This is a genomic window from Haladaptatus paucihalophilus DX253 (assembly GCF_000376445.1).
Taxonomy (GTDB): Archaea; Halobacteriota; Halobacteria; order Halobacteriales; family Haladaptataceae; genus Haladaptatus; species Haladaptatus paucihalophilus.
On the sequence record NZ_AQXI01000004.1, the window covers coordinates 57,672 to 288,357 of the forward strand.

General features: G+C 54.5%; 201 protein-coding genes, 1 tRNA gene, 8 pseudogenes and 2 CRISPR repeat arrays (2 of these 212 only partly in view). Of the genes and pseudogenes, 82 read left to right on the forward strand and 128 right to left on the reverse strand.

What is annotated here, in order from left to right; all coding sequences use genetic code 11:
• Both B208_RS24575 and B208_RS0120665 read right to left on the reverse strand, forming a co-directional pair.
• Positions 1-414 carry the 5' portion of a hypothetical protein gene (locus B208_RS24575; protein ID WP_171970539.1) on the reverse strand. The gene continues 291 nt to the left of window position 1, outside the view, so the window shows 414 of its 705 coding nt (coding positions 1-414); it begins with the start codon at positions 412-414; its stop codon lies off the left edge, out of view.
• A 472-nt stretch (positions 415-886) separates the two neighbouring features.
• Positions 887-1,138, reverse strand: coding sequence for a hypothetical protein (locus B208_RS0120665; RefSeq protein ID WP_007980747.1), 252 nt, complete (start codon positions 1,136-1,138; stop codon positions 887-889).
• A 1,129-nt stretch (positions 1,139-2,267) separates the two neighbouring features.
• On the opposite strand from B208_RS0120665, the gene B208_RS23110 reads away from it, so the two are divergent.
• The gene (locus B208_RS23110; RefSeq protein ID WP_198292386.1) at positions 2,268-3,878 is read left to right on the forward strand and encodes a hypothetical protein; all 1,611 of its coding nucleotides are present in this window, start codon (positions 2,268-2,270) and stop codon (positions 3,876-3,878) included.
• 219 nt (positions 3,879-4,097) lie between these two features.
• On the opposite strand, the gene B208_RS23415 is transcribed toward B208_RS23110, so the two are convergent.
• Positions 4,098-4,535: a TRAM domain-containing protein gene (locus B208_RS23415; RefSeq protein WP_007975798.1), complete on the reverse strand. Its 438-nt coding sequence runs from the start codon at positions 4,533-4,535 to the stop codon at positions 4,098-4,100.
• A 314-nt stretch (positions 4,536-4,849) separates the two neighbouring features.
• Between B208_RS23415 and B208_RS0120685 the strand changes: the two genes are divergently transcribed.
• The 6 genes from B208_RS0120685 to B208_RS0120715 all read left to right on the forward strand — a co-directional run bounded on the left by B208_RS0120685 (position 4,850) and on the right by B208_RS0120715 (position 9,934).
• Complete coding sequence (locus B208_RS0120685) at positions 4,850-5,317, forward strand: hypothetical protein (protein ID WP_007975801.1); 468 nt, start codon at positions 4,850-4,852, stop codon at positions 5,315-5,317.
• Positions 5,290-6,063 (forward strand): MFS transporter, encoded by a 774-nt coding sequence (locus B208_RS0120690; protein ID WP_232423897.1) that lies wholly within the window; start codon positions 5,290-5,292, stop codon positions 6,061-6,063. Before B208_RS0120685 ends, B208_RS0120690 begins: the two co-directional genes overlap by 28 nt.
• Positions 6,064-6,075: 12 nt before the next feature.
• Positions 6,076-6,366: a hypothetical protein gene (locus B208_RS0120695; protein ID WP_007975806.1), complete on the forward strand. Its 291-nt coding sequence runs from the start codon at positions 6,076-6,078 to the stop codon at positions 6,364-6,366.
• 1,212 nt (positions 6,367-7,578) lie between these two features.
• Positions 7,579-8,313, forward strand: a complete 735-nt coding sequence (locus B208_RS0120705) for a type I 3-dehydroquinate dehydratase (RefSeq protein ID WP_007975810.1) — start codon at positions 7,579-7,581, stop codon at positions 8,311-8,313.
• Between the two features lie 146 nt (positions 8,314-8,459).
• The gene (locus tag B208_RS0120710) at positions 8,460-8,990 is read left to right on the forward strand and encodes a hypothetical protein (protein ID WP_007975812.1); all 531 of its coding nucleotides are present in this window, start codon (positions 8,460-8,462) and stop codon (positions 8,988-8,990) included.
• Positions 8,987-9,934 carry a 3-hydroxyacyl-CoA dehydrogenase NAD-binding domain-containing protein gene (locus B208_RS0120715; RefSeq protein WP_007975814.1) on the forward strand — a complete coding sequence of 316 codons (948 nt, stop codon included), beginning with the start codon at positions 8,987-8,989 and terminating at the stop codon, positions 9,932-9,934. Before B208_RS0120710 ends, B208_RS0120715 begins: the two co-directional genes overlap by 4 nt.
• A 310-nt stretch (positions 9,935-10,244) precedes the next feature.
• On the opposite strand, the gene B208_RS0120720 is transcribed toward B208_RS0120715, so the two are convergent.
• Positions 10,245-10,679, reverse strand: coding sequence for a universal stress protein (locus B208_RS0120720; RefSeq protein ID WP_007975816.1), 435 nt, complete (start codon positions 10,677-10,679; stop codon positions 10,245-10,247).
• A gap of 161 nt (positions 10,680-10,840) precedes the next feature.
• Here B208_RS0120720 and B208_RS24010 point away from each other — a divergent pair, with 161 nt between their 5' ends.
• Positions 10,841-10,999, forward strand: a complete 159-nt coding sequence (locus B208_RS24010; RefSeq protein ID WP_154652458.1) for a hypothetical protein — start codon at positions 10,841-10,843, stop codon at positions 10,997-10,999.
• A gap of 74 nt (positions 11,000-11,073) precedes the next feature.
• On the opposite strand, the gene B208_RS0120730 is transcribed toward B208_RS24010, so the two are convergent.
• The 4 genes from B208_RS0120730 to B208_RS0120745 form a co-directional block, all read right to left on the reverse strand.
• A complete protein-coding gene (locus B208_RS0120730; RefSeq protein WP_007975818.1) occupies positions 11,074-12,375 on the reverse strand; it encodes a TRAP transporter large permease in 1,302 nt (433 codons plus the stop codon).
• The gene (locus B208_RS0120735; protein WP_007975820.1) at positions 12,368-12,847 is read right to left on the reverse strand and encodes a TRAP transporter small permease subunit; all 480 of its coding nucleotides are present in this window, start codon (positions 12,845-12,847) and stop codon (positions 12,368-12,370) included. The genes B208_RS0120730 and B208_RS0120735 overlap by 8 nt, the downstream gene beginning before the upstream one ends.
• 139 nt (positions 12,848-12,986) lie before the next feature.
• The gene (locus B208_RS0120740) at positions 12,987-14,057 is read right to left on the reverse strand and encodes a TRAP transporter substrate-binding protein (protein WP_007975822.1); all 1,071 of its coding nucleotides are present in this window, start codon (positions 14,055-14,057) and stop codon (positions 12,987-12,989) included.
• A 68-nt stretch (positions 14,058-14,125) separates the two neighbouring features.
• The gene (locus tag B208_RS0120745; protein ID WP_007975824.1) at positions 14,126-14,776 is read right to left on the reverse strand and encodes an MBL fold metallo-hydrolase; all 651 of its coding nucleotides are present in this window, start codon (positions 14,774-14,776) and stop codon (positions 14,126-14,128) included.
• Positions 14,777-14,950: 174 nt separating this feature from the next.
• Here B208_RS0120745 and B208_RS0120750 point away from each other — a divergent pair, with 174 nt between their 5' ends.
• The 5 genes from B208_RS0120750 (at position 14,951) to B208_RS23420 (ending at position 20,849) form a co-directional block, all read left to right on the forward strand.
• Positions 14,951-15,724 carry an IclR family transcriptional regulator gene (locus tag B208_RS0120750; protein WP_007975826.1) on the forward strand — a complete coding sequence of 258 codons (774 nt, stop codon included), beginning with the start codon at positions 14,951-14,953 and terminating at the stop codon, positions 15,722-15,724.
• Between the two features lie 259 nt (positions 15,725-15,983).
• Positions 15,984-16,898, forward strand: coding sequence for an NAD-dependent epimerase/dehydratase family protein (locus tag B208_RS0120755; protein ID WP_007975828.1), 915 nt, complete (start codon positions 15,984-15,986; stop codon positions 16,896-16,898).
• Positions 16,899-16,934: 36 nt separating this feature from the next.
• Positions 16,935-17,963: a zinc-dependent alcohol dehydrogenase gene (locus B208_RS0120760; RefSeq protein WP_026177988.1), complete on the forward strand. Its 1,029-nt coding sequence runs from the start codon at positions 16,935-16,937 to the stop codon at positions 17,961-17,963.
• A gap of 222 nt (positions 17,964-18,185) precedes the next feature.
• Complete coding sequence (locus tag B208_RS0120765) at positions 18,186-18,875, forward strand: 4-carboxy-4-hydroxy-2-oxoadipate aldolase/oxaloacetate decarboxylase (RefSeq protein ID WP_007975831.1); 690 nt, start codon at positions 18,186-18,188, stop codon at positions 18,873-18,875.
• A gap of 1,218 nt (positions 18,876-20,093) precedes the next feature.
• Entirely contained in the window at positions 20,094-20,849 is a 756-nt protein-coding gene (locus B208_RS23420) for an IS6 family transposase (RefSeq protein ID WP_394294985.1), read from the forward strand.
• A 717-nt stretch (positions 20,850-21,566) separates the two neighbouring features.
• On the opposite strand, the gene B208_RS0120780 is transcribed toward B208_RS23420, so the two are convergent.
• On the reverse strand, positions 21,567-23,369 hold the full coding sequence (locus B208_RS0120780; RefSeq protein WP_018129115.1) for an SLC13 family permease: 1,803 nt from the start codon (positions 23,367-23,369) through the stop codon (positions 21,567-21,569).
• Between the two features lie 638 nt (positions 23,370-24,007).
• Between B208_RS0120780 and B208_RS0120785 the strand changes: the two genes are divergently transcribed.
• Complete coding sequence (locus B208_RS0120785; protein WP_007975836.1) at positions 24,008-24,523, forward strand: hypothetical protein; 516 nt, start codon at positions 24,008-24,010, stop codon at positions 24,521-24,523.
• 92 nt (positions 24,524-24,615) lie between these two features.
• On the opposite strand, the gene B208_RS0120790 is transcribed toward B208_RS0120785, so the two are convergent.
• Together B208_RS0120790 and B208_RS0120795 are read right to left on the reverse strand one after the other, a co-directional pair.
• The gene (locus tag B208_RS0120790) at positions 24,616-25,956 is read right to left on the reverse strand and encodes a hemolysin family protein (protein ID WP_007975838.1); all 1,341 of its coding nucleotides are present in this window, start codon (positions 25,954-25,956) and stop codon (positions 24,616-24,618) included.
• Positions 25,957-26,113: 157 nt separating this feature from the next.
• Complete coding sequence (locus B208_RS0120795) at positions 26,114-26,356, reverse strand: hypothetical protein (protein ID WP_026177989.1); 243 nt, start codon at positions 26,354-26,356, stop codon at positions 26,114-26,116.
• Between the two features lie 488 nt (positions 26,357-26,844).
• Between B208_RS0120795 and B208_RS0120800 the strand changes: the two genes are divergently transcribed.
• Entirely contained in the window at positions 26,845-27,153 is a 309-nt protein-coding gene (locus B208_RS0120800) for a HalOD1 output domain-containing protein (RefSeq protein ID WP_007975842.1), read from the forward strand.
• 226 nt (positions 27,154-27,379) lie between these two features.
• Here B208_RS0120800 and B208_RS0120805 read toward each other — a convergent pair whose 3' ends face one another.
• Entirely contained in the window at positions 27,380-27,766 is a 387-nt protein-coding gene (locus B208_RS0120805; RefSeq protein ID WP_073096707.1) for a hypothetical protein, read from the reverse strand.
• A 729-nt stretch (positions 27,767-28,495) separates the two neighbouring features.
• Here B208_RS0120805 and B208_RS0120810 point away from each other — a divergent pair.
• Positions 28,496-28,897: a CBS domain-containing protein gene (locus B208_RS0120810; RefSeq protein ID WP_007975844.1), complete on the forward strand. Its 402-nt coding sequence runs from the start codon at positions 28,496-28,498 to the stop codon at positions 28,895-28,897.
• Between the two features lie 67 nt (positions 28,898-28,964).
• On the opposite strand, the gene B208_RS0120815 is transcribed toward B208_RS0120810, so the two are convergent.
• Positions 28,965-30,152 (reverse strand): CBS domain-containing protein, encoded by a 1,188-nt coding sequence (locus B208_RS0120815; protein ID WP_007975845.1) that lies wholly within the window; start codon positions 30,150-30,152, stop codon positions 28,965-28,967.
• A 220-nt stretch (positions 30,153-30,372) separates the two neighbouring features.
• On the opposite strand from B208_RS0120815, the gene B208_RS0120820 reads away from it, so the two are divergent.
• Positions 30,373-31,656 (forward strand): TIGR00341 family protein, encoded by a 1,284-nt coding sequence (locus B208_RS0120820; RefSeq protein WP_018129117.1) that lies wholly within the window; start codon positions 30,373-30,375, stop codon positions 31,654-31,656.
• 136 nt (positions 31,657-31,792) lie between these two features.
• Here the strand turns inward: B208_RS0120820 and B208_RS25090 are convergent, their stop codons facing one another.
• Positions 31,793-31,990 (reverse strand): metal-dependent hydrolase, encoded by a 198-nt coding sequence (locus tag B208_RS25090; protein WP_139025475.1) that lies wholly within the window; start codon positions 31,988-31,990, stop codon positions 31,793-31,795.
• Positions 31,991-32,082: 92 nt separating this feature from the next.
• On the opposite strand from B208_RS25090, the gene B208_RS0120825 reads away from it, so the two are divergent.
• A complete protein-coding gene (locus B208_RS0120825; RefSeq protein ID WP_394294986.1) occupies positions 32,083-32,295 on the forward strand; it encodes a sodium-dependent transporter in 213 nt (70 codons plus the stop codon).
• 31 nt (positions 32,296-32,326) lie between these two features.
• Here the strand turns inward: B208_RS0120825 and B208_RS0120830 are convergent, their stop codons facing one another.
• Together B208_RS0120830 and B208_RS25095 are read right to left on the reverse strand one after the other, a co-directional pair.
• The gene (locus tag B208_RS0120830) at positions 32,327-33,226 is read right to left on the reverse strand and encodes a lamin tail domain-containing protein (RefSeq protein WP_232423898.1); all 900 of its coding nucleotides are present in this window, start codon (positions 33,224-33,226) and stop codon (positions 32,327-32,329) included.
• Positions 33,227-34,047: 821 nt separating this feature from the next.
• Entirely contained in the window at positions 34,048-34,356 is a 309-nt protein-coding gene (locus tag B208_RS25095) for an ATPase P (RefSeq protein WP_368085852.1), read from the reverse strand.
• Positions 34,357-34,512: 156 nt separating this feature from the next.
• Here B208_RS25095 and B208_RS0120845 point away from each other — a divergent pair, with 156 nt between their 5' ends.
• Complete coding sequence (locus B208_RS0120845) at positions 34,513-35,373, forward strand: peptidoglycan recognition protein family protein (protein ID WP_007975859.1); 861 nt, start codon at positions 34,513-34,515, stop codon at positions 35,371-35,373.
• Positions 35,374-35,475: 102 nt separating this feature from the next.
• Here the strand turns inward: B208_RS0120845 and B208_RS24580 are convergent, their stop codons facing one another.
• From B208_RS24580 to B208_RS0120870, 5 genes are all read right to left on the reverse strand, one after another.
• The gene (locus tag B208_RS24580) at positions 35,476-36,222 is read right to left on the reverse strand and encodes a peptidoglycan DD-metalloendopeptidase family protein (protein WP_198292387.1); all 747 of its coding nucleotides are present in this window, start codon (positions 36,220-36,222) and stop codon (positions 35,476-35,478) included.
• 185 nt (positions 36,223-36,407) lie between these two features.
• Positions 36,408-36,950: a putative phosphothreonine lyase domain-containing protein gene (locus B208_RS0120855; RefSeq protein ID WP_026177990.1), complete on the reverse strand. Its 543-nt coding sequence runs from the start codon at positions 36,948-36,950 to the stop codon at positions 36,408-36,410.
• A gap of 120 nt (positions 36,951-37,070) precedes the next feature.
• Positions 37,071-37,496 carry a nucleotidyltransferase domain-containing protein gene (locus B208_RS0120860; protein ID WP_368085853.1) on the reverse strand — a complete coding sequence of 142 codons (426 nt, stop codon included), beginning with the start codon at positions 37,494-37,496 and terminating at the stop codon, positions 37,071-37,073.
• A 264-nt stretch (positions 37,497-37,760) separates the two neighbouring features.
• Positions 37,761-39,242, reverse strand: coding sequence for an MATE family efflux transporter (locus B208_RS0120865; RefSeq protein ID WP_007975868.1), 1,482 nt, complete (start codon positions 39,240-39,242; stop codon positions 37,761-37,763).
• A 46-nt stretch (positions 39,243-39,288) separates the two neighbouring features.
• Positions 39,289-39,879, reverse strand: coding sequence for a TetR/AcrR family transcriptional regulator (locus B208_RS0120870; RefSeq protein WP_026177991.1), 591 nt, complete (start codon positions 39,877-39,879; stop codon positions 39,289-39,291).
• Between the two features lie 251 nt (positions 39,880-40,130).
• Here B208_RS0120870 and B208_RS0120875 point away from each other — a divergent pair, with 251 nt between their 5' ends.
• Both B208_RS0120875 and B208_RS24825 read left to right on the forward strand, forming a co-directional pair.
• Positions 40,131-41,426, forward strand: a complete 1,296-nt coding sequence (locus B208_RS0120875; protein WP_007975873.1) for an O-acetylhomoserine aminocarboxypropyltransferase/cysteine synthase family protein — start codon at positions 40,131-40,133, stop codon at positions 41,424-41,426.
• 502 nt (positions 41,427-41,928) lie between these two features.
• On the forward strand, positions 41,929-42,129 hold the full coding sequence (locus B208_RS24825) for a DUF7835 family putative zinc beta-ribbon protein (RefSeq protein ID WP_073096718.1): 201 nt from the start codon (positions 41,929-41,931) through the stop codon (positions 42,127-42,129).
• A 32-nt stretch (positions 42,130-42,161) separates the two neighbouring features.
• Here the strand turns inward: B208_RS24825 and B208_RS0120880 are convergent, their stop codons facing one another.
• The 6 genes from B208_RS0120880 to B208_RS23455 form a co-directional block, all read right to left on the reverse strand.
• Positions 42,162-42,407 (reverse strand): hypothetical protein, encoded by a 246-nt coding sequence (locus tag B208_RS0120880; RefSeq protein ID WP_007975875.1) that lies wholly within the window; start codon positions 42,405-42,407, stop codon positions 42,162-42,164.
• A 78-nt stretch (positions 42,408-42,485) separates the two neighbouring features.
• Positions 42,486-43,298 (reverse strand): nucleoside phosphorylase, encoded by an 813-nt coding sequence (locus tag B208_RS0120885; RefSeq protein WP_232423900.1) that lies wholly within the window; start codon positions 43,296-43,298, stop codon positions 42,486-42,488.
• A gap of 147 nt (positions 43,299-43,445) precedes the next feature.
• On the reverse strand, positions 43,446-44,321 hold the full coding sequence (locus B208_RS0120890; RefSeq protein WP_007975878.1) for a DUF502 domain-containing protein: 876 nt from the start codon (positions 44,319-44,321) through the stop codon (positions 43,446-43,448).
• A 308-nt stretch (positions 44,322-44,629) separates the two neighbouring features.
• Positions 44,630-45,496, reverse strand: coding sequence for a hypothetical protein (locus B208_RS0120895; RefSeq protein WP_007975881.1), 867 nt, complete (start codon positions 45,494-45,496; stop codon positions 44,630-44,632).
• Complete coding sequence (locus B208_RS0120900; protein ID WP_007975883.1) at positions 45,493-46,770, reverse strand: hypothetical protein; 1,278 nt, start codon at positions 46,768-46,770, stop codon at positions 45,493-45,495. Before B208_RS0120900 ends, B208_RS0120895 begins: the two co-directional genes overlap by 4 nt.
• 126 nt (positions 46,771-46,896) lie before the next feature.
• Positions 46,897-47,136: a DUF2061 domain-containing protein gene (locus tag B208_RS23455; protein ID WP_026177992.1), complete on the reverse strand. Its 240-nt coding sequence runs from the start codon at positions 47,134-47,136 to the stop codon at positions 46,897-46,899.
• A 164-nt stretch (positions 47,137-47,300) separates the two neighbouring features.
• Between B208_RS23455 and B208_RS24585 the strand changes: the two genes are divergently transcribed.
• The 4 genes from B208_RS24585 (at position 47,301) to B208_RS0120930 (ending at position 54,497) form a co-directional block, all read left to right on the forward strand.
• Positions 47,301-47,660: a PIN domain nuclease gene (locus B208_RS24585; RefSeq protein WP_171970542.1), complete on the forward strand. Its 360-nt coding sequence runs from the start codon at positions 47,301-47,303 to the stop codon at positions 47,658-47,660.
• Between the two features lie 575 nt (positions 47,661-48,235).
• Entirely contained in the window at positions 48,236-51,997 is a 3,762-nt protein-coding gene (locus tag B208_RS0120920) for an MMPL family transporter (protein WP_018129123.1), read from the forward strand.
• The gene (locus B208_RS0120925) at positions 51,990-52,763 is read left to right on the forward strand and encodes a TrmB family transcriptional regulator (protein ID WP_232423901.1); all 774 of its coding nucleotides are present in this window, start codon (positions 51,990-51,992) and stop codon (positions 52,761-52,763) included. The genes B208_RS0120920 and B208_RS0120925 overlap by 8 nt, the downstream gene beginning before the upstream one ends.
• Before the next feature lie 393 nt (positions 52,764-53,156).
• On the forward strand, positions 53,157-54,497 hold the full coding sequence (locus B208_RS0120930; RefSeq protein WP_007975893.1) for a hemolysin family protein: 1,341 nt from the start codon (positions 53,157-53,159) through the stop codon (positions 54,495-54,497).
• A 170-nt stretch (positions 54,498-54,667) separates the two neighbouring features.
• Here B208_RS0120930 and B208_RS25100 read toward each other — a convergent pair.
• A pseudogene (locus B208_RS25100) lies at positions 54,668-55,538 on the reverse strand (universal stress protein).
• A gap of 628 nt (positions 55,539-56,166) precedes the next feature.
• Positions 56,167-56,595, reverse strand: a complete 429-nt coding sequence (locus tag B208_RS0120945) for a YhjD/YihY/BrkB family envelope integrity protein (protein WP_007975897.1) — start codon at positions 56,593-56,595, stop codon at positions 56,167-56,169.
• 416 nt (positions 56,596-57,011) lie between these two features.
• On the opposite strand from B208_RS0120945, the gene B208_RS0120950 reads away from it, so the two are divergent.
• Both B208_RS0120950 and B208_RS23465 read left to right on the forward strand, forming a co-directional pair.
• Positions 57,012-58,256, forward strand: a complete 1,245-nt coding sequence (locus tag B208_RS0120950) for an inorganic phosphate transporter (protein WP_007975899.1) — start codon at positions 57,012-57,014, stop codon at positions 58,254-58,256.
• 768 nt (positions 58,257-59,024) lie between these two features.
• Positions 59,025-59,399 (forward strand): annotated as a pseudogene (locus tag B208_RS23465) (transposase); the annotation flags it as partial.
• Between the two features lie 128 nt (positions 59,400-59,527).
• On the opposite strand, the gene B208_RS0120955 reads toward B208_RS23465, so the two are convergent.
• The gene (locus B208_RS0120955; protein ID WP_007975901.1) at positions 59,528-61,075 is read right to left on the reverse strand and encodes a fluoroquinolone export ABC transporter permease subunit; all 1,548 of its coding nucleotides are present in this window, start codon (positions 61,073-61,075) and stop codon (positions 59,528-59,530) included.
• On the reverse strand, positions 61,072-61,932 hold the full coding sequence (locus tag B208_RS0120960; protein ID WP_007975903.1) for an ABC transporter ATP-binding protein: 861 nt from the start codon (positions 61,930-61,932) through the stop codon (positions 61,072-61,074). Before B208_RS0120960 ends, B208_RS0120955 begins: the two co-directional genes overlap by 4 nt.
• Before the next feature lie 174 nt (positions 61,933-62,106).
• Between B208_RS0120960 and B208_RS0120965 the strand changes: the two genes are divergently transcribed.
• Positions 62,107-62,712, forward strand: a complete 606-nt coding sequence (locus tag B208_RS0120965; RefSeq protein WP_018129128.1) for a TetR/AcrR family transcriptional regulator — start codon at positions 62,107-62,109, stop codon at positions 62,710-62,712.
• Between the two features lie 219 nt (positions 62,713-62,931).
• Here the strand turns inward: B208_RS0120965 and B208_RS0120970 are convergent, their stop codons facing one another.
• From B208_RS0120970 to B208_RS0120980, 3 genes and pseudogenes are all read right to left on the reverse strand, one after another.
• The gene (locus B208_RS0120970; protein WP_007975909.1) at positions 62,932-63,378 is read right to left on the reverse strand and encodes a hypothetical protein; all 447 of its coding nucleotides are present in this window, start codon (positions 63,376-63,378) and stop codon (positions 62,932-62,934) included.
• Positions 63,379-63,460: 82 nt separating this feature from the next.
• A pseudogene (locus tag B208_RS0120975) lies at positions 63,461-64,282 on the reverse strand (IS5 family transposase).
• A 194-nt stretch (positions 64,283-64,476) separates the two neighbouring features.
• A complete protein-coding gene (locus tag B208_RS0120980) occupies positions 64,477-65,007 on the reverse strand; it encodes a GNAT family N-acetyltransferase (RefSeq protein WP_449404118.1) in 531 nt (176 codons plus the stop codon).
• 254 nt (positions 65,008-65,261) lie between these two features.
• Here B208_RS0120980 and B208_RS0120985 point away from each other — a divergent pair, with 254 nt between their 5' ends.
• On the forward strand, positions 65,262-65,498 hold the full coding sequence (locus B208_RS0120985) for a hypothetical protein (protein ID WP_007975914.1): 237 nt from the start codon (positions 65,262-65,264) through the stop codon (positions 65,496-65,498).
• Between the two features lie 63 nt (positions 65,499-65,561).
• Here the strand turns inward: B208_RS0120985 and B208_RS0120990 are convergent, their stop codons facing one another.
• Entirely contained in the window at positions 65,562-65,942 is a 381-nt protein-coding gene (locus B208_RS0120990; RefSeq protein WP_007975915.1) for a HalOD1 output domain-containing protein, read from the reverse strand.
• A gap of 866 nt (positions 65,943-66,808) precedes the next feature.
• On the opposite strand from B208_RS0120990, the gene B208_RS24020 reads away from it, so the two are divergent.
• The 4 genes from B208_RS24020 (at position 66,809) to B208_RS0121010 (ending at position 72,297) form a co-directional block, all read left to right on the forward strand.
• Entirely contained in the window at positions 66,809-67,057 is a 249-nt protein-coding gene (locus B208_RS24020; RefSeq protein WP_232423903.1) for a hypothetical protein, read from the forward strand.
• 4 nt (positions 67,058-67,061) lie between these two features.
• Positions 67,062-69,161, forward strand: a complete 2,100-nt coding sequence (locus B208_RS0121000; RefSeq protein ID WP_007975917.1) for a type B DNA-directed DNA polymerase — start codon at positions 67,062-67,064, stop codon at positions 69,159-69,161.
• Positions 69,162-69,499: 338 nt separating this feature from the next.
• Positions 69,500-71,779, forward strand: coding sequence for a bacterio-opsin activator domain-containing protein (locus B208_RS0121005; protein WP_232423904.1), 2,280 nt, complete (start codon positions 69,500-69,502; stop codon positions 71,777-71,779).
• 182 nt (positions 71,780-71,961) lie between these two features.
• Complete coding sequence (locus B208_RS0121010; RefSeq protein WP_026177994.1) at positions 71,962-72,297, forward strand: hypothetical protein; 336 nt, start codon at positions 71,962-71,964, stop codon at positions 72,295-72,297.
• A 449-nt stretch (positions 72,298-72,746) separates the two neighbouring features.
• Here the strand turns inward: B208_RS0121010 and B208_RS0121015 are convergent, their stop codons facing one another.
• From B208_RS0121015 to B208_RS0121025, 3 genes are all read right to left on the reverse strand, one after another.
• A complete protein-coding gene (locus B208_RS0121015) occupies positions 72,747-73,127 on the reverse strand; it encodes a hypothetical protein (RefSeq protein WP_232423905.1) in 381 nt (126 codons plus the stop codon).
• A 278-nt stretch (positions 73,128-73,405) separates the two neighbouring features.
• Complete coding sequence (locus tag B208_RS0121020; protein ID WP_232423906.1) at positions 73,406-73,945, reverse strand: COG1361 family protein; 540 nt, start codon at positions 73,943-73,945, stop codon at positions 73,406-73,408.
• Positions 73,891-76,164: a glycoside hydrolase family 97 protein gene (locus tag B208_RS0121025; protein WP_232423907.1), complete on the reverse strand. Its 2,274-nt coding sequence runs from the start codon at positions 76,162-76,164 to the stop codon at positions 73,891-73,893. Before B208_RS0121025 ends, B208_RS0121020 begins: the two co-directional genes overlap by 55 nt.
• A gap of 199 nt (positions 76,165-76,363) precedes the next feature.
• On the opposite strand from B208_RS0121025, the gene B208_RS0121030 reads away from it, so the two are divergent.
• The gene (locus B208_RS0121030) at positions 76,364-77,413 is read left to right on the forward strand and encodes a TrmB family transcriptional regulator (RefSeq protein ID WP_007975923.1); all 1,050 of its coding nucleotides are present in this window, start codon (positions 76,364-76,366) and stop codon (positions 77,411-77,413) included.
• Between the two features lie 218 nt (positions 77,414-77,631).
• On the opposite strand, the gene B208_RS0121035 is transcribed toward B208_RS0121030, so the two are convergent.
• From B208_RS0121035 to B208_RS0121070, 6 genes are all read right to left on the reverse strand, one after another.
• A complete protein-coding gene (locus tag B208_RS0121035) occupies positions 77,632-78,921 on the reverse strand; it encodes a glycoside hydrolase family 68 protein (protein WP_018129132.1) in 1,290 nt (429 codons plus the stop codon).
• A 304-nt stretch (positions 78,922-79,225) separates the two neighbouring features.
• Positions 79,226-80,305: a TrmB family transcriptional regulator gene (locus B208_RS0121045; RefSeq protein ID WP_026177996.1), complete on the reverse strand. Its 1,080-nt coding sequence runs from the start codon at positions 80,303-80,305 to the stop codon at positions 79,226-79,228.
• Between the two features lie 457 nt (positions 80,306-80,762).
• The gene (locus tag B208_RS0121055; RefSeq protein WP_007975928.1) at positions 80,763-81,662 is read right to left on the reverse strand and encodes a hypothetical protein; all 900 of its coding nucleotides are present in this window, start codon (positions 81,660-81,662) and stop codon (positions 80,763-80,765) included.
• A gap of 381 nt (positions 81,663-82,043) precedes the next feature.
• Positions 82,044-82,376: a hypothetical protein gene (locus B208_RS0121060; protein WP_007975929.1), complete on the reverse strand. Its 333-nt coding sequence runs from the start codon at positions 82,374-82,376 to the stop codon at positions 82,044-82,046.
• Entirely contained in the window at positions 82,373-82,753 is a 381-nt protein-coding gene (locus tag B208_RS0121065; RefSeq protein WP_007975931.1) for a hypothetical protein, read from the reverse strand. The genes B208_RS0121060 and B208_RS0121065 overlap by 4 nt, the downstream gene beginning before the upstream one ends.
• 56 nt (positions 82,754-82,809) lie before the next feature.
• Positions 82,810-83,301 (reverse strand): hypothetical protein, encoded by a 492-nt coding sequence (locus tag B208_RS0121070; protein ID WP_007975933.1) that lies wholly within the window; start codon positions 83,299-83,301, stop codon positions 82,810-82,812.
• Positions 83,302-83,552: 251 nt separating this feature from the next.
• Between B208_RS0121070 and B208_RS23470 the strand changes: the two genes are divergently transcribed.
• Positions 83,553-83,783 (forward strand): MarR family transcriptional regulator, encoded by a 231-nt coding sequence (locus tag B208_RS23470; RefSeq protein WP_198292389.1) that lies wholly within the window; start codon positions 83,553-83,555, stop codon positions 83,781-83,783.
• Positions 83,784-83,897: 114 nt separating this feature from the next.
• Positions 83,898-85,366: direct repeats of the CRISPR family, unit length 30 nt; unit sequence GCTTCAACCCTACTACGGTTCGTCTGTAAC.
• Positions 85,367-85,469: 103 nt separating this feature from the next.
• Here B208_RS23470 and cas2 read toward each other — a convergent pair.
• From cas2 to B208_RS23485, 10 genes and pseudogenes are all read right to left on the reverse strand, one after another.
• A complete protein-coding gene (cas2, locus tag B208_RS0121075; protein WP_026177997.1) occupies positions 85,470-85,733 on the reverse strand; it encodes a CRISPR-associated endonuclease Cas2 in 264 nt (87 codons plus the stop codon).
• 1 nt (position 85,734) lies between these two features.
• The gene (cas1b, locus tag B208_RS0121080) at positions 85,735-86,727 is read right to left on the reverse strand and encodes a type I-B CRISPR-associated endonuclease Cas1b (RefSeq protein ID WP_026177998.1); all 993 of its coding nucleotides are present in this window, start codon (positions 86,725-86,727) and stop codon (positions 85,735-85,737) included.
• Between the two features lies 1 nt (position 86,728).
• Positions 86,729-87,283, reverse strand: coding sequence for a CRISPR-associated protein Cas4 (gene cas4 / locus B208_RS0121085; protein ID WP_026177999.1), 555 nt, complete (start codon positions 87,281-87,283; stop codon positions 86,729-86,731).
• Positions 87,280-89,910, reverse strand: coding sequence for a CRISPR-associated endonuclease Cas3'' (locus B208_RS0121090; RefSeq protein ID WP_007982332.1), 2,631 nt, complete (start codon positions 89,908-89,910; stop codon positions 87,280-87,282). The genes cas4 and B208_RS0121090 overlap by 4 nt, the downstream gene beginning before the upstream one ends.
• Before the next feature lies 1 nt (position 89,911).
• A complete protein-coding gene (gene cas5b, locus B208_RS0121095; protein WP_026178000.1) occupies positions 89,912-90,721 on the reverse strand; it encodes a type I-B CRISPR-associated protein Cas5b in 810 nt (269 codons plus the stop codon).
• A 2-nt stretch (positions 90,722-90,723) separates the two neighbouring features.
• On the reverse strand, positions 90,724-91,770 hold the full coding sequence (gene cas7b, locus B208_RS0121100; protein ID WP_007982329.1) for a type I-B CRISPR-associated protein Cas7/Csh2: 1,047 nt from the start codon (positions 91,768-91,770) through the stop codon (positions 90,724-90,726).
• A complete protein-coding gene (gene cas8b, locus B208_RS0121105; protein ID WP_026178001.1) occupies positions 91,767-93,923 on the reverse strand; it encodes a type I-B CRISPR-associated protein Cas8b/Csh1 in 2,157 nt (718 codons plus the stop codon). The genes cas7b and cas8b overlap by 4 nt, the downstream gene beginning before the upstream one ends.
• Entirely contained in the window at positions 93,910-94,728 is an 819-nt protein-coding gene (gene cas6, locus B208_RS23475; RefSeq protein ID WP_073096721.1) for a CRISPR-associated endoribonuclease Cas6, read from the reverse strand. The genes cas8b and cas6 overlap by 14 nt, the downstream gene beginning before the upstream one ends.
• A 362-nt stretch (positions 94,729-95,090) precedes the next feature.
• Positions 95,091-95,713: a CRISPR direct-repeat array (repeat unit 30 nt; unit sequence GTTACAGACGAACCGTCCTAGGGTTGAAGC).
• Positions 95,714-95,999: 286 nt separating this feature from the next.
• Positions 96,000-96,260, reverse strand: a pseudogene (locus tag B208_RS25105) (hypothetical protein); the annotation flags it as partial.
• Positions 96,205-97,185 (reverse strand): restriction endonuclease, encoded by a 981-nt coding sequence (locus B208_RS23485; protein WP_007981562.1) that lies wholly within the window; start codon positions 97,183-97,185, stop codon positions 96,205-96,207. The pseudogene B208_RS25105 and the gene B208_RS23485, both read right to left, overlap by 56 nt.
• A 405-nt stretch (positions 97,186-97,590) precedes the next feature.
• Between B208_RS23485 and B208_RS24025 the strand changes: the two genes are divergently transcribed.
• Positions 97,591-98,235, forward strand: coding sequence for a lamin tail domain-containing protein (locus B208_RS24025; RefSeq protein WP_139025530.1), 645 nt, complete (start codon positions 97,591-97,593; stop codon positions 98,233-98,235).
• Positions 98,236-99,743: 1,508 nt separating this feature from the next.
• The gene (locus tag B208_RS23490; RefSeq protein ID WP_026178002.1) at positions 99,744-99,911 is read left to right on the forward strand and encodes a DNA-binding protein; all 168 of its coding nucleotides are present in this window, start codon (positions 99,744-99,746) and stop codon (positions 99,909-99,911) included.
• A gap of 527 nt (positions 99,912-100,438) precedes the next feature.
• Here B208_RS23490 and B208_RS23495 read toward each other — a convergent pair.
• From B208_RS23495 to B208_RS0121150, 4 genes are all read right to left on the reverse strand, one after another.
• Complete coding sequence (locus B208_RS23495) at positions 100,439-101,596, reverse strand: NAD(P)/FAD-dependent oxidoreductase (RefSeq protein WP_007981555.1); 1,158 nt, start codon at positions 101,594-101,596, stop codon at positions 100,439-100,441.
• 190 nt (positions 101,597-101,786) lie between these two features.
• Positions 101,787-103,310, reverse strand: a complete 1,524-nt coding sequence (locus B208_RS0121140; RefSeq protein WP_026178003.1) for an aldehyde dehydrogenase family protein — start codon at positions 103,308-103,310, stop codon at positions 101,787-101,789.
• 192 nt (positions 103,311-103,502) lie between these two features.
• Complete coding sequence (locus B208_RS0121145; protein ID WP_007981548.1) at positions 103,503-104,132, reverse strand: helix-turn-helix domain-containing protein; 630 nt, start codon at positions 104,130-104,132, stop codon at positions 103,503-103,505.
• Between the two features lie 195 nt (positions 104,133-104,327).
• Positions 104,328-105,851, reverse strand: coding sequence for an aldehyde dehydrogenase family protein (locus B208_RS0121150; RefSeq protein WP_026178004.1), 1,524 nt, complete (start codon positions 105,849-105,851; stop codon positions 104,328-104,330).
• Between the two features lie 150 nt (positions 105,852-106,001).
• Here B208_RS0121150 and B208_RS0121155 point away from each other — a divergent pair, with 150 nt between their 5' ends.
• The 5 genes from B208_RS0121155 to B208_RS0121175 all read left to right on the forward strand — a co-directional run bounded on the left by B208_RS0121155 (position 106,002) and on the right by B208_RS0121175 (position 110,009).
• Positions 106,002-107,066, forward strand: a complete 1,065-nt coding sequence (locus B208_RS0121155) for a zinc-dependent alcohol dehydrogenase family protein (RefSeq protein WP_026178005.1) — start codon at positions 106,002-106,004, stop codon at positions 107,064-107,066.
• Positions 107,067-107,503: 437 nt separating this feature from the next.
• Entirely contained in the window at positions 107,504-107,743 is a 240-nt protein-coding gene (locus B208_RS0121160) for a hypothetical protein (protein ID WP_007981538.1), read from the forward strand.
• 786 nt (positions 107,744-108,529) lie between these two features.
• Positions 108,530-109,000, forward strand: coding sequence for a hypothetical protein (locus B208_RS0121165; RefSeq protein WP_007981534.1), 471 nt, complete (start codon positions 108,530-108,532; stop codon positions 108,998-109,000).
• 81 nt (positions 109,001-109,081) lie between these two features.
• Positions 109,082-109,504, forward strand: a complete 423-nt coding sequence (locus B208_RS0121170; protein WP_232423908.1) for an FxLYD domain-containing protein — start codon at positions 109,082-109,084, stop codon at positions 109,502-109,504.
• 226 nt (positions 109,505-109,730) lie between these two features.
• Positions 109,731-110,009, forward strand: coding sequence for an SWIM zinc finger family protein (locus B208_RS0121175; RefSeq protein WP_007981530.1), 279 nt, complete (start codon positions 109,731-109,733; stop codon positions 110,007-110,009).
• Between the two features lie 796 nt (positions 110,010-110,805).
• Here the strand turns inward: B208_RS0121175 and B208_RS0121180 are convergent.
• Positions 110,806-110,879 (reverse strand) — tRNA-Thr (locus B208_RS0121180).
• A gap of 147 nt (positions 110,880-111,026) precedes the next feature.
• Here B208_RS0121180 and B208_RS24030 point away from each other — a divergent pair.
• Positions 111,027-111,842: a hypothetical protein gene (locus B208_RS24030; RefSeq protein ID WP_007981529.1), complete on the forward strand. Its 816-nt coding sequence runs from the start codon at positions 111,027-111,029 to the stop codon at positions 111,840-111,842.
• An 11-nt stretch (positions 111,843-111,853) separates the two neighbouring features.
• Here the strand turns inward: B208_RS24030 and B208_RS24035 are convergent, their stop codons facing one another.
• The 4 genes from B208_RS24035 to B208_RS0121205 form a co-directional block, all read right to left on the reverse strand.
• Positions 111,854-112,072 (reverse strand): hypothetical protein, encoded by a 219-nt coding sequence (locus tag B208_RS24035; RefSeq protein WP_143154363.1) that lies wholly within the window; start codon positions 112,070-112,072, stop codon positions 111,854-111,856.
• Between the two features lie 1,208 nt (positions 112,073-113,280).
• Positions 113,281-114,357: a peptide chain release factor aRF-1 gene (prf1, locus tag B208_RS0121195; RefSeq protein ID WP_007981526.1), complete on the reverse strand. Its 1,077-nt coding sequence runs from the start codon at positions 114,355-114,357 to the stop codon at positions 113,281-113,283.
• A gap of 181 nt (positions 114,358-114,538) precedes the next feature.
• Positions 114,539-114,973 (reverse strand): type II toxin-antitoxin system VapC family toxin, encoded by a 435-nt coding sequence (locus tag B208_RS0121200; protein ID WP_007981524.1) that lies wholly within the window; start codon positions 114,971-114,973, stop codon positions 114,539-114,541.
• The gene (locus B208_RS0121205; protein ID WP_007981521.1) at positions 114,970-115,323 is read right to left on the reverse strand and encodes an HTH domain-containing protein; all 354 of its coding nucleotides are present in this window, start codon (positions 115,321-115,323) and stop codon (positions 114,970-114,972) included. Before B208_RS0121205 ends, B208_RS0121200 begins: the two co-directional genes overlap by 4 nt.
• Positions 115,324-115,476: 153 nt before the next feature.
• On the opposite strand from B208_RS0121205, the gene B208_RS24590 reads away from it, so the two are divergent.
• Positions 115,477-115,866 carry an SWIM zinc finger family protein gene (locus tag B208_RS24590; RefSeq protein WP_007981519.1) on the forward strand — a complete coding sequence of 130 codons (390 nt, stop codon included), beginning with the start codon at positions 115,477-115,479 and terminating at the stop codon, positions 115,864-115,866.
• A 422-nt stretch (positions 115,867-116,288) separates the two neighbouring features.
• On the opposite strand, the gene B208_RS24040 is transcribed toward B208_RS24590, so the two are convergent.
• The 8 genes from B208_RS24040 to B208_RS0121250 form a co-directional block, all read right to left on the reverse strand.
• On the reverse strand, positions 116,289-116,504 hold the full coding sequence (locus B208_RS24040) for a hypothetical protein (RefSeq protein WP_026178006.1): 216 nt from the start codon (positions 116,502-116,504) through the stop codon (positions 116,289-116,291).
• A 1-nt stretch (position 116,505) separates the two neighbouring features.
• Positions 116,506-116,967: a universal stress protein gene (locus B208_RS0121220; RefSeq protein WP_007981514.1), complete on the reverse strand. Its 462-nt coding sequence runs from the start codon at positions 116,965-116,967 to the stop codon at positions 116,506-116,508.
• A complete protein-coding gene (locus B208_RS0121225; protein WP_018129139.1) occupies positions 116,968-118,611 on the reverse strand; it encodes a VC_2705 family sodium/solute symporter in 1,644 nt (547 codons plus the stop codon). It lies immediately after the preceding gene.
• Complete coding sequence (locus B208_RS0121230) at positions 118,608-119,036, reverse strand: DUF4212 domain-containing protein (protein WP_007981510.1); 429 nt, start codon at positions 119,034-119,036, stop codon at positions 118,608-118,610. Before B208_RS0121230 ends, B208_RS0121225 begins: the two co-directional genes overlap by 4 nt.
• Positions 119,037-119,091: 55 nt before the next feature.
• Positions 119,092-121,089, reverse strand: a complete 1,998-nt coding sequence (acs, locus tag B208_RS0121235) for an acetate--CoA ligase (protein ID WP_007981508.1) — start codon at positions 121,087-121,089, stop codon at positions 119,092-119,094.
• 167 nt (positions 121,090-121,256) lie between these two features.
• The gene (locus tag B208_RS0121240) at positions 121,257-123,089 is read right to left on the reverse strand and encodes a bacterio-opsin activator domain-containing protein (RefSeq protein ID WP_007981506.1); all 1,833 of its coding nucleotides are present in this window, start codon (positions 123,087-123,089) and stop codon (positions 121,257-121,259) included.
• A gap of 144 nt (positions 123,090-123,233) precedes the next feature.
• Entirely contained in the window at positions 123,234-125,153 is a 1,920-nt protein-coding gene (acs, locus tag B208_RS0121245) for an acetate--CoA ligase (RefSeq protein WP_007981504.1), read from the reverse strand.
• Between the two features lie 38 nt (positions 125,154-125,191).
• Complete coding sequence (locus B208_RS0121250) at positions 125,192-125,845, reverse strand: ribonuclease HI family protein (RefSeq protein WP_007981503.1); 654 nt, start codon at positions 125,843-125,845, stop codon at positions 125,192-125,194.
• Positions 125,846-126,120: 275 nt separating this feature from the next.
• Between B208_RS0121250 and B208_RS24840 the strand changes: the two genes are divergently transcribed.
• From B208_RS24840 to B208_RS0121270, 3 genes are all read left to right on the forward strand, one after another.
• Complete coding sequence (locus tag B208_RS24840) at positions 126,121-126,363, forward strand: SWIM zinc finger family protein (RefSeq protein ID WP_081460925.1); 243 nt, start codon at positions 126,121-126,123, stop codon at positions 126,361-126,363.
• Between the two features lie 90 nt (positions 126,364-126,453).
• Positions 126,454-126,957: a SprT-like domain-containing protein gene (locus tag B208_RS0121265; RefSeq protein ID WP_232423909.1), complete on the forward strand. Its 504-nt coding sequence runs from the start codon at positions 126,454-126,456 to the stop codon at positions 126,955-126,957.
• 211 nt (positions 126,958-127,168) lie between these two features.
• Positions 127,169-127,702, forward strand: a complete 534-nt coding sequence (locus tag B208_RS0121270) for a DUF7437 domain-containing protein (RefSeq protein ID WP_007981499.1) — start codon at positions 127,169-127,171, stop codon at positions 127,700-127,702.
• A gap of 23 nt (positions 127,703-127,725) precedes the next feature.
• On the opposite strand, the gene B208_RS0121275 is transcribed toward B208_RS0121270, so the two are convergent.
• A complete protein-coding gene (locus B208_RS0121275; RefSeq protein ID WP_007981498.1) occupies positions 127,726-128,046 on the reverse strand; it encodes a hypothetical protein in 321 nt (106 codons plus the stop codon).
• Positions 128,046-128,426, reverse strand: coding sequence for a MarR family transcriptional regulator (locus tag B208_RS0121280; protein WP_007981497.1), 381 nt, complete (start codon positions 128,424-128,426; stop codon positions 128,046-128,048). Before B208_RS0121280 ends, B208_RS0121275 begins: the two co-directional genes overlap by 1 nt.
• 1,926 nt (positions 128,427-130,352) lie before the next feature.
• Between B208_RS0121280 and B208_RS0121285 the strand changes: the two genes are divergently transcribed.
• Positions 130,353-130,898 (forward strand): HD domain-containing protein, encoded by a 546-nt coding sequence (locus tag B208_RS0121285; protein WP_018129140.1) that lies wholly within the window; start codon positions 130,353-130,355, stop codon positions 130,896-130,898.
• A 74-nt stretch (positions 130,899-130,972) separates the two neighbouring features.
• Here the strand turns inward: B208_RS0121285 and B208_RS0121290 are convergent, their stop codons facing one another.
• The 10 genes from B208_RS0121290 to B208_RS23135 all read right to left on the reverse strand — a co-directional run bounded on the left by B208_RS0121290 (position 130,973) and on the right by B208_RS23135 (position 141,980).
• Positions 130,973-131,794: an IS5 family transposase gene (locus B208_RS0121290; RefSeq protein ID WP_007981494.1), complete on the reverse strand. Its 822-nt coding sequence runs from the start codon at positions 131,792-131,794 to the stop codon at positions 130,973-130,975.
• Between the two features lie 693 nt (positions 131,795-132,487).
• A complete protein-coding gene (locus B208_RS0121295; protein ID WP_026178007.1) occupies positions 132,488-133,693 on the reverse strand; it encodes an inorganic phosphate transporter in 1,206 nt (401 codons plus the stop codon).
• A gap of 315 nt (positions 133,694-134,008) precedes the next feature.
• Entirely contained in the window at positions 134,009-134,407 is a 399-nt protein-coding gene (locus tag B208_RS0121300) for a PIN domain-containing protein (protein ID WP_007981489.1), read from the reverse strand.
• Positions 134,404-134,649 carry an antitoxin VapB family protein gene (locus tag B208_RS0121305; RefSeq protein WP_007981487.1) on the reverse strand — a complete coding sequence of 82 codons (246 nt, stop codon included), beginning with the start codon at positions 134,647-134,649 and terminating at the stop codon, positions 134,404-134,406. Before B208_RS0121305 ends, B208_RS0121300 begins: the two co-directional genes overlap by 4 nt.
• Before the next feature lie 130 nt (positions 134,650-134,779).
• Positions 134,780-135,232, reverse strand: coding sequence for a universal stress protein (locus B208_RS0121310; protein WP_007981484.1), 453 nt, complete (start codon positions 135,230-135,232; stop codon positions 134,780-134,782).
• A 126-nt stretch (positions 135,233-135,358) separates the two neighbouring features.
• Complete coding sequence (locus tag B208_RS0121315) at positions 135,359-137,452, reverse strand: dipeptide ABC transporter ATP-binding protein (protein WP_007981482.1); 2,094 nt, start codon at positions 137,450-137,452, stop codon at positions 135,359-135,361.
• Positions 137,449-138,369 carry an ABC transporter permease gene (locus B208_RS0121320; RefSeq protein ID WP_007981480.1) on the reverse strand — a complete coding sequence of 307 codons (921 nt, stop codon included), beginning with the start codon at positions 138,367-138,369 and terminating at the stop codon, positions 137,449-137,451. Before B208_RS0121320 ends, B208_RS0121315 begins: the two co-directional genes overlap by 4 nt.
• On the reverse strand, positions 138,369-139,352 hold the full coding sequence (locus tag B208_RS0121325; RefSeq protein WP_018129141.1) for an ABC transporter permease: 984 nt from the start codon (positions 139,350-139,352) through the stop codon (positions 138,369-138,371). Before B208_RS0121325 ends, B208_RS0121320 begins: the two co-directional genes overlap by 1 nt.
• A gap of 6 nt (positions 139,353-139,358) precedes the next feature.
• Positions 139,359-141,269: an ABC transporter substrate-binding protein gene (locus tag B208_RS0121330; protein WP_232423910.1), complete on the reverse strand. Its 1,911-nt coding sequence runs from the start codon at positions 141,267-141,269 to the stop codon at positions 139,359-139,361.
• A 204-nt stretch (positions 141,270-141,473) separates the two neighbouring features.
• Positions 141,474-141,980 (reverse strand): helix-turn-helix domain-containing protein, encoded by a 507-nt coding sequence (locus B208_RS23135; protein WP_007981474.1) that lies wholly within the window; start codon positions 141,978-141,980, stop codon positions 141,474-141,476.
• Between the two features lie 6 nt (positions 141,981-141,986).
• On the opposite strand from B208_RS23135, the gene B208_RS0121345 reads away from it, so the two are divergent.
• Positions 141,987-142,190: a hypothetical protein gene (locus tag B208_RS0121345; protein ID WP_232423911.1), complete on the forward strand. Its 204-nt coding sequence runs from the start codon at positions 141,987-141,989 to the stop codon at positions 142,188-142,190.
• 95 nt (positions 142,191-142,285) lie between these two features.
• Here the strand turns inward: B208_RS0121345 and B208_RS0121350 are convergent, their stop codons facing one another.
• The 3 genes and pseudogenes from B208_RS0121350 to B208_RS0121360 all read right to left on the reverse strand — a co-directional run bounded on the left by B208_RS0121350 (position 142,286) and on the right by B208_RS0121360 (position 146,995).
• Positions 142,286-144,460 (reverse strand): acetate--CoA ligase family protein, encoded by a 2,175-nt coding sequence (locus tag B208_RS0121350; protein WP_007981469.1) that lies wholly within the window; start codon positions 144,458-144,460, stop codon positions 142,286-142,288.
• Between the two features lie 140 nt (positions 144,461-144,600).
• Positions 144,601-144,705 (reverse strand): annotated as a pseudogene (locus tag B208_RS25165) (citrate lyase subunit beta); the annotation flags it as partial.
• A 133-nt stretch (positions 144,706-144,838) separates the two neighbouring features.
• Complete coding sequence (locus tag B208_RS0121360; protein WP_018129142.1) at positions 144,839-146,995, reverse strand: dipeptide ABC transporter ATP-binding protein; 2,157 nt, start codon at positions 146,993-146,995, stop codon at positions 144,839-144,841.
• A 1,199-nt stretch (positions 146,996-148,194) separates the two neighbouring features.
• Between B208_RS0121360 and B208_RS0121365 the strand changes: the two genes are divergently transcribed.
• The 8 genes from B208_RS0121365 to B208_RS0121400 all read left to right on the forward strand — a co-directional run bounded on the left by B208_RS0121365 (position 148,195) and on the right by B208_RS0121400 (position 158,012).
• Positions 148,195-148,809: a lamin tail domain-containing protein gene (locus tag B208_RS0121365; RefSeq protein WP_232423925.1), complete on the forward strand. Its 615-nt coding sequence runs from the start codon at positions 148,195-148,197 to the stop codon at positions 148,807-148,809.
• On the forward strand, positions 148,810-149,895 hold the full coding sequence (locus B208_RS0121370) for a CNNM domain-containing protein (protein WP_007981460.1): 1,086 nt from the start codon (positions 148,810-148,812) through the stop codon (positions 149,893-149,895).
• A gap of 792 nt (positions 149,896-150,687) precedes the next feature.
• Positions 150,688-152,454 (forward strand): nitrite/sulfite reductase, encoded by a 1,767-nt coding sequence (locus B208_RS0121375; RefSeq protein WP_007981457.1) that lies wholly within the window; start codon positions 150,688-150,690, stop codon positions 152,452-152,454.
• A gap of 48 nt (positions 152,455-152,502) precedes the next feature.
• Entirely contained in the window at positions 152,503-154,482 is a 1,980-nt protein-coding gene (locus tag B208_RS0121380) for a molybdopterin-dependent oxidoreductase (protein WP_007981455.1), read from the forward strand.
• A complete protein-coding gene (locus B208_RS0121385; protein ID WP_007981453.1) occupies positions 154,475-155,806 on the forward strand; it encodes an MFS transporter in 1,332 nt (443 codons plus the stop codon). Before B208_RS0121380 ends, B208_RS0121385 begins: the two co-directional genes overlap by 8 nt.
• Complete coding sequence (locus B208_RS25005; protein WP_007981450.1) at positions 155,803-155,931, forward strand: hypothetical protein; 129 nt, start codon at positions 155,803-155,805, stop codon at positions 155,929-155,931. The genes B208_RS0121385 and B208_RS25005 overlap by 4 nt, the downstream gene beginning before the upstream one ends.
• Positions 155,932-155,970: 39 nt before the next feature.
• The gene (gene cobA / locus B208_RS0121395) at positions 155,971-156,813 is read left to right on the forward strand and encodes a uroporphyrinogen-III C-methyltransferase (RefSeq protein ID WP_007981448.1); all 843 of its coding nucleotides are present in this window, start codon (positions 155,971-155,973) and stop codon (positions 156,811-156,813) included.
• A gap of 278 nt (positions 156,814-157,091) precedes the next feature.
• Positions 157,092-158,012, forward strand: coding sequence for a hypothetical protein (locus tag B208_RS0121400; RefSeq protein ID WP_026178009.1), 921 nt, complete (start codon positions 157,092-157,094; stop codon positions 158,010-158,012).
• Positions 158,013-158,248: 236 nt separating this feature from the next.
• On the opposite strand, the gene B208_RS0121405 is transcribed toward B208_RS0121400, so the two are convergent.
• On the reverse strand, positions 158,249-159,148 hold the full coding sequence (locus B208_RS0121405) for an alpha/beta hydrolase family protein (protein ID WP_368085980.1): 900 nt from the start codon (positions 159,146-159,148) through the stop codon (positions 158,249-158,251).
• 647 nt (positions 159,149-159,795) lie between these two features.
• On the opposite strand from B208_RS0121405, the pseudogene B208_RS24845 reads away from it, so the two are divergent.
• Positions 159,796-160,049: pseudogene (locus tag B208_RS24845) on the forward strand (SOS response-associated peptidase family protein); the annotation flags it as partial.
• Positions 160,050-161,146: 1,097 nt separating this feature from the next.
• Here the strand turns inward: B208_RS24845 and B208_RS0121415 are convergent.
• The 6 genes from B208_RS0121415 to B208_RS24850 form a co-directional block, all read right to left on the reverse strand.
• Complete coding sequence (locus tag B208_RS0121415) at positions 161,147-163,564, reverse strand: DUF2309 domain-containing protein (protein ID WP_007981440.1); 2,418 nt, start codon at positions 163,562-163,564, stop codon at positions 161,147-161,149.
• Positions 163,554-165,050 (reverse strand): proton-conducting transporter transmembrane domain-containing protein, encoded by a 1,497-nt coding sequence (locus B208_RS0121420; protein WP_026178010.1) that lies wholly within the window; start codon positions 165,048-165,050, stop codon positions 163,554-163,556. Before B208_RS0121420 ends, B208_RS0121415 begins: the two co-directional genes overlap by 11 nt.
• Positions 165,051-165,238: 188 nt before the next feature.
• Positions 165,239-165,916 carry a carbonic anhydrase gene (locus tag B208_RS0121425; protein ID WP_232423912.1) on the reverse strand — a complete coding sequence of 226 codons (678 nt, stop codon included), beginning with the start codon at positions 165,914-165,916 and terminating at the stop codon, positions 165,239-165,241.
• 527 nt (positions 165,917-166,443) lie between these two features.
• Positions 166,444-166,929 (reverse strand): Lrp/AsnC family transcriptional regulator, encoded by a 486-nt coding sequence (locus B208_RS0121430; RefSeq protein WP_007981435.1) that lies wholly within the window; start codon positions 166,927-166,929, stop codon positions 166,444-166,446.
• A 369-nt stretch (positions 166,930-167,298) separates the two neighbouring features.
• On the reverse strand, positions 167,299-167,445 hold the full coding sequence (locus B208_RS0121440; RefSeq protein ID WP_154652466.1) for a hypothetical protein: 147 nt from the start codon (positions 167,443-167,445) through the stop codon (positions 167,299-167,301).
• 111 nt (positions 167,446-167,556) lie between these two features.
• Entirely contained in the window at positions 167,557-167,739 is a 183-nt protein-coding gene (locus tag B208_RS24850) for a helix-turn-helix domain-containing protein (protein ID WP_306421029.1), read from the reverse strand.
• A gap of 434 nt (positions 167,740-168,173) precedes the next feature.
• On the opposite strand from B208_RS24850, the gene B208_RS0121445 reads away from it, so the two are divergent.
• Positions 168,174-168,668 (forward strand): Lrp/AsnC family transcriptional regulator, encoded by a 495-nt coding sequence (locus tag B208_RS0121445; RefSeq protein WP_007981432.1) that lies wholly within the window; start codon positions 168,174-168,176, stop codon positions 168,666-168,668.
• Between the two features lie 49 nt (positions 168,669-168,717).
• Here B208_RS0121445 and B208_RS0121450 read toward each other — a convergent pair whose 3' ends face one another.
• On the reverse strand, positions 168,718-170,130 hold the full coding sequence (locus tag B208_RS0121450) for an APC family permease (protein WP_026178011.1): 1,413 nt from the start codon (positions 170,128-170,130) through the stop codon (positions 168,718-168,720).
• Positions 170,131-170,312: 182 nt separating this feature from the next.
• The gene (locus B208_RS0121455; RefSeq protein WP_007981430.1) at positions 170,313-171,692 is read right to left on the reverse strand and encodes an NAD-dependent succinate-semialdehyde dehydrogenase; all 1,380 of its coding nucleotides are present in this window, start codon (positions 171,690-171,692) and stop codon (positions 170,313-170,315) included.
• Positions 171,693-172,002: 310 nt separating this feature from the next.
• Here B208_RS0121455 and B208_RS0121460 point away from each other — a divergent pair, with 310 nt between their 5' ends.
• The 3 genes from B208_RS0121460 to B208_RS0121465 all read left to right on the forward strand — a co-directional run bounded on the left by B208_RS0121460 (position 172,003) and on the right by B208_RS0121465 (position 175,101).
• Positions 172,003-173,313: an aspartate aminotransferase family protein gene (locus B208_RS0121460; protein ID WP_007981429.1), complete on the forward strand. Its 1,311-nt coding sequence runs from the start codon at positions 172,003-172,005 to the stop codon at positions 173,311-173,313.
• A 246-nt stretch (positions 173,314-173,559) separates the two neighbouring features.
• A complete protein-coding gene (locus B208_RS23145) occupies positions 173,560-173,967 on the forward strand; it encodes a SprT-like domain-containing protein (RefSeq protein WP_007981428.1) in 408 nt (135 codons plus the stop codon).
• 576 nt (positions 173,968-174,543) lie between these two features.
• Complete coding sequence (locus B208_RS0121465) at positions 174,544-175,101, forward strand: NAD(P)/FAD-dependent oxidoreductase (protein ID WP_007981427.1); 558 nt, start codon at positions 174,544-174,546, stop codon at positions 175,099-175,101.
• Between the two features lie 38 nt (positions 175,102-175,139).
• Here the strand turns inward: B208_RS0121465 and B208_RS25215 are convergent, their stop codons facing one another.
• Positions 175,140-175,301 (reverse strand): DUF7563 family protein, encoded by a 162-nt coding sequence (locus B208_RS25215; RefSeq protein WP_007981425.1) that lies wholly within the window; start codon positions 175,299-175,301, stop codon positions 175,140-175,142.
• Positions 175,302-175,887: 586 nt separating this feature from the next.
• Between B208_RS25215 and B208_RS0121470 the strand changes: the two genes are divergently transcribed.
• The gene (locus tag B208_RS0121470) at positions 175,888-176,139 is read left to right on the forward strand and encodes a SprT family zinc-dependent metalloprotease (RefSeq protein WP_007981423.1); all 252 of its coding nucleotides are present in this window, start codon (positions 175,888-175,890) and stop codon (positions 176,137-176,139) included.
• Between the two features lie 1,097 nt (positions 176,140-177,236).
• Here the strand turns inward: B208_RS0121470 and B208_RS0121480 are convergent.
• Entirely contained in the window at positions 177,237-177,479 is a 243-nt protein-coding gene (locus B208_RS0121480; RefSeq protein WP_007981420.1) for a hypothetical protein, read from the reverse strand.
• A gap of 78 nt (positions 177,480-177,557) precedes the next feature.
• Positions 177,558-178,028, reverse strand: a complete 471-nt coding sequence (locus B208_RS0121485) for a DUF5518 domain-containing protein (RefSeq protein ID WP_368085979.1) — start codon at positions 178,026-178,028, stop codon at positions 177,558-177,560.
• Positions 178,029-178,309: 281 nt separating this feature from the next.
• On the opposite strand from B208_RS0121485, the gene B208_RS0121490 reads away from it, so the two are divergent.
• Together B208_RS0121490 and B208_RS0121495 are read left to right on the forward strand one after the other, a co-directional pair.
• The gene (locus B208_RS0121490; RefSeq protein ID WP_007981414.1) at positions 178,310-179,707 is read left to right on the forward strand and encodes a M14 family zinc carboxypeptidase; all 1,398 of its coding nucleotides are present in this window, start codon (positions 178,310-178,312) and stop codon (positions 179,705-179,707) included.
• A 164-nt stretch (positions 179,708-179,871) separates the two neighbouring features.
• The gene (locus B208_RS0121495) at positions 179,872-180,615 is read left to right on the forward strand and encodes a hypothetical protein (RefSeq protein ID WP_232423914.1); all 744 of its coding nucleotides are present in this window, start codon (positions 179,872-179,874) and stop codon (positions 180,613-180,615) included.
• A 177-nt stretch (positions 180,616-180,792) separates the two neighbouring features.
• Here the strand turns inward: B208_RS0121495 and B208_RS23150 are convergent, their stop codons facing one another.
• Positions 180,793-181,251 carry an NUDIX hydrolase gene (locus tag B208_RS23150; RefSeq protein WP_232423915.1) on the reverse strand — a complete coding sequence of 153 codons (459 nt, stop codon included), beginning with the start codon at positions 181,249-181,251 and terminating at the stop codon, positions 180,793-180,795.
• A 234-nt stretch (positions 181,252-181,485) separates the two neighbouring features.
• Here B208_RS23150 and B208_RS0121510 point away from each other — a divergent pair, with 234 nt between their 5' ends.
• Positions 181,486-181,830 (forward strand): DUF6176 family protein, encoded by a 345-nt coding sequence (locus B208_RS0121510; protein ID WP_018129147.1) that lies wholly within the window; start codon positions 181,486-181,488, stop codon positions 181,828-181,830.
• A 539-nt stretch (positions 181,831-182,369) separates the two neighbouring features.
• Positions 182,370-183,776, forward strand: coding sequence for an FAD-binding oxidoreductase (locus tag B208_RS0121520; protein ID WP_007981407.1), 1,407 nt, complete (start codon positions 182,370-182,372; stop codon positions 183,774-183,776).
• A gap of 220 nt (positions 183,777-183,996) precedes the next feature.
• Here the strand turns inward: B208_RS0121520 and B208_RS0121525 are convergent, their stop codons facing one another.
• Complete coding sequence (locus B208_RS0121525) at positions 183,997-184,338, reverse strand: SRPBCC domain-containing protein (protein ID WP_368085981.1); 342 nt, start codon at positions 184,336-184,338, stop codon at positions 183,997-183,999.
• A gap of 1,360 nt (positions 184,339-185,698) precedes the next feature.
• Between B208_RS0121525 and B208_RS0121535 the strand changes: the two genes are divergently transcribed.
• Entirely contained in the window at positions 185,699-185,932 is a 234-nt protein-coding gene (locus tag B208_RS0121535; protein ID WP_007981401.1) for a hypothetical protein, read from the forward strand.
• Between the two features lie 137 nt (positions 185,933-186,069).
• On the opposite strand, the gene B208_RS0121540 is transcribed toward B208_RS0121535, so the two are convergent.
• The 3 genes from B208_RS0121540 to B208_RS0121550 form a co-directional block, all read right to left on the reverse strand.
• Positions 186,070-187,653: an alkaline phosphatase D family protein gene (locus B208_RS0121540; protein ID WP_232423916.1), complete on the reverse strand. Its 1,584-nt coding sequence runs from the start codon at positions 187,651-187,653 to the stop codon at positions 186,070-186,072.
• Positions 187,654-187,938: 285 nt separating this feature from the next.
• Positions 187,939-188,214 (reverse strand): Gfo/Idh/MocA family oxidoreductase, encoded by a 276-nt coding sequence (locus tag B208_RS24050; protein WP_073096741.1) that lies wholly within the window; start codon positions 188,212-188,214, stop codon positions 187,939-187,941.
• Positions 188,215-188,217: 3 nt separating this feature from the next.
• A complete protein-coding gene (locus B208_RS0121550) occupies positions 188,218-189,177 on the reverse strand; it encodes a mannonate dehydratase (RefSeq protein WP_007981395.1) in 960 nt (319 codons plus the stop codon).
• Between the two features lie 323 nt (positions 189,178-189,500).
• On the opposite strand from B208_RS0121550, the gene B208_RS0121555 reads away from it, so the two are divergent.
• From B208_RS0121555 to B208_RS0121565, 3 genes and pseudogenes are all read left to right on the forward strand, one after another.
• Complete coding sequence (locus tag B208_RS0121555; protein ID WP_007981393.1) at positions 189,501-189,647, forward strand: hypothetical protein; 147 nt, start codon at positions 189,501-189,503, stop codon at positions 189,645-189,647.
• A 144-nt stretch (positions 189,648-189,791) separates the two neighbouring features.
• Positions 189,792-190,427 carry a helix-turn-helix domain-containing protein gene (locus tag B208_RS0121560; protein ID WP_007981392.1) on the forward strand — a complete coding sequence of 212 codons (636 nt, stop codon included), beginning with the start codon at positions 189,792-189,794 and terminating at the stop codon, positions 190,425-190,427.
• A gap of 180 nt (positions 190,428-190,607) precedes the next feature.
• Positions 190,608-191,503 (forward strand): annotated as a pseudogene (locus tag B208_RS0121565) (RNA-guided endonuclease InsQ/TnpB family protein); the annotation flags it as partial.
• Here the strand turns inward: B208_RS0121565 and B208_RS0121570 are convergent.
• The 11 genes from B208_RS0121570 to B208_RS0121630 all read right to left on the reverse strand — a co-directional run bounded on the left by B208_RS0121570 (position 191,462) and on the right by B208_RS0121630 (position 203,059).
• Positions 191,462-192,256 (reverse strand): alpha/beta fold hydrolase, encoded by a 795-nt coding sequence (locus tag B208_RS0121570; RefSeq protein WP_007981389.1) that lies wholly within the window; start codon positions 192,254-192,256, stop codon positions 191,462-191,464. The pseudogene B208_RS0121565 and the gene B208_RS0121570 overlap by 42 nt on opposite strands.
• A 249-nt stretch (positions 192,257-192,505) precedes the next feature.
• Positions 192,506-193,009: a DoxX family protein gene (locus tag B208_RS0121575; RefSeq protein ID WP_007981386.1), complete on the reverse strand. Its 504-nt coding sequence runs from the start codon at positions 193,007-193,009 to the stop codon at positions 192,506-192,508.
• 129 nt (positions 193,010-193,138) lie between these two features.
• Complete coding sequence (locus B208_RS0121580; protein WP_232423918.1) at positions 193,139-193,774, reverse strand: helix-turn-helix domain-containing protein; 636 nt, start codon at positions 193,772-193,774, stop codon at positions 193,139-193,141.
• A 334-nt stretch (positions 193,775-194,108) separates the two neighbouring features.
• A complete protein-coding gene (locus B208_RS0121585) occupies positions 194,109-194,675 on the reverse strand; it encodes a dihydrofolate reductase family protein (protein WP_007981382.1) in 567 nt (188 codons plus the stop codon).
• Positions 194,676-194,693: 18 nt separating this feature from the next.
• The gene (locus B208_RS0121590) at positions 194,694-195,317 is read right to left on the reverse strand and encodes a dihydrofolate reductase family protein (protein ID WP_007981380.1); all 624 of its coding nucleotides are present in this window, start codon (positions 195,315-195,317) and stop codon (positions 194,694-194,696) included.
• Between the two features lie 1,228 nt (positions 195,318-196,545).
• Positions 196,546-197,520 (reverse strand): aldo/keto reductase, encoded by a 975-nt coding sequence (locus B208_RS0121600; protein ID WP_232423919.1) that lies wholly within the window; start codon positions 197,518-197,520, stop codon positions 196,546-196,548.
• A 139-nt stretch (positions 197,521-197,659) separates the two neighbouring features.
• The gene (locus tag B208_RS0121605; RefSeq protein WP_007981377.1) at positions 197,660-198,304 is read right to left on the reverse strand and encodes a helix-turn-helix domain-containing protein; all 645 of its coding nucleotides are present in this window, start codon (positions 198,302-198,304) and stop codon (positions 197,660-197,662) included.
• A 1,024-nt stretch (positions 198,305-199,328) separates the two neighbouring features.
• Entirely contained in the window at positions 199,329-199,733 is a 405-nt protein-coding gene (locus B208_RS0121615) for a DUF1801 domain-containing protein (protein WP_007981373.1), read from the reverse strand.
• A 592-nt stretch (positions 199,734-200,325) separates the two neighbouring features.
• Entirely contained in the window at positions 200,326-200,940 is a 615-nt protein-coding gene (locus B208_RS0121620; RefSeq protein ID WP_026178015.1) for a class I SAM-dependent methyltransferase, read from the reverse strand.
• A gap of 267 nt (positions 200,941-201,207) precedes the next feature.
• Positions 201,208-202,179 (reverse strand): NAD-dependent epimerase/dehydratase family protein, encoded by a 972-nt coding sequence (locus B208_RS0121625; RefSeq protein ID WP_007981370.1) that lies wholly within the window; start codon positions 202,177-202,179, stop codon positions 201,208-201,210.
• Between the two features lie 271 nt (positions 202,180-202,450).
• On the reverse strand, positions 202,451-203,059 hold the full coding sequence (locus tag B208_RS0121630) for a class I SAM-dependent methyltransferase (RefSeq protein ID WP_007981368.1): 609 nt from the start codon (positions 203,057-203,059) through the stop codon (positions 202,451-202,453).
• A 1,441-nt stretch (positions 203,060-204,500) separates the two neighbouring features.
• Between B208_RS0121630 and B208_RS0121640 the strand changes: the two genes are divergently transcribed.
• Together B208_RS0121640 and B208_RS0121645 are read left to right on the forward strand one after the other, a co-directional pair.
• Positions 204,501-205,382, forward strand: a complete 882-nt coding sequence (locus tag B208_RS0121640) for a ParA family protein (RefSeq protein WP_007981367.1) — start codon at positions 204,501-204,503, stop codon at positions 205,380-205,382.
• On the forward strand, positions 205,379-205,783 hold the full coding sequence (locus B208_RS0121645) for a hypothetical protein (protein WP_007981365.1): 405 nt from the start codon (positions 205,379-205,381) through the stop codon (positions 205,781-205,783). The genes B208_RS0121640 and B208_RS0121645 overlap by 4 nt, the downstream gene beginning before the upstream one ends.
• A 488-nt stretch (positions 205,784-206,271) precedes the next feature.
• Here B208_RS0121645 and B208_RS25170 read toward each other — a convergent pair whose 3' ends face one another.
• Positions 206,272-206,871, reverse strand: a complete 600-nt coding sequence (locus B208_RS25170) for a Cdc6/Cdc18 family protein (RefSeq protein WP_081460923.1) — start codon at positions 206,869-206,871, stop codon at positions 206,272-206,274.
• Between the two features lie 345 nt (positions 206,872-207,216).
• Positions 207,217-207,636, reverse strand: a complete 420-nt coding sequence (locus B208_RS0121660; RefSeq protein WP_007981361.1) for a hypothetical protein — start codon at positions 207,634-207,636, stop codon at positions 207,217-207,219.
• Positions 207,637-208,416: 780 nt separating this feature from the next.
• Between B208_RS0121660 and B208_RS0121670 the strand changes: the two genes are divergently transcribed.
• The 4 genes from B208_RS0121670 (at position 208,417) to B208_RS0121685 (ending at position 212,534) form a co-directional block, all read left to right on the forward strand.
• The gene (locus B208_RS0121670; RefSeq protein ID WP_007981359.1) at positions 208,417-209,418 is read left to right on the forward strand and encodes a Cdc6/Cdc18 family protein; all 1,002 of its coding nucleotides are present in this window, start codon (positions 208,417-208,419) and stop codon (positions 209,416-209,418) included.
• A gap of 75 nt (positions 209,419-209,493) precedes the next feature.
• Positions 209,494-210,171: a hypothetical protein gene (locus tag B208_RS0121675; RefSeq protein WP_232423920.1), complete on the forward strand. Its 678-nt coding sequence runs from the start codon at positions 209,494-209,496 to the stop codon at positions 210,169-210,171.
• Positions 210,158-210,430 carry a hypothetical protein gene (locus B208_RS0121680; protein WP_026178017.1) on the forward strand — a complete coding sequence of 91 codons (273 nt, stop codon included), beginning with the start codon at positions 210,158-210,160 and terminating at the stop codon, positions 210,428-210,430. Before B208_RS0121675 ends, B208_RS0121680 begins: the two co-directional genes overlap by 14 nt.
• Before the next feature lie 4 nt (positions 210,431-210,434).
• Complete coding sequence (locus tag B208_RS0121685) at positions 210,435-212,534, forward strand: type B DNA-directed DNA polymerase (RefSeq protein ID WP_007981356.1); 2,100 nt, start codon at positions 210,435-210,437, stop codon at positions 212,532-212,534.
• 590 nt (positions 212,535-213,124) lie between these two features.
• Here B208_RS0121685 and B208_RS0121695 read toward each other — a convergent pair.
• Positions 213,125-213,670 carry a ferritin gene (locus tag B208_RS0121695; protein WP_139025525.1) on the reverse strand — a complete coding sequence of 182 codons (546 nt, stop codon included), beginning with the start codon at positions 213,668-213,670 and terminating at the stop codon, positions 213,125-213,127.
• A gap of 577 nt (positions 213,671-214,247) precedes the next feature.
• Between B208_RS0121695 and B208_RS0121700 the strand changes: the two genes are divergently transcribed.
• Positions 214,248-214,481 (forward strand): DUF7385 family protein, encoded by a 234-nt coding sequence (locus tag B208_RS0121700; protein WP_026178018.1) that lies wholly within the window; start codon positions 214,248-214,250, stop codon positions 214,479-214,481.
• Positions 214,482-214,733: 252 nt separating this feature from the next.
• On the opposite strand, the pseudogene B208_RS25110 reads toward B208_RS0121700, so the two are convergent.
• The 4 genes and pseudogenes from B208_RS25110 to B208_RS0121715 form a co-directional block, all read right to left on the reverse strand.
• A pseudogene (locus B208_RS25110) lies at positions 214,734-214,871 on the reverse strand (HalOD1 output domain-containing protein); the annotation flags it as partial.
• A 334-nt stretch (positions 214,872-215,205) separates the two neighbouring features.
• The gene (locus tag B208_RS0121705; protein ID WP_007981349.1) at positions 215,206-215,517 is read right to left on the reverse strand and encodes a DUF7521 family protein; all 312 of its coding nucleotides are present in this window, start codon (positions 215,515-215,517) and stop codon (positions 215,206-215,208) included.
• Between the two features lies 1 nt (position 215,518).
• Positions 215,519-215,887, reverse strand: coding sequence for an ArsR/SmtB family transcription factor (locus B208_RS0121710; RefSeq protein WP_007981347.1), 369 nt, complete (start codon positions 215,885-215,887; stop codon positions 215,519-215,521).
• Between the two features lie 298 nt (positions 215,888-216,185).
• Positions 216,186-217,370 carry a LolA family protein gene (locus B208_RS0121715; protein WP_007981345.1) on the reverse strand — a complete coding sequence of 395 codons (1,185 nt, stop codon included), beginning with the start codon at positions 217,368-217,370 and terminating at the stop codon, positions 216,186-216,188.
• A gap of 282 nt (positions 217,371-217,652) precedes the next feature.
• Between B208_RS0121715 and B208_RS0121720 the strand changes: the two genes are divergently transcribed.
• Positions 217,653-218,021, forward strand: coding sequence for a DUF7344 domain-containing protein (locus B208_RS0121720; RefSeq protein ID WP_007981343.1), 369 nt, complete (start codon positions 217,653-217,655; stop codon positions 218,019-218,021).
• A 15-nt stretch (positions 218,022-218,036) separates the two neighbouring features.
• On the opposite strand, the gene B208_RS0121725 is transcribed toward B208_RS0121720, so the two are convergent.
• From B208_RS0121725 to epsC, 4 genes are all read right to left on the reverse strand, one after another.
• The gene (locus tag B208_RS0121725; protein WP_007981341.1) at positions 218,037-218,948 is read right to left on the reverse strand and encodes a M48 family metallopeptidase; all 912 of its coding nucleotides are present in this window, start codon (positions 218,946-218,948) and stop codon (positions 218,037-218,039) included.
• 321 nt (positions 218,949-219,269) lie between these two features.
• Positions 219,270-220,340 (reverse strand): 2,3-butanediol dehydrogenase, encoded by a 1,071-nt coding sequence (locus tag B208_RS0121735; RefSeq protein WP_026178019.1) that lies wholly within the window; start codon positions 220,338-220,340, stop codon positions 219,270-219,272.
• 325 nt (positions 220,341-220,665) lie between these two features.
• Positions 220,666-222,264 carry an MFS transporter gene (locus B208_RS0121740; protein ID WP_007981335.1) on the reverse strand — a complete coding sequence of 533 codons (1,599 nt, stop codon included), beginning with the start codon at positions 222,262-222,264 and terminating at the stop codon, positions 220,666-220,668.
• Positions 222,265-222,889: 625 nt separating this feature from the next.
• The gene (gene epsC / locus B208_RS0121750) at positions 222,890-223,771 is read right to left on the reverse strand and encodes a serine O-acetyltransferase EpsC (protein ID WP_007981332.1); all 882 of its coding nucleotides are present in this window, start codon (positions 223,769-223,771) and stop codon (positions 222,890-222,892) included.
• 518 nt (positions 223,772-224,289) lie between these two features.
• On the opposite strand from epsC, the gene B208_RS0121755 reads away from it, so the two are divergent.
• The 3 genes from B208_RS0121755 (at position 224,290) to B208_RS0121760 (ending at position 227,877) form a co-directional block, all read left to right on the forward strand.
• Positions 224,290-225,474: an aryl-sulfate sulfotransferase gene (locus B208_RS0121755; RefSeq protein ID WP_007981327.1), complete on the forward strand. Its 1,185-nt coding sequence runs from the start codon at positions 224,290-224,292 to the stop codon at positions 225,472-225,474.
• 192 nt (positions 225,475-225,666) lie between these two features.
• Positions 225,667-225,831: a hypothetical protein gene (locus B208_RS24605; protein ID WP_007981325.1), complete on the forward strand. Its 165-nt coding sequence runs from the start codon at positions 225,667-225,669 to the stop codon at positions 225,829-225,831.
• A 450-nt stretch (positions 225,832-226,281) separates the two neighbouring features.
• Positions 226,282-227,877, forward strand: a complete 1,596-nt coding sequence (locus B208_RS0121760) for a hypothetical protein (RefSeq protein ID WP_007981323.1) — start codon at positions 226,282-226,284, stop codon at positions 227,875-227,877.
• An 828-nt stretch (positions 227,878-228,705) separates the two neighbouring features.
• Here B208_RS0121760 and B208_RS0121765 read toward each other — a convergent pair.
• From B208_RS0121765 to B208_RS0121780, 3 genes are all read right to left on the reverse strand, one after another.
• Positions 228,706-228,936, reverse strand: coding sequence for a hypothetical protein (locus tag B208_RS0121765; RefSeq protein ID WP_007981321.1), 231 nt, complete (start codon positions 228,934-228,936; stop codon positions 228,706-228,708).
• 263 nt (positions 228,937-229,199) lie between these two features.
• Positions 229,200-230,333: an acyltransferase gene (locus tag B208_RS0121770; RefSeq protein WP_007981319.1), complete on the reverse strand. Its 1,134-nt coding sequence runs from the start codon at positions 230,331-230,333 to the stop codon at positions 229,200-229,202.
• Positions 230,334-230,561: 228 nt separating this feature from the next.
• Positions 230,562-230,686 carry the 3' portion of a S1 family peptidase gene (locus B208_RS0121780; RefSeq protein WP_007981318.1) on the reverse strand. The gene runs 658 nt beyond the window's last position, so the window shows 125 of its 783 coding nt (coding positions 659-783); the start codon falls outside the window, past its right edge; the stop codon is at positions 230,562-230,564.

Below are 230,686 nucleotides of genomic sequence, written 5' to 3' on the forward strand. Positions count from 1 at the left end.
TACAAGTAGCGCGACGCCAAAGTGAATTGGAGAGGCTGTGAAGTTCTGCCGGCGTGTACTGGTGTACCGATACACTGGTGCCGTTGCAACGGTTCCTAACAGGAACAGTCCACCGACGATCATCAGCCAGCCATTCACGAATCCTTCTTCATCACCGCTGTGTCCCTCCCCTTCGTGGCTGTGGCCTGATTCGGACTGACTTTCCCCCGCGTCTGTCTTCCCACCATGTCCTGATTCGGTTGCCGTCTCTGTGCCATGTTGTCCCCCATCGTTATGGCCATCGGCCTGACCCGATGTCGTCGACGTTGTTGTATGATCTTCACTACTTGCCATCGAAAAACCTGGTGAAACAACCAGAAAGACGATGCTCAGTATGAGGAGTACGCGTCCAATTCGTTGCCAGTTGGGTTTCATCAGTGGCGTTTGATCGCGATGGGATATAGTTCGTCACGAGCGTCTTCATCCAGTGAAAACGCTCCCTAATATTGCACAACAATAATGTGGATTATGCCCAGGAGAATTAGAATTCACAACGACGATTCCACAGGTGGAGATGGATATTCTCAGGGCATGATGTTGCTCATCCCGAAGAACCGCCATTCCAACGTCATACTCATGGAGAACTCAACGATGTAGCCGACCGTGGACTTCTTGGAATTGCGTGCTTCGCGTTTGTTCTTGGATTCGCCCACGAAGAAGAGTTCCAAATCATTTGGCTCTGTTCGGGATCACGGTACCGACATGAGGGGGTGCTTTTCTAGCGGGGGGGATACAACTTCGACCGCAACCAAGACAGAGGAATCGACCACGAGCGTAAGAAAGTGCCGAGCATTCGTTCACGTCATTGATGAAGGCAATTCCCCGAACTCGTCATCGACCGTCCCACTCACTCGACCATCTTTTCTCTATAGTCGGAATCGTCATCCATACTGTCGGGAGCGGAAAGGCTCCTGAACGTCCCAACGAGCATCAACAAGAACCCAAGCACTATCGCGGCAAAACTGACGGTGGTGGTGCCAGCGGTGAGCCCAGCATAGACGAGGATTCCTAGGCAAATTAGCAGCACTGGAAGAATAGCTCTTTTCTGGTAGTAGATTGGCGCTTCGTTCGTTGTATCGTCGTCCGGTTGTTCAGTCACTGTTAATCAACCTATATCGCCGCTGCCTCCCCAATCGTGTTAAGTATTACCATGCATCCGTATAAATATCAGAGTTTAATTTAGAAATAATAGAACAGAATAAGTTTAATATTGGGGATTTGTCTGCTATATTTGGATGGTTAACGACATCTTCGGGCAGGGAGAAACATTCTCATATCATATTCTAATAGAACGAAAGAAAATAGCACTGGAAACTGAGTTCGATGAACGTTGTTCGGCTCCTTGGCTAGATTATATAATAAAATCAAGCTATGTCTGACGAACTTATTTCCTCCATCGACTCATCGGTGGGGATACGCTCTCACAGAGGCCAGCACGACGCCATCGTCTGGCGCCATCACCCGACAATGTCGTCGTGCCTGGTTGTGAGAGTTCTCTCTTTCCTCTGCATTCTTTACGACGGGGTGAATACGGTTCGTTGGTCGGTATTTTCTCTCCCGAGGGGTAGTGTTTCGGAAATCCGAATCGGAAATGGATGGAATCTATCAAGTCCTTCTGGCGCTGCCAGACATATTTAGCGACGATCGACTGGTCGTTGATTCGTGTATAACCGCGTCAATTCGGGACTCCACATTCGGGTTTGTTTGGCCGTTCGTGTTAGATTCCCTGTCGCTCAGCCCCATCGACCCACTACGGTCGGGGGATAGACTCGTTGCACATCAATGCTACGTGCTCTCACGAATTACCTTTCTCAGAGATACTATTTAAATGACACTGGGAATTTTTTACCCTTAGAAAAAATGATGACGAAAATACCGTTTATACCGTTCATAACGTTCTAAACGAACGAAAATCGAGAAAAACGGAAATAAGCACCAGATAATTAATATAGGGTAGTGTGACTGCACTTTTGATGGTGTCAGACAGGCAAAATCGAAGTATCGCAAGTCGTAGAACCTATCTTAAACTAACCGGATCAATCATAGCATCGTCTGCAATCATGGGGACTGCTTCTTCATCCCTGTCAGATTACAATGACCAGTACGATAACGTAATTGATGTGACGGAGGCCGGAGCGGACAACGGTGGGAACGAATCTATCACACCAGTACTCGAAGACAATGCGGACGACAATACGCTCCTTTACTTCCCTGAAGGGGAGTATTATATGGATTCGCAGTTCCGCTTTACTGGCTTTACAAACTTCGGGATGGTCGGCAACGACGCGACACTCGTCCCGGCGAACTACCACGACTTCGACGACGACGGCGACGGAAACTACCGACTCTTCCGAATGGGCGTCGACTACGATCCCGGAACAGACCTGCGAATCGAGGGGTTCACCGTCGACCAAACGGCGGACGACACCGGTATCCGTGTCATCGAGGCCGAGGTAACCGACGGGTTGACCATCCGCGATATCGAGATCGAGGGCAAACACGACAGTGGAACGTGGGGCCCGCTCCGAGCCGTCGTGCACAACTCGGACGGTAGCGGTCTCGTCGAACGGTTCGAGGCACCTGACGGCGGCGCGTGGGAAGGGAACACACCGAGCGATTCCCTGTGGCGTGGACCGACCGGTATCCTCTGCAACGAAGCGAACAAGGGAAAGATGACGTTTCGCGACTGTGTACTCGGAAGCTTCCCGGACAACGGGTTGTACGCCGCCAACGGGTCCGGTGCTATCCAGGTCGAAGGTGGTCACTTCCAGAACAGTCTGAGTTCGAACGTCCGTATCGGTGGCAAGGACAGTTACATCGAGAACGCCACTATCATCATTGACAAAGAGAGCGACAGCGGTATCGCCCAGCGTGGTCTCCGCGTGGAGGGAGGCGCCAACATCGTCGCACGGAATGTCGACATACGGACGAACATCGATAATAGTCCCGCAATTTGGGTCACGAGCGATGCGGACGACGTAACGGTTGTCGACTCCACTATCACGGCTCGAACCGATGGCACAACGAATGCAATTTTCATTCAGGAATCTTCGGGTCGAACGAGTATCAAGCGAACGACCGTCGATCACGAGGCGGGGGGTTCGGAGGCTATCAAAATCAAGGAGGGTGACCAGCCGGTTTCCCTCGAAAACGTCACCGTCACCGGGAACGCAGCGACCAAGGGTACCCGGAGTGCCATCCAGAACAACCGTGACGATAGCGAGTTCCGCAATCTGAAAGTCCACCACGGCGGTGAAGCGGGCCGACGGGCGCTGACGAACACAGGGAACAACGTCGTGATCTACGAAGGCGATTACGTCTCCGAAGAAAACGCGCTTGTGGAGGCCGGTAGCGGAACGATGATAGAAAGCGTCTCCGCACTCGCACGCAGCGGGAACGAGGCACTTCGCATCACGAGTGACGCCGAAGGAGTCACCGTCACGGACTCCCACATAGAGAACGGCATCGACGACAGCAGTCCGGACGGGTACGAAGGCAGCAACAACAGCTGGGAGTACGACGGCGGCGACGAGGACGACGGCAACTCCGGCGGAGATTCCAGTGGTGACTCCGGTGGAGATTCCAGTGGTGATTCCGGTGGTGACTCTGGTGGAGATTCCAGTGGTGACTCCGGTGGAGATTCCAGTGGTGATTCCGGTGGTGACTCTGGTGGAGATTCCAGTGGTGATTCCGGTGGTGACTCTGGAGGCGACTCCGGCGGAGATTCCGGTGGTGACTCTAGCGGTGATTCCGGCGGAGATTCCAGTGGCGATTCCGGCGGTGATTCGGGTGGCGATTCCGGTGGTGACACTGGGGACGACCAGGACGACCGCTGTTGATCCCTGTAATCCTGGTCTGACGCTTCAAACTCTCTGTCCTTCTCTGCTGTTTCAGCCGTTCACTTCGTGAGCGGAAACCACGGATATATTACTCGTTCGAACGTTCGCTTAACCGTTCGATGTCGAACCCATGGTCGCAGAGGAACGCCTCCATCCCTCCGTTGAATTCCATCTCTCACGTTCGATTCCGTACGGATTTGAAGAACGAATTCGGGTGAATTACTCGTAGTAGGCTTTATGCTCGACGACCTCGGCGAAGGCGACGTTAGGAGTGACGTTGGTGATTTCGACGGTGACTCGGTCGCGTTTCTCTGTGTCGGGTACGATGATCACGTAGCCATTATCGATGCGGGCGATGCCATCGCCTTTCTCGCCGACGCCATCGATATCGACTGTTCGGTGGTCGCCCTCTTCGACTGGGGCCGCCGAATGGCTCGACTGTCGATCGTGATTCTGTTCTTGGTGTGTCGAGGGTGCTGTCTCTGGTTCTGTACTATCCGCTGATGACGGATGTTTCAGAATACCCACGCGGTATGCGGCGTCTGGTTGGATGTCTCCATCCACAACTTCACGGGTCGGCACAGTAAGCGTGTATGACCCATCCTCTGCTTCAATTTTGCCGCTGAAAACACAGCGTAGTTCGTCGGGTATTTCCATCTGTCCGTCTCATTATCCCGAGAATATAAGAATCTGTGTTTGTGTCTACCGCTAGAGACGACAATACGGGTCGATAAGCCACCTCGGTTTTGACTACATTCGGTATCGTCCAATTAGCTCTTCTTTATCCTCTCTCAAATCTCGGGACCGGGATATCCAGTTTGATCGGTGTTCTGCAAATCGATTATGATTGGTTACTGATCACGGTGTCGTTCACCACTACCGTTCTCGACTTCGCTCACCACTATTATTTAGCAGATATATTATAATAGATTTAATTTCTAAAGGAAGTAATCATCGGATTAGTATTCCACATGGATGAAGACCAACTGCTAGAAACGACTGATGAAGATCGCCTCCGTGAACTCATCCGAGATGAGCTCACCTCGATCGAAGATGAACGAGAAGAATCTGGGCCTTCTCTTTCACGGCGAGGTACACTCGCGACACTCGGTGTCGCGGGGGCCAGTGCGATGGGGCTGCTTGGCTCTGCCGGTACCGCAACAGCGGCCACAAGCGAAGACGTCGGGACGGCGAACAATCCGGTATCCAACGTCTACACACAGAATCTGTTCACGCCACAACTCAATGATGGGGTGTTCGTTGTCGGTGAAGGGGGCTACGACACGATTCAAGAAGCCCACGACGCCCTCCCGGCGAAGGGTGGCGGTGTCGTTCTCGTGACTGAAACCTACGACCGGACGAACTCGTTACTGCCGAAAAAGGAGCCACGCTTGACTGGATCGGGACGCTGTTGTCGATTCTCAGCCTCGGTACGATAGTAACTGGCTTCCTGTTGGCTGGCCAGTACGGATGGTGGACCGCCCGGCGGCCGTTCAGCATTGCCGACGTCCAGTTCAACCCGGCCGGACTGTCGCCGACGCCGCTGCTGGTCGCGCTCGGCGTTACTCTTGTTGTCGTGTTCATCCACTGGCAGTATCGCCGAGAACGCCGCGGTGAGATGCCACTGCTTCGTCCCCGAATCTTCAGTAACGGCAAATTCCTCTCCGGTATTTCGACGTACACCGTTCGATCGGTGTTCCTCGCCGGTTTTCTGTTCGTCGTCCCGATTTTCCTGCAATCCGCGTTGAAGTTCAGCGCCTTCGAGAGTGGACTCGCTATCCTTCCATTTTCACTGGCGACATTCGTTGTCTCACTGGGTTCCTCGGGACTAAGCGACCGATTCGCCCCGAAACACCTCATTCAACTCGGGTTGGTGATAATCGGACTCGGCTTCCTCATGCTGTATTCGGTAACGAGTTTGACGATGACCATCACGACAATGATCGTGCCGATGGGCGTCATCGGAATCGGCATGGGGCTGATGATTGCGCAACTCGTGAATCTTACCCTCTCGACAGTTGAGTCAGACGACATCCCGGAAGCGTCGGGCGTGACGAACGCCTTCGACTCGCTCGGAAACGCGCTGGGTACGGCCGTCATCGGCTCTGCGCTCTTCTCGTTCTACTACGGCGGTGTTGTCGATGGCGTGCTTCGTGCCGGACAAGTCCCGGTGACACCATCCTAACGCGAATCGCTGGTGGTCCTTCTCGAAGACGCGAGTAAGGTCGTTACACCACAGGAACAAGCAGCGTTCGTCGCAAGTCTGCCACCGGATGTACAGGCTGGACTGGCCAGACTCCTTGATACGACGATGATCAGCGCACAACAGGAGACGCTCCTGCTCATCATGTTATTCTTGCTCGCCACGTTGCTGCTCTCGTCATTTCTTCCAAAACATCAACTTCGAGAGACGAGCCCTGATGAACAGGTCGAATTGGAAGAAGAGCCGGCACGTGACCGAGATGTCAGAACTGCCGGCGACGACTAATTCGTTGCCAAATATCTCTCTGGTGATCCGATAGCGTGACGGAAAACCCCTCACGGGCCCATTCGAGAGTAGAACATCGGTAACAAATCGGTCGGTGGGACTATTGGAGATACAAACGATACCGAGTCATCTGTCACACTATCATCGTACGGGATTCAATGAGAGCAGCGGTTGTGTTGCGTGCCGTTGCGTTCCGTCTTCCAGATATCTCTCCAGTTGGGCTTCAAACTCGTGTTCGGTGATTTCTCCCCTCACGTAGCGAGAATGCACCTCGTTACGAGCGCCGAAAAACTCGCTGCAGCTCTCGTTCGGATCCTCATTAGGATATTAATGAGGAGCACGGACTGTAATGTCTGAAACGGCACTGTCTAGTTTAGCTCCTCTTCGACAGGCGTTCGGTTGTTGAGCGATTGATGCGGTCTCTGATGGTCATTGTAATGCACAAACTGTTCAATACAACTCCGAACGATCGGCCGACCGACCATCCACAACGTATGGAAGCGGTTGATGAGATATTTGAGCGTATGAAATTACGTTTCGATCATATTCTGATCTGTGTATTTAAGCCAACCGTGAAACGAAATTCGAAAGAGAGCGATTTGATAGCTGTAGTTCTCGGAGAGAAACACAGCCCTCGAAAAGTCGTATATCTCGGCTAATTCATCCAGAAACGAAGCGCCGGGTCAGTGCCATTCCGATCAAACACTGTGACATCGAACAACAGTTTTGTTTCGGCGACTATTGTATTATATACACAAGACTATCTGCCGTTGATTTTGACAGCGGTTTCGTCCACCGCGACCCACGTCGGCGTCGCGATAGAACCCTACTATCGCACTATATCATCAATTTAGAATCATATCTGTTCCATGTTGCTATACTGAATTCGCTGGTTGTGAAGATGAGGCTTTGGATCGCGTGAACCACCGGTATGAGACTTTTTCCGGTCAGAATCGAGGTCCATGGCTCAAAGAAAAGAGAAAGGAGACATGACCAACCGACGAGAACAACGAAAGCACGAGGGCAGAACAGTACGGTGGCTATCGAAGTCACTCGGTCGGAACCGAGAACCGGACTATCCGACGCCAGTCGATCGTTGCACCGACGCGAGAACCTGCGCGGCAGAGAGAGCGGGACTCCCTCTAGTATGTATAAGGAGTATTGATTCTGTCCGGCGAAGATTTTATACCGTGGATTGAGAGACACTACCACATGAAACTGGATGGCTTCGCACTGGCTGCAACAACAAACGACCTCACACGAGAACCGGAGGCTCGTGAAGCAGCGGATGTCCTCGAATTCCGGATGGACAGCGCACAAGACCCAATTGGGCAACTTCGTGAGTACGACGGGGCGCTCCCGATAATCGCCACGAACCGCACGAAATGGTTCGGCGGTGAGGCGAACGACACTGGCCGACTAGACCGCCTTGCCGCGGCGTCCCGCTTCGACGCGGTCGAACTCGTAGATATCGAGTTGGAGACTGCCCGTGCGATGGGGTGGATTCTCAATGAATTCCGACAGAACAATGTGAAGCTCATCATCTCGCATCACGATTTCAAAGAGACACCGGATCAAGATGTGCTCGACGCTATATTTGAGCAGTGTGCCCAATACGGGGACGTCGCGAAAGTCGCGACGTATCCGCAGAACAACGATGACGTACTCCGTCTTCTGAAGGCCATCGGTACAGCAACGAACGACGGGATGAACGTAGCAGGGATCTCGATGGGCGGTATCGGGAGTCACAGCCGCGCCGTCGCACCGCTCTATGGCTCGAAACTTGGATATGCACCCCTCGCTTCGGACACCAACGAGTACGCTCCGGGACAGATCCCACTGAAGAAACTGTCCGTGCTCGTTGAAATCCTCCAGACGGCGAGTGAGGATGTCGACGAACTCGAGTCGTTGACCGAGAAACTCGTTGATCGGGAGACGTTCGCGTAGGTCCATTCTGGATTCGCTTCTTTGACAAATTCCCGCAACACTGGCCCGAACAGTTACACGCAAACCGCCGGGATTCATATAACTGCATCTGGTGAATGATTCACAATGACAGAGAGTACCAATCTCTATCGGAGGATGAATTACACATGAACGAACCACAAAGCGAGGCGAACGCCTACACGATTCGCCTCGAACTGGTCGACGAACCCGGAGAGTTGCTTCGAGCACTCCACCCAATCGGTGCGAACGGTGGGAACCTATTGTCGATATACCACGAGCGTGGGCATATCACACCTCGGGGCCATATTCCCGTCGAAATCGACCTCGAAGCGACGCCGAAACAGTACGAGACGATCGTTGACACGCTCCGTGAAGAGGGGATCAACGTCATTCAAGCGGGAACGGAGCGATACAGTGAGTCCCTAACCGTACTACTCTCAGGTGACCTCGTCGACACCGGACTCTCAGATACATTGACACGGATTCGCGAGACCACGAACGTAACGATTGCCGATTTCGAGTTGTCCGCACCGCAAGGGTCCGAGGATATCTCGAGTGGGCGACTCCGTCTCGGTATTGAAGAGGGCAAGACGGAGCACACCCTCTCAAAGGTTCGGGAGATTGCCTCGGAGAAGGACATCCGCGTTATCGAACCGCTTTCGGGTGGATTTGCATGAAACTCGCGATCATCGGAGCAGGCACCGTGGGTACATCGGTCGCGGAAATGGCCGTTACCTACGGTCACACCGTGACCGCGTTGACTGACTCGACGAGCGCGTCGATCGACTCGGACGGGCTCGACGTCGAAGCTACCCTTTCACAAAAGCGAGACACAAACGAGATCGGAACAGATTCCGTCGAAGACGCGCTGGCGAGCGAGTACGATGTCCTCGTTGAAGCGACTCCCACGACGCTCGATACCGCACAACCGGCCTACGACCACATTCGGGCGGCATTTGAACGAGACCGAGACGTCGTGCTTGCGAACAAAGGACCCGTCGCACAACGATACGCAGATGTTCGGGCGCTTGAACGGGAGAGCGAGGGAGAACTCCGTTTCGAGGCGACAGTCGGAGGGGCGATGCCAGTTCTTTCCACAATCGAGGACTACGGACCCGAACACGTGACTGCCCTTCGCGGAGTCCTGAACGGGACCGCAAATTTCATCCTCTCAAGAATGGCGGCCGAAGGACTCGATTACGAGCACGTGCTTGTAGAAGCACAAGACCTCGGTGTTGCGGAGGCCGACCCGTCTTTCGATGTCGAAGGGACGGATACCGCACTCAAGTGCGTGATCGCCGCGAACGTACTCGCGCAAGGGGAGCGTGAATACACGCTCGATGACGCGTCTGTTGACGGAATCGTCGGAACGTCCGGCAGTGCACTGTCGCTCGCGAACGCCGACGGGCGGACGGTCCGTCTCGTTGGCGAAATCGTGGACGACGAAATTCGCGTCGGACCGCGGATCATTCCACAACAATCCCCACTCGTCGTTTCTGGTACCGAGAACATCGTCCAACTCGCAACCGAGAACGCCGGCCTGCTGAGTGTCTCGGGTCACGGTGCCGGCGGATCGGCAACGGCAATCTCCATCATGGCCGACATCCGTCGTTTGGAGTGATAGCATGATCTGACTCTGCTGCCTCCCTTCTCCCCTGTCAATAGCAAAGCTATTATACTGGATTAGGAAAAATATTCTGTAGATACTTCTGTAGGTAGATACTATTGCAGCGGGACTATTAACCAGTTTCAAAAATGCGAGACGCCGGTCTTCACATCAATAACCATGCCAGCCAAACACTGCGCTAGCGCTAGCTACACTTTCGACCATCTACTCGTGTCCCGACTCGCGCTGACAACCGGGAGTCGTGGCTAATCATCCCATTTCAGGTTCGATCTCTCCCGACATCCATTACGCTGTAATGCCGTCGTTAGGACTGGTCAGCGAACGAGACGACCGGGCAGGAGGCATTTAGCAGAACTGTTTGTGCGACACTTCCGAAAAGTAACTTTCCCGTCTGTGAGCGACGTCGCGGACTGATCACTACGTAACGAGCCTGGTGATCGTCCGCGTACTCAACGATTTCGCTCGCCGGATCACCGATGCGGCCAACGGTCGTCGTCCCGACCCCCGTTGGGTTCGTATCCACAAGTGACTTCGCCGGCTGGGCGGCTTGCTCTCGCAACTCGGCGGTACTGACTGCCTCGTCCTTATTTGTACTGTCCTCTTCGATTTGGATGGCCTCCGAGCGTTTCATCACGTGCAGGACGTGAACCTCTTCTTCGAACTTCTCTGCCAGGATAGTGGCTTCCGCGAGTACATCTGTCGCTCGTTCCGTACGGTCGATGGCTGCAACGATGACCATAGGTCCCATATGGAGCCACCACTATTAGTTGTTGGTGACTACGGGTGAATTCATGCGGTCCCGTCGACTTCCCTATCGGTCTCGCCGTCGCGCTTGCGCTCGGGTTGGGGAACGTACCTGTCGCTCGGGTATTTATTTTGCTCACGGCAAAGCCAGTTGCTGTGGCACCAGTTATCTTCGCCGTGGAGTTCGCGAGTGATACCACTGTTCGTGGTGTGGCACTCCCTGAATACGTTTCAGTAAACGTGCTCACAACGACGCTCGTATCCGTCCCCGTCCTCTCGATTGTTGTCTTGATTCTTAAGATAGGAGTCGTCTGACCCGCCATTACGACAGTGGCGACGAGATAGCAGCTACAAATAGTGGATGGAAAAAACCGGTGAATCCAGGTCTCTTAGAAGAGCCCGAATGCACGGGGAACCGCCAGCGTTAACGGCGGAACGAGGATGATCAAGAGGAGGACAAACGCCAGTGGCAGATAGTAGGGGATCATCGACCGCATGACATCATCAAGAGACTCGTCAGTAACGCGCTCCAGCACAAAGAGAATCAGGCCAAAGGGTGGTGTGATAAGTCCGTACATTAGGGCGACGACCATGACGATTCCGAACTGAACTGGGTTGATGCCCAGCGTCGGATAGAGAGGCACCAGCATTGGGACCATGATCAGAAGAACTGCCGTACCTTCCATGAACGTCCCTAGGACCAGTAGAATGGCAGTGAGGATTAACATCGTCACGGGGGGACTCGCGGAGATTCCAACGAGAATCTGCCCGATCAAGTCGGGAATACCGGCGAGCGTTAACCAGTACGCGTAGAGATTCGCGAAGCCGAAGATGACTACAATGCTCGCGGTGTCCTCGAACGTGTCCTTGCTGACCTCTATCAGGTCGGTCAGCCCGATCGAGCGATAGTAAAACACGCCGAGAAGTATTGCATACACGACGGCGATCAGAGCAGCTTCCGTTGCGGTGAACACGCCACCGAGGATCCCGCCGACGATTATGAGCGGCGTGATAAGCCCGGGCAAGGCCCGAAGAAAGGACTCGAATAGGTTCGAGAGATCGTGGCTGTCTTCTCTCGGCCATCCGTCGCGCTTTGCGAGGTAGAAGGCCGTAGTTGCCATCGCGAGGGCCATGAGAAGGCCCGGGACGATACCGGCGACGAATAGCGTCCCAATCGATCGTTGCGCGAGCACGGCGTAGACGACGACGGGGATGCTTGGTGGAATGATCGGCCCGATGATTGCGGAGGCACCGGTGATGCCGACGGCGTCATCCCCTTCGTAACCATTCGACGTCATCGCCTCATATTCCACACTCCCGATGCCTGCAGCGTCTGCGACGGCAGATCCGCTCATCCCAGAAAAGACCAGGCTAACGAAGACGTTAACCTGCGCGAGACCACCGGGAAGGGGACCGACTAGCTCGGTGGCGAAATTAAACATGTCGTCGGTGATTCCAGTGATATTCATGATTCGTCCGGCCATGAGGAAGAACGGAACGGCAAGGAGGACCCATGAGGTCATCCCAGCCCAGAACCGTTGCGTAATCACGACGAGATTCAGAGGCGGACCGATTGGCAACAGCATGATGAGGAGGACAGTTAGACCTAGCGAGTAGGCTGCTGGCACGCCAACGGCGTACAGTGCCATGAGGATGGCGATGAATGCGACGAGTAGGAGAATCTCAGGCATTGGTCCTCCCCAAGAATTCGGTAACGCGTTTATGCGTGTCGAGTACAACTACGATGAAGAGGCAGGCGGCACTCAGCGCGATTAGGTTGTACGCCCAGCCAACTTTGAACCACTCAATCATCGGAAGCGCGGTATCCCCGGAAACGCTGGTCGCTCGATACGCAGACAACACGAGCGTGGCTGAGAAGAACGCCATCAGGATGTTCCGGACGAGCAACACCTGGTCGGTCCGGGTGATGATACGTTTTAGAACTGGGAGGAACGAGATGTCCGCCTCGTTCTGGAATAGATATGGGAGTGCGATAATCGTCATTAGTGCAAGGGCAGTTCGCGCGACTACGTAGGTCCAGTTGAGGTCGATGGGGAAAGTAATGTAACGACTGACCACCTGAAGGAGTCCTACTACTAGCATTACATTTAGTAAGACCACCCCTACAGCAGTGGTGATCCGGTCTAACCAGTTCTGCGCCATAGTAGGAAAGCCCACTCGTTCACTAAAAACATTTTGGTTCCCCGTGGAATGATCAGGATAGATGCCTTGGTCGATGTGGTGAGACACAGGGTCGACCGTGGAGTGTCCTACCTCTGACCATCCATGGGAACTGGGAACTCTATGCGAGGTTGAGGACGTCGTTGATGTTGACTGCCCACTTGTTCTTCGAGAGCTGCTTGAGCGCCGGCATTCCAGCGTTTACGAAAGCCTCACGGTCCACCTTATCCGCTGGAACGACGGTGGTGCCTTTCTGCTTGGCTTCCTCGTAGAGACTCGACTCATTGCTCTTGATCTGGTCGGTCATCTTTTCCACGGCGTCACTTGCGGTCGATGTAACGAGGTCGCGGTTGTCGTCACTGAGCCCTTTCATGAACTCCTGATTATAGAGGAAGTGCTTCGTACCGAGTAAATGATTTGTAACGCTGAAGTGGGACTGAACCTCGTAGAGGCTGACCGAAAGGAACTGCGAGATGGGGCCTTCGGAGGCATCGACGACACCCGTTTGGAGTGCCGAATAGAGTTCGTCGTACGCAACCGGAGTGACATCCGCTCCGATTTCGCCCCAGACTTTGGTCCACGTGTCGTACTGTGGAAGACGAAGCTTCATGCCCTGTACGTCTTTCGGGGTCTTCACCGTGGAATTACTAGTGAAGCCACGATTGCCAACATAGAACGCATCACCCAGTTGGACGCCGTTCTTTTTGAGAATCCCGTTCAGACCGTCGTCCGGCTTCAGGTACTTGTCCGTGACCGCCCGGTAGTGGTCCATATCTTTGATAACGAATGGGTCACCAGCAAAGGAATACTTGGACGCCCACCGCTGTGCGAGGGCAGTCGGACTCTCGTGGAGGATATCGACAGTCCCACTCTCGAGAGCGTCGAGGTTGTCCTCTGTCCCGCCGAGTGAGCCAGCCTTCAGGTCGACCGAAATTCTTCCGTCTGATTTCTTCTCGAGGGGCTTGATGAAGTGTTTCTTGGCGGCCTTCACCGAGACATTCTCCGGTGGCTGAGTCGTAGCGAACGTAATCGTTAGCTTCTCACCGTCCGATTTCGAGTTCGACTTCCCGTTGTTATTATTCGAATCATTATTACCAGTACAGCCTGCGAGACCTGCTATCCCGATACTGAGGGCTGCACCGCTCTTTTTTAATAGGCTCCGCCGAGATTGCGCCGTCTGGTCGCGAACCATACTACTCCGACCTTACCAATCAATAATAAAAGTTGTGGTGCCCAAGTAAGAACGACACGTCAAATGGGTCAGTTATCCGGCCGCGGATCCCACTCTCGCTCGACGAGAAAGTCGTCGAGTTTCTGCTTCGGGTTTTCGAAGACGTTCGACCCATGGAAGACGAGGACGGTATCGAAGTCGTACTGTAGCAGGTCGTAGAGATTGATCTCCGCGGCCTTGTGATCATCGTTGAACAAGGCGGGCGGCGGGAGGAGATAGCCCGCAGGCAATCCGGCGCGGTCGGCACCGTCGAGCGCATCACCCGAGATGAGGATGTTGCGGTCGCGGAGGAGCAATGCAGACGTCGCCTTCGTGTGGCCGGGTATTTGAATGACCTCGATATTTCCGTCGAGGACGTCGCCATCATTGAAACGATGGTCCGGTTCGTAGTCGATTGCTTCGTAGAGTTTGGTTTCGTCATCGGCCGCGAGGAACTCCGGTTCGAACGCCTCCATGACAGACGGGAGGCCGCCGTGGTGCCCGTGGTCACCGTGGGTAAGGATCACACGATCTATCGTTCCAAATTCTTCACGAATCGTCTCGACGAGTTCCTCACCGTTCTCGTCGAACCCGGTGTCGATGAGAGTCGTCTTACCCTCGGGGACGTCCTCGAGGATGTACACTCGGACATGTTCGAACTGTACCTTGTAGATGCCGTCAGTTACCTCTTCAGCAGTCATTCCGGTGGAATAGTCGAGCAGCGTATTGGATAAATCTACCGAAAAACAGGGTACAACGCCTATCCTTAGGCGATCTGCTGCGCACACGAAACTATCTAACCGATGCCGAGGCTGGATTTCAACATAGTCGAAGTTTTCGGAGGCCTTATCACGACGCTCTTCCTTTGAGAAAGTATGACACGGGAGAACGACGACGGGCCTCGGAGGCTGAAAAGCGTCAAGCAGGCCTTCGATATGATCGAATATCTGCGGACAGATGGGCCAGCGACGCTCTCGGACGTCGCGCAGGCGCTGGATATGCCGATGAGCACGGCGCACATTCACCTAGCAACACTCGTGGATAGCGGCTACGTGGTGAAGTCGGATGGCAAGTATCAGTGTAGTCTTCTCTTTCTCAGGACCGGCGGGGAACTCCGTGATGAGATGCCACTCTTCCAGGCGGCAAAGAACGAAGTCGACGATCTCCAAGAGAAACTCGGCGAAATAGCCAACCTCGCGACTATCGAGAATGGATATATGGTGCAACTGTACAAGTCCGAGAACGCTGAGTCGATCGACGACAACGCTCCGCTCGGTGATCATTTCTATATGCACACGACGGCGACGGGGAAGTCGATGCTTGCTCATCTTCCTCAAGAGGAACGTGAAGATATTCTCGAACGTCGTGGACTCCCGCGGTCGACGGAGGGAACCATCGATGACCACGAGGAGTTGATGGCCGATCTTGAGACGATCCGTGAACGGGGATACTCCATCAATCGCGGCGAGCACTTCGGCGGTGTCTGTGCGGCAGCCGTTCCAATAATGTCGAAGAATCACTCGGTACTTGGTGCTATCAGCCTCAGTGGGCCGATTAGCCGAATGAGCGACGAGCGAATTGAAGACGAGATTGCGCCCGAACTGTTCGATAAGAAGAACATCATCGAGCTAAAACTCAAGCAGTATTAGCTCACCACCGTCTAGGATTACAAACATAGTTGTGTAATGGATATCCGGGCTTGTCTTTACACTGATACCACTGTCACGGTAAGGATCTCTCGGTAGCGTAGTTCAATAATATTGAAGATCTGAATCGACCTATCAATGGAGTAGGGTCTTTCGAATAGACACAGAAAGACTGTTAGAGAGGAATATGCCCGTGTTGTGAAACGCAGCTCTAGAAGGGCGACAAAAAGATATTTAACGCTACTTGTACATCTCCCTATCGATGAGTACGCAACGAGTTCTAGTCACCGGACCGTACGGTGAGGCCGGGGAGGCGATTATGAGCTACCTCCTCGAAAAGGAGGACTATGAGTTCACCTTCCTCGACCAGAACGACCACCCAGAGTACGACACGCACGTCGCTGACATCTCTGACTACGAGGCGATCCGACCCGCGTTCGATGATCAAGATGCCGTAATCCATCTTGCTGCCCAATCAGACGCAGGCGCCGACTTTGAAGGAATCATCGAGCCAAATATCGTCGGCACCTACAACGTCTTGCAAGCGATGAAAGAAGCTGATGTTCCAAAGCTCGTCTTCGCCTCTTCACAGCGCGCGATGGGGCTCTACGAGGAGGAACACGAACCCGCACTCTACGAAGAGGACTACCCGAGCGAGTACGATCCGCTCCGACTCACCCACGAAACCCTCCCGAAGCCGGATGGTTACTACGGTGCATCGAAGGTGTTCGGCGAACACATCTGTCAGATTCACGCCCGTCGGGGTGGTTCACCCGAACAGGTTTACGCACTTCGAATCTCCAGCGTACGTACGGAGGCTTACGACCATCCGTACGGGGATGCCGAACGTGGCGTCGAACGGGGAGATGAGGATACGGTAGAGGAAGGGGAGGTCTGGGACCAGTCTCAGACCGGCTCTTGGGAGCGTGGGAGCAAGGAGTACGAGCAAATGGTGAAGCGACTGAAAGCGACTTGGACCTCCCAGCGTGATTTCGCACATCTCCTTGAATGCTGCCTACAGGACGACACAGTGACGTATGACACGTTCTACGCAGTCAGTGACAACGCCGCCCGCTGGTTCGGCACCGAACACGCGAAGGCAGTCCTCGGCTACGAACCTCAGGACGATGCGTCCGAATGGGACAGCCCACCGAACACAATCCAGACCCCAAACTAAATGGAACCCCAATCCAGCAAACCGGTAGGTGAGACGATGAAAGCCATCGTTCAGACTGGTCGTGAAGAGGTGGAAGTCCAAGAAGTAAAACGGCAGAGTCCAAGCGCCGACGAGGTTTTAGTTCGCGTCAAGTACGCTGGCGTCTGTGGCAGCGACGTCCACGCATATCTACAAATGGATGGCTTCGAGTGGGTGAAGATGCCGCGCGTGATGGGACACGAGTACGCGGGTACGGTCGTCGAAACCGGCGAGAATGTCACCCGTTTTTCGGTCGGTGAGACGGTGGTCGAAATCCCGATCCATCCCTGTGGAGAGTGTCACCAGTGCGAGATTGGTGAGGAGAACGTCTGTCAGAATACGACGCTCGTCGGGATGGAGACCGACGGTGCTTACTCGGAGTACACGACTGTCGACGCGAACCAGCTCATCGCGATTCCCGATGCGATTGAAACACGCCACGCAGCAGTTACAGAGCCCCTCGCGATTGCAGCGCGAGCAGCCTATGAGCGGGCGGACGTTACTCCTGGAGATTCCATCCTCGTCCAAGGACCAGGGCCGATCGGTATGCTGATCGCCGCTCTGCTCGACTCACTTGGAGCACATGTTATCGTCTCCGGACTCGGAAAAGATACGAAATACCGTCTACCGCTCGCCAAAGAACTCGGGATAGAGACCGTCGATATCAGCGAGACGGACCTTGGTGAGTACATTGAGAGGGAGACCGATAGTATTGGCGTCGACACCGTGTTCGACACGACCGGCCACAAAAGTGGGGTTGAGACAGCTGTCGACTACGCGCGAAAAGGCGGTGAGGTAATTGTCGTCGGCCTCCCCGGGGAGTCGAGTGAATTGTTTTTCTCACCGATCGTCCGCGGTGAACTTGATATCAAGACCTCCTACGGAGCGACTCGGGAGAATTACAAGCAGGCGGTGAACGTGCTTGAGGTCGGTGCTATCGACGTGGAAACTATCATCGACACCAGTTACGAAAGCGACGGGCCTGCGTCAGCGTTCGAGGACTTCCTTGCTGGACAAACCTGCAAGCCGATGTTCTCGTTCCAATAGTCAGATGGATCACCGACCGCTTTGGAATGCTCATTCGTGTTCTGCCACATCGAAGACGACCTTTGCCGATCCACATACAACCACTTCTGTAAGGCCAATAGACAGAATTCTAGGATAGTGTATTGGCTCATTCTCGGCTGTAAATAGCAATATAGGGTCAGTTACGGATGATGGGTCACAAAGACCGATAGTTTAAGGTACGGCAATTACATTGTGAGAAGTGTGCATACCGTAGAGCCAGAGATCGAACGACCTGATAGTGAAGTCGTTGAAGGTTTCGAGGGAATTCCCAGCTCTGTTGCGTCGGACGTGACGGGGAACGTGCGCTTCGCGATGGACTCCGGCATCAAGCCAGTATACGACGGAGCAACACTCGTGGGGACTGCAGTGACAGTAAAGGCAGAGCCAGGTGACAACCTCATCATCCACAAAGCGATCACGATGGCGGAACCAGGCGACGTACTCGTCATCGATGCAAATGGCTACGTCGAAACTGCCCACCTCGGCGAACTCATGTGCGCCTCTTGTAAGGCGAACGACCTCGCCGGCATCATCATCGACGGTGCGATCCGCGATAGCGCAGACATCAAGGAGATGGAGTTTCCCGTGTACGCTCGGGGGATCCACCCACAGGGTCCGCTGAAGCAGAGCCCTGGGTCGATTAATGTTACCATAACATGTGGTAAAGTGTCAGTCGATCCTGGAGATATCATCGTCGGTGACGATGACGGTATTACGGTTGTTCCCGGTGAAAATGCAGAGAAAGTACTCAAAGACGCTCGTGAGAAATTTGCCGCCGAAGGTGACACACGTGAACTCGTCGAGGATGGTGCGTACCTCTACGAAGCTAAAGGATACAACAAGCTATACGAGGATATGGACGTCGTCGGCCCCGAAGATTCCGTCCAATAACACTTCAAACCGGTGTACAGGGTTGGTTGAGGAAACCAGTACCACGACCGATCTGGAGATTGAGCCGGACACTCGCTTGAGTTGGGTGACTCATCGAATATGTGGGCGGCGATAGTCTCATCTTAGGCGTCGATATACGTGCTGCTCACGTACTCGATTAACTCTCCTTCTGTCGAAACATATGTGCCGAAACGACCGAGTCCTTTTCCATTCTGTGTCAACGATCCTCTGATATGGATGGGACTCTTTTAGAGCCCTCGAAAAGCAGCTCAAGGATACAAACGCACGACGAAGACAACGAATTGCAGATCAACGTTGAACCCATCCACCGAGAAAAACGCTAGTCGGAAAAATTAACAGCAGTCCTCAAGGAACGCGCTTTCCCTTCTCTAGATTCTGCAGGGGTCACAGCGCAAGTAGACGTAGTGGTGATCGCCGGGTCGGCCAGTTGGAGCGCGTGATGTGGACCGAAGATTCGGTTGGAGCGTTGTCATTATGCTCCCACCGTCCAAGTTATTCGCCGCGAGGTGGATGCAACCGGTATCAGCGTGACAGAGTCAGCGTGTTTCGAGACTTCGTGGTTGCCGTATTCGTAGTTCTCATCATAGTCGCTCCCCCGAAAACGCTTCCGACAAGTCTCGCACATAGATTTAGTTGGTATCCCCGTACCCGTCCACTTCCGCTTAGTATAATATGCGGCAGTGTCCGAGTTGCCACCGATTTCAGTGTAATCCAGAGCTTGAGGCCCCATACCTGTCGAAATTGATTATTTTGAACTTCATAAATCGTATAACGATTTATTAAATCTGGGGACTGGAAGATGAGATTACATAGGCGATAAGCACCCCGGAATGCACGAATTCAACAGGGTCAAAACCGCGTTCGCCGTCATAATCGGCGCATGCTCGTCTCGCTAGTCAACTCAACCCGGACGAGTAAGTCGACCGTGCGCCAGATCGAGAACGTCAAACAGGAAAGGCGAAGTAGAAGGATTGCAAGACCGAGTTCTCGTGTGTCAGTCACGCGTTCGAGCAGACCCACGTCGGTGAGTCGGTTCGAGGACGGAACGTAAGGAGAGACCGTTTCGAATCCAACATGGGTCGTACACTACCACATGTACGCTTACAAGCGATCTAGAAGAAAAATATTTAAAATTTACATATTGTCGTAGTCGGCACTGTCTAGATAAGGACGAGCTGGTTGAAGAGTTAGTGACACATGCTACTCTCAAACCTGCTCAAAAAGAGTTTAGAGACGGCTACACTTGAATGCTGGGAGCGTAAGCGGACGAGACGCGGAGCGTCTCGTTCGCATACCAGAGATCTCCGATTTTTGGGGGCATTGACGAATCGCAAAGCGATTCGTTCGCCAACCAGAAGTCAAAGGCTTCTGGTGACGCCCGTCAGAGCGTTCGCCGTCCGGCTCCATACGACCGGTTGTTCACTCAGAGAAACAAAAGCTATTCTTGCACTTATCGACGTAAATCGATCGCATCAAGCGATTTTTCAATGTATTTATCGGATATATTATATAGTTTCCGACCCGCCGTCGGCATCGCCGACGCGGGTCGCGGTCGACGAAACCGCTGTCAAATTCAACGGCAGCCAGTCTTGGGCATACGCTGCAATAGATACCGAAACAAAACTGTTGCTCGATGTCAAAGTGTTTGATCGGCATGGGACTGATCAAGCGGCTGCGTTTCTGTCTGGAATGGCCGAGAAACACAATCTCTCTAACTCTGTGTTTCTCGTTGATGGCTACGGTTATCGGACTGCCCTCTTTCGAATTGGGTTGAGCGGTCACCTTGACTATACCGAGCGAAATCTCATCGAAAAATGGTTTCACACGCTCAAACAGCGCAATGACCGATTTCATACGTCGTGGACGGGCAGTCGGCTGAGCGTCCAGCAGTGTCTTGAACAGCTTGTACATTACTATGGCTGTCAGAGATTACACCAATCGCTCGACAATTGAACACCTGTGGAGGAGGAGCTAAACTAGACAGTACCCCAGCAAACCATGTTTCAACAGACAGTCAGCAACGGTGTAGAGAGCGTTCTCAACAAGCCAATGTACCAGAATCTCGGAATTGTTTCGGTGCGAACCCAGTACGGTGGCACCGCTCCCATTTCGAACCCCGAAGCAGTCATCATCACTGTCAGTGCACCGAATTCATCGTATCGCGCACTCTCACGACAACTTGAGCGCCGAATCGAAGTGTCAACCGGTGATGACGTTCGCGTGGACGTTCAGTTCTCAGCATGACAGCGTTCAAACACCACTATGAGAGGAAGCTGATAACGATATACGCGGTATCCATAGTCCTCGATATCGTGATCCGTCCAGATGGAGGGGGATCAAGAATCGGTATAGCTGTTTGAACCTCTCGGTCTGTAATGGTATGAAAGAATACAATACTGCTCAAAACTCACCGTGATGGTGTCCATGAGCGTTCGCTGGTCGGTGAGATTCGAAATCAGAAGTTGCTGTGATAGAGAAAAAGACTGAAACAGTGGTTAGTTCGTCAGTTCTGTTCGTCCTGTTCGCACGTACGGCCAGCACGGGTATCCGTTGAGGCCGTCACAGTCACTGCCTTCGGTCTTGACATTCGCTTCGCGTTTTATCGACGACTTCCGGAACACGAGAAAGATACACGGGAAGAGAACGCTCTCGAATCAGAATCTGTGCATTTCACACCCCCCAGAAGAACGCGATGCCGAGGACAGTGACGACCGACAGGAGCAACTGTAACGGCGCACCGACGCGGATGAAGTCCGAGAATGTGTAGCCGCCGGGCCCGTAGACGAAGAGGTTCGTCTGATAGCCGACCGGCGTCATGAACGCCGTTGAGGCGGCGAAGGTCACGGCGAGGACGAACGCGAACGCGTTCGCACCGATCGACTGGGCTGCGCCGACCGCGACAGGAATCATCAACACGACGCTCGCGTTGTTACTGATGACGCTCGTCAACAGGCCAGTGGCGACGTAGAACACCCAGAGGACACCGATTACTGGCAAGAACGATGCGGTCGAAGCCACAGCATTTCCCAGCAGCGCTGCCGCCCCCGTCTGCTGGAGCGCGATACCGAGGGGAATGACGCCAGCGAGGAGGAAGATCACGTTCCACTCGACTGATGAGTAGAGTTCGGTGGGCTTGAGGACACCGGTGAAGATCATCGCCACGACCCCTGCTAACGCAGAGACGACAATCGGCAGGATGTTCAGTGCCGGGAGGGCGACGACGCCGGCGATGATTCCGACCGCGAACGGAATCTTCTCGCTCCGGTAGGTCACCTCGTCGAACTCGTGGGCGACGATGAAGTCCTGATTCTCAACGAGGCGGGTGAGGCTATCGGGCGGTGCCTGTACGAGGAGCGTGTCACCGACTCGGATACGAATGTCCTCGAATCGGTCCCGGACGACGTCGCCACGGGTTCGGAAGGCAAGGACGTTCGCGTCGTAGCGTTGCCGGAAGGTCGAACTCGCGAGGGTCTCGCCGACTAGGAACGACCCCGACGGGATGACGACTTCGACGAGGACCGGTTCTTCCTCATCGGGATGCAGATCGTCTTCGGTGCGGGGACCACCCGATAAGATTAGGCCTTCCGCGTCCCTGATGTATTCGAGTGTCTCCCGGTTCGTCCTGAGCCGGAGCGTGTCGCTCTCGCGGATCTCCTTGCGAGCGAGCGGTTCTGAAAAGTGCTCGCCGTCTCGGAGCAGTTGTAACACGTCGATGTCGAGTTCGTCGTCTCCCAGTGCCTCCTCGACCGTCTTTCCGATCAATGACGAGTTCGCCGGAACGACGACGTCTGCGAGGTACTCCTGGAGGGCGTACTCCTCGACAAAGTCCTCGTCAGCGGGAATCCGTTTGGGGAGCAGTCGAACGCCGACCGTCATCAGATAGAGGGACCCGACCGCGAACACGATGATACCGAGTTTGGTGAATTCGAACATCCCGAACGCGTGGAGACCGAGCTCGGGAGAATCCGCCCCGAGTTGGGCTGTGATATCGCTTGCGAGGATGTTCGTCGACGTTCCGATGAGCGTCAACGTGCCGCCGAGCATCGAGGCGAACGACAGCGGCATGAGCAGCTTCGATGGCGAAGTCTTCCCGTTGTGTGCGAGGTCGTTAATCACCGGGACCAGAATCGCGACGACCGGCGTGTTGTTGATCAGTCCCGAGATGGGTCCGGTGATGCCAATCGTCGCCGTGAGTTGCTTGCGTCGGTTGGTCCCCGCGAACGCGGCCATCTTCCGACCGAGCAACTGGACGAGGCCGGTTCGGTTGATCCCGGTACTCAGGATGAGCATCGCCAGGACGGTGATAGTGGCCGGATTTGCAAATCCCGAGATTCCCTCCCGAGGCGAGATCTGCGTCCACGGTTCGAGTACGATCAACAGCACCATCACCAAAATCGCGGTGACATCGATAGGGTACCACTCTGTGGCGAACAACACGAGTGCGAGCAGAATAATTGTAAAAACGACGAGCATCCCGGCCGTTACGGACGGGGAGCCAAGGCCCTGGACTGCCAACGAAACGTTAGAGAAGACCACACTAAATAGAGACGCTGACGCGGGATAAGAACTGGTATGTACACCAGCGAATTGATCAGGGTGCCACTCCATGAATTGCCCAGGGGTGAAGTCCCGAGGCACCCGCCTCGGTCCTCTGTAGAAACGGGCAGTTCGCTCAGAGACCAACCATCCTACGAACGGTTATCTGCTTGTCGGTCACATTCTAAACTAAAGGGTAGGATTTTTCAAACGCGTCGGAAGGTAGGTTGAGCAGTTTAAGCAGACGGCCACTGAGACCGCTACGCAACATTCAAACTACCAAAGTGAAGCGTGTGAAGCACGCTATTATTCCCAGCACGAACAGTGCCCGGAGTGCGGGGCAGAGTCTTTCGTTTCGATAAATCCTGAGGAGTGAAACCCTGGGTCCCCAGTCGGTCCGAATAGCGAAAGTGTCGTAAGATTGCCTTCTTGTTCGAACACTCCAACTCGTTACGAGTACTAAGTATAGATACTGTATCCGCAGTTCACGTCCGTAGCGGACCGACGGAACCAGGATCGTTCTGATAGAACAGTGATGGAATCCTTCTTTACCTCGCTCTTCTATCTACCTTGTAGTGGTTGATGCTCTTAGAACGTTCGCCGACTATGACTCCTTCGCTCGTGAGTGGCACTCAGAGACGCTCAAAGACCGCGATGTGACCCTAGAGGTGGCCCGAAAGCGAGGTCTCCTCAACGAACAAGACACACGCCGGCTGTGGCAATTGCTGGGGCTCCTGGACGAGGATGACGTGTTCATCCAGCTTCCGGAGTGGATCGCCGAAGAGAAGACGAACGACGTGCAGGGAAGTCTAGCCACAACATTTGTCGGATATCTCTCCCGGGAAACTGAAGACGCAGTTCTCTTCAAAGAATCGTCACCGGCTCATCGTCTCATGCAGATCGCACACAAGATACAGTCACTCGAAAACAGGGTCCAGAATACTGCAGTCGATAGCGACCGCCGAAAGCGGTTGACTGACAAGCTAGAGGAAGAGCATCGGAGATTCGAGACACGGGACGATATCCCGTATCTCTCTGACGAGTGGCTTCCGAAGTCCCAACTCATCACGGTCATTCGTCGGAGCGAGTAGTCATTCGAGGCCAATGACGTCCTCCCCGGCGTGAACGCCGAGGTTCCTCGCGCTGGGGGCGTTTCATTTCTGTTCCGAACTGGACTCAGACGCTACTCGTCGTCCGTCCCCTGTCCAGCCTGTGTCTCTTGAATCACGAGTCGTTCGATTCGAGTATCATCGACAGCCTCGACCTGAAGGAGGTACCCGGTCTCTTCGATCTGATCGCCCACTTCAGGAACTCGGCCGAGGCGACTGAAGACCAACCCACCGATCGTCTCGACATCGTCGCTCTCGAATCGAGAATCGAGCCGGTCGTTCACGTCCTGAATGGGGACCCCTCCGTCGACAACGTACGCTCCGTCGTTTCTCTTCTCGATCGACGGCTCCTGAGCACCCGTATCGAATTCGTCCTGGATATCGCCCACGATCTCTTCGAGGATATCCTCGATGGTCACGATACCCTCGAAGACGCCCCACTCGTCGACGACGACAGCCATCTGGCCTTCCCCACGCGTCTGAAAGTCTGCGAGGATCGCGTCGATCCGACGCGTTTCCGGGACCGTGAGGACTGCTCGTGCGAGCTCACGCGCTGTGACCGTGCTGTCCTGCTCCGTCTCGGCTTCGTTCGCTCGCAGGATGTCCTTGGCGTGGACGAATCCAAGCGGTTGATTCCCGTCCTCGTCGAGCACGAGGTAGCGCGTGTAGGTCCCCGTCGCGGCGACAGACCGGAGGTCCGGGAGCGACATCGAAGCGGGCACGGTTTCTACGTCTGGACGCGGAACCATGACCTCGCGGGCGACCGTATCCCCGAGTTCGAAGACGCTCTCGATCATCTCGACTTCGTCGAGGTCGATATGTCCCGTCTCCTCCGAGCGGGTGAGGATCATCCGAATCTCAGATTCGGTGTGGGTTTCCTCGCTCTCGGACGCGGGGGAGACACCAGCGAGGCGGGTGAAGTAGTTGGCCGTCCCGTTGAAGACGATGATGCCGGGCACGAACACGTAGTAAAAGAACTTCATGAGTGGGGCGACGAGGAGGGAGATACGTGTAGCTTCCTGGATGGCGAACGTCTTCGGCGCGAGTTCGCCGAACACCACGTGGAGAAACGTGATGAATCCGAATCCGAGGACGAACGCGACGAGGTGAACCGTTCCCGTAGGAAGCAACTGGCCGAGGACCGGTTCGATGAGCGTTGCCACAGCCGGTTCACCGATCCAACCGAGGCCGAGTGAGGAGAGCGTGATGCCGAGTTGACTGACCGCCAGATAGTCATCCAAGTTCTGAACGACATCCTGCACGAGCGCTGCCCCCGGTTTGCCGCGTTCGACGAGTGCAGTCACCTGGGTTGGCCGAACTTTGACGAATGCGAACTCCGCAGCTACGAAGACCCCGTTCATGATGACGAGGAAGAAGGCGAGAAGCACCCCGCCCAGGGAGAGGAAGTCTACCATGCGGAACTGTAGTTGTATCGACACGTGTCAACGATGGACGTCCGGCGAGACCGGCGGCCACGCAGCAACCGTGTTCGTCTCCGCTGCACGACACACTCATGTGGAGTCGCCTTAGGGCAGTCAGGCGGAGCCGATTCCGGTCGAGTCGGTCGCGACATCAGTCCTCGAACCCAGCGTCGTCGTCTCGTTCGAGGGTGATGGTCAATTCCCCCGACGTCGGCTGTTTCGCTGCGTCTCGGAGCGTCTGAAACTCATCCAGGAGCTCGTGGGCATCGTCTGTACCTTCACGGACGCTCCGTGATTCTTCCCGGATCGTATCGTAGATTCGTTCCAGAATGCGGTGAGCGGCGTACGAATCCGTCTTCGAGTCTATCTTGAACGAGGCCTCATAGCGAGACATACGCGCCATTGGGGCTCCAGTCGGATAAGGTGGTTCCCGACTTCGAGAAATCGAACTCACTGCCGTTGCACGTTCTACTTCAGTTATCAAACCAATTACGCACCTTGAAACGCGTCAAAATCCCAAAATAGAGACTACTTTTCCCAATCGTTCGGAGCAGTCGAATTCGACCACCGAAATCACCGCCAGTTGGCACGCTGAATATGTGGCACGAATGTACAATGACTGACTTAAGAGTGCCGGGGGAGTCTATTATGTTCTAAGAGGCAGTGAGTAACTGCTTCGCTGGATAATCGATATCTAGAATCAGAAAGTGACGCTGTCGCTTTCTATCGAAACCAAATACTTCACTACCAGACCGATAAGGGAAAATGAGTGGAGACGTATAATGGAACATGATGCGCCACTCGCTCAGTGTAATCCGGAAGTAACTCTTGTCTCGAAGTAACTCGCCATAGTTGAGAACCCGATCAAGGAACCAAAGGGAGATGACCGACCACGATGATGATTCACTGCCGGACGGGTTCAGCGATGTGCTTCACACACGTTTTTCGAGCGACAACCCGCCAAGTGAGGCAATTGGCCGAGCACTCGCAGTAGTCGAGGGGGTTGTACCAACGGAGCTTTCGTTACTGTCAGAGTCGGTTGATCCGGAAGCACTCGATGCACTGTTCGGGACGCCGATCATTGGTCAAGAAGATAGAGGTGTGACAGTCGAGTTTTCTGTCTCTGATAATCACGTGATCATCAGGAGTGACGGGAGTATTACTATCCTCGTTGGAACGGACGAAGAATGAGTAGAGACGAGACGAACGTTCCGCTTCAAATCGATTTTCACCGTTGTACTCACAAAGTGGAGATATCCGGCTAGAAGCGGTTAGTCACACGAACGGACGAAATATGCTTCCCCGAGGGCGGCGACCCGGGCGATTTCTTTTCCGCTTAGTTGAATCCATTGATGAGTGAGTTCAAACATACCCACCACTTAACCGTCCGGTGATGAATAGTATGTACAGAACGAAATCACGCTCTGTCTGTATCAATTGTCTCTGGTAACGGATCAACACGAAACACATAGTCTGCATAGACGCCGTCAAGATTCGTGGGACTTTCTTCAGTAGTGTGCCTTCGGCAAAGATTAGCCTCTGCCTCAACACTTCCGTGACCCGTTTCTTCTTGGTAGCGCTCAAGAACGACGAATTTCGCGGGGTCGTCGCACCCACGACGGTGACACTTACGGAATGAGTCCGAATTTTCTTCTCTCTCGTCTCGAGCTTCATCTGCTTCGTTCTGTTCGTCACGTGGTTCAGTTTCGTCCATACGTTCACGCGCCTGCTCAACTTCCCACGCTCGCTGGCGGTTCTCTTCGTCACGGGCTTGCTTGTCTCGGCTCTTTTTGTTGTCCGCCATACCATATCTAGGTGGACGAGAGGGATAACGCTGTGGCCGCCACTTGGAACACCTTCTGCTAGTAATTATCGCGTCCTCGTGCCGAAATAGTGGGAAGGAATTTGCCTACCGAGAGTAGAGCATCGGACGTTTCGCTCTGATCTCTCGCTGTCGCTGTTTCTCTGCGTAGTGTCTCCAGAGACGAAGGTACGTAACAGACTCTCGGAGTTCGATGTTAATTAGCCCAGGTATTTCGTGCTGGGGCTCACCATAGAACTGTTGTTCGTTTGGTGGAGTCGATCGAACCTCATGCTGTGGTTTCCCATACCGGAGAGAATCGATTGTGTCAGTCATTTTGTGTTCCTCGCTGTTGGGGACAACCACTGTTGGTTCCAGTTTTAAGCAGCAGTACTCATCCTTATAGCTTAGTACGTGCTTCGGCACGATGAATTATGTTACCTCTATCTCAGCAGGATTTACTAAAACCACAAGTTAACAATCCACTCGCTTACTGGGACGTTCAGCTCACTTTGGAACCCTGCACGTCCGATTTCGAATAGAAGTACAGTGAGCAACTCCATCCTGTAATCCAGGTATCACCAACTTCGATTGTCGAAAGATCCTGGCGAGCAGCTTTTGGTCATCACTTGGTATTTCAACGAAGACACGATACTCTCGTTTCCATGTGAGATATTCCATCTCCGTGAAAAGAAGCAAACTCTTATCCCCGCAGGAATACTGTTTACTTGAATGGACGATGTCTTCGTCGGGAGTCTCATGTCTTCGCCGGTGTACACTGTAAGTAACGACACGTCACTCCAGAACGCTGGCGAGACGATGCGCGAACACGAGATTGGATCGATAATCGTCGTTGGTGATGACGACCATCTCGAAGGGATCATCACTGCAACTGATTTCATTCATGTCGTCGCAGAAGGCGATCCTGATCCGAATGCAACTGTTGCTTCTGTTATGAGTACAGACGTCATTACAACGACCGCAAGTGAATCGGTTCAAACCGCGGCGGACATAATGATTGAACACGGCTTTGACCATCTCCCGGTCCTCGACGGAGAAGTGGTCATCGGTGTTATCACGACGACTGACCTCACGGCATATCTTTCAACGACAGAGGATCCGAGCCCATCATAGGGGGCATCTAGCAAGCGAATCGTATCACTCGGAACAGTTGGCCTCCGTGTACTGGAAGTAAAGACCGTTACCCGCCGAGCCACCAACCGTACAGTTGCGCGTGTTCCTCTGTGTCCGGATGCTTCTTCGATTGGCCGTAGGTTTTGCCTTTGAGAAGTTGGCGTTCGACCGCGTTCGCGGCGAGGCGAAGTGCATGCGTAGCGCCGTAACCCTCCCCTTTAGCGGTGAAGTAACCACGGTCAGTGACCAGTCGAATCCGTGCCAGCACCAGTGGCACCCCTCGACTCTTTTCTTTGTGCTCGTGCAGTTCGATACTGGCCTTTATCACACTCATCTCGCCATACTTCGAGGTCACGCTGTCGATCAACGCAGAAACGTCATCGTAATCCATCCCATCGAGTAACTCGAGACCGAACACCTGCACGGGACGTCGTTCTTCCTGTTCCCAGGTGAGTGCCTCAACGACGTCCGTCTTTGTGATGATTCCGATCGGTTCGTCCGTCTCGTTAGCCGTGACGACAAGTGAGGAAATCTCCTGATCGAACATCGTTTCGACTACCACATCGAGCGGTGTGTCTCGTTGAACCGTCACAGCTGCATCGGACATCAGGTTCCGCACTGGCAGATCGAGCATCCGGTCGGAAGTACCGTCACGCTCACCAAACCCGCCGCGACCACTAAACTCGTCCGACGAACCACCTTGGCTCTTGTTCCCGCCGCGTGTCGTGAATTCGATGACATCGTACAGACTCAGTATGCCTTCGAGTTCGTCATTGTCGATGACTGGGAGGTGTGCAATACGTCCTTCCCGAAGCGTGTTGAGGGCTTTCCCCATCGTGGTCGTCGGGGTCGCACTGATCAGCGTTGTCGTGTATGCATCGTCAACGGTCACCGCGTCGAGAAACGGGGTCACGGCCTCCAGAACGGCATCTGCGGTCACCACACCATAGACGCGGTCTTCGTCCAGCACTGGGAGCGTCTTGGCGTTACTCCCGATCATGAGTCGTGCGACTTCACGGACATCCTCGGTCCGGTCGACGGTCGGGACGTGTTGCACCCGTGAGCCAACCTTCGCCGAGGGTTGATTGGACGACGAGGCCAGTTGTCGGCGGCTGACGACGCCACGATACTCCTCGCCGTCCGTAACGACGACGGCCTCGAGTTCTTGATTCTCGAACGCACCGGCGACCTTCGAAAGGGGTGCCCCGATATCGAACTCGGTGAACTTTGTTGAAACTATCTCAGAAATGTCCATTGTGTACTCACTACTAGGAGGGTCCGCGGACGCTTATGCTTGCCTCATTTTTTGGTGACACGATGCCGCTCATTTGTAGCGGTACTCATTCGGATGTGAGGAGACATATCGTTACACGGCCCCGAATTCGTTCCACTTCTTTGAAAGAAATCCAACCTGGGAAGTGGCACTGAATATAAGTCTAGATACTGATAAATATCTAATAGCACGTATTATCTGTATGCGTCTCGTTCAGGTGCTTATTCCGAAAGGTGATCGAGCAGACATTCTTGAGGCACTCGATGAGGAAGGGATCGATTATGCCGTCTGGGAGGAGACAGGTCGCGGTAAATTTGAAGCACTGGTTTCCTTTCCAGTCCCCGACTCTGGTGTCGAACCGGTGCTCGATAGCCTCTATGCGGCAGGTGTAAAGGAGAGTTCCTATACAATCGTTGTCCCGACGGAGACGGTGGTCTCCGAACGTATCAAATCACTCAAAAACCGTTATCAGGGGCACCGTATCTCGCGCGATGAACTTATCGCACGTGCCGAGGATCTCGCTCCTGCGTCTTCGACGTTTTTCATCTTCCTCGTAGTGAGCACATTGATTGCGACGACCGGCTTGCTTCTCAATTCAGCGGCAACCATTATCGGTGCGATGGTCATCGCACCGCTCATGGGACCGGCTATTTCGGCCAGTGTCGGGGCCGTTCTCGCGGACTCCGATATGACATCGCGAGGTGTGCGACTTCAGGTAACCGGTCTGCTCGCTGCGGTCGCGACTGCTGCAATCCTCGGTTTACTGTTGAAAGAGACGGTTTTCCTCCCACCGGTCGATATTCGAACGATTCCACAAGTTCTCGAACGAACCTCGCCGAATTTTCTCTCGCTCTTTCTGGCGCTTGGATCGGGCGTCGCCGGCGCCGTGAGCGTTATCCGGGGTGCTGGGTCGTCACTCGTCGGGGTGGCCATCGCAGTAGCACTTATCCCTCCTGCCGCCACTGCGGGCCTCGGTCTCGCGTGGGGACATCCTGGTGTCATCCTCACTGCTGGCGTTCTCGTGCTGGTGAATCTACTCGCTATCAACCTCTCGGCACTCATTCTGTTGTGGCTCGCAGGGGATCGTCCCGAGAAGGGGAAGCATGCAATACGAGCTCAACGGGCAGTTCGCATCCGAATTGCGACCGTCCTTTCTGGCCTCGTCCTGCTGTCGATCGTCCTCAGTGTTGTCACTTGGGCGTCATTCGGAGTTGGAACTGTAGAGACCGAGGCAAACGCAGAAACTAAGGCGATGTTCGACAGTGGCCAATTCGGTGACTTGGAGTTTGAGCATGCCACCGTCGACTATGACATCGATGAGGTTCTCCTCGATCATCCCGCTGAAGTGACTGTTGTCGTGTCGCACGGGCCGAACGCACAAATTCCGTCTAATATCGCAACTCAGATCGATGAACGTCTGACAAAAACGACCGGAGAAGAGATTATCGTACACATTGAGTTCGTGCGTGGACAACATTCGACCTGATATGGGATACACCGATACCTCCCGATGTGGTTCAACAAGACCTCCTATCGATTCTCAGACGAGGCGACGGCAACTGGACGTTCACATCCCGCTGTGCGAACCAATAATGAGAGACCGCTCACAAACTCGCTCTTGTCTATTCAGCGCGAGACAGTGGACGCGCTGAGCGTTCCGTTCCATCGGATGCGGCCGAGCGATACGCCCAAATAACGACATCTCCGGTCCAGCTGTGGATGGAGATCTCGTATGAAAAGTAGCGAATACTCAATGGATAGAGCCACATAATCCCCGCGTTGGTGAACGTATCGACGACCAAGTGCGAAAGAAAAGTGATCCGACTGCAAGCGACACTTGCCTAGACGACGTGACGAGGATCACTCCTCCGAAGAGAAAGCCGAGAAAGAACGGTGAATATATGAGTGCCGAATGAGCGACGAACGGGTTCGTACCTGCATGTTCGATGTCGGATTACAAAACAGCGATCTCGCCGTGGCGCGCTTCCCGGCATTGTTCAGCATCTGGCACGACGTCAACGCCCCGGCGTTGGCCTCCTACTTTTCGCAGGAAGATAAAGCCACGACGGGTGTTTCCAAACCTGCCGATCGAATCGATCAGGGTACTGTGAAATATCGTGAATGAAGTGGGTCTTGAATGGAAAGAAGATAGTACGTCAGTACGCTTTTGTGGCTACTGATGACCCACTGCTATCGGAGATCGAAACGGTGTCACCGCCGTTGTTCCATACGGCAGTCGAGCGGCCCCAGAAGACATCGCTACTCGTGTCTGACCCGCTCCCCGAATGAAGCGTTACCGTCTGGCCTGGACTGAGCGTCAGACTGGAGAACGTGTACGTTTTCCCCGATTCGTCCGTAACGGTCCACCCAGAGAGATCGATTGATGTGGAACCAGTATTTTCGAAAACGACGTATTCGTCGTTCAGGTTGTCGTTGTCGTTCCCCGCTGCATCCTCGTGAATCTGGGAAATACTCACAGACGCATCACCGCTACCAACATTTCGACAGGTCCACGCATTCTGTTCGGTGTTCTGGGCTGACGATTCGGCACTGTAGTAGGAACTACTCTTGGAGAATGTCGAGTCGTATACCCGGGCTTGGCCACTCTCGATGAGTTTGTAGTTGTAATCCTCACCACCGTAGTACACGTAGGCGAGAAGACGACCATAGTAGCCTCGGTGGTCCGATTCAGAATCGAATTTGAGCGTTATCTGTTTGCCTTCGAGGTTGTTTTTCATGAACGACTTCGCGTCCTCGCCCTCCGAGTGGAGACAATCCTTCCCAGCCTGTGTATTTGGAACGCCTTCCCACTCATCGGGCGTATTTTCACCGTACGTTTCTGGGGTATCGACGCCCAACAATCGAACGGTATCGGTGGTTCCGTTTTCATATTGGACGTCGAGGGTATCGCCATCAACGACGTTCGTTACCGTCACTTGTTGGCTACCGCTTATCTCAGCGGTGGCTGGTGTGACGATGATTGCGGCTGTTACGCCACAGATGAGCAATGACGATAGCACTACTACAGCGAACGTATATTTATTATCTTCTACCACGTGTAGAAATCAACATCCTATTTTAAATAAATTTGTATTGGTGTAATGATGAAATAAATAGGCGAATATATCCGCATTGAATTCGGTAGGGATGGGCGAACGTGATTTCGATGTGGTGACCACCGACGCCCATCGCGTCGTCTACACACAACGTCCGTGATGTCTTGTAGCTCACACCGGGAACACGTTCGGCGATTGCTTCCATGACGCGGTAGCCATCGTTTGTGTACGCACAGCTATAGTGCGTCGCGACCTCTCGATGGCCCGCCCGTGCAACCATTGCATCATTCGTCTTGGCGACGTTCTTCGCGTGTTCGAGGACGTCGAGATATTTGTCCTCGACCTGCTGACTCTCAGCGCGTTTCTCGCGGACGTTCACGACTTCGGTGTTCTGTTCCGAGCGCTGGACCGTCTCGAAGACTAGCGACCTGTATTCCCGGTTTAGTCGGAATTCGACTGTAGCAATTTGACCCCACGTTCGACGATCGCGTCGGTGATTTCACGGACACGATCGGAGATTTCAGCTGCCATAGTAGAGCATACGGGTCCCGTCACTTAGGCGTCATCGTCATTCCCAATTCGATGGGGACGATTTCGGTTGACTCGATCATGTATTACCGACCACAGACGCGGTGGCCAGTACCTGTTCTCTCCCCCCTGCTGGTTCATAGCCGATAGACGCCGATACGACTGCCGTACTCACAAGTAACCGTACCGCGTCAGTCCCGAACTGTGTCGATTTGGGACGTCCACGTCCACGGTTGTGTGGGGTTTTGTGTTAGATTCGTGTCCCTCTCGGGTGTTATTTCGTCCCGGCCACGCTACTCTCCGACAACCCCGTCTGTGGTCGGACCATCGTCCGTAGTTTTGCTGTTTACTTCACCGGGCAGCTCGACATCCAACTCGTGGACGAGACGTGTCTCTTGGTAGCTCAGTCCGTCTTTGGACCGTTGGCGTTTGATTCTCCCGAGCCGTCCATTCGAGAGTCGCATCGCATTTGCCCCCACACTAATGCTCATCACCATGTCGCCGACAACGACTGCCACGATGACGTTCACGAGGCCAAACGGCATCCCAATGGCCAGCAGCGTTTTGATACCGAGACTTGTCCCGATGTTCTGGCGAATCACTGATGTCGCCGTTTGGGACACCCCGGCGACATACGGAAGTCTGGTGAGATCGCCACTCAATAAGGCAATGTCTACCGTCTCAAGAGCGGACAATTCAACATATTATCATCTATATCGTAGAAACTTTTATAATATTTTATTCGTAATATTATCGTGATGCCCACAAATAGGCGCGACGTACTGAAGCAACTCGGAACGATCGGCGCAGCCGGACTTGGGAGTGTCGGGCTGACTGGAACGGCGAGCGCACATGTACAAGATCCCTACGCCGACAGATGGATTGCAGCGGACTCTAGCAACTACACCAACGACAACAAGAGCGCGAGCGAAATCAACTGGATAATTATCCATGTCACGGAGGGGAGCTACGAAGGGACCGTCAGTTGGTTTCAAAATCCCGACTCCGACGTGAGTACTCAGTATGTGATTCGCAACTCCGATGGCCATGCTACCCAGATGGTCCACAACGAAGACAGTGCATGGCATGGTGGTGGCCAGAACTACAGCTTCCACTCGATTGGTATCGAACATGAGGGTTTCGTCGGCGAGACGAACTTCACCGACGCACTGTACCAGAAATCCGCCAACATTGTGAGCTGGGCTTGCGACACCTACGGCATTCCCAAACAGCGCCCCACCGGCGTTGCTCCGTGTGACGCCCGCAACGGTGGCGGTATCATCGGGCACCACCAGGTGCCTGAATCTGACTGCAACTACAATGACCACACTGACCCTGGTTCGACGTGGGATTGGGATTACTTCATGGACCTCGTCGGCGGCAGCAATGGCGGCGGTAACAAGTTCGCTGACGGTGACCGCGTTACGCCGACCACCAATCTGAATACACGGGAACAGCCTGGAACTGATCAGCCCATTGTGGCTACGATTTCACCGGGCGAAGTCGGCGAAATCATGAACGGCCCAATCGACAAGGGTGGCTATCGATGGTGGGGCGTTCACTGGCTCGACCGAAACGTCTGGGGCTGGTCGGTTGAACGCTATCTTAGCTACGCATAGGCACTTCGGTCGATCACTTTTAAGAATTCATTGTTCACGGAATTTGATGTCGGATGACAATAAAGACGGGTGGGAAATTTGACTACTGCGACGGACGTGGGTTCAGATGCCGGAGTAGTCTTTCGGAATCTTGGTTCCTGCTGTGACAGTCTCACCGTCGCCACCAGGAATCGAGAGGTGATTCCCGTTTCGCTCGACGGTAAAGTGGAGGTGTGGACCAGTCGAATTTCCGGTGGTACCCATTCCGCCGATCAATTGACCGCGCGAGACGCTCTCACCTTCGACCACGTCGAAGCTATTCAGGTGGCAGTACATCGTCTGGTAGCCGTTTCCATGGCCTATTTTGAGGTAGTTACCACAGCCCCCCGCCTCGTAGGCTCGAACATCAACGGTGCCGCTGTGGGCTGCATAAATTGGTTCACCAATATTGCCGTTGGCGCCAATATCCACGGCATAATGACCGGGACGTGCACCGTATGGCGATGTGATGTAGCCTGAAATCGGCCAATCGAAATCCGACCCACCACTGCCGCCAGATGTGGATTGGAGGTACCGCTCGACGGACCAGCCCCAGACGTTTCGGTCGAGCCAGTGGACGCCCCACCACGTATACCCGCCTTTGTTCGTCGGACCGTTCATGATTTCGCCGACTTCACCAGGATTCACGGTAGCGACGATGGGTTGGTCAGTTCCAGGTTGTTCGCGCGTATTCAGATTAGTCGTTGCTGCGATGCGCTCTCCATCGGAGAACGCACTCGCTGATCCGCTCAGTGCTGCCATTCCGGTGAGTCCTGTAGCTGTAACTCCGAGCGATTTGACGATTGATCGTCGGCTGAACTTTCGTGACATATGCAAATCCACAATCCGAATCAATATATTTAATACTTACTATTATTAAAATATAGTTGAAAATATTTGCATTGATGGTTTTTGATTGTTCTTTGCTCTTCTCTTCTGCACCGCTGCAAGAGACAGAGTGTAAGTCGATCAGACGGGTCGCAAAAGGATTGGTGAGACGGTTCCTCGACGGGATTCTATTCGACGTATCTAGCAGGGGCTGAGAGGCCAAATTCGTCGGCTGTTCCCGCATCGATTCTCTTTGCGGTGTAGATATCTGGTTTGTAGTATAGTTCGTGCGTAACGTCGTGTTCGTCTCGGAGGTGTTCCCGGACTCGGGTGACATCGTGACGCTCGAAATAGTTGGGTGTGTAGACTGTGAGAATGTACTCATCGTACATCGGCAGTTCCTCGTATCCGAATGCAGTCATAGCCTTTACTGCCCAAATGATGCCCTCTTCTGCGTCAGCGAGGAGTTCAGGCCATAGCTGTTCGATACGATCCCCTGACCCTGTGACTTGCCACTTGCCGATTGTTTTCTTCCGCTCGAGTGCTTCGCGATCAATCTTGCGAACAGCCTCGCTGTCTGCTGGTGGCAGATCATCAGATTCAACGTCTTCAGGGCGTGTAACATCGTGTTCGGAAAAATAGTCATCACCTCCAATTTTCGGTGAGTCACTCACATTACGACTACGGAGCCAATACGGTTCTGTCTCGGTGATTTCAAGCGGAGACTGCATGGTCAACTTCATCTCAATGTCGATCGGGTGTAAACAACAATGCTTGCCAGACAGAGTGAAAGTGAAACTCATGGTGATTGCATCGTTGCTCCCGGTCGGATTTGCTCAACTCCGGGCGGTCTATACGTGGAGTCCGTCCTCGGCTATGCGGTCGATCACGTCTCGCTGATGGCGACGAATATCTTCGTGTTGCTCCTCGAATAGGGCTTCTGTGTCCGCCTTGAAGTGACGGAATGCGTCCTCGTCACCACAGAGAAACTCGCCATTGATGGCGTCGTGTGCTACTTCGAGTGGTAGTGTTTCAATGTCAGATAGATCGATGAATGGGGTACCTTCTCGTTGGAGGTCGCCCGAGAGGAAACAGAGCTTTTGGAATCGCTCGTGAGAGGAAAGACTCTCTGCGAATTTGACGGCGAGGAGGAGGTCGGACGACGGACACGAGTTGCTCGTGAGCTGCGAACCGAACACTACTGCGAAGTCGATATCTACAAACCACTTTCTGACCTGATACGGATATTTAAGTAGAATCGGTTCATCGCATGACAGACAGCAAGGCGGTTACACCGCTCACTCAAATGCACAATATCGGGACTCCGAGACCCAGAACGTTCGAGATACCCTCCTCGAACCGCTGTGATGTCTCGACCAAGATAACTCCGAGTCCCATGCCGGGATAGGAGTAACGGCGGTGTGGCCCCGCCATCGGCCTGTCATGCCGACAAGTCATAAACCAGCAAATATCTCAAACCAGCGGTGCGATGCCGTGGGAAGCCTCACCGTTTACGGCGAGGAGGAGGTCACCTCTGACGTCTAATCATCATCTGTCGCTGCATCCGTCGCTGGGTCGACATCGTCTTCGAATCCATCCTGATTCGTCTCGGGCGTACCGCGAACGTCCCCTTCACGCCACGTGCCTCTGCGGAACCAGAGCCACGCGATGAGTGCGCCCGCAACGTTCGAGACACAGAACGCCAGCCAGATACCTCGGACATCAGGCTGCCCGAAGAACCACAGATTCGTGGGGAGAATGCCCTGTGAAGCGATGTACGCGATGGGAAGGCGAATTCCAGCCAGCGTGAGGATGGAAATAGCAGCCGCGACCAGCGTTTTGCCGGCGCCACGGAAGCCTCCTGTGAACGCCCGCATGATCCCGATGAACCCGAACGATAGCGCGACGTAGCGGAGGAATTCCGCGCCCACGTCCAGCACGGCTGCGTCGTCGGTGAACACGCTGACGATGGGCGTCGGCACGAGGAAGATAAGAACTCCAACCACCCCGAGGACGAGGAACAACCCCTTGGCCGCGACGTAGTTCGCCTGCTCTGCGCGGTCGTACTTCCCGGCGCCGATGTTTTGGCCCGACATCGTCTCGACACCACGGGCAACCGCAATCGCAGGCAGGAAGATGACCGAAAAGACGCGCGTACCGATACCGAAGGCCGCAACGACAGACGTCGAGAACAGACCGACGATGAGTAACAGCGCATTGATCGACAGGGCACGACCAGTTCCCTCGATGCTCGCGGGCACACCGATTTGGAGGATTTTGCGTAGGTACTGGAGATCCGGTTTCATGTCCGTGAGGTGAATCTGGATGCCTCTCGTTCCGGACTCCATGATGACGAGTCCAACGAACATCGCCACTCCACGGGAGAAGACCGTCGCGATGGCGGCGCCCTGGATGCCGAGCTCGGGAAATGCGACCGGGCCGATAGCCCAGCCGTTGATGAGGAACGGATCGAGAATCACGTTGAGCACGACCGTCCCGAACATGACGATCATCGGTGTGATGGTGTCGCCCGCGCCGCGCATCAGCGAGATGAAGACGAAGAACCCGAACATGAACGGCAGACCCAGAGCGACCACCTGCATATACGCGGTCGCGCCGGGGAGGACCTCCGGCGACGCTCCCAAGAACGCGAGGAACGGTCGCACGACTGGATAGCCGATTGCGCCGAGGAGAGCCGACGCGATCAACGCGAACGTCACGGTCTGTGAGGCCGCGTATTCGGCCTGTTCCGTTTCTTTGGCTCCGGTATGTTGGGCGACGAGAACACTTCCCGCGACTGAGAGGCCCATCCCGAGCGAGATGAGCAGGAACACCATCGGGAAGCCAAACGAGATTGCCGCCAGAGCCTCCGTCGAGTACTGACCCAGCCAAAACGTGTCCGCCAGATTGTAGGCGGTCTGCATCAGGTTCGTGATGACGATTGGGAGCGAGAGGAACAAGAGCGGCTTAACGATGCCGCCGTTAGTGAGGTCTAGTTCCTCCTGTCCCTTGAAGAAGCTCACGCGATTACCTCCGTAGCACGATTTATCGTCTCCGCATTCACTTTGCTCATGCGTCCACTTCCGAGTTCGGAGTCCATCCGAGTCGCAATTCGAGAACCCGTTCGACGAGTTGGCGAGTTCTAGCAGGGTTCTCACCGAGCGCGACCGTCCGTGTGTGACCACCGTTGGAGAGCGTGGTGACGAGTCGTGCGACCTCCCCTGGATTAGCCTCCTCGAAGTGCTCGGCATCGACTCCATCTCGAACTATCGACGCGACGACAGACTGCATCATATCGTCGAGTTCGAGGAATCGCTCCCGGACGCGATTGTGGTACGGAGCCTGTGCTTTTAGTTCCATGAGGCCGACGGGGAAGTCATCGTCACCCGTTTCCGACGGTGTGTACACGGCATCGAGAAACGAAGCGAGGCGCTCGCGCGGATCGCGAGCCTCACACGCCAACTGCGCCTCGAATCGTTTGATTAGATCGTCGAGGAACGCGTTCAAGAGGTCTTCTTTGGTATCAAAGTGATAGTGGATAGCAGCGGTCGTTATCGATGACTCTTCGGCGATTCGTTGCATCGTGAGGTTTGCATAGCCGTACTTCTGGAGTGCACGGCCTGTCGCCGTTATAATCTCGTCAGTAGTCTCTGTATCCATTCGATACTAGTGCTTACTAACCAATCAGTCAAAAGCCTTGTGACTAACTATTCATTGACCTCAACCACGCGGACAGTCTGGCCGCAGTCGTCGACCGTACAGACGCGGGCGTGGGTTGATCGGCTTGAGCGGGAAGCGGTCGATCCGTATGAGTTGGTGATGGCGATCGGCAGCAGAAAATGCTGTCAAAGCTCTCGGCAAGCTTTCCCTTAATAAGTTCATGTAATATCCCGGATTCCATTTAGGAATGCATGAGCGACGATCCTACTGATAGTTCATTCGCTACTGACTCACTACACGCCGGTCAAGATCCCGATCCTGTGACTGGGGCACGAGCGCCACCGCTCTATCAAACCACTTCATACGTCTTTGAAGATGCCGACGATGCAGCAACCCAGTTTGCGCTCGAGAAGCCCGGCTATATCTATTCTCGGTTGATGAACCCGACTCTTGAAACACTCCAAGACCGGCTTGCTGCTCTTGAAGGCGGTGTCGGGGGCGTTGTTACTGCGTCTGGGATGGCTGCGCTGAATCTCGCAACGTTCCTCTTGGCAGAAGCTGGCGACAATATCGTCACAGCCTCTTCATTATACGGAGGCACCTACACGTACTTCACCCATTCAATCGAACGCCGAGGTGTCACAGCCAAATTCGTTGACACACTCGACTATCAGGCATACGACGAAGCCATCGACGACAATACTGCCTACGTTCATCTTGAGACGATCGGGAATCCAGCCCTCGATACACCCGATATCCAGCAGATTGCCGACATCGCCCACGACCACGGCGTTCCCTTACTCGTCGATAATACCTTTGCGACACCCTACCTCTGTCGTCCACTCGAACATGGCGCGGATCTTGTCTGGAACTCGACCACAAAATGGCTTCACGGCTCCGGAACTACCATCGGTGGCGTGATTGTTGATGGTGGCTCGTTCCCTTGGAGCGATTACCCGGAGAAATATAGCGAGATTGCTCAAGATAATCCCGCCTATCACGGTGTCAACTTCGCGGAAACATTCGGCGACGAGGCGTTCACATACGCTGCGATTGCCCGCGGACTCCGCGATCTTGGAAACCAGCAAGCGCCCTTCGACGCTTGGCAAACCCTCCAGGGTCTCGAAACGCTTTCCCTTCGGATGGACCGTCACTGCGAGAACGCAATGGCAGTCGCCGAGTATCTCCAGGACCATGAGGATGTTGCGTGGGTGAACTACCCGGGTCTCTCTTCCCACGAAACCCACGATACGGCTACCGAATACCTCGAAGGTGGCTATGGCGGCATGATCACTTTCGGTCTTGCAGATGGATACGACGCTGCGCGAAAAACTGTTGAATCGACAGAGTTGGCGAGCTTGCTCGCTAATGTTGGTGATGCAAAGACACTCATCATTCACCCAGCTAGTACAACCCATCAACAGCTTACAGACGCTGAAAAAGCTGCTTCCGGCGTCACTGATGATCTTGTTCGCCTTTCTGTGGGTATCGAAGATCCAGGACAGATCATTGCTGATCTTGAGAACGCTATCGACGCCGCCACATAGACGGCTCTTATCGTTCCGATACCGAGTCGGTATCGACCTCCTCCCGCGCCTACAGTCGCGGGAATCCCACCATGGGATTTCTGGCCGTTCGAGACGAGTCTAAGGTTTCAAGACGCTCCGTTACCAAAGAGGCTTTCCCGATATCTACCCCAATCGGCGTTTCTGCCGAACTGGATTCTGATTGTTCTTCGATTTCTCGCGTGAGGACGAAAACGATGCCGAACCCGACAACTGTGACTGCGATGGCCTCAACGGGTTCCCGTGTTGGCCATGCGTGCAAACGGGACGGACAGCACTGCCGAACGAACCACTGCTTCAGTCTTTTCTATCCATGTTTCGCCAAGTAACGTTCTCGGCGATTCCCGACTAGCATATACTCATAGAGTTTTGGATCAGAGGATGACACTTCTACTGCTCATATTGAAAAACTGTCTCAAAATGCCATATAGAAAGTAAATTTTATGCCTTTGTTCGTATATTTATACTCTGACCCCGGGGCTTCATGACGAGTGAACGTCACACATCACAGACGCAGATTGAACGATGCGAGAACTGCAAGTGTGAGACCACACATACGGTCTCGGTCGAGATTCGGACGGAAAGTATGAAACAAGAGAATACTGAATTCTCGCGTGAACCATATCGGATTACCACGTGCCAGAAGTGCGGTGAGACAACAAGCCAACGGATGAATAACGCGTAGCGCTCACAGATCTTTCAATCTTTCACGACACTTCATCCACTCTCACTTCTGTGATCGGTTTGGGTGCCCTTCGCTGCTGTCGCACTTGCTACTCTGTCGTGTTCACCAGCGTCGATGAAGAACAACTCGAATCGTAGTGGCGTGAAACAGGCGACCTTGGAGATGCTGCTGAACATGCCCTCGAAACCCGTCCCTAGACCATGCTCGTTTCGACGACGCTCGAGACCTGCCACGTCTATGAATGATAGCAGCGCGTCCTTTTCGTTGTCATCAATCATACGGACCTTGCGTCGGTAGTGTTCGTAGGTGGATTTCCGCCCATTTGCAGGTCTCTGATGCATCAGTGTCGGTCTGGGTTACCGACCCAGCACTCCCGCGAGTGCCTCCATCGCCACCGGAAGCGCGTCGACGACGTCGGGACTCTCCCCGAACACGGGGTCCCAGTCGTCGGTCGTCAAGTAGTCGCTGATCAAAAACAGGGACCCGACGTCCAGCCCCCGGTAGTCGCCTACAGCGAACGTCGCGGCCGCCTCCATGTCGACTGCGAGCACGCCGTCCTCGGCGTACCTCTCGATTTCAGGGACGGTCTCGCGGAACAGCGCGTCGGTCGTCCAAGTCGCTCCGACCTCAAACTTCCCGCCTGCCGCCTCGACCGCATGTTCGAGTTCAGCGACCATCGCGTCCGAGGCGTCGATCCGCTCCGAGTGGGGGAGATAATGATGCGAGACGCCTTCGTCTCGGATTGCTTCGTCTACGACGAGGTAGTGCGACTGCGGGACGTCCGGCTGGAGACAGCCCGACCAGCCGACTGAGAGGAACGCCTCCGTCCCGGCTGACTGTAGCAACTCCATCAATATTGCCGTCGTGGGACTGCCGATGCCGAAGTGCCCAAGGACCGCCAGTTCGGCGTCTGTATCGACGTCAGCGTCCGCGTCGAGGTCGGTGAACCGATGGAGCTCGAACTCGAGGAGGTCGCTCTCCCCGTGGAGCGGCTCGGTCTCGCGAACGTCGAGCACGCGGTCGAAGAAGTGAGACTGGTAGCAGACGAGGACACCGTCCGGCGCGTCCTCAACGAGCGGTGCCCCGGACGCCTGGGCGTCGGAAAGCATCCCATCTGGGGTCAGGATCGAGGGAGCGTCGTACTTCCTCGAGTCGTTTGGAACGGGCATAATCTGTGATTCGACGAGTCACAGGATAGGTATACTGGTGGGCGAATCTTGCTGAACGGTCCCATTCAGACGACTGGTCCGTGGGGAGATTACTGGACTTGCGGGCGGCGAAAGCCTTCCCCAGCAGGGTGGGGTAGGTCATCTCTCTTATTCTGCCGAGTACCCGGTCCGTGTTGAGAAGTTGTCCCCTGTATTCTCGGCATGCTCGACCAAATCAGTCGGTGTCTCTTTGTTTTCTGGAGACATCGATGCTTCATAATACGCGACACGTTTGGTTTCATCCTGCTGCATAGCTGGAGACGGTTTAGTCACATCCGATGAGACATTCTGGCAAAGTTCCTGCAGTCGGTCTGATGAGAGAGCGTGTGTCCGTTTTTCGCCGAGTACAACGCCACTAGTGACGATCGATCGGATTCCCTCTTCAACGGTCATCTCGACATCAAAGACGCGATCTTTTCGGACATGTATAACGAATCCACCCATGACGGGATTTGGAGCCATCGGTAAAAACAACGTTTCCATCTCGGCGTGATCCATCGCCTGTTTGACGGTGGTAGCCGTGTCCGCGGTTTTGAATGCGACGGCGTACGATCCATCCGTCGGATATTCGACGAGCTTGACTTCTTTGAAGCTCTCTGAATCTGAATCAAGAAGCAGTTCGCTCATCTCATTGAAGCTCGTGTATACCGAGCCGATGCCTGGAACCGACGACATGAAATGGTCGAATTGCACGCCAACGCGACCATATCCTGAGCGGTATTCGGCGACGAATCCCAACATAAAGAGAGACCCACCGAGCAGTCCGATCATGATGAGCTTCACGAGCAACTCATTTGTCCCCGGTGAGACTCCGGGGACGCTTTTCACGATAAACACGACCGGGTTCAGAGTGTTCGAGATGAAATTGAGCACAAATCCAAGGACGACAACTGTAACGATGAGAGGAATCGCAATAGCCGCGCCACTGATGAGTGATCGGCGGATGATCTCCTTGGCGTTGTGGTGTGTTACGTTCTTATTCATCGAAAGTCCCCCTCGGCTCTGAAACTAATATCATACCCTTATAGCAATAGCTACCCTTGAAAGCGTTTAGGCCGAAAGAGGTGTAATGAACAGGCTACAATCAGTCTGGCTTCCCCTACGTATTGGATAGAAAGCGATTACAGATATCTGATGAGAAAGCCCACGGTCGAAGCCGAGGAAGGAAACTTCCAGTTCACCCTATTGTCGTTGTGAGGACGATACCGGATACTCCGGAGGAGATTATGTTGTTCAATGGCACGCACCTCCACTGAAACAGAAAGTCGGAGTAGGCTAGATTCAGTTCGGTGTCACTCGACCGGAGGTAACTGTGGGGGCTGAAACTCCCGCAGGCCGAAATAGGTGATGAACACGGCACCCATCGCGATAACGGCGACCGCGATCAAGAGTGACTCGCCGACGATTGGGAAGAAGCTCAGCACCCGGCTCGCCATGAAAAATAGAACCGCCCCGGCGGCTGTCGCTACACCCGGCTTATCTGTCGGCATCCATTGCCCAAGCATGGATCCGATGCTGATGTACGCGTATAGATAGACGAAGACACCCCCCAATAGACCGAGAAGGCTTACCGGAAGCAGAATGATAGTAAAGGCCATGAATACAAACAACGCCAATAACGTAACGGTGGTGAGGAGACCGACTGTCCCGCTGACGACGGGGTGATTCCGAATTGAGTGGCGCACATTGGCGAGGAACTCGGAATATCGTCGCCCGACCACGAAGGAGACGACGCCGAGTATCACTGCCTGGAGCAGGAATATCGTGAGTGACTCGATAGGAGACCGTTCTTGCATCACTGGTTCGGCAACCACATCGGGATCAACAGCCGCGTCGGTGGCGATCTCTCGGTCTCCACCGAACACCTGATACTGATCGGTAACCGTACCCGAAGACCCGACCGTGACGTTCCCCGCGAGCTGGACGAGCCGCCCGTCAAGCGTTCCCTCAATGCGTGCGGTCCCCCCAATCACGTACAGCGATGTGGTCGTGCGCGTATTGTTGGGAATTGTAACTGTTCCGTCTGCGACGACAACTGCACCGGCGTCACCAGGAACGTCCTGCGTGCCATCGAAAACCGTCGTGACCGTATCGACGCCAGGCTGGGCCGAAACCAGAAGCAGCGCGACGAGAAGTAACGGGACTGTTTCCGGTCTCATGTTTTCTGCTCCCGAGAATGAGCGAGCATAACCATCCGTCGAGCGTACACCATGACGAGAAGCAAGAAGAACAACAGCAGGGCGAGCGCATCAACGATGTTGAGATGGTTGACAAGCGGCATTGTCGTGCTCTCCATGTAGAGGACGACTGCTGTGCTCAGGAAGGTTGCAAGGAAGCCGGCGAACCCGACGCCGATCGCCGAGTGGCGGCCGATCGTATCGGGCGTCGACATGTCCGGCCAGAGTGCAAAGTTCAACACGGTGTAGAAGCTCACCGCCCCCGAGTAGAACAGTGGCATGAGCAGGGGTGCCTCCCCGACCCCAGCCCGAATGTCGAAGATATACATGAGGTGGGTGAACCCGAACAGCCCGAAAACGAGCAAGAACAGCCACCGTCGTCCGAAATTCGAGTACAGGACACCGGCCATAATGGCCGTCAAGACGTGGATGCCGCCGATTAGAAGGTGGATGCCGAAGTCCGGTGATTGCCACGACGTATAGATGTAGGCTGGAGTCTCGATAATCCGGAGGAAGCCGAGGCTATCGATGAAGTAAACGCCGAACATCAGGAGGATGAACGACCAGAACTCGTAACTCCACGTTCGGACGGCCGTCGGCCGACAAAACCGGCCGACGCCGAAGTCGGGGTCTCGATGCTGGCGTTTCAACGAGTCGAGGAACGCGACGTCCCGGAACGCGAACACACCAAGGAGGACGACGGCAGGGGCCATGGCGGCGCTCATCACGATGCTGAACGACTCGATGCGCCACTGGAGCGGGTAGACGTTCGCCAGGAAGTACGCGCAGGCGGTCGCGGCCGCTGCGACCCAGCCGCGGTCTTCAACGGGGACGAGGTCGATGACTAGGCTGAATGTGGTTGGCATCCCCGTTCCGAGCGAGACGGCACAAAGTATGATCCATGCGCCGAAGGCAGTTTCCGTTCGGAGATAAGGTGCGGTCAAGGTCAAGAGAAACTGGAGGACGATTACGCCCCAGAGTATCCGGAGTTTTGCGTTGAAGTTCCGGCTCCAGCCATACCTGTCAAGCGCGGTCCCGACGCTGATCGCAGTTAGGAAGGCAACGAGTGCAAGGGCGCTCATGCCAACCGACACCTGAAATCGGGATAATCCGACGATCCGGGTTCCTAAGTCTATGAGCCCGAGCTGGACGAAGGTGAGGTTGTAGTAGTAACCGGCAGCTAGTACGGAAATAAACAGGAAATATCCGAAGAGCTGGGACCATTTCCGGGCTCGGAGGTACTCGGTGAGCCGCATTTGACTAATTTACTTTCGGATGGATATTAATAGAATGGGTGTAGTAGCCAAGTGGGGCCTCATTGTCGTCAGGTTTCAGCGGTCGTGCTGATTGCAGGGCGCGCATTCAGTGCCGGGACGACGGATTTATTTGGTCGATGGGACACCCCACGTAACGTGATCCCACATCCGTTCGTAGATGTAGTACGTGCCCGTTTTCAGTAGATTCGTGACTACTCCGATGTTCAATGCAGCTTCGATGTCCCCAACGACAACCCACGCGACCGCGATGGTGATCACTACCATACAAAGACGATAGCAAGCCGTCTTTACGAGTGCCCGTTTTCGCGCTTGAAGAGCAGAGCGGGAAACCCATCCCTTGAACATAATCTCTTCTCATCGTTCAACCTCATAAGTAATTGGAACAAGTTTCATTACTCTGTATGTGTAACCTAAAATGGTTTCTAACGAGACTGTATCGTCGGCAGTAGAATTTTTCACGACTAGACTCACAAGGATTGTCAGTAGACACACTCTATTTCTAGCGCACCATTCCCAACAGATGCTCGGAAGCTGATATCCACACCTCGATTCGTTCATACGCCGAGGTTCTGATCCTCTTCTATGACCACACCGAGGCTGAGCCTGAGAACAATGTACCACAAGTTATCATGATTCTTCTTGAACTGATTTCTCTCGTTCCAGAAATTCACGAAGATGCGGTTCTCGCAGTTGCGACGTATATCGACGAGTATCATATGACGCCGTTCGATGCCTTCCACGCTGGTCTTGTCGCAACGAGTGGTGAACGTGTACTCTCAACCGAACAGGATTACGACACCGTTGGTCTTGCTCGGGTATCGCTTGCTCCGTTAGAAGAGGATGACTGTGTGGTGGCACCGCTTGGGTGACGTGAGTCGGATATTGGACGTGAATTAGAGCAGTATACCGAGTCCAGTTTGGCGTCGTTTTAACATTCGATTGAACTGCTGTGTTCTCTTTTTCTTTGTAGCCTCTGTTGGACGGTTCACCACCTATACGAGGAATTTTTGCTTTGATTGGCGGTGCTTTCGGTTAGCCGCAATATAGACAATCCGTTGTGGTAGTTTCGCTCGAGACCGCGTAGTGTAGGTCTCAGAAAGAGGACTCACGCTTTCAAAAATTGCACCTCCGTTGTCAGTTTGGCAGTGATCTGGATGTTTTCTCCCACCGTCTCGAGCAAACCAAAATCCATGTCCGTTCGCATCCGTAATGACAATCCAACAACCATATAATTCCGAGTGGTGGAAAAAGTGATGAATCCATATAGTGTTCTCTGAATTTCTACATCCTTCTGAAGGTATTCTCGGCTTTCCGTATCATATTCCAAGAATACTCCTTAGAATTCGGAAAGGATATGGGGAACTTGTGAGTAGAAGAATACCGACAATGGTTGTGAGTAGGCAGCTACAAACAAAACTTCGGGACCGCAGAAAATGTGGTGAAAATGTCATTATCTGACAAACTCGGCGACAAGATAGTCAAGCACAGTCGTCTTTTTATCGTCGCTCTACTCGTCTTTTCGTTGATTCTCGGATCGGGTGCGTCGATGGTAGGACAATCGTCTTCCCTCGATTCGTTTCAAAGTGATAGCAGTTCAGCCGCAAAAGCACAGAGTTACATTAGCGAGAACTTTTCGACGGGATCGAACAACACCACGAGTGCTCAAATCATCGTCCGTGATAACAATACACTCTCTAAGGAATCACTCAAAAACCAAATCAAATTACAGCAAAAACTCCGGAATAATAACACCGTAAACGAAACCCTTACTGAAGACTCTCCAACGGTTGGGATAGCAAATATCCTCGCCACAACGGTTAATCAATTAGACAAAGCGGAAGAGCTCAAATCCCGTGGCGAAAACCTCCAGGAACGAAAGGAAAACCTCACCGAGTGGGGTAAACAGCTTCAGACCCGCTCGGAACAACTCAACGAGAGTAAAGAAGAACTCCAGCAACGGGGAGAGCAGCTGAAAGAGCGGGGCGAAGAGCTGCAAGCGCGAGGGGAAAAACTCCAACAGCGCTCAGACGAACTCAATCGGAGTAAACAGGACCTCCAACAGCGCGGTGAAGAGCTCAAAGAGGAGGGTCAGGAACTCAAACAACGCGGGCAAACACTCCAACAACGCTCTGACGAGCTGAACGAGAGCAAGGCGCAGCTTCAAGCGAAGGGCCAGGAGCTACAAGCGCAAGCCAAACAGTTGAACGAGAGCAAAGCACAGCTCCGGAATCAGAGCGAGGAACTCAAACAACGTGCTCAGGAGCTCAACGAGAGCCGAGCAGAGCTCGAACAACGCCAGGCGAACCTGGAAGTACGGGCTCAAGAACTCAATCAGACCCAACGGGAGCTTGCGGCTCGGAATGAGAGTTTGCAAGAGCGACGGGCCACCATCGAGGAGGCCCACCAGAATGGCACGATCAACGATACCGAGTACGAGCAGCGTCTCGATTCGCTTCGAGAAGAGCAGGCCGAATTGAAGGCCGACCAAGCTCAACTCGCGAACGAATCGGCTGCACTCCAGCAGGACCGCCAGGAGCTCGAAGTGGATGCCCAGCAACTCGAACAGCGAGCAGCCGAACTCGAGTCGGATAAGGCAGAACTCGAACAGCAATCCGAACAGCTCCAAGAAAGTGCAGGACAGTTGCAGGCCGAACGTGCTGAACTGGAACAGCGGTCGGCCGAACTACAGCAAGAAGGCAAGGAACTTCAGCAAGCATTTAGCGAACTCCAGCAGGACAAAAAGGAATTGCAGGAAAAACAGGCCGCGCTCGAAGCGGATTCACAGCAGCTCAAGGAGCGCGGTGCACAACTCAAGGAAGATTCACAACGACTTCAAGAGGACTCTCAAGAGCTGAAAGAAGCACAAGCGGAGTTGGAGAACGATTCCGAGCAGCTCAAAGAAGAAGGTCAACAGCTCCAAGAGCAGTTCGAGAATTTCAAAGACGCTCAGAAAGCACTCAAAGAGGACGGACAGGAACTCAAGAACGACCAGCAAGCACTCCAAAACGGGGCTAATTTCACGCTTTCCGAGCAGCTGTCGATCCTCGAATCACACAATCAGTCGGAGATCGATAATGCGACCACGACCATTCTGGCCGAGAACTCCAGTTTTGGTGGTGCAAGTGCCGGTGGTGACGGCGCGTTCGCGTTCATGCCAACCAGCTACAAAGCCGGGAGCACGGATGCAAACGCGACAATGATCGTCGTCACCCAACAGGCGGAGGGTGAAACCACCAGTAGTCAGACGTCGAGCGATCGGATCATGAATTCACAGCTCGCCATGCAGACGATCGCTCACGAGCAGTTCAAGGCAGAACAGTCGAGCGTCCTCGTCTTTGGAAGTGGCATTATCTCGGACGAGACTCAGCGTTCGATGAGCGATAGTATCCTTATCGTTGGGCCTCTTGCGGTCATCTTCGTTCTCGGCGTCTTGATATTTGCCTATCGAGATCTACTCGACATCATTCTGGGACTCTTCGGTATCAGCCTCGTTCTCGTGTGGACGTTCGGCTTCATGGGCTGGACTGGTATCGACTTCAACCAGATCTTCATCGCGGTCCCAGTGTTACTTATCGGTCTCTCGATCGACTACGCCATTCACGTCTTCATGCGCCATCGCGAGGAGCGAGATCGTACTGAAGGTGTCAAACAATCGATGAAGGTCACGTTATCGAGTCTCGGAATCGCGTTGATTCTCGTGACTGTAACCGCTGTGATCGGGTTCCTCTCGAATCTCGTCAGCGACGTGCCCCCGATTCGTCAGTTCGGTATCGTGAGTTCGGTTGGGATTACGGCGGCACTGATTATCTTCGGCATTCTTATTCCCGCTCTGAAGACTGAACTCGATTCGTTCTTGGAAGCCCGTGGTTGGGACCGGGAGAAACGGGCGTTCGGTACCGGAGGAGGACGGCTTGGCGCGGTGCTCGCTGGCGGGGCGACGGCAGCTCGCAAAGCACCACGCATCGTACTCGCCATCGCCGTGATTCTCACCGTCCTCGGTGGTGCTGGTGCAGCACAAGTCGACACGAGCTTCTCGCAGGAGGATTTCCTGGCGAGCAATCCGTCGGGCGTAATGACCGAATTGCCAGAACCCTTCGCCCCCGGAGAGTATACGGTGAAATCCTCGCTGGAATACGTGAACAACAATTTCCTGCGCCAGGATTCCAATGCGGAGATACTGATACGAGGAGATATCACCCAACCATCCACGCTCGAGACGGTTGACAAAGCAGAGAACGAGGCGGCCGAGAAGGATTCAACGGTCGTTCTCTCCAGTGGGGACCCCGACATCGATAGTCCGTTGTCCGTAATGCGGTCCGTCGCGAACGAGAACGATTCGTTCAAAACGACGTTCGAAAACGCGGACACGAATGGCGATGGTGTCCCGGATCGGAACCTAAAGTCGGTCTACGACAAACTGTATACTGTCGCCCCTGACCAAGCAAAAAGTGTGCTCTACCGTACCGATGACGGTCAGTATAAAGCAATTCACATGACGGTTTCGGTCAAGGGCAGTGCAAGCGGTGGTGCGGTTAGCGAGCAGATGAAAGCAGTTGCCGAGACGATTGAACAGGAAAGCACCCTCAATGCAGTCGCGACGGGTCAGCCGATTATCTTCAAGATCGTTCAAGACCAACTGCTCAACTCGGTCATCGAAAGTCTCCTCATTACGCTCGGAGCGACGTTCATCTTCCTGATGATCACGTACTACTTCCTGCACGGAAGTGCGACGCTTGGTTTCATCACGATGCTTCCTGTGGCGTTCAGCGTCTCCTGGATTCTTGGGACGATGTACCTCCTTGGAATCTCGTTCAACGTGATAACCGGATTGATTACCAGCCTGACCGTCGGACTGGGAATCGCCTACAGTATCCATCTCAGCGAGCGCTATATCCACGAACTCGACGAACAACCGTCGGTGTGGGTTGCAATGCGAAAGAGCGTCACCGGTACTGGTGGGGCACTTCTCGGCAGTGCCGCGACGACCGTGGGCGGGTTCGGTGTTCTCGTGTTCGCCATCCTGCCTCCCCTCCAGCAGTTTGGAATCATTACGGGTCTCACGATCATCTACTCGTTCCTTGCGAGTGTCTTCGTGCTACCCAGCCTACTCGCCCTGTGGACCCGGTACTTGGGACCAGGTGGTGCGATGACGGCCGAACCGGCAGACAAATCTACCGTGGATAATGTGGGAGCAACGGATGACTGATTCGACGGAAGCCAACGCGATAGCTGCGCTACAGCGACTGGGGCTCTCCAAGTACGAAGCACAGGTCTTCTGTGCCCTGCAGCCGATCGATAAGGCGACTGCGAGCGAGATCAGCGAAACCAGTGACGTGCCGCGCTCACAGGTCTACGGGGCTGCCGATGGGTTAGAAGAACTAGGTCTGGTGGATGTTCAACAATCCAACCCCCAACAGTTCCGTGCCGTGGGACTGGACGAAGCGCGTGCCCATCTACAGGCCAAGATCGAACGTGAGCAGGATCGTGCCTTCGAGGCACTCGATTCTCTGCAACAACAGCCGATCGACGAAACGGAAACCCAAGAAGATATTTGGACGCTCAAGGGCCAAGAAACGATAAACGATCGTGTCACCCAACTCATCAGCAACGCGAACAACCGAATTATCTTCGGCGCACGCGATCCGATGATACTAGACGAGAATGTGATCACGGCGCTTTCGAACGCACAAGCGGACGGTATTGATGTCTTCATCACGAGTGGAAATTCCGCGGTGTGTGAGCTTTTCGAAGAGCGTGGTCTCGAAGCGTGCCAGTTCCCGATGAAGCCGGAGGATAATGATCGGAGTGGTCGTGTTCTGGCGATTGATTCTGATGTTATTCTCATGAGTGTCCTCGTTCCAACCCACGATAGGACTCAAAACGAGGTCGCCTTCTGGAGCGATGGAACTGGGTTTGCCAGTATCCTGATCGGTCTCTTGGAGACCTGGTTTTCAAAATTCATTGAGACGTAGGCCTGTTGGAAAATCGAGGCAGTGAATGCGCTATGAATGTTTAATTCCTGCTCGGACAGGGTATGGCACGCGTTCGAGCAGGAAGGAGGAGGTGGCGGGCGCAGGGGGGAGTATGGATCGGGAGTGATGGCGCCAGACCCATGTGGGAACCCGTTCAGGGTGTCAGCGGCGACCGCGCCACAATCAGTCGCTTAGTGGGGTTCGGTATATGCTTTGTGCTACTGTTCGAAAATAAGACAGTCAGACAAAGATTCCGATCAGCCAAATATGTCAGACCCAAATGAGATTGATCTCCAAGTATCTTTTTAATATTGACGAAGATGATAGAAATCTGTTCAGTTTCCCGTATCGATTTCCGTTTCCTACAAGGTCCTCAAAGGGCAATGAGTGAACATGGTAGATCTGATTACTGTCGGAGGATTGCTTCTTGCACTCTTCCTCGTTATCATGAACGGGATATTTGTAGCCGCAGAATTCGCTTTCGTCAAAATTCGACCAACTCAGGTGAAGACACTTGTTGAACGGGGTAAGCCCGGTGCAACCCACGTGCAAGACGCCATCCAGAATTTAGACGATTATCTCGCTGTCAGTCAGCTTGGGATTACTCTCTCCTCGTTAGGTCTCGGATGGGTCGGAGAACCTGCCGTAGCAGCACTCATTGAACCCATTCTTGGACAAATCCTTCCTGCCGACGTGATTCATTTTGTCGCATTCGCACTCGGATTCGGCTTTATCACGTTCCTTCATGTCGTCTTCGGTGAACTCGCACCAAAGACATTCGCTATTCAAGAGGCCGCACGTATCTCGCTGCTTGTTGCTCCTCTTATGAAATTCTTCTACTACGTGTTTAAGCCCGGAATCATCGTCTTCAACGGCACTGCGAACTATTTCACTCGACTCCTGGGTATCTCTCCAGCCTCTGAAAGTGAGGAAACCCATTCCGAAGAGGAAATCCGGATGATTCTCACTCGATCAGAGGAAACGGGGCACATCGATCTTGACGAAGTCGAGATGATTGAAAGCGTCTTCGAACTTGGGGACACCATCGCTCGCGAGGTCATGATCCCGCGCCCTGATGTAGAAACTGTGGTCGCTTCGATGCCCCTTTCAGAACTTCGGTCAGTTGCCGCCAATGGGACCTATACGCGATATCTTGTACTCGATGAAGAGGGCGAACATCCAGTCGGATTCACCCACGCAAAGGACATCCTCCGAGCAATCGAAACGGAAACGAATCAAGATGACTCTCTCACGGCTCGTGACCTCGCACGAGACGTGCTTGTAGTCCCGGAAACGAGGCGGATCGACGAGATCCTTGCGGAGTTTCAGACGCACGGGGGCGGGCAAATGGCAGTTGTGATCGACGAATGGGGGGTTTTTGAGGGAATTGTGACCATTGAGGACATTCTCGAAGAGATTGTGGGTGATATCCGAGACGAATTCGATACAGCACCTCAAGAACCATTCATCAAAACGCAAGATGATGGAACATACATCGTCGATGGGAGTGCCCTTATTCAAGAAGTAAACAGCTGGCTGGATACTGAATTCGAGGCTGAAACTGTGGAGACGATCGGGGGGTTCGTTTTCAGCAATTTAGGGCAAGCACCCAAGGTCGGTGACCAGATTGAACAGGGAGGATACGTTTTCAAAGTGGCTGCTATTGATGACGCTCGTATCACCCGTCTTGAAATCCAACGAGTTCAATCAACTCAAGAGATGAATGACGAGTGAGACATTCATATGAGTAGTCTGACTTAATCGTATGATCGCAGAGTTGCCGCGAATCTGCCTCTCTTTGATATCATTCGGACTGGGAGGCCTCCCGCGTCTCACTTTGTGTCTACTGACTCGATGGGTCGTGTCTTGATAGTATTACACACACCGAAAGTAAGCTAATCAAATTATGAGTTACCAGCAACTGTAATCACCGGAACTGGAGCAGAACGCACGGTGGTTTCGGCAACACTGCCGAGCAGTATTCGATCGATTCCCTGTCGTCCAGTCGTCCCCATGATAACAGCGTGAATATCATTTGATTCGATGGTGTTCTGTATCTCCGTAGCAGGGGATCCTGATCCGATATGACCGATTACGTCTGTAAGACCACGTGTTTTAGCCTCGGTTACGATCTGGTCAACCGCTTTTGTGGCAACTTGTTCGAGTTCCTCCGTCAAAAGTTCCGATCGGATATCGAGGCCTAGGGACGCGTCATCGACCACCGATAGAACATGGACGGTAGCGTTGAGGGATTTCGCGAGTTCGAGTCCATGATCGGCCGCGGTCGTTGCTTCCGCGCTTCCATCTGTGGGAATGAGGAGATTTTTATACGGAAATTCCAATTGTTCGTCTGGTTTCATCCGAGCGGTTAGCACGGGAACCGGAGAGAGACGGACGACTTTTTCGCTCACACTTCCGTGAAGATACCGTGACACACCTCCGCGACCATGGGAAGGAACTACAATTAAATCCATGATCATATCGCTCAGCATAGTCTACAATGGTCGGCGCTGGATTTCCTTGGACTACGTCAGTAGTGTACTCGACACCAAGCGAATTCAGGGTCTTCCCTGCCTCCTCAACGACTTTTTCCCCCTCTTGTACCAATGTGTCGACGACCGTATTTTCGACGACAGCGACACTGTCCCGTGTTGTATCGGCCACGAATAGGAGTCGAACGGTCGCGCTTGTCCATGTGGTAATTTCACCAACATGGTGAAGGATTTCCGCTGCGTCGTCATTTCCATCGACCGGTAACAGGATGTTTTCATACATGGTCCTATATGCCAGTATACGATCGGCCGTTTCTAAGGTATTTCCTCGATATCCCTCCAACAGTCCGAGCCGTCTCTGAAAGAGTTATTTTACTCATCACGAAGCTTATACAGTGATCAAAACATAACGAATCATGAACCGTCGAACTGTCCTTACTGGACTTTCTGTTGGTCTTGTGGGCTGTCTCGGACGAGGTGCAGATGGAACACAACCAGAGAGGTCAACTCACACCAACGAGACGCCAGCTACCGTTTCGCCGCCATCAAACGGAAAATCCAATGGGATCACGGCGAAGTTGGTCGTGGTTGATGGCCAAATGCCAGCCCCAGGCGAGTCAGTCTCGGCTACCACCAACTGTGATACGAAAACAACAGTATTGACCGGCTGGTTTCGTCCACCGACTGGTTGTCACGAGATGGTTCTCAAATCGTTTGAGTATAACCCAACCGAGGATAAAGGGACGATTGTCCTTTCGAGCAAGTGGGGAGAATCACGATCGCCGGAAGAAGTAGACTGTGGTGGAGCCACGTTCAAATACAAAATAGCACTCACTTCAGAGACAGCCATGCCTGGGGCGATACGGGTCGTTTACCAGACTCCAGACGGTGAACAAGCGAATGCATTTCGTCTACAGACGGACCCGTGTTGAGAATGCGATGACGAGTGCCACTATCAACACGAGTGGATTGAGCAGTTCGATGAATGGGACTGCAGGAAAGAGGGCAAGGAGTGCGCCTGCAACAATTGTTGCAATCACCGCAAACCCAATCGTAAACAGGACGATAAGCCCATCACGTACTTGGTCGAGAATGGATTCGTCGGTTTCAGCTGCATAAATCTCGGAGTAGGCAGTATGCAATCCACGGAAGATCTTCAGTGCCCCCCATGTGAGCGTTAGAATCCCTACAATGGACGCACTCGCTCGTCCTTGTTCACTTTCGAGAGTAGTTTCAGCGAGATTACCAATCGCGGGAGAAAGGGACTCTGCGGAACTGATCACCTGAGTTTGCACGTTATTGCTGCCGATCGCTGCAAACGCTAGAAATGCAAGGATCAAGAGGGGTGAACCGTCTCAGGGTCAAGCCTCGAGGCACTCGGCCTGCTCCGCCTGTAGAACAGATATCAGGACGAAACACGTTCAAGTTCGTAGTTAACCGAACGCAAGTTCTCGCTCTCCCCAGAATTCGGAAGGTTCTGGTGTGTGAACAAGACGCGAAGCGTCTTCTAAAGGCCGTAAACGGTAGGGTAGCCTCGCTATCACATGTGCGACTGATAGCGCAAACTCCCGTGAATAAGTGGAAGGCAACTACTGAGTCGGTACGTACCCTCTTGCTCAAAACATGCAGACTTCGGAATAGGGACGAAGAAGTGATGCATAGGCTAGCGAATAATTGCAGGTTGGTCAGAGTCACCTCGGAGCGGGCTTCATGGATTTTATATAGGTTCCAGCAACGTTGATTTAGAGAGAAACCAATGGTATCAGTGCTAACCGTCGCCGGGGTAGTCGTCGCCGTCTTCGTTGGATTCAATATCGGTGGCTCATCGACGGGTGTAGCGTTTGGTCCAGCAGTCGGCTCACGTCTCCTTCGAAAGGCGACCGCAGCAGCCTTGTTCGTTGGCTTTGGCTTTCTCGGAGCATGGACCGTCGGTCGGAACGTCATCGCGACGATGAGCAGCAGTATCGTACCGGCAACCCAATTCACGCCTGCCGCGAGCGTCGCTGTCTTGTTCTTCACAGGAGCGTCACTCCTCATTTCAAATCTCTATGGCGTTCCAGCTTCGACTTCAATGACAGCCGTTGGCGCCATCGTTGGACTTGGCCTCGCATCGAACACACTCAATCAGGCACTGATGTTTACTATCGTCTCAGCATGGATCATCGCGCCGCTAATCAGCCTCGGCATCGGAATCGTGGTCGGGCGTTACATCTACCCGTATCTGGATCGCTATGTCGCGTTCACAAAGTTCGATCTCCACTTCATCCAACTCGACCGCTCTGGGACGATTCCTCGACTCTACCTGAATCCGAACGCGACACGACAGGACATCCTCGGATCACTTTCAGTGGTTGTCATTGCGTGTTACATGGCGTTTTCGGCGGGGGCGTCAAACGCGGCGAACGCTGTGGCTCCCCTCGTTGGCGAAGGGGGGTCGCTCGCCGTCAATCAGGGCGTCCTGCTTGCGGTAGTGGCCTTCGGTCTAGGCAGTTTCACCATTGCCCGTCGTACGCTGGAGACGGTAGGGGACGATATTACGGAGCTACCGATTCTCGCTTCACTGATTGTCTCCATCGTCGGTGGCACAGTCATCACGATTCTGTCCTACTTCGGAATCCCGGCGAGTCTCGCGGTAAGCACGACATCGACGATTATTGGGCTCGGATGGGGTCGAGCAAGCCGAGCAGCGACACTCGTAGAGTTTGCGACGCCGGAACGTGAACATCCGGATTTAGAGGTCTCGACAGGAGCACTGGTCACCTCCCGTGCTGAAGATATGCCTGCAAGTCCAACGATCGGTGATATTGCCCGTCACGAGGAACCGGCAGAAAAACCGGAGGAACTGCCAGACGTGCCTGACGTGGGTACGGAAGGGCCGGCGGATCTCGATCAGCGGAGCCTATTCGACTCAGCGGCGGCCAAACGTATCGTTACAATGTGGGTGTTGACGCCCTCGCTAGCGGTTGTTGCCTCCTACCCGGTATTTGTATTTCTGCTGTGAACGTCGCTTAACAAGACCCCCTTGTCGATCCGGTCGTCAAATTATGACATCTTTTGTGTTCCCAAAGTAGTTGGTACAGGAGGCCCTTGTAAGATGGAATGAGGACTGACCTCACTCAATGTCCTGACTGTGGATGGACCGGTAATACTAGTGATTGCGAGATCGATGAACTCGAACGAAAGTGTCCTGTCTGCCACCACGTCTTTCGACGTAATTCGTGATTCTCGCGCCTACCCCACCAGTCTAAGCCACTAATGAACGGAGACTCACATCGGATGCTGAACCATCCGACGCTGGTCTTTCGTCTGCCAAGGCTCAAAAGACCAAATGAACGAAACCATCCACAGAATATGAACCTGATGAGACGGCACAGAAACGCGCGCAGTGGAAACAGTTTTCATTCGACATCGATGTCCCCGGACTCGTAACAGTCACCAACGAGAACCACGACAAGCCCGCAGCCCACCAGTACACCGTCTCCATCGACGACGGGACGCTTGAGGCGTCTCCTTCCGAGGACGACAACGAGACCGAACCCGAAGATTGCGACTGTGACGGTCTCGGTGACTTCCCGTGCTGGCCGTGCGTGCGAACGGAACGAAAAAGAACTGCCGAACGAACCACCGCTTAGCTCTTTTTATCCATGGCACGCCAAGTGACGGCCTCGAATCTCACCAACCAGCGAACGCTGACGGAAAGCAAAGATTAGGAATGAGAGGCTCTGTTGAAATCCTCAGGCAGTTACAGGTACCTCCGGTAGTGTGAGCGAATGCAATCATTGATCTCCACGTAACGACGACCAGAAAACATGACTCGCAGATCGCGCCGTCACTCATCAAGCGGAACACCGGTGACGTAGCGATTCTCCTCGGCGACAGGGGATACGACGATCGGAAGATTCGGGCGTTAGCTCGTGAAGAGAATCTTCATCCGCTTATCAAACATCAAGAGTTCTCGGCACTTCACAAGGCGTGGAATGCTCGGCTGGACACCGACCTCTACGGCCAACGGAGTCAGAACGAGACGGTGAACTCCCGTCTTAAGCGAAAATAGGGGGCATTCGTGCGCTCACGACACTGGTGGAAGCAGTTCCGTGAACTCGTTGTCGGCTGTCTCACTCACAACATCGATAAGACACTTTGAACAGTGAGTAACGATGAACGATGAAGAGAACCACGTTGTGACATCCCTGGTTCTCGTCAGAAGCGCCGTGCCAGAGACAGAGCGTGTAGTCAGTAGAGAACGTACGATTGCTCGCTCGAGTCAGTGTTCTACCGTCTCATGATCGTCTTCGGCACTACGAGTTTGGCGACGCTGACAAGCGCTATCAGATGTACACCGATTCCGATTGCAAACAAGGCGAACGTATTTGACTGCCCGGTCACTCCTGCAACATACACTTTCACCGGCCAGTACATCGGGAGGATGCTCGCAAGGAATTGAAGCGGTTCAGAGACCACTGCAATGACCAGTGCTGGCCCGACGAGAACGATATTCATGAATTTACCGAGCGCGATACCCTCTATCGAGTTCGAAGCCACCAGCCCCAATACTAGGCCGATGACGGGTCCACTCAGAGCGCCTAGAACCGCCGTCCCGAGAAGGATCGGTGCTGATGACTGTACGAGACCGACGACGAGCAACGCCGGAAGCGTGGAGAAGAACGAGAAGAAGAACGTGGTACAGCCTCGGTAGAGCAGATACCCGTTTAGTGAGAGTGGGGATGTTCGGTACGAAGTGAGGATATCGGTATCGCGGTCTTCTAAGATGAGCATCCCGACGATGAAGCCGAAAATCCCCGGCCCGCACACCGCCATCGAGCCCGCGATCACCGGATAGTACACCGTTAGATCAACGATTCCGGCGAGTCTCGTAGTGATGACCGGGGCAATCACTCGGATGACTCCCGCGAGGAGCAACGGACCGGCCGCTGCAAACGCCAACATCGGATCACGGATCCAGTTTTTGGCGTCCGTCACGAACAGACCGGTCCACGGAGACTGCGGCATGGGCATCCATCGATCCGTTCCAGTCGTTTGAGTCGATCTGTGCCCGAGTTTCCGCCCAGGGTCATCCTGCCGAAGAATGTCACGGTCGAACGACCGACGGGCCCACAAAAACGTGAGAGTCGTTCCCACTACTAGATATGCGAACGCGTAAATGACCTTCCATAACGAGACGGAACGGACGCCTGCCTCGATAGTAATGAGGAGCGGCTGAACCGGGAGGAGGTAGAATGCAGGCGTATTGAATAAGCCTAGGTATCCAAGAATCGGTGAGAAGAGGATAGTACCCCAGACAGCGGCGCTCAGGAAAAACTCGTTTATCGAATCGAAGCGAGAGACGGCAACGAACCCAAGAAAAACGATAAGCAACGAGGAAAGAAGAACTCCGAACAAGAGGACAGCGATTCGGAGCGAGAGTCCAAATTCGGAGACCGCGACAGCGAACGATGCACTGACGGCAAGAGTAGAGAGCGAAGCGGCCTTCGAAAAGAGATAGCCGGTGCTGTCGAGCGGTGAGACGACGAGTGCTTGGAGGACTCCTTCTGTCTTCTCGTATAGCACCAGCACGGCGATAAAGTAAAATCCGAGAACAGCCGGGTCTGTTGCGATCAGTAAAATGACTATATCCGGGTTAATGTCCTGCCCAGCGAACTGGAGTCCCAGCACGAACAAGCTCGTGAGTACCACATAGACAGGGATGATTCCATATCGAAACTGAAGGCGAATATCCCATTTGAGCATCTCGACGACCGGATGGACCGCCGACCGCTCCTGGTGAGCATCATCCTGTCTTGCGCTTTGATTGGACCTCATTGGAGTGTTTCACCGGTTATCTCGATGAACACATCGGCCAAGGTCGCCTCTTCGGAGTGAATCGTCTCGACCTCATTGCGCGCAAGAAGGTCTTGGAACGCATCGTTCGTCCCGAGATCATCAAGCGGGAACTCCTGAGAGAGGAGCTCGCCCTCATCCCGGTATTCGACACGGACACGTTGCTGGCCATGTGCGATCTTCAGCTGGCGCGGCGTATCGACGACCGGGAGCGCACCGTTCACGATGAACGCGACGCGGTCGCAGAGTCGGTCTGCGACGGTCATGTCGTGGGTCGTGAGAAAGACCGTCGTTCCCTTGTCACGGAGGGACTCGATGACGCCCATCACGTCCCGGGCGCTGCTCGGATCGATGCCACCCGTTGGCTCATCGAGAAACAGGAGCTCAGGGTGGTGCAGTAGCGCTCGGACAAAGTTCAGGCGCATCTGCATCCCTTTCGAGTAGGTGCCGACGCGACGGTCAACTGCGTCGGCGATACCGACAGTATCGAGCAGTTCGAGGGGGTCTCGTTTGTGTCCCCCGTACAGAGACCCGAACAGCTCGAGGTTCTCGCGTCCGGTGAGTTTCTGATAGAGAGTCGGCGTTTCCGGAGAGACACCGATGTGGCGATACAGGTCGGATCCCCACTCGACCACCGGCCGGTCCAAGACTGTTGCACCTCCCTCGTAATCGTCGAGGAGTCCAGTCAGGATTTTCTGCGTCGTGGTCTTTCCGGCTCCGCTTGGACCGAGAAATCCGAATACTTCGCCAGGCTGAACCTCGAAATCCAGTCCTTTCAGTGCCTGGTGGTCGCTGCCGTGGTATGTGTATTCGAGGCCTTCCGCACGGATCACACTCATTCGTCCACAAGCGACTCGTAGCTATGTGCTACAGGGAAGGTCCCCGAGGGATTGACCATTCTCTCACAGTGCTCTTGTCGTTGCATACCTGTGTCTTGAGTGTATGAGTAATTCACTCTTTCGCTCATGAGCGATGAGCAATACGCTCATTACTCTACAGAGCGACGGATCGATATGAGAGGTTTCAGTGACGAAGAGCGACGTGAGATAGAGGAACGGCTCGTGGAGACCGGGCGTGACCTTTTCACCAGATATGGGTTTCAGAAGACGACGATGCAAGACATCACGGAACAAGTTGGGATCGGTGAGGGGACATTCTACCAGTTTTTTGATAGTAAATCGGGTCTATACATTCGGATACTCCTCCGCGAACAGAACGAATTGATTGACGCGGTTGAGGCCGAGCTAGAAGGGCTCACGGATTCCGACGAGCAGCTCGACCGGTTATTCCGGAGATGGGTAGCCGAGTTCGAACAGCGTTCCTTGCTTCTGCGAAGTCATCGTAATCCACAGCAGATCGTGCAGGCCGCGAATGGACAGGACTTCGCCGAGCTGCGAGACGACATCTCGAATCGGATGACTCCCTTGATTGCAGATATTCAGAAGCGAAGTGATGGATACATCACAGAGATTCGCCCAGAGGCGGTTATCGAGCTGTTGTCTCTCTTGGAAGTCGTTGCAGCGAACAAGGACGCTCATGATGAACTCGGGTGGAGCGGGTATGATGGGTTCAAAGAGATCGTAATTACAATTCTGAAACAGGGTCTGCTTTGGCAATAAGAAGTTGTTATCCGTCGAATCGTGACCGGTGTCACTAATGACCGAGACGCGCTGTCTATACAGCCCGCTCGCATAATTATCTATTCACACTGGTAGTTTCGCTATCAATCAGTTTGCACACCTGACTAACGGTATTCAGGTTGGAAAATGTCGTCTCTGTTAAAATCCTATTGTCTCGACAACTTTCCCTCTGAAACAGCCATTAGGTAGGTGTGCTTATCAATCGACCACCTTCGGGTTACTGAACGATGAGCGGTCAATACCCCATCGGCTTACGGTGCCAAGAAAATACCCAATCAAGCCATAGGAGATGGCTATCATGGCCGAAATGAGTGCGTAGGAGAGGAGGTCATTTTGGAAGGGAAGGATGACGAATCCGTTTTGACTATAATAGAAGTGAGCGAGAGCAACGTGTGCGGGAAAACTCACCCAGCACGCCGCAAGTAGGCCCGCCCGGTAGAACGCGACTCCTGCGGCGAGAAAATTGAATCCGATAACAAAGGTCCAATCAATCAGCGAGGATGGCCACAACCAATACTCCACACCGAGAGTCGGATAGATTAGCCACACGCCGACACCGAGAAGGATACTAATCCCAGTTGCGAGCAGGGCAATTTGGCGGTAGGTGCCGAACAAGACCTGATCAACATCCTCTTGATAGTTCATAATCACTAATCGAAAGTGCAGTAGTAAATACTTTGAGACGATTCCAAGCAATCCCGGTGTCTATCACCCCGATATCTAACGTTTAGAGTGCCTTGTCGATGTTGTGAGTGAGACAGCCGACAACGAGTTCACGGAACTGCTTCCACCAGTGTCGTGAGCGCACGAATGCGCCATATTTCCGTTTGAGCCGAGAGTTCACCGTCTCGTTCTGACTCCGTTGGCCGTAGAGGTCGGCGTCCAGCCGAGCGTTCCACATCTTGTGAAGCGAGGAGAACTCTCAGTGCTTGATGAGCGGACGAACACCATATTCACGAGCTAACGCGCGAATCTTTTGGTCGTCGTATCCCTTGTCGGCGAGGAGAATCGCCACGTCTCCGATGTTCCGTTTGATGAGCGACGGCGCGATCTGCGAGTCGTGTTTTCTGGTCGTCGTTACGTGGAGATCGATGATAGCATTCGCTTTTGTATCCACGAGAAGTGTGACTTTCAACTGCTGAATCTTCAACTTCGTTCGCTTCGTGTAGTGCTTCGAGGCGTGATTACGGTCGAACCCGGAGGCGTCAATCCCGACAACACCGTTAGTCGGAAGGAGTCTGACCGAGAGGTTGAGAAGGACACGCCAGACAGCCATATCGAGCCGGTCGAACGCTTTGCACAACGTCGATGGAGATGGTATTTCATCAAGGTCGATAGCGCTCCGAATCCGAGGCATCTCGATAAGCTCGTCAAGTAGCGTCCGATACGTCGTATTCTTCCGTACTTTGAGGCAGAGCAGGACGATATGCTGGTGGAGCGTGTACCGCCGTTTCGAAAACTTTGAGGAGTGACGAGGGACAGCTCGACGAGCTAAGTGCATCGCTTGCTCAACGAATCGGAGTAACTGCGACTTTGGAAGAGCCTGCATTCAGTCACACTATCGGGCGAACCTGTGACTCCCAGAGGATTTCAACAGAGCCATCCCAACCCATGTTCCCATATTGTCTGCTTTTCCCCTTGTTCAGGTCACAGACTGACGTTACTGATCTCTCGTATTTTCCCGCTTCCTTCGGGCATACAGTGACATTTTCACTCCTTTTCGGAAGCGGTAGACGTTTTGCGCTACGTCTGCCCTGACTGCCACTGTTCCTGTGTCACCGTGTACCGGATTTCGTCAGAAACGTGGTCGTCGTGTGGCACCCAGTTCCGAAGAACTCCGTCCCGCTGGCCTCCAGCCTCTTCGATGTATCTCTCGATAGCACTTTTTGACTTCTCGTTCTCGGCGGCGTGAGTGACTGCGAAGAGGTCGAGGTCGAATCGGTCTAGCGTAAGGTCGATGAGAGCAAGGGCACTTTCGCTATTGTAACCCCGTCCCCAGAACGATTTTCGGAGCCAAATCCATTGCGTTCCGGTGCGGCGGCTCCAATTGAGTTTGAGTCCTGTCAACCCGGCGAACTCCCCCGAACCATCCTCGTCGTCGTTCGGTCGAATGATGTATTTCAGGCTCTCTCTGTCGTTCCATTTACGCTCGGATTCGTCGACGAACGTTTTGGTCTCGTTTACTGTCTCGTGAGGAGACCACGGCATGTATCGCGTTATCTCGTCGATTCCGTCTTCTGTTGAGCATATATGATACAATTCGAACAAGTCCACGTTCTCGTGACAGAGCCGTTCGTGACGGAGACGTTTGGTACTGAGTGATTCGGGGAGCACACTCCGAACATCACGGAGACCTATATTAAGAATACGGACGCTCGTGAGTGGGGTCACTGTAGCTCTCCCCACAAAAGCATACTATATGCTACCGATTCTCCCGCTATTCCTCCTTGTCATTATGAGCTATATAGTGTCACGAGTGGACCCTGTCCGAGGGTTTACTTATCCCGTGCTCGAATTCGGGAATACGAATGGTTCCAAATGGGAAGTCGCCACTCTCCCCACTCGCCCAAGACGCGCTTGATGCGCTTGCGAGATGTCTCCCAGAAGAGCGCGAGCTCACCTACGAGCAGGCCTATTCGATTTTGGACGATGAAGAGGATCTTGGACGACCATCTGCCGAGGATATCATCGAACGACTCTACATGAACGGTCATCTCTACGAGGTTGAGGGGAAGCTCCGGCTCACGGATTACGGGTCTGAATAGCGAAGTCGGTCTCGAGAGAAGAAAGCGTGGTTACTTCCTCGAAGTATGGAACGATTTCGTTGATCAGCTAGTCGGGCATGGGGTTTTACCAGTATCGCGTTGTGTCCCGATCGGTTTGTAGATGAGGATGGTGTAGTCGCTCCGAACCGTGACGAGATAGTCCTCGATCGTGAATCGCACCTCAATGTCACTCTTTTTCGATGCACTTGCTTCGATGATCTCTTCGAGCGCATCTGGATTCACGTATTCGTACAGCGAGAGCGTGGTCTGGCCGACTGTCGGTTCAATCACGTCCATGAGCACGTCGACAATGCCGGTAACAATCTCAGGACGCGATGCTTCGGGGTCGATCGTCTTGGATGCGACTAATGCGTATTGGGATGATAGACTCGGGCCAGAAGCATCGACGGCAGAGCCAAACCAGGTGGTCGTTTCTAGGGTCATTGTGGTACTCTGGGTATGTTCGATACTGTCTACAATTCATTAAGTACTCCCCGCCGTTTATTTCGTTCAATCTCAATTCGGATTGTTTGAGTTAATTTTGGGCCGTCTTGCTGTCGTTGTTCGACTCGTTTCGCTTCTCTGTGTCTTGTTTGACACAGCTACCAGCCACTCAAAACTAAAATCAAATTTTGTGCTTCCAGTATTTCTTTTAGGTTCCTGGCCGTTGATTCACATGCACTCACACAGTCCATAACAGAGCCACACTGTCTGGTGCCATCACCCAGAGACATCCTTCATGAGGGGGCTGTCTGTGAGTTGCACCCCGAATTGCCGCCATCCTCTCTTTCGCTGCCTGGGTCTTCCATAGTTTATCCGATTCTGGTTGTGGTGAGCTCCTGGCTTTCGGAAGCATGAATCGGAAACAGACACATCGAGGGAGATTACTCGGCTGATCGGCTTGTTTTGGAGTGAATCGATGCTCATATGGACTCAGTATTTCAGTGCAAGTCGGTTCGGCAGTATCACTTGAGATTTACCGTGCATTAGTCTCGCTATTCATGGTGCAATCTTCGATCGATTCACTGAGTCGATTTCTCCACGAGTAGCTCCATGTTGCCCGGATTTCGCGTATGAAGTAGACTCCTATCTAGCCGATCATGCTTGGGGTGAGTCGAATGCGGTGCACCGTTCTCACGGTGGTGTCGTCCAGTCAGAACCGCCGCCAATATCACTCTTGTTTTCCCCTCATTATGGGAGTCAGCAGGTGGCGCTACCTGTACATGTTGACGGTGGTCTTTCCGGTATTGGAATATTTGGAAGTAACTCGGGCTTGCCTAAGGGGCTCTCGGTGGTCGTGGTTACCTGTAATGATGCAAAGCAGCCATAGTGATGCCGGATGGGACACGTATCGCCGAGCACTTCGACCAACTGATCAAGCAGTTTTTGATCGACTCTTCGAGTATGCTCAGCTGCATACCGATCCCAGCACGGTTCACAAGCCATTGTTCGTCGAGACTCCCATTCTCATCTCGATCCTGATCGAACAGCAGCGACAGATCGATGATTTGGAAGACCGACTCGATCACGTTGAGGACGATTTGAACGATCAGGGATGAGCCGATGGTGTACAAAATCGACTACGTCGACGGCGACGTGCTCATTTGGTCGGTAACTGAATCCGGGGTGGAGTGTGAAGTCGATGAATCGTACACGCCGACCATCTACGTGTCGGTGCATGGCGATGGTGAGTTTTCGACAGCACGTGCTGCACTCCAAGACCATCCTTCCGTTGTTCGGGTTGCTGTCGTTGATGAACGCGTGAGTTTTCGCCACGACCCCGAGCAAGTACTTCGAGTGGATGTGGTCGACCTCAAGGCGGTCACCTCGGTAGCGCGAATGGTAAGCAGGTGGGGCTCTCCTGGTGAGTATCGCTGCTACAACGTCGACTTCTCGCGGGAGTTTCGCTACTGTCTCGAAGAGGAAATCGACCCACTCCCGACCCGCGAACTCTCCCAGATGCAGATAGCCGTCTCGGAGACAGAACTCGCGAGTGCGCGGGTTACCGAACTCACGATTGACGATGAGACGGTGACTGGGAGCGGCGAAGACGTGTTAACGACATTGTCGGCTCGCGTTGAGTCGGTTGATCCGGATGTACTCTTTTTGAATACGAGCGATCTCATTCCCGTCCTCTTCCAGCAGGCTGACCGACTCGACGTAGAGTTCCAACTGGGTCGTCGGTCAGGCTGGCAGCAGCTGGCGGGCGAATCGACCTACGAAAGCTACGGGCAAGTGGGGCATTCACCAGCACGCTACAATCTGCCCGGTCGGGTGATCATCGACGGCTCGAATACGTTCATGTGGAATCAGACGAACCTCGATGGGTGTCTGTATCTCGTTGAGCAGTCGGGCAAGCCACTCCAGGAGTTGGCATGGTCCTCGATCGGAAATATTCTAACTGGGATTCAGATTCAGGAAGCCCGTGAGCGGAATGTCCTTGTGCCCTGGCGGTCGTGGCGGCATGAGAAATTCAAAACGATGCGCCAGCTGCACGACGCCGACCGAGGTGGCTTCACGTTTGCGCCGGACGTCGGCCTACACGAGGACGTGCACGAACTCGACTTCTCCTCGCTGTACCCGAACATCATCGTCACGCGGAACGTGAGTCCCGAAAAGATCCGCTGTGAGTGTCACGCTGGGAGGGAGGACGTGCCGGGTATCGGGTATTCGATCTGCGACGAGCGGGGCTATCTGCCGGACGTGCTTGAGCCGTTGATCAAGGATCGAGATGCGATCAAGGCCGAGATACGGGAGACTGAGGATGAAGAGCGTCGCGACGAGTTAGAAGGCCGATCGAGTGCGATCAAATGGATATTGGTCTCGTGTTTCGGATATCAAGGCTTCTCGAATGCGAAGTTTGGCCGCATCGAGTGCCACGAGGCGATCAACGCGTATGCCAGGGAGATTCTGTTGGAGACGAAAGCGGTGCTCGAGGAGCATGGCTGGCGGATTGTGCATGGCATTGTCGATAGTGTGTGGGTGACACCGATCGAAGACGAGGAACAGACGTCGCTTTCGGAGCTTGTCTCGGAGATTTCTGAAGAGGTGGCAATTCGGCTTGAGCATGAAGCCCACTACGACTGGATAGCGTTCGTGCCGTTACGTGATTCGGATGCTGGTGCGTTGACGAAGTACTTCGGGAAGGTGGCTGGTGAAGACGAGTACAAGTATCGGGGTATCGAGTGTCGTCAACGGAGTACGCCGTCGTATATCGATGAGGCACAGAAAGCGGTGATTCGAGCGGTCGATGAGTATCGTGATCCAGAGGTGGTTTGTGAGGAATTACGGTCGTGGGTCGATCGGCTGGAGCGGGGAGCGGTTGATCCGAATGAGTTGGTGATCACGAATCGGGTTTCGAAGAAACGCGAGGACTACACACAATCGACGCGGAGTGTGGCAGCGTTGGAGCGGGCGGCTGAGTTGGGATTGACGCGTGCGCCAGGGCAGAGTGTGTCGTATGTAGTGGTGGATGATACGAAGGACTCGCGAGAGCGGGTGATGTTGGCGAGTGAGGAGTTAGACGAGTATGATGTCGGGTGCTATCGGGAGTTGTTGGTTCGTGCGGCAGCGAGTGTGTTGTCACCGCTGGGGTGGCGTGAGAGACGCATTGAGCAATTCCTTTCGAGTCATGACGAAATCAGTCTGAACTCGTTTCTCTAACGATAACACGTTTAGAGGAGAGATTTGGTGCATACTTACACCTCCATAGAACCAAGAATCACAGCATTGCTGAAAACATCAATCAGTGATACGTTTCCGTGGTCGTGCTGAATCTAGGGCGCGTATCTTGCACGACGTTATATTCACACCAGCAGAGTGGCGGGTACAGACAGTTGAGTAGACGCGTTGACCGACCAACACCATGTTCCCATCGAGAGCCAGGGGCGCCCTCGCTGTCTGCTCTCGGTAGACACTGGTCTCTTAGCACGAGCATCGTGACGTTCAAACATGATTTCTATCAACAGAATTCTTTTGCCTCCATGAAACCTCCTAGGTGTATGGGTTCTTCCATCCTCTCACCAGCAAGGGTACTGGAGGTGGTCGACACACTCGGGCCTCCCGGTACGCCATTGACGACTCCGGAAGTCGCCGCTGAGTTCGACTGTACCGACCGGACGGTCTACAACAAACTAGAGGAGCTCGTCGCGGAGGGGCCACTCAAAACGAAGAAGGTCGGCGCGCGCGGACGTGTGTGGTGGCGACCTGTCAGCAATGAAACGGAGGGTCCCAAGGAGGGTCCCAAGAACTTGAATGGGCCGCGAGAACGGGTTCGATCTCACCCCGTGTTTGACTCCGGGATGGTCGGCGTCATCGTCTGGGGGAGTGACTTCACCATCAGGGACGCGAACGACGCCTTCTTGGAAATGGCCGGTATGGAGTTCGAAGAGGCGTTGGGCACGTCGTGGCGTGACCTCACCCCCGAGGAGTTCTACCTGGACTCAGAGCGCCACATCGAGCAAGTCGAGGAGACTGGTAGCGGCGTCCCTTACGAAAAGCAGTACTACCACAGCGACGGTTCATGCTGGTGGGGGCTGTTCGAATCGCAGGTGCTGAACGACAGCGAGAAGGTAGAGTTTGTCATCGAAATCACCGACCGCAAGGAGAGCGAGGTAGCGCTCGAACGGCTCAACGACGCGTCGCGGGAGCTAATCAACACCAAGACAGAAACCATCGCTGACCGCGTTGCGTCGCTCGCACTCGCGATACTCGACGTCGAGTACGCCGCACTCTGGCGGTATGATGATCGGAGCGGGGACCTCGAAGAACACGCTGCCGACGCGGCCGGGGACGAAGACGCCGACGCGTTCGGTCTCCCATCCGAGATCTCCGATTGGGTCTGGCAGACGTTCATCGACACCGACGTCCACGTGCAGAACGATATCGGCGGCCAGATAGACGAGTCATCATCGTTACGAAGCTGCGCGTTCGTTCCGCTGGGCCGACACGGCGTCGTGACGTTCGGCTCGACGCAGGCCGACGCCTTCGACGAGCGCACGGTCGAGCTTGCAGAGACAACTGCCGCGACCGTCGAAACAGCGTGGAACCGGGCCCAAGGCGAACACCAGTTGAACGAGCGCAACGACGAGCTTGAACGTCTCGACAGGCTGAACGCGCTCATTCGGGGTGTCCATCAGCACCTGGTGGACGCCGACAGTCGCGAGACCATCGAACAGGCCGTCGTGGAGCAACTCGCCGACTCTGCCCTCTACGAATTCGCGTGGATTGGCGCGCGTGACCCGGGCACGGACACCGTCACACCCCGGGAGTGGGCCGGCGTCGACGACGGCTACCTCGATATGCTTTCGATTTCGACAGAGAGAACCGGCCTCAACGAGGATCCTATCGCCGCCGCCATACGAACGTCCGATCTACAGGTCGTCGCGGACGTCGCCATCGACCCACGTGCCGCACCGTGGCGCGAGGTCACGCTTGATCGCGGGGCGCGGTCCTGTATTTCGATCCCGCTCCGGTACAACAGATCGAAATACGGCGTGCTGACGGTGTACATTTCTAGTCCTCAGTCCGACGAGCGCGATCACGCCGTGCTCAAAGAGCTGGGAGAGACGATCGCCCACGCCATCGACGCCGTCGAGACCAAGCGGACACTACTGTCTGATAGCGTCACTGAACTCACGCTCGAAATCCACGACGGGGACGACGTACTCACCGCACTCGCCCAGGCGTCGGACTGCGAGATCACGTTCGACAGCCTCGTGCCCCTGCGCGACGGCGCGGCTCGCCTGTTCTTCGTGACGGAGGACGTGAGCGCCAAGGAGGTACTGGACGAGGCTCGACGCTTGCCGAGCATCGCCGAGGTAACGCTACTCCGTGAGGCGGAAACCGAGAGTGTCTTCGAGGCGACGGTCACTGGATCAACACTCGCATCACACGTCATCGAGAACGGCGGCCTCGTCCGCTCGCTCACCGTCACCGCTGAGATGACCACCGCCATCATCGACCAGCCTGCTGGTACGACCGTTCGGGAGTTTGTCGAGACGATACGGATTGAGTATCCGAGTGCTGACCTCGTGGCTCGGCACTCGCGCGACCGTCCAATCAGGACACGCGAGGATATGCGAACGGTCCTCTCGGAGCGACTTACGGACCGGCAACGCGAAATCCTCGAAACAGCGTACCGGAGTGGGTACTTCGAGTCTCCGCGCGTGCAAACCGGCAGGGACCTTTCGGAAGCGTTCGACATCACGCAGTCGACGTTCTCCCACCACCTCCGAGAGGGCGAGCGGCGGCTCTGTGAGCTAGTATTCGACTCGGCCTAACTACCTACTCTCGGCTATAACTCGGTCTGGAAACGCCGTTCCAGGACTCTCGGTGGCCAGCATCACTCGTGTGTCTTCTAGATAATACCCGTCGAGCCACGTCGTGACCGAAGAGGTTCGAGCATATGCTTTCCCTTCCGTGGCTTCAAGGGGCGTCCATGGCTTACCAAAGCGGAGGAATCATGAACGCTGAACGTCTCTCGTCAGAACTCTCATTAGACGACGTACTGGACGTGCTCGCGAACAGGTATCGACGTCGGCTCCTTCTCACCTTGATTGACCAGAATGACCAAGACGACGATACACAGGGTCCCGGCGACGTCACCATCGAGGACGAGGAATTAAATCTCCCTAAGATCCAGATGGTTCACACCCACTTACCGAAGCTTGAGGACATGGGGTTGATCGAGTGGAACCGGGACAGCAATGAGGTGAAGAAAGGTCCCAAGTTCGAGGACATCCGGCCGCTGCTTGAGTCGATGCGCGACCACGACAACCTCCCCGACGGCTGGTTCTGAGTCCTGTCACCGAGTTTGACTGGAACGCCGGAAGGTGCTGCCATGTGGCCGCATCTGTGACAGATTGACCCGCAAGTTCAGCTATACCGGACGGGGTGAGGTGATGTCGCCGTCCGTGCTGAATCCATCCTCTGTATCTAGCACACCATTCCTCACCGATGATTGGACGGTGTCTTCCAACTGCTGACTGGTTACTCTGGAAACGTCGGGACGTTCTCACTCAGCCCGTCCTAAACTGTCGCTAGTGGGAGTCGATTATAACGTTGTAATAGAGGGGGATCGCGTAAGCGACCCCCTCCATTTCGCAGAAATAGACGCAGAAATAGACGCACTCCACCGTAACCAACCTACAACTACCACCATGTGTCACCGGCAACGCGGTGTGAATCTCTTGTGGTGGTGCCGCCCGAGCGGGGGTTCTGCGAACCCCCGTGATTACAACGCTATAATCAGCGCCCTCCGTTTCCTCCTTCGTTCGCTTCGTGTGCTCGCATCCACCCGGCGAGGTCGGGGTGGGCGAACGTGATTTCGATGTGATGGCCACCGACACCCATTGCATCGTCCACACACAGCGTCCGTGACTCTTTGTAGGTCACGCCGGGCACACGCTCGGCCATCTCCTCCATCACCCGATAGCCGTCGTTCTTATACGCACAGCCATAGTGAGTCGCGACCTCTCGATAGCCCAGTCGAGCAACCATCACATCATTTGTCTTGGCGACGTTCTTCGCGTGCTCGAGGACGTTGAGGTACTTGTCTTCGACATGCTGACTCTCAGCGCGCTTTTCACGGAAGTTCACGAGTTCCGTGTTCTGTTCCGAACGCTGCACAGTCTCGAAGAGCTGGCGACCTGCATTAGTTGCTTCCGCAGCGAGGTTCGGCGAGTCGTCGTCAACACCCTCTTCAGTTTCGTAACCCCGCACGAGGTTGAATTATACGCGAGACCGACGCTCGCACCCGACTGTTCTTCTCTTCAGCGTCGATGAGGTTGTCGATGTCTGCTACCGAACTAAGAGGTTTGCTTGATTCGCTGCTAGATTTCAATAGGGGCAATTGCCGTTCGATATCAAAGTGAGAAGAAGAGAAGTGGGATGAATTCGCTATCTTGCTATTCTTCGGGCTGTGGTACTGTCACTGTCCACGGACTGAGATCCTCAACTGCAATGGAATACTCTCCAGCAGCGTCGAGTGTATACTGGAACGTTAGCTCCATACTTTTGCCCGGTTCGAGATCGATCCTCGTTGCCCGAACCACATTTGCATCCACGGTCATTTTCAGCACTTGGATCGTCTCATCGCTACCGCTGTTCGTGATGGTCCCAGTCACCTCGAACGGTTCACTACGTTCGACTGTGTCGGGCACATTGAACCCGTCAAACGCGAGCCACTCGAACTCCTCGGACTTTGGCATTACCTTGATGTTCCGAGAGGCAATTAGGTCATCCGACGATCGCCCGACGGCAACATCGTACGTTCCTGGTTCCTGGAACTGCGCTGAGAACTCAATCTGTTGTTCAGTCTGAGCAGGGATGCGCGCAAACTTTGTCTCCACAGCCTCTCCGCCGACGTAGAAATGTAGTTCCTCTCCACCAATCACGCTGCCATTATTTGTGACTTCGAGAAGGGCTGTAACCGACTCACTGGCCATCGATCTCTCGGGAACGATGAACGAGTCGTAGCCATACTCGGGGGCTTGTACCAAGGGAAATCGCGCTGATCTGTCCCCGTTGCTGGACGAAGACGAACGGCCTGTCCGCCGCCTTTGATCATAGACGCAATGAGAGTGTCTGCTGATTTGACGACGAATTCATCGATCACAATCGAGGTCGGGTTTGTGTTGAAATCGGCATCTGAGCCGTCCGTATAGACGGTAGCGATGTAAGGCCGACCCTGCCCTTCGAGGAAATCGAGCGGGATCTCGAGAGCACGCGGTGTTTCGTCGGTTCCACTCCCAATGTACCATTCGTCACCCTTTCTGCGTGCAAACGTCGCGTACTGGCCTATCTCTCCGTTGACGATCTTCGTCTCATCCCAATCCACGGGAACGTTCTCGATAAACTCGAACTCACCCAAGTCGTCGTAGTTTTCGGGAAGATCGGCAACCATTTGCTGCCCACTGAACATGATAACATAGAGGGCTAACTGCCGTGCTCGTGTGTTATGAACCCGAGTGTTGCCACCATATTTTGAATGCTTAACGTCGAAAATACCCTGATTGTAGTCAACTGGTCCACCAAGCATTCTCGTGAATGGTATCGTGAGAGTGTGCCCTGGAGGGTTTCCTTGGGAACTGGCGTTTTCGTACTCGAGACCGCGAACACCCTCCTGACTCATTAGATTCGGGAACGTGCGTCGTTTCCCCGTTGGTTTGACTGGCTCGTGGATATTGAGCATGAGCTCGTGCTTGGCTGCCGTCCGTGCAACGTGTTGATAATGATTCACCATTACCTGCGAATGATGCGGATAGAGTTTACCATCTATGAGCATCCCTTCGGCACTCACGTATCCAAGTTTCGCTGACGGAATTTCGAGATCCGCATAATAACTATAGGCCTGCTCCAACTGATTCTCGTAGTTTTCCACCCCGCCACCGGTTTCGTTATGAATCACCACATCTACTGGTGGATCCTGTTCGTGGCCGTACTGTACGACTTCTTCAAGATCATACTGCTCGGTGGAGTCGATAAAGTCGAAGGTATATGGCGGATTACTCCACTGATCGAACCCATTCTCCCAACCGGCGTTCCAGCCTTCGACGAGCAAGTTTCCGATTCCATGCTCGCTGGCGAATTCGATGTATCGCTTTGCGTTCTCCGTTGTTGCACCTACATCAGGACCGGGCGCCCAGCTTGCCTTTCCGATGTGCATCTCCCACCAGATCCCCATATACTTCGACGGGTTGATCCAGGAGGAGTCTTCGATCTCTGAGGGCTCGTTCAGGTTGAGCACGAGTTTGGACTCAACAAGATCACTGGGTTTTTCTCCGATGGTTAGCGTTCGCCACGGCGAAGCATGCGGCGTCTCTGCTTTTACCTTCGTACCATCTGGGAGAGGGACGAGGGTCGACTCAAAGACGGACGGGCAATCACCGGCTCGGGTAACGGTCATCCCCGCGTAATCGGTGAGATTGGCTTCATGAAGACTCATATAGAGGCCGTCGTCGACTTTCATTGTCAGGGGTGTATTGGCCCCATCGACCTCGGTCCCCACATCGGGGGTGGATTTGATTCCGCTGAGTGGGGTCTCTTGGTAGATATATTCGTAACTCTCGTAATCATCAGGGATCCACCAGCAGGTGTAGTCGTCTGCGAATCGGAACTCCGTCCGTTCGTTCGTGATTGCGAATTCGTCTAGATTCTCTTGTTCTGGAAAGATGTACCGAAACGCGACGCCATCGTTGTAGGCACGAAACAGAAGTGTTAGTGACCGCTTCGGGCCGTTCTGTTCTTTCAATCCAACAGCGAGTTCATTGTAGTGGTTTCGTATCGAGTCAGTGGTTCCCCAAACAGGTTTCCAGGTCGTATCCTGACTTTGCCGCCGGACGCCCGTGACCGACATACGATCTTCGAGCGGCGCTGCATCTTCAAAGTGGAATCCGAGAGACGACTGCTCGACGAGTGTGCGGCCAGCAGAACTTACAGAGTATGTCGGACTGCTATTGTCCAGTGTGAATGTGATCTGTATGTTGCCATTAGGGGATGTGACGTGTTGAGTCGAGTTCCTCTTTTGGTTCTCAATTGCGGACTTGTTCGCAGCCGTGACGTTAGGCGTAATGCCTGCCGCTATGGCTCCAGCAGTGGCTAAAAATTTTCTCCGGGGAAAAATCTTGGCCGCTAATGGATCGGTGTCTTTCGAGTTGGGTGACATCGATTATCACGTGAGATAGCTGCACGTATATAACTCCTCATCAAGTACTTGTTGAAGATTTCAGCAGACTACAGCGCCACCCATGGGTGATAGAATTTGAACGACATCGGTACCGAGTTGCGCAATCTTCAGAACGTTCGACTGTTCTTGGCGGTTGTGTTCATACCTTTATCAATAGATGGTCCCTACACTGGCACCAATGACGAGAACGAACGATATCGATCTCACAAAAAAGCTAACCACTTTCGGGTTTTCGGAAAAGGAGATCGACGCGTATCTCGCTTTACTAAGTCATGGAGAAGCCACTGTGAGTACTCTCTCTGAAGATGCGGACGTCTCTCAGCAAGGAGTGTACAACATTACCGAGCGACTCGAGAATCGGGGCTTGGTTCAGGTGAATAGTCACGCTTCGCCTACGACGATTCGAGCGGTCCCGCCAGCTACGGCAATGGCGAAATTATCTGCGGAAATCGAGTCTATAACGCCAACATTGGAGAAACGTTTTACTGAATCTCAGCGTCAGGATCCCGAGGTTCAAATGATAAAGTCTCGGAAGACCATTCTCAAGCGGACAAAAAATGCAATCTCCCAGGCTCAAAACGAGGTTATTCTTGCAATCCCGGAATCTCTCTATCCGGAGGTAGAATCGGAACTCAAAGATGCAATTGATCGGGAAGCGTTTGTACTTCTGTTAATTAGTGGAATGAACGCGCTCGATGAGGATGTACGTCAGTTCGAAGGGTCCGCTGACGTCATTCATTACTGGGAGGAAAGTGTGCCGTTCCTCTATACGGTTGATGATCAGACAGCGCTCATCGGAAAAGCCGATGTCGTTTCAAGCGAACAGACTGACGACGATGCCGTCGAAGTTTCGCGATCGATGCTCACGGGAACTGTACTTGGTACCTATCTTGGAACCTTCTGGCCGGCTTCCACTGAGGTATTCGTACGAGATCCGTATCCTCTTCCGCGGACGTTTGACTGGTTTCGGCAGGCGGTTCTCCATGCGGCCCTACACATGAAGGAAGGCACCGATCTCTGGGCAGATATTGAGGTCGAAAATGGAACTATGATATCTGGACCGATAAGCGACATCCGACAAGGGCTTGTTACCCCTCTGAGCAATGAGTTTTCACTGGAGACTAGCATTGTTGTTGAGACTGACGAAGGGGAAGTAAGCGTCGGTGGCCCAACTGCGTTCATCGAGGACTACGAAGCCCAATTCGTGACGTTTCGAGAGAACAGTTGAAAGGACACTCAAACCTGCTATTCGAGAGCTATGTCAAGAGTGGAAATGTCTCGACTCCCCTATTACATCCAATCTCCCCTAAATTTGTGACGAGCAAGCCTATCCCCTGATGTGCTCGAATCGGTCATCAGGGATTACAACGCGATCAGAGCCAAGATTCGAGAGTCGCTGTGACCGAGAACTCCCGAAATTCTACAGGTTGATCCTTTAGTGTGACCTCAGCCTGATTGACCGACTGACGGCAAAAAGTGACCGTCGTTGAGCTCGGCGACAATCTTTGTTTCTGTACCGTTGAGTTGGACCTTCAGACTGGGAGCAAGCGTTCCACCAAAGAGTTCTTTTTGCTCTTCTGGTGGAAGATAACCCACCTCGTCGAGGCTGATCGAACCGCGAGACGTATCGTCGAGGCCACGGAAGTTCTCGAAGCTTTCGACCAAGATGTTGTCTCCTTGGGGCATCGCAAGCCACGAATACGCTTGGAATGGTGCTTCTTCGGGATTTGCAATAACTAATCCACTATCGTTGAGCGGTTCGTAGTCACCATACAGGGAATCGCCCACAAATCCGTACAGGGCATCAGGACCGCTCAGACCGGGCGCAAACGTGAACTTATGGCTGATGGTGAACAGATACCACTTGCCCTCGTTAAACACGAAGTGAGGACGCTCAAGCTGTTGGTTAGTCCCGATTGCTTCCATTACCGGCGGCAATAGTTCCCACTCGGTCAACTCGTCATTCGTCGCTCGCATGACGCCGATGTTTCCGTTGAAACTTTTCGGGTCGCTTGGATCCTTACTTCCAGTTGGCGTGTTCGCCTCGAATACGACAAGGTCTTCACCCGTTTCGGGATGCTTGAAATACCACGGGTCACGGAACGCATAGACGATACCTTGCTCCCGAGACTGCTCGAGAGTCTGGTACATCTCACCGTCGGGCGTACCCATGATGGCGTGCTCTTGGTCGCCAGTTAGTTCGACGCCCTTCGGACCCGTTTCGATCGAAGCACCGATGCCCACTGCGGGTCGCTGTCGGAACTCCGGTTCGGGACTGACAGCCGTGTAAAAGTGATAAATCTGCTCTTCGGTCTGATCATACATCGCAGAGCCGGCCCATTGATGATGACCGAGTGGAGCATCGAATACCTCACCTCCTTCTTTCCAATTCTTACCGTTCCGCGAGTAAAAGTACCGGATAGTCGCTGCATTGTGGCGGGCACCTGGAACGAGGTCGTTGGGTGCTGTGAGTGAGAAGACGATTTGCCACCCATCAATTTTCACAATAGACCCATCACGAGTCCGGAGCGGCCACGTGTCCCAGATCCAATACTGATCGGAGATTGAGTTTGGATTGTCACTGATCACCGGTGCAGTGGTAGCATCAGTCAGCTCGATTTGCTCTGCTTCTGAGCGTGTCCATTGATCGGTACTGCCTGTTTCAACGGCAGCCACTGAGCCACTTATCGATGAGAGACCTAGACTGGCGACACCAAGGCCTGCGGCTGTTTTCATGAACCTTCGGCGGTTTGTTTTCGGCGAGTCGTTTTCGTTTACCATCGCAACAAAATATTTAATCTACTTATTGAATAAGTTTCTGGCGAGAATTTTGATTATAGAGATAACGATGCTTACGAATGTTATCTAACAAATTTACTAACACTGCGACTCAATAATACAATTGATGAATTGTTAATATTATATGCCATTTTGACATGGCTAGTAAATGAAAAATCTCAGTAAAATGCGATACGTCCGTAGCGCGCCGAGAACTTGAAGCAGCTTGGAGAGTACTTTGTCCCGTGAACAAGTCAACCGATTAATCAGGTCGAAGAGTGACCGACGTCGCTTCGTAATCTTCCAAAATCGTATTTTGTCCCCCAACACTTACCTCGCCTGCATCTGTCTCAATGTAGAGACTTGTTTCCAATGTATGTTCGTTCGTCGGTGGTTCGATGAGTGCCTGACGGATTTGGCTCACTGTCCCGGAGATCGTCTGTCCATCGGTCGTTTCGATATCCGCCCAGAGGTCCACCCCTGACTTCTGATGCAGTCGTGCATGAAGGACGGCCTGCCAAAACCACTCGAACGTTTTCGGGAACGAATCTGGTTCAGTGACGAAGACTTCCTCTCCTGCCAGCCAATAGGCGCTAAAGAACATTCCCCGAACAGAACCTGCTAAGTGTTGTTCCGAGACTGCGACACCGTCGCCGCGATCGTGAGTTCCAGACAATAATTGAGCATCGCCTATCAAAACTGACTGAGTCGTCCGATGTTTTCTTGACTGGCTATCCGTAGCAAACAGGAATAGGACATTTTCGCTCCAACAACGAACAACATCCGCGGCACCTCTATACCGATTTCGTGCTTCCTCAAGATTATCCACGTCTTGGACGAGAAGGAATACAAGGAGGTCTCGCTCGACCGCATCTTTTAGCTCTGATTCAATCTCTGGGTAAATATGTTCGGGAATTGCAACGATGACTTCTCTTTGGGCTTTCGAGATGGCATCTCGCAGTCGTTTGATTGCGGTTTTTTGCGACTTTACCATCTTCAGCTCGGGAGTCTGGGGTTCTGTGTCGTTAAACCGCTCTTCGAGAACCGGTGTTATCGAATCTATCCGACCTGCGAGAGTTGCCATCGATTCATCTGGTGGTATGGCACGAATTGTCTTCGGTGACGCGTGATCGTTAACACGAACTAATCCACGGTCTTCCAATCGATCAGTGATGGAGTATACTGCTTGCTGTGTGACGTCAGCGTCTTCTGAAATGGTACCCGTGGTTGCTTCGCCTCGCTCTAGCAGAGTGAGATAGACATCGATCTCTTTATTTGAAAATCCGAACTCACCCAGCTCTTCTCTAAGCATCTCGTCTTTTGACTCACCGTACCCAGACATTATACTGGTAATTGAGACTCAAAGATGATTTGGCTGTTCATTCGTGTGAAGTCGTCTGGAGAGTAAATGACCACATCTCTATCGGCGAATACTCTTGTGAAATCACGTGCCGTTGGTGAACTCCATAGAAATCGTCGTTCACAGAAAATCGCTACTGGTGGCAGCACCGAACGATGTTGACAAGAAAAACGTCGACACGATCATGGCCGAGATTGTCGTCCTTGAAGATCCGATTCTCGATCGCGATAGTGAACTGATTACACTGTCGTAATCTGCTTGAGCCGCCCAGTGTAATCAGCTAAACTGCTTCTTTCCTTCTCTTCAGGCCGCGAAGAGAAGAAGGAGCAATTACACCCCACAGTAGCCAACCGTTCATTCCACCATCAGAGGGGGTGCAAGTTGCACCCCCTCCTCATCTCTTGGGGATCGTCGATTACGGTCGGTGGCTCGATGGTGATTACGACACCGTAATCTCCTCCGTGATGCTCTCGTCTTCGTCGGACGTAATCGGTGCTGCCGACGAGAGGACATCAAACTCTTCGTCAGCGTTTTCTCTCACCGTGTCTGTGTCTGCCTGATCGTCAGTACCGTCGTTGCTTCTCTGGTTGTTGGTATCCGCGTCTTCGTCCACAGTGCTGACGTGCTCCGTCTGTTCTGCAAAAAACGACTCCCATTCGTCTTCGTCAGCCACGAGGATATTTTTCTCGTTGCGGTGTTTCAGCGTGACAAGATTGTTGTCGTCCTCGGGGTCAGACGTCTCGTTCTGGCTCGTTCCTCGTGCCACGAACTCCATGACACGGCGCACCGTGTTTGGGTTGGTGTCGAGACCGTGTTCGTCGAGGATCTGTTTAACGAGCCATGACGGGAGTCGCATCTTCCCGTGGCCTCGTCGTGCACGCTCGTGGAAGGCCGCCCAGACGAAGGTTGCACGTTCTTTGTTCTTCGAGAGCTCGTGATTTCCGGTCTTCCGAGCGGCTGTATCCCGTTGAATCTGCAGCTGGTTTCCTGTGCCATCGAGATCGAGCACGTCGCTCACGTCGACCTCACCGCGTTCGAGATCGTCGATGCGTTGGTCTTGATCGTCCAATCGTTCACCGTGTCGTGCAACGGCTTTGCCGAGTGGATAGGGACCAACCCAAAGATTTGCTGCTTTCTTCGCTTCTCCACGCCACTCGACAGAGGCTTGGTTTGTGACCTGCTCCTCAAGTTCGTTGATTCGCTCGTCTTTCTCGGCGACTTCCTGCTCGAGATCCTGAATGCGGTCGGTGAGTGTCTGAACGTGCTTAGCGAGGTCGCTGATCGAGACATCGTTGTCATCGAGAACACTGGACGCTCCGAACGTGGTGGGGTTACTCATTGGCAGGCACCTCCACTGTGACCGTAGTGTCCTCTGCTGGCGTTGAGAGACGCGGCAGGTGAGCAATGGTAGTGAGCATGCCGATACAACGGGTAGTCGTGTCTGTGGCGGTGTGGGTGAACTCGAGAACAGTCATGGCAGAATCGGGCTGACTGGTGCAGTGGAAGGTGGGATACTGTAGTTCGTCCTGTGCCGTCGTGGTGATCGGTGGTGCCGTCAGAACGAGATACGGTCCACAGCGTGTCGGTGGGTTCGTCGCTTTGACCGTACAGATCGTCCGTGGCAACTCTGTCGTGGTGATGCGAACGCGGTCACTCGGTGAGAGGTGTGCAACGAGCGAGTTAGCATCGCGAGGATTCAACGGCGTCGGCGCATACCCACTCACGCCTGCTCACCTCCATTTGGATTGACAATGCACTCGACCGTCGCATAGGTACGCAACCACGCATACGAGCCGGAGGGGGTGCGTCCGTAATGATCGAGGTCGGCCTCGGTGTACTCGTACTCGTCGTAGTAGTGGTACTGCAGCCGATACAGATCGTTCGACGGCGTGGCGACGTACAGGACGTGCTCACCTGGCTCGGGACCACGACAGGAGAGTGTGGGTTCTGAATGCTCACACTGATAGACGATGCCGGTGAGCGTGCGCTTCTGGGTGTGGATTTGGACTGGATCCGTGCACTCCAGCGCGAGAATTGTCTGCTGGTCGGTCATTGCTCGGCCTCCCGTTTTTGGCGAAGGCGCTGACAGAGCTGGCAGGGTGCGTACTGATCGTCTTGTGCCTCTGTGCGCGTGCAATAGGCGAGTGGGTTGTCGGTCTGCAGCGTACAGAGTGAGTGGTTGTCCGCATCGAGTTCGTGATACGCGAAGGCGTCGCCTACAAATTGATCGACGATAGCGACCGTCTCATCGGCAGGATACGGGTCGGCAGTGATGCGCTGGTCGCGTTCGGCATCGGTGAGGTTGCTTGTGAACTGGGTGTTACAGTAATGGGAGTCAGTGATCTTCACCGCGTAGGTGCCACAGTCCGGACAGCGTTCGAATGTGCTCTCGATCTCCTCGGGGGTGATCGAAGTGGACGTGCGGGTCACCGTCCATCACTGCCGATGGCTGTTGCTCTCCAGAGAGGGCGTTCGGTGGGGTGCATCTACGCAGGCACCTCAGTTGTGGTGTGGGTGGTGGCGTCAATGCCGTAGCACCGTTCGAGGATGTGCTGGTAGTGTCTGCGAGTTTCTGTGTGGGCTTCGCCCGGTGGTGTCGAGGGGAGCTTGGGATTGCCCGTTTTGGTGGTGGCGACCGAGCGATAGGTGTCGGTGTCCTCGGGGATTTGGAAGCCCTCCTCGTCGTAGTCGATCGGGCAGCGGCGTTCGAAGAATCGCTGGCAGTCCGGCGTGGCGTAGATGCAGTACAGGGAGGGTTCTTTGTTGGTGGTCTTGGTTCGGGTTTCAAAGCCCACGCGGAGTTCGACGAGGTACGCACGGGTGATTGGCTCGTCGGTAGTGGGCGTGGGTTGGTCTGGATCCTGGGCGGCGGTGTCGGGTGTGGGTTCGAGGCGTTTGACGGGGTGGAAGACTTTTTCGCCGAATTGGGCCTCGAGGGAGAGGAGCCCGCCGTTGGGTTTCTCGTCGAAGGACGCCATTAGTCGAGTCCTCCGAAAATGGGTGGTTGGTAGTCGATGCGTTTTTCTACGGAAAGGGTATTGCTAGTCATGCTTCTGTGACCTCAGAAGCGCGGTCGGGTGTGCCACCACCCGGCCAGAGTTTCTGACCATCCACGCTTCTATACTCTGTTTGTAGCGCCATCTTAATAAGCGTTACTTAGTAACGGACTACAGAAATACGTTGGAAATTACTAAGTAATTCTGCACGAAAGGACTAATGAGGTGACGGAATGAGTACTATAGTAACTGTGGTTAATGAAGAGTTTAGCCCCTCCGAGAATCAGGAGGTTGTTCTGCAAGTCTTCAAAGACGAACAGCGGGTTAACCCACTTCGAATAAGAGATGTTACAGGTCTAGAAAAACAGCGCGTTAACGATGCACTTGGAAGTCTGGTCGATGCAGGCTGGATTCGACGTGTGAATCGAGGTCTTTACGAATTTGTAGAAGACCCTCGGGAATAGTTCATATTCAGTTTCTACTTGATGTCGATATCTCGATAACTAAATCATAGTAAGTGACCTATTTCTGTTCGTCTGTAACGTCGCCGCGAGAAGCTGTTCGACCTGGGAGACGTCGCTTCAACCCTACTACGGTTCGTCTGTAACATTTCTGCCTTCGACCGACTCAACCCCTACGAGGCGGCTTCAACCCTACTACGGTTCGTCTGTAACGGAGAGTACGCCGATAGCGTCGACGCGATACACGAGGCTTCAACCCTACTACGGTTCGTCTGTAACTTTCCTGTTCGAGATCCTTAGGCCACTCCACAAGTCGCTTCAACCCTACTACGGTTCGTCTGTAACCATGATGCCGCGAAAACAGCCTTCTCGGGAAGAGCTTCAACCCTACTACGGTTCGTCTGTAACAACAGCATCTCGAAAACGTCGGCCATGTCATCGAAGGCTTCAACCCTACTACGGTTCGTCTGTAACGACGTTGATTTCCTCGGCGGTCTCCTCGTCGTAGACGCTTCAACCCTACTACGGTTCGTCTGTAACGCGATCAAGCCACGATACAGGCGATTCAGACCAGCTTCAACCCTACTACGGTTCGTCTGTAACCGGAGTATCTGTTAGACGACGGCGTGCTACGAATCCAGCTTCAACCCTACTACGGTTCGTCTGTAACAATCGGCAATCAAGAAGAATCTCGTCACCGACGAAATTGCTTCAACCCTACTACGGTTCGTCTGTAACTGGAGAGACACACGGGGAATCAAGTGGACTCCGAGCTTCAACCCTACTACGGTTCGTCTGTAACTATCGTATTCTCAGCGACAATGTTACTCATCCTGCTTCAACCCTACTACGGTTCGTCTGTAACGCACTCGTCCACGCGGTATGGACGTCCTCGACGAGGCTTCAACCCTACTACGGTTCGTCTGTAACCGGATGCGAGCGTAGAGGATCGGTTCCTATGAGCGGCTTCAACCCTACTACGGTTCGTCTGTAACCCGCATCCCCGCTGCGATGACGCGGCGAATTCGCTGCTTCAACCCTACTACGGTTCGTCTGTAACATGCGACGGATGCATGGGATGCGGCATTTGAGTTGCTTCAACCCTACTACGGTTCGTCTGTAACCTGTGCGATAAATGCTGGTGTGCACGCGCGGGTTCGCTTCAACCCTACTACGGTTCGTCTGTAACCATCGTGTTCACCGAGGTCTTTGAGCATCTCCGGGTGCTTCAACCCTACTACGGTTCGTCTGTAACACCAACTTCAACAACCGCCGTTTGTCCATCGTCAACAAGCTTCAACCCTACTACGGTTCGTCTGTAACAGGACGCGTCCACGTTCCCCGAGTGGACGCCCGAGGCTTCAACCCTACTACGGTTCGTCTGTAACCCATCGCGAGGCTACGGAAACAACTGGAAAAAGAGGCTTCAACCCTACTACGGTTCGTCTGTAACTATTCGTCAGTCATTGATCGGGTCCTCGTATTCGTGGCTTCAACCCTACTACGGTTCGTCTGTAACGATTAGAGAGAAGATAAAACTCGCCTTGAGTCTGGGAGCTTCAACCCTACTACGGTTCGTCTGTAACCATGCCCAATTTCGGACACTCACCGGCTCTTCTCACTGTTCACACTTGGTCGTTTCCGTCGACCGCCAATACCCCATGAACCCCCGGGGGGTCGACGGGCGACTTAAAGAAACCGTGCGTCGTCGGTGGGGTCCTCACCGACAACCATTCGATCAACGTACTTCTCCGAGCTCATTCGGTAGATGATCGCTGACTCGTCGGACTTGAGTGTTTCACGTGTCTTGTTCTGAATCGTCTCGAGGTCGCCTTCTGTTACTTCTCCCTCGAAAACGGAGTTTTGGACGTGCGTGAGGTACTTCCGGAGGAAGTTTAGCATGAGACGTGTCCGATCTGCCTGCATATCGTAGACAACAACGATGTAAACCATCTCACCACCACCGTTTGAACGAGATGTAGGCTTCGCCAGTGAGCAAGTGTTTCTTGAGTTTGTACGCTTCTATGCGAAGCAAGTACTGGTAGCTCACGTTTCGATCCAATCGTGGATGTTCGACCGTTTCCTCTAACGACTCTTCGAACGCTTTCGAGAACGTTTGCCGACCTGATTCGGTCAGTAAACATGAGTTGAGATCGGTCTCAAAATCGTCTGTCGTAAGCTGATTTCGATTGAGAAGCCGGAAGATAACACGGTCGGCGAGAAGGGGTTTGAACAGGTCGGCGATATCGAGGGCGAGTGAGTACCGCCGTTCACCGGGTTCGTGGAGGTAGCTCACCGCAGGGTCGAGTGCGGTCGCACGGATCGCTGAGACGACGTTCGCGTAGACGAGCGAATTGGCGAACGAAATGAGGCTGTTCGTCTCGTTATCCGGTGGATTGTAGCGACGACCGTCGAAAACGAATCCATCGGGGAGAATGGCGTCGAACGTCGAGTAATAGGCGCGCCGTGCCGTTGCTTCGACGCCCATCGTCTCCGCCACGTCGGTTGTTTCCGCAAGGCGGTCGCGTGTGTCTGCAAGCGTGGTTAGAATGCTATCAAAATCGTGCCCACGTCGATTGTAGTACGAAACGTTTGACCGCATATTGTGAATACTACCGGCAACGAATTTCCGCGCTAAATCAACGCGATGACCCGGATCATCGTATGCTCGTACCTGCTCAACTAACGTGCGACCGGACGTCTGACCGCGCTTTGGCATGACTGATCCTGCATAGTAGTCGTTCCAACCAAAGATATGGAGTGCAACGCCGTGTTTGTTGAGGAACGAAACTAACCGCGTGTTGTAATCGATTTGGCCGTGCAAGTAGACGGCTTCTGCCTTCTCGATTGGGAGATATTTCTTCTCGCCGTCGAGCGTGACGAGTCGCACAGTATCGTTGTGCCGTTCGAGACATCCATCGCTGAAAATGTGGTAATTCCTGTCCATCTTAACAGCTCCAACAAAAGTCGTGATACGCACACGAATCGCAGACTGGTTTCTCGGTCGCAGACGGTGGCGAATCGCTCGTGACGACATCGTACACGCCGCGAATCGCGTTCTCGACTCGTTCCGATTCTTCTTCACCTAGTTCCACGTCTTCGCGTTTTCGCTCCGTGGGATGGGCGAGAACTCCCGATTTCTCGACACCGACGACGTGTTTCAGATACCAGAGATAGTAGAGTAACTGGAGTTTGGCAGGTTCAACAAGTGCCGACGACGGTTTAACCTCCATCACGCGCCCGTCGTCCAGCACGTCGATAGCGATGGTCCCATCGATTGAAACGTGTTTGCGCTTGTCCGCGTACGCCGTCTCATCGACGTTCGTTCCGCGAACGACTGCTGCGTTTCCACGGTCAATTTCGACGTGTCGACTATGGAACCAGAGCTCTCGCTTACAGACGACGTAGTACTGCATCATCACGCCAGTTACTCGGAACTCCTCGGGAGATGCATCGTCCCGAGCAGTTTGCAGGAGCAGTTCGACAGGGTCGGGAGCGCTCATAGGAACCGATCCTCTACGCTCGCATCCGGAACGACGAATCCGGTAGTCGCATCGAAATATTCTTCGAATTCGTAGGAGTCAGGACGTAGCACGCGAACGTCGTTCTCCTCTTCTTGGCCTCCGAGCGGCGGGAGGTTGGTGACCTGTCTGAACTCCTCCGAATCCTCGTCGTAAATCGGAATCGACACCCGAAGTGGTTTCGTTTCGTCCACCAATCGTTTGACCGCGTCGTAATCGTAGTCGTCGTATGCCTCTTCGAGATCGTTTACGAGTTCCACATCGTCGCTCGTGAGACAGATAATCACGTCGATACATCGGGTGCTATCGATGAGCGATAGCCGACCGAGTGACTCTGCGTCGGCGGTATCGACGTACTCAACGTACTCCGCTTTCCCTACATCTTTGTCCTCGTGAAGACGCTCATAGTAGCTCTCGACAGCCTGTCGAGAAACGTCTTGTTCGGCCAACTGGCCGTCGTCGTTTCGCACCTCATCCAAAGCCGCAGCAGTAACTGGGAGAAGGGTCTCACCTCCCTTGTCGTAGACTGCCACTGCTGGGGTACAATCTTGCTCGTCCGGTTCGGCAAGCCACCATACTGTGACGTCGCCATACTCTTGTTCGAATGATCGATTACAGCGACCTGCGGCCTGTACGATACTATCGATTGGTGCAATGTCTCGATAGACCGCCTCGAAACTGAAATCAACACCAGCCTCTACAAGTTGCGTGGTAACTGCGACGACTTGCACACCTTCCTCACGAAGCATCTTGATTATTCGAACGAGAGCTAGCCTATCGGTCGGCCGAAGACGAGTCGAGAGGTGAACGAACGGTCGCTTATCGGAACCGCAGATCTTCGCAATGGTTCGCGCGAGTGGATTCGACGCCCCCTCTTGGAGCACGTCGAAATACTGCTTTGCAATATCGGTCGTTTCTACGCGCTCGGTGACTTCCTCGGTTAACTTTCGCGCGCTGTCGATAGTGTTGCAGATTGCGAGCGTTGCAGTCCCTTCCTGAATTTCGACTGCGAGTTCACGGGCCGCAGGTTCGTAATCGAGTGGCGTCTCATCTCCGGCAAGAAACCCCTCGACAGAATCGTGAAGTCGGTACCGAACGCGCTCGGCAACCGAGAAATATTCGTCCATGTTACTGACCAGCGACATGGCGTTTCCAGATTCCTCAAACAGTTTCGGCTGCGTCGCTGTCATCGCAATCACAGTCGCATCATATTGATCAGTGAGTACATTGACCAATCGTGGGACGAGTTTCCACCAGTCGAGTGGCAATGATTGGGGTTCGTCGAGGACGATAACACTGTCACGAAGTGCCGGAAGTTTCATCGACTGGGTGTTTCGTGGCCCAGCGAGACTTTCGAATAGTTGGACAAACGTTGTCACCGTGAGTCCCGAACGCCAGCTTTCACCAAGCATTCCGGCAACGTCGTCATTCAAATCAGCCGCGTCGTAGCCACCATCCTCGTCAGCATCGTCTTTTGGGTTAAATTGAGTTTCCGCGAGATGGTGGTGAACCGCGAGGAGGCCATCAGTTCCGTCCGTTCCGAACACGTTTCGTGTTTCTTCCGCGACTTGGTCGATGATGCTCGTAAACGGTAGTGCATAGACCACTCGGTCACTGTCAGTTTCATCACGAATTGCGAGCGCGGCACTCAGCCCCGACAGCGTTTTTCCCATTCCCGTCGGCAGAGTAATCGTCGCTACGTTCGTCTTGCTTTCCACGAATTCGGGGACGCTTTCGAGGATATCCGTGCGAGCCTTGGAGCGATAGTAGTCAAGTCGTTCGCTCCGACTCCCCTTTCTGTCGGCGTTTGCGTCGGATTCAATGTCACCGATGTAGGTGTCGAGCGTTTCCAGTTCGGGTGCCGTCGGCTCGTAAACCGACTCTCGTTCCGGTGCGCCCGCAGCACTCGTCTTGTCCGCGAGAACCAGCGACCCCCAACACTCCAGCACGAGTCCGTAAAAGTCGGGCGTGACGAACTCTGGATTGATACGTGTCCCGCCGAGCGCATCCGTGACGTGGTTTGCGACCTCTTGGAACAACTGTTTTCCCGTCCTTGCTCCCGTACACGACTGGACGAACGTCCCCCACGAATCGTCCGTTTCGGTTGCCTCCTCAAAGACTCGTCGCGCGAGTTTCGGAGCGTTTCGATCGATGTCGTCCACTTTCTCCGCTATCGAGTCAAGTCGGTTCGTACCGTCGAACTGATTTGATTTGTTGTGGACAAATGTGGCGATTTGGGGAAGCCGACCGTGGTGCTTTGCGACTGCGACGAACCCCGCGAGACAAGTTTGGGTTGAATACCCCGATTCCCGAAGAACGAAATATGCGGCGAATGCACCGAGTGGCGAGTGATACCGATTCTGTGGCGGGGGATTCCGTTGACTATCGTCGATGTACTGCTGAAACCACGTCGTCGCCTTTCCAAAGTCGTGGACAAGTGCGAGTTTTTTGACCACATCTACGAGCGACTCCCCGCTCGGTGTCGCCGCCTCCTCGGGAACTATCCACTCAACCCGATCTCGAACGTCGTGCAAATGATGAAGGAGATGAACCGCCGAGTGCCCGTCCCCTGCTGGATGCGAGTTCCGAACCTCTACGTCGGGAGCCATATTAGACGAACATCACCGTCTTTTCACCGACGACAGCCGTCTCGGGGTCTCGAACCGTCAGGGGCCCAGCGTCGGGATTGTAGGCGTAGCTGGTGAACCCAGTCGTCGTTCGTCCGCCCGAATCAGCGGTCATGAACGCTGGCGACTCCTCAACTTGGCATCGTGTCTCCGTCTCGGGGACCACTCGATCGACAGCGTTCGGAACCGCCGAATCGACCGATACGAGACCATCCGTGGGGCCAACTTCGACAGCTTCGATACCGTGATACTCAAGTTCAGCGAGATGTTCCGAGAGGCCCAAACTCGGGACGTAATGTGACCGACCGTCCTCCAACATCGTCGCTAACTCCTCGAAGCGATCGCCGTTCTCGAGCCAGACGTACAGCCGATAAGCTGGGTCGACGAGTACTTCGTAGTTGTGCTGCTGGCGAAGCTTTGTCGGATCGGGAAGTTTCACGCTCAGCTTCCCGCGTGAGTTCAACGACTGCATCGCCTCATTGGCCGTCGAAAGCGTGTTCATCGGCATGTTCACGGTTCGAAGCGGTTCGACGGGTTCGACTGCAACCGCCGATTTTTCGGGTGCAAACAGATCGTAGTAGTCGTCCCGTCCGATGCCGAGAACGGCGGCGAGCAAGCCCGCGACCGTGGTTCGTGGGATGACGCGATAGGTTTGCTTGACGATATTCCCCTCGATACGGCGGAAGTGCCCCCATGGTCCACGAACCGTAACCGAGAGGCATCGCGGCGGAACATTATCACTATCGCTGTCCGAGGGGAGGTTGTCCCACGCGGAGAGTGTTTCCTGTGTCACGGTCAGGGGAGCGTCGCTAGGTGTTCTTCGTACACGTCCACGACGCGGACTGATTCCGCACCGAGTGCGTCTTCGAGTGCTTCGTAAAGGAGTTCGGCGTCGCCGACTTCGTCGCCATACGAGATGGGGAGTACATCGCTTACGACAACGTGGACGCTCTCGATACGGTTCGCGTTCGTTTCGAGACGACTGACGAGTGAATCGACCGAGAGGGTGAGGTCACGGACGTTCCGAAGTTCGTCGTCCGGTTTTGTCCGGTCGCTGTCGAGTTCGAGGTCTTTGTCGAGACCACCAAGATGGAAACTGTCAGTGTCGTACTCCACGCGTATGTAGAGCCGCGGTTCCTGTCCGACCTTACTTCGGCTGATGGTCTGGTTCTTGATTGCACGCCAGCAGAGCGTATCGAGTCGCTCCACGTCCTCAGTCGTGAGATTTGTATCCTCGGCACCGTGTTCGTCCACGAGACCGTGGAACCGAATGAGACCGTACTGGATGCGGTGGTCGTCCAAGTCGAAACCTCCCTGTGCCTTCTCGTCCTGTGTTGCGATGACACTCGTGAGGCTGTCGTACTCCTCGTTCTCGTTGACGGCGTGCATCGACTTTCCGGGCGAGAACTGGACTGGTCCGGTGAAGTGGTTGGGGAGGTGTTGTGCGTACTTGTCGTCGGTATCGACGCTCATAGTTGCGCCGAAATATCGAACGTCGGAACTATTGGCAAGGAACTCCCCGAACACTTCATCGGCAAGGTTTTCGTCAGGTGTCTCGTCCAAATCGACCTCTTTCAGTCGGTCTTCGAGAAGGTCTTCACGTGTCGCCTGCTGACCATCCTCGTGGACATTTCGGATGTACACGCCGTGGCCGTCATCATCCAGTTGGTCGCGGAGGTAGCGTTTCAGGCGGACGTCGGTGACGATTGCCTGTCGCGTCTGTGGATCGATTCGTGGCCGATTCGCGCCACTCAGCGGGTTGCCGTTTGGATTTGCGTCCACGGCGTCATACAGGAAGACGATTTCGGAGCGGTTCTCGACAGTAGTGGTTTCGTTCGTCATTGGTCTACTTGGGAAGTTTCGGCAGGTTGTTCGTCCGTGTCGTTCGAGCGGATTTTTCGGTCGTTCATGCCGTAGGTGACGCCGAGCGCGTAGTAGAATCGGAGGTCGTCAGTATCGATACTCCAGTCGTCAGGATCAGGTCGGATGATTTTCTCCCGGAGTCGATCAGCGATGTAGTCGAATTTCATGCCGGGGTAGCTCATTCCGCCCTTCTTCTCTTGGCGGGTGTACGTCACAGCCTTCTCGATGGCATCCTCCGCGATTTTCTTAACCCGATTTCGCGTGACCGATTTCACTGGGAACTGGTCGACGAGCGTCGTGGAACGCCCCTGTTCGTACTCCTGATAGTCGCCGACCGCGCCGACGAGCGCGCCAAGGAGAAATGAGGCACATCGCTCATCATTCTTGGCAAGTGCTGGTGTATCTTCGATAAACGATTCGAGTTTCGTTGCTCCGGCAAATCCGCCGTCCGGAACGGGTTTCTCTTGTCTCGATTGCATAGGTCGTGATTCGTAAGTTGGTGGGTTCGTAATCGGTCGCAATGCCTTGTTCGCGTCTCTCACAGTGAGGAAATCGTGGTCGGCGCGTGCGAGCGCACAGAGTTGGGCGTACTGGCTGGGGACGAGAAACACGGGGAAGCCGTTCTCGTCGTCCCTACTGTCCTCAATGATACGCTCGACGTATCGCTCCAACAGCGACGAAATCGGAATCGCCTCGCCGGAGAGAATCGCAACGAGTGCCCGAATCCGGAAGTCGTCCGCACTTGCATCCGTGTCGTCGTCACCCGACGGGAGCGTTTGATACAGATACGATCCCGAGGCGACCGACCCGAGGATGTTCTCTCCGTTAAGGAGCTGCCAGTTTTCGTGATTCGGAAGTGCGCCCGTTCGTTTGTGCCCTTCACGAAATGCCGTGGTTTGGACGACCTGCGCATGCGCGAACGCAAGGTTAGCAGGATACTGAATCAACCCGTTCATCGTCTCGCCGAACACGTCGTACCGTGACATCTGGTGAGGCATCACTGCCGACACGTAGAATCGCAGTCCGTTAGCATCCGCGTCATCACCGAATCGCTCCTTTTGATGCAGGTACGCATTCTCGATGGGGGTGAGCTGTTCGGACGAATCGCTCTCCGATACGATGCTGTACAGCAGTCGGTACAGCAGATGGGTCTCCTCAGGCTCCGGAACGCCGAAAAAGTATGGCAGGTAGTAAACGTTCGTGTTGAATGTTCGGTACGTACACGCATCAACGAACGTCTCCGCGTTCATCAGCGTGACCGCCGCATCCTCCGAAATCGGATGCGTTCGCCATGCCTCGTCCGGATCGAATCCGGGGAACTTTTCGAGTTGTTTGCCAAGGAAGTAGTTCAGTGGGTCTTCTGCCGTTCCAACGGTTCGCGTTCGAGCGCCGGTTACGAGATCAATCGCTTCGCCCGACGAGTCCGACGCCTGTCCCTTCGAAACCAATTTCGACAATTTTCGGCGGCGCATCGCGGCCATGAGCACGTCGAGGTTGCCATCACTAGGCCAATGGTACTCCCCATCCGGTTCGGTTTTCACCTTCACCGTCAGAAGTGCCGAAGTCGAGCCTTTGAGTTGCGTGGTAACGCTCTCTTCGATAGTTTTGAGAACGGATTCGTCCTCGCCGAGGTCGGAGAGTGCGTTGATAATCCAGCCGTCTTTATGATCGTCTGCAACTGACTGGACTACGTCGTCCTTCGGCCATTTCGTCAGTCGTTCCTTCGCGTAGCGAGCGAGCTTTTCAGGATCGCTGTTTTTGCCCGCCTGATGAGTGATACTGTGGTCGATACCACGAGCAGCCGGATACTTGCAGTGTGCAACTTTTGGAATCCGTTCCTTGGTGTACCTCGTAATCCACACGGGACCACGTCGGTCGCCGGTCTCCAATCGTGGTTTGTCGCCCGAAACGTCGGCGCGAACGACAACGAGGCTGTCGTCTTGGTCCACGAAACCGTTAGCGGCATCCGGGGTAAGATAGGAGGCGTACGCCCCACCACCTGCGGTCGCAAGGGTGTAGAGCTTACCGTATAGGTACTGGATGTCTCGGAGAGACGAAATCGGCTTGTCGGGGAGTTCCTCTGCAAGTTTGTCTGCGGGATACTGCTGTTCGAACTCCTCAGGCGAAAGCATTCTCTCCCTCCAGTTCGCTTCTGTCCGGCGTTGTCTTCTCGACGATGTTCACGAACCCGAATCCGAGGCCATTTCGACCACCGATACCGGTATTGAGTGCCAGATTGAGATGGTGTCTATGCGTATCATTACGCACACGATAATCGAGTCTCCATTTGCTCACGACCATTTTGATTTCCGTTCCGGTCGTGACCGTCACCGGAAGTGCATACGTCTTGAGAAAGTCGTGTCCCTCGAACAGCGGTTCATCGACCTCCGCAGGCCCTGGACGATATTCCGGGGCAAAGCGGTCGTGTTTCTCTTGGAGATTATCGACGATGGCGTCGCGGAACGGTTCGATAGTGTGTTCGGGTTGCCAGTACGTTGGTGTTCCTTCGTGGCCTGTGCCGTCGATACCATACTCGTCGCGATGGTGGTCATACAGCCGGACGACAACACCAGTCGCAGTTTCGATAACACCTCGCGTTCCAGGTTCACCAACATCGACATCGAGGGCTCGCAAGGCGTCAATCTCGAATGGTCGATTGCCGATATTGAACTCCCGATCATCACGGAAGTTTTCTGCAATGGTGGCGAGAAGACCTTCGCGGGGTGAGGCGAGAAGGAATTGGCGCTCGTCGCCGGCCTTCATTGACCCCCACGGGAAGATGTTCGAGTACGAGAGTCCAAGTGACGTGCCATTCCCGTGTTCGTCATCGAATTTGGTTCCTTGGAGCGCACGCCATATCCGACCACGAACTTTATGATGGAAGTTTGTATCTGGTGCAGCGTCGGCTTGTGCGACCAAGTCAACTAACAAACGCATCCTCACACATCACCTCCTGTAAAATCAATACAGTTTTCATCTCTACAGATTACTCTTGTTATTGTATGTATATATGTTTTTATCATGGTCTGACATAGAATCTGATCAAAAGATGGGCCAGTCGCAACAGCTCCTACCGTTGGCTTCCTACCAGGGGCTTCAACCCGTGTGATTCTACTGGATGATCTGAAATCTTGATAAGGTGATTCCTACTAATTCGGCATTCTACAAGGTACCAAATAAGAATATATTTCTTTAAGACAACCATCGACCTCCTAGGGGAAGAGGGGTTATTGGGGGTCGACGGAAACAACCAAGTGTGAACAGTGAGAAGAGCCGGTGAGTGTCCAGAATTGGGCATGGTTACAGACGAACCGTCCTAGGGTTGAAGCTTCGCCCGGTTCGTTCTCGCACCCCGGCAGTCGGCAGGTTACAGACGAACCGTCCTAGGGTTGAAGCTGGAACCGCCCTTGTGGCACAGCAGCAAGCCGATGAGTTACAGACGAACCGTCCTAGGGTTGAAGCGATGGGTATCTTCACATCGACTACAACGCAACCGAGTTACAGACGAACCGTCCTAGGGTTGAAGCCTGTTTTTCGAGGCGGACAGAGGTTATCTCTGCCAGTTACAGACGAACCGTCCTAGGGTTGAAGCTGTCATTATTCGGTCCTCCATGTGCTCGTGAATCGCGTTACAGACGAACCGTCCTAGGGTTGAAGCCTATTTGGTAATGAGTTAGGGACGAATAGAGGACTTGTTACAGACGAACCGTCCTAGGGTTGAAGCCTGCCGTGTGTCGGCCACTGCCTGCAAAACGCCCGTTACAGACGAACCGTCCTAGGGTTGAAGCACCGACCACTCGTTACGTCCCTCCCATCTCGCCCAGCGTTACAGACGAACCGTCCTAGGGTTGAAGCGAATTCATCGCACTGGTGGCGTTTGGAATTTACGCCAGTTACAGACGAACCGTCCTAGGGTTGAAGCATCGCGTGATGGAACGCTCGGCCATCTCTTCCATCACTCGATAGCCATCGTTCTTGTACGCACAACCGTAGTGGGTCGCGAGCTCTCGATATCCGAGTCGTGCAACCATCACGTCATTCGTCTTGGCGACGTTCTTCGCGTGTTTGAGCACATCGAGGTACTTGTTCTCGACTTGCTGACTCTCAGCGCGCTTCTCGCGGAAGTTGACGAGCTCAGTGTTCTGTTCCGAGCGCTGGACTGTCTCAAAGAGCTGACGGCCTGCATTCGAGCTACACAAATCGAGAAGTCACTGGCTATTCAAGACGGCTCTCGCACGTTGGACATAGGTGTTCTTCGACCAACTTCGTGCCGTACTCATCTCATCGAGTAATGACTCCGCGTCAGCTGGTGATACAATCTCGTTTCGCACAAGCGCAACGAGCAGCATCGGCGTGGTCACAAGCCGAGTATCAACGAGTGACGCATGGATGAGGGCAAGCCGATTGAACTCGTCACACAGAAATTGCGTCGCGTTGAGTTCGTTCGTGAGTGTCACGGCGGCGTTCTCGCTCCTGTTGGGGAAAATCGTCAGGGAAACGATAGTCTTTAAATACTGTTTGAGTTCGTCTCTTATACCGAATTTTTGTGATACTGGTCTCCGAAGGTGCCTCGATATATGTAGCAAAGCGTGCTTTGCTTTGAGCAGATATTACAGGAATATTCACCTGCCAATTTCCGGGGAAGTATCTATCTTTAGCAAACTTCTTCTTGGGATTGTAAGTAAACCCGTCATCACCATAGATGGAGAGATCACTCCAAGGATGAATCGATAAGTCATATTTTGATAAATTAGTCAGCTCCATTGCAAGGAAGTACCCTTTAAATTCTTTTGGTCTCCGTATCTTTGCTTGGGAAGTCTTGATATACTCATAACCGAGAAGTTTTGCCCGGAACAGATCACATTCGTCAACAATATTGAGGCTGCTTGAAGGTTTGTGGTCTGTAGGAACAGTAGGAGTATTTTCTTCTATCTGGATGGTCTCCTCTCTCCGATCGTCTACGTAGGACTCAACTAATTCTTCGGCAGACATTTCAACAACGAGTTCAGAAAGCGTATCTCCATTAACTAATTTGATATTGAATTCTTGGGCAAGTGAACGGGCTTGGTTTGTAAATCTGCTAGTAGTAATTACTATGACTTCATCCACACTATCCCTTTGCTTAAGAGATGCATATTTTTGTAACTCAGGTCCTGAAACCGAACTATCGGTACCATATCGTTTTGTCTGAATTAGTGTTTTCTTGGGATATGGAAATGACTTCGTTGCGATAATATCGATTCCTTTGTCTCCAGATTGGGATGTTACTTCAGTTTCCCAACCACGAAAAGACCAAAGGTCGGAGACGAATTCTTCAAATTCGTATCCATTTAGTTGCTGAAGAAGAGGTAGAATCTGATCAGTAGTGATGTTTGATTCTTTGCCGGTCTTCATAATCTGACTAAGTTAGAGAACAAGCATAAATTGTTGTGGTATTCATATGATATTTATATACTATGTCTGTCATTTGCATATACCGCTAGGGCTAGCAGTACCGACACCCTCGAACGATTATTCTTCCTCTCGAATCCACCAGATAACCACCCGTGGACTCAACTTCCCTCGTTCTAACTTACCATGTTCATGCAACTCTTTGAGCCGCCGATGCACTGGCCATCGCTCCATCGCGACCGTATCTCCAACCCACCGAACGGTCACTGCCGGAAACTCTGTTTACCTCAACCACCCTGAGTCTCTTCTCAATTCTTATATCCAAAACTGCATTTATTCAATACTGTTCTGGGATTTCCAGAAGGTCTGACATAGATTTATCTGTTCATCAATTAATTCAATAATCGAATGAAGCAGACACGACGAAGCGTCCTTGGCGCAATCGGAGCCGTAGCAACAGTCGGAGTCGGCGCAACGCAAGTTCTTGGTGCAGACTCTAATGTTCCACTCCTTCTTGATCCATATCCGGGTGAAGAGTACCTGCTCGTCAAAAACACAACAGACTCGCCATTCAGCCTTGACGGGCACTATGTTGACTTTGAGTATGTAAACGACGGTGAAGATCAACGGTATTCGATTCCCTCCGGCTATACGATTCCTGCTGGTGGTACAATCAAAATTGCAACCGGGGCGGGAGAGGTCCCTGAAGGCGCTATTGACATGGACCAGCCCGATTATGAGATGAACAACTCCGAAGCCGACGTATACGCGATCCTTGACGCTGACAAAAACGTCGTTGCTCGTAGTGACCAAGAGAAATACCGGGCATCGATCGATCCAAGCGAAGAAACAACGACCGACGAGACGACTACTGAAGAGGAAGATACCACCGACGACTCCGACGACAGCGAGTCGAGCGATAGCTCCTCGGACGATACTCAGTCAGACGATGATACCGACTCTGACGAGAGCGAAAGCTCGGAAAGTGATGACTCCGAAGAGTCCGAGTCGGACGACTCGTCCAGCGAAGAGGATTCACAAGACGACTGCTGAGACAGCCAGTCGATACCCCTATTTTCATGACCAACAGATCACGGCGACGGTTTCTCACATCAGCATTGGCCACGATGAGTCTCGGTATGCTTGCCGGGTGTTCAGATATCCTCGGGTCTACCGAAACTAACACGTCCAAAACGTCCTCGAGAACGCCAGACTCGACGACAGCAGTAACAGAAACGATTGCAACGACCGTTGAAACAGTGACTGCCACAAAACAGTCCACCAGTGAGTCATCAGAGGATACCTCGGCAGAACCATCCTCGAAAACGACACGGCAGGACGAAACAACAACATCAGAATCATCTTCGACGTCGAACTCACAAGCGACAGAACGAAAGACATCGACTGAATCAACAAAGTCAACAGTCACTGCCGATGTCCCCGTGAAGACACCGACAACAACGTCGGAAGATACGATGTCCGTCGAGAGTGCATTGGAGTGGTTGATCAGCAGCCTCCAATCAGAAGGTGTCAATGCCTCTAACCCGACTACGTGGCGTGATATTGCGAAAATCATCCATACGACCGACGAGACAACCCTTCTGGATGGATTGGCCGGAGAAATCGGAACTGTGGCTGGCCATTGGGTCCAATTCACCACCAAAGTCGAGGACCCACCATCCGAACTCCGAGTCACGCTGCAAGACGAGGATGGTGACGATATCGGGGGCTATTCGGTGATGACCAAAGATGCGGAGGCCGTGTTAGATGGGTTCATGACCACCGATGAGTTCTCTCGCCGAATCGTCTCGACAATTCGATTCTCACCCGATGTCCCAACAACCATGACAACGCGGGCTCCCTCGACCACTACGACCACGACTACCACAACGACAACACCGCCGGAATCAACAACAACGTCGTCGCAAACGACTCGTGAGCGTCCAACGACCACAACAGAGAGCCGATTCACAACAACACGCCGGACATCCTCATCGACAACCACTACTAAGACAGAAACGAGCAAATCGACAACGACTGCAACGGCCAGGGAAGCACACACGACCGAGTCATCCAGATAGTCAATATCAGCGATAAACTAGTCAGTACGACTCTACTTGAGGAGCTTTTTCACCGTTGATCGCACCTTCGACTCTGCTCTGCGTTTCGCATACTGCTTTGGGTTCTTGACCTTCCGTGCGGTTCCAGACGCCTTCTAGACGCCTGTTTTCTTTCGAACCTTCCGCTTTACTTTCCCTGTCGTCTTTCGTTTGGCGTATTTTTTCGGGTCTTTGGCTGCTCTCACGATCTTCTCGGCTTTCGATTTCTTACGACGGGTGCGAAATGGACCGATTTTCATTCCCATTCTAATTGTTTTCATACTCGATAAAGATTACTCTCGTTACATTACGAAGAGAACCGACGTGTATGCGTGAATCATTCAAGCCGTATTTTACCGCTGTACAGTGACGATGTAATGTGTGTTCCTCTGAATTATCGGCGTCTATTCTGGGCTATTTTGCCATTGCTCTTTTGTAGTATTATACCGTCTGGATGCTTGTATGGCTAATTTGGTTGTCAAAGCAGCAGTGAAAGACCAGCTCGAAGGACAAAATGTAGCCAGCGACTTCTACGATGCACTCAACGAGGAAGTTGAGACGGTTCTCGAGGACGCTGCTCGCCGAGCCGAAGAAAACGATCGCAAAACCGTCCAAGCGCGCGATTTGTAGCGTTCCATCGCCTCAAGCTAGCATCAACCTGTTTTTGTTCGTCGTTATAAAGAACTCATCTCGCTAGGGACTAACCGCTACTCCGCCCGAATCCAGATCATCCGACGCGCTTTGGGCTTTTTCTTGCGAATCTCCCCCTGTCGGCAAGCCCACTTAAAACTCGTACATAATCCAACGTGACCATCCAAGCTCGTCCGCGATCTCACTCGTTATAGAAGGTTCGAACGGTTTCATGACCGGAAGTGGATCTATAGTAGGACAATCTCTTTGCGCTCTCCTACGATCACCGGAATATCGGTCGTATATTCTTTCCCAGTAAACACGACCGTCACAGCTACATGATTTGGTAATTTCTTCACCACCATCCGAGCGACCGCGTTGCAAATTCGGCCGGACCATCAGCATTCCGTGCCGTCACAATCCGAACTTCGTCTGTTTCAGGAAGGTACTCAACATTCTTACTCTTGACCCGTTGCCGGACAGTCAGTGGCTTGCCGGTTGCCCGAATCCCAGGAAATGGCGAGCGTCTAGAGTGTCTTCCAGGATCCGAGGGCGCGACTCCAAGTCGTTACACTAGCGATCCAGCGTGCAGCGACCATCTTTTTCAAGATCTGTGCGGGGTAGGAGCCAAACGTTTCAATGGGTAAAACTGGTACACTATGTGCAACAGCGGATTCACCGATCGAAATTACAGTTCCTTTATCCGAATAATTCCACGTTTCGAGTGGTTTCCCGTCAATCGATCGCTCAATATTTTTGGCTACAGTATCAGCAGCTTGCCAAGCAGCTTGTGCAGTTGGCGGAATAACGCCATCCCCATTGTTGATGAGTCCTGCGTCGCCAATTACGAACACAGAGTCATCACTCGTTTTGAAGGTCGTGTCTGCCTGCACTCGATTGTGTTCTTTCGCGATCGAGACGGATTCCATTGTATCATGCCCTGTAATCCCTCCCGTCCAAATAAAGAGATCAAAGTTAACGGAATTTCCACTCGCAAACTTGATCTGATTTGTTTTTGCTTCGGTAATTGGATCATCAGTAAGGATATCAATGTTCGCCTGTTCTAATTCCCTCCGAACGGATCGCTGGAGGTCAGATGAATGACCCGGCATAATTGACTCCATTGCTTCAACGAGAGTGACCGAAATTGGGAGCCCTTCTTCATCAGCTAACGCGGCAATTTCACCTGCAGTTTGGATACCGGAGAGACCTGCACCACCAACAACGACGTGTGCTGGATTCTCTTCTGAAGCGGTATTCGCTTGATCTCTCAACTGATCGTGGATGGTTAGTGCATCATCAAGTGACTTTACTGTATGTGCATTATCCGACAGTCCGGAGATTCCATAATAGGCGGTCTGGCTCCCAAGAGCAATGAGAACGTAATCATATGATATCTCAGTGCCATCATCAAGACTGATAACTTGTTGATCAGTCTCGATAGTTTCGACCCGACCCCGGATGAAGTTCGTTGATGATTCCTTAATCTCATTGATCGGAATTGTAATTTCGTGTTTTGCATCTGGATTTCGAATTACTCTGTGTACCTCATGCAGCACTAAGTGATAATCATGGAGGTCAACCCATGTTATATTACAATCTCTATGCTGAAAACGCTGTTCTAAGCTTTGCACTGCACTTGTTCCCGCGTACCCTGCGCCTAGTACGACAATATCATGTCCCATACGGGATAATGGATTACAAATAATACTAAATATTCGATTAGTGCAAATATTACACTGCTAAATGGCCCAATATCATGTAAACTTTGCATGGGTTCGCCGTTGCAGAGGTTGATTAATATAGAGGATACATCGAGAAGTAAATCCTGCAGCAGCTAGCAGTCGAGAAGAGGAAACTGATTACCGGGAATTTTTACTCAAACCCGACATTAATGCTCTTGGTTTGGGTATACTCTTCTAAGGTTTCAAACGCAGTCTCACGACCGGTTCCAGATTGTTTGTACCCACCAAATGGCTGACCGGCTTGAAATTCATTGTAGGTGTTGATCCAGATATTACCCGCTTCGATATCGCGTGCTGTCCTATAGGCAGAATCCAAATCGTCCGTGATGATTCCTGCTGCCAGACCGAACTGCGTGTCATTCGCCAGTTCGATCATCGTATCATAAGAGGACCACCGAAACACTGCTTCGACGGGACCGAAGATTTCCTCTTGTGCAACCCTGCTTTCGTGGTCGAGATCTGAAATCACGGTTGGTGCGACAAAATTTCCATCAGTAAGCGCCTCATCATCAGGAGGCCCTCCACCAGTTAGAATTTCCGCATCCGCCTCCAGTGCCCATCCAATATATCGCATCGTTCTCTCCAACTCGGCCTGTGATACTTTTGGACCTAGTTCTGTTTCGTCTAGGAGTGGATCTCCAACTGTCAGACTCCCAACTTCCTCCATATATGCCGGGAGGAACTGGTCGTAAATATCCTCATGGATTAGCAACCGAGTCCCAGCACAGCAGCACTCTCCTGCGTTGAAAAATAACGCTTTAGTTGTGACTGTTACTGCTTTCTCTATATCAGCATCCGGGAATACGATTACAGGACTTTTTCCACCGAGCTCTAACGTAAGATCAGTGATCGTGTTCGCAGTGTTCTTCATCACTCCATGGCCGACTTCAGTTGATCCTGTAAAAGCGATTTTTCGCACATCGTCATGGCTTACAAGGGGTGCACCTGCTTCGGCACCATATCCGGTGATAAGGTTGACAACACCGGGCGGTAAAACATCTTCAGTTTCGCGGATGAATTCAATTATCGATAGAGGAGTCTGCTCAGCTGGCTTCAACACAATTGTATTCCCAGCGGCAAGAGCCGGTGCCAATTTCCAAGAAGCCATAAGCAATGGGAAATTCCAGGGAGTGATTTGTCCAACCACTCCATAGGGCTCTTTAATTGTCTGGATATGGTTATTACTATCTGTAGGAATTGTTTTTCCTTCCAAGAAACGGGCAGCACCAGCGAAGTATCGAAAGTGATCGATTACTAGATCAATATCGTCACGAGATTCAGTAATTGGTTTTCCATTATCAAGCGATTCAAGTTTTGCAAATTCCTTTTTTCGGGTCTCGATACGATCTGCGATTTCGGTTAATATTCGTTGCCGATCTGCTGTTGAATATGCAGCCCAACAATCATCATATGCTTTCCAGGCAGCATCAACCGCACGATCGATGTCAGCTTCGTTCCCGGCTTGCACTTCAGCAAGGACTTCTCCCGTTGTTGGGTCGCGTGTTTGGAGTGTCTGTCCGGAGGCACTGTCGACCCAGTTGCCTCCTATGTAGAGTTGAGCAGTATAGTACGGGAGGAGGTCGTTCGCGACCTCTCTGTGCCGTTGTTTGATGATCTGCTTTCGATTCGAAGATGTATTAGAATGTGTTGACATTGCTCGAAGTGCTATTCACTATATCTTTGATGGTTCTACATAACTATTTGGTGCGGTTGTGGGAGGCGTTAAGATTGATAACTACTATTTCTTGCATTATGTTTGCCCTTCTCTGATCCACCCGTACCTATCTCAATAGAGGCCGACACGGAAAACAAGGTTCAATCCGATAGGTTAGAATTCGATCTAAATTTAGTCATTTGCCCCACCATCTGTGGCGACTACCCGTTCTGTCTCATCGTCGAGATCTTCTTCACGGTCCTCTGTTTCCCCGTCGTTGTTTTTTACGAACTTTTCCCCTTCTTCTGTTTCGTGGAGAATTTGCTCGAGTACTTCCGTATCATTGCGGAATTTGTGTATCTCTGGTAGGGAACTCGAATCAAACTGTGCGATTAAATCGCCATGTTTCTTGAAAAATTCGTGTTTCCAAGTTTCGCTTTTCTCGTGCTTTCGGAAGCGAGCGATAAACTGCCAGTGATGATAATCATCTGCATTGAAGAACATTAAGACGTGGGGGTCATTCATCAAATCGTCATAGCATTCTTCCCACCGATCCTCAAAGTTAGGATAATGAAATGCAATTTGGAAAAGATGGTACTCAAAAAAGCTCTCATTTAATAGGGAAACTTGTCGAAACACGTCCTTGTCGCTCAAGTCACGAAGAATATCGTTTACACGATTATGCGACAGCGAGATCCCGTACTCATCCTCTAATCGTTCCTTTAGTACTCGCACCGAAGCAGTTGGATGCTCGATACGGGCCTTCAGAATAGCGATATCCCGAGCAGAAATATCGTCGATCTCATCGATGGCAGAAGGCATGGTCTTATTGAGTCTATGGGGTTTCCAGATTAAAGGTCTTTTCACTTTTTGAGTTTGTTTGGCCTTCTCTGACGGGGTTTCTACGTTATTCCGGGTTGTATTCTTGAAACAACGTGTGGAAATTCCCGGGCCAAAAATGATCAGTGGCTATCTGATGGCAAGGACTGCCATTGGGAGGCCGAGAGCCAACGATCTCTATTCGAGAGCGATATTGAGCGTCTTTGTCTGTGTGTAGTGTTCTATGGCTTCAAATGCAGTCTCGCGACCGATACCAGATTGTTTGTACCCTCCAAACGGTTGTCCAGCAGGGAATTCGTTATAGGTATTCACCCAGATATTACCAGCTTCGATGTCTTCTGCAGCTCTATAGGCCTGGTTCAAATCATTGGTGATCACACCTGCCGCAAGTCCATAGTCAACATCGTTAGCCAGCTCAATCATCTCGTCATACGACGACCACTCGAAGACTGTTTCGACGGGGCCGAAAATTTCCTCTTGAACGGGACGGCTCTCGTGATCAATGTTCGTGAGTACAGTTGGTGAAACGAAACACCCATCACTGAGTGCCTCATCATCGGGTGCATCCCCGCCCGTTGCGATGTCTGCTCCGGTCTTGCGTGCCTCTTTGATGTAATCTAGTGTCCGATTGACCTGGTCCCGGGTGACCTTGGGGCCAAGAGTCGTTTCCTCAAGGAGGGGATCTCCCATGGTTAAATTCTCCACCTCTTGGACGAACGCATCAAGGAATTCGCTTCTGACATCCTCATGGACGAGAAGTCGTGTTCCCGCACAACAACACTCTCCGGTATTGTGGAACATCCCGATTCGGGCGACCTGGGCTGCCTTTTCGATGTCTGCATCCGGAAACACAACTACAGGACTCTTGCCACCCAGTTCTAGGGTGACATCCGTGATATTCTCTGCAGCGTTCTTCATCACACCACGACCGACCTCTGTCGATCCGGTGAATGCGAGTTTGTAAATACCATCGTGACGCGACAGTGGTTCACCTGCTTCGGAACCGAAGCCAGTAACCACGTTAACGACACCATCGGGAAGAATATCGTCAATTTCACGCATGAGTTCTAAGACCGAGAGTGGTGTCTGCTCAGCGGGCTTTAGAACAACAGCGTTCCCAGCCGCGAGGGAGGGTGCCAACTTCCATGCGGCCATCAGTAGCGGGAAGTTCCAGGGAATGATCTGCCCAACCACTCCATATGGTTCCCGAAGCGTCTGGATCTGATGATCACCGTCACAGGGAATCGTTTTTCCACTGTTTATTCGTGCGGCTCCTCCGAAATATCGGAAGTGATCGATAACGAGATCGAGATCAATTCGAGCCTCTGAAATCGGTTTCCCGTTGTCAAGTGATTCGATCGTCGCGAAGTCTTCTTTCCGGGCTTCGATCCTATCTGCAATTTTACTGAGAACTTGCTGACGATCTGCCGCCGAGTATGCAGACCAGCATGTTTCGTAGGCTTCCCAAGCGGCATTGACTGCATTATCGATATCAGCCGCGTTGCCAGCCTGCACTTCTGCGAGAACCTCGCCCGTTGTTGGATCGTGAGTTTGGAGCATTTGATCGGATTCACTATCGATCCATTCGCCTCCGATGTAGAGTTGGCCTGGTTGAGATGGGATTTGATTTTCTGCTGCCTCGTTATGACGCTGTTTAATTGCTGTTTTCGTGTCGGTTGATCGTTGAGAGTCGGTCGACATTACGACAGTTATTCTGTAGACATCATTAATAACAATTTCTGTTCGGTAGTTACATATAAATCTGATATCGGCCTATAGCCATTACAATACACACTAATTCTGCCCTAGTCCGGTAAATATTTATAATATAATGATAGACAATGACGTGCAATGCGAGCTGTAGTACTCGAGGAATTCCAAGAACCGCTGCAAGTACAGGACGTCGAACGACCAGAGCCAGAGTCACATGGTATTGTCGCAGAAGTCAACGGCTGTGGTGTGTGCCGAAGTGACTGGCATTGTTGGCAAGGAGATTGGGATTGGTTCGGCTACCGGCCAGATCCGCCACACATTCTCGGCCACGAGCCTTGTGGCACAGTCGTAGCCGTGGGCGAAGATGTCGAGAGCGTCTCAGAAGGGGACCACATCGCAATTCCCTTCAATTTCGCCTGCGGGAAATGTGACCTTTGTCGGAATGGGCACGAGAACATCTGTGAGAATCACGTTGGGCTTGGCTTCATGAACGAAGCCCCTGGTGCATTCGCCGAAGAGGTTCACGTACCACACGCGGATATCAACGCTGTTCCGCTCCCAGGCAGCATTCATCCTGACACAGCTGCAGGAATCGGTTGCCGATTTATGACGTCGTATCACGCGATGGCGCATCGTGGTGATGTTGGCAATGGCGAAGACGTCGTTGTTCACGGCCTTGGTGGCATCGGACTTTCTGCCGTTCACATCGCGAACGCGCTCGGTGCGAACGTTATCGGAGTCGACCTCTTCGATGAGAAACTCGACAAAGCAGAAAGCCTCGGCGCCGTTGAAACTGTAAATGCAAGTGAGGTTGACGACGCTGCAAAGGAGGTTCAAGATATCACGAACGGCGGTGCTGATTGCTCAGTCGATGCACTGGGAATCGAGACGACATGCCTAAATGCTGTGAATTCTCTCAAAAAAGGTGGTCGCCATGTCCAAGTTGGACTCACGACCTCCGAGGAAGCGGGCCAAGTGCCGCTGCCAACCGACGAATTCGTAGCCAAAGAGATCGATTTCCGTGGCTCGCTTGGTCTCCAACCATCACGGTACTCCGAGATGTTGGATATGATCAAGACGGGGAAGCTTGACCCGACCGAACTCGTGTCGGAAACCATCTCGATCGATGAAGTTCCGGATAAGCTTGCGGCAATGAGCGACTACGATACGATGGGAATCCCCGTCTGCAGTGACTTCAGCTAGATATTTATCTAGCTAACAATTTTTATCGTGTAGAAGAACGGGAGAGATATCTATGCCATATTCACTGAGAGCTATCGGAATCACTAGGCACTCAGTAAGTAGGGTCAATTATCCGGTCTTTTGCCAGTGAGGTGAAGACGTAAGCCGAGGGAGTGCCGTGGTTAGCTCCATTGGAACTGCCGAACGAACCACTGCTTCAGCCCTTTTTATCCATGGTACGCTAAGTGACGGTCTCGGATATCCCCGACCAGCGACCACCACGGGAAAGAAGGCACTATCACGGACGTCTTGCAGGACACTCTCGGAGACGAAACTGGGCGAGAATTAGACTCCTACAGCTATCGCATTGAAACCGATGGTGAGGGAATCGATGTCTGGTTTCGGCATCGCGACTTGGTGCCAGTATCTCAGTAACCAATTACCGATACGCCACTGCAATGGCCGATAACGAACGCAAACCCACGTGGCCACAGATCCGAGATGCACTCGGAGTCGACGAAGATCGCCTTTGCAGTGCGTGGCTCACGGGAAGTTTTGTGAACCCGACGAAGAAAGTCACACGAGAGAGCGATGTCGATGTTGTCCTCGCATTCGAGAGCTTCGATGCTATGGACGACTTCGAATATGATGGGTGCTATCCGGAGATAATCGAGGTCGGAGGCATCACTCGAGAGTGATTATGATGGTGAAAGCGGCATACAGGTACCAGAAATGGATCGGTCGGCTGGTCTTGGACAAAGACTAAATTGAGGTCTTCAGCTACAATCACGAGAAGACCGGGTTACTATGGATCGCGTTATTCTTCATTTTCACGAGGATCCAGGACAAACTCATACAGACCCCGAGTATACCGACGGATCCAGCCTGCATTAGTCAACTCCCGCAGATAGAACTCCACATTCCCCTTCGTAATGCCCGTATCCTCGTGAATCGATCGCGGAGTATGACGACCCCATGGCTGATCGGTACCACGACTCTCTTTGAAGGCTTTCAACACCCTTTCCCCATCACCAGTCGGTTCAAAGTTCTCATTCACTGTTCCTCTGGACATGATTTCAACCCAATCTCATAGTAAGTCTCGCTACGATATCTACTTTCCTTCCCATTCAGGAAATTCACTATGAACTACAAATCTTTATTATGGTAGTAATCGTACATGTATCTGAGGGGCAGACGAGGACTTGGTCTTCTACTACCCTACAAATAACAAATAAATCGGGAGGCGGGCAGACCTGTGAAGGTTCTGTGCTGATGAATGATTTACGGGTGGAACCATTCCCGTAGGAGCTACACCGCAATGTGGTCACTGGCACTGACAGGCGGGCGGCAACCACAAGCCGGTGAAATGGGAGTCCCCTGGCGGCATCCATTGAGAGAAAACCACTGGTAGCAATCGTGTACTGTCTATTCAGGACATCATTTGCGTACCCTCGCCACGGATTTACGGCGGGGTGGGGCCAACAATGGCGACCGAAAAACAACAACCGATAAGCGGGAATGAGAGAAGAGAACTGGATTCGAAAAAAGAACAGTCGTATAACTGGATGCTAATCAGTGCAAAATGGGCGGTGATCTGTTTTGCCGCCTTAGTTCACGGTGCGTTAGGAATGGCTATGTTCGCTGCATTCGCGCCAACTCTCGGATTTGCCCTCGCAAGTGGTGGAACCATCCTATACTTGTGGCAGCTAAAAGAGCCACCGCTGCAAACGCTCGGAAATTCATTCTACATTGGAGCATTTCTGTTCGTTGCTGCTGCGATCGGCCTCTCTCTCAGTGCATTCACTGCAGGTCCGGCAGGTGCACTCGCTGGGATGTTTGGATTGGTTCTGTTTGGTTTCGGGGGTCTTGTCCTTGCGGTCGGGGCTTTCGGTGCCGGAAAGCTAACACTCAGGCTGGCAGCTCGTCGTGAGAACAGAAAACAACCGTCTGGATAAGAACTCAGCTTTCAGACCTTGCTGTACAATTTGCATACCCCCGTCGCGGCTTCAAGATGGGGAAAGAGGACAAGGATAACAATGACCAAAATGAATCGTCGTGTCTTCATGCACTCCGTCGGTCTCGGTGCTGTTGGACTGAGTGTTGCTGGTACTGCTAATGCCTGCAAGCACAAGCATGGCAAGAAGGAGAAGAAGCGAGCGAGCAAACACAACTTGGCACCACACACGAAAATCATCGGCGACTCGTGGCGGCCAATCGAATCGTTTGGGACAACTGAGTACGCCATCACTGGCGAGGTCAAATGGACGGGTCAGTTTCCTGCCGAGATGTTCATTACCGCAACGTTCTACGATAAGCGGGAAACTGTGTTATCGTCAGATGGAATTGACTCTTTGTCACTCACACCTGGTGAAACTGGGGGGTTCCAAATCGATTATCTCAACGAAAATCCGAAGGAAGTAGCCGACTACAAATTAGCGACGGAAGTGTTCCGTCAATAAGATTGTAGGAGATCGGTGTGGATTTTCCTAGATTGATTTTCCGGAGAAATCGGAACCGTAGCTGGACCTCGGGTTCTTTCTACCAACCTAATCAGTACGTTTACACGACAGTGGGGAGACTCTATAAGGACTGATCTGTACGGTTTCTGATCCTGCCGAGACGGCACAGAAACGCGCACAGGCCGAACAATTTGCCTTCGACGTCGATGCCCCCGGACTCATCGAAGTGACCAACGAGAGTCACGAGAACCCCGAAGATCACCAGTACATCGTCTCCATCGACGACGTGACGCACGAACTGATGGCCTGCACGTGCCCGCATCACGCCCACCGCAACGCATACTGCAAACATATGGCCGCCGTCGAAAACGCAACCGAAGAGGGAACGCTTGACGCCTTCCCGTCCGAGGACGAAGACGAACCCGACAACTGTGACTGCGACGGCCTTAACGGGTTCCCGTGCTGGCCATGCGTGCGAACGGGACGGAAAGAACTGCCGAACTAACCACCGCTTCAGCTGTTTTTATCCATGGCACGCCAATTGACGTTCTCGGATATCACCGACCAGCGAATGCTTACGATGTGTATGGAGACAGCATCGACAAATGCGACGTAACTCCGACGACAAAGACAGTACTACTTGATGTCATCCAATACTGACAGTGCGTGACTGGGGTCATCCACTACGCGTTACAAATCTTGGGAGACCAACGCCAACAACAAGCAGTACGAAAAACGAGATCATGAAGGCCGTATCTTCAGCGATGCCGTTTGATTCCAGTAAGAATTCGACTACGTACGCTGCAGGGAGGGCTACGACAACAAAGGCGATCGTTATCCAATTTTCACGGCTTACCATCGATATTTTTGGATAAACCTTCCATTCAGAAATAATTTGTGTGTAGTAACGATCACGCCGCAGAGCTGTTTATTGCCGATTCTACTCAAAGCAATTGCGGAGTGATAAGGTTGCCACAAAACTGCCTGGCAGTACTACGAATTCGGCGACGCAGATCACGGCACAACGTTCACCCGATGGACGGATACACTCGACACCTCACAGTACTGCAAACGGTTCACTTCGCCGAACTGGTGGGTAATTTGCGAGGAGAGCAATGGACAATCTCCGCGATAGAGAATTAGACACGAGGAAGATTATTGCGAAGTATTGCTTCTTGTTCGAGCCATTTCTATTGTGTTTGCATCGGAATTCAGATGGAGTTTGGTTAGTAGTCAATACTAACTTCAGACACCCACGGTGAAACTTCTCACCTACGATAGCCAACCAGAACTCGTTGAAAAGCCTTAGGAGAGATTTGAACTCTCGACCGACTCCTTACAAAGGAGTTGCTCTGCCAGCCTGAGCTACCAAGGCACTCCGATGTCACTACGCACCCAACAAAGACCTTCTCCTTTCCTTGTCTCTCGTTACCGTAATTGATTCCCAGTCTCCTGTCAACCAATATATCACGTAACTCGTTGCCACACAAGAACTTTAATCAATACAAATAATTATCAATCAATGTTTCAGCGTCCGGTACAGCATATTTTCTTTGATCTTGCATTCGGGGTCTATACTGCCATCCTTGCCCTCGTAGTTGTAGCACTCCTCACGAGCACTCACTATCTTTCGCGTATCTCACTCGCTACAGCCTGCTTCGGCTTTTTGCTTGGCGTTGCACTTGCAGTAGCTCGCGATAATCTTATTGAATTACTTGTTCGTACTCGTCTCTATCTCGCGGCTTCACTCGGACCGCTGTTGTTTCTCTTGATCACCGATATTGGCACTTCTTCCGGCGTCATCCCAGATGCAAATCTGCTTCAAGATTTGACCGATGAAGCTCTGTTACTCGCAATCACAGGGCTCATTCTCTATGGTACAACGATGAATTGCTATGCTGTAATCCTCCAGCAAAATGAAGACGTGCTCACAGAGTGGTTCGGACGAGCCGATACACGGTATCTCCGTTTCGTTCGAATACTCTCGTTCGTGAGTGGTCTCGTCTTCCTTGCGAGTGGACTCATGCTCCCTATTTCAATAGAACCTGCTCAGGGGTTGTTCGCCTCGATTGGCGGCGTTCTCCTTGCTAATGCAGTAATCGTCGGAAAAACCAGGCACTATACACTGGTTGAGAGCGGCCTCCTCGTAAAACGGAGTGGCACACTCGCTACCCGATTTATTCCACGCCAGCAGCTACGCTCGGTCGAATACAATGAGGATGTTCTCACGCTTCATCGAGGGTTCCCATGGCCAGTGCCATTTCGATGTCGACTCGGACCGATTCCAGATTCTGAATCAGTGGCCTACTCACTTCAGAAGTATGTAGACGGAGATTAGAACCAAGATTCCTACTGAGAGAGGACACGGCGAATCGGGGTCTGAACGAGATACAGTGCGATTGTCGCACCAAGGAATGGCGTGAGAGCATCACTGACTGTGTGAATATTGCCGATGAGGAGATTGACGAGTACAGCAATGATTCCAACGAGAACAGAAAACGCCAGACGCTGCTTGTCGAATAAGAGTTCTCGAGAGGAGGGAGATGAGCGAGCTGAGTTTGCTGTCATACAAACCTATTGGATAGTGTTCTGAATAAACATTACGAGTGGATCGAAATTAGCGTATCTCTATCTTTTTGAGGAACATTCAACACCCACTAAGTCATCGTACCGATGAATTGCTCTCTTTGTTCCTGGTCGGCCTTTGGTGTGGCTCTCATTTAGCAGCGAGCAGCACCTGATCACGACGCTGCCTTCTCGATAATCGCTAAAACAGTCTCACATGTTATAATAACTATTTGACGTAGTGTATTCTCATAGAGACTACAGTATGGTTACAGAGCAAACTCGAGCCCGGATGGAGTTTATCGGAAATATCGCTAGCCTACTGGCAATCTTGCTGTTTCGGAGACGCTCTGATGAGTATGAACCCCTCTCTCGTCGCTGGATGATTGCTGGGTTTGTTAGTATGATCCCGTATTTGTGGGCGTACGATCGTGATTGGCATGCGCTCAAGAGTTCTATTCGACGACGGGGAATCGCGACGATGGGGTGGTCAGCTATTCAGCAATTCATCCTGCCAGAAAATGAGTCTGTGAAATACAGTTTTTCGATCGGGATGCTCGTTGGTGGCATTGTATATCGACTTTGGTATGGTGTGCTCCAGCCCCACCCCATCATCGATAACGAATAAAACAGGACTATCGGGGGTTCATCGGTTCACTATCTGGATGATCAACCAATATTGATTCGTTTCTCTCACCCTTGAGGATCAGCTGTGACTCTCACTCACCACCACTGGTTTCGATACTAAGAATTCGGACATCGCCAGATTGGTCAGTGTCAATTTCAGGCTTCGAACTGGGTAATAGAGACATGACTGGATTAGTTGAATATCCCTGCTCGGGCACACTATGGCACGCGTTCGAGCAGGAAGAAGGGGGTGGCGAGGGAAAGGGCGTGTGGATCAGGAGTGATGGCGCCAGACCCACGCGAGACCGATTCAGGGTGTCAGAGGCAACCGCGCCACACCCAGTCGCTTAGTGGGGTTCGGTATATGCTTTGTGCTATTGTTAAAAAATAAGACAATCAGACAAGCAAACGTTATTTCAAGTAGATCCGCTAGCCACCGGGTTGTTACCGCAAGAAACTCCGACTCACGCATCTGCGCCAAAATATCGTCGTCAGCTATGCCTACTTGCTTCGACAGCTGTGCATCTCCGTCAGTGTTAGTGACTACCCGAGTGACATCGAACAATTAGAAACTGAGAGCGATCTTACTTCACCGGAAACCGAAGTAGTGCTCCAACACCACTGAAGGCAGCCACGAATTGCGATCCACGTTCTGTATCACTGTCGATCACATATCCGTCACCACCCTGTTGTTCGACAGCAGTTTCCAACTCTCCTCGGTGATCTCGCGATACTGTTGATGCAATGAGTACAGACTCAACCGCACCGAACTCAATCGCCCGCTCTACTTCCTCAGTACCATACGCAACTAACTCCCCAGCCCGAAGCCGCGAGTAGAACTCATCAAGCCGCTCGCGTCCTTCTCGCTGTTCGGCATCTAATAACTGTTTGTCCGCTTTTTCGACAAGCTGGTCTAGCCCCTGCACGGTCGCATACTCAACCGAGTACGTTCCGAGCAACCGATTACGCAACCGATGATCGAGGTAGCCGTCCGAGACGAACCGCTTTGCAGTCGCGAGCGTTCCTCCAACAACAAGGCTGGTAACCGTTCCTTCGTCACCAGTGAATGCTTCGGTGGCGATATCCCCCACTTGTTGGAAGAACTCGTGGACTTGCCGTTCGCGGTCTCGTTCGAACCGCTGGGCAGATTGTCCACCTGCCCTGGACTTTCCCATCACTTGGCTTTCGAACGTCCGAATCGGGATAATGCGCTCTCCAACGAGTCGCCCAATAGCAGCACCACCTCGTTCAATGACGATGAGTCCAAAGGTCTCGTTCGGCGTAACCGCTTCGACCAATGGAGTGAGGTCAAAGTGATCGTCACACCGGTATGTGGACTCCGTCACCGGAGCGGGCAAGTCGTCGAAGGCAGTCGAGATCAGGTCTCCATCAACGATACCTGCATAGACCACGAGGCCGCTCTCCGGTGTGGTTTCGTATCGACGGAGTATCCGCTGAACACGCTTGAGCGCTTGCTGGACATGATCTCGTGTTTGATCAGATTTGATATTTTCGGCACTGGCGTATTCCTGGGCGATTCGTTCTCGAATCGATCCTAACGACTTGCTGTTGGGAACAGTAACGGTGACAAGTTCAGTGCCGTCCCCTGTGAGTGATTCGAGGTGCTCGATCTGGTCGCGAAGATCGTATGTTTGTGACATTGTATACTGGTGGCTTGTGAGTAGTTGATTGGCGATTCCGTGAGGCCGACCTAACGACCCCTGCCACCAGCTATGAAAACAGAGAGATGCCACTCATCGACTGCACGACCGTACTGATGCACAACTGTGAGCGGTGCATATCACAACACAGGTATCGCTCAGCTAAAAGAATTCTGGAGAGTTACGCCTCTCTATCAACCGGCACCCGCTCGAACCCCATCGTCCGAAAATCACTGTCGAAGGCGAACAGATGCTCTATCTCGTGCTCTCGGGCAAGCACTGCACTCGTTTGATCGACAAACGAAATCTGCTGGTCGTCAAAACGCTCGAACTCATCACACGCCGCATTAAACGTCTGTTTACCCACCGGTAGGATATTGAACGTCTTCGACTGCCGAACTGTCGAAAGCGCCTCAATAGCCGCTGTATGTCCAATCTGGTACAACATCAACGTCGCAAACTCAGAAAGCACATACCGACTCGTAAACACCGGTCCATACTCACCTTCCTCCATTCCATCGAAGACCGCATTTGCTGTGTCGTGATTCACATCGTCCTCATCAAAGGCAGCGTACAACCCACCAGTATCAACAAACAGCGGCAGTGGACGACTCATTTTGAACTATTCCCATAGAGGATATCATCCACGTGCTCGGACGCATCAGTCGATTCCCCAGAGCTGTAGGTCGTCCGGGAAAAGATCGGGTCACTCGGATCTACCTCGTGCACTGAATCCTCATCGACAAGCCACCAGACGACTCGACCGGCAGTTTGGCGACTCTTCACTCGGCCTTGATCCTCGAGCTGTCCAAGCTTCCGCCGGGCCGTTTCTCGTGAACACTCAAGCGCATCTGCGACATCACCAGAGGTCACTATTGGTCCCTCTACTTCCTCGAAAATGGCGAGTACGTCGGCGAGCGTCACCGTCTCGACGTACCGCCCTGAATCACTGCGGTCTTTGGACATACGCCACAGTACACACTACCGAAGTATAGTCCTGTTGGTGTATGCCATGTGGTGTATACAATATGGTAGGAAGAACGGTGCCCTCGGGCGTGTGTAGAAACGCGCCGGGTGCTGGTACACCCGGCACCGGTCTTCCAATTGGACCAGAAGACCATGAGTACGAAAACGCCTAGTGAACTTGAAGCTGACGAGACTGCACAGAAACGCGTACAGTGGGAACAATTTTCCTTCGACGTCGATGCCCCCGGACTCCTCACTGTCACCAACGAGAGCCACGAGAACCCCGCAGATCACCAGTACACTGTCTCCATCGACGACGTGACCGACGAACTGATGGCCTGCACGTGCCCGCATCACGCCCACCGCAACGCCTTTTGCAAACACATGGCCGCCGTCGAAACCGCAATTGACGACGGAACACTCGATGCGTTCCCCTCCGAGGACGACGACGAGACCGAACCAGACGACTGTGACTGTGACCACCTCGGTGGCTTCCCGTGCTGGCCGTGCGTGCGAACGGGACGAAAAGAACTACCGAACTAACCACCGCGTCAGTCGTTCGTAGCTATCTTTTTGAGATTACTGATCCGATCCTCGATTGACGGATGTGTCTCGATGAGCGCTCGCAATCGACCATGCTTGGTTAGAAATGCCGATGTGACCACGTATCTACACACGAAGTGCCAGCTCCTCCTTTCAGCACTGACTGCAAGAACTTCACGACAGGACAGAGATTCGATACAGGTAGCCAGTCAGACAGAAGGACGTTTCTTTGGCGTGTTCCCTGACCGTTGCAGCCAGTGAACTGTCTACGCAGACGGTGACCGACTGCGAGCGACTGTGCCATCGACTAACAGCGGGCGTGTCTGGAGCGCTACGAAGACGCATTTGGCGAAGCGTAGCCGTCAGAACGGACGTATCAGACGAAGATTGAATCGTTCACTCCATGGAAAACCGAGACTGGGTCACTGGGCGTCTCGCGCACTCTCCAGCGACGCGAAGAATCCGAAGTACGCGACGACACCTGCGAACAGTGACAAGTGGTACGCCCACGTCGGTGCCGGAAGCGCATCGAACAACGCCGAGACGACGGCAACCCAGATTACTGCGAACGCGAGATCAACGACCATCCCGGACCGATGCTCGCGGACATGGTCTAGAACGGTGCCGGTGAGCGACACGTTACTCGGCCTCCCGTTCGTCCACGACCAATACCGACCGATGGGTAGACCGGAGCACGCGCTCGGTGACGCTTCCGAGTAGCATTCGCTCGATGCCGCTACGGCCGTGACTTCCCATCACGATGAGGTCGACATCGTGGTCGCTCGCGACGTTCGCAATAACTCGGTGGGGTTGGCCGCCACGGAAGTGTTCTGCAACGTCGATACCGCGTTCGCGGCCTCGCTCGGCGACGTATCGGGTCGCGTCGCGGGCGCGTGCTTCGAGGTCGTCCATCTCGCCGAATCGACCGGCACGAATGCGGTCGACTTGCTCGGTTCCGAGGGTCACGTCCACAGCATCTGTATCCACGACGTACAGCGTCTCGACCGCGGCGTCGAATTTCTCCGCGATGGCGAGTGCTTCGTCGACCGCTCGTTCTGCCGTGTCGCTGCCGTCCGTGGGAATGAGGATGCGTTCGTACATTCAGTCGTCCCCCGAAACCGGACCGTTGGAGGCCAAAACCACGTCTTCGGCACTCTGTTGTTGCCCCATCGGTTCGGGGCTGTGACACTGCCGAACGATGCGTTTGATGCGTTCTGGTGGCTCGTCGGTCACCAGTGAGACCGCGATGGTGACGGCGAACACAATGGGCGTTCCAGCGAGCGCAGCACCGACCGCCGGGAAGACGTCGGCGTAGAGGGGCACGACTGGGCCCGCGTCGGTGGCGAAGATGAGTTCGTTGAACACCGCGGCAGTCCAGATGAGGAGTCCGGTCGTCATTCCGGCGAGCGCGCCCTGTCGATTGGCGTTCTCCCACCAGAGGCCGAGGAAGAACATCGGGAATAATACGAGTCCGGCGAGCGAGAACGCGAGTGCGACCAGTTCACCGACTAGTGCCGGTGGGTTGAGCGCCGTGACGGTCACGATAGCACCGAGAGCGATAATGGTGAGGCGGCCAATGATGAGTTGTTGGCGCTGTGTCGCGTCGGGGTTGATGATGTTCGTGTAGATGTCGTGGGCGGCCGCCGACGAGGCGGCGATGAACAGGCCTGCGGTCGTCGCGATGGCGGCGGCGATACCGCCTGCGGCGACGAGACCGACGAACCACGTCGGGAGGTTCGCGAGTTGCGACGCGAGGACGACGATGACGTCGCCTTCCGCGCCGCTCATGCCGCTGGCGCCGTAGACGGGGCCGACCGACTTGGCGTAGAGGTCGGTGCCGAACGCCGCGAACGCGGGGGCGCTCAGATAGAGCAGGCAGATGAAGAACAGCCCCCAGACGGTGGACCAGCGGGCCGTTCGCTCGCTCTCGACGGTGTAGAAGCGGACCAGCACGTGGGGTAGTCCACAGGTGCCGACGATGAGCGAGAACGCGGTCGCAATCCAGAGGTAGTAACTACCGCTGCTGAACGGTTCCGTGAACTCTGAGTTGAGCGAATTCAGCATCGCGCCGTACTCGATTTGCGGCAGGAACGTCGAGTAGCCCTGCGTGTAGCCAACGACGTAGAGGCCCGCGAGGAACGCGACGATGAGGATGACGTACTGGACGGCCATGTTCTTCGTCGCGCCGAGCATCCCCGACAGCGCGAGGTAGCCGACGGTGATACCCATCATCAAGACGACCATCGTGGTGTAGTCGCCACCGAAGACGTAGATGCCGACGAGTCCCATGCCGCGGGCTTGGCCGACCGAGTAGACGAAGCCGATGAGAATCGTCGTCAGCGCGCCGATGGCGCGCGCGGTGTCGGAGTTGAATCGGTCGCCGACGAAGTCCGGCGCGGTGTACTTGCCGAACCGGCGCATCTGGGCGGCCATGAAGATGAGCAACACGAAGTAGCCCGTCGACCAGCCGATGACGAACGCGAGTCCGTAGTAGCCCGACAGCGCGATGAGTGCGGCCATCCCGAGGTATGACGCTGCGGACATCCAGTTGGCGCCGATAGCCATGCCGTTCTCGACGTTCTCGATGGAGCGACCGGCGACCCAGAGGTCGTCGGTGTCGGTCACGCGGAAGGCGTATCCGATTCCGAGGAACAACAGCAACATCCCCGTGACCATGATGGCGGGGATGATTTTGAACGAGGCGTTCAGTGCGTCCGGGAGCAGGTTGAGCGGCGTCAGCATCATTGTTCGGTCCCTCCGTCGGAGGCGACTGCCTCGGCGTCGCTCACAGTTTGGGTCGTCGAGTGTTCGATACCATACTTCTCGTCCAGTTGGTCACGCTTGCGCGCGTAGACGAACGAGAGGATGAGTGCACCGAGCGGGGACCCCGTCGCGGTCAGGAAGTAGTGTAACGGAAAGCCGAACACGGTGATGCTCGTCATGAGGTCTGGCGCGAGATACGTTGCCGTCACAGGGGCGAAGACAACGAGCACCCACGCTGCGAACATCGTCCACACGATCTTCAGGTGGTCCCGCATGAACGGGGTCGATGGCTTGAAGATGTTGACGCGGGCGTCGAGGTAGTCGGTGGTTCCTCGGTCGGTAGCGACACCGCCGTCTGTCTCTATTTCGGCACGTTGCTCGTCACGTCGTGAGGTTTCGTCTGTCATGGTGTGGTCTCGTCTATCATCGTCGTGTTCTGAACGTCGTTTTCGTTCGAATCGTTTAGTCATCCGATACTGACGCCGCGATGTCCTCGACGACGTCGGGATTCCGCAGGGTCGAGGTGTCGCCCAGTTCATCGTTGTTGGCGATGTCCTCCAAGAGGCGGCGCATAATCTTCCCAGAACGAGTTTTGGGGAGTTCGGGCGTGAACACAACCGATTCGGGGCGTGCGATCGGCCCGATGGCGTCTTCGATGCCGCCAACGACGCGCAACCGGAGTCCGTCGCCTCCTTCGTATCCCTCTTCGGTGATGACGTAGGCGTAGACGGCTTCGCCTTTCACCTCGTGGTCGCCGCCGACGACGGCGGCCTCCGCGACGCCCTCGACGCCGACGATCGCCGACTCGATTTCCATTGTCCCGAGGCGGTGCCCGGAGACGTTGATAACGTCGTCCACGCGACCCAATACCGTGATGTAGCCGTCGTCGTCTATCTTCGCGCCGTCCTCTGGGAAGTACACCCAGTCTTCCATGTCGTCGCTATCGGTGTCGGAGTACTCGCGCCAGTATTCGTCGATGTAACGCTCGTCGTTCTTGTATAAGGTTCGCAGCATCCCCGGCCACGGCTTTTGCACCGTGAGGTAGCCCGCACGCCCTGCGTCGACCTGCGTACCGTCGGTGTCTACGATTTGTGCATCTACACCGGGGAGCGGCGGCCCGGCGCTTCCGGGTTTCATCGTGCCGATGCCGGGAAGCGTCGTGACCATCATGCCCCCCGTCTCAGTCTGCCACCAAGTATCTACAATCGGACACGATTTGTCGCCGATATGTTTGTAGTACCACTTCCATGCCCGCGGGTTGATCGGCTCACCGACCGTCCCCAGCAGTCGGAGCGAGGAAAGGTCGTGTCGGTCGGGATACTCACTCCCCCACTTCATGAACGCTCGAATCGCTGTGGGAGCGGTATACAACTGGTTCGCCTCGTACTCCTCGACGATTTCCCAGAGGCGGTCGCGCTCGGGATAATCTGGCGTGCCCTCGTACATCATCGTCGTGGTGCCGAGTGCGAGCGGCCCGTAGACGATGTAGGAGTGACCCGTAATCCAGCCGATGTCTGCCGAACAGAAGTACGTGTCTTCTGGTTCGATATCCAGCACTGCTTGACTGGTCCACGCCGCCCACGACAGATACCCACCGGTCGTGTGCTTGACACCCTTCGGCTGCCCGGTGGTGCCCGACGTATACATCAGAAACAGCATGTCCTCGGCGTCCCGCTCAACTGGTTCGACCGTCTCGCCCGCTTGTTCGGCGACGAGGTCGGCGTACGTGCGTTGATCGTCTGCGAGGTCGTGGCCGAAGCCGTCGCCGTCGCGGAGGCGCTCTACGACCACAGCATCGGATACGAAGTGCTCGACGCCCGCGAGGCCGTCATTGGCTTTATTGAGGTGGTCGAGCGGGTCGCCGCGACGGTAGTAGCCGTCGCAGGTCACGAGGTACTCCGAGTCAGCTGCGTTCATCCGCGTCGCCAGTGCGTCTGCCGAGAACCCGGCGAACACCACGCTATGGGGTGCGCCGATTCTGGCGCAGGCGAGCATCGCTATCGGAAGTTCCGGAATCATCGGCATGTACATCGTCACGACGTCGTCCTCGCCGACGCCCATCTCCCGGAGCGCAGCCGCGAACTCGTTGACCTCCCGATGCAGGTCCTCGTAGGTGTACGTGCGGTTTCCTTCCTCGAGTGGTTCGCCGACCCACTCGATGGCGGCCTCGTCGCCGCGCTCATCGAGGTGGCGGTCCAAGCAGTTCGCCGAGGCGTTCAGCTTTCCGTCGGTGAACCACTCATAAAATGGCGGATTCGACGCATCTAAGACCTCGTCGTAGCTCTCCTCCCAGTCGAGCAGGTCCGCCGCTTGCTCCCAGCACTCTGGCCAGTTCTCTTCGAACTCCTCGTAGATCGACTTCTCGGAGACGTTCGCCTGTTCGACGAACTCCTCTGGCGGGTCGAACGCTTCTTGTTCTTCAAGTCTCGCTTCCAACTGTACGCCGTCTTCGTCGCTCATGTGCCAAGTTCACAACCCGCACCTTATTACATAAGTGATGGAGCTAACTATACCAATCCGCTCGAATCTTGCACTGAGAGCCCTGTACCGAAAGTTCCCACCAACAACTACCAGATCTAGCCGGAGTATGTTCGTCCGACAGAACCTGCAAGGCTAGACACTTAGTGTCACTCAGTCTCATCCAACGCGGGATCGGTCTCCTCGAAGACGCTGTCGAGGAGTTTCTGTTGTGCCTTCCGGAGGTGGTTATGCAGCGTTGGCGAGGAGACACCCATCGAACTCGCGAGTTCTTCTGCCGTACTCCCGCGCGGCCACTCGAAGTATCCCGCGAGATACGCAGCCCTCAACACTGTTCGTTGGCGCTCCGTCAAGCGGTCCTGCACCGACTGCTGGACACGGACACCACCCTGCGTCGGTACCTCGACCTCGCGCTTCGAACACAAGTCCGTCTCCGGAAACACATCCTCAACTGCTTCGACCACGCTCCGAACGTCGGCATGTCGTGAGAAGACCCCCGACACGTCGAGCATGCCGGACTGCGCTGAAAGTTCACGGACGTTCCCACCGCGCTCAATCAAAATCGTCGCGAGCGATTCGCCAGAGACGGTGAACTCGAAGAGCGCATCCTCACCGTAGTCGCGGATGAGCCGTGCATCTTCGACGGCTTCCGCATCGGTCACACGATCGAGCACCTCGCTGACGGCAGCCCCACTGGCAGTCACGAAATACAGCAGCGAGTGCTCTTCGATGGGGACCACACCGTCGAGCGAGAATTGACAATCGAGTTCGGCAGACGCGGCGACGAGAAAGACGCTACTGTCCGTACTCCGCAACGAGAGCGCGACACCCGTATCTGTCAAGAGCAATCGCTTGCGCTCGATGGAGGTCAATGTCAGTCCGATGCGCCGACCGGCGTCCGCGAGGAGCGTCCGGTCTGCCGACCGAAACGAGTCACCGGCCACACAAACAACACCGTGAACGGTCTCACTCGATTCCAGCGGCGCAACGGCGAAAGAACACCCAGAGAGCACGCCACCGATATCCGCAGCGACCGACGATGCATCCACGACCGTAACGGCACCTGATTCCGCTCCGTCGAGTGCGTCCGTCGCGTCGAGAATCGCACCCGGAACGTCGCTCTCGTCATCGTTGTCGGTAGCACCGTCGGTGTCACGTTTGCTGTTGCCGTTTTCGGCGTGGTCGTCGGTAGTTCGCGGCGGCGTGACACTCGCCCGTGTAGCGCCTCGTTCGTCACAGAGCCAGACGCCACGGTACAGGTCCGCGAGCTGGTCACAGGCGGCGGCGCGTACGTCCTCATCGGTAGACGCTTCTGTGAGTGCTCGGCCGAGTGCTTCCATGCACGCGAGGCGGTCAGTGCGTCGCGATTCCGGTGCCGGAATCCGGGAGTCAGGACGACCGGGACGGCCGCGCCTGTGACCGCTCCGAGTCGGTGGTTGAGTGGTGAAGGCGTCGATAATCGTCGCCGTCGTCGGCGTGGGATAGTACTGTGTGAGGCTGTCGAGACGCTTCCAACCGCCGACGGACTGTACGACGCGTGGATCTACGTGCTCCTCAACGAGGTGACGCCACGCGAAATGCTTGCGTAAGTCGCGGCAAGTCACGTCGCAGGGACCATCGACTCGATCGGCGACGTCGCTGACGATCATCTGGACGCGACGCGGTGAGACGGCGATGAACGGGTCTCCTGTGTCGATATCGTTCGCAGCGCGGTACTTTTGGAGGTCGTGGGCGATTGCTCGCGGCACGTATGCCTCGCGAGTCTCGTCGTCGCCTTCGGGCACGGTGAGGAAGAAAAATCGGTCGCCGTCGTGGTCGTGGTCGCAGAGGTCGGCCGGCCGAATCCGCGTCAGTTCGGAGGGCCGGAGACCGACGCGTCCGGCGAGCGCCACGATGAGGTCCTCGCGGTAGGTTTCGGTGGCGCGACGGAGACGTTCGTACTCGGTTGTCGTCAGAAACTCGTCGCCTCCATCGCGCGTCATTCTGTTTCGGGTTTTCTGAGACACATGAATAAATATTAGGAATCCATGGCGGCATTCTGTGCGGTCATCCGCTAACCGTATCGAACAGTGTGTAAACGACGGAGAGAATTATTTCGTGTTTATCCGAAAGCCCGAAATGGAGTGCTACTGCTCGAGGAGCGATTCGAGTTCGCCGACGATTTCCGGATTGCGGAGCGCACTCGTATCGCCGAGGTCCTCGCCGTTCGCGATTGCTTCGAGATACCGCCGCACAACCTTCCCCGACCGCGTCTTCGGAAGCGACGGCGCGAACGTGACCGTATGCGGGACCGCGATAGCGCCAATCGCCGACTCGACCGCTCTCTCGATTTGGTCTCTGAGTGCGTCGTCGCCTGCGACGTTCGACTCCGGACTGACGAATGCGTGGACCGCCATCCCTTTCACGGTGTCCGACCGACCGACGACGGCCGCCTCGGCCACACCTTCGACGCCGACGATCGCCGACTCGATTTCCGTACTGCTCAATCGGTGACCGGAGACGTTGAACACGTCGTCGGCCCGCCCGCGCAGATGGAGGTAGCCATCCCCGTCACGAACCGCTTTGTCGCCAGTCTCGTATTGCCAGTCGCCATCCGCGGTTCGCGTTCGGCGACCGCCCCAGTCGGTCTGCTCGCAGAGCGATTTCGCCATGCCCGGCCACGGCCGCGTCAGGACGAGCTCTCCGGGCAACCCCGAATCGACCGGCTTACCGAGTCCGTCCACGACTGCGGCCTCGACACCGGGGAGACTCCGACCGACCGCACCAGGCTGCATCGAATCGACACCGGGGAGCGTCGAGAGGACAACCCCGCCGGTCTCGGTCTGCCACCACGTGTCCACAACCGGACACTCGCCACCGCCAACGTGTTCACGATACCACTGCCACGTCGTCTCGTCGATTGGTTCGCCGACACTGCCGAGCAGACGGAGCGACGAGAGGTCGTGTCTATCGGGGTACTCGCTGCCCCACTTCATGAACGCCCGTATCGAGGTCGGTGCCGTGTAGAAGACATTGACATCGTTGCGGTCGATGACCTCCCAAAGGCGGTCTTTCTCCGGATGGTCCGGCGTCCCCTCGTACAGGACGGTCGTCGCGCCAATCGAGAGCGGGCCGTAGACCGTGTAGGAGTGGCCCGTAATCCACCCCACGTCAGCGGAACACCAGAGAACGTCATCCGGCATGAGGTCGAACACGGCGTGACTCGTCCACGCCACGTGCGCGAGATACCCGCCGGTCGTATGCCGCACCAGCGTCGGCTCGCCGGTCGTGCCGGACGTATAGATAAGAAAGAGGAGGTCGTCTACGTCGCGCTCGACAGGGGCGATTTCGGTCCCCGCATGGTCGGCCACGAGATCGTCGAAGGCGTGGTGGTCGCCAGCCGGGATATCGTCGTGAAGACGGTTGACGATGACTCGCTCGATCGACTGTTCGACGGAGAGACAGGCGTTGTCGGCCATGTGCTTCAAGTCCAGTGCGGTGCCACGGCGATAGTAGCCGTCGCAGGTGACGAGATATTCCGAGTCCGCACCGCTCATGCGTGTAGCGAGTGCGTCCGCGGAGAACCCCGCGAACACAACACTGTGCGGTGCACCGATGCGCGCACATGCCAGCATCGCTATCGGGAGTTCCGGCACCATGGGTAGATAGATAGTGACGACGTCGTCTTCGCCGACACCCAGGTCACGCAGGGCGGCCGCGAACGCGTTCACTTCTGCGTAGAGTTCCCGGTAGGTGTAGGTGCGAGTCTCTTCGAGTTTGCCTTCCCAGATAATCGCGGTCTCGTCACCGCGATCGGCCGCTACGTGGCGGTCCACGCAGTTGGACGCCGCGTTGAGTCGCCCACCGGGAAACCAGCACGTCGTCCCGTCGTCATCCAACACGTCGTCGTATGGACGGTCCCACTCTAACAGGTCGGCGGCGGCCTCCCAGCACGCTGGCCAGCCAGCCTCGGGGAACGCGTCTGCGTCGCGCTCGGTGATGTTCGCCTCGGCGACGAACCCTGTTGGCGGCTCCTCCCATTCGTCTTTGCGCCTCCCGTTCGCCATTCGCTTTGAGGTTCATCTAGACAGACAAAAATCTTCGTCTACCCAGGTCCGAAGGCCGCGATATCGGCTCCCACTGTCGCCAGTGCGTCGGCGGGGTTCGGGTCGCTGTCGGCTAGATGCGTGTACTGGTGTTCCGGGATGTTCGACAGTGCCACCGTGATGGCCTCGCTGTACGTCTCGACGCCCGGTTCCGTCGGGTCATCGCCGCCCCAGACGTCTCGGATGACCGTCATAGAATCGATGCGCACTTCCAGCCTGCGTGGCTCGTAGCGAACCAACAGTTCGGAGAGCCCGAGCTGGAGGGCGACGTACTCGGCGGTGTTGTTCCCCGTCTGGGAGCCGACGGGTCGGCCGAGACGGGCGAGTTGATCCTCCGCAGCGTCCATGATGACAGCACCCGCACCGGCAGGGCCGGGGTTGCCGCGTGAACTACCGTCGACGTAGAGGACGAGTGTGTCGCTCGTCGGCTCGGGGACGGGTGGCCGGGTGAGACCTGAGTCCAGCAGGCTTTCGAGCGCGCGACGCAACTCGGCCGGGGTGGTCGCGGGGTCGAAGAGACCGCCGTAGCCGGGGACAGCGTCGTTGATAGCGTCGGTGGCAGCCGCCACCTCGTAGCCGACGCCCGCAAGTACCTCGTCGACGAGCTCGGCGAGTGGCGAGAGGTATTCGGCCGGGAGGCAGTCGTCGGTCACGGTACTTTCCCCTTCGGGCTGCGGTTCCGGGGCCTCATATTATCGCTCACTGATGATCTCGTTGACTGATCGCACCACTGCATATCGGTCTTCGGTGGTCAAGCGGGATAATCTCTTCAGGTGGCACCGGTCTTCCGTAAACAATCGCAGCCCTTGAAGCTGACGAGACGGCACAGAAACGCGCACAGACCGAACAGTTTTCCTTCGACGTCGATGCCCCCGGACTCCTCACTGTCACCAACGAGAGCCACGATAAGCCCGAAGCCCACCAGTACGTGGTTACCATCGACGACGTGACTGAGGAACTGATGGCCTGCACGTGCCCGCATCACATCCACCGGAACGCCTTCTGCAAGCACATGGCTGCCGTCGAAAACGCAATCGACGACGGGACGCTCGACGCATTCCCGTCTGAGGACGACGACGAGACCGAACCAGACAACTGCGACTGTGAGGGCCTCAACGGGTTCCCGTGCTGGCCATGCGTGCGAACGGGACGGACGGAACTGCCGAACTAACCACCGTTTCAGCTGTTTTTATCCATGGCACGCCAATTGACATTCACAGATATCACCGCCCAGCGAACGCTCACGGAAAGCGCGAAAGCTGTGACCGACGATACTCCTGAGACACCAACGGCCCTCCTCGACCGAGCCCGACAGCACGCAACGAACGTTGCCGCCGAGCATTTCCCAGAGCTGCCGGTCGAAACGATCGACTGGGAAATTTCACATCGAGCCCAACGACAGGCGGGTGTTACGAAGTACGACCCTGCAACGGAGGAAATCACGATCGCGCTGACCTGGACGGCCTACGAACAACACGGGTGGGAACAATTCAGTTCGACGGTGCGCCACGAACTCATTCACGCCTGGCAGTACCACGAGTTCGGTGACGCGGACCACGGCTCGACGTTCACCCGCTGGACGGACTATCTCGATACTTCGCAGCACTGCGAACGCTTCACCACGCCAAAATGGTGGTTGGTGTGCGAGGACTGCGGCGGTCGGATTGCCCGATATCGACGCTCGAAGACCGTCCACAACCCGGAAAAGTACAGCTGTAGTCAGTGCGGCGGTGCAATTCGCGTCGAGGAGGCAAACTGCCACTAACCTCGTTTAAGTAGTTCTCGCGATAAGCAATAGATACGAGGAAGATTCTCGCGCCTCACTGCTTTCTGCCTGAGTTCTTGCTGTCGCTCCTAGTTCACAGAAAAGCCGGTGCTGGTTAGTATTGTATACTAACCCTCTATAGCCCAATTTCTCACTGTAATGCACCCCAAACAGAAGAGCTATTACGAATTATGCATAATTCATAACTACGATGGCACAGTCTGCTGCCTCCACCGATTCGATACCAATTGCGCAACTCCAAACAGTCGTCGAACTACTGGAGAACCCAACACTAGCACGAATCTACACCTACGCGCTCCGTTCCGACGGCGCTACTGTCGCGGACTTCGTCACCGAACTTGACGTTCCACAGGGAACCGCCTACGACTACGTTCGAACGCTCGAGGCTGCGGGGCTACTGACGAAACAAGAAGACAACCGCCCCTACGAATTCGAAGCCGAACCGCTCTCGCTCACGCTCACGACAAATGGCGAAACGCGAACCATCACGGACGAACTCGTGGACGCTGCATCACGCCGCACAGAAAACGAGGATATCGACGTCTACATTGACCGGCATGGTATCGATGGCCTCGCAACGGCTCTGGAGTACGCTCGTGAGTTCGTGGAGGGCACCGTCAATCACCGAATCTTGGCTCGCGAACAAGATCTTTTGCCACTCGAAGCCGAGATCATCTTGCAGGCCCTCGAACCAGTTGTCCGTGCACACTCCGACGACGAGTGACATTCAACAAAGGGCCGTGAATATTACTCGAAGACGTACTGCGTCATCGTTTCGACCGCGGTGTCCACAAACTCCTCGGACAGTCGAGCAACTGCACGGTCAATATCAATGTCCATGAGCGAAACGACAGCCCACGGAGAGACAAACGACTCTCGATTCAGTGTGCCCGCCTCGAATTTGTTCGCCAGTGAGATACCTTCGGGATACTCTTTCGTGGTGATACCAAGCGCTATGTACTGTTGGCCTGCAAACGCATGATCCTGACCGCTAATAATCAGATACGGCCGTCGAGGTGTATTTCCAAACGGGTCAGAAGCGACGACTACGGCACCACGTCCATACATTACTCCTCCTCCGCCGAAGTGCTCTCTTGTTCCTGGTCGTCAAGACCCGGAAGATCATCGTCCCAGTCTGGATTCTCGTCGTAGTAGTCGCCCTCGAACTGCATCGCAACCGTCTCTAATCCGATGAGACTCGCCGTGTGAGCATCGTACGCTTCAGGGTTGATTGCCCAATATTCTCCCTTATGCCGGACGAGTCCCCGCGTCTCGAGTCGACTCAGTGTCGTTCCAACACTCCCACGGGGGAGATCAAGTTCCTCGGCTAATTCACCAGCACGGTATCCTAACTCTGGATCGTCGGCAAGAAACTCAAGGATGTACCGTCCATTCGTGTTTTCATTCGGTAGCTCTGTTGGGTGATAGCTCTCGAAGTCAACGGGCATACGTAACAGTATGTAATAGATAGTAATAAGAGTAGTGTCGCAGACGAGACCGCCTGCATATTCTGCTACCGGTGATTATTCTCTCCTATCCTACACACTCTCGCCCTGTGGACAGTCAGCCAGGCAGAAACAGGGTGCCCCCCTGACGTGAAACACCCCGTCTTTCAAGTGAAATTCAACAGCACAGCCAACCAGCACCAGCCACCCTGACAGTCCACTACTCTCACACCGGATTTCCGGAGTAACTCAGCTATACACTACTGGGGGACGCTCTCTCCTTCCGCAATCACTCTCGCCCCCCCATAGACAGTCCCATAGACCCATACCAATGACAGTCCAGGGGCTGATTCACAGAGGACAGTCTGTTGGCTGCAACCAGTCACGTCACAACTCGTCCCAACACACTGGACAGTCCTCCGGTCGTCACCAGATATGACCATCACCCGCTGGTGCCGGGATGACAGTCCCACGGGTTGTAACACTACCAATGTCTATTTTGCTGGTCGGGAATGGACAGTCAAGAGTCCATCTGTCCCCCCTCTGGGTTTGTTGCGCTCATCTCTCGTGGACAGTCTCGTAGCGTGGATCAATACCGGTCACTGGTACGTTCATTGAAACCTCGGTGTCTCTCCTAGTGGCACCCCCACCATAGCACCCGTGTTGGCATCCAGATCTGCGTGAAGTCAGTGGGCACCCCAACCAATGCATCCACTGGCACCCCACTCTCGTCGCTCATCGGATTTTGTCGTCCTGTCCCGGTAGAGGGACTGTCAGAACTCGTCGCGCTTGGTGACTGTCCTGTACTGTCTCACAGCCTCTGTGTCTCGCACTTCCTCACTCGGTGTTTGGGGTGGATCGTTTCTCGAGGTCATCTCATCCTGGTGGCTGTCGGTACTCCGGCTAGCTCCTCATCGCACTGCTCATCCCTTGTTTTCAGCCACCTTTCTCGCTCCCTCTCCACTGTCCGTGGCTGTCTCGTTCTCATTGACTGTCCACTGATCTCAGTCTAATCACCTCTCTACCTCGTGTTGTCGGTATGCCCTTCGGGAAGCTAGATCTGTCTCTATTTCTGTCTTCTATCCGCATTGTCGGACTGTCCCATCTCACGGTATTCTCTATTCTATGGCTGCTGTTTCTACATCATGGGACTGTCCCTCTGTGCTCGCACTGGCCTCTCTCGTTGTCTCGTCGTGGTGGACTGTCGTCCAGTCCCTACACACCAATCTGCAGAAATATTGTTTTTGGGGGGACTGTCCACACACCACTTTTCATCTGTTCGCCATGCCTCATTCGGGCGCGGATTTCCATCCACTTCTCAGAAGTTTGACTATCAGCATCTTCGTGTATTTCGTGACTGTCGGCCCTGTCTTTCGGCCTCATTGTCTCAGAAAATTTAGATTCATTCTGGGTGCCCACTCTATCTGTCTCGCATAGTGGGGGTGCCCTCCTCACTACGCTCATCTGGGGTGCCCATTTGTCGTTACTCAGTTCGTTATCAGTCTCTCTTCAGTCGTGGGTTTCGTTGGTCGCACTTCGGTTGCTTTTCCAGTGTGTTTCTGCAGGGATGTTGCCGTCGGTTTTCTCTCTTTTTTCTTATACGTTGTTTCTCTCGGTGGTTGGTTTGTCTGCTGTTGTTTGGGGTGTGTTTCAGCTATATGTGTCGGGGTGTTCTGAAAAGGCCTTATTACAGGCGTAGAAATTAAGGCCTTGGAGTGAATACAGCCTATAGAAACACAGTATGGAAAATGGGCTCTGTTGAAACCCTATTAGTCAGATATCTTTCCTGCTGAAACAGCTGCTACGGAGACGTGCTTACCTCACACGGATGAAGAGTGGCCTCAAGTTCGTCGAGTCGGTCAACATACTCTTTTCGTGCAGGCTGAGTCAAAAAGAATATTTTAGCGTATCTGCACTCTACTCGTAAGGATGAGAGGCCCTGAGGAAGATGAAGAAATCGAACGAGCGATCCAGTATTTAGTCCATTCGTTCGAAATGTCAGGGAATAATCCAAAACCGGTGATACTCCATAGTACACGAGTCGGGATGAATCTTTACGACAGAGGATACGAGAAGCCCATCGTCATCTCCGGATTTCTCCACGATCTAATAGAGGATACGGATGTGACTGCTGCTGAGATTCGCTCGGAGTTCGGAGACGACGTTGGAAATATTGTGGCAGCCACTAGTTTCGACGAGAGTATAGACGACTATCTTGAACAACACTACGATATCTATGAAAGATGCTTCGAACTTGGACGACCTGCTGTCGTCGTGAAAGCTGTGGATATCCTCGATAACAGTGATTACTACCATTTGGGGGGGTCAGAGGAACTACGAAAGAACCTGATCGAGAAAATGGACTACTTCATCGGGCATTCTGAACCGTATATTGGAGACGAAGACGTCTATCAGGAACTCAAGAACAAGTTCCCCATCGTGAAGGAGCGATTGGAAATAAAACCCGACAGTTGATTTATGATTTGTTTGCACCGTGTTCCGGCTGCTATCGAGTCAGAAGTGGCACGTTGTTGTTCTACATCTAACGTTTAGAGTGTCTTGTCGATATTGTGAGTGAGGCAGCCGACGACGAGTTCACGGAACTGCTTCCACCAATGTCGTGAGCGGACGAATGCACCATATTTGCGTTTGAGACGGGAGTTTACCGTCTCGTTCTGACTGCGTTGGCCGTAGAGGTCGGTGTCCAGTCGAGCATTCCATGCCTTGTGGAGCGACAAAAATTCGCGGTACTTGATGAGAGGACGAACACCATCTTCACGGGCTAACAAGCGAATCTTCCGGTCGTCGTATCCTTTGTCGCCAAGGAGAATCGCTACCTCTCCGATATTTCGCTTGATGAGCGACGGTGCGATCTTCGAGTCGTGTTTTCTGGTCGTCGTTACGTGCAGATCAAGAATCGCATTCGCTCTCGTGTCCACGAGTAGTGTGACTTTCAACTGCTGAATCGTCAACTTTGTTCGCTTCGTGTAGTGCTTCGAGGCGTGACTACGGTCGAATCCGGAGGCGTCGATCCCGACGACACCGTTAGTCGGGAGGAGCGTGATCGAGAGGTTAAGAAGGACACGCCAGACAGCCATATCGAGTCGATCGAACGCCTTACACAACGTCGAAGGTGACGGGAGTTCCTCAAGATCGATGGCGCTCCGAATGCGAGGCATCTCGATCAGCTCGTCAAGCAGGGTTCGGTACGTTGTATTCTTCCGCACCTTGAGACAGAGCAGAACGATGTGCTGGTGGAGTGTGTACCGTCGTTTCGAGAACTTTGAGGAGTAGCAAGCGACAGCTCGTCGAGCCAAGTTATACGCTTGCTCAACGAACCGGAGCAACCGCGACTTCGGGAGGGCCTGCATTTAGTCAAACTACTGGATGAACCTGTAACTCCCTGAGGATTTCAACAGAGCCGAATGAGACTATTAGAGTTTAGACTATAATAGTTTCACCACTAACTTCGAAGCACATACATACCCGGTGTATCTACAACTAAAGCGGTATCTGTTGGTGGAAGCAGTGGATATGATTTCTCTGGTCACAGGAATGCTACATATCCACAGTTTCGGCAGTAAATCCTGTCTCCATCATGGAAGAGGATCCCATCGGCACACTGTGCACACTTTCCTTCGATGGTCCCGTCGGTAGCTGATTCTGACCGAGATTTGTATATCACTCGTTCCAACGCGGCGAGGCGGCGACGTTGCTCATTGAGTTGCTTCTGCAGACGTTTTGTGTTGTGTCGCTGATGTGCTAGCGGACCACGTCGCCGTCTCCGCTGGTGATACAGCATGATTAATCATACCTAATCTACAAGCATGGTTGTTGTGCGTGCTCTCGCAAGGATCACTCATTCCCTGAAAAGGGGAGATGACCCTTTAATCGGGAATCTGCAGCACTCGAAGATGGCAGCTTCGGACCAACACTCATACTGACTCGTTCTGATCGGGACTTCGAATCCCGGTGTTCAATTAGAACCTGGCTAACGACGGCACGGAAATAGTGTACTCGCCAGCTTTCTCGGTAGGCAGTCCTCCTTTTATTTTTAATTCTGTTTACAGAATTACGGCAAATATCCGATACAATATAAATCCCGTGACTCCTGCACCAAAGAGCGTGAGCAGCCAAATTGCGACTGTATAACTTGTTTTTCGGACGGAGATACTTTCTGTCCCTTCAGTTAGGCCACTTCCAATGATACTCCAGAGGATAATATTGTTGAATGAGATCGGGTAGCCGAGAATTATCGCGGTTTGAGCGATGATAAACGCCGGAATCAGCGCTGCAATTGATCGTAGAACGCCAAGCGACGAATAATCACGGGCAACTGCTTGGAGAATACGTGGCGACCCCATCCATGCTCCTAACAGAATCCCAATTGCTCCGATCGATAGCAAAATCGTCCCTGGAAGACGCAGCTGTGATTCAAACAGAGGTTCCAATGGACCGGTCGCTAAGCCGACTTGACTGCCACCGCTCGAAAAAGCGACTAAACTTCCGAGACCAATCAAAAAGAGCCGAACTCCATGGTCGATCGAACGATTGAGTATTCGTCGAAGTAACCCGACTGCGAATAGTCCCAGAATCAAACTCGTAGACACCATCACGAGATCATACGCCCCGATTATCGTCGGGACGCTCATTTCTAGTGAGTTAGAGACGTAACTCGCGATGGTTCCCTGTGCAGTACCAGGAGCAGGAATCAGTGCCGAGGGCATATTCGCAACGATAATACCAACGATTCCACCGAGGATCGGGAGCGTAATTTGTTCGGAGAGACTGGTGCGACGGAGCAAGTAGCCCGTTGTATAGGCGATTGTGATCGACATCACCGGCACTGCTGCCCAGAATGTTACAATCTCACGATAGGTCCCATATGCAGGCTCTCCACCAAGTGCCAGTCCCGCGCCAACGATAGACGCCGTGGTTGCAAACGCAGCTGGAATCGGATATCCTGTCCGAACTCCAAGTGCAATAAAGCCTGCTGCTGTCAGTAGACCTGCAATCGCTGCGAGTGGTGTTAATTGAACGCCCGCTATCAGCCCTTCTCCCACCGTTTTCGAAATATTGCCACCTTGTGTGATCGCTCCTAAAGCAGCAAGTATTCCCAGAAGAAATGCGGCGCGCATCGTCGATAGGGCATTTGCACCAACCGCTGGTGCAAAAGGGGGAGAATTACTACTCGCGCCTAGTGCCCACGCCATCGCTAGACTCGTGGCGATCGCACCAGCCACAACAATGAATGATGTCAGGATAGCCATCTGCTCTTTGTAATGTAACCTCGTGCCATATTCATCGTCAATAACAATAGCTCCGCTGCTTGAATGAGCGCCCTGAACCATCATTCAAATATTTTTTGAGAAATCGCCCCGTGATATTCGATCAGAAGTTCATGTACTATCGTCCGCTGTAACGCCGACTGCAAACACATGGCTGCCTTCGAGAACACAACTAATGACTTTTGACGAGCAGTTCGTGCAGATAGTTGAGACGGTGTTAGAATCCGAGTCGCAGGGTGGGTCCAGCGAACGCTCACGGAGGGTGTAAATGTGGCGACTAACGACTTCCCAAGAGACTTATCGGTACTCTTCGACGTCAATCACTTTCTGTGTCTCTTCATGAGTCAGGTCACCATCTCCAGAAACAATTGGTGCATCGAGTTCACGACCAACCGCAGCAATAAGAGCATCAGGTCCGTCGAGATACGGACCATCGGGAGCGATCTCGTCTGCAATTTCCCCGGCGGCAATCGCTGTCCGCTTGTCGGTAGTATATACTTCTCCCCAGGAGAGATCAGCACGCACTCCGTCGACGTCACCATTTGGAAGGTTGCCCGCTCCGACAAGCACCTCGGTATACGTAACGAGAGGGATGATCCACTGCTCTTCGGCACCACCTGCTTCCTTGTAGAACGTCTTAGTGGACTCAACACCTGCGAGGTAGTCGATTAGAAACGATGTGTCGAGAACCTTCACGCGTCGCCTCTACCGAGTTGTTGCATCCGTGCCTTTCGCTCCTCTTTAGCCTCTTTGCGACCCTCACGGACGCGTTCAGCTTCTTCGTCCGACCAGCGACCAAATCCATCAGCGAAATCGCCGCTATTGTCGCCGAGCATACGCTCAAGAACGTCATTGTAGCTCTCACCTTCCCGCTTCCGGCGTTCTAATTCCCGCTTCACAGTATCGCTAACGCGAATCTGCTCGTTTGCCGTTCCCATCGGACGTTGACATTCGTGTTGACGCTACTTCGTCTTTGTGTTTGTGGGATCCGATTCAGGCACATTCGTTGTCGTTCGATAGGGGCAAGAGGTGTCAGACCACTACCTTAACAGCCAGCTCTTTGCGCCTCTATTCGCCGTCGTCGATCGCAGACACAACAGGACAAGACGCATTCAACAACAGCCTCTGGGCCGTGCTCCCGAAGACTGCTTTCCCAACTGGAGACCGTTGCCGTCCACCAATCACCAGATATTTGGGGTCGCTGTACTCGGCTTCGGCCAGTATCTTGTCGGCAGGGTCGCCGACACGACCTCGAGTTTCGATTCGATCCATGTCGTAGTCGTCGAGTAATTCGTGGATGGCCTGACGGGCGACTTCAGCCCCACTTTGCTCCTCCTTACTGATGGCAACGTTATCGTACGCTGGCGTGCCTTTGACCGCTTCTTTGTGTTTGTTGAAGTTCTCTTTCGGGACCACGTGCAGGACGACTAACTGCTCGTCGTAGGTCGTCGCGAGGTCGTACCCGACCGTGAGCGGCTTGTTCGAGTGCAGTACCTCTCCGACAGCTGTGAGTATCGACATGTGTAGTCTCCGTGAATGGTTCGCCGTGAGACCACCGGCGGATTCAGCTTCGCACCGCCACCGATGGACTACCGGATGGTTGCTCGCGCTGTTCCGTGATTCGAACGCGGGTGACGCGGGTATCGTCTACGCCTCCTTGGCGGACTCACGCTCGCGTCGCTCGCGTTCGCGTGCGTAGTGGGCCAGCAGTTCGCTTTCGATGTCTTCGACGGGGAAGTGACACGCCGCCTCGTGCTCGCCGTCCTCGAACGTCGAACGGGCGGGGTCTTCTTGTCGACACTCCTCGGTGGCTTTCGGACAGCGGGGGGCGAAGTTACAGCCACCCGGAAGCTCGATCGGGTTCGGCGGTTCACCAGGGAGCAACACCCGTTGACGGTCGATCTGCGGGTCGGCCTTCGGTGACGCTGAAAGGAGAGACGCCGCGTACGGGTGCCTGGGGTTCTCGACGACCTCGTCAGTGGTACCCATCTCGACGATTTCGCCGAGGTACATCACCGCCAGCCGGTCGGTGATCTGCGAGAGGCTCGCCAAGTCGTGGGAGATGTAGACGATGCCGATGTTTCGCTCGTCGGCCATCTCGCGCAGGATGTTGAGGATGTTCGCCTTCAACGAGACGTCGAGCATCGAGGCGGGTTCGTCACAGATGAGCAGTTTGGGCTCAAGCACCAGCGCCTGTGCAATTGCTACACGTTGGCGCTCGCCCCCCGAGAGCTGGTCGGGGTGCTGGTCGAGGTACTTCTCGGGGGGATTGAGCCCCACGTCTGCGAGCGTCTGGCGGACTCTCCGATCGATCTCGTCGGGGGTGTGTCCTTGAATCTTCAGTGGTTCGCTGACCGCGGCCCGCACCCGCTGTCTGGGGTTCAACGAGTCGAACGGGTCCTGAAAGATGAACTGGACCTGCGAGCGGAACTCCTGGGCATCCTCCTCCAGCAGGTCGTCAACCGGGTCGCCGTCGATGAGGATATCCCCACCAGACTGCGACTGGAGCGCCGAGATTACTTCGGCAAGTGTCGATTTCCCGCAGCCGGACTCGCCGGCGACTCCCACGATTTCGCTTTCACGGACATCGAGGTCGACGCCGTTGACGGCTTTGACGTAATCCGGTTCCTCGCCGAGAAGGTCCTCGATGATGGGCTGTGACTGCTCGAACCACTTCTCCAGACCGTCGGTCTCGACGATAACCTCGCCCAGATCACGCGACTCGGATTCTTCGGGCACGTCGATGCCCCACGTTTCGGGATCACTCGCCTGCTCCTGCATCTCGTCCGCCTTGTCGGCGTAGTAACAAGCGGACACCTGTTCGCCGCTTCCGACGAGGGGCGGGTGCTCGCTCTCACACTGCTCGGTCGCGAACGGACACCGGTTACGGAAGACACACCCCGTCGGTTCCTCGGTGAGGTCCGGAAGCGAACCCGGGATGGATATCGCCTGTTCATCGAACTCGTCGACCTCCGGGAAGGCGTTCTTTAGCCCCATTGTGTACGGATTCCGGGGGTCGTGGAAGACGTCGAACGTGTCTCCCTGCTCCATTACCTTCCCGCCGTACAGCACTGACACCTCGTCACAGGTTTCCGCGACGACGCCGACCTCGTGGGTGATCAACAGTAGTGAACTGTCGATCTCCTCTTGAATCTCCATGAGCTTGTGGACGATCTTGTCCTGGACGATGACGTCCAGCCCGGTCGTTGGCTCGTCCGCAATGATGAGGTCTGGGTCGAGTGCGAGCGCCATCGCGATTGTGACGCGCTGGCGCATGCCACCGGAGAACTCGTGAGGATACTCGCTCGTCCGAGCCGGGTCGAGGCCGACGATCTCGAAGACTTCTGCCACTCGTTCGTTGGCTTTGGCCTTCGATATGTTCTTGTGCTTGTGAATCGCCTGGCGTATCTGTGCACCGACATCCATCACCGGGTCGAGCGAGTCCATCGCACTCTGGGGAATGTAGGCGATTTCCTCCCAGCGGACGTCCCGCCACTCCTCTTCGGACAGGCCGACGAGGTCGCGGCCTTTGAACGTGACACTCCCAGATCGGACCGCACCGTTGTCGTCGAGCAGTCCAAGAACGGCCTTCGCGAGAGTCGACTTCCCGGAGCCGGACTCGCCAACGAGGCCATAGTTATCTCCCTCCTCGATGGAGAAGGAGGCGTTGTTAACGGCGTGGACTTCGCTGTCTGGGGTCTGGTACGTGATCTTGAGGTCGTTGACTTCGAGTAGACTCATTCTTGTTCAGTCTTGAGTTCGGGGTTGACGATCTCCTCAAGCGCACGGCCGACGAGGAAGACCGCGGTAGTCACTGCAGCGATACCGAACGCTGGCGGGAGAACCCACCACCAGGCGACCCGGATCGCGCCCGAGCGGAACACCTGCTGGAGCATTCGCCCCCACGAGGTCGTCGTCGGGTCGCCGAAACCGAGGAACGCGAGCGACGCCCCGACCACGATGGACCACCCGACTGCGTACGCCGTGTACAGGAACCCGATGCCCAGTACGTTCGGTGCAACGTGTAGGAACATCGTGCGGAGGTGGCCCGCCCCTCTCGCCCGGGCCGACTTCACGAACGTTCGCTCTTTGACTGTCATCACCTCTGAACGGATGACTCGCGCAGGCATTTTCCAGAGGAAGATCACGAGGATAGCGGTGATGAGCCAGACATTCGGCGTCACGAACGACAGTATCACCAGAGCCATTGGTAGCAGCGGGAGCGCGAAGGTGAGGTCGGTCAGCCGCATCAGGCCCTCGTCGACCCGGCCACCGAAGTAGCCGCTCGTGAGTCCGACGAGGAAGCCCAACACGCCGGTCCCGACGCCACCGAAGAATCCCATGATGAGCGTTGGACGGGCACCAGCCAGAAACTGACTCAGGACGTCCTTGCCGAAGGCCGTCGTCCCGAAGAGCGCCTTCGAGTTCGGGCTCTGCAGTTTCATAATCGAGTAATCCTGGCGGAGCGTGTCCTCGATCGGATGGTGCGGGGCGATGTGTGGGCCGAACAGTCCCATGAACACGAAGACCATGAGGATGATGAGTCCGACCTTCGCGGCGGTGTCCTGCCAGATAACACTCATGAGGTGGTAGGAACGGTCGAGCTCGGTACGGAGACGGTCTCTCAGGGTATCGGCGTCGAGCGAATATCCAGACATCAGACATCACCTGCTTCGATGGTCGGGTCAAGTTTCGCGTACGCTAAGTCGGCAGTGAGATTCATCACGATAACCGCCAGCGCCATGATGAACACGGCCGCTTGGACGGTCGGATAGTCCTGGTTGAGTATCGCCTGGACGAGTGCGCGACCGATACCCGGCCACGCGAAGACCACTTCCAGGGTGATGACACCCTGGAAGATCATCCCCGTCCGAAGAGCGAAGTAGGTCACCAGCGGAAGCAGAGAGTTGCGACCGGCACGGGCGAGCTGCTCTCGCTCCGAGAGGCCCTTAGCACGATGGAGCTTGAGGAACTCGGAACCCTTTCTCTCGACGATAGAGTTGCGGGCCAGCATCAAGAAGTCGCCGCTGAAAAACAGCACCGACGCCGTGAAGGGGAGGATGTAGTGTTTCAGGAAGTCGACGGAGAGGAACGTTTCTGCGTAGCCCTGTGGGTTCGCCATCGGGCTGCGCATCCCGAAGGCGGGCAGCCAGTTCAGTCCGTACGAGAAAATGATGAGCAGGAAGATGCCGGTGACGAAAATCGGGGTCGCGCGGAAGAACGTGGTCGTCACGATAGACCACTGTTCGAACCACGACCCGCGGTTCCAGCCGGCGTACATGCCAGCGATGGAACTGACGATCGCCGTGACGACGAGCGCCGGCAACAGCAGGACGAGCGTGTTGACCAGTGCGGGGACGACGATGGTTCCGACCGGCCGTTGCTGCGTGAGAGAGACCCCGAACTGGAACGTGAACAGGTTTCTGACGTACTTCAGGTACTGCACGTATATCGGTTCGTCGAGGCCGTACATCGCGCGCAGCTTTGTGACCTGATCCGCCGTCAGCGAGCCGGAAGCGACCAGACCGCTGAACGGGTCGCTCGGAAGGAGCCGAAGCGTCGCGAAGATGATACTGACCGACACCAGGGTTAGTATCGCCGCGATCACGGTCCGTTTGATGAGGAATCTTCGAAAACTCATGGATGATCAGGAGAAGTCGGGCTGGTCGAGCCCTGTGTGGGTGGCGTGACCGTGCTCAACACGCTTGGCAAAGGCGTCCCAGGCATCACCCTCCGGCCAGACGAGGGTGTCCTCGCCTTCGAACGTGTATCCCGCCTTCTGGAGCATCGTCTTGGCCTTGCCGACGTTGTACTTGTACGGGTCCGTCTCGGCAGCGAAGGGCGTCAACAGGCTCGTAATCAGACGCTGCCCCTCGATGGCGGTACCCCGCCCGCCGAGCACATTCTCGACGAATCCTTCCTTGTCGACCGCGTGGCTGAGCGCCACGCGGAACGTTTTGTCCCGGAACAGAGGGACGATGTGGTTGAGGTGAACGTCCGTCGGAACGTAGTTCTTAGCGGTCTGCTTCTCGACCCCGTTGGCCTTGGCCGCGCGGTCGGCTTGCTGGTTCGAGACGGTCGTCCCGATAGCGTCGATATCGCCGGATTGCATCGCGCCGATGAGGGTCGAGATGTTCCCAACATTGGTCTCAACCAGTTTGTCGATACCGTCACCGGGGACGAAGTGCTTGCCGAGCATCTCCTTGCGGATGTCGTCGTCCCAGAGCCAGTGGTCCTCGTGCTTCTCAAGCCTGAACTCGGTTCCTTGCTCCCAGTTGACGAACTTGAATGGGCCGGTCCCGATGGGGTTCTTCGGGTTGTGCTGGCCAGGGCTGTCGATATCCTTCCAGCGGTGTTTGGGGATGATAGCGCTGCGGACGGCCCGTTGAGTGAGGAAAGATGCGTCGGGTTCGGTGAGATTGAACCGGACGCGGCCGCCGCCGCTGTTCGACACGACTTCCACGCTGTCGATGGTCCGGTAGAACGGTCCCTGCTGGGGTGCCGTGTGCTGCTTGTATTTCTCGACGCTGAACTTCACGTCCTCGGGACTGAACGATTTGCCATCGTGCCAGGTGACGCCTTCACGGAGGTCCATCTCGACGGTAGTCTCGTCTACGACCTCGTGCTTTGTCGCGAGACCTGGGACGATCTCCAGTTGTGGGGACGCGTCGTAGAGGCCGTCGTAGACGTTCAACAGACGCTTCTCCTCCATTCCCCCGGTCGACCAGGGCAGATTTGTTCCTTGCATTCCGGTGAGAACGCCTTTGACCCACGTAGTCGAGTTGCCCTGGGGCTGGAGGTTCACTTGCGTCCAGATGAACGAGTCACGTGTCGTCCCGTTCCCCGGCGTCGGAACGTATCCCTTCCAGTCGGTGGTGTTGGCCACCGTGATCACGTCGGGAAAGTTCGAGGCGATAACGTACGCGTCCTTGCTGAGTTTCTTCTGGATCTTCTTACAGAGCTCGGCGCGTTTTTCCACATTGCCAATCGTCGCAGCCTGTTCGTCCAGCAGTTCGGTAATCTCGTCGTTCTTGTAGTTGTAGTAGTTCCCTCCCGTCTCAGGATGGGCGCGCATTAGGAACGGATTCGGGTCGAGTCCCCGCTGTGGGTCCGGTCCGTGGAGATTCATAACGACGGGCGTCGGGTGTCCGATGTCGGCACGCCAGTACTCGCCGTACCGGGTGCTCGGCTGGACGTTGACGAGGTTCGTCGGGACACCGAGCGAGTTGAACGAATCCTTGATCATCAACGCGTGCTCGCGCATCCACGGCGTCTCCGACTGCGCGAAGTGTATATCCACGGCGGACACCGGCTGCCCCTCGACCGCGTTGTACTCGAACTTGACGGCTTTGTCGTTGACCGATTTCCCCTTTGTCTCGACTGGCCACTCCTCCCAGAACTTGGTCTTTATGGTGCGACCATCGCCACCGCTACCGTCGCTGTTGTTTTTGCTCTGGCACCCGGCCAATCCAGCGATTCCAGCTGTGCCTGAGATCCGGATGAATCTGCGCCGAGAAACAGAACCTGTCTCAATCTCGAATTGTTTTCCCTGCGTCATTGCATGCCATCCTTTCCCACTTACTGGCGTGAATCTACTCCCGATGCCGGCCAATCATCATCATTTTTTATATGGACACCCGTACACACCGGATTCACCCGACCCGCGACCACAGTATGAATGATAATTGTAAATATATATTGTTGGATTAGTAACCTTATATATGTATTCGGGAGGAGTGCGCTTCAGGCAGGGTCCAGCCGATTATTTGTCGTCTGACTCAGCGTTCGACGACTCTTCTTCGGTGGAGAAGACGAGGTCGAAGAGTTGCTTCTCGGCGAACCGGAGACGTTCGCTGAGCGTCGACTGGGCGATGTCCAGTTCCTCTGCAATGTCGTCCGCCGACGCCTGTCGTGGCACGTCAAAATAGCCCATAGAGTGGGCAGCCCTGAGGACGGTTAACTGTTGCTGCGAAAGTTCATTCCGGAGGACGCGGCCGAGCTGTCCGCTTCCGAGCGGTTCGCCTGTCGTCTCTACCTGATTCACGCTCAGGAGTTCGAACCGACTGAACTGCTCCTGAATTCGGTCCGCCAGCCGCCGGAAGTCTTCCCATACATTCACCGTGACGACCCCATCGAAGTGGTCTCCGTGCAGTTTCAGCCGGTTCGGCACACCCTTCTCTCGTAGAATTACACCAAGGATGAACGGGTATGGCTCGTGAGCGACGATGGTCAACCGGTACGTCGGCTGTTCGGAGGTGTCCGTCGACACCTTTTCGTGGTGGAACAGTTCTGCCCGGGAGAGCGATTCAATCGCCGCTTCCAGGTCACGCTCACTATCAGTCGTGACCAGAAGCGACTCGATCCAGTCGCCTTCGTCGGCGTAGAAGGCGTTCTCAAATTCGATTCGGCGAACGTCAGGGACCAGCGTCCTGAAGTCGTCGATGACGCCGGACGGGGTGGTCTGGAACTCGATGCGTAGAATCTTGAATCACCCTGGTCAGATGTACACTCCCTTTGAGTGTACTATATAAAACGTTGGTCACTTAGTTAAGATTCGCCTCTGGCTGTGTCAGCTCACTCACCAGTGCGAACGAGTGCGTCGACGGCGATGGGGCCGTCTTCAGTGACGACGACAGGGTTCAAGTCGAGTTCGACGACGCTGTCCACGGAGTGAGCTAGGCCCCCGACGTTCACGAGCAGGTCGACGACCCGATCGACCGGCAGAGAGTCACCATCTCGTCGGTCGATGAGCAGATCCTCAAGGACCGTCTCTTTGACCGCTCGCCGTGCGTCCGATCGCGAGAACGGCGGGACCAGTGTCGCGCTATCGTCCAGTGCTTCCACGAGGACACCACCGGCGCCGACGGTGACGAGTGAGTCGAACACGTCCCCGGGGGCAACCCCCACCATCGTCTCGACACCGTCGTCGACCATGGGCTGAACCAGCACGCCTTCGATGTCGCTATCGTCAACGTGGGACTGTGCTGCCGAAACCACGTCGTCATAGGCCTCGCGTGCATCCATGGGGGAGTCGACACCGAGCATGACGGCACCGGCGTCGGTCCTGTGTGGGAGTTCCGGCGAGTCGATTTTGAGGACGGCGGATCCAGGTATCGACGCCACGCTAGCGGCTGCCTCGTCAGCGTCGGTGGCCAGTCGAGTCTCGACCGTCGGGACGTCGAACGCGGAGAGCAGCGACTCGGCCTCCGTCCACGTGAGGACCCGTCCTCGCGGCAGGTCGCCATCAAGTACGTCGGTATCGGGGTTCCCTGAACCGCTTTCACTGTGTGCGGGGGGAAGCGAGTGCCGTGGCGGCCGGTCGGCGAGGCGGTCGCGGTCGGCGGCGAAGTCACACGTCGACGCAACGGCGTCGAGACACCGGCTCGGGTCCTCATAGACCGGCACCGACTGGCGCAGCCGAGCGTAGGGTGGCGTCTCGGTCGGGTCATCGGGTTCCTTGCGTCCAGTCCAGAGCACGTACACCGGGTCCTCGGCCCGGTCGGTGATATCTTTCAGATCGGCGGCGATGTCGGCTGCGCGGTCATCGACCCCCGAGAGACCGATGGCGAAGACGTACGCGTCGAAATCGTCGTCAGCGAAGAGTGCATCGGCGATTTCGAGGATCGAATCGGCACCGTACCCCCGAATGTCAGCGGGATTGTGTAGTTCGCCATAGGTCAGGAGTTCGTCCATCTCCAGTAGCACACGTTCGGTCTCCCCATCGATGTCAGGGAGGGCGAGGCCACGCTCAGCAGCCATGTCGGCGAGCAAGCTCGCGAGACCACCGCTGGTCGAGGCAATACAGACGCGGACACCGTCCGGGGCGTCGTAGGCGGTATGCGCGTTCGCACGGCAGAGGAGGTCGGGGATGTCAGGGACACGCTGGACCCCCGCCTGGTCGAAGACCGTCGCCCAGGCGTCGTCATCGCCGGTGAGCGATCCCGTGTGCGAGAGTGTGGCTTCCTCCGCAAGGTCGGACTGGCCGATCTTCACCGTCAGGACAGGCGTGCCGTTGCGGACTGCAGCTTCGGCGACCTGCATGAACCGTTCCGGGTCGTCGATTCCCTCGACGTACGTGCAGACGACGTCAACGCTCTCCTGTTCGGCGAGATACGCGACGTAATCCGTGAGCGTCAGGTCGGTCTCGTTCCCAGTGGAGACGATGTGACTGAAGTGCAGGTCCTGGTCAGTCGCCCGCTCGAAGAACGTCGTGAACGCCAGCGCCCCTGACTGGCTGACGAGACCGATTCCACCCGGCCCAGGTTTGCGTGAACACGTCGAGGTGAGCGTCGCACCCCGGGCGGCCATCACGCCGATACAATTCGGCCCGACCACCCGGATTCCGACCTCGGCAGCCGTCGCGGCGAGGTCCCGTTCCAGTTCGGAGCCCGTCTCGTCCGCCTCGGCGAATCCCGCCGTGAGGACGAGCGCGATAGGGACACCTCGCTCGCCTGCAGCACGGACGACATCGACGACGTACTCGCGCGGGACACTCACGACAACGAGGTCGACGGTCTCCGGCACGTCTTCGATGGTGTCGAAACACGGGCGGTTCCAGGCTTCTTCCCGGTTCGGATTGACGGGGTAAAGGGTCCCATCGAAGCCGTAGTTGAGGAGGTTGTCGACGAGGTTGCCCGAGTAGAACGATTCCGGGCTCGCGCCGACGACCGCGACGGAGTCGGGATCAAACAGCGATCCCAGTTCCGGCGTCGTTCGTGACTCTGTGCTTTCGGTTCCGATTGTCGTCATGGCACTGAGTCGGTTCCTCCAGCACCCGCGTGAACCTGTCCCCGATGGGGGTCGATTATCTTCACCCTATAAGTACCACTCCACGATCACACCGCGATTCTCTGGGTGAGGTGTCACCGAATCCCCGTGGCCGCTGTGCGGTCGAGAATCCTCTCGGCCCAGTCTATCTCGTCCGGGCTCGGGGTGTAGGCTTCGTTGATTACGGGGGTCTGGTTGGGATGGACGGCGAGTTTGCCGTCGAAGCCGAAATCCACGACCGTCTCGGTGGATGTCTCGATGGCCTTTTCCAGCATCCCGGGGTCGTCGCTCGGACAGTACAGGAATGAACTTTGACCATACGGACAGGCATGTAGCCTGCTAGAAAAACCCGAGGGGAGCTCAATCGCTGCCGATATCCTGGTCGACCCGGTTCGGTTCGTCTGACTCGTCGTTAGCCGGGTGGAAACACGCTGCTGAGTGATGGTCACCTGTCCACTCGGTCAAACCGAGCTCTTGATCCCAGCAGCGGTCGGTCGATTTCGGACAGCGCGGGGCGAACCGACAGCCAGTGGTCGCCCGTGAGGGGAGCGCCGGCTTCCTGTCGAGAGTTATGCGCTCGCGGTTCCCTTTCGGGTCCGTCTCCGGGACCGCTTCGAGCAGGGCCTCTGTGTAGGGGTGTTGTGGGTCGCTCACGATTCGTTCTGTTCGTCCGCGTTCGACGAACTTGCCGAGGTACATGATCGCCATTCGATCGGCGATCTTCGAGAGACTGGTGAGGTCGTGAGAAATGTACAGCACACCGATACCCTCGGTGTTGGCTAGCCCACGAAGGAGATTGAGCACCTCTGCCTGCAGCGAGACGTCGAGCATCGAGGCGGGTTCGTCACAGATGAGCAGTTTGGGCTCGAGCACCAGCGCCTGTGCAATTGCCACGCGCTGGCGCTCGCCCCCCGAGAGTTCGTTCGGGTACATGTCCAGATACCGTCCGGCCGGTGCCAGTCCCACCTTTTCGAGTGTCTCCTCGACAACCGTCTCACGTTCGTCGAGTCGATACTCGTGGATAGTCAGCGGTTCTTTGACGAGCTGTTCGACCGTCAACCGGGGATTCAGTGATTCGTACGGATTCTGAAAAATTATCTGTAACTTCCGCCGGAACGACTGGAGGTTCTCCTGGTGGTAGTCGTGTGAGTGACCGTCGAACATGAACTGGTCCACCGTGGGCTCCTCCAAGAGTGCAAGCGTCTCTCCGAGCGTCGACTTGCCACACCCCGACTCGCCGACGACGCCGAGGATTTCGCCGCGCGCGACGCTCAACGAGACGCCGTCGACCGCGCGGACGTGGGACTCCTCCTGCCCAAACATCTCTTTGATCACATCGCCACGTCGGTCGTACCACTCGCGGATATTGCCCGTGAGTCCTGTGATGGAGGGTTCGATACTCTCGAACGGCAGGCGTCCCAGCAACGAGTCCCCGCGCTCGTACCACTTGCGAAGCCCCTCGACTTCGAGTAACACTTTGCCGTCCGGCGTGCGTGACCCTTCCACGGCACCACCCCACGTCGAGGAGTCCTCGGCCTCGGACCGCATCCGATTCGATTGTTCCACGTGATGACACGCGATCCAGTGGTTTCGGTACGGGAGTTTCTCGAGGTCCGGAACTGTCTCGGAACACGTGTCGGTGGCGAACGGACACCGCGGCTCGAAGACACACCCGGTCGGTTTCGAATCCAGATTCGGTGGCTCTCCCGGGACCGAGACGAGGTCCCCATCGTGTTCGACGTCAAGGGCCGGATACGCGTTTCTGAGCCCCATCGTGTACGGATGCGACGGGTTGAGAAGGAGGTTGTCGATGCGGCCCTGTTCCATGACCGTCCCACCATACAGCATCGACATCTCGTCGCAAGTCTCCGCGATGACACTGAGGTCATGGGTGATCAACAGTAGCGAACTGTCCGTTTCTTCCTGAATCTGGAGGATGTTGTCGATTATCTCATCCTGGACGACGACGTCTAGCCCCGTTGTCGGCTCGTCCGCGATGATGAGTTTCGGGTCGAGTGCGAGCGCCATCGCGATGACAACCCGTTGGCGCATCCCGTCCGAGAACTGATGGGGGTAGTCCTCGGTCCGGCCGGGGTTGAGTCCGACGGTTTCGAACAACTCGCGAGTGCGTCGGCTGGCGCGCTCTTCGGAAACCGTCCTGTGGATCTGAACGGCCTGCCGTATCTGTCCACCGACGGTCATCATCGGGTCGAGCGCGTCGATGGCAGTCTGTGGGATGAAGGCGATTTCCTCCCAGAGAAGGTCTTGTCGCTCCCCTGGAGTCATTGTCCGTAAATCTCGACCCTCGAATTCTATTGTCCCCGACTCTATCACCGCATGGTTCGGTAACAGGCCAAGAATCGCCTTCGCAGTCGTCGATTTGCCCGATGCTGACTCCCCTGAGAGCGCGTAGTTGACACCGTCCTCGATCGTGAATGAGACACCGTTGACGCTGTGGATTGGTCCGTCACCCGTATCGTACCGCACCACGAGGTCTTTGACATCGAGGAGTGTCATTCTCGTCCACCTATGAGAAACATCCAGAACACAACTGTGGTTCCACGCCACTCCATATTTCCGAGTGTGCACCGGATCCTACGGTCAAGCCAGACCATTCTGTGACGGAATATTCCGGTTATTGGTTATAAATCTCCGTTTGTGATACATCCCCAACACGAGTCCCCATATTGCCGCATTCCGTCAACGCTACCGAGATCAAACAGGGCGCGTTCACCGACCAGATGACAGACTCTCCGCTGATGCGGAACGATTGTGGTTAACCAACGACCCGGCCAAACCTGACTGGTGTTGGTTAACGCCGTCAGACGTATCGTTCCCGTCCGTCGTCACAGAGGTTTTCCGGTCACTTCGACGAGATCCGCAAACAGGACCGTCCCTCCTGATCGAACAGCTCGAAGACGCTGTCTTGCATCCAGCCGGCTCTGTTGAAACCCTATTGTCTTACCATCTTTCCTGCTGGAATATCCGTTAGGTAGGTGTGCAAGCTGATTGATAGAGAAACTACCAATGGCGATGATAATTATGCGATCCTTCTGCATACACAGCGCTTATCCAGCATATCAGACGAGCCGGTCGGACATTGAGTAATCTCCGAAACAGCGAGACGACCAGTGAAGATCGAGAGTCGAATACAGACCGCGATATTCCACAAAGCGAATAGTTTCTATTTTGCCAGTAATCGGCGTTCAGTAACCCGATCCCACGACTGATTACAAGGCCTCATATCATGATAATATGGATGTCTGGTAATGGGAAGCGCGGGATTTGAGTAACCCAATCACGAGTGAACATAGTGGCATTCACGTCCAGAAATCCTTCCAGCCACGAAAATACTCCCTTCCCGCGATTCAATTCCAAATCCGATCGACTCGCAGTGAACCTGGTCAACTCTCTCTGACCGGCTATCTTCAAATTGGTGCGGTTTCTTCACACAAAAGAGCAATAGCACCAGTAATATGCCGACTTAGTGTTTTTCATCACTTAAGGTACGGCAGCTATCTGTCCCACTCCAATGGCGAATAATAGGAGTCCAGCAATGAATAGGAGACGATGCACTGTGATGTGTGACTCAATGACATTCATGATACATCCAAACACTGCATCCACTATTGTTATGCACAACCTGACCGAGTATAATTGTAATTCCCGAACTATTTTGAACGCTGGTGTAGGCACTCGATCTGTCCGGCTGGACGATTGTCGATAAGGCTAGTCATGACTATCTTGTCCCGTCCGGAGTCACAGTACCACCAGGAAAAACAGTGTCATTCAATACTGAGAGTGGGTCCAATTCAGCCTCGAAATTATACTGGGGATCCAGGTGTGCTGTCTGGAACAACGCTGCCAAGACGGCACAGAACCGCGCACAGGCCGAACAATGTGCCTATGACGTCGATGCTCTTGGACTCATCGACATCACTAACGAGAGTTACGAGAACCCCACAGCCCACCAGTACACCGTCTCCACCGACGACGTGACCGACGAACTGATGGCCTGCACGTGCCCGCACCACGTCCACCGAAACGCCTTTTGCAAACACATAGCCGCCGTCGAAACCGCAACCGACGATGGGACGCACGAGGCGTTCCCCTCCGAGGACGACAACGAGTCCGAACCCGACAACTGTGACTGCGCTGGTCTCGGTGACTTCCCGTGTTGGCCGTGGGGAATCCAGAGGGGAGAAATCAAAGACCATCACCTTGCACTACGTTTCACAACAGTACAACACATTAAGTATCTGATTCAATATTGGACAGCGAGAATAGAGAGGAACTTTTTAAACAATACCTTCAACGGTATGAGCAAGTAAATGGTTGATACGGGTACCATCGGTCGGCTAACAGCTGGCTTGATTCTCCTGCTCGGTAATGGCTATTTTGTCACAATCGAATTCGCGATGACGCGTGTTCGCCAGTTCACACAAGACGAATTCCAAGGGTCACGTGGTCTTGAACGTGCCTGGAAGATGACCGAACGATTGGAAATTTTCCTCTCTGGGTGTCAACTCGGGATTACTATCTGCAGTGTTGGTCTTGGTGTCGTCGCTGAACCCGCACTTGCCGCAGTGGTCGATCCACTCATTATTGCGCTTGGACTCGAAGGAATACTTGGAACGGGTGAGGGTGGACACACAGCGCTTGCGGCAATCACTTCGTTGGCAATCATCAACCTCCTTCATCTTACGGTTGGAGAACAGGCACCGACGTACCTCGGTATCGAACGATCCAAACAAGTCGCAAAATACGGTGCTCCCGTCCTTTACTGGTGGACACGTATCTTCTCGCCAATCATTCGTCTTGCCGATTGGACAGCAAAAGCATTGCTTTCGTTCTTTGGAGTCGAAATGACCCGGTCCTGGGCTGAAGAGGAGATTGAGGAAGGTGCAGACACGCGTCAGGGGTTAATTAATCAGATGGGATCGACCATGGCGAATATGGACATTCCTGCTGATCGACGGGAAGAAATCATCAACGCAATTGCAATCGATCATATCCATGCATCTGATCTTATGGTCGATCGAGATGCAATTATCACGGTGTCAACGGAAGAGTCATTTGAGAGAAATCTCGAAACAATCCGCTCACATCCACATACGCGCTTTCCCCTCGTTGGAGAGAGCGTAGACGACATTATCGGAACAATTTATCTTCCTGCTGTTGTCCAGTCACAGGAGGCACTCGAACAGAAGGAGTCAAACCTTGCTGACATAGCGTCCCCCGCATTGACCGTTGCACCGGATATTCCGATTAGCGACCTAATCGACACGTTCCAAGAAGCAGATCAAGAGATTGCACTTGTAATAGATAATGGTCGAACAGCGGGAGCCATAACTGCAACCGACGCGTTTGAAGCGATTGCTGGTGAACTCAAAGATCCACTCGACAGGTCGAAGTAATTTTCGGACTGGTAATAGTTCTCGTCTCTCCTAAGAACGCAACCGACGACGGCACACTCAATGCCTTCCCCTCCGAGGACGAAGATGATTCCGAACTAGACGACTGCGACTGTGACGGCCTCGGTGGCTTCCCGTGTTGGCCGTGCGCGAGAACGGGACGGAAGGAATTGCCGAACTAGCTTATTCCCCCTTTGTTTATGATGCGTCCCTAAGGTCGAAATCTACCTCAGAGGAAAACCACCACTAGTAACAGTGCGTGGATACCGAGTAACCATTACAGTTACCTCGTGGTTTTGCTTTCGTGTCCGGTCACAACGGGTGTGACTCATAAACCCCGTGATAATTTGTCGCGGGTCAGCCGCGTCTGTGTGTTCAAGGATGTCTCTGTTTCAGCAGTTATCGGTCAAGGACCCATGCCGCGAATCTCCTGATTTGTTATCAGCGGGGGGTTCTTACTTCGATTGAGTTCTTTTCAAATATTCGGATCTCCAGACATACTTCTCCCTACTTCAGCAGTAATCTCGACCACCCCGAGGTTGCCGACGACGCATGCGAGGTGAGTATCTTTTCGACAGAACAAATTTTCCATTTCCTCTATTTTGGCCCTGTATGAGAACTAGAACACCTAGTATACCTTGCACATACGAATTCTATATTCAGAAATAAAGGTTGGACGTATTCATATGTCCACCACCCTTATTTGATGGGCATTTGTTTGGTGTTAGTGGAAAGAAACAGATGTCCATCGTCATCTCAGGAACATAGTTGACAATTCCAGGAAAATTAGAAGACATGGTTCATAAAAAGGAAAAGTGGAAGCGAGAGAAGTACGGTGACGATATCCGAGCAAAGATACTCGAGTTCGCCGAGAACGGGTGGGAAACCATTCCGGAGGACGAACGTGAGGCGTGGTTCTGCCGGTTCAAATTCTGGGGCGTGTTCCACCAGCGAACCGGACAGGAGAGTTATTTCATGATGCGACTAACCAACTGTGGCGGTATCCTCGAACCGGGACAACTCCGTGCCATCGGTGAGGTCGCACGCGATTACGCAACCGGCCCGGCCGAAAACCCAGAATTCGGGAACGGATTCGTGGATTTCACGACGCGCCAGTCGATTCAACTTCACTGGATAAACCTGGAGGACGTTCCCGAAATCTGGGACAAGCTAGAATCCGTCGGCGTCTCGACCCGCTCGGCTGGCGGGGACACGATGCGGAACATCTCCGGGTGTCCCGTCGCGGGCAAGGACAAACACGAGTACGTCGAAACTCGGGGGCTGCTCGACCGAATTCAGGCGCAGTTACGCGACGACGATGTCCTGTGTAACATGCCGCGAAAGTTCAATATCTCTGTAACCGGATGTCGCGAAGGTTGTGCACAGGACTCTATCAACGACGTTGCGCTTGAACCCGCTCGAAAACTTGTCGACGGGACGCAGGTCAAGGGATTTAATATGCGAGCGGGGGGCGGTCTCGGTGGGCGCGAACCCCGTCGTGCCCGCTCGCTGGACATTTTTGTCACGCCCGACGACGCCTACCAAATTGTTCGTGCTTTCGTCGAACTGTACCACGAAGAAGGAAACCGCCAAAACCGGCGGAAGAATCGAGGCCGGTTCTTCGTCGATGACTGGGGGACAGACGCCATCCGCGAAGAACTCGCCGAACGGGTCGAGTTCCCGCTTCTCCACGCAGGAACGGATTTACGCGCCCAGTATACGTTCAACGCTGGGAGACCCGATGAACGGGGAAAACACGACCACGTTGGCATTCACGAACAGGCAGACGGTGATTACTACGTCGGTCTGAACGTCCCCGTCGGCCGCGTTACCGCCGACGAGGCCATCGAACTCGCCGATCTCGCGGACGAGTACGGTAGCGGCGAACTCAGGCTTACCCGCCGACAGAATCCAATCATCATCGACGTGGACGGTGCGCGACTTGACGACCTGCTCGCCGAACCACTGTTGGAAACCCACGCACCCGAACCGTCTCCGTTCACTCAAGGGGCGATGGCATGTACGGGGACCGAGTTCTGCTCGCTTGCGCTTACCGAGACGAAGGTAAGGGCGACAATGATGCTTCGCTGGCTTAGGGACAACGTCGACCTCCCGGACGACATCTCCCAACTGAAGATTCATTTCTCGGGGTGCACCGCAGACTGCGGGCAAGCGATGACTGCCGATATAGGTTTGCAGGGGATGCGTGCTCGCAAGAACGACCAGATGGTCGAGGCGATGGACGTCGGCGTCGGCGGCGGTATCGGCGACGGACCGGCGTTCATTGAATGGGTTCACCAACGAGTTCCGGCCGACGAAGTTCCGGGACTCATCAAGAACCTCGTCGAAGCTTTCGCCGCGCTCCGGGAAGAGGGACAGACATTCCGTGAATGGGTGGACGCGACCGGCCATGAGTCGATCATCGAACTGGCCGTCGCCGAGGAAACCAGCTACGAAGACCCCTGCCTCCATGATGCGAAACAGTCGTGGTACCCGTTCTCGACTGGCGATGGCCCCGCACCGACCGCTCCCGACGGCACCCCCATTACGAGCAATGACTGAGTACGGCGCCCGACATTCGACCGTCGTTCTGTCCGGCACTGATCATCCATGAGAAACACCGTCCCGACGACGTGCATGCGCTGTGCGGTCGGCTGCGGACACATCAACCAGAGTCTCGACGTCGGCTACGGTATCGACATCGTTCGTGGCGACGTTACTCATCCAGTGAATCAGGGACTCGCCTGTCAGCGTGGCATCAGGGAGAGCAAATCTCCTGAGGGAAAATGGCTGACGCGCCCGCTGATTCGTGAAGGTGATCGACTTCTCCCGACGACGTGGGACGTCGCCCTCGGCCGCGTGGTGGAACAGTTCACGTTGACCGTCGAACGCGACCCGGACGGCCTCGCCGTCCTCGGGAGCGGACAGCAGACGAACGAGGCCGCGTACGTCCTCGGGAAACTGGCTCGTGGCGGATTCGGTACCCGTTACTATGATGCCAACACGACACTCTGTATGGCCAGCGCGGTGACGGCCTACTACGACGCGTTCGGGAGCGACGCGCCACCATGCACGTACGACGACATTCCTGATGCACGCACCCACCTCGTCTGGGGAGCGAACCCCGCTGTCGCCGACACGCACGTTTCGCCCGCCCCCGGCGGTGACCTCGCCCTCGCTCGCGCGGTGTTGGCCCGCCTTGTCGAACGGGACGCGATAGATGACGCGTTCATCGCCACAGTGACAACCGGTTTCGATGCACTCCGCGCCGAACTCCCGACCGCGGAGGACGGAGCGGCAACGGCTGGTGTTGATCTCGACACAGTCGACGAACTGGTCGACTCGATCGCCGACCCGACGCTGCTCTACTGGGGGATGGGCATCAATCAGAGCACGCAAGGAACAGCGACTGCGGGCGCCCTGATAGACCTCTGTCTCGCAACCGGAAACCTCGGTCCCGGAACGGGGCCGTTCTCTCTGACCGGACAGGCGAACTCCATGGGAACGCGCGTCTGTTCGTCCAAGGGTACGTGGCCTGGCCATCGGTCGTTCGACGATCCGAATGAACGCGCGGTCGTCGCGGAAGCGTGGAATGTTCCCGCGGAGCGATTGCCCAAAGATTCCGGACCCGGACCGGTCGGAATCGTCGAGGCCATCGACGGCGGTCCGGTCGAGGCGGTCTGGACGGTCGCGACGAATCCCGTCGCCGGGTTGCCCAACTCGTCCGCGGTCCGCGACCGACTCAACGAGGCGTTCCTCGTCGTGCAGGACGCCTTCCGCACTGAGACCGTCGAACTGGCCGACGTCGTCCTTCCCGCCGCGACGTGGGGCGAGTCGGACGGGACGACGATGAACATGGAACGACGCGTCTCCCGCGTTCGGTCCGTGATGGACACACCGACCGGTGTCCGAACCGACCTCGACATAATCACCGCCATCGCCGAAGGGATGGTCCCCGGACTGATGGAACGACCCGACCCGCGGACCGTCTTCGAGGAGCTGGCCGAGATCACGGCAGGCACATCTGCGGACCTCTCCGGAATCGGCTACCCTCGCCTCGAAGAGGAGAAGGCCGTTCATTGGCCCGCGCCCGATCCGAAATCGAGCGGTGGCTACCGGTACTACGACGACGGGAACTGGTCATTCGAGACGGCATCTGGTCGCGCTCGATTTTCGACTGGGACTCATCGAGGCGTCCCGGAGCCCACGAACGAAGAGTACCCTCTCACGCTTACGACGGCACGAACCGCGGACGGGTACAACACTGGCGTCCGCTCCCGCTCCCTTGACCCGTCTAGTCCGACCGCGCGGATCCATCCGGAAACGCTCGAATGCCTCGGTATTGACGGAACGGATGCCATCTTCGCGTCCCGACGAAGCGAGGTTCCGGTTCGAATCGATCCGGATTCGGCGGTTCCACGGGATGTCGTCTGGCTCCCGGTTCACCATCCACGGACGAACGAACTGACGCTTCCCGACAGGGACCCGCGGTCCGACGAACCGAACTACAAGCAGTGTGCGGTGCGACTCGTGCCGGGTTCGCCCGACCGAACCGCGGCCGCCGGAGCGGAGGTGGCGAGCGATGACTAACAAGGTCGAACAGCTGTTAATCGCGACCGTCGGGTTCTTCTGGGCGTTCCTGATGTGGTTCTCGACCGCCGCGTTCAGCACGAGCATCGGGGATTTCTACGGTCTCACCACCGGCCAACTCGCCCTGCTTGCCAGTTCGGCCATTTGGCTCGCGCCGCCCGGCCGCGTCGTCGCCGGGTGGGCGGCTGACCGGCTCGGCGCGCACAACACCTTCGCCATCATCCTCGCGTACTCCGGCGTGGTAAGCATCGCGTCCTCGTTCGCCGCGAGCTACGAGATTTTGTTCATCGAACGACTCGTCGTCGCCTCGGCGGGAATCAGCTTCGTCGTCGGCATCCAGCACGTCGCACAGTGGTTCGACGAACACGAAATCGGCACGGCAGAGGGGTTGTATGCTGGAACCGGAAATGTGGGTGCAGGCGTCGGCGCGCTGGTACTCCCGCGGCTCTACGGAACGCACTTCGGCGACGCTTTCCTCCATCTCGGGATCGGCGCGCTCGTCATTGCGGCCGTCTATAAGTGGCGTGGTCAACCGGCAAAGGACCAGGCGATGGCCGAAGCCGCACGGAGCAATACGTCTTTCAGCGACATGATGTATGTTTGGACGCGGTACGTCGCCATCGGGCTCATGCTCGCCTACGCGATGTCCTTTGGATTGGAAATCGCGATGAACTCGTGGCTACCCACGTACTACACGGATGGTTTCGACGAGTCCATTCGACAACTCGGATTCACCGATACGGCGTCCATCCAGGTCGCGGCCGGAACGTTCGCCGCCGTCCAGTCGTTCAACGCGTCGCTGTGGCGGCCGTTCTCGGGATACATGTCCGACCTCTGGCAGCGAAAGGGGTGGACGCCGTACCCCATCCTCGAGAAAGACCAACCATTCTCGCCGCGTATTCACTGGCTACTCACCGCGCTTATACTCATCTCGATACTAATGATCGCTCTCACCGCCGTGGGCCTCCTTCCGTTATCGGTTGTCGTCTTGGCTTGCTCCGGAATCGCAGTGAGTTTCGGTACCGGTGGCGTGTTCGCCATCGTTCCGCTCGTTTTCCCTGACCGACCGGGGACGGCGTCCGGGTTCATCGGCGGCATCTCCACGATGGGCGGCATCGTCTACCCGCTCATGTTTGGCTTCATGCCCAACATTCACACGGGGTACGCCTTCATCGCCGTCGTGTTCTTCGTTCCCATCATGCTGTTTTACCTGTGGGCGATGCACTCACAGAAGGGAATCGGCGACCACGGCATTGGTTCGAGGGAACGCTGGCTCGGCAAGAAACGGACATCCGGTGCATCGACAGGAGGTGATGACTGGTGACGGAGTACGATTCGTGGTACAAGTGGGGGAAGACCGTGCTGTACGTCGAGATGCTGATCGCAGTGCTCGTAACAGTGTTTTCCCTGTACATGGCGTTCAACGGCCAAGCGAGATGGTTGATCTAACATGAACGTCACCCGGACCGTATTGGAGGAAGTGGAACCATGAGTACAACCACGGGTATAGTCTCACTCGTCGGTGCCGGGCCGGGCGACCCGGAACTCCTCACGGTCAAAGCCCGACGCCTACTCGATGAGGCTGACGTAGTCCTCCACGCCTCACTCGTGGGCGACGATATCGTCGAGTCACTACCGGACCACGCGACCGTCATTCACACCGGCAAACGGGCAGGGGGCGAACGCACTCCACAGCCGGAAATCAACGCTCGGATGGTCCGAGAGGCCCGGGCCGGCAACGACGTCGTCCGCTTGAAGGGCGGCGACCCGACTGTCTTCGGGCGCGGCGGTGAGGAAGCCGAACATCTGGCCCGTCACGGTGTCCGGTTCGAAGTCGTTCCCGGCGTGACGAGCGCCGTCGTCGCCGGCGAAGTTGCTGGTATTCCTGCTACCCATCGCAATTGTGCGTCCAGCATCACCATCGTCACCGGACACGAGAACCCCACGAAGGACGGTACGTCCCTAGACTGGAAGGCCCTCGCCAGGAACGTCGAGGCTGGCGGAACGCTCGTTATTCTCATGGGTGTCGGTCGACTCCCCGACAACATCGCCGCGCTCTGTTCGAATGGCCTCGACGCCGAAACACCCATCGCGATGGTCGAGCGTGCAACGCTGCCCGACGAACGAGTCGTCACCGGGACACTGAACACGGTCGTCGAACGCGCGAAAACTGCCAACGTGAGTCCTCCGGCGGTCACCATCGTCGGTGACGTCGTCAACACCTACGATATCGTCGAACATTGCTTGGCCAACTCTGCGGGTTCGATGGTCACCTCATGGTCATCTTCGTTCACCACCGACGGGATCGGGGAGGCAACTCACAGCGAGTAGTAAGATCGCTTTCGCCGTCCATTTCTACGAACTCTCGCTGAACATCCCGACGAGCGTTCAGTGAACTAACGCTACTCGACCGTACTTGCGACGTCCCTTACCAGACAAAACGTCTATCCTGTCCTCTCGCATAGTCGTGACTCGCATAGGGTGATCCACGCGAATATATTATTGGAAAGTTCTGTACAATAGTTTTAAACAGAAAGATAGTTGAATAATCAACTATGGACCTCCTAGAACGGTTTCGTATGGCACAAAGGATGATGGCGAATCCATTTATGCGGAGACAGCAGTTCCTATCATCTGTTATCGGTCCGGTTCAGAGTCGAATTCATGGGAACGACGGCGAATACGTTATGGATGCTGACTGGGACAACCTCCTCATCTTGGACGCCTGTCGATACGACCTATTTACCCAGATTTGCGCCAAATTATCGCTTGACGGTAAGTTGACCAAGTTCCAATCTCGGGGGAGTTCCTCATCGGAATTTTTACTGGAGAATTTCGGCGGTCGATCGTACAACGACACCGTCTATGTAACCGCCAATCCACACGAGAAACGAGTTCTCGACGATTCGTTCTACTTCACGGACCGTGTCTGGATCGACGGATGGAGCGATGATGACGGAATCGTCCCCCCGGAAGTACTCTCGGAACGTGCGCTCTCGGTCCACGAAGAATTCCCAAACAAACGTCAGATAGTCCATTTCATGCAACCACACACCCCTTTTATCGGCGAGACGCAGCTCGATATCGATAGCCGATTAACCGGCGGACTCCGGGACATGATGCTCGATGAGTCATCGGAGATGGACTTCGGATTCGCTTGGGAAGCATTGCAGGATGGTGAAATCGAAGACGGGATCTTTTGGGAGGCGTATCGAGATAATTTGATCCGTGTACTCGAGGAAGCGATCCCGCTCGCCGAAGAGCTTCCGGGAAAAACAGTGATCACGGCCGATCACGGAAACGCAATCGGCGAGTGGGCGACACCATTCCCGATTCCGGTCTACTTCCATCCGAGTAAAATACGGATGCCGGTACTCAACACCGTTCCGTGGTTCGTGCCTCCGTACTCGAAACGAAAGCAGATCGTCAGGTCAGGGAAGTCGGGGTCGGCAGATATCTCCGACGAAGCGGCTGAATCAGGCGATGACACGATCGAGGAACGCTTGTCTGCGTTGGGTTACGTCGATTAACACCGATCCGAAATATTCAACATCATTGGTAGCCGAGTCGCGTCGCTGGCGGGGGGACTCGTCGCCGAAGTCGAGTCGGTATTTGGTCGAGGTTCGTTGATTTTCGATGACTGGTCGTTTAATCGCCGCGGGCGATTTACACGCGTATAGGAGAATGCCTCGAGGCTTGACCTCGAGGCGATTCACGTGGTCGTGGAACGGATTCACCGTGCCCGCGAAGCGGATCCACACATCGCTCAAAAATGGTCGTCGACGAACGGCCAAACGCCGTCAGGATAATACTCGTGCCCACCATCACCGATATATAACGTACACTGCTCCGGCGCACCAGCCGCCGTGTATATCGATTGCAAACGTTCGAAGGCGCGTTTCGTTCCTTCGATCGGAAAGATGTCGTCTTCGACGCCATTTGTGGCAACGAACGGGCGTGGTGCGATGAGCCCGGCGATGTCGTACTGTTCACCCAACTCCGCAATCCCCGGAACGTAATTACACTCGCAGTGATCGATTGCAGCGATAGACTCTTCGAACGTACAGAAATACGACGATATCGCAACTGCATCGATTCGCTCATCGATAGCTGCACTGAACAGTGCAACGGCTCCACCGCTAGAGTGGCCAGTAACGAGAATACGGTCATCGTCGATATCCGACCTCTCTTCGATGAAATCGAGTAGACAAGTGACATCCCAAACCCTGTCACCCACGAGCGACCGACCGAAGAGTTGTGCATGTAGTTGCAAGGTGTGACAGGTTCGGTAGCCGAGCGCTTCATCGGAGCGGTTCGCTAGTTCGGCTAGCCCACGCATGGCAGGTACAATTACTGCATAGCCCCAATCGATGGCATGGAGCGCGATATCACGCCGTTCATCAGTTATCTGAGTACGCTGCTCAGTAGTTTCTGGACGGCCGACACTCACATCGCGACCACCTGCTCCGTGTCCGTGAAGTGTGATTGCAACGGGGTACGGTGGGTCCTGTTCGTCGGGAATCAGTAAATAGAACGGTAGTTGAAAATCAACTTCCGTATGGGCTCGCCAATCCTGTCGTTCGTGATCGTCCTCTGCCGCCGTGTCAATACAATAGGGTTTCAGGTCAGGGGCATCGCTATTCCCGATAACGGAAAAACCGAACAGTGACCGGAGGTCGGTTCGAAATTCATCCTACCACGAGCACAACGCGGCTGCTGTCTGTCCCGTATATGCATGTCGAGGGTTGTGGCTCTGGAATAGTCGTCGTGTCCACCGGTCAGGATATCGGGAGTTGGTCACGGGTTCCGACTACACGAAGTGTGCTAATAAGAACTCCCTCTGATTCGATATCACGACGGTTGTCCACTCTAACCGTAACGGTCAGCAGATCGGGTCAGGTAAGTGGGCAATTCGACATAGAAGCATCTGATCAGCACGTCTTCGACTCCGGTTGATTTGCTGAAAAACGAGATTTCCACGACGCTACAGTTCTTATCGATAGTTACAACTAGCGGACTTTCAGTTTTCAAACTGGATTATCGGACAGTTCGACGATACGGAACAAACCCTGATAGGATGTTTCACACGTCCAAATTCCAGATTGACACCTTAAAGTGTGGAGTCACTGGATCCTCGCTCGACAGGAAATAGAAGCGCTATTGCTGGAAATTCATTTACACCATAGTTCCGAAGTAAATCACCCACACACTACCGTGAGACCTCCTCCTCCCACAATCACCTCACTCTTACAGACAGTCCCATTGCTGATTCACAGAAGACAGTCCGGTGGTCTCAACCAGTCCACTTCACAACTGACGACCGAACCCAATGACGTGATGAAACCAATCCATAATCGGATGCCCGTGGTGCTATCGAGTGAGGACAAAGATCGGTGGCTTTCGGGTGATCCAGAAGAACGTGAAGCGTTGTGTCAACCGTATTCTCGTGATGATTTGGCTGCCTACGAGATCTCGACGCGAGTCAACAACCCAGTCATGACGATCCGTCGGTCATTGATCCAGAGGATCACGAACAATCGGGACTTGGTGAGTTCTCCTCGGAGTGAATAGGTGAGGAAGGAGTAGTGATATCGGACAGATAGTGCTTCTCAAAGAGTTGTGATTTGAGCGGTGCTACCGTCTGTTAGTGAATTGGGGAAAGTGAACCGAGACTTACTCGCACATGAAGAGTAGTTAGTTGAGATTCTGTTGCTTCACTACCGGTTGTTGCACTAAGCAGTTGTGGACACACCAGACGTCAAGTTAAATATATAAGACGGTAGCGGCTACTATTCTAAAAACTTTGTGGACATTTTGTCTACACTGCTTTTCAATTAAATATTAAGAACTATCAAAATATATGCACCTAGGGTGAAAGAGATTGTCAGAGTCAACCAAGTACCAATGATAAACACCCATAAAACTGGACTCATGAGAAATTTATCGACTTGGGTGGGAAAGAGTATTAGTACCCACATTGGAAGACCAATTACTACGATTACGAAGAAGAAAAGAGATGCACGTACAGTTCGGCTATCGAAAGCACCCATGAATATAATACTAGGTGCAATGATATCAAATTTAGATAGTAATTAAAACATAATCCCTAGATATCAAATCGCGTCATTACACTTTAAAGCAGATAAAAGTGGTCCGTGTCACACTGGAACTGGGATGGGGAGTGTCCAGTGATGATGACGCGAACACAAATAACAAGTACTGCCAAAAGTCGCATTACATCCTCGTTGTTTCTGGAGCACTCGGTCTGACTCGATGACGGGTCCAAAATTGAAATCGCTAGCGGGAGCGGAGCAGCGATACCGCCGGGTCACCATGGTTGGACGGTTGGCGATGAAGAGCTCGTCTATCTTGAATTCCAGCGAGGGACTCCGTCCACCCTGAAGTAATTCGCCAAGATCCCAATATATTGGTCCGACACAGCTCCATCACACAACACCTCAACTGTGCGCCAGCACCCGTCGCCAGCGCCAATAAAAACACTCTGAAAGAGGGGTAGATTCACACGTGACTCGCACTACGCTTCGAGGAGATCGTGTCGACTTGACCGTACACAGGGTCAACACGGAAAGCCACCAAGCCCATCTCAGTCACAGTTCGCTGGTTGGTCGGTATCGCTGGCTTGTGCATAGGGTTCCGGTTATTGCTAGATTTGTGTTCCACCGTCCGCGACAGCGGAAGCGTTCGGTATCTCCAAGTGTACTTCGGTCTGTTCGGACATTGGTATCCACTCTAAATCCTCCCCGTAGTGGAAGGTGCGGTGGTCCTGGGTCGGGTCGACGACCGTCAGCGAGAGCCAGTCGTTGTCCAGCAGTTCGGTCAACTCCTCGTGGTCGGCCAAGATGCCGGTAACGCGCTCGACCGGCGCATGGACGACCGTCGAGAGGCGGAGCGGCTGGTGATACGGTTTGTCATCGGCGGCCATCAGCGACTGGAGGGGGAGACCGGTCATCAAGTCGCCGCCGGTTCCCTGGTAGACACCGACGTTGCCGACAGGGTTCTGCGTCACCTTCGACCCGCTGCCATAGACTGCGTTGTCGACTGTCGAAAAGTAGTACTGAGTATTGATCCACTGTGTGACGACCATGGGGCCAGTGAGGATCGCTTCGAGCGCGTCACCATCCGGGTCGGTCGACCAGTCGTAGGAGTGGAGGAAGGCCCGGCCGTCGAGATTGAGGTTGCTCGTCAGTTCGCGAGGGGCGACGACGAAGCCAGCGTTGCCGGCCAGTCCCCACTCGGGACGCGTTTCGGCCCAGTCGGCGGCACGGCGTTCCGTCTCACTGACCCCCATCGAGCTGTCGGCACCCATCGACTCGGCGCGCTCGGCTGTCGCGTTCTCGCGAGCGATAGCCAGGTCTGCACGCAACCGGTCGATATCCCCCGCGTGACTTTCGGGGATGTCGTCATCGTACAGTTCCACCTCGTCGGTCGTGGTGTTGTGCTGGCCAGCGACGAAGACGGTGTCCTCGGGGATGTCGAAGCCGCGGTCGCGGAGTGCCGTCTTGACATCCTCGTCGTTACAGATTGCTGCAAGTACGCGGGCATTCGGGCCGCTGGGGTTACCAGCACAGGCGCCACAGTCTAGACTCGTCTCGTACGGGTTGTTAGTCGTCTCGCTGGCGTGCCCGGCGAAGACGACGAGGCGGCCGAACTCCTCCCAGCCCATCAGGTCGAAGGCGGTCGCGGCGTACTCGACTTTTTCATCGTGGGTCAGTCCCACCGGGAGGTCACCGACATAGGTGTGCTGGTGGTGGATCAGCGGCTCACAGAACTCGTGTTCGTCGGGTACCGACGCTTCAACAGCGTCTAACAAGTCGTGGACGCGCCCGGGAACGAGCGTGCGGGCCGCGAGTGCGAGGCCGTAGCCGCTGCCAGCGTTTTCGACGTAGCCGTAGGCTGTGGCGGCGTTGGCCTCTAGCGTCTTGATAATCTCATCGGCGGCCTCGCGGATGCCCCACCAGCGGTCGTGGCTCGCCTGCGTGTCGTTGTCGGTCGGAAAGTCGTGGATGTAGTGCTGTGGTTCGAGGATCGGTGGACAGGCCTCGACCGCTACATCGGTGTCGTATCCCCGGTACTCGATCGGGATGCCGAAAAAGCCAGCGTACCCGTGAGTCTCATAATCTCCCCCCGCCTCGATGTGACGGCGAATGACTTCCGAACGAGTGTCGATACAAAAGACAAGCTGGGCGTCTGGACGGCTCGACGGATCGCTATCGGCCATCGACTCACTCTCCTCGGCGATCGCCTCGACGAGATCGTCACGGTATGTCGCTTCCCACGCACGCAGGAACGCCTGAGCGAGTTCGTCGGCTGGCTCCATGTCGGTGCCCTCGTTCGAGGGCTCGAGGTCAACACCAGTCGCATCTGACAGTGCCAGACGCACCGCGAGGTACTCCTCCAGCGAAATCGGGTATTTCGACTGCCACTCTCTCCCGTCATCGACACGCTGCTTGATCAACCCCGTCCAGCCCGGGAGGGCAGCTAGTTGCTCCTCGAAGATAGACACCCACTGGCTCTGCGGGTACGGCTCCAGCACCGTCTCGATCGTCTCGATCGGCGTCTCGGGAAGGTCAGTGATGAGCCCTTCGTCTGGGATTTCGCCGTCGTATTCGACCACCCCACGAAAAGCGGCGTAGAACCCTTCTTCGCGGTTCGGCATCGACCAGTGGGCACTCCCCTCGTCGAGGAAGTTCGATAGCCACTTCGTCAGCACTTGGTCAACATGGTTTGGGGCGGTATCGGTGACACCTTCCACGACGTCGGTCGCGTCGGAAATGCGGTCCAACAACGTATGGGGTTCCTCCTCGTAGCCTGCCTCGGCAAGTTCCGATTCGAGTATCTCCGGGTCTATCTGGCCACGTTCCAGTGCCGTCTCGAACGTCTCGGGGTTGGGGTAGCCGCGACCACCTAGTAGGTCGGTTGCCCGTTTGACCGCCTCGCCGAACGGCTGGTCCTCGAACCCCGAGAGCGGGTTGGCCGTCACGAACGAGTGGATGGGCCAGAGGGACCCGATGCTAGTCGCTGCTTCATCGATGCTATCGTGGATGATGGATTCAGTACTCATTATATTCCTCTGTGGAGGTCAGGAGGGTGTCCGACGCGGGTTGGCTGGCGTTAATCAGTGCGACGTAGAGACGCTGGCTGCGCTCGTGGATACCGGTCTCGATCCCAACGTAGATGCCAACGAAGATGACGGCAATGACGCCGTGGAGCAGAGTCAGTTCAGTCGGGGCTGTGACCATCGGAAGTCCGAATAGGAGTCCGGATATCGTCTCGTAGACGGCGGCGTAGATGACGATGGCTGGGAAGAAGACCAGGGGGACGGCTCCGTAGCGGGCCGACCGCGAAAGTGAGGTGGTCTGGACCGCATTGCGGGCCGCGTGGAGCGTGGTGAACACGACGAAGAAGGTCAGCAGGAGTCCGGCGTCCATGTTCGTCCCTTTTCCGGTCAGCGCCGCGAACAGTATACCGCCGGCTAGTCCGGTCAGCAGCGTCACCGCGAAGGTGACGACGCTCGTTGGGTACCCCACCGTGTGCGAGGGCTCCTCGCTCGGACTGGTATGTTCAATCTGCCCCCCGGAGGAGAGGAATTGGTATGCCTTGTAGAAGCCGTGCAGGATGAGGTGGGTGATGGCGGCCCCGAAGAACCCGAGGCCAGCCTGCATGATCATGAATCCCATCTGGCCGACCGTTGAACAACCGAGTTTGCGCTTGACGTCCGTCTGGACCGACTTCAGGAGTTTCCCACCAATCGCGCTGGCCGCGCCGACGGCGACCACTGCCAGCATGAAGGTGGTATCGACGGTGACGACCGGGGCAAAGCGGACCAGCAAGATGCCACCCGCATTGACGAACCCGGCGTGCATCAGTGCCGATGCCGGTGTCGGAGCGGTCATCGAGGAGAGGAGCCAGCCGTGGAAGGGAACGAGCGCCGACTGGATTATCGCCGCGAGGACGAGGGTCCCGGCAGCCACGAGCCACACCGCTCCGTCGAGCGAATCAGACGCCGCGGCGATCCCGGAGATCGTCGTCGCACCGGTCGTCCACCACAATACGGTCAGCGCGACCCCGAGTAGCGCGCTGCTGGCGAGGAAGTACCGGCGAGCGACCGTCGCGGCCGCCCGTGCCTGGCGCCAACCGTCGACAAGACCGACGAGTTTCGCCATCACAAGCCCCATCGCCAGCCATAGGAGCCAGAACAAGGCGATAAGGTCGGCGGCCACGAGCCCCATCACAGCAGCCGTGAAACCGAACACGGCGAGGAAGAAGTCGGTCTCATGGGCGCTACCAGCCATGTAGCGGCGAGAGTAACTGTGAACAATCCCGCTAAAGAAGGTGACGACCACCCACATCAGAATGGTCAGGCCATCGATGGCGACCACGCCGGGGATCTCCCACGACCCACCGAACCGGACTCGGGCGATGAGGACGGCGATACTCGCGGCGAACAACGTCCACACGAGCCACGTTAGTACAATGGGCACGGACGGCGATTCCACCGTCGTGTCCGGGAGCGCTCCGATCGTCGGTTTCGAACTACGTCCTGACATCGTTCATCCTATTGTCCGACCATCCCACGTACCGAGACGAACTCGGAATCCGCTTCTGGTCGTATTCAACACAATAGAGAACAAAATGACTATTAAAACTATCTATATTCACAAAACGTTCGTAAATTGGCCATTATAGAACAGTATGGTTTTGTTGAGTCTGTATTTAAACACCCGGTATAGGAGGGTCAGGTCAGGAGATTTGTGACCTGTACCGACGAGTCGTCGGGGAGACGAGCCCGGATTGTGGTTGGTTCTGTCTCGCCGTCGAGGGCGACCAGATACTGCTTGTCAGGAAACGAATTGTACGCCCCATCTTGGTCGTGTACGTAGCCAGCGACCGTGACCGACGACGGGAGTGCCTGCTTGAGAAACACAACCTGGCGACAGACGTTGTACTCGACAAGTCGATTCTGTCTCGTCTGAGGTGGCATCGAGTCAGTCAGGAGCCCCTCCTCAAACGCATCTCCGACGAGCGAACGGAGCGGCTTCAACCGCGCTTCGATACCTGCAGGTGACCCTGAATCGGGTGCAATCCACCGGTCGTACGCGTCTTCGAGAACCTGACACCTCGTGTGTCCGACGATGAGTACTGCTGTAATGTCGTGCTGCGTTTCGAGGAGTTCGATATCGCTGTCCAGTACCACCTGACCTTCGTACTGATCCCAGGTCTGATTCCCGAGCGTCTGCACTCCGATGACGTTCCAGGTAGCATCGACCGGCCACAGCGGTTTCCAACTGCAGTCGCTCATCGAGCACGAGACGACGAGGGCCGTCTGGGTGGCCGAGCCATCTTCCCGGTTTCTCCGAGAACCGGTCCATTCTTGAACTGACTCGATAGCAGATTTGAGATCGTCCCCGCTCATCGTAAACCACGCCACCTCTGTTCAGACGCATTAGTGTCGGCCATTAGCTCTCAGTAACAGATTTGAACCTGAAACGAGATAGGGTTACCGAAACGTTCGAAATGTTCGTCACGAGGAACAGTTCGTTATTGATGCGAGGTGGTATGGAAGATCTCCCAGGGACGCCCTTGTTAAGCAGTCGTTCGAACCGATCGGTGGACGTACGGTCGTTGAGGACGATAGGATTGAGAACATCGAGGGGGACAGAAACGACATCGATTAACGTCATACTGCTGGCGTTCGACAACGACACGCGTCTGGGGATTCCCTTGCAGAAGAAGTGGTTCGACGTCACCGTCCGGGGAGTGTTACGGATAGCTACCACGGCTTGAGCCGAAATCGACGAACTCAATTGCGGTGTCAGCTCCCGACCGAGAGGCAGCACTTGCTGTCCTTGCGGGATACTCGGATAATCTAGCTGGCCCGATCGGTTCGGTACGGGCCGCCGTCCGTCGCGCGACCGAGCCAGACGTCAAACACGTCGTCGTTTAGGAATCGTCCCCCGTGTGAGTATTGGAATTGAACTTGCCGAAAGGTGTCGTCTCGTGGGTTCGAACGAGAACTTCATCAGCAACGGTAAGCCCCATATCGAGGAGTGCCTGTGCGACGGGTGTGATGTCGCTGTCCGACTCGCCGACAGCAGTCACGAGGAGATTTTGTTCCCCGGTGACCAGTTCTTGAACAGAGACGACACCATCGATTTCTAGAATATCGGGGATAAGGTCACCACGTTCGACTATCGAAGCGGTGCAGTAGAGCAACATTTGGAGCGGATAGCCCGATTTTTGATAATCGACATTGGCACTGTATCCTTTAATTACCCCATCGGATTCGAGACGCTGGATGCGCTTGCGGACGGTACTGTCCGAGGTATCGGTTCGCTCTGTGATGTCTCCAGAAGACATGTTTCGAGCGTCTTCCTGGAGTGCATACAGAATTGCTCTGTCGACGTCGTCGATCTCTCCTTCAACCATACCCGTGTGTCCGCGACAAAGCCACTTTACCTTTGTATGTTGCTCGAGATCCTCACCGATATCTATATTTTCGTCTCCTCTCTTTGGACTATTCTCGATAACAGAAAGACAACTACAACGACAACTACAGATGGGGACTTCACTAGTCAACGGGAGAGTTCATTAATAAAACGACTACGATAAATACCGAAGGCATTTCAGGTTGGTTCTACTCCTTTGCAAGCTTATCGTACGTTTCGGCATGCTCTTTCCGCTCGAGTGCTGCCATTGTACGCATCACTTCGCGGCGTTCTTGTGCTGTCTCCGCTGCTTGCAGCTGTTTCCGGAGATTGGCACGTTCAGCCGCGGAGTTAGATGGCTTGTCCGAGTTCATTCGATATCAACTGGCACCCGCTCGAACTCCTCACACGCCGCATCAAACGTCGCTTTGCCCACTGGTAGGATGTTGAACGTCCGTGATTGGCGAACCGTCGAAAGCGCCTCAACGGCTGCTATGTTCCCGATCTGGTACAACATCAAAGTCGCAAACTCCGAGAGCACATAGTGACTCGTAAACACCGACCAATACTCACGGCTTCCATGCCATCGAACACACCATTCGCTGCGTCGTGATTCACATCGTCCTCGTCAAAGGCAGCGTACAACCCACCAGTATCGACGAACAGCGGCAGTCTGGCGACTCTTCACTTTGCCCTGGTCCTCAAGCTGTCCAAGCTTCCGTCGAGCAGTCTCTCGTGAACACTCAAGCGCATCTGCGACATCACCAGAGGTCACAACGGGCCCCTCTACTTCCTCGAAAATGGCGAGCACGTCGGTGAGCGTTACCGTCTCGACGTACCGCCCTGTATCACCGAGATCTTTGGACAGTCTCCACAGTACACACTACCGAAGTATACTCCTATTGGTGTATGCCATGTGGTGAATACCAACCTTCATCACCATATGGCGGGTACAAAATCGTAGAAAGAACGGTGCCCTCGGGCGTGTGTAGAAACGCGCCGGGTGCTCTAACATCCGGCACCGGTCTTCCGAAATCCAAGGCGGACTTTTCCTTTGTGTGCGCGGGACAATCAGGGCCAACGTGTTTGCGTATTGCAAAGTACGGTCGTCATGTTGTTAGGTTACTGCCTATGGTGTTGCGTTGTGTCCTTTAGGACCATATATTGAAAGAAATAAAGGTTCCAAGATGGGTCGGCTTAGTTGGACACAAAACAATAATATCAATAGCCTTCTAACTGAGTTCTATGGACGATAAGGATCTTCGAATTCTTAAAGCGATCGGGATACTCGAATCGGGAAGCCCTGACAAAATAGCCGACGAGACTAGGATTCCGAAATCAACCGTTCACTATCGTCTCGAGAAGTTACAAGAAGAGGGGATCATAAAGAACGAAATCTTCGATATCGACTTCGAACAAGCAGGATTAAATCTCACCCTCATCACGGAAGTCTGGGCCGAATACGACTCTGGGTACCACAAACAAGTCGGAGACAAACTCGGTAACGTAAATGGCGTTAACCAGGTGTATTTTACCCTCGGTGACACTGACTTCATACTGGTTTCGCACCTTGCATCTCGTGGAATGGTCGAGGATCTCATCTCGGAATTCGAAGAAGTAGACGAAATCTCGAGGACGAGTTCGAAGTTCGTTATCACGACAATCAAGGACGAGTCAAATCCACTCAATGACTACGACATTGAGAGCCTAAAAGACGCGCTTCTTCCGGACCTCTCGTAACGAACACGTACCTCAAAGACCACTGAGGAAAGCTGAATTCGATGGGACACTACTCGTCCAAGTCGGGAACACTCATGTGGGCATCTGCTTCCCTTTGCGTGGGAAGCCCCCCAGCGATCGCGAGTAGAACAGCGCCGAGCAGACACCATATGCCTACAATAGCCCATTCGTAGGGCCACGTGAGTGCCGAGGGTGACCCGGGAAGGTAGAGACCGATAAAGAAGACGGTTAACACCAACCCTAGTCCACCGACGATGTATCCAGCTGGGAGCTTAAAGGGTCTGTTGAGTTCGGCGTTGCGATATCGAAGAGTCAAGAAAGAAACAACAACGAGGAACCACGCCGTGACCATTCCGAGTCCGCCCGCATTCACGATCCACACCAGCATCTGCTTGCCGAACAGCGGTGCGAGTGCAGCGAGCGCTCCGACGAGTACGATTGCAGTCGATGGGGTGCTGTATTCGGAGTGAATCGTCCCAAGCGAGTCAGGCAGCATGTTCGACTCGGCGAGCGCATAAATCGCTCTGCTAGCGCCGAGCACGAAGCCGTTCCAACTTGTGAGGATACCTGCGAGACCGGCGAGTGCCATGATTCGTCCGATGATTTTGCTGTTGAACGCGATTTCCATCGCGGTTGCAGCAGGGAGTGAACTTTCGACGAGCGTCGTCCCTGAAGCAACCTGTCCTGCTGCCCAAATCACTGCAATGTAGAACGTGGCAGCACAGGCTACAGAGAGGACGATAAGTCCTCCGAGCGTTTTCGGGGAAACGTCGGCTTCGCCCGCTGCTTGAGGAATCACGTCGAATCCAACGAACATGAATGGCGTCATTATTGCTACGGTAAACACGCCCTCAATTCCGGCATTCGCGAAGGGCGGGGAGGATGGTGAGCCCCCGTTGAACAGCGCTCCGAGCAAGAGCGTTACACCGGAAACCGTGATTATGAGCGCGAGAATCGCTTGGAACTGCGCCGCCGGGCGGACGCCCCGATAGTTGAGGTAAGTAACGACTATCGAGCCAACGACCCCCGTGAGGACCCACGTTGCGTAGACGGGTTGACCGGCGACCGTCCACAGTTGGAAGACGTTGAACCCGGGGACGATGTACGCAAGTGCGCTCGGGAGTGCAACTGCTTCGAATGCGACGACGCTAACGTAGCCGAAAATAATCGCCCACGTGCAGGCGAACGAGCCTGCTGGTCCTAAGGCACGCATGCTATAGGCGTGTTCCCCGCCGACAACGGGCATCGCCGATGCGAGTTCACCATAGATGAGCGAAACGACACCCACCATGAACCCGCCAAGAACGAATGCCGATATCGCTCCATTAACACCGCTTTTGTCGATGAAATAGCCTGTCTGAACGATCCAACCCCATCCAATCATTGCGCCAAGTGCGAGTACGAACACATCGCGTTTCGAGAGGATGCGTGAGAGTTCATCTGTCATGGTTATGTGCGACACTCACATAGTCAAACTTTCCCACCATATATCTTTCTGTGTTCAATTTCCATTCAAATTCATAAACACAGTCCAATAATAAGGTCAGTTAGGGAACCTTAATCAACTGGAACCTCTCGATGTCCGTGGGTTCTTTCTCGATGCGGTGGGCTAAAGCAGGCGAATGGAAGGACGGAGTTCACTACCTAGACGCTGTCCGACACCTCGTCGATCCAGATCGTTTTCTTCGTGACGAACTCTTGGATTCCGTGGTGGGAGAGTTCTGTTCCGTGGCCCGAGGCCTTCGTACCACTGAATGGAACTCGTGGATCCGATGCGACGACTTGGTTGACAAAGACATTGCCAGCGGTGATCTTCTGGGTGAGTGCTTCGCCGCGTTCGGTATCTCCCGTCCAGATACTTGCACCGAGTCCGTATGGGGTATCGTTCGCCACGCGAATTGCCTCCTGTTCGGTTTCGACTTTGAGAACGGTGGCAACCGGGCCGAACAGTTCCTCAGTCGCTGCCGGTGCATCATCCGGGACATCGGTGAGGATCGTCGGTGGATAATAGTAACCGGCCTGATCGAGCGGTTTACCTCCGAGGTGAAGTGTCGCACCAGACACGACGGACCGCGTAACTTGTTCATGGAGCGACTCTAACAGATCCGCTCGTGCTTGCGGCCCGATATCGGTTTGCGCTTTCGATGGATCTCCGACCGTGAGTGCGTTCATCTCCTCGGTAAACCGTTCGAGGAACTCATCGTAGACTGTTTCGTGTACCAGAAACCGTTTGGCGGCAATACAGGACTGTCCGTTGTTCTGTGTTCGAGCTTTGGCCCCTTGTTTGGCAGCACGTTCAATCGGCGCGTCATCGAGTACGATGAATGGGTCGCTCCCCCCGAGTTCGAGTACGGTCGGTTTGAGTTCGTGGCCGGACGTCTCCGCAACCGCTCGCCCCGCCCGCGTACTGCCTGTCAGGCTCACCCCCTTGATTCGGTCGTCTTCGATGAGCGTCGACACTCGTTCGGCGGGAATTTGAAGGGAGGTGAAAACGCCGCTGGGGTATCCGGCGCGTTCGAAGACCGATTCGATGGCTCGTGCACAGCCGAAGACGTTCGGTGCATGTTTGAGCACTGCAACGTTTCCTGCAGTGATGTGGGGCGCAGCAAATCTGAAAACCTGCCAAAATGGATAGTTCCAGGGCATTACTGCGAGGACCGGTCCGATCGGTTCATACGAGACGTACGTTTTCGAACCGGGAACGGTACCGATCCGATCGTTCTGTAGAAACTCCGCGGCGTGCTCAGCGTAGTACTCACAGACCCACGCACACTTTTCGACCTCGGCAACCGCCTGTTCGATGGGTTTTCCCATTTCGGTGGTCATCCGAGTCGCGTACTCGTCGGCGTTCTCGCGCAGCACGTCAGCCACATCCGCCAGCAGCGCTTCGCGACGTTCGATCGGCTTGGTCCGCCACGATTCGAATTCTCTCCATGCCTCGTCCAATCGGGCGCTGACCGTTGGCTCGTCGTGTTCGTCGTACGTTTCGATGACGTCTTCGGTTGCTGGGTTGATCGATCTCATTTTCGTCTGTTTGAGGTGGACGGGCTGTGACCCCCGTATATCTCAACGGTCCCGCCACCCACTGATAAGTGTTCCACTTTTCGTAGGACAGTAGAATTGAGTCCCACTCACATCCTGATTTTGGGACCTAGTTTGATTCATACTCTCGGTGCGAATTGTCGAGGATGCCAATTGATTCGTTCTGTTTTGTTCCAGTTTCGAAAATTCGCCGCACTATTCTCCTATTGTTTATGGACCAGCAATATCTACAATTTCTGGATTGTGTCTCATTAGGAATGATTTATTAGGATTCAATCTCAATAATCACGTAATGCAGAAACAGGAGACAAATAGGTCGATCGAATCCTCTTACGACGACCACGTCATGCCTATCTGGAAATCACTGAACGTCCCGGTCAAGCGAGCATCCGGTTGTACCCTCGAAGACTTCGATGGGAACGAGTATCTCGACGTGTTTTCGGGAATCTCGGTGACGAACGTCGGCCATGGTAACGAAGCTGTCGTCAAGGCTGCGAAAGCCCAGCTTGAAGAGTTTATCCACGGCTGCTCGTACGTACACCCGAATGAGCCAGTAGCTGACCTCGCCGAAACGATCGCTGACATCACACCGGGAGACTTGGAGAAGAGCTTCTTCTGTAACTCCGGGACGGAAGCAGTCGAAGGAGCGATCAAGCTCGCGCGAAAGTACACCGGGTCCAAGGAGGTCATCGCACTCGAGATGGGGTTCCATGGGCGCACGCTTGGAAGCCTTGCACTCACGGGGAACAACGCGTACAAACAGGATATGGCCCCAACGATCAACGATGTCTCCCATACTGCGCCACCGTATGCGTACCGATGTCCCCGTTGTAACGGCGCTCAGTGTAATGCTAGCTGTGCCGACCAACTCGAACGGGTCATTGGCTCGCATACGAGCGGTGACCTTGCGGCAGTTGTCGTCGAACCCGTTATGGGTGAAGCCGGTATTATCGTTCCCTCGGATGCATGGCTCAAACGTGTCCAAGAGATAGCTCACGACCACGGTGCACTACTCATTGCAGATGAGGTCCAGACCGGCTACGGGCGTACCGGAAAATTGTTTGCGAGCAGCCATTTCGATATCGAGCCGGATATCCTGACACAGGCGAAAGGAATCGCAAACGGACTCCCGCTTGGCGCGTTCACCGCATCGAAGGAGGTTGCGGACGCGTTCGAGGCTGGAGACCATCTTTCGACGTTCGGCGGTAACCCCGTCGCCTGCGCAGCAGCGCTAGCGACTATCGATGAATTACGAGACGAGATCATTACGAAAGCACACCAAAACGGTGAGTGGCTCGCATCGAAGCTTGAAACGCTCGAAGCAGACTACGACGTGGTTGGTGAGACGCGTGGCCTTGGATTGATGCAGGGCATCGAACTCGTTGAGCCTGGGACGATGGGGCCGCAGAATATCGCCCCTCGGCCGGATAGTAAACTTGCTTCTGCTACTAGTGAATTCCTCCGGAAAGAGTCGAATGTCGTCATAGGCGTCGGTGGATACTACAAAAACGTCATGCGCTTCCAGCCACCGCTGACAATTTCGCGCGATCAACTTGGAGACGCAGTCGAAGCGCTTCGAAAGGCACTTGAAAACGTTGCCTGAAATCACCGGTGATACATTCAACAACCCAATAGCTGTTGGCCTCTTATCGAGTGAGGGCAGTGGCAGATGGGCAATAGCGTCTGGATGACTCCGATCGAAGGAGAAGAACAGACCTCACTGTCTGCACTTGTCTCGGGGATTGTTCGAGGAGGCGAAGATTCGGTTTGAACACGAAGCCCACTACGACTGGATTGCGTTCCCTTACGTGATTCGGACGCTGGCGCGTTAACGAAGTACTTCGGGAAAGTGGCTGGTGAAGATGAGTACAAATATTGGGGCATTGAGGGCCGTCAACGGAGTACGCCGACGTATATCGATGCGGCGCAGAAAGCGTTGGTTCGAGAATGTTCCGCGCCAGATCTGTCGGTCGAAACGATCGACTGTGAAGTCTCACATCAAGCGCAACGACAGGCAGGCGTCACAGAGTACGATCCGACAACAGGGGTGATTACGATTGCGCTGACCTGGACGGCCTACGAACGACACGGGTGGGAGCAATTCAGTTCCACTGTCCGGCATGAACTGATTCACGCGTGGCAGTACCACGAGTTCGGTGAGGCAGATCACGGGCGAACGTTCACCCGCTGGACGGACCATCTCGATACTTCGAAACACTGCGAACGCTTCGCTACACCAAAGTGGTGGCCCGTGTGAGAGGACTGTGGCGGTCGGATTGCCCGGTATCGACACTCGAAGACCGTCCGAAACCCGGCAGTACAGCTGTAGCAAGTGCAGCGGTGCAATTCGCGTCGAGGAGAGTGAGGGCCACTGACCGATTTCCGTTTAAGTAGTTCTCGAGATAAGCAATAGATACGAGGAAGATTTTTGCGGACTACTGGTTTCTGCGTGACTCTGTTCTATCGCTCCTAGTTCACATAAGAGCCTGTTCTGGTTAGTATCATATACTAACACGCGGTTTGAGACGGCACAGCAACGCGCACAATGGGAACAATGTGCCTTCGACGTCGATGCCCCGGACTCATCGACGTCACCAACGAGAGCCACGAGAATCCCGCAGACCACCAATACGTGGTCTCCATCGACGACGTGACTGAAGAATTAATGGCCTGCACGTGCCCGCACCACGTCCACCGGAACGCATTCTGCAAACACATGGCTGCTGTCGAAAATGCAACCGACGACTGAGCGCGATCTGCTCGGCCACTTCCACCGCTCGTGGACTCATTTGTTGGGAGTAAACTTATGCGAAAACCAACCGTGCTATAGTCCATGTCCGATGTTACAATCGTCGGTGGCGGTCCAGCCGGACTCAGTGCAGCACTGTTCACAGCAAAGAATGGCCTTGATGCAACCGTGTTCGATACTGATAAGACGTGGATGCACAAAGCACACCTCTTCAATTACTTGGGAATTGAGAGTATCGATGGAACTGAATTCCTGGAGAAAGCCCGCGAACAGGCCGACGAGTTTGATGTAGTCCAGCACATGGACACAGCGGTAACAGGTATCGAAACGGACGACGATGGGTTCCAAATCACGACTGATGATGGCGACCATCACGCAACATATGTCGTCTTAGCGACCGGGGCAGATCGCGATATTGCTGAGCAACTCGGCTGTGAATTCACCGGTTCGGGGACTGTTTCAGTCAACTTGAGCATGGAAACGAGTATCGAGAACGCATACGCTACCGGTGCAATGGTCCGTGATCAAGAGTGGCAAGCAGTCATCTCCGCTGGTGATGGTGGTGCAGCTGCCCTCGACATCTTGAGCAAAGAGAAAGGTGAACACTTCCATGACTTCGATACGCCGGCAGACGCTGAATAAGTGAACAACGTCGGAGTTTATCTTATACAAATTTCTCATCATGAATTTCCCCGAGAAGCGCGAGCTTGCCGTATCTCATTCCCATCCCGAACTAAATCTTCACAATATGGACAGACACGAGGTTTCTCAACCTCATCCGGTGTGAACACACGGACGTATTGCTGAGTCACAAACGACCCGCAATTATCACAGCGAGGCATATCTGTTCCATTCTTTAATACTCTAACATATTTCGCTTATCCAGATTTTACGCAGCTCGTGACGCTACCGAGACAGCACACAACGCGTACAGATCGAACAGTTTCTTCTTCGATCGATATCCCTGGACCCATCGACGTCGCCAACAAGGGCCACGAAAACCCGGAAGACCACCAGTACACCGTCTCCATCGACAATGTGTGTGTATGGAGACAGCAATCGACAAATGCAACGTAACTCCGGTGACGGAGAGAGTACTACTTGATGTCGTCAAGTACTGACAGTGCGTGACCGAGGTCATCCACTACGCGTTACATATCTTGGGAGACCAACGCCAACAACAAGCAGTACGAAAAACGAGATCATGAAGGCCGTATCTTGAGCGATACCGTTTGATTCCAGTAAGATGTTGGCAGCGTACGCTGCGGGGAGGGCTACGACGACGAAGGAGATCGTTATCCAATTTTCACGGCTTACCATCGATAGTTTCGGATACACACTCTGTTCAGAAACAATTTGTGCGTAGTAGCGATCACGCCGCAGAACTGCTTCTTGTCGATTCTACTCAAAACAATTGCAGAGTAAAGGGTGCAACAGAAGTGCCTGGTAGTACACGAGTCCGGGGAAGCGGACCACGGGCGAACGTTCGAACGGAGGACGGATGCGCTCGACACTTCACAGTACTGCGAACGGTTCACGTCGCCGAACTGGTGGGTCATTTGCGAAGCGTGCGGTGAACGAATCCCGCGCTACCAGCGCTCGAAGGTCGTGAAACACCCGGAGCAGTACAACTGTGGCGACTGCGGTGGGTCACTGCGCATCGGGGAGGTCACCGAATGACGCAGAAGTACCGCTGTCCGCACTGTCTGCGGCTTGTTGGGACCATGACGGTGGCGGGCCCGTCGCGGGTCCATGTGAGTCCATGCGGGCACCGCCCCGCTACTCCTGATGTCGTACTTGCAATGGGCGATTTGCACCCACCGCGCTCTGATGTGTGGGTGACGGACTTCCTCGCTGACTCAAACTAACTCACCATCGGTTTCGTCCTTCTCTTGTTCATTTATCGTTCGTTTTTGTTTGGTACAGGTATTTACATAGGTTAGTAGAGTATACTATCTCGACATGTATTCACGTGCGGTCTGGCTGGCATTGTTTACAGTGGGTTCGAGCGAAGTCAGTGTATATTCCGTAGATGGCCCTAATCGATACGTCCAAGTCGTCTGAAGGTACAGGTATTTTGAATGGTTCGCCACAATACTAAGAAGATATGAGTGACCAAGTTGCATTTGATCTTCGCCGTGCCTTGCTCTATATCGCTGCCGCTACCGGATTGGCGGTCATCATTGGTAGTCTCAGATATGGCACAATTGGGGACGGTATAGCACTCGGACTGGCAATCGGGATTGGCGCAACAATCGGTATTGGTTTTCTCGAAGGAGTTTCTCGCTACCGAAACAGATAGAGAATCCGCTATTACACTGACGTAGCCACCCGATCTCGAGTACAGAATGGCAACTGAAACGGGGTTACTAACTACAGAGCATCTACGTATCGACGGTCCGCAGAAACAGTGCCTGTAGAACGCCGAAGAACACACCAAACGCGAGCGCGAACCCGAGATTTTCACTGATTGGGCCGCCGAAGCGCACACTCAATGGGAGCAGTATCACTGCGGTACCGAACAGCACCATGAGACCAACCCATTTGATGGGGTGTGATTCAGCCCATCTAGTAAGTCGTTTGTTGTACGAACGAACCGAAGCGAGAGGACCCATATCTCTAGTAGGATGTAGAATTCGCATAATGGTTAGGATGCTGTTCGACTTACGGCACGAATTGCGGGTAGATTGGCTCCTTGGTATCGGAGGTAGACTTTTCCCACTTAGAGATTAGAGAGTAGAAATCAGCTTCGTGTTGGAGAGAGGGTCCGCCTTGTACTACTGATGGTTCGAATCTGAAAACCATTTCCAGAGGTCGATCCCAGTCCAGCATGTGTACACGAGTGAGAGCGAGATCAGGAGATAGAATAGATCGAGATGAGTAACGATCACATCGAGACTGTTTGTTCCGGGTGGAGAGTAGAGCAGTGTCGCAACGAAGACCGCGATTCCAACACCAACGTTACTGATGTGCCAGAGAAGGGCATCGGCTTGGATAATCTTCTCACCGAGTGCATCCATGTGTGTTAGTAGACTCCTTGTATTCTGATCGTATCTCCACAACTTGTCGCTGTATACGGTAGCATGTATCAGGAGAAGTTACCCGACGGACATTCGTTGTGAATCAGTCGTTCCTGCCAGCCACCGACCGACCTTCGCGCCCAGAATTCCAATGAACGCGGAGATGAGAAAGCCGATCACAATGAAAACAAGGACTGTCATGGTCGCTATGACACGGAACCAAAGCGGGCCAACTGGCCCAAGAGTGGTTCGAAATAAATCGAGGGAAAGCCACAACACTGGTGCCCCACCGATAACGCCTGCGCGGAACCCCGCATTCGTTTCGCCTGATTGCCGTCTGTGGGAGAGGTACCCAGCTAGTAGGCCGCCGAAAAAGACCATGCTGAGAGACAGATTGTTCCCCATCCCTGACTGCCAATACAGCAATACGGTGAGTGGGATCGAAGCGAGGCCACCGATGGTAGAATACTTCATAGGAAATGTACGTGCAGAATACGTTAATAGGTTTTGATGGATTATCTTCGTACATTCTCGTCGAAGCACCTCCATGAACCTCCAATTCTTAGTAGCGAAAATTCACGAGCACAGTGTTAACCATAGTTATACACACGCACCACATATTGCCCACAGATTGGCTCGGAGGTACTGTAAGGATCCTACTGTCTCTTATCATGAAGTAGAAAAATCACTTCAAGCTGAATGTCGGGACTGTACTGCACGATCGTACAGTCGTTACTTGGCGTGCGAGATTCGTTTCACGAGGTTTAATTACCACCCATATTAGTTAGATGACTACTATTATTGTGCGGTCCCACGAAATAATATAGCATATGAATGGCTCCGACTCAAACCCGGTTCGCACGTTCAAATCGCTCGACAGTACGGTTCCTCGGTACGAATCGTTTCTCACAGTCGACGAGCACCGCGAACGCAACCAGGCGCTCGCGCGCACCCACGATCACGTCGCGTACGAGGAACTCGGCGAGAGCAAGGGCGGAGAGACGATCTGGACGGTCACTATCGGCACGGGTGGCCGAAGTGCACTTTTGTTTGGTGCGCCTCACCCAAACGAGCCGATTGGCTCAATGACAATCGACTTTCTTATCCACGAGCTCGCGACAAACGACGAGCTACGGGCGTCTTTAGACTACAAATTCGTCTGTATGCCGATTGCCGACATAGACGGTGTCCGTCTCAATGAAGGATGGTTCGACGGGCCGTTCACGCTCTCGAACTATATCCAGAACTTCTACCGTCCACCGCCAGATGAGCAGGTCGAAGCAACGTTCCCAGTCGAATATGAGAACTACTCGTTCGATGAGCCGATATCAGCGACTCGTGTATTGGCAGATCTAATCGAAGCCCACCAGCCAGACTTCATCTATAGTTTCCACAATCTCGAATTCGGTGGCTGCTACTACTATCTTACCGAGCCCCTCGAACCGCTTCACGATGTCCTGTCATCACTCCCTGAAGAGTATGGAGTCCCGCTCCATCACGGTGAGCCAGAGTGGTTCGAGAACGAAGCGTTCGATGATGCCATCTATCGCCTTCGAACCTTCGAAGATCAATACGAGATGGCACACGAGGATGATAACGTCGAACCCGAAGAGGTGCTGCTGGGTGGCAATGCCTATGACTACGCCAGCCGGTTCGATGACGATGTCGTTGAATTCATCGTTGAATTACCGTATTTCTACGACCCACAGATTCAGGACCAAACTGAACTGAATCGCACCCGTGAAGAAGTCATTCGAGAGGGTGTCGAGAGTCGGCGGAGATTCCTCGAAGAGATGAGGAATGTCGTCGAGTCCGTCGGTGAGTACCTGCCGGACACGCCGATGGCACGCGAGGCGATGGGTGTCGTCGCTCATTTCGAGGATGAAGGTGAGTCAAAAGTCGAATGGGCGGAATCAATCCCCGAGACGGACGAACCAGCAACGGTTGCACAGTATGTCGACGAGCGGTTTCTCAGACAGTGTCATCTATTGAGATATGCCGGAATGTTGTTGCGGTCGATCGATCACACCGCAATGAGTGTTGACGAGGAAACGCACGAGCAGCTCATGGAGGCAAAGGCAGTGCTCGAGGACATCCTGCACGCCCGAACCGGTGAGATACGGGAGCGCCTCGATTACGAGACGATTCCGATTTGGAAGCTCGTCGCGATTCAGGCTCGTGCGGGCTTGGTATGTTTGGACTATCGGCAGAGTGCCTCTGATGAATGACTCGGTACGTTTGGCAAGAGCCAGACATGCAGATACTACATCGTCGATCAAAACATCGAAGTCTCTGGATCGTAGAAATGCTCCATTGTCGATTCAGAACTCAACCACATTCATACGAATCAGTTCAGAAAACATATACGCTGTTCTGACTCCTTTTTGAATAGATGCCCTCTCGACGACACTTCCTCCATGGGGTTGGGGGAACCGCTCTCCTTGGTACGGCTGCCGGCAGTGCTGCCTATCTCGATCTCGGATTCGTTCGAACGAAAGCTGGCGGAGGTGGCACCCATACAATTGATCTTGATTCACCGAACAGAGAGGTCTTCATTCCTCCGGAGGATTTCGATGCATACGCAACCCAAATGCATGAGCAGTATGGTGATGCCACTATCCCGTGGACCAACCCCGAGTCACTCGCTGGTGAGTTTGTTGGTGCATACATGCGGCAGGAGACAATCGTGCCAACAGAGCAGTATGCGATGCAGGACGCCACCATTCTCGCTCATCGCCTTGGTAGCCGTCGCTACAAGATACGGCTGTGGAGTGCTGGTCGGTTACTGGGCAAAAAATATGACGTCGATCCATGGGGACTCTATCAGGAAGAAACCGCCTTTACATGGCTTAAGCAGGAAATTTCGGTAGATTACGATGGGCAGCTGTCGACTGATACAACCCAGTCAAGTAGTGGTCGTGCTTCGGTTGCTGGAGGGGCAGTGACAGTTCCCGACGGCTCGTATGAGATGGGACTCAGCCCTGGAAATGAAGCCAGTTACCGATCGCGCTGGGAAGGGTTTGCGACAACCGACGTCCCACTCATTGGTGCATGTGAAGTGCAATTTGAGACCGGTACGAAGCCACGATTCGATTGGTCGTTATCGTATGGGGTTGGAATTCGTACGCCGTTCTAATATGAGTACACGCTCATCTCATCTCGTAATCGCTTAGAGAGGAATAATGGGACTGTTCTCATTCAATTCATCCGAGACTTACTGAGAAAAGGGATAAATCGCTGCTAATACACAAGCACACGCTATCCAACTCCGTTTGGCAAATACATTTATTCTATCAGCGCGGAAGGGATGAATTCAACACCGTGGAACAACGTGTTTTGTATCTTCTCGAATGAGTCGGAGGAGACCGTCCGGATACAGTGGGTCATCTTCATGATCAAACTCGGAGAGTGATTTCCACTCTCCGGTAAAGGTCACGTCGCCATCATCGTGGCCTTCCAACTGTGCCACACTCCAGAGGTCGTCGGTCGGCTCAATTTCATAGATAAAAATGACTTCGTGTCCAGCTGTGCCAGCAAACGAAAACACGTTCTCAATGGAACCGAGGTAGTCACCGACCTTGACGGAGATATCAAGTTCCTCATCGAACTCTCTTACAATCGCAGCGGGGCTATACTCACCAAATTCAATGCCGCCTCCAATTGGTCGATAGAATCGCTCGTCATTATCGGTATCGTATAGTCTTGCAACAAAGATTTCGTCGTTACGATGAGGGAGGCCAAGAGCCATTGGCCGGACTCTATCTGAAGACATAGCTAGGTGTGAACAAGCCGTCTGGAAATTCTTTTCTGAATATGAACAAAATTATAGAACTCTCTCCCGTCTCACCGCTAATTACGCACCACAAACTGCGCACAGATCGATTTGGGATTATGGGATAGTCTATATCTTGGCCCAGTTGAAACCAGCCAAATGTGTTTTTTAGATAACTCTGACCGTTTCCCATTATCCCAAACGTATTTATCACAAATAATAAATATATAACCAATGGCTGAGACTACGCTATTTCGATATCGACTCAAACCAGGGCGAATAGAGCGACTCCGCGAGTGGGTAGAAGAAGTGGATTCCAGACGGGACGAAGCCATCGAAACATTGCAAGATGAAAGCGTCTTTTCTGAGGCGGCATTCCTCAACTCGACAGAGGATGGGGATTACGTCATGTTCTACATGGAGGCAGAGGATCTCGAGACGGCTCATGATGTTTTCGAGTCTTCCCAGCATGACCTCGATCTAGAGTTCAAACAACTTCTCGGAGATATCGTAGCCGAAGACCAACCAGAGCAGAGTATCGAACCCCTGTATCATTTAGCCAATCCAGACCGTCCCTGATTGCACGACGTGTGGATCTAACTGGTCGCTATATTTTATTCGAGCGGGCCAGACTGGCTTCTGAAGCACTTCTCATGGCAAGGTTTCACGCTTCTCCCAGGGTCGCAGTGGTGGGTAAATCGACTTCCGCTTATTAGAAGGGCCGTTGGCACACGCATAACCAATAGTTGTGGTTTCAAAAACAGACGAACAGTGGTTATTTGAATAGCTCACTATTGAGTCCATCATACCCCTTCCAATAGCCGCGAAGCCACACATATCCAAGGACGAGGAAAATGGCACCCGCGACGACTGACCCAATTACATCCATAGTAAGAATTACAATTTAAATCGCTAAGAAGTTACCGCTCGTGAGAGTCCACTGCTGCTTGTACGATTATTGGGTAAAGCCTGGCTTCATGCTGAATAGAGAGGATGCATCCAGCAGACCGCCATTGTGACAATCGTTAACATTGTATGGGTCGTAACACAAGTAGCACTCTCCGTACTCTGCATCAAGGATGAAGAGGTAACGAGGGAGATGCAAAACGGACTGTAAAATGACACCAACGGTAAGAGACGCTGACCAAACAGCCGTTGAAGACCTTCGAGAAACGCTTCGGGGCACCCTGATTCGGCCCACCGACGAGGACTATGACGAGGCCCGGGGCGTCTGGAACGGGATGATCGATCGTCACCCAGCACTCATCGTCCAGTGTTCAGGCACTGCAGACGTGATTGTAGCTGTAAATTTCGCACGGGAGTACGACCTCGAGATCGCAGTGCGCGGCGGCGGTCATAACGTCGCCGGCACCGCCGTCTGCGACGACGGTATCGTCATTGATCTCTCTGCGATGCGAGCCGTGTGGGTCGACCCTCTCGCACGGATAGCCCGAGTGCAGGGTGGCGCCCTGTGGGGCGACGTTGACCATGAGGCCCAGGCCCACGGACTTGCGACCCCGGGCGGCATCGTCAGCCACACCGGCGTCGCCGGGCTTACCCTCGGCGGGGGGATCGGCTGGCTGATGCGCAAGCATGGCCTCACTGTCGACAACCTGCTCTCCGCCGATATGGTAACCGCCGATGGCGAGTTCATCCGTGCCTCGGAAGACGAGCACTCCGAGCTGTTTTGGGCGTTGCGGGGCGGTGGTGGAAACTTCGGGATCGTGACCTCCTTCGAGTTTGCCCTCTACCCTGTCGGACCCACTGTGCTCGCCGGCCCCGTGATCTGGGCGGCGGACGACACCGCCGCCGCGCTGCGCTTCTACCGCGACTTCGTGCAGGATGCTCCCGACGAGCTTGGCACCGTCGTCAGGTTGGGACCCATCCCTCCCCTCTCAGTCGTCCCCGAGGAGCTTCACTGGCGACCCGCTGTGGCCATCAACGCCTGCTACACAGGTCCGGTTGAGGAGGGTGAGAGCGTCCTCCGCCCGCTGCGCGAGCACGGCACACCGCTTCTCGACTTGGTCTCCCCCAAGCGGTATGTGGCCCACCAGAGCGGGCTCGACAGCACCGTTCTCCATGGATGGCACTATTATTGGAAGTCGACCGACCTTCCTGAGCTGTCCGACGACTTGATTGAAGTTCTCGTCAACCACGCCTTTTCGACGAAGTCACCCCGCTCATACGTGGTGCTATTCCACCTGGGCGGAGCGGTGAGCCGCGTCCCTGGTGACGCCACCGCCTACGCCAGTCGGAACGCACCACACAACATCAACATCAATGGCGTGTGGCGTCCCGACGAAGATTTTGCCGAGTCGGAGACCACGTGGGCCCGTCGATTCTTCGATGCTCTCGAACCCTATCGAGAGGGCGTCTACGTGAACTTCCTTGACGTTGACGACGACACACGACGGGTCCGCGAAGCTTATGATGAGCAGACCTACCAGCGACTCGCCGAGATCAAAGCCGAATACGATCCCGATAACGTGTTTCACCTCAACCAGAACATCGAGCCGGCAGGCTGAACATCTCTCGTTATTTGTTGAGATGGTAGTTTGTGAACGGTGAGAACGCGAAGTTACGATCTATTCAAAATGGACACCCGACAATCTATAGAGATGATTAAGGAGTCAGAATAGCTTTTATATTTCAACAAGAGGCGTTATCCATCTTAGACGGAATTCATCGACCGCAGGAGCAATCGTTATACTGTAATGTAGTGTTCCCTCAGTTCCCGCCAACCAACTAGCCGTCCTGTTCGACGAATGCCGCGAGATTGTCGAGTGTTGATTTTATTCCTGCCTTGTGGTCCTCCGACTGGATGCCTGCTGGCACGTTCTCGGCGCGAACGGTCACAATTACTCCATTCCCTTCGGACTCAAATGTCCAGATCATACGCATGGTACCCGCGAACGCCAGGTCGTCGCTCTCGAAGAGGACTTCCTGCTCGATTCGATGGTTTGGTTCAAGTCGAGGAAAGCGTACTTCCATCTCGTCGGATGTCTCTGATGTCTTGCCTTGCCCAGCTTGTTTGTCCTTGTAGGTGAGCCGCATTCGGTACGAGCCCCCCTTCGCGGAAATCGAAATCGAGCATTTCGCCGGTCATGTTGCTCGGAGGAAGCCAACGTTCCATGGCACCGGGCTCTGCGAACGCTTGGTAGATGGCTTCTGGAGAAGCCTGCATTCTTTTCCTCACGGACTCTACTCTCTCAACCATACATCCAGTAACGCACCAAGGATGGTGGATGTTGCGCCGCGTGCGCTTGCGCTCGGTCGAACCAGCCGCACACTCGGTCAGCGTTCGCTGGGCACCATCGGACAGCGTTGCTTGGCGTGACATAGCTGAAAAAGGAGCAGGATTAGCAACAGTCGGTGAGAGCGCCCTTTCGGGTGGCTGCCGCGCCACAGTCTGCACACGTCCAGTCGGTGTGATCGACGTTGCCGTATTTGTCGTAGCCAGTGTACGGGCCACTGATACACTCGTCTTCGTTGTCCTCGGGGGGAATGCGTTGAGCGAGCCGTCGTCGATTGCGTTTTCGACGGCGGCCATGTGTTTGCAGAAGGCGTTCCGGTGGACGTGATGCGGCACGTGCAGGCCATCAGTTCCTCGGTCACGTCGTCGATGGAGACCACGTATTGGTGGTTTGCGGGGTTCTCGTGGCTCTCATTGGTGACGTCGATGAGTTCGGACCTACTGCCTCATGTTGCACTAAGCAGAACTAAGAGAGTCTGGCAAGCGTATCGGATTTGTGTGCTGGCGTCTCGATTTCATAGAGACTCGGCCGCATCGCCCGAGCCAAAGAGTCGTCTCATTTGATATCAATAGGAATTTCGACAAGACAAAATAGATCGCCACATAGGGCTTAGAGCCACTCATCGGAGAGTTCGTTCGAATGAGTGTACATCAATTCGAGGAGTGGTTGAACTTCGGCAAAGTGTGGAACGTTTCACATATATAACAATAATATCCTTTGAGAGTGTGCCTCATCCTGCCAGCGCAACCAATACACCAGTCGTAACAAAATCAATGGTAGTAGCTGCCCGCAGAGTGACCTCGCGTATCTTCTGGAGGGGATTTTGGTAGAGAGCTGTGGAGTTCGAATATCCTCGTTGAGTGCCCCCAAAAACTACGGTCGTACTTTTCACATGAGGGATTTTATTGTTACTGACCATCATTTGTGAAAGGTGGGAAATAGGGGATAGACGTAAACCATAGTACAATGTCGCTATATGAGCAACAGCGGTATAATGGCTACTTTCCAAGCAGACAATATAAGAATTTTACTCTCCTTTCATTCGCTGTCGTTGGATTTTGGAGCTACTGGGCGTTTTCCCGTGGTATTGTCTTCGCAACGATGTATATCGTTATGTTCGGTTTCCTGGGACTTTTGTTCGTACTACTGTGGGAATGGTGACGGTCACGTTCGATCAAATAATAATCTGATTCATGACTGTGATCGAATTAGACGTCAAGGTACCTCCTCAAGAAGCACTCAATGCGCTCGCGACCGCACTCCCGGATGAGAGAGGATTTACGTACGAGCAAGCGTATACGATTCTGAAGAACGAAGAAGATCTTGAGCGTCCTGCTGCTGAGGACATCGTTGAACGGCTCTACATGAAGGGACATCTCTATGAGGTCGAGGGGAAGCTTCGACTCACTGATTACGAAGCTGAATAGTGAGGGGTAGTCGGCGATCTCAACCGAATCTCCCCACCAGGACTGAATCGCCGTAATGACTTCTCCAAGAACGTCACAGAAATCGTTGGGATATCGTTGATTACCTGCATCATCGGTGGTCCTGCTGGCGCCGTTGATCAGCAGTTGACGGGAGTAAGCTCCTTCGTATACAGTGAATCGTTGTTCATATCTTTGAGAGTTACCGTCAAGACGTCCGACTGACCATCGACGTCGACCTGTCCGAAGAATTGAAATCCGTCACTTGGTGGGAGGTTCGCTTCACCCTCTGGCGGACTCTTCTCGAAGACGACCGTCGGTCCGAAAGTGTCATCGAGTTCGTTCGGTCCGAACGTCCCGGCGTGAAGCGGTCCGGAGACGAACTCCCAGAATGGATCGAACTCGGAGAACGACGCTCGCTTTGGGTGATAATGGTGGGCAGCGGTGTAGTGAACGTCCGCCGTTACCCAGACCACATTCCGGATATTTTCCGATTGCATGAATGAGAGTAATTCCTTGATTTCGATCTCCCTTCCCTTCGGTATCCCACTGTCTGCGTTTGCGACGGCTTCATACTTATCACCGTCAGTGACCACGAGTCCGATCGGCATGTCCGCCGCGATGATTTTCCACGTTGCCTCGGATTCCGAGAGCGCGTCTTTGAGCCAGCTCATTTGCGTATCGCCGAGGAAGTCCGTTTTCGGACCCGATTCCGTTTGCGTGTTTTCTGTATTCGGGCCTCGATAGCTTCGCATATCGAGCCGAAATACCTCTAACGAAGGCCCATATGGGAAATTTTGATAAATCGCATCATCCACATCATCTCGAGGGCGAATGGGCATATAGTCGAGAAACGCCTGCTGACCACGTGCAGCGAGTAAATTCACGCTTTTAACGTCGTGCGGGTCGTCTGCCGGTAGCTTCTCGTTTGGATACCAATTGTTGAGGATTTCGTGGTCGTCCCACTGTGGAATCATCGGCACTTCGGAGACGAATGCTCGATAGTGGTCATCTCGGAGATTGTATCGATAGTTTCCACGGAACTCCGCAAGGGTGTCGGCAACGTCGGACATCGCTTCGGTAACGACGTTCTGCCAAACGCTACCATCATCAAGTTCGACACGTTCTTCGAGCGGCCCGTCAGCGTATATCGCGTCACCGGAGTGGATGAAAAAGTCCGGGTCCGTTTCACGCATCGATTCGAACGTCCTCATACCTCCGAAATCGGGGTCGATTCCCCACCCCTGTCCGGCAACATCTCCACCCCAAACGAAGCGGATATCGGTTCGGTCGGTCGGAGGCGTTCGAAACGACCCTCCTACTGGATCGCTTCGAGTCCCTGGATTTCGAAGACTTTCGAACGTCACTCGGTAATAAATTTCTTCGCCTCGAGGGAGTCCCTCGATGTCCATCGTTGCAGTATAGTTACTGTCTGCCAACGCCGTCGGCCCACGGATCGTCCGTTTCTCGGAGAAGTCCTGCTCGGTTGAGAGATGAAGGAACATCCGTGCTGGCTCACTCGCCCGGCTCCAGATGAGGGCTCTATCCTCGACAACGTCCCCGATTTGTGCACCGGATGGTGCTTCGATTACGTCCGTAGAATTGAGGTCTTCACGCGTGTCTCTCGGCTGTTCGGCTATCGTTGATTCGGTTATCATCGCTCCGCCGAAGGCTGCAGCAGCGGTCGTCCGCATTGCATCTCTTCTAGTTACGTTGTCCAGCATCGTTATTTGACATAATGTGAGATTATAATATAGTTCTTTATAAGTGTGAACAATACACCTATGTTACCCACCGAAGCTGTATGAGCGTTTGCTTCGCGCCGTCGTTTTTTGAATCCAGTTCTACGATCTGTTTTCGGTAGTTCACCGTCCAGAAGTACGGCGATTCGCCGGTTATGACTGGAGGAGATTTTCGGAGCGTGTCAAAAATCGTGGTCCGAAGCGGTCGTCGGAGCCCGAACGTTAAGTCGTCATTTCGCGAAGTCGGACTATGGTGGGGAAAGCGAACTACGATTTCACCGGCGAATCGGCCATCGTAACGGGGGCGACAAAGGGAATCGGCCGCGGAATCGCGGCCGACGTCGCCGCATCCACGACGTGTCGATGGTGGAGAAACGACGGCGTACCGACCGAAACGACGTCGAGGTCCTCGGCCGCCAGCATCGATTCGTGGGCCGCGTATCGACGGTCCGGCGGAATCTCCCACGCTTCGCCGAACGTCCGTAGTTTTTCCTCGTCGACGGTCGAGCAGAGGCCGACGGACGGGTCCGGGTCGGTGGGTATCCCTCAGTCCGTGGTCGCTTCGAGCAACCCTTTCATGTAGCCGATGGCGAACAGCCGTCCGTTCGTGTGATAGCCGGGATTGTGGTTGTCCTCGCCCGCCATCGTGGGAACGTGGTCCGGTCGCATCGGACCGTCAAAGCCGACGTCTCTGTATGCGCGAATCGCCGCCGCCATGTCGGTCGGGCCGTCGTCGTGCCACGTCTCGACGAACCGATCGGCGTCGCCCTCGACGTCGCGGAAGTGGACGAAGTTGATGCGGTCGCCGAAGTGGCGAATCGCGTCCGGGATGTCCGCACCCATCGCCGCGAAGTTCCCTTGGCAGAACGTGATGCCGTTGTACTCGCTGTCGTAGGCGTCGAGAACGCGGTCGTAGGCTTCGACGCTCGTTGCGATGCGGGGGATGCCCCGTAGGTCGGAGCGCGGCGGGTCGTCCGGGTGGAGCGCGAGTTTGACGCCCGCTTCCTCGGCGACCGGACCCACCTCCCCGATGAAGTATTCGAACGCGTCCCAGAGGTCCTCGTGCGTCGCTTCGGTCGCGACCGACTCCGGACCGCCGCGGACCTTTCGCTCGTCGAATCCGGTGACGAGCGACCCGCCCCGTGATTCGATGTGCGCCTCGGTGCGCGCCCAACGAACGCCCGCCATCCAGTCGTAGGCCACGACCGGAACGTCAAGTTCGCCGCAATCACGGAGGAACCGCTCGAACTCGGCGATGTCGTCGTCGCGGCCGTCGAGTCCGAGGCGAATCCGGTCGGTGAGGGGAACGCTTCCCTCGATGACCGACAGGGAGAGGCCGTCGGCTTCGAGCCAATTTATGAGCCCCCGTAGGTCGTCGTACGTCCACCGAGTTCGGCCGTCACCGATTTCGAGCGGGTGGATCACGGCGTCGGTGACACCGACCTGTTTCGCGAGCTCCCATCGTTCGTCAGGTTCCGGCGGTAGAACGAGCGCTGGTCGTACCATCTTTGACGGTTCGATACTCGTCAGTAATAGGATTATGGGTCACCGTCGCACGAGAGATAATATTTATTATCATTCAATATTCAGTGGTCGGATTTATTTTCAGGATTTTTAATACATGGTTGTAAACATACATATCTGTTCAGAATGTTTATCTATGGCCCTCACAACAAATGATGCAGACCATGAGAGGCGGTAGCACGACTCGCGGAAGGAGAGACGAATATATCTGAAAGCTGTAGGGGCGGGCGTTGCGGTCGGCCTCGCGGGATGCACCGGCAGTCGGTCACGCCAAACAACCTGAAGAAACTCGGGTTCACGTCGGCGTGGAAAAGTCCGAATGGAACGACTCGCTGGACGACGTTGAGAAGACGGTGCACGTTCACTGCTCGCTCGCGGAAACGCTCTCGGTGGCACGCGAACCGTGCGAACCGTGGCGCGTGACGCCCCTCCCGATGGTCAATCTGTCATAAATACCAGCCCTCGTCGGAGTCAATACTGATATTCGTCTGTGAATTCATTGCAATCACACCTGGTAGTAGGTAGAGTGCAAGCCTGAGTCTATGTAGGAACAGGTTTCTTCCTTTAAGTACATCGAGCGTCGATTCTTTGCTGAGATGCCTCAAATTCAGGTGAAGCTCGATGGAACAGCGGTGGACGGTTGGTTGGCGATGATTTCGAGCGAGTTTCCCGATGCCGAGTTCAAACTGAAGGCCACCCAGCTACGGGACGAAGGTGCGTTCGTCATTCTTGAAGTACTGACCTCGAAGGGAAATACACTCATCCGCCGATTCGAGAACACACCCGAAGTAGACGCAGTTGAAGTCTATCATGCCGATGAGCGGATGGTGTTGCTCCAGTTCCAGACAACAGCAACGAAGTCGTACGATCCACTCCGACGGTCGAAAAACATCTCAATATATCCGACAATTCTTCGAGATGGATGGTTCTCCGTCAAGCTAGAGGCCTCACACGAACAGCTATCGGAATATACCGATGAATTAGCGGCGGCAGGTATTCCGTATGAGATCGTCTCATTAGTCCAATCTCACACTGCAAGCGAGGTGCTCACGGATCGTCAATGGGAGTTCATTCTCGAAGCAGTTGAACGCGGGTTCTACGATACTCCTCGCGACTGTACGCTCGCTGAGTTGGGAGAAATTCTCGACATTCACAAATCTTCGGTAAGTCGATTGCGCCATCGGGCTGAAGGTCGAATCATCAAGAATTTCGCCGCAGAAGCGGCACAATAGGAGATAGATAACGATTAGGTCTAGGTCTTCAGCATAATGCGAGGTAGAGCCTTCGACCTCAAGCAGCGTACGAAGTGAGCAAGTAGGCCGGAGATGAAACCGACAGAGGATTTCACAACCACAGTACGGGCGCTACCCAACCCTCGTATATGTAAGTACCGTCGGATGGTAATCTGGACCATGGAGGTGCGTCGAACTGCAGCGGTTAAACTCACCGTTCTTGACGAACGGCGCGACGACCTCCACGAATCCGCCCGCCAGTTCCTTCACTGTGCAAACCGTGCGAGTGAGTTCTGCTGGGACGAAACCAGTTACAAAAACTGCATCACTGCCAACACAACGGCACGAAACGCACTCTACACGGAACTCCGGGCAGAAACAGACCTCACCGCGAATCTTGTTCAAGAAGCCATCCGACGTGCCGTGCAAGCAACAAAAGGCGTCGTCGAACGATGGAAACAAGGCAAACGAGTGAACCGACCAGAGTTCACTTCGTGGAGTATGGTCTACGACAAGCGAAGTGCAACCTTCTACCGCGACCGTATTTCCCTTTCGACCGTCAACGGACGTGTCGAGTGCGACTTTGAACTTCCGGCGAATAGTCCGACACCCTACGAACGATACGTTCTCTCGGAAGAATACGAGTTCCGAGCGAGTACTCTTCAATACGACAAGGAGACCGACGGGTTCTACTTCCACATCACCACACGAAAGTACGACGGGGAAGACGAAGACGGTCCCAAGGTTTCGGCAGATACCGAGCACCAAACAGTTCTCGGTATCGATCTTGGCATTAACAGTCTCGCGGTCGCTTCAACCGGTATGTTCTGGCAAGGCGATAACTACGACCACTGGTGCCGTGAGTTCGAAAAACGGCGTGGTGAGATACAACAGCGCGGAACGCAAGCCGCGCACGATGCGCTCCTTCGCCTCGGAAAACGCGAAGAGGCATGGCGAAAGCAGTACACCACACGGTCGCCAACGAAATCGTCACGAAAGCCGTCGAGAACGGCTGCGACGTAATCGTGTGTAGTTTACTTACTGAAGTCACGGACTGCCTCGTTGAATTTCTCTGGATGTTCCCAGAACAGCATATGGCCAGCGTCCTCGAAGAACACAGTATCAGCAGTTGGTATTTGGTCACCAACGTACGCACTCTCTTCCGGGGGCGTTGCTCGGCTATCTCTGCCGACGAACACCAGCGTCGGAATTTCAATCTCGGGGAGGAATGTTCGCCAATCGAGATTGAGAAGATCACGCATGAGTTCGATTTTCGCCGTCTTCGAGCAGTTCACCATCTCGTCCACAAACCCTGACTCACCAAGCGTTACTGAATCGTATCGACCAGCCATGCGAGTGAAGACCTCCTCTTCCGCAAACTCGATGTCCTTTGCGAGTTTGGTGAATGCCTCGACGTTAAAGCAGCTTTGCCGATCCCAGTCTTGTGGGACAAGATCTTCTTTTGGGGATTGATCGACACAGACCAGTTTCGAAATGCGATCACTCCCGAATAACTCCAAATACGACCACAACACATCTGCCCCCATTGACCATCCGACCGCGGTTACATTAGTGAGGTTCAAGTGGTCTAATAGCTCTTTAAGATCCATCGCAAGTCGAGCGATGCGATAACCGTGGCCGGGGGACTCGGATTTGCCGTGGCCACGGTGATCATATGCGATCACTTGGTAGTCCTCGGCGAGGTCGGGAATGTTTTTCTCGAAGAATTGTAACGTGCTGGACCACGCACTGACGAACACGATCGGTTTCCCTTCTCCGTGTGTTTCATAGTATAGCTCGACGCCATCGTTCGTTGTGAGAAACGACATCAGAATAGACTTTGATCGGAATCAGCATGGTTTCGAACAGAAACATAGTTCTATCTTTAAGTGCATGACCAGTCGAGATCACACGGGAATATTTCACAAACATCCGAATCCATCTCACGATCGTCGTCGACGACAACACCCACATAATTGAAACGCAATATCCCCATATCAGTCACTCCTTAGGCGTTCTGCTCTATTAGAACCTTTAGCAGCAACTGGAACGCCGACAAGATAGATAAACACACACAGTCATCCCTCAAACCATCCCGTCGCCCAGAGGAGCGAAGCAATGAAGAAGAGCTGAGTCAGACCTCGAAACCAGAGTGGTGTCGCTGGCTTCCCGTTGATCTCGATACCCTCTCTCAGTGCAACGATGTTCGCTGGGAACATCGCCACGAGGAGTACTGCCAGTCCAAGACCAGCCCATGGAGCAATCGTTGAAACGAGGAGTCCGATTGAACCGGCAATCTCTGCGAGACCGGTGAGTGTCACTAGCAGTCCGGGAGCCGGGAGCACATCCGGAACCATCCGGACGAGAGCGTCCCGAGTTCCAGTGAAGTGCGAGAGGCTCGTGAAGGCGAACATCCCTGCCAGTGCGAGTCGAGTGGTCACCGCCCACGAGTCGAGGGTCGGTACGCCGAGCTCGCCGAGACCACGGAGCACCGCTAGTACGACGAGTAGCAAGAAAAGCGGTACGACGAAGTACGGATTGCCGGGTCGGTCGTCTCGGTTCTCGATTGTAGTTGTTTCCATAGGAAGTAAACGTCGGTGCCGAGAGTGAGCGTGCTGCCGAACAGTTCCGGTAGCAGCGGCCACTTCACATTCCGAATTACGTTCCTTGACGGTAGGGGAGGAAGCTGTATCAGGACTCCAGGTTAGAATTCACTGCGCCACTTGAGAGAGAACCCGTGCCTCGATTTTCTGGAGGTGTTCGGCCACTGTGGCTACACTAAGGTCAACGTCGTCGGCAATCTCCCTGATGCTGGCTTGTCGCGGGACAGTGTAATACCCTTGTTCAACGGCCACGATCAGGATCTCACGCTGACGATCGGTGAGTAACGAGCGGAGACGACGGCTCTCCAACTGATACCGACCTGTCCGCTCGAGTTCGGTATCGACGAGCTCCTCTGTTCCATCGAGGACACGACGTAACAACTCGGGTTCCCCGATAAACGTAATTCGAAGACGACCATCGCGTTGAAACACTATCGGCATGTCGATAATCACTTCGGCAGTTTGCAGATTCGAGAGAAGTGATTTGAGGGGGTCGTCCAGCTTGCAATGGAGATACACGAGCCCGTCACCATGGTCGGGAACATCGTACTGGAATACGTCTGAGCTTTCATTGAAGATCGTTCGCGCATGGTCGAGATCACCGCGAAGCTGATAGAGTAAAACAACTGTTCCATCGATTAAAACGTTGAAGTGATGGAGCGACTCACGAGTCACAGACTCGTTTTTCACCGAATCAAAAACCGAGACGAGGTTGCTTCCACCAGGATCAATCAAGATCGTCATGAATCTCATAGTCGTTCTCTAGGAGGGCGATAAAGATAAGAAATCGCTCGAACCACCCGGGAACGATTTAAAATGCCAGGAATGACACACCACGCTTGTGAGTACGCTCCGGCTATCTTGAGTCTGGTCGCATTGATAATGTGAGGTGCGATGATGCGGTTCCCAGAGACTTGGTCGGTAGATTCAACGACGCAGTTGATAAAAAATATGAGACTGATTCTCTCAATGCGGCCGACGTTACTCTTACGGTGATCAATTGATACCCTACCCAGATCCAGCGTCATTCAACCTCCATCGTTGCTATCAAAAGAAGGTGGGTTTTCACTGACCAATCCTAATTGACCGATTGCACTTCATAGGTTAGAGATGCAAAAACACCGCCATAGTTTTTCACGTCAACCAGTTTCAGGGGTGGGGTGGCGATTCTTCGCGGCAACAGGGGTGCACCCGATGCGAGCGTGACCGGAGCAACACTGAGAATAATCTCGTCGAGGAGACCGTGATCGTGAAATTGTCCGACAAGATCGCCACCACCGACTAACCAGATGTTCTTGCCATCTGCGGCTGTCACCATATCCGCATGGACAGGCGCTACATTCCCCTGCACGAACCGGATGTTCGCACCGTCAACCGCCGGTAATTCTCGACTGCTAAACACCCAAACTGGAACCTCGTACGGCCACTGTTCCGGGTGTTCCAGTAGGTTTTCATGCTTGATGATCCACTCGTAGGTCGTCGAACCCATGGCAGCGGCACCGATCTGGCTTATGAATTGCGGATAGTCATCCTTCAGGTCCTCGTTCTCCTCGATATCTCCGAATTGGAAGAGCCAGTCGAGCGAGTTCTCCTTGTCGGCGATATACCCGTCGACGCTCGTTGCTGTATAGTATTGAGTCTTCACGATATGCTTACCTCCTTGTTAGTCTTCACTCTGAAGATAGTAGCTGAGATGTGTCACAGTGGGTGAGCTGATCACTCGTTTGATTTTCAGTTTATTCGGCTCGAGGTTCATATTGTCGAACAATCGGATTCCGTCGCCGAGTAACACGGGTGCGATGTGAATCTGGAGTTCGTCGATCAGCCCGGCTTCGAGGAATTGCTGGACGACAGCTGCACCGCCTGCGATTCTGACATCCTGTTTTCCGGCAGCTTCCGTCGCCTGTTCAAGCGCGCTATCAATACCATCAGTAACGAATGTGAAGGTAGTTCCCCCTTCACGGACCCATGGATCTCTCCTTTGATGAGTGAGGACGAAGACTGGCGCTTGGAATGGTGGCGGATTCGGCCAGCTTACTTCACCCTCGTCAAACATTCGACGGCCCATTATGTAGGCACCGACGCGGTCGAATGCTTCCCGGACCACTTCATCGTCTTTGTTCTTCTCGCCTCCCGTGCGATCCTGTCGTTCACGCCAGCTTTCGAGCTCGTACATCCACTGGTGAATCTGCTGTCCATTATCCCCCAAAGCGTTCTGGGGGCTACTGTTCGGACCGGCGATAAACCCATCTACTGACATACCGATGCCTACGATTACATTACTCATGGGGTAGTTTCTGGAAATTAGCTTTCGTCATTAGAATCTTCGCGCCAAGCTGCTAGGTCGGTAGGTTCAATCCAACCATCGACAGCTTCATCTGGCAATACGGGTGGTTGTATCCCTCCGTCTGAGGACAGGAACTCGGATACGATTAGTCTCCGTTCCATGACCCTCCAACGTCGTAATGAAAGTTGAACGTGCTGCCGAACAGTTCTGGTAGCAGTGGCTACTTCACATTCCGAGTTACATTCCCCCGGCGGTAATGGAGGTAGCTGTGTCAATACTCCAGATTCCAAATCATTGCATCGCTCGAGAGAGAATCCGTGCCTTGATTTACTGTAGGTGGTCAGCCAGTGTGGCTACACCAGAGTTAATGTGGTCGGCGATCTCCCTGTTGCCTTCCTGTCGCGGACAGTGGCACATCAAAATAGAAGATTACAGCGCACCCATATAAACACCATAAATTTCCGGCACAATCTGCATGTGGAAGTGGAGCGTCCATATGATTAACGCATGTCAAGCGAGAAAACTGAAAGAGGCGCAGTGAACCGGGCGGATACGAAACGACCGACTCCCGGCCAGTCGATCGTCGCCATGCTTGCTGAGTGCTTCGGCCGTACCGCGCTATTCAGGGGACCCCCCGAATTTGGCGGTATCGATGCTTCCGGAGGTAAAGCCGCCCTTGAAGTGCTCACTGATCTGGTGGAGGGATAATCACCCATGGCACCCCACACCTTCCTGCGCCGTGCCCACCGCGTCATCGCAATCCTGTTCTTACTCTCCATCCCCCCTGCTGGCTACTTTTCGTTCTCTACTACAGGCGGTGAGGTATCTTCCGTAGTCTACCTCCCTCTCTTCCCCCTCCTTGGCCTTATCCTCACAGGCGGGTACCTCCTTATCGACCCGTGGATCAAACGGTTCCAGGAACGTCGAATAACATGAACAGGACCCGAATTGTCGGCGCTATTATGACGTTCCTGGTGTATCGAACCAGCGTTCCGCTCGTGGGGATTCGTTCTCGATGACTATGCCTGTATGGAGGGCAGGAGGGAGTTCTGGCACTTCCTCATCTGAACCGGTCAGGAGACACTGAATCGAATGCTTGGCGACATTCGTATCGAGCACGACGCCGAGCTTACCGTTTTCACAATACCGGCTCGACTATGGTCAATTCGACGGTCGAAGATGTGAGCTTTTAGCAGCATTGCATATATGGTTTTTATCGGAGATTGAATCAAGCGCTTCGTTGTGCCCACTTGTCGAATCCGTAGTTTTCGATCCCATTCAATCGACGACATTCCTCGTCGGTGAAGATTACATCAGAGGCGGCAAGATTCATTTCTAGCTGCTTGAGGGTACTACAACCGACAATGGGAACCGTTGGGTGGTCACGTTCAAGCATCCAGGCGAGCACGATTGTGTTGCCGCTTACGTCATGTCGATCAGCAAGTTCCTCGACAAGAGCCATCTTAAGTCGATTTTCCGATCGAACATAGGTATCGGGAATCGAACGATCATCGCGACCATAGCAACCGCCCAGTGTCGGCGAATACGGTAGTACAGTCAGGTCGGCTGTGACACAGTAGTCTACCAATTCATCCGTCATCGGCAATTGGACGGCCGCATCGAAGCTCGGATTGCGCTCGGGAATCAAGTAGGAAAACCGAGGCTGGACGAACTCGAACCGGGGCCAGTTACGCTCTTCAGCGATGCAATTCGCACGTGCGATTCGCCAGGCTGGCATGTTACTCGCGCCAATATAACGGACGTTCCCAACATCGACCTGCTCGGCTAACGTACGCATCACGTCGACCTGTGGCGTCTCTGGATCGTCGACGTGGACGTACAACAGGTCGATCGTCTCGATTCCGAGCCGTTCGCGACTTCGGTCGACTTCCTCCTGGATTACTTTGGGCTCAAGACTTCGTGGAACGTTCCCGTATTCAGCCCCGACCTTTGTCGCGATTGTCACCTCATCACGAATCCCTCGCTCTGTGATCCACTCCCCGAGTAATGATTCACTCTCGGGTTCTTCGTGTCCCTCAACCCAGGTAGCGTACACGTTAGCAGTATCGATGACTCGCCCTCCAGCATCGTAGTATCGATCTAGCAGTTCAAATGATGTTTCTCGGTCGAGACGGCTCCCAAAATACATTGCCCCTAGACAAAGTTCACTTATCGATTCACCAGTCTTCCCGAGTTGTTTCATTTTCATATTCTCGAGTTGCTCAAAGGCTGTGGTAGTGCATGAGTGCGGTGCCGAACAATTCTGGTAGCAGAGGTTCACTCGACGCACGGATGACATCCGATGCCAATGGCGAAGACAGTTGTAGTGTAGAGAGAGCAGTTCACAGCACCGCTTGAGAGAGGATTCGAGCCTCGATCTTCTGAAGATGTTCGCCCACTGTCGCAACACTGAGGTCTATTTCGTCGGCGATTTCTCTGAGACCTACCTGGCGCGGTACATCGTAGTATCCCAGGTCAATCGCTAGTTTCAACAGTTCTCGCTGGCGCTCCGTCAGCAGCGACGCGAGTTGGCGCATATCTGAATGATACTCGCCGATCCCTTCGAGGTTAATCTGAACCCCTTCAGGTATTTCTCTGATAACCTCTCGGATTTTCTCATCGTCTCCAATCCAGGTAATTCGAAGCGCACCCTGAGCAGTGTATTCCATCGGCCAGTCCACAACGACCTCGTGCCGTCGAAATAGACCGAGGAGTTCAGTCATAAGCGCATCCGCCTGAAAATGGAGATAGACAAGCCCGTCCGCTGCCTCGGACCGCTCTATTGATAGCACCTCCGGGTCTTCCTCCAGTGCTTTTGCACTCTCTTCGAGGTCACCACGGAGTTGGTAGAGTGCTACACCAGTTCCGTCATCCAAGAGAGTAATGTAGTGAATTGCTTCACCTTCTACCACTGAATCGGTAGCGTCCTCTCCCTTAGAGCAGTTTTCATCATCAACTTTGGAAATGACGACTGTGATGTATTTCATACACTCGAACCAATATTTGTGTTTGTTTCTCTGAGAGTTTCTATAGTGGGACAATCAGTCGAGTAACGAGTCGATTGTGCTGTGTCTGTTGTTGATAGTGGTGCATAGGTAGAGGAGTATGCGTCAAATGTATTTAAACCCACCATAGCTGTACGGCGCTATTCGCATGCCGATGTGGAGCGTCCATAACATCACCTCATGTCAGGCATACAAGCTGGAACCAACACCACAAACCGGACCGAAACGAAACCACTAACTCCCAGTCAGCCAGTCGCTGCCGCGCTCACCGAGCGCTTTGACCTTGCCAAACATCGACGGTATCTCACACGCGATCTTCAGGGGTCGACACTACATCAGGGCGCTGGTGGTTTCACACTGGACGAAATCGAAACGCTACGTTTCGGCATGAACTCTGTTCGGCCATTCGTGCGCGAAACCGCCACGCCTGTAAGCGATACCGAGACTGATTACCGGGTCGAAATAAGAGACTCTGCCTCTTCGTCCCTGGTAGTATCCTCAGATGATGATAGTTCTCAAGAGGTGCGCTGAAACATGAACGTGAAGGCGATCGCATTAGCGACTTTTGGCGCCGTCGTAGGGCTTCTCGGAGTGTTATGGCTGGTTCAAGGCCTCGGACTCGTCGAGATCGGCCCCATCTTGTGTGTCGCTGACTGTGAGCCAATCACTGGAGAATCAACGCAGTGGACCGTCATCGGCATGATAGCCCTAATTCTGGGATTCACCATTGTCCGAGCGGGATTGAGACGCGCGAGTCGATGATGGCACTTGAAATCCTTACGAGGATCGCCAGGAATGAACCATTGGCAGTGGGACTGAAGAAGCGATTGTACCGCAGCAGACGCATGCCCTGATTGGTCTACCAATCCCGGTGTCGCCCGGCAGGATACACGCCTCGTAGACAATGGCGCGGCACTCGAAATGGTCGGAAGATGACTGACTAGTTTGCCATGCTCCAAAGCGCACTAAGGATCGAGGTGTGAAAGCACGCGCCCAAGCCGCGTTTCTAAGACTTATTCAGGGCCACCGCTGAGCGAACGAGGGACTTGAACGCCTCTTCCTCGATTTTATCCCCTTCATGGATGTCGATAGCGCGACTGACTTTGGCGTCGAGGCTGGCGTTGAAGAGCCCTGCCGGATCGTCGAGGGAAGCACCCTTGGCGAAGGTTAGTTTCACCTTCTCTTTGTACGTCTCGCCAGTACAGATGTTCCCGTTGTGGGACCACACCGGGACCCCATGTGGGTTCGTCGGCTTTCTCCATTTCACTTCTTCGACCACATCGGGGTCAGCTTCCTTGATGAGACCACGCAATCGGGAAAGCGTCTCCCCTCGCCAGTCGGACAACTCCTCGATTCTTGCGTCGATCAGTTCGGAGGGGGATTCTTCGTTCTCCGAGGCTTCACCTGCCATGATTGCTCTCCTCCAGCCTTGTGGCGTCTTTGCTGAATCGGGATGCTGAATATCCGAGTCGTGTCCCAAACCGTAACTTGCTCAGTGACTCGCGCCTCGTCGCCGACCGGGTAAGCCCCCGGATGCGAAGCGATGTATCGTTCGATTTTCGGAGCGTCTCGCGCCCGGTACGTTCGCTCGCATCGATCACCGATATCGTTGAAGTAGTTCGATGTTTCATACTACTTCCGTCTACTCAGGAGACACACGAGCATACGAATGCTGCCGAACACTTGAGGTGGCATAATTGTCGACGACGGTCGTTCTCCACCCTCACAGAGTTCGTCATTGAGTAAACTGCTTCGACGGGCTGAAAACAGAATCGTTAGCGAGGTCGTCTCCAAGGCGTCCGAATAGCGCGAGACGTTGAAGTTGAAACTAAACCAGTCTAATCGATCGTTAATGTAGAAACACTCTGTCGCCAGGAGATTCGTCAGACATCAATTCACTGAAGGGAAGACACACATCATTTTCATCCTCCGAGGTTGTGAAGCAGTGCTGGAGACAGAGGCATATCGGCCATACGGTCCATCGTCCCTGACCGAGCTGGCACTTATCGCACGGGCGGCCACTGTGTCTCTGGATAGGATTGGGTTCCGCCGTGGCTATTGCGAGCGACGAGTTCGACGGTCGCTGAGTGTTTTCCTTCCCACTGCTCGCTCGATTCCTCGTAGTACAAGACAGTCAAGTCGAGACAGGCGTGGAGCAGTTCGTTCGAGCAAAACCGGTACCGGTCCGTACTCGGGCCTACCTCTGCTGGTGGCTCCGAACGGAGGTGATGCTGGTAGAACAACAACCCGTTCGGTTTCAGCGCCGCCTTGATGTCACTCAGTCGGTCGAGCGTTCGGAAGAAACTGACCGTCACTACGTCGTAATACTCCTCCGGATAGTCGAACTGAGTCGCATCCGTCTGTACCAGATTGATCTTGTCAGCGACATCCTGCTCCCGCGCATTTGCTCTGGTGATACGGAGCCCTTCGATCGACTGGTCGAGCGCATCCACCTCGTAGCCCCGGTCGGCGAGGAATACCGCGTTGCGTCCCGTACCACAGGCGACATCGAGTGCCCGTCCGTCGGACGTCTCGTCAGCGTACTCGCGCAATACTGGCGAAGGTTCCGGCTCAGATGAATATTCGCCGGTACGAAACCGCTCGTCCCACGTTGTCATACAGTAACCATACCGTCCCTCACCCTTGTCAATACCTCTCCAGATCTATTCTTGTTTACTCCGCCCCACGTCCCAATACGGACTTCATAGATTCCCTTCACTACTCAGCACACTGTCCCGAAGGAACGTCGCGGCATCTCTTCAAACGGATCGACAGTGACGACGATACTTCCGTACTCGTACACTAATCGTCGACGACTCCGATGAGGACGAGTGGCCCGAGCAGTCGTGACCGCTTCTAGTCTAGAGTTTCCCGGCGCGGGTGCGCTACTCGCTCGAGTCGACCTCTCCGGCCTCGATCAGAGCCTCGACCGCCTCGCGGGTCGCTTCGAGCGAGGTGTATCGCGGTTCGTATCCGAGTTTCTCGCGCGCCTTCTCGATACTCATATTTGGGCTGTATCGGATGTGTTCCTCGGTCATCTCGACGTCCTCCTCGTCGTATTCGGGTCGATCGGCCCACTCGTCGAACGGCAGATATGTGAGGTCGGCGTCTCGTCCGAACCACCCGGCGACGGCCTCGGCGTAGCCGCGGAGGGTGAGCGCCCGCGGCGAGACGACGTGGAAGCTCTCGCCAACGGCCGCTGACCAGTTCTCGAGCGCACGCTGGAAGCCCTGTGCTACGTCGTCGGCGTGGACGTGATGAACGGTTTCGAGTCCGAAGTTGGGGAGCGCGACTTCTTTACCCCGCGCGAGTCGCGAGAACACGTCGGTGTCGAAGTTGCCCGCCGGATTGACGGGCTCCCAGCCGGGGCCCACGATGTGTCCAGGGTGGAGGACGGTCGCCGGGAAGTCGTTCCGTCGCGCCTCATCAAGCAGGTACGCCTCAATCTCGGCTTTCTTTCGTCCGTACTCGCCGAGCGGCCGGCGCGTGCGAGGGGAGTCCTCTGTCGTGGGGACGACGTCGCTGGGACCGTGGACCCAGATCGTCCCACAGTGCAGTAGGTGTTGGACCTCACCGCGTAGGGACGCGACGAGCGCTTCGGCGCTCTCCAGCTCAAAGCAGATCAGGTCGATAACGGCGTCCGGGTTGGTGGCCGCAATCTCCTCGCCGAACTCGCCGCGTTCCTCGGCGGTTTCGCGGTCGATTTCGACCGACTCGACGTCGGTCCACGCGCTATCGTCTTGATAGGGATTACGCTCTCCCCGGCTGACTGCGACGACCTCGTGGCCTGCCCGCACCAGTCGTGGCACCAAGTAGGTGCCAATGTGTCCGGTGGCTCCGATGACGGTAACTCGCATGGGTAGCGCAATGGCTAGTCCTCACGAAAAGAATTTGGATACCGGACTGATTCGGCTCTCGTCCGGGCGACATGCGTGTCGCATCCGAGGAGTTTGGTGGCGCGGTCGGGGTCGGTGCGCTCGACGTCGCTGACTAGCTCGAGTTCACCGCCCTCAACGGCGAGTTCGCCGTGGATACCATCAGCCGGATCTTCATCGCTTCCACTTGCGCTACCCAAGTTGATGTTGGCCGCCTCCGTGCGCAAGATTCCCCTCGCCCACGAGTGGAGCGTTACAGCCCGGAGTCGCCCGCGGTGCGTCGACAGACGAAGGCGTAGCTCTCGTTTTCGAAGCCAACTAATCGGTCGACTTCGAATCCGGTGTCCCCAAGCCAGTCGTGGAGTCGATCCGGCGCGAGTCGGTGATTGATAGGTGGTCCCTCCTCACCAGGGCCGTTGGGGTGGTACTCGCAGACGAAGAGGCGAGACTCGGTGGGCAGTGCCTGAGAGAGTTCGGCGAGCAGACGCGTCGGGTGGTCGGCATGGTGGAGGACGTACGTGAGGAGCGCGACGACCGGCCGGTTGAACCGAACAGGGAGCGCCTCCGCGTCGGCGTGAATCGGCTCCACGTTTCCGACGTCTGTCTTACCCATCGTCCTCTGGAGGTAGCGGAGGGCGTCTCCATTTCTCTCGACGGCGTACACAGTACCCGACGGTCCGACTCGCTGAGCCGTGCGTAGCGCCGTGTGGCCGGGACCGCTCCCGACCTCGACGACCACGTCACCAGTTTCGAGCGAGATCTCGTCGAGCCACCTGGAAACGTATTCATCGCGTGCAACCTGTCGATCGTACACTTCCTCCCAAGTGAGGTGGCTCAGATCTCTGTGGAAGTCGTCGGTCATTCGTCTGTGTTGACCATCGAATCCCCACGCTATCACCCTGTCTACTCACTCCCGTGGGATCAAGTCGACCACCTCTCCGGTAGCACCCAGATATTTACCAGTTGCCCGCGACTTTTCGGATAGCAGCTTCTCTGTGCGTCGTGGGTACGGAGTTGACTCGACCCGCCCGTTGGATTAGGTAGAACCGAAATACGATCCCGAAAGCGAACACTAGCAGGTAGTCGAGAGAGCGCGTGCCAACGACCTTCTGAACGTTTGCGGAAACGACCTCCCGATTATTGATGTCATAGTTACATATTTTATCGAGAGTTGTTAGTTCGTGCGGCGGTGAGTGTGGTATCTTCCAATAAAGAGGTACAACACTCCCAGATGAACGTGTAGTGAGATTCGAACAACTGCTTGATGAGAAATCCGAATTGGAGCTCACGGAGACGATGGCCACAGTCTGTGGAGTCCATATAGCAGCATTCCGTGTATACCTCACTGTTCTCGATCATCCCCACAGCACGATGCTGAAATCGCGGAAATTCTCGACCGTGATCAGAGTACGATTGGGAAGCAACTGCAGTCGCTATATGAGCAGGAGTTGGTCACTCGGTATCCACGCACTGTCAATAGTGGTGGTGTCAGGTATTTGCATGTCGCTCAACCACTTGCAGAAACCACGGAGTGGCTACAGCAGGAGCTATACATGTGGACAGATGCAGTCATGACCCAACTATCACGTCTTGGCGCAAACTAGCATATGGGATAAGTTTGGGTATATCGCTAATTGCGATGTGAGAAGTTCGACCGATGTTCACGATTCGTAGAGTTCGTTGGACAGCCTTGTTTCTCACCTCTGAACCGACGTAAGAAGACCACGTACTTTGAAAGTCGTGCGATGTTTGTAATTCGTACGAAGTCTACGATTCATAGGAATCGTACAGTTCGTTAGAATAGCTTTGTTTCTTAGCCCCTGAACCGACGACGGCAAGTCTCGTAGCTTAAGATTCTCGCGAGGTTTACGATTCGCGAGATTCGCTGATAACAGTTATACAATCCTGATGAGACGGTTGGAGCATAGGCACGCGCATAGTTGACGAGCTTTGGGATTCGTGCGATGTTTACGATTTGAACGATGTTTACGGTTCGTACGACTCGTAGAATTCGTTAGGGGCAGCCCGTCTCTCAGCTTGTGGACTGGTGGAGAAGATTTTGTACAGTGAACCGTCACAGGGTCAAGTCCCGAGGGGGAGGCCGTACGCTCTACCGGTAGACTTCGTACGATGTTTACGATTCTCGAGATTCGTACGATTCGCACATAACGTTTATACAATTCTGATGAGATGGTTGGAACAGAGGCACTCGCGAAGTTTACGAACTTCAAGATTCAAGCGATGTTTGCGATTCGTACGAATCTCACGAATCGTGGAGTTCGTTGAGTGCAGGAGAATCAATCATGGCAGGGGAACACAACAGCGGAGAACCGCGCGCCGTTTCTGTCGGCGTACTCAAAGGCGGGTTCGGAAAGACAACGACGGCGATTAACCTCGCTCGTGAGTTAGCTCATCGAAACGGCTCAGCTCTCGTTGTCGACCTCGACGACAACGGCCACATGAGCCAGAACCTCGGATTCACAGAACAGTATAGTGCCGAAGAGAATCACGCCGAAGCCGTTCTTATCAACGGAGAGGATCCAACGCAATACATTCAAACAGTAAGCCACGGGCTCGATATTTTCCCTGCCCACGTGCAACTCGAAGACGTCCAGAGTGGGCTAAAGGAAGCGACAATGGGAACGACACGACTCAAGGAGAACCTCATCAATCCGCTTCTCGGTGACGAGTACGAGTACATTGTGGTCGACTGTCCAGCAAATCGCGGGAAGTTGAACGACAACGCCATGTACGCAACAGGGAACATTATCATCCCCCTTCGCGCAGAGAGCGGGTATGAAAGCGGGCTCTCTAGCACTGTTCAACGGCTCGTTCAAGAAGCACGGCAGTACTTTGAGTTGAACATCCTCGCGATTACACCCACGGACTTACAAGATCGTATCGACCAAGATACCCGCGACCGGTCACTCCTCAAGGAGATCAACAATCGGGATGGTGTTTCAAAGCTCGTACCGAACTATGCACGAATAACCAGTGATGATTGGGAAGCGATCGATCAAGGGAAACAAAACGGTAATCTTCCGGGGATTCGACACCGAGCGGCGATCGATCGTGCGCACGATGAAGGTGTTCCACTTCGAGACTACGATGAGGCGTGCGATCAGCTCGAAGCCTACGACGAGCTCGCTCAAATCGTCGAGCAGGGGGAGGTGGTGCACAAATGACTGCGTTTGACGATCTCGAAAATGCAATCAACGAGGGAACAGAGAAGCCATCAATTTCGAGCAGTTCGTCCGAGTCTGGCGCATCGGAAGAATCGCAAACATCGAACGAATCGCACGAGTCGCACGAATCGAAAACGTCAGAAGAACCAAAAGACCCACGAGAGACGCCCGCATTCGAGTTTTCTCCAGATCTCCGACGGAGTATCTACACACGCGAAGAATCGTGGCAGGAGCTTGAGGATGCACGTGATTTAGAGATGACGCGAGAGTTGCGGGATGCTGGTGTCCGGAATCACGAGAGTCGTGAAGTTCACGATGCGATGGTTCGGTTAGCGGCGGAAAATCCCGAAAAGATGGCACAGTTAATCCTTGACGCACGCGGTGTCGACGAAGAGCAGTAGCTAGGGGAGTGCTTCAGCACATTCCAAAAGTTCGTCCTCGGTCTACCAAGCACACAGGCGGCCTGCATCATCTAGACTATCAAAGATTGCAGTCTGCATTCCACGATACGGTTTCTCGAGATCGATGTTCATATCAACTTCATTGGGTTCGATGTCGGAAAAGTCACGCTGGAAAACAGCGTCTTTGTGAAATACCCTGCCCTACACGCTCGCTGACGCTCCCCCCTTAAGACGTGCGAGAATGTCACAGTCGTTTAACCGTTAGGATGTTTAAACATCGTGCGATTCTACCGACTCGTGCGAATCGTACGAATCTCAGACATCGCAGCAGTCAGAAAATTTGCGAACTACGCTTACAGACCAGTCCTGGCACGATCTGACGGAGAGCAAACTCGAGAAAAACGATTCGGTGTTAGTATCGGATACTAACTTCAGCTAGAATAGGTTATTTGAACCAGCAACAGCTTTCTTGAATGTTCAACGTAGGATCAGCTGTTTTGAAGATCAAACACGATATTCTGCTTCGTTTTTGGCTGTTCAAATACAGTATCGAGAACCATATCCGAGTCGCGCAAGAGGGAGCGTTCCCGATAGCTCCCTTCACTCTTGCCACCATCAGTATGCCGATTTTCAGTGACGTCACTAAAGGCCCATACCTTCAACAGTTCCAGCACTCGCTGGTGACTGAGAGGATCAGTTCCTTCACTCTTACAGACGTCTTCGTACACACGGTAGATCTCGCCTGTGTTGAATGCTTGTTTCAGGGAAGATTTCTGGAGATAGGCGAGCGCGAATAGGATATATTTCGAATGGGGAGTCGATCCCCGAATTAGCTCTTGGAACCGCGACATTTCCGCATAATCCTGTGCTGCATCGACATGCTCCTCTGTGACACTAGAAACGCTATTCCGAGCAGCCAACTTTCCAGTGCTCGAGAGAATTACAATTGCTTTCCGTGCGTCACCATGCTCACGCGCGGCAAGCGCTGCTACGCGTGGGATAACACCATCTTCGAGAACATCGGGTTGGAATGTATCTCGCCGTTTACTCAGAATTTCACGGATTTGCCCGGCATCATACGGATGGATATGGACGGTTAGTGGTCAAAAAGCGACGAGAGACACCCCTCATTTTCAGTGAAAACAGTCGAGTGAATACCTACTTGATTCGAGCAGAACACGATAACTTAAAAGCGAGGGAATGGCTTCATTGTCAGACACCACGCTTTCAGTGAAAAACACGACGACTACAACCGATTTTCACCCTCATAACCACGCCGCCAATATTGCTTCTACCCATAGATACTTACTATACATTCTAGTTAAACTAGTAGAGTAGTTGAGAATCAGCTAGCGGTTCTGTTTTCACTGAAAACGAGGGGTGTGGGGATCCGTCTTCCGTTAGCATATTATACTAACCAAGAGCGGACGATTTCACACCTGCTCTCGACGAATCGTCGCTATGTCGGCTGCCACTCGTCCCGATTCATCTGCTGCAATCACGAGTAGATTTGGCGCTGGTGTGCAGGGTGCTCGATCACCGACGTGAAATCCTGCATCTGCGGCACCCGGCAGTTGGACCTGATAGCCGTTCCCTGCGATCTGAAGTGAAGCGTTTGCAACTCGGTGGATCGAGACGGTGTCGAGCGGGGCTGATGTCGCGAGTTCGACGATATTCTCGTCGGTGATTCGGTCGAGGTCGACGACAAGAAGAAGGCCGTCAAATGCGAATACGCGGATGTCTGCGAGACGGGTTGGCTCGTCGTCGGCCTCTTCGACGAGTTCAGCGGCTCGGGCAGGCTTTGTGACTTGGAGAGCGAGGCCATCGCCGGACCGCTTGATCGTGTTGGGCATTGGCGGTTAGTATAGCATACTAACTCATGGATATTCGCCTTGGCAATGCGCTCTCGGCTCGACGTTGTTAGTGCCGCGAATCTTCCCGTATCTTCAGTTTTACTTCCGCTCTGGTTGGCTGACGTCTTTATCCATCGGATACGAAGCGTCGATTGCAGTCAGCGTACCCCAGTAGACGACGTGAGCTCCTGGCCCAGACCAACCCATCTTTCCACGTCGTTTGCTCGTTCCCCTTGTTACGATAAGCTAGGTAGTGTCACGAGTGGACTCTGTCCGAGGGCTTACCTGTCGTGTCCTCGAATTTGGTCGCACGTATGGGTCCAAACGAGACGTCGCCGCTCACTCCACTTGCGCAAGAAGCACTTGATGCGCTCGCGAGCACACTCCCACCCGGTGGTGAACTTACTTACGAGCAAACCTATGCTATTCTAGCTGAGAAAGAAGATCTCGAGCGGCCTGCTGCCGAAGATATCATCGAACGATTGTACAATAAGGGCCATGTTTACGAAGTCGAAGGAAAACTCCGACTCACTGATTACGGGGCTGAATAGCGAAGCCGTCATGTTTTGTCAATCATTATTCAGGAGACGATCGAACCAGCGTCACACTTGATTACGGCATCCAGATCGTCGCTTCGATCTAGTGTGGAAAACGGTCGAGATACCACTGCTTCTTATTGGGTGTCGTCAATACCGCTCCTGAACGGACGATGTTTTCGGAAGAATTGGAACTTGCCCACTTCCGTTTATTATCGCGGGCGGAATAGACACGGACAACACAATGATTCACGATGCTCGCGTCCTGCAACCACAGTTCGTCCCGGAAGAGGTCGAGCATCGCAACGCCGAGATCAACACCCTCTCGAATACACTCAAACCCATCATGGACGGTCAAAACGGCGAAACATCGCTCCTATTGGGACCGTCCGGCGCGGGGAAAACCTGTATCGCGAAGTTCACCATCGAGCGACTACGTGAGAACGTTCTCGATATCGACCGCCAGTACGTCAACTGCTGGCAGGATTACACGCGATTTCAAGTCCTCTATCGTATTCTCGAAGGCATTGGCGAAACTGTCAACATCCATCGTCGATCGACACCGAAAGACGAACTCCTCGACCGTCTTCAGCGGTACGATGGACCACAGTTCATCGTCATCCTCGACGAAGTCGACCAACTCGAAGACAAGAGCGTCTTGTATGATTTGTATCGGATGCCGACCATCTCGATGGTACTCATTACGAACCGCGAGGACGAGCTATTTTCCCATCTCGACGGTCGATTGGCCAGCCGGTTGCGGACGTGTGTTCGCGTTCCGTTCGAAAAGTACCACCTCGACGAACTCGTTTCGATCCTTCGTGCTCGTGTCCAATGGGGACTTTCGGAAGGCGCAATCGGAAACCAGGAACTCGAACTGATCGCAGACGCAGCAGCGGGTGATGCACGGGTCGCAATCGGCATTCTCAGGAACGCGGCACGTCGCGCCGACCAGAGTGGTCTGGATTACATTTCAACCGATATCGTTGATGAGGCAATCCCGGATGGCCAGCGCGAAGTTCGGCAGAAAACGATCAGTCAACTCAACGCTCATCAGCGCGCCCTCTACGACATTTTGGAAGAAGAGGGTGAACTCAATCCAGGGGAACTCTACGAGGCATATCAGGAACGCGTCGAGAATCCGAAAACAAATCGGACAGTCAGAAATCACCTCTCGAAAATGGAGCACTATCGGCTCGTCGTGGCCGATGGGAAGAATCGAGCGCGAACATACCAACTCCGCTGATTCGCGCTTTCGGAAGCGTTGGAAACGACCCAGTCTTGCCTATGGTTGTACCGAGAGACACGTCTATTCGTGATGATGAATCAGAACTCACCGACGCTTCCGACGCTCGGCAGTGGAATAACACTTCTCGAAGTGGATGACCGAACGACTGGTGCACTTCAGTCGCTCGTTCTCGACCACCTCTTGCTCGAAGATGGCTCTGCCATCTGGGTTGATGCACAGAGACACGGAGCCACACAGCCACTCGCACGAATTGCACCATCGATGCGCTTGCTCGACCGCATTCGTATCGCTCGTGCGTTCACGCCGTGGCAACATTCGAGCCTTCTGCAGGACCTCAAGTCGGCCGTCACGGCTGACACGACGCTCGTGATTCTCCCCGCGTTCGACTGGTTCTACCGCTCCGACGACTTGGGTCAGGGTGATGGAAAACGGATGCTGGCAGCGGGTCTCGAGTTCGTCACCGAACTCGCGGGTGAAACCGACAGTCCGATTCTAGTGACTCTGGATTCCGACGATTCGTTTACCGCACCGATTCGAGCGGCGGTAGACGACGTCGTTCGTTGTCGAGGGACGACGTTCGGCCCTCGATTTACCGGCGACGACTTCGAAACGCTGGTCTACTCGCTGGAGAACGGCTTGGTGCAGACGACATTCGCGTTTTGGAAACAGGTGCTCACGACGCGGCATCCATCTATCGAAGGTGCGAGTGCCACCACTCGAACGGAGGTGAGCCTCCATGGGGCGAACTAATTCGACGTATCGTGACCTCCTTCGGGCGATGGAGAATCGATGGGGGGAGTATCGACGCGGCCTTCGTCGTGCTGACCAGCAGGTGTTCGACCGGCTGTTCGAGTTTGCACGGGCACACGCGGATGCGAGCGGATTGCAGACGCCTCGGCTCGTAGAAATCCCCGCTCTCGTCTCGATTATCCTCGAACAGCAAAAGCAGATTGACGACCTCGAAGACCGTCTCGACCATCTCGAGCAGGATCTCAACGATCGGGAATGAGACGATGGTGTACAAAATCGACTCCGTTGACGGCGACGTGTTCAGGTGGTCGGTAACCGAGTCGGGGGTGGAATGTGAAGTAGATGAATCGTACACGCCGACGATCCATGTGTCCGTCCATGGTGATGGCGACTTTTCGACGGCACGTGCTGCACTTCGGGACCATCCTGCCGTTACGCGGGTTGCTGTGGTTGAGGGACGCGTGAGCTTTCGGCACGACCCCGAGCAAGTACTCCGAGTGGATGTAGTTGACCTCAAGGCGGTGAATTCAGTGGCACGAATGGTGAGCAAGTGGGGCTCTCCTGGTGAGTATCGCTGCTACAACGTTGATTTCTCGCGAGAGTTCCGCTACTGTCTCGAAGAAGGAATCGATCCGTTGCCGAAACACGAACTCTCGAAGATGCAGATTGCTGTGTCGGAGACGGAGCTTGCGAGTGAGCAAGTTACTGAACTTACGATCGACGATGAGATGGTGACTGGGAGTGGTGCGGACGTGTTAACGGCATTGTCGGCTCGTGTTGAGTCGGTTGACCCCGACGTTCTGTTCCTGAACACCAGTGACCTCATTCCCATCCTCTTCCAGCAGGCCGACCGACTCGACGTAGAGTTCCAGCTTGGACGACGACCCGGATGGCAGCAGTTGGCGGGTGAATCGACCTACGAAAGCTACGGGCAAGTCGGGCACTCCCCGGCACGCTACAATCTGCCCGGTCGGGTGATCATCGATGGCTCGAATACGTTCATGTGGAATCAGACGAATCTCGACGGCTGTCTGTATCTCGTCGAGCAGTCGGGCAAACCGCTGCAGGAGTTGGCATGGTCCTCGATTGGGAATGTTCTGACCGGGATTCAGATCCAAGAAGCTCGTGAACGGGATGTGCTTGTCCCGTGGCGTTCGTGGCGACACGAGCAGTTCAAAACGATGCGCCAGTTGCACGACGCCGACCGAGGTGGGTTCACGTTTACACCGGACGTCGGGCTGCACGAGGATGTCCACGAACTCGACTTCTCCTCGTTGTATCCGAGTATCATCGTCACGCGGAATGTGAGCCCTGAGAAGATTCGGTGTGAGTGCCATGCTGGTCGAGAAGATGTGCCGGGCATCGGGTATTCGATTTGTGATGAGCGTGGGTACCTTCCGGATGTGCTTGAGCCGTTGATCGAAGATCGTGATGCGATTAAAGCCGAGATTCGGGAGACTGAGGACGAAGAACGTCGCGACGAGTTGGAAGGCCAATCGAGTGCGATCAAGTGGATTTTGGTCTCCTGTTTCGGCTATCAGGGGTTTTCGAACGCGAAGTTCGGACGGATCGAGTGCCACGAGGCGATCAACGCGTATGCTCGGGAGATTCTGTTGGAGACGAAAGCAGTGCTCGAGGAGAACGGGTGGCGCATTGTGCATGGTATCGTCGATAGTGTGTGGGTGACGCCGATCGAAGGCGAGGAACAGACGTCGCTTTCGGAGCTTGTCTCGGAGATTTCTGAAGAAGTGGAAATTCGGCTCGAACACGAAGCGCACTACGACTGGATTGCGTTTGTGCCATTGCGTGATTCGGATGCTGGTGCCTTGACGAAGTACTTCGGGAAGGTCGCTGATGAGGACGCGTACAAGTATCGGGGCATCGAGTGTCGCCAGCGGAGTACGCCGTCGTATATCGATGAGGCGCAGAAAGCGTTGATTCGAGCGGTGGATGCGTATCGTGATCCAGAGGCGGTGTGTGGGGAACTACGGTCGTGGGTCAATCGTCTTGAGCGTGGGGTAGTCGATCCGAGTGAGTTGGTGATCACGAATCGTGTTTCGAAAAAGCGGGAGGACTACACGCAATCGACGCGGAGTGTGGCGGCACTGGAGCGGGCGGCGGATTTGGGGTTGGCGCGTGCGCCTGGTCAGAGTGTCTCGTATGTGGTGGTGGACGATTCGAAGAAATCGCGGGAGCGGGTGAAATTGGCAAGTGAGGAGGTAGACGAGTATGATGTCGAGTTTTATCGGGAGTTGTTGGTTCGTGCGACAGCGAGTGTATTGTCACCGCTTGGGTGGCGAGAATTGGATATTGAACGGGAGTTAGAGCAGTATACCGAGTCGAGTTTGACGTCGTTTAGGTAACGTTTGTATGCTGCGAGAGCGAGCCCGGATGGTGTACCAATCAACAGTACCCAGTGCCACGGCTTCATACTGACAATCGTGCACCAGCACCGGAGCGGGAGGTATCTGAGCTGCCCGAGAGTGAGTTGCCACTGCAGGTGATTGCCGCGGTTGTCCTCCCATGCAGACATATGTACTAAGCATAGCCGAATTGATATAGTGGTTCGGTGTGGCAGTTCGCACTCTACAGGCGGAGCAGGCCGAGTGCCTCGGGGCTTGACCCCGAGGCGGTTCACGTGAAACACGAGAAACCGGACACCCCCGAGAAGGTGCAAAACTGGCTGCCAGCCCCCGACGGTGGCATGCGCTTTGCGGCTCGATTCTATGGACCCCACTGGTCGCTGGTCGACGGGCCATATGACATGCCCGAAGTCGTCCTTGCGGAGGAATGACGACTCCTCACTTCATCTCCAACCAGACAGTTGGCCTGCTGCATACTTCCTATTCGGTAGCCCAGTCTTAGCTGAGTGCTGGTAGTTCGACCAGCTACTGCTGAATAGAACGCGCTTATTCACCATGTGTCGTCGGAAGTTCGACGCCACTGTCTCTGATTACTCGCCCGTGGGCTCAGATGTGGACGCTTCGTTTCCGCCCGAGTCCCCTCCGGCGCCACCACGCTGGCCGAGTTCCTGATCAACCATCAGGAGGCCGGGACCGTCGTCACCGACGTGCTTGAGTTTATCCAGAACGGCCTGTGCTGTCGCCTCCTCCTCGACCTGCTCCGCAACGAACCACTGGAGCATGTTCTCGGTCGCGTTGTCGTTCTCTTCACGGGCGAGTGCGACGAGGTCATTGATCATCCCGGTTATTTCGACCTCGTGTTCGTAGGCTGCCTCGAAGGCGTCAGACGGACTGGACCACTCCTTTGGCGGACTGTCAATAGTATCCAGAGTAACTCGTCCGTCGCGCTCGATGACGAAGTCATAAATTCGCATCGCGTGAGCACGCTCCTCGTCGGCCTGGGCCCGCATCCACGACGCGAACCCGGGCAGACCTTCATCCTCGTAGTAGGCCGCCATCGAGAGGTACAAGTACTCCGAGTAGAGTTCAGCGTTGATCTGTTCGTTCAATGCCTCCTCGAGCGAATCTTTGAGCATAACGTCTAGGTTAACGCTTGGCCATGGCATCATTGTTGGGGTCAACGAAACCAACCCCTATTCGAAGTATATGATGGATGGGTGATGGGTATGTGCAGTTCTGGAGATACTGACTACGCCCTCTGTATCCGGCACAACACCCCTGACAGCTATAGTGCGTTGCCACCTCTCGATAGACCAACCGTGCGACCATCACGTCGTTCGTCTTGGTGACGTTCTTCGCGTGTTCGAGGACGTTGAGATACTTGTCCTCAACCTGCTGACTTTCCTCAGTCTTCCTTTTGTAGTTGATCTACGAGTGCATCCATTCGGTCGACGAATACTTCTGTTCGAGTACGAAGTGCGCTCAAATCGAGATCGAGTGGTTCGTAGCCATAGTCGGCTTGCTCACATTGGTCCCACAATTTGGATGAAAATCTCCCGTCGTCTCGTGGCGCATCCCCTTCGCGTCTACTTCCCTCCTCATTCCCTCGTAGTGGAATGATGAACGGCGAGCCGACCGAGTGGAGATTCGGTCCCAGACTGGTCGATCTGAACCTGCAAAGCGTTTATGAGGGAGAAATTCGTTTCGACGGGCATGGACGAGGTAGACCTCAAGTCCCTGGTGTCGTCACTAACGCCCCAGGAGGAGAACCAGTCGATCAAGTCGTACCAGAACACGGTTTCAGTGGCATGTCCGGCATGCGACGAACCATTCGAAGACCTCGTCGTCTGCAAGCAGAACCCGACGAGCCTCAACCTCTCATTGCAACTCGACCTCTGCGTCGGCGTCGAAGACGATCGCGCATTGATCTTCACGCACAGACATTAGTCGAAGGGGACTACCACGTCACTCCGAAGCAGACGGCGATGGCGCCAAATATACGCTCTGTAACAATTGTAAACTCGTCTCCATCATCTCCATCTGCCCAACTTGTCGATTATGGCGTGATTGAGTACAACTCCTCACTGCAGGTCGTTTCGTACACAGAACAACCTCACCACGAAGCGCTGGTGCAGGCGAGATAGAACCTCGGTGACGGCGGTAATGAATCGGATGTGAACAGCTCCAACTCGGAGCACTCTACGTATCTATGTCAGCAACGGAAACCGTGCGATCAGAATCAATCGTAACGTGAAACCCGATATACTCGAAGCTCACCATCGGTGAGCCATGCTGATAGAGATCCTCGAGTGCATCGGGGTCAATCACCTCGTAGAAGGGGTCGCAGGCGCCGTCCCATTCGCTTCAGTCACCGCCGTCACCACGGCAGCAGTAATCGACTCAGTATCTGAGTGTGTCGTTCGTATCGATGGCTCTGGCTGCGATGATGACGTGTTCTCCATACGCTCTGCCCAAGCAAGGTGTACTATAGGTTTTAGATGTTACTCGGTAACATATAGCATTCTTTTTGAACGATCAACAAACTCTCCTACCAGGTGGACAGTCGGCCAACAGAAACGGAGTGCTCACTTCGATTGAACATCCATTACCGTAGCGACGACAGAACGGGCCTTGGAATCGGTTCCCCCCGGGCATCCGGTTCCGCTATGGGCTACCCGCGCGAATGCAGCGAGTAGGCGATCAGCAGAACGCCGAAGAACTGAAACAGTCGCGTGACGAGCGTGAGCGGTTGCTGGTACTGCAAACCGAGGTAGCCCTCGCGGAGTAGCAGCGAACCGACGAAGGCGATGCTGAACGCGACGGCAGTGAGGAAAAACAGGCCCATGGAGAGTGCTTGCATCGTTCGGCTGTCGTGGCGGCGATACCCACGGTAGGCCTGATAGCCAACGTAACTACCGACGAGCGTCGACCCGAGGGCGAGCGCGATGATAACCCAATCGATGACGGTGGCTACAGGTGCCATCTCAGAGGTCCTCCCACATCTTCTTGAAGCGGTCGGCGGTGTCGCTCTCCCGTTCCCCGGGAAACGATTCGTCAGTGCGCGTTACGGCCGCCTCGAAGGACCCGGTGTCCAACTCGATAGAGACCTCCGACAGCGTGGCCGTATAAACGCTGTAGTGATTGTTGCGGGTCCGAATCTTGGTCTGCTCTTCGAGGAGTCCGTGTCCCTGTAACCGTTCCACTCGGCGGTAGACCGTCGGTTTGGACATCTCACATTCGTCGGCAAGCTCTTGTGCGGACATTGGTTTGATACTCGTTGCTGCGAGGATTTCCCGGGCGTACTCGTCACTGAGGATATCGAGAAGCTCACCCAGCGCTGGATCCTCACTCACGTTTCGGTCGAATGACTGCCTGTCGGATTAATAGGTCCATGGGTTTTGAACGCGGACGGTTGCGGCGACCGATTCCGGGAGTATGACGGGGGTGTTGCAGCGATACGGCGTTACTCTGGAGGGGCTGGTACGTCAACGGTGACCGCGATGGGTAGCCTCGTGCTGTCAGAGGGCACATCACCGTACTTCCGGTGTGGCTGCACGCTATCAATTCGTTGGCACCCATCGCATTTCGATGAAGGTGCCGTTAGATAATATAAAAGTAGGGCGAGTTTCTGACCCGGAAATTCGCGCGATTTTAGGCGTGACAGCCCACCGAACGGCCGACTTCGACGATGAGGTCGATTTTGACACCGGTTCCCCGGACAGTGTAGCCGTAGCCGTTGCAGTTCCACGAGAGCGAATTGGTCGTTCCGTGGTCGATAGTCGCCGGCTGTCCGTCGATCGTCACGTCGTGTTCGTCCTCCTCGATGTCGAGGGTGTAGTTGAACTTCGCAACCGAGAGTTCGCGTCCGTCAGCGGCGTACCGGAGGCCGACCCCCTCGATGCGGCCGGTCGTTTGCGTCGCGTAGACCAGTTCGAACGCGGGCGGCACGGTCGGGTCCGGCACCGCAATCGAACTCTGCGCCTCTAAGTCGGCGCGGCTCCGGTACCACTCCGTGTTCGGAGTATCCGGCCGCCGCACCGTCGTGTTGTCGTCTATCTCGGAACGGAACGTGTCCGCCGACACCTGCGGGTCGAACGTCACGTTCGTGTACGTCGTCGTCACCGACTGACGGGTATCGTTGACGGTCCACGCCGTCTCCTTGCGCAACGGGTAGAATCGCTCGGTGTCTACCCACAACCGCTGTCGGTAGCTGTCCTCGCTCCGGTTGTCCGCGGGAGTGATGTCGAGTACGTACGCGTCTCGCCCGCCGACGGTCCCGGTCTTGACGAACTCGACGGCGTAACTACGGTTTCCGTCCATCTGGGGGGTGGCACCGGCGTGTCGCGGCAAGGCGGGTAACGGCGACACGCCGATGGATTTGGGTCGCCCCGCGTCGTCGGTCAGCCCCGCGGCTGCGACGAGCCGTTGGAGTCGAACGGCCGTTTGAGAATCGGTCGGTGGTCCCGTCAACTCGACGGTCGTCACGACGTTCTGGTCGATATCGTGGAGCCAAAGCGTCGAACCGTTCGAGACCTGCAGTTCGTACCGTCGATCCGATGCGTTTTGGAAGCGGACTCGTTTCCGGTCGGTTCCCGGGACGAGCGTGACGGTGGCGACGTTTCGAGACGTGACGGTGCCGTTAGTCCGCATCGTGACCGCCCGCGTGCCTGTGAACGCGTCGATGGAGCGGTAGCGCTCGGTCACGTTGGCGTCGACCGAAGGGTTCGCGTCGTCTATCGTACCTCCCGCGGCCCAGAGGACCGCGGAGAGCACGACGCCGAGGAGCAAGAGCGCGACGAATGTGCGTCGGTTGAATCGGAGTCGCGTGGGGCTCATACTACTACCACGCTGAGCGAGGGTTTAATTGCGTGTCGAATAACTGGCGGCGAATTACTTCCGGATGATCGGCGAGCACCGACGGTTCCCGCCGACCGTGCAAAACGAGGAAGCCACTAGCGAGGGGTGGCGCAGCGGAAAACAGTCGCTCACGGTTTCGACCGAATCGAGTCGGACGAGCCCCAATTCGTTTTGTTTTGATGAGCTAGTAATAAATGTGTTTTCAGCACGTGAGAATTGGAGAAGGTTTTACTCCACTTCGTATCATATGCCTGTGCAGTAATGAAAACACCGAACGACCAACAGACGCTCTCGCCAGATACCGTCTTCGACGTACTTCGGAACCCTCGTCGCCAGTTCGTCTTAGCGTATCTCCGACAGCAGAATCACCCGGTGACGCTCACCGAACTCGCGCGCCAGACTACCGCGTGGGAAGCAGATGTCCCGGTGTCGGAGGTCGATGAGGAGTCGATGAAACCGGTGTATACATCGCTATCACACGCCCAATTGCCGAAACTCGTGGACCACGGACTGCTCGAATACACGAGCGATGATCGACGGACCGTCGATACTACGGGTCGAATGCGGATACTCGAAGCCGATTTCGATTTTACTGCTCTCGTCGAACCGCAGCGGTACTACACCGAGTGATACCCGACAGTGTTGTTATGCGATCTGACGCGGTCGATACGGACTGGCCCACGTGGGGATATCACAGCCGAGTCGAGCCACGCGGTTTTCTATCGATGGATGGGTTGCGAACAAGGAAAAGAGAAGTGAACGATCCGTGTTCCACGGAATCGGACCCGCGATATCCTCGATGTTCTCGCCAGTTGCGATAGCTGCGACTCGATAGAGCGCATCGGCGAGCGTTTCGGGGTCCACGACGTGGGCGGCGTAGGCGTCCGCGCGGTACTCTTCCATTCGATTCGCATACCGACTCAGCGCGAGCGCGAGTGGTTCGACACCCAACCCGAGTGCATACCGAACGAGGCGGATTGGTCGCTCTTCGATGAACGCGAGGGCGCTGAACAACAGTGACCCGATGGCGGCTACGAACGGGCCGCGTCCTGCAAGAAGGACGAGCCAGAACGCGCTGAAACCGAGTATCTGGGGAGTGTACGCACGGATCGCGTCCGTGTGGATATCCGTTCCCAAATGACCGAGTTCGTGTGCGAACAACGCACTCACGCCTACTCGCCCGACGATTTGCGGGAGGAGCGGGTCGAACGCGACGACGGGTTCACCGTCGTCGTAGCCGACGACGGCACCCGGCGCGTCCATCTCCATGAGGACGATTCGAGGAACGGGACGACCCGCAGTTTCGCAGACTTCGAGTACCGCCCGCTGAACGTCTGGTAACTCGTTGGGGTCGAACGGTCTGGCGTGTTCGTGTTCGAACTCGTAGCGACCACCGGAGCGGTACGACAGAAAGGCGATGATACCGAACACGAACAGCCCGAGGCCAACGACAGGGAGGGGGGCACCTGTCCGAACGACAGCTGCAACCGCGAGGAGCGTGGCGGCCAATAGCCCGAGCGTGATTCCCCACGCACGAACGATCAGCGAAATCGTCATATAACTTCACACTCACAGGAGGAATAATAATAGAATCGATTATCGAGGAGGTGACCGACGTCCTAATCGCTCGTCTGTGTCCAGACGGCGGCTTTCGCCGGAATATCGGCGAGACACGCGTCGATATCGAGTATCCGTTTCACCTCGAAAACATAATAGAAGACCTCGGATTTCTCCACGATTTCGTCGTACTTTCTCGTGAACGTGTTCGGGATACCGTCGTGGGGTTGCTCCGCCGTGAACCACGACCGCCCGCGTTTGCCGCAGCCGCGTCGTCGAGAGCTCGTCAGATAGAGATGTCAAATGAGCCGCGGTGAAAAATCACGGTTTGACGAAGATTTTCACTTGGTCGCTACTTTCGTCGAGGAGGGATTCGAACCCCTCGTCGACGATATCATCGAGTTCGATGCGGTCGGTAACGAGCGGATCGGGGTCGAGTGTCCCGTCCGCGAGCATATCAATAACCATCCCGTATTCTTCGTTCGAGCGTGGTCCCCCCAGATATGCGAGCGTCCCGGTGAGCGTTCGTTCGCCGAGGACGACCGTATTCGGAGGCATATTCACCGTCTCTTCCCAGATGCTCACAACGGTAACGGTTCCACCCGGTCGGGTGCTTTCGAGCGCGGCGTTGAACGTCGCTTCGATGCCAGCGACTTCGAATGCTGCATCGACGCCACCGTCAGTCGATGAGAGTATTTCGCCGACGGCATCCACCTCAGTCGGGTCGATGAGATGGTCGGCTCCGGAGTCTGCCGCTCGGTCGCGGCGGGCCGCCCGAGGTTCCGAGACGAAGATGCGTCTGGCACCGGCCGCCCGTGCACACTGAATCACCGATAGGCCGATAGGACCGCTGCCGAAGACTGCGACAGTGTCGCCAGCGCTAATACCGGAACGACGAACGGCGTGGAGCCCGACACTCAACGGTTCGACGAGCGCACCGTGTTCGAGCGGAACATCCTCTCCAAGGGGGACTGCTTGCTCCGCGCTCACGACGACGTTTTCGGCGAACCCACCGCCGCCACCGGACAGACCGATGAAGCCACCAGAATCACAGAGGTGATACGTTCCCTGTCGACATTGGCGACACTCGCCACAGTAGAGAATGGGATTGATCGCCACCGCATCACCTTCACTGAGATCTTCCACGTCCGCTCCGATTTCGCTGACGACACCGCTGAATTCGTGTCCCATCGTAATGGGCGCCTTTTCACCCGAAACCGCATGCGGCTCCCCTTCAGGGATGAATATGGGTCCCGCCGCGTACTCGTGTAAATCGGAGCCACAGATGCCACACGTATCGACCGCTACGCGCACATCCGTTGCTCCGACACTCGTTTCCTCCGTCTCTTCGACGCGAATATCATGTTGTCCATGCCACCGTGCAGCTTGCATAACAGAACAGCTTCACCACGATCCATGATAGCAATTGTGGTGGTTTCACGAGAAGTCAGCGCGGGACGGATGACCGGTCGGTAATAATCACCCAGATTACCTATTGTAGCTATTGTAACTATTTCAGCTGGCGCTATCAGATGCACACTCGCGGCCCCGACTTCCTTCGTTCAACGGTTCCATCTTCGCGCCCTCACAAGCCGTCGGTGCGCGGATAGAAGGTCGGTTTCGAGCGTATCCGCCTCTCACCGGGTAGCCACGGCGGAGAATACCAACGTAACCACTGATGGTACAGACATAGTTCTCCTCCAAACCATCTAGCAAACTACTCTGATTCGGGCTGGCCGGTTCGTTCATCGGCTTCCGGAATCCGTCGTGGCAAGAACGTCGATACGATAAGCAGGAGGAGCACGAACAGTACGAGGAGAAGCAGCGCCGCCCGTTGCGCGTCGAACATCGCGGCCTCGAAGATACCTTTGACCAATCGACGTTGTGACGGGGTGAGTTGGGCCAGGAACTGCCGTTGCGTGGCTTCGGTCGCCGTCTCTGCTGCATCTTCGAGCGCGATTATCAACTCGTACCGCTGCTTCATCGAGACCGTCACGTTCCGTACGCGCAGCACGCCGTCGACGACGCTGCCGTAGAACTGTCCGAGAAAAAACGAGCCGACGACTGCCGTCCCCAGGGAAAATCCTATGGAACTGCTCACATTCAGGACGCCGGACGCCTCCGCGGAGTCCGCGGTCGGGACAGCCGACATCGTCATATTGGTGATCTGTGCCAGTATGAGTCCGACACCGGCACCATACAGCGCCACCGGGATAACCATCGTGCTGATCGTCTGATCGGGCCCCGTCTGCTCGTACAACAGCACCAGTCCAACGCCGATACAGACGATGCCGACCTGAATGAGCGTCTTTGGCGAGATGTACTTCCGCCAACCGGGAGTAAACGCCGAAAAAAGAACCGACGCGAGAGAGTACGGTAACAACGCGACCCCGGTTTCGAAGGCGGTGTATCCGAGCACGGCCTGGAGATAGACCGGGACAATAAACATGAAGCCAGCCGAGATTATCGAGCGAATGTTGTACGTGATGACACCGGACAAAAAAGAGCGGTTCGTCAGTACGTTCAGCGGAACGAGCGGTTCCCGGTCGGCGCGTTCCATCCGGCGTTCGTACTGAACGAACGCGGCGAACGCGAGCAGTCCGACCCCGAGGAACCAGATCGTCGGCGACGTGCCGAACGGGTTGAGCTGCACGTCGCCGACGAAAAACGGTCGCCTCACGAGTAGCCACCCGTACTTCCCACTGAGAAGGAATCCGGTGACGAGCGACGTTGCACCGACGATGGACAGAGCAGTCCCGCCTTTGTCCAACGATTCGCCTGTTTCTGACAGTGGGTTCGGATTCACGTACCGAACGAAGAAGAGAATAACTCCCACACCGATGAGTTGGAGCGTAAACCCCCACCGCCAACTGGCGTACGTGGTTAGTGCACCACCGATAATCGGCCCGAGAGTCGACCCGACCCCGTTCACGCCAGCCAACAGACCGAATGCCTTCGCCCGGTCGTTGTCTTCGTAACTGACCGTCAATACGGTGAACGTCAGGGGAAACAACACGGCGGCCGCGGACCCCTCGATGAACGACCAGCCGATGTAGAGGACCGTCGTATTCCAGCTAATCGACGCCACAATCGTCCCACCGGCGTAGACGAGCAGTGCGATTGTCATTACACGACGACTACTATGCCGAGACGGCAGCGTACCCGCCGGGAGAATCAGCGCCGCTATCACCAGCGAGTAGAGCGCGACCGCCCCTTGAATCGCGGTCACCGTGGTATCGAACTCGTCCACCATCGTGGGAATCGCCACGTTCATCAGGGATGCATTGATGACCACGATGAACGTCGTCAGACTCACGGCAATTGCTGGCCCCCAGTATCGTACTCTCGTCTGTACGTCAGTCGAGAGACGAGAACTTCCGTTGGAAGCAGACCCATCTGGAGGCATACAGCGAAATACCACCGTGATCCCCAAATAGCATAGACCTGAGTATCACCGAGAGTCGGAGATACTACCCGGCCCTTCGGGGCGGAGGGGTGTCAGTTCGGTTCGTCAGAACGGCCTCGCGTGCGTGGTCGCCTGCCCGTTCCGCGGACTACTCGGTCTCTTCGACGTTCCCGCAGTTCCGACAGCGTTTCATTCCACCGTGCGCGTCGCCGTAGTCGTGTCTGATGCCCGAGATGCACAGCACGTCTTGGAGGAGTCCCATACGTGGCAGATATCGCGGCGACCGGATAACGGTTTCCCGTTCTGCTCGCGGACCTGTGAGCCACTGAGTCGTCACCGCTGGAAACGCTGACTCCCCGGTCGCCAAGAGAATATCGTCGTCGGTCGTTTCCTCTACATGCCGATAGCGCGTCTCTCTCTCTTTCTGGTATCGCACACTGCCGTCTGTCATTGATGCAGACACGTTATCCGGCGCGACTACCGTGAGCACGGTACCGATTACGCGGTGCCCCCCACGACGGTGAAGCGGGATTGGTTAGTCTTCGGTCTCGTGGCCGTTCGATTTGCGTTCTTGGTCAGGATGGTCGGAGACGTACACCGTGGTGTTCGAAGGAATATCCTCGGTAATCCAGGAATTTGCGCCGATACTGACGTGATCGCCGACGGTGATGGCGCCGAGGACGTTCGACCCGGCACCGATGACGACGTGGTCGCCGATGTCGGGGTGGCGCTTGTACCCTTTCTTGAGTGCGTGGTCGGTGTCCTCCTCCTCTTCGAAGTGGAGGGCACCGAGGGTGACGTTCTGGTAGAGTCGGCACCAGTCGCCGATAGTGGCGGTCTCACCGATGACGACGCCGGTGCCGTGGTCGATGAAGAAGTAATCTCCGATCTCGGCGCCGGGATGGATGTCGATGCCCGTGTCGCTTTTCGCGGCTTCGGTGAGTTCGCGTGCGTACTCCTGCCTGCTCTCCTTGTACAGTTCGTGAGCGACACGCTGCGCGACGATGGCGTGGAATCCCGGATACGCCCGGATTACCTCGATGTAGGACTTCGCAGCAGGGTCGCCTTTATACGCGGCTTCGACGTCGTGTTTGAGGCGTTCTCTGATGGCGGGAAGTTGGTCGATGACGGCGCTGATACAGTCCCGAGGGTGATCGCTGGGAGCGTACAGTTGGCAACCTCGGGTGAGTTGCTCGCCGAGTTCAGTGAGGGTCTCTCGAACGTCATCGGGGTCGGTGTGGTCCGCGTAGGCGTTCCAGCAACTCGGGAAGAGGAGGCGATGAAGGAGGTTGAGTTCAGTGCTCGCGTGCGAGGTCTCGGGGGCGGCCCGTGGCTCGTGGACCGGAAAGGGAGGCTCGTCGGCCTCGTAGGCGGCGACTAAGCTGTGGTGAGCGTTGCCGGTGTAGCGGTACTCCATCACTCTTTTTGTAAGGAGCTAGTTGGGAAGAAGCTATGGGATAACGGAATTGCGGTCCATCCGGGAAACTCACCATCGATGGCGAGGAAGAGAGAATGCACAGTTGGTCGACAGAGCTGTCCGGCGCGTCGTGGCAAATCGTTCCTGCCGTCATCTCCGAGTTTCTGCAGAACACGGACGCCGAAAATCGAAACGAGTTATCGAATCAGTGCTCCAAATGAAGACCATCAAGATATTCACATCGATGGGAGCGTACGACAGCTATGTGAAGGGGAATATCGGCTCTGATATCCATTTCTCACGTCCCACATCGCTTCGTGAATTTCTGTAATGGTTCTCTTTTTGTCAAGTGTGAGAACGGAAGTGGTCGCGAACGACCGTCTCTGTCGGTGGGATACTGTAAGTTGATTAATACCTAATGAGCCCGTTATTGGTGGTGGATGCCAACCCAGAAATTTCGAGTGTCGATCTTTATCGTCGTGCTGATACTTCTAGCACCTGTCGCGACGAGCGGATTGATGCACGAGGATTTGACGGTCTCGAAGGACGCAAATCAACGAGCAAACGATATCCCGGTCGAGGACGTCACGTTCGTTTCCGCACAGGGAAAGGAGTTTCCGACGGGACAGGCGAGATTGGTAGCGTTCGACACGGCGACGAACAAACCGGTCTGGATACACAGCAAGTACGACCGATATATGGACGTGGATCCGCTCGGAGAGAGTCGGGTTCTCTTCGTCGCACGTGATGGGAGTATGAACAAGTCCGCGTTTTCGTTCGACGTGACGTTTTACGCCATCGAGATGAACTGGCGGACGGGGACGGTACTCAAGAAGTTCGAGATTCCACCCGGAACGCACGACATCGACTACCTCGGGGGGGATCGGTACGCCATCGCCGACCTGAGCAAGGAAAACCGCGTGTTCGTGTACGACCGCTCCGAGGACGAGGTCGTGTGGGAGTATCGGTTCCGCAAGCACTTCCCCAAGAGTGCGGGGGGCGGTCCCGGTGGATACACTCACTTGAACGACATCGATGCGGTCGACAACGGGTCCGCGTTTCTCGTCAGTCCGCGGAATTTCGACCGTGTTATGCTTATCGACCGGGAATCGAAACGCGTTCGCTGGACGCTGGGGGAGGAGGACAACTACGACATCCTCAACGAACAGCACAACCCGGTTCTCCTCTCGCAGGACCCGGTCACAGTTCTCGTCGCGGATAGCGAGAACAACCGCGTCGTCGAGTACGAAAAGACGGAGAGCGGATGGAAACAGACCTGGTCCTACGGAACGGGATTGGATTGGCCGCGGGACGCAGACCGACTTCCGAACGGAAACACGCTCATCGTCGACAGTAACAACAATCGCGCTCTCGAAGTGACGCCGGGCGGAGACGTCGTCTGGAAAGTGAAGATTCCCTTCGAACCGTACGACGTCGAACGGCCGGTGTACGGGGACGAACCGTCGGGGCCACCGATAGCCGAACTCGAGGGAAGCGATGCCGTCGATACGAAAGCAGTCGGGCAAGATGGGAATGGCCTAGTGGCCAGAATCGATGCCACGTACACGTACGTCTACACCACCGCCCAATGGGTTCTTCCGACGTGGATCGGTCCGCTAGAATTCAATCTCCTCGTCCTCGCGGTGCTCATCGTCGTACTGTGGGGTGCTGTCGAGGTGGTTCATTGGAGAGGGTGGACGTAAGCGAAGTGAGTGAATGAGTGAATGAGTGAATGGGGTCCCGACGTGACGGCAACAGAGAAACTGCTGCCGATTTCCCCGAGAAGTCCCATTCTCTCTCATTTCCCGTATTCTCTCTCATCTCCAATACTGTACTCCCATAATGGGCGGTCCCATCGCCTGTAGTTTATCCGATAGCGTCACGACCTACCAAGTATGTCATCCGCGTCATACCGGTGTACGTGCGGTGCGACCCTCGAGTACAAGCAGGATCTCGTGAAGGAACAGGGTGAGGTCTATCCGACGTGGAAGTGCAAAGACTGCGGGACGCCGATTCCTGGACAAATCGCCGAGAAAATAAAACACCAACATCCATCGTGACGCGGTTCAATCGTTCCCTCAGGTCGATAAATCGTGGCGATTCCATTCGTTGACTACTCCGATGGTAATCGCCGCCCTGTTTAAGTCGTTCTCGCGATGACGAGTAGATACGAGGAGGATTTTCGCGGACTGTTGTCCTTCGTGCGATGAGAAAACGATACCGTCGGTGGGACAACCACGTCTGGGTTGTAAATAGTCGGGGGAAAAAGTGCACCAGTGCGTACTATTTTCCTTCTGAATGAGAGATCGACAACAGCGAAGAGATGAGCTGAAAATAGCTGATTAAGGTGGCTATTGTACCTATTCCTTGGACCCACCAGACCACACCCCACGGAGCCATATCCTCCGCTCTCCCCGAAAGCGATGAAAAGAAACCAGTGAGACGATGTCTCCACGGATAGGCCGCGATACCAGTAGACCCAATACCGGTCGTTGCAATCGACCAGACGAATGTCTCTCAAGGGCCGCGTCCGTGCGTCCTTCAGCACTGGGTGGGTGGAACGTGACGGTGTCTGGCTTTCTGTCGCTGTAACCGTCGGCACGCTGGTGTATCTGACATATCTCGCCATCTATCCATATCCGGCACACGGTGCGGGATTGTATCTCGCAATCGCAGAACAGATTAGCATGCACGGGTATCGGCTACCGGAAACGATTCCACACTACACTGCAGGAGGAGTTCCGTTCGCGTATCCACCGCTGATGTTTTACGTAATCGCGGTTCTTCACGATGCGCTCGGTCTCGATCCGATATCACTCACGCGATATCTCCCGGGACTCTTCACGGTCGTGTATCTGATTCCCTATTATTACCTCGCGAAAGAACTCCTCGAATCACCGGCGCAAGCAGGAAGTGCCACCGTCGTACTGGCTATAACACCGGTCGTCCTCAAATGGCACCTCGCGGCGGGCGGCATCGTCCGCGCGGCGGCGTTTCTCTTCGTTCTCACTGGCCTTTACACTGGCATACGAACGTTCAAAGCGAAGGATCGACGATGGCTTTTTCCGTCGATCGTATTGTTCACCCTTACGATTCTCACTCACCCCGTGTACACAGCGTTCTTTGGTCTTAGCTACCTCCTCATGGTCGGCTTTTTCGACCGATCGTGGAGCGGGGTAGGACTCGGTGCATCGGTCGCAATCGGGGGAATCATACTAGCGGCTCCGTGGTGGTGGCACGTCGTTTCGATGCACGGGATATCGATTTTCACCGCTGCAGCCGGGACACACGACGGACTCGGCGGCGGAATCGCTCGTCTTTTCGACTCGTTCGTCAAACCGTTGTTATCACAGTCTCAATGGCTCTTCTATGCCCTCTCGGTCGCCGGGAGTTTGGCCCTCGTCCGACAGCGGAAATTGTTCGTACCGACTTGGATGCTACTGACGGGATATCTCCTTACGCAGGATCGACTGCTGTACGTCGCGGGGGCGATGGCGGCGGCAGTATTCATCTGCGAAGTTTGTCTGCCGATCGCCAAGAGGCAGCTGGGAGGTGAACTCCGGGAACGATACATTTCACTACTTCTGCTCGCACTGATCAGCAGTTCGATAGTCGCTGGCGGTGTCCTGATGACGACCGATAGTGCCACCGAGAATCGAATAGAAACACTCCTTCCCGCATCATACATGGACCGACACGACGAACGCGCCATGGGGTGGGTAAAACGTCACACCCTCCCCTCGTCACGGTTCGTCGTACTCGGTGATGCTGCAGAACTATTTCCGTTCCTGACACACCGTACGAGCCTCATGAGTCCGTGGGGTGTCGAGTGGAAAGGAAATCCCCAGTTCGAGCGTCAAAAGAGGTTATACGACTCGACATCGGCTTGCAAGAGCGCTGGTTGTCTCACACAGTCGTTTCAGAACGCGGACCGACAGCCGGAGTACGTGTATGTTCCAAAAGGAGAATATACGATACGACGAGACGACCACGTCCAGTCGATTCGAATGCGCCGGTCGCTCGTGCGGTCGCCGGAGTACACGCTCGTATTCGAAAACCGGGGCGTGATGATTTACCGGGTGAGTCGTGTCACAGCGCGGACGTAACTTTCCCTACTCTACTCCCCCCATTTTAATCAGCGAGGGAATCCCGGCCTTGAGGCCGGGCGGAAATCGCGTAAGCGACACTGCACAGTCCACCGGGAGACGAGTGCGAAACCCGCACAGATGACGCTTTCGGCGTATTCGGACTGAAACCGACAGCATTGCCGGAATCCTACTGTTGTGGGAAGCTCCGCCGTTTCCCGCCGGGAAAATGTCACCGATGAATACTGATTTAAACAGTTCCGGCTTCGATTCCGAGATGCTGCCGTAAATCAATTCATGCGTGTGGTCTGACACCCATCTATGGAAGAACACCCTCCGATATCCATCCTCCTCCCGACTACAGTTGCTGTCGAACACTTACGTTCGGAAGGGATCACTAATTAGTGCGTGTATATTTTCATGGCGGGAGGACTGCGGGAGCTAACGCCGTCACGCTTCAACCGTCGTTCACTGTGCCGTCTATGACTCTCGTCGATTCTCGGTTACCGCGTACCAGTAGAACCGTATTTGCCATCAGATGAAGATTCCGCTCGACCATCGGGGAGTTGATTTTGCAATGAAACGACGAGTGGTCGGTCACAGTAGAAGTATTCCATCTGGCGTACTAATTTTCACCCCAGTTAGCATACAATGTCATTCCTAACGGAGAAGTTGCCATCAAACACGGTGTCTTCCCTCGGATTTTGACGCTGTTTTCGGCTTGGTCGGATGATTTCTGACCCTTTTTCTGCCCGCTTTTCGACTTCGCTTTCCACGGAGATACCAATCACTCGATCAGAACTGTATGATACGGAGTGATGAACTGGAACGGTGATGGAATACAGGAGGTTATCGCTCCGAATACCACGCCTGCTTTTGTTCGTCATCCAGGCTACGTCCGTTTTTCTCGATACCCTCCTCCAACTCCGCGACGCGCTGTTGAAGTTCCTCGATCTCCGTGCCAAGCGTGTTAATTGTTTCGCTGAGAATTCCGATTACTTTTCGCGTGTCGGGGTCGATACCGGATGCTGCCTGCATCTCGTTCACCTGCTGTAGCAGTTCACCGTGTGAGTCCGTCATAGAACGGGTATAGAATGGAACTACTACAAATCCTTTGGCACGTATCTAATATGACAGACTTTATATGGGGTGTAACTGAGTGTTGTGATTCTCAGCATCGAATGGGCCTCGTTCGTTGAATCGATCGCGGCGATGAAAAACTCCATTCGGAATGGCTGGCATTTAACACGGTATCAGCTGTGTATTTGAATTCGTCTGCAACTCGGCCAAGTCAATATCCCTCGTTCACTCCCCTCAAGCCAATCGGCATGGTCGACACGGCATCAGTTGTCATCTGGATGCTTATCGCGCACCAGAATCCGGCCACGTGACCGGAAACGGTTTAACCACGGGGTATGGCTTCCCCCGAGTTCTATGATGTGCACCTTCGCCAAGAAGAGATAGACCGCCAGCGAAAGAACGTATACCACCGGCGTTATCGCCAGTTGCCAGAGAATCGTCGACGTGAGGTCGACCCCGATAATCGGATGCCAAACTCTGTTCATCGTCCGGAAGAGACGAATCAATGGGACGTGGAGCAGATATATCCCGAGGGCGTGTCGCCCCACTTTCGGGAGAATCGTATTCTTCCCCAACTGTGGGTTCGAGAGCACGTATGCGAAGAGAGCGAGAACGAAGAATATCGTCGAGATGGTGTACTCCGTCAAGTATATCTCTTGGTGAAGAACGTTATTGCGAATGATGTAGCCGATAGCATACTGCTCGACGAGTTGGACTCCCGCGAGAAGGCCGACCGCTCCGAGATAGATGTGGCGACGGTTCTCGTTCGGCGTCCAGTCGGACGAGTTGATGTGGTATCCAAGAGCGACGTAGAAGAAGCCGAAGAAGAGGGCGTCCCGCGTTCGGAACGGTACGTTCGCGATCATTTGATAATTCGTTCCGACGAGGCCAACGATGTGAACGAGCGCAGCGATGGGCAACAGATAACGGGTTTTTCGGAACTTGACGAAGCAAGCGACGAAACCGAGGGAGAAGATCAATGCCGTCAGAAACCACAGCGGAACGGCGAGTGCGTTTCCATAGTACAGTAGGTCGATGGTGGAGATGTCACCGAGGCCGTGAGCGATGAGAGCATTCGCTACGGGAACGCCTTGGAATAACGCGAGCCCGATCACTGCCGTTATAGAGAGGAGTCTCCCGAACAGATAGATCGACCCGAGTTTCTGGACGGAGCCACTCACGGTAGATTTGACGTTGTTGACATTCACCGTCTCCGCGAGGAAGTATCCGGACGTTACGAAAAAGAACGGAACGTCGAACTGGCCGATAGTGTCCAGTACGAAGTAGACGTAATTCCCGCCCGTTCCGAAGCCCCGGAACGGTTGAACGTGTGCGATGACAATGAAGAATATAGCGATTGCTCGCAGCGTATCTATGCTGTGAATTCGATCACTCATCGTATCTCAAATATCCATTGAGAAGTCACTCCCTCCTATTTAAAACGCCTCCGATTATGACGGGAACGCAGAAATCAATCAGCGCCGTGCTCACAAATTATTTCTTCGCCCGTCTCACCGTTGTGTTGGAAATAGAAGCGATGCATAACGTCGGGATTCGCGGATTGGCGCAGCATGTCCATCGCGTGACCTCCGCTTGAAAACAGAAGTGTGAGCTATCGGTCTATTTCATCGCCACCTCGACACCCATTTCGCGATGGTATCCGCTGGTATTGCAGTGGCGACCGTGAGTCGTCTCGGATACGTGGTGTACACGGTTTTCGGTCGATTTTTACGCGCTATCGTGTGTGTCT

Excerpts from the sequence above, each read along its gene's own strand:
- B208_RS0121705 (WP_007981349.1), bottom strand. The coding sequence starts at position 215,517 with ATGGCACCTGTAGCCACCGTCATCGATTGGGTTATCATCGCGCTCGCC.
- B208_RS0121225 (WP_018129139.1), bottom strand. The coding sequence starts at position 118,611 with ATGATGCTGACGCCGCTCAACCTGCTCCCGGACGCACTGAACGCCTCG.
- B208_RS0121090 (WP_007982332.1), bottom strand. The coding sequence starts at position 89,910 with ATGGCTCCCGACGTAGAGGTTCGGAACTCGCATCCAGCAGGGGACGGG.
- B208_RS0120735 (WP_007975820.1), bottom strand. The coding sequence starts at position 12,847 with ATGGCGCAGAACTGGTTAGACCGGATCACCACTGCTGTAGGGGTGGTC.
- B208_RS0121520 (WP_007981407.1), top strand. The coding sequence starts at position 182,370 with ATGACACCAACGGTAAGAGACGCTGACCAAACAGCCGTTGAAGACCTT.
- B208_RS0121280 (WP_007981497.1), bottom strand. The coding sequence starts at position 128,426 with ATGCCCGTTGACTTCGAGAGCTATCACCCAACAGAGCTACCGAATGAA.
- B208_RS0121485 (WP_368085979.1), bottom strand. The coding sequence starts at position 178,028 with ATGGAGGTGCTTCGACGAGAATGTACGAAGATAATCCATCAAAACCTA.
- B208_RS0121060 (WP_007975929.1), bottom strand. The coding sequence starts at position 82,376 with ATGACCGACCAGCAGACAATTCTCGCGCTGGAGTGCACGGATCCAGTC.
- B208_RS0121205 (WP_007981521.1), bottom strand. The coding sequence starts at position 115,323 with ATGTCCAAAGACCGCAGTGATTCAGGGCGGTACGTCGAGACGGTGACG.
- B208_RS0120970 (WP_007975909.1), bottom strand. The coding sequence starts at position 63,378 with ATGAACTATCAAGAGGATGTTGATCAGGTCTTGTTCGGCACCTACCGC.
- cas2 (WP_026177997.1), bottom strand. The coding sequence starts at position 85,733 with ATGGTTTACATCGTTGTTGTCTACGATATGCAGGCAGATCGGACACGT.
- B208_RS0121725 (WP_007981341.1), bottom strand. The coding sequence starts at position 218,948 with ATGACGATTTCGCTGATCGTTCGTGCGTGGGGAATCACGCTCGGGCTA.
- B208_RS0121305 (WP_007981487.1), bottom strand. The coding sequence starts at position 134,649 with ATGGGAACGGCAAACGAGCAGATTCGCGTTAGCGATACTGTGAAGCGG.
- B208_RS23495 (WP_007981555.1), bottom strand. The coding sequence starts at position 101,596 with ATGGGACATGATATTGTCGTACTAGGCGCAGGGTACGCGGGAACAAGT.
- B208_RS0120800 (WP_007975842.1), top strand. The coding sequence starts at position 26,845 with ATGACCGACCACGATGATGATTCACTGCCGGACGGGTTCAGCGATGTG.
- B208_RS0120875 (WP_007975873.1), top strand. The coding sequence starts at position 40,131 with ATGAGCGACGATCCTACTGATAGTTCATTCGCTACTGACTCACTACAC.
- B208_RS0121010 (WP_026177994.1), top strand. The coding sequence starts at position 71,962 with ATGAACGCTGAACGTCTCTCGTCAGAACTCTCATTAGACGACGTACTG.
- B208_RS0121170 (WP_232423908.1), top strand. The coding sequence starts at position 109,082 with ATGACCAAAATGAATCGTCGTGTCTTCATGCACTCCGTCGGTCTCGGT.
- B208_RS0121535 (WP_007981401.1), top strand. The coding sequence starts at position 185,699 with ATGACTGTGATCGAATTAGACGTCAAGGTACCTCCTCAAGAAGCACTC.
- B208_RS0121045 (WP_026177996.1), bottom strand. The coding sequence starts at position 80,305 with ATGTCTGGGTACGGTGAGTCAAAAGACGAGATGCTTAGAGAAGAGCTG.
- B208_RS0121035 (WP_018129132.1), bottom strand. The coding sequence starts at position 78,921 with ATGAAAACAGCCGCAGGCCTTGGTGTCGCCAGTCTAGGTCTCTCATCG.
- B208_RS0121375 (WP_007981457.1), top strand. The coding sequence starts at position 150,688 with ATGGTTCATAAAAAGGAAAAGTGGAAGCGAGAGAAGTACGGTGACGAT.
- B208_RS0121645 (WP_007981365.1), top strand. The coding sequence starts at position 205,379 with ATGACTGCGTTTGACGATCTCGAAAATGCAATCAACGAGGGAACAGAG.
- B208_RS0121420 (WP_026178010.1), bottom strand. The coding sequence starts at position 165,050 with ATGTCAGGACGTAGTTCGAAACCGACGATCGGAGCGCTCCCGGACACG.
- cas7b (WP_007982329.1), bottom strand. The coding sequence starts at position 91,770 with ATGACGAACGAAACCACTACTGTCGAGAACCGCTCCGAAATCGTCTTC.
- B208_RS0121670 (WP_007981359.1), top strand. The coding sequence starts at position 208,417 with ATGATTCACGATGCTCGCGTCCTGCAACCACAGTTCGTCCCGGAAGAG.
- B208_RS0121400 (WP_026178009.1), top strand. The coding sequence starts at position 157,092 with ATGCGGAGACAGCAGTTCCTATCATCTGTTATCGGTCCGGTTCAGAGT.
- B208_RS0121160 (WP_007981538.1), top strand. The coding sequence starts at position 107,504 with ATGGCCGATAACGAACGCAAACCCACGTGGCCACAGATCCGAGATGCA.
- B208_RS0121445 (WP_007981432.1), top strand. The coding sequence starts at position 168,174 with ATGGACGATAAGGATCTTCGAATTCTTAAAGCGATCGGGATACTCGAA.
- B208_RS24825 (WP_073096718.1), top strand. The coding sequence starts at position 41,929 with ATGACGAGTGAACGTCACACATCACAGACGCAGATTGAACGATGCGAG.
- B208_RS0121025 (WP_232423907.1), bottom strand. The coding sequence starts at position 76,164 with ATGTCACCCAACTCGAAAGACACCGATCCATTAGCGGCCAAGATTTTT.
- B208_RS0121480 (WP_007981420.1), bottom strand. The coding sequence starts at position 177,479 with ATGGATGCACTCGGTGAGAAGATTATCCAAGCCGATGCCCTTCTCTGG.
- B208_RS0121720 (WP_007981343.1), top strand. The coding sequence starts at position 217,653 with ATGAAAACACCGAACGACCAACAGACGCTCTCGCCAGATACCGTCTTC.
- B208_RS23485 (WP_007981562.1), bottom strand. The coding sequence starts at position 97,185 with ATGAAGACCGGCAAAGAATCAAACATCACTACTGATCAGATTCTACCT.
- B208_RS0120985 (WP_007975914.1), top strand. The coding sequence starts at position 65,262 with ATGGTTCCAAATGGGAAGTCGCCACTCTCCCCACTCGCCCAAGACGCG.
- B208_RS0121310 (WP_007981484.1), bottom strand. The coding sequence starts at position 135,232 with ATGTCGATACTCACAGCTGTCGGAGAGGTACTGCACTCGAACAAGCCG.
- B208_RS0121275 (WP_007981498.1), bottom strand. The coding sequence starts at position 128,046 with ATGTATGGACGTGGTGCCGTAGTCGTCGCTTCTGACCCGTTTGGAAAT.
- B208_RS0121230 (WP_007981510.1), bottom strand. The coding sequence starts at position 119,036 with ATGACAGACGAAACCTCACGACGTGACGAGCAACGTGCCGAAATAGAG.
- B208_RS24025 (WP_139025530.1), top strand. The coding sequence starts at position 97,591 with ATGAAGCAGACACGACGAAGCGTCCTTGGCGCAATCGGAGCCGTAGCA.
- B208_RS0121495 (WP_232423914.1), top strand. The coding sequence starts at position 179,872 with ATGCCCTCTCGACGACACTTCCTCCATGGGGTTGGGGGAACCGCTCTC.
- B208_RS0120745 (WP_007975824.1), bottom strand. The coding sequence starts at position 14,776 with ATGACTGCTGAAGAGGTAACTGACGGCATCTACAAGGTACAGTTCGAA.
- B208_RS0121735 (WP_026178019.1), bottom strand. The coding sequence starts at position 220,340 with ATGCAAGCTGCACGGTGGCATGGACAACATGATATTCGCGTCGAAGAG.
- B208_RS0121465 (WP_007981427.1), top strand. The coding sequence starts at position 174,544 with ATGTCCGATGTTACAATCGTCGGTGGCGGTCCAGCCGGACTCAGTGCA.
- B208_RS23490 (WP_026178002.1), top strand. The coding sequence starts at position 99,744 with ATGGCTAATTTGGTTGTCAAAGCAGCAGTGAAAGACCAGCTCGAAGGA.
- B208_RS0121715 (WP_007981345.1), bottom strand. The coding sequence starts at position 217,370 with ATGAGCCCCACGCGACTCCGATTCAACCGACGCACATTCGTCGCGCTC.
- B208_RS23420 (WP_394294985.1), top strand. The coding sequence starts at position 20,094 with ATGCTACTCTCAAACCTGCTCAAAAAGAGTTTAGAGACGGCTACACTT.
- cas6 (WP_073096721.1), bottom strand. The coding sequence starts at position 94,728 with ATGCGTTTGTTAGTTGACTTGGTCGCACAAGCCGACGCTGCACCAGAT.
- B208_RS0121020 (WP_232423906.1), bottom strand. The coding sequence starts at position 73,945 with ATGGCCAGTGAGTCGGTTACAGCCCTTCTCGAAGTCACAAATAATGGC.
- B208_RS0121005 (WP_232423904.1), top strand. The coding sequence starts at position 69,500 with ATGGGTTCTTCCATCCTCTCACCAGCAAGGGTACTGGAGGTGGTCGAC.
- B208_RS0121760 (WP_007981323.1), top strand. The coding sequence starts at position 226,282 with ATGTCTCTCAAGGGCCGCGTCCGTGCGTCCTTCAGCACTGGGTGGGTG.
- B208_RS0121415 (WP_007981440.1), bottom strand. The coding sequence starts at position 163,564 with ATGAGTACTGAATCCATCATCCACGATAGCATCGATGAAGCAGCGACT.
- B208_RS0121140 (WP_026178003.1), bottom strand. The coding sequence starts at position 103,310 with ATGTCAACACATTCTAATACATCTTCGAATCGAAAGCAGATCATCAAA.
- B208_RS0121240 (WP_007981506.1), bottom strand. The coding sequence starts at position 123,089 with ATGACGCGCGATGGAGGCGACGAGTTTCTGACGACAACCGAGTACGAA.
- B208_RS24035 (WP_143154363.1), bottom strand. The coding sequence starts at position 112,072 with ATGACAGCAAACTCAGCTCGCTCATCTCCCTCCTCTCGAGAACTCTTA.
- B208_RS0121070 (WP_007975933.1), bottom strand. The coding sequence starts at position 83,301 with ATGGCGTCCTTCGACGAGAAACCCAACGGCGGGCTCCTCTCCCTCGAG.
- acs (WP_007981508.1), bottom strand. The coding sequence starts at position 121,089 with ATGAGCGACGAAGACGGCGTACAGTTGGAAGCGAGACTTGAAGAACAA.
- B208_RS0121460 (WP_007981429.1), top strand. The coding sequence starts at position 172,003 with ATGCAGAAACAGGAGACAAATAGGTCGATCGAATCCTCTTACGACGAC.
- B208_RS24605 (WP_007981325.1), top strand. The coding sequence starts at position 225,667 with ATGTCATCCGCGTCATACCGGTGTACGTGCGGTGCGACCCTCGAGTAC.
- B208_RS0120710 (WP_007975812.1), top strand. The coding sequence starts at position 8,460 with ATGAACGAACCACAAAGCGAGGCGAACGCCTACACGATTCGCCTCGAA.
- B208_RS0121380 (WP_007981455.1), top strand. The coding sequence starts at position 152,503 with ATGAGAAACACCGTCCCGACGACGTGCATGCGCTGTGCGGTCGGCTGC.
- B208_RS0121660 (WP_007981361.1), bottom strand. The coding sequence starts at position 207,636 with ATGCCCAACACGATCAAGCGGTCCGGCGATGGCCTCGCTCTCCAAGTC.
- B208_RS0121685 (WP_007981356.1), top strand. The coding sequence starts at position 210,435 with ATGGTGTACAAAATCGACTCCGTTGACGGCGACGTGTTCAGGTGGTCG.
- cas1b (WP_026177998.1), bottom strand. The coding sequence starts at position 86,727 with ATGGACAGGAATTACCACATTTTCAGCGATGGATGTCTCGAACGGCAC.
- B208_RS0121290 (WP_007981494.1), bottom strand. The coding sequence starts at position 131,794 with ATGCAGGCCCTCCCGAAGTCGCGGTTGCTCCGGTTCGTTGAGCAAGCG.
- B208_RS0121430 (WP_007981435.1), bottom strand. The coding sequence starts at position 166,929 with ATGGTTGAAGGAGAGATCGACGACGTCGACAGAGCAATTCTGTATGCA.
- B208_RS0121620 (WP_026178015.1), bottom strand. The coding sequence starts at position 200,940 with ATGACAACGTGGGACGAGCGGTTTCGTACCGGCGAATATTCATCTGAG.
- B208_RS0121540 (WP_232423916.1), bottom strand. The coding sequence starts at position 187,653 with ATGCTGGACAACGTAACTAGAAGAGATGCAATGCGGACGACCGCTGCT.
- B208_RS23470 (WP_198292389.1), top strand. The coding sequence starts at position 83,553 with ATGAGTACTATAGTAACTGTGGTTAATGAAGAGTTTAGCCCCTCCGAG.
- B208_RS0121580 (WP_232423918.1), bottom strand. The coding sequence starts at position 193,774 with ATGACGATCTTGATTGATCCTGGTGGAAGCAACCTCGTCTCGGTTTTT.
- B208_RS0121220 (WP_007981514.1), bottom strand. The coding sequence starts at position 116,967 with ATGTACGAACGCATCCTCATTCCCACGGACGGCAGCGACACGGCAGAA.
- B208_RS24580 (WP_198292387.1), bottom strand. The coding sequence starts at position 36,222 with ATGTCACGAAAGTTCAGCCGACGATCAATCGTCAAATCGCTCGGAGTT.
- B208_RS23110 (WP_198292386.1), top strand. The coding sequence starts at position 2,268 with ATGGATTCGCAGTTCCGCTTTACTGGCTTTACAAACTTCGGGATGGTC.
- epsC (WP_007981332.1), bottom strand. The coding sequence starts at position 223,771 with ATGGAGTACCGCTACACCGGCAACGCTCACCACAGCTTAGTCGCCGCC.
- B208_RS0120955 (WP_007975901.1), bottom strand. The coding sequence starts at position 61,075 with ATGAGGTCCAATCAAAGCGCAAGACAGGATGATGCTCACCAGGAGCGG.
- B208_RS0121640 (WP_007981367.1), top strand. The coding sequence starts at position 204,501 with ATGGCAGGGGAACACAACAGCGGAGAACCGCGCGCCGTTTCTGTCGGC.
- B208_RS0120715 (WP_007975814.1), top strand. The coding sequence starts at position 8,987 with ATGAAACTCGCGATCATCGGAGCAGGCACCGTGGGTACATCGGTCGCG.
- B208_RS0121755 (WP_007981327.1), top strand. The coding sequence starts at position 224,290 with ATGCACGAGGATTTGACGGTCTCGAAGGACGCAAATCAACGAGCAAAC.
- B208_RS0121550 (WP_007981395.1), bottom strand. The coding sequence starts at position 189,177 with ATGGTACGACCAGCGCTCGTTCTACCGCCGGAACCTGACGAACGATGG.
- B208_RS0120960 (WP_007975903.1), bottom strand. The coding sequence starts at position 61,932 with ATGAGTGTGATCCGTGCGGAAGGCCTCGAATACACATACCACGGCAGC.
- B208_RS0121350 (WP_007981469.1), bottom strand. The coding sequence starts at position 144,460 with ATGACGACAATCGGAACCGAAAGCACAGAGTCACGAACGACGCCGGAA.
- B208_RS0121560 (WP_007981392.1), top strand. The coding sequence starts at position 189,792 with ATGCCTCAAATTCAGGTGAAGCTCGATGGAACAGCGGTGGACGGTTGG.
- B208_RS0121510 (WP_018129147.1), top strand. The coding sequence starts at position 181,486 with ATGGCTGAGACTACGCTATTTCGATATCGACTCAAACCAGGGCGAATA.
- B208_RS0121165 (WP_007981534.1), top strand. The coding sequence starts at position 108,530 with ATGGCGACCGAAAAACAACAACCGATAAGCGGGAATGAGAGAAGAGAA.
- B208_RS0121360 (WP_018129142.1), bottom strand. The coding sequence starts at position 146,995 with ATGACACTCCTCGATGTCAAAGACCTCGTGGTGCGGTACGATACGGGT.
- B208_RS0120880 (WP_007975875.1), bottom strand. The coding sequence starts at position 42,407 with ATGATTGATGACAACGAAAAGGACGCGCTGCTATCATTCATAGACGTG.
- B208_RS0120780 (WP_018129115.1), bottom strand. The coding sequence starts at position 23,369 with ATGCTCGTCGTTTTTACAATTATTCTGCTCGCACTCGTGTTGTTCGCC.
- B208_RS0121770 (WP_007981319.1), bottom strand. The coding sequence starts at position 230,333 with ATGAGTGATCGAATTCACAGCATAGATACGCTGCGAGCAATCGCTATA.
- B208_RS23415 (WP_007975798.1), bottom strand. The coding sequence starts at position 4,535 with ATGGAAATACCCGACGAACTACGCTGTGTTTTCAGCGGCAAAATTGAA.
- B208_RS0121700 (WP_026178018.1), top strand. The coding sequence starts at position 214,248 with ATGGACGAGGTAGACCTCAAGTCCCTGGTGTCGTCACTAACGCCCCAG.
- B208_RS0120965 (WP_018129128.1), top strand. The coding sequence starts at position 62,107 with ATGAGAGGTTTCAGTGACGAAGAGCGACGTGAGATAGAGGAACGGCTC.
- B208_RS0121000 (WP_007975917.1), top strand. The coding sequence starts at position 67,062 with ATGGTGTACAAAATCGACTACGTCGACGGCGACGTGCTCATTTGGTCG.
- B208_RS24030 (WP_007981529.1), top strand. The coding sequence starts at position 111,027 with ATGTTTCAGCGTCCGGTACAGCATATTTTCTTTGATCTTGCATTCGGG.
- B208_RS0121625 (WP_007981370.1), bottom strand. The coding sequence starts at position 202,179 with ATGCGAGTTACCGTCATCGGAGCCACCGGACACATTGGCACCTACTTG.
- B208_RS0120685 (WP_007975801.1), top strand. The coding sequence starts at position 4,850 with ATGGATGAAGACCAACTGCTAGAAACGACTGATGAAGATCGCCTCCGT.
- B208_RS0121055 (WP_007975928.1), bottom strand. The coding sequence starts at position 81,662 with ATGAGTAACCCCACCACGTTCGGAGCGTCCAGTGTTCTCGATGACAAC.
- B208_RS0121765 (WP_007981321.1), bottom strand. The coding sequence starts at position 228,936 with ATGACGGACTCACACGGTGAACTGCTACAGCAGGTGAACGAGATGCAG.
- B208_RS0120760 (WP_026177988.1), top strand. The coding sequence starts at position 16,935 with ATGAAAGCCATCGTTCAGACTGGTCGTGAAGAGGTGGAAGTCCAAGAA.
- B208_RS0120740 (WP_007975822.1), bottom strand. The coding sequence starts at position 14,057 with ATGGTTCGCGACCAGACGGCGCAATCTCGGCGGAGCCTATTAAAAAAG.
- B208_RS0121630 (WP_007981368.1), bottom strand. The coding sequence starts at position 203,059 with ATGACCGACGACTTCCACAGAGATCTGAGCCACCTCACTTGGGAGGAA.
- B208_RS0121615 (WP_007981373.1), bottom strand. The coding sequence starts at position 199,733 with ATGGCAGGTGAAGCCTCGGAGAACGAAGAATCCCCCTCCGAACTGATC.
- B208_RS0121145 (WP_007981548.1), bottom strand. The coding sequence starts at position 104,132 with ATGCCTTCTGCCATCGATGAGATCGACGATATTTCTGCTCGGGATATC.
- B208_RS0121590 (WP_007981380.1), bottom strand. The coding sequence starts at position 195,317 with ATGAGTAATGTAATCGTAGGCATCGGTATGTCAGTAGATGGGTTTATC.
- B208_RS0121270 (WP_007981499.1), top strand. The coding sequence starts at position 127,169 with ATGGCACAGTCTGCTGCCTCCACCGATTCGATACCAATTGCGCAACTC.
- B208_RS0121200 (WP_007981524.1), bottom strand. The coding sequence starts at position 114,973 with ATGAGTCGTCCACTGCCGCTGTTTGTTGATACTGGTGGGTTGTACGCT.
- B208_RS0120815 (WP_007975845.1), bottom strand. The coding sequence starts at position 30,152 with ATGGACATTTCTGAGATAGTTTCAACAAAGTTCACCGAGTTCGATATC.
- B208_RS0121695 (WP_139025525.1), bottom strand. The coding sequence starts at position 213,670 with ATGCTCAAAGATTCGCTCGAGGAGGCATTGAACGAACAGATCAACGCT.
- B208_RS0120730 (WP_007975818.1), bottom strand. The coding sequence starts at position 12,375 with ATGCCTGAGATTCTCCTACTCGTCGCATTCATCGCCATCCTCATGGCA.
- B208_RS0120820 (WP_018129117.1), top strand. The coding sequence starts at position 30,373 with ATGCGTCTCGTTCAGGTGCTTATTCCGAAAGGTGATCGAGCAGACATT.
- B208_RS0121330 (WP_232423910.1), bottom strand. The coding sequence starts at position 141,269 with ATGACGCAGGGAAAACAATTCGAGATTGAGACAGGTTCTGTTTCTCGG.
- B208_RS0120920 (WP_018129123.1), top strand. The coding sequence starts at position 48,236 with ATGTCATTATCTGACAAACTCGGCGACAAGATAGTCAAGCACAGTCGT.
- B208_RS0121425 (WP_232423912.1), bottom strand. The coding sequence starts at position 165,916 with ATGAGCGGGGACGATCTCAAATCTGCTATCGAGTCAGTTCAAGAATGG.
- B208_RS0120825 (WP_394294986.1), top strand. The coding sequence starts at position 32,083 with ATGAGCGACGAACGGGTTCGTACCTGCATGTTCGATGTCGGATTACAA.
- B208_RS0121325 (WP_018129141.1), bottom strand. The coding sequence starts at position 139,352 with ATGAGTTTTCGAAGATTCCTCATCAAACGGACCGTGATCGCGGCGATA.
- acs (WP_007981504.1), bottom strand. The coding sequence starts at position 125,153 with ATGGCGAACGGGAGGCGCAAAGACGAATGGGAGGAGCCGCCAACAGGG.
- B208_RS0121370 (WP_007981460.1), top strand. The coding sequence starts at position 148,810 with ATGGTTGATACGGGTACCATCGGTCGGCTAACAGCTGGCTTGATTCTC.
- B208_RS0121605 (WP_007981377.1), bottom strand. The coding sequence starts at position 198,304 with ATGAAATACATCACAGTCGTCATTTCCAAAGTTGATGATGAAAACTGC.
- cas4 (WP_026177999.1), bottom strand. The coding sequence starts at position 87,283 with ATGAGCGCTCCCGACCCTGTCGAACTGCTCCTGCAAACTGCTCGGGAC.
- B208_RS0120950 (WP_007975899.1), top strand. The coding sequence starts at position 57,012 with ATGGTATCAGTGCTAACCGTCGCCGGGGTAGTCGTCGCCGTCTTCGTT.
- B208_RS0121155 (WP_026178005.1), top strand. The coding sequence starts at position 106,002 with ATGCGAGCTGTAGTACTCGAGGAATTCCAAGAACCGCTGCAAGTACAG.
- B208_RS0120870 (WP_026177991.1), bottom strand. The coding sequence starts at position 39,879 with ATGGATACAGAGACTACTGACGAGATTATAACGGCGACAGGCCGTGCA.
- B208_RS0121570 (WP_007981389.1), bottom strand. The coding sequence starts at position 192,256 with ATGTCGTTTCTCACAACGAACGATGGCGTCGAGCTATACTATGAAACA.
- B208_RS24590 (WP_007981519.1), top strand. The coding sequence starts at position 115,477 with ATGAGTACGAAAACGCCTAGTGAACTTGAAGCTGACGAGACTGCACAG.
- B208_RS0120720 (WP_007975816.1), bottom strand. The coding sequence starts at position 10,679 with ATGGTCATCGTTGCAGCCATCGACCGTACGGAACGAGCGACAGATGTA.
- B208_RS0121675 (WP_232423920.1), top strand. The coding sequence starts at position 209,494 with ATGAATCAGAACTCACCGACGCTTCCGACGCTCGGCAGTGGAATAACA.
- B208_RS0120790 (WP_007975838.1), bottom strand. The coding sequence starts at position 25,956 with ATGGTAGACTTCCTCTCCCTGGGCGGGGTGCTTCTCGCCTTCTTCCTC.
- B208_RS0120930 (WP_007975893.1), top strand. The coding sequence starts at position 53,157 with ATGGTAGATCTGATTACTGTCGGAGGATTGCTTCTTGCACTCTTCCTC.
- B208_RS0121575 (WP_007981386.1), bottom strand. The coding sequence starts at position 193,009 with ATGGAAACAACTACAATCGAGAACCGAGACGACCGACCCGGCAATCCG.
- B208_RS23150 (WP_232423915.1), bottom strand. The coding sequence starts at position 181,251 with ATGTCTTCAGATAGAGTCCGGCCAATGGCTCTTGGCCTCCCTCATCGT.
- B208_RS23455 (WP_026177992.1), bottom strand. The coding sequence starts at position 47,136 with ATGTTCAAGGGATGGGTTTCCCGCTCTGCTCTTCAAGCGCGAAAACGG.
- B208_RS0120705 (WP_007975810.1), top strand. The coding sequence starts at position 7,579 with ATGAAACTGGATGGCTTCGCACTGGCTGCAACAACAAACGACCTCACA.
- B208_RS0120805 (WP_073096707.1), bottom strand. The coding sequence starts at position 27,766 with ATGGCGGACAACAAAAAGAGCCGAGACAAGCAAGCCCGTGACGAAGAG.
- B208_RS0120795 (WP_026177989.1), bottom strand. The coding sequence starts at position 26,356 with ATGTCTCGCTATGAGGCCTCGTTCAAGATAGACTCGAAGACGGATTCG.
- B208_RS0121680 (WP_026178017.1), top strand. The coding sequence starts at position 210,158 with ATGGGGCGAACTAATTCGACGTATCGTGACCTCCTTCGGGCGATGGAG.
- B208_RS24020 (WP_232423903.1), top strand. The coding sequence starts at position 66,809 with ATGATGCAAAGCAGCCATAGTGATGCCGGATGGGACACGTATCGCCGA.
- B208_RS0121455 (WP_007981430.1), bottom strand. The coding sequence starts at position 171,692 with ATGAGATCGATCAACCCAGCAACCGAAGACGTCATCGAAACGTACGAC.
- B208_RS0120810 (WP_007975844.1), top strand. The coding sequence starts at position 28,496 with ATGGACGATGTCTTCGTCGGGAGTCTCATGTCTTCGCCGGTGTACACT.
- B208_RS0120885 (WP_232423900.1), bottom strand. The coding sequence starts at position 43,298 with ATGCCCGTTCCAAACGACTCGAGGAAGTACGACGCTCCCTCGATCCTG.
- B208_RS0121440 (WP_154652466.1), bottom strand. The coding sequence starts at position 167,445 with ATGTTGTACCAGATCGGGAACATAGCAGCCGTTGAGGCGCTTTCGACG.
- B208_RS0121285 (WP_018129140.1), top strand. The coding sequence starts at position 130,353 with ATGAGAGGCCCTGAGGAAGATGAAGAAATCGAACGAGCGATCCAGTAT.
- B208_RS0120845 (WP_007975859.1), top strand. The coding sequence starts at position 34,513 with ATGCCCACAAATAGGCGCGACGTACTGAAGCAACTCGGAACGATCGGC.
- B208_RS0121385 (WP_007981453.1), top strand. The coding sequence starts at position 154,475 with ATGACTAACAAGGTCGAACAGCTGTTAATCGCGACCGTCGGGTTCTTC.
- B208_RS0121150 (WP_026178004.1), bottom strand. The coding sequence starts at position 105,851 with ATGTCGACCGACTCTCAACGATCAACCGACACGAAAACAGCAATTAAA.
- B208_RS0120925 (WP_232423901.1), top strand. The coding sequence starts at position 51,990 with ATGACTGATTCGACGGAAGCCAACGCGATAGCTGCGCTACAGCGACTG.
- B208_RS0121320 (WP_007981480.1), bottom strand. The coding sequence starts at position 138,369 with ATGTCTGGATATTCGCTCGACGCCGATACCCTGAGAGACCGTCTCCGT.
- B208_RS0121030 (WP_007975923.1), top strand. The coding sequence starts at position 76,364 with ATGACGAGAACGAACGATATCGATCTCACAAAAAAGCTAACCACTTTC.
- B208_RS0120890 (WP_007975878.1), bottom strand. The coding sequence starts at position 44,321 with ATGAATAAGAACGTAACACACCACAACGCCAAGGAGATCATCCGCCGA.
- B208_RS0120990 (WP_007975915.1), bottom strand. The coding sequence starts at position 65,942 with ATGACCCTAGAAACGACCACCTGGTTTGGCTCTGCCGTCGATGCTTCT.
- B208_RS0121315 (WP_007981482.1), bottom strand. The coding sequence starts at position 137,452 with ATGAGTCTACTCGAAGTCAACGACCTCAAGATCACGTACCAGACCCCA.
- prf1 (WP_007981526.1), bottom strand. The coding sequence starts at position 114,357 with ATGTCACAAACATACGATCTTCGCGACCAGATCGAGCACCTCGAATCA.
- B208_RS25215 (WP_007981425.1), bottom strand. The coding sequence starts at position 175,301 with ATGCCTCGCTGTGATAATTGCGGGTCGTTTGTGACTCAGCAATACGTC.
- B208_RS0120855 (WP_026177990.1), bottom strand. The coding sequence starts at position 36,950 with ATGCAGTCTCCGCTTGAAATCACCGAGACAGAACCGTATTGGCTCCGT.
- B208_RS0120750 (WP_007975826.1), top strand. The coding sequence starts at position 14,951 with ATGACACGGGAGAACGACGACGGGCCTCGGAGGCTGAAAAGCGTCAAG.
- B208_RS0120895 (WP_007975881.1), bottom strand. The coding sequence starts at position 45,496 with ATGAGACCGGAAACAGTCCCGTTACTTCTCGTCGCGCTGCTTCTGGTT.
- B208_RS0121600 (WP_232423919.1), bottom strand. The coding sequence starts at position 197,520 with ATGAAACAACTCGGGAAGACTGGTGAATCGATAAGTGAACTTTGTCTA.
- B208_RS0120900 (WP_007975883.1), bottom strand. The coding sequence starts at position 46,770 with ATGCGGCTCACCGAGTACCTCCGAGCCCGGAAATGGTCCCAGCTCTTC.
- cobA (WP_007981448.1), top strand. The coding sequence starts at position 155,971 with ATGAGTACAACCACGGGTATAGTCTCACTCGTCGGTGCCGGGCCGGGC.
- B208_RS0121490 (WP_007981414.1), top strand. The coding sequence starts at position 178,310 with ATGAATGGCTCCGACTCAAACCCGGTTCGCACGTTCAAATCGCTCGAC.
- cas8b (WP_026178001.1), bottom strand. The coding sequence starts at position 93,923 with ATGCTTTCGCCTGAGGAGTTCGAACAGCAGTATCCCGCAGACAAACTT.
- B208_RS0120755 (WP_007975828.1), top strand. The coding sequence starts at position 15,984 with ATGAGTACGCAACGAGTTCTAGTCACCGGACCGTACGGTGAGGCCGGG.
- B208_RS0121295 (WP_026178007.1), bottom strand. The coding sequence starts at position 133,693 with ATGGCTATCCTGACATCATTCATTGTTGTGGCTGGTGCGATCGCCACG.